Here is a 230,686-nt window from a genome sequence, read left to right as displayed (position 1 = left end):
ACGGTAATCGAGTGGATAGCCGCACATATGCTGGAAAAGACAGGGCAAAGCCGATGGTGGAATTACTCCAATAAGAAATGGAATCTGGACGGATATGTCTGTCTTCAATACTCTGTGGCCTGGGGAATCCTGGGAGTACTGGGACTTAAGTATGTGAATCCGTTGCTTTTAAGTTTCTATGAAATGTTTCCGGCAACCGTTATGAAAATTGTCCTCTGGACAGTGGCGGCAATAATGATCATGGACGGAGCCGGTTCTTATATGGTTGCTGCCGGAATACAGGAGCGGTTCCCCAATGCGGAAAAGATGAAACACCGGCTGGGAAATATCAGTATCCGCCTTGGAAACTATATTGCGGATTACATCAATAGGCGTATGGAACGGGCTTACCCCAAGCGGCAGAAGCAGCAAAAAAGCTGCGTAAAGGAGACAGTATTTGCAAAGGGCTGCGGATTTTATAAGCTGGTCCTGTTGTTTTTTATCGGAGCCTTTCTGGGGGACATTATCGAAACGATATTTTGCAGACTCACTGCCGGAGTGTGGATGAGTCGCAGCAGTGTGGTATGGGGCCCTTTTAGCATTGTCTGGGGATTGGCAATCGTGCTGGCTACCGCTCTTTTACATAACCATAGGCATAAATCGGACAGTTTCGTGTTTCTGTTCGGAACTGTACTTGGGGGTGTGTATGAATACCTATGCAGCGTGTTTACGGAGGCCGTGTTCGGCCAGGTGTTTTGGGACTACAGCGAGATTCCCTTTAATCTGGGAGGAAGAATCAACCTGCTATACTGTTTTTTCTGGGGAATAGCGGCGGTCATCTGGCTGAAAAGACTATATCCGGTTTTGTCGGAAAAAATAGAAAAACTTCCGATGAAAATAGGGAAAGTTTTCACATGGTCTTTTCTCGTGTTTATGATTTGTAATATAGCCATGTCCGGGATGGCATTGACACGCTATACGGAAAGAGCGTATGGAGTAAGCCCGGAGAGCAGGCTGGAGGAATGGATAGATGAGCGTTTTAGCGATGAGGTAATGGAGAGAATCTATCCGAATGCTAAAACTACTTCGTGATTCTGTAGAAAAAGACCGTTTTTATTATCAGCCATAGGATAAGCAGCCAGACAAGAAGTATAGGTATGGCATAGTACCATTTCTTCGGTTTCCCGCTTTGCCAGATATGTTCGGCTTCCGCTTTGCAATTTTGAAAGATTTCTTTTGGTATGAATTTTATTGTCAGAGAAATCAACGCGGGAAGAAGGATAACGTCATCCAGATAGCCTAGTACCGGAATAAAATCGGGTATGAAGTCGATGGGAGAGAGGGCGTAAATTACGGTGATTCCTGCCAGGATTTTGGCAATAACCGGCGTTTCCGGACTTTTTAAAGCTAAAAAAAGTGCAGGGATATCGGTTTTCAACTGTTTTGCTCTTTCGCTTAAATTCATAAATGAACCTCTTTTTGCTTATATATAGTTAGGGTGTGTCTTTGAAGTCAACAATCTAACGTTTCTGTAAATATAGTTTGAATTATTTTATACGGAACTTCCTGATGAAGATAAACTTGCAGCATTCCTTTTGGCGTGACTTTATAACCTTTCAGTTGAGATTTATAATCGACAACGGCAGCAGCCTCTACATTGACATGGTCATTAAACGGAATAAGACGGACGAACCTTTCGCCTGCATAAAAGCTTGGCAGCTTCGCCCACATCTTTTCCTCTATTTCGCAGGATACGCTTTTATAGATGTTCTCCCGCAGTCTGCTAAACAATAATTGAATTTCTTCGTTATAGTTATCGATATAGCTTTGAATATCCTGATTCATAAAAATCCTCCTCGTTTTCAATACCTGCAAATTTCGGCAAAGGTATAATGTTCGAAAGAAAAATGCAACATCATCTCAGCACTACAATTTTACCATATAATGAATCGATTTGTGACATCATTTTTATATAAAACAGATGATTCAACAAAAGAATATCCGAATAAAAATATAATATGACATACTGTTGACTACTTAAAATGTTATAATATCTCCAGGGTGTGCCTGAAAGCTTTATTGTGTCGAACCGAATAATTCGCTTAGTGTTGTACAAGCAATTTTCAGACACACCCTAAGGATAAGTTCAGGAATCAAAATAGATATCAAGACATATTGGGAAGGTAAATAAAGCGTGGAAGGAGCGTGGCATAAAAATGATAGAGATACCGGAAAGTCTAACGTTGGCAAAGCAACTGACCGATACGGTCAAAGGAAAGAAAATAGCGGAGGTAGAGACCGGGCATACGAAGCATTCCTTTGCTTGGTATACCGACGATCCGCAGGAGTATGCCGGAAAGCTTCAGGGAAAGACCGTAGGAGAAATCCATGGGATCGGAAGCATGGTGGAGATGGAAGCGGAGGACTACAGGTTTACGGTGGGAGATGGAACAAATATAAGGTATTTTGAAAAGGGAGAAAAGCTTCCCGAAAGATATCAGATGAGGATAACCTTTGAGGATGAAAGCTCTCTCATATGTACAGTCCAGATGTATGGTTCGATGTTTCTGTTTCGGTCAGGGGAATACGATAATTTTTATTATCTTGTGGCGAAGGAGAAGCCCATGCCCGGAACGGAAGGCTTCGATTACCCGTATTTCCAATCGCTAAGAGAGGAGTTGAGCGGGAAGCTTTCCGCAAAGGCGATGCTCGCTACCGAGCAGAGGATTCCGGGACTTGGCAACGGCGTACTGCAGGACATCCTTCTGGAGGCCGGAATCCATCCGAAACAGAAAATCGGCAGTCTGCGCGAAGTGGATTGGAAGCGTTTATATACGGCAGTTTCGAATGTTCTTCGGGAGATGACGGAAAAGGGCGGAAGAGATACTGAGAAAAATCTCTTCGGACAGGCCGGAGGATACCGCACTAAGCTCAGTAAGAAGACACTTGGAGGTCCATGTCCATATTGCGGTAATCCCATACAGAAGACGGCTTATCTGGGAGGAACGGTATATTTTTGTTCTCAGTGCCAGCGGGCTTGATTTTGCCGGAAAATGCGGGATATTACTTTCACACACTTTTCCACTCCGGAGGCAATCTCCTTTTTTCAGGACCCGCAGGAAGTATAATGCTTTACTCCGGACTTCCATAGCAGAAGGCAGGGAAGGAGGAATAAACATGCAGGAAGCGGCAGCAGGCCATAGAATGGCTTGCCCCGGTCCAATAAATTTAAAAGCGGATAATATTGAATCAAAGAATATGGGATGATGAAGGTGCAAAACTGAAGAACCCGTTTTCCATAAATGTTCACCGGATATTTGCCGTATTCCCTCGCTCCGTCCGTCAGCACATTCATAAATTCCAGGCCCTCCGTGGTAAAGAAGCATAGGGCGGCATAGATGAGGAAAATGCCGGTAAAAACAGCCGTACCGCCAATCAGCATAAGGACTACAGTGCCTATTTTCTGAACATCCCATGAAATGTTACTGTTTGCAATGCCATAAGCGAACATGACGATTGCCTGAAGTATTCTTCCGATGCGGGTGAATTCGAAGCGGCTGCCGAGAACCTGAAGGATCTCATTTCTTGGACGTACCATGACCCTGTCGAATTCCCCTTTTTTGATCATCTCCGGGAACATATCGAAGCCTCTGGCAAAGGCCTCTGCCAGAGAATATTCCATGAGTGTGATGCCAAAGCAAAGCAGAACCTCGCTGTAGGTGAAGCCCTCGACACTTGAAAATCGCCGGAACATAAAGTATATGCCGAGAAATACGTTGAAGGACACAAGAAATTGTCCGATGCAGGTGAGCAAAAAAGAGGTCTTATATCCCATAATGCTTTTAATGTGTATAAGAAAATATTTGGCGTATAATTTCATTTTCATCGTCTCCTTTCAGCCGCCTTGCAGCGAGATACGCTTCATTGCGAGGGAATTCAAGAGTTTTCCTATGAGAACAAGAATCATAAGCCATAGGAACTGGAGCAAAATCGCCTTCCACATGGGAGCGCCGATCAAATCCCCGCTGTAAATCCGGAGAGGAACATTCTGCATCGAAGCAAAGGGAAGCAGCTCCAGTATTTTCCTGATATTTTCAGGAAAAAAGGGCAGCGGAATAATTGCTCCTGAGAAAAATTCCACCGTCGAAACAGCAACGATACGGATTCCGGCTGGAGATATTGTGAAAAAGGAAATCATATACACGAGCATGCAGAAAGCTACCGTTACCCCTGCTCCCGTAAGCATGGTGAGCAAAAAGAGCATGAACGCCGGAAGGCTTTCGGGAAGCATCATTCCATAAGGCGCAGGCAGAAAGCCTGCCACAAGGAGTATAGGCATGCATCTGAGAACCGCTTTGGAAATTCTGTTGGCGAGACTTCTGGAAAACCACATGTTATATATATCGATAGGGCGGCAAAGTTCATAGGCGACATTGCCGTTTACGATGGAGTCGAAGATTTCGTTCTCCATAAGCCAGGCCATGAACAATGCAAGAAATGCCTGCTGCATCCAGATATAGGCGGAGGTAGCCTGAAACGTCATCGGGAATACATCGGGATCTGTATTGTAAAAAGCGCGGAACATCATGATTTCCATCCCTCCCCAAACGAACTGGGTAACGACTCCCGCGGCAGCCGCGGCTCGATATTGAAGTCCCATAGAGAAGCGGAGGCGGAAAAATGCGATATATTTTTTCATACCGGCCTCCTTATATGTCGTAAGAGCGGTAAAAATCCGCCAGTGCTGCTTCGGTACTTTCGAAATCCTTCCGGATATCGCTCAGAGTTCCGTCAAGGAGGATGTGCCCCTTGCCTATCAGAATGACTCTATTGGTCAATGACTCGATGTCCTGCATATCGTGAGTCGTTAAAATGACAGTAGTGTTATTTTCTTTATTCAGTTGTAAAATAAACTCTCTGACGGCAAGCTTCGATACGGCATCCAATCCTATGGTGGGCTCGTCCAGAAAAAGTATGCGGGGATTATGTAAAAGCGAGGCCGCGATCTCACAGCGCATCCTCTGACCTAAGGAAAGCTGTCTCGTAGGAGTTTTCAGCAGATCCGCAAGGTTCAGCATGGAAGTGAGCCGTTCCAGATTGCGGCAGTAGGAGGCGGTATCTATCCTGTAGATTTCCTTCAGCAGCTCGAAAGAATCCGCAACGGGAACGTCCCACCATAGCTGGGTGCGCTGACCGAATACGACACCGATGTCTTTCACGTGTTCGATACGGTTCTTCCACGGAACGCGTCCATTGATCAGACAAGTACCGCTGTCCGGTGTAAGTATACCGCTTAGAATTTTGATGGTAGAGCTTTTTCCGGCTCCGTTGGGGCCGATATAACCGACCATTTCTCCCTCTCCGATGGAAAAGGAGACATCATCCAGCGCATGGATATATTCATAATCTCTGCGAAATAGAGCCTTGCATGCCGAATAAAATCCTGCGTCACGTTTAGAGACCTTGTAGGTCTTGCTTACATGTTCCAGTGTAATCATGTTTGCTTCCTCTTAGTAGTAATATAATTTACAGTTACTTATATCTTGCCAAGTCGGTTTATAATTTTGGATTTTGCCAAAAAAGGCTGTGACAATTAATGCAGTGGATAATTATAAGTGAAGGATAGTGTATCACGGGCGGGGTTGCGCGTCAAGAAGGTATAATGATATAATTCCGTTATGGTTAATGAACAAGGAGAAATGGAATGAAATACAAGTATTTGTTATTTGATTTGGACGGAACCCTGACGGATCCCAAGGAGGGAATTACGACATCGGTACAATATGCACTTAAGTCTTTTGGAATTGACGAGCCTGATCTGGACAAGCTGGAGCCCTTCATCGGTCCTCCGCTTAAGGACAGCTTCATGAAATATTACGGCTTCAATGAAGAGCAGGCCCAAAAAGCAATCGTAAAATACAGGGAATGGTTTTCCCCCACAGGAATCTTTCAGAACAGAATATATCCGGGTACAGCACAGATGCTGGCAGCGCTGAAAAATGAAGGGAAGGTGCTGGCGGTAGCATCCAGTAAACCCACCGTATTCGTAGAAAAAATCCTAAATCATTTTGAAATCCGCCAATATTTCGACGTTGTGGTAGGAAGCGAGCTAAACGGTGTGAGAGGAAGCAAAGAAGAAGTGGTAGAGGAAGCCCTTCGCCAGCTTTCCGCAAGCATAGATAAGGAACACACTGCAATGATAGGCGACCGGGAATTCGATGTATTCGGAGGGAAGGAACACGGCCTGACAACTGTGGGAGTGACCTTCGGCTATGCGGGAGAAGGTGAACTGGAGGCAGCAGGAGCCGATTATATCGTGAACACAGTAGAAGAATTGAGGAGGCTTTTGATACAATGACACCCCAACCGGAATCTTCATTAAAAAAGACATGGAATATACTCATGCCCTTCGTGGTATATTTCATCGCTCACGATTTAGCACAGGTACTGCTTGCATTTCTTATGAATATGAGTTTAGGTTTGGGAGGAAGTTACGCGAAATACATTCTTGCCCATCCCCAGACAATAAACGCCGTCCTAAATGCCCTCTCCCTGTTAATAGGCATGGCCTTCGTCTGGCCCATGGCTAAAACAGAATTCCGGCTTGCCAAGCTGCTTCGCAAAAGTCCCGGGAAAAACGCCTCCCAGGCAGCGCTTCAGACAACGTCCAAAGCAAAGTTCCGGGCATTAAATCAGGCAACATCCGGAACAAGCGCTTTCATATCGTACATTCTGCTGGCAATATTTGCAATAACGCTGGCTATGGGAACCAATATTCTCCTATTGCTCACCGGAATCGCAGGAAGATCCGCCGCCTATCAGGACATAGCATCCAGGCAATTCGGAGTGGCTTTTGCCGCAGGCATAGTCATTTACGGTATTTTATCCCCGCTTGCCGAGGAAATTGTATTCAGAGGCCTTATCTACAACCGAATGAAAAGATACTTCAACTCCGTACTATCCATTGTCGTCTGCGGCATATTATTCGGCAGCTATCACGGTAATCTCGTACAAGGAATCTACGGCTGCATACTCGGAATAGCGATTACCTTTTCCTACGAACTGTTCGGAAACTTCGCTGCTCCCGTTCTCTTTCATTCTCTGGCTAATCTGAGCGTTTTCATGACTGCATACAGCAGTCAGGGATTGACAGGAATGGCTACTATGTTAAATTGCTTTATTTTTCTGACAATTTCATTCATAAGCCTTTTTCTCATGTGGAAACAAAAAAAATATATCTAAAATTTTTCCAGAAGTCTTATTTTTTTTAAATGATAAATTTCGGACTATATAGAGTCTGAAACCTAGAATTTATCTGGAAAAAACGACGATTATCGAGAATAAATCCGAAATAAAATAGTGAGAAAATATTAATAAAAGTCTGACAATAATCAATACAATAATCAAATAGTCAAATTATCAGACAATAATGGCTAAAATAATTATTTACAGCATAAAAAAATAGGTGTATAGTAATTGCATAGGTCGCAAAGAAGCGTATTAAGAGCTTTTTGCGCCCTTTTTTGCTATAAATTAAGTTATGAATAAGTTATTTATTAAGTTCCCCAAGGCCTAGGCTATTGCCAAACTCACAATTTCCTGGCGCCAACATATGAAAGGAGAAAAGATATGTTTGATGTGAAAATGCCCATCCCGGAAGCGCCGCTTTACCGCCCTGAATTCGAACACGACAACTGCGGTATCGGTGCCTGCGTTAATATCAAAGGTAAAAAAAGTCATGAAACAGTTGAAAATGCCCTCAAAATAGTGGAGAATCTGGAGCACAGAGCCGGAAAAGATGCAGAAGGAAAGACAGGTGACGGTGTTGGGATCCTGACACAGGTGCCTCACAAATTCATGGTAAAAGTTACCGCTCCTCTGGGAATCACGCTTGGCGGAGAAAGGGAATACGGAGTAGGCATGTTTTTCTTCCCTCAGGAGGAAATGAAGAGAAATCAGGCCATGAAGATGTTCGAAATCATCGTGGAAAAAGAAGGCCTGACTTTCCTCGGCTGGAGGAAAGTGGAAACCGTTCCATCAGTACTCGGACATAAAGCGGTTGAATGTATGCCCTATATTATGCAGGGCTTTGTTAAAAAGCCGGCGAATGTGGAAAAAGGTCTCGACTTTGACCGTATTCTCTACATCGTGCGCCGTGTATTCGAGCAGTCCGGTGACAATACCTATGTAGTATCCCTTTCCAGCAGGACTCTTGTATATAAAGGAATGTTCCTGGTGGGACAGCTGCGCACCTTCTTTTCCGATTTACAGGATAAGGATTATGAATCAGCCATTGCAGTAGTACATTCCCGCTTCTCGACCAATACCAATCCAAGCTGGGAGAGAGCGCATCCTAACCGCTTCATCGTACACAACGGCGAAATCAATACGATTCGCGGAAATGCGGATAAGATGCTGGCCAGAGAGGAAAACATGGAATCCGAGCACCTGAAAGGACAGCTCCATAAAGTCCTTCCCGTAGTGAATGCTTCCGGCTCCGACTCCGCCATGCTTGATAACACCCTGGAATTCCTCGTTATGAGCGGTATGGATCTGCCTCTTGCGGTGATGATTACCATTCCTGAGCCTTGGGCGAATAATAAGACGATGAATCAGCATAAAAAGGACTTTTATCAATATTATGCCACTATGATGGAGCCGTGGGACGGGCCTGCTTCCATTCTATTCTCGGACGGAGATATTATGGGTGCTGTGCTTGACCGCAACGGACTTCGCCCTTCCCGTTATATGATAACCGATGACGGACAGCTCATTCTTTCTTCCGAAGTAGGCGTACTGGATATTGATCCGACAAAAATTGTGGTGAAGGAAAGGCTGCGTCCGGGCAAGATGCTCCTTGTGGATATGGTGAAGGGTGAAGTCATCGACGACGATAAGCTGAAGGAAAAATACGCTTGTGCACAGCCCTACGGCGAGTGGTTGGACAATAATCTGGTTACGCTAAAAAGCCTGCATATTCCTAATCAAAGGGTGCCGGAATTTACCAATGAAGAAAGAAGGCGTATGCAGAAGGCGTTCGGCTATGCATATGAGGAATTGAAGACGAGTATTCTTCCTATGGCCAGAAACGGAGGGGAAGCTATTGCCGCAATGGGAGTAGACACTCCGCTGCCGGTGTTAAGCAAGACCTATCATCCGTTGTTTCATTACTTTAAACAACTTTTTGCACAGGTGACCAACCCGCCTATCGATGCGATCAGAGAGGAGGTCGTGACTTCCACTACGGTATATATCGGAACGGAAGGAAATGTGCTGGAGGAGACGCCCAAGAACTGCAACGTGCTGCAGATCAATAATCCGATTCTTACGAATACGGATTTGATGAAGATAAAGAGCATGAAAGTGGAGGGCTTTAAGGTAGAAGTGGTGCCGATTACCTACTATAAGAACACAAGCCTGGAACGGGCCATAGAGAGGCTGTTCGTAGAGGTGGACAGAGCTTATAGAGAGGGTGGAAATATTCTGATCCTTTCGGACCGGGGCGTGGATGAGAACCATGTGGCGATTCCGTCCCTGTTAGCGGTATCCGCTTTGAACCAGCATCTGGTCAAAACGAAAAAAAGAACGAGCGTGGCATTGATTCTGGAATCGGGAGAGCCGCGGGAGGTTCATCATTTTGCGACGCTGCTGGGCTATGGCGCTTGTGCTATCAATCCTTATCTGGCTCAGGAGTCTATCAAAGAGCTGATCGACAGCAAGATGCTTGACAAGGATTACTACGCGGCAGTGGATGATTACAACAACGCCGTTTTGCACGGAATCGTGAAAATTGCTTCTAAAATGGGTATCTCTACTATTCAGTCCTATCAAGGCTCCCAGATATTCGAAGCTATTGGTATAAATTATGACGTTATCAACAAATATTTTACAAATACCGTATGCCGTGTCAGCGGCATCGCTTTAAAAGACTTGGAAAAGCAAGTGGACGATCTGCATTCGGGAGCCTTTGACCCGTTAGATCTTCAAACAGATTTGACGCTGGATAGCCTGGGGCACCATAAGATGAGAAGCGGTGCTGATGAACACCTTTACAATCCGGCTACCATTCATCTGCTGCAGCAGTCTACAAAGCGCGGTGACTATGGTATGTTCAAGCAGTATACCCAGCTTGTGAACGATGAAAACTCCGTTAAAAACCTTAGAGGGCTTATGGATTTTAATTATCCGAAGCAGAGCATTCCTCTGGAGGAAGTGGAGAGCGTGGAGGAAATCGTCACGAGATTCAAGACGGGTGCTATGTCCTATGGTTCCATTTCCAGGGAAGCTCATGAGACGATGGCGATAGCCATGAACACGCTGAAGGGTAAATCCAATTCGGGAGAAGGCGGAGAGGATCTGGAGCGCCTGACTGTAGGACAGGATGGACTGAACCGCTGCTCTGCGATTAAGCAGGTGGCAAGCGGACGTTTCGGTGTGACCAGCCGTTATCTCGTCAGTGCCAAGGAAATACAGATTAAGATGGCACAGGGAGCAAAGCCCGGAGAAGGCGGCCATTTGCCCGGAGAAAAAGTATATCCGTGGGTGGCAAAGACGAGACACTCGACTCCCGGCGTAGGCTTGATTTCCCCGCCGCCTCACCACGACATTTATTCCATCGAGGATTTGGCGGAATTGATTTATGATTTGAAGAACTCCAATAAGGATGCAAGAATTTCTGTGAAACTCGTTTCAGAAGCAGGTGTGGGAACGGTTGCTGCAGGTGTTGCCAAAGCGGGCGCGCAAGTCATCCTCGTATCTGGCTATGACGGCGGTACAGGAGCGGCTCCGAGAAACTCCATCCACAACGCGGGACTTCCGTGGGAGTTAGGCCTTGCGGAAACGCATCAGACTCTTATTATGAACGGTCTGAGAGGAAAGGTGCGCATTGAGACAGACGGTAAGCTGATGAGCGGACGAGACGTGGCTATTGCGGCGATTCTCGGCGCGGAGGAATTCGGCTTTGCGACGGCTCCCCTTGTAACCATGGGATGCGTTATGATGAGAGTATGTAATCTGGATACCTGTCCGGTGGGTGTGGCGACACAGAATCCGGAGCTTAGAAAGAATTTCAAGGGTAAACCGGAGTATGTTGTGAATTTCATGAAATTTATTGCGACTGAGCTTCGCGAGTATATGGCTAAGCTGGGCGTACGCACTATCGACGAACTGGTAGGACGTACCGATTTGCTGAAGATGAAGGAAAGCCTGACGAAGAGACAGCAGCAGGTGGATTTGGTGCAGATTCTCTCCAATCCCTATGCAGGAAGTCAGGAGAAGATGACCTTCGATCCTAAGCAGGTATATGATTTCCAGCTGGAAAAAACTTTGGATGAAAAGGTGTTGTTAAAACAGCTTTCCGGAGCGATTGCCAAGGGAACGAAGCGGAGTATAGAGGTAGATGTGAAAAATACGGACCGCGCGTTCGGAACGATCCTCGGCTCGGAAATTACCAAGCAGCTTGGAGATAGTGTTGAAGAGGATACTTACCGCATTTTATGCAAGGGTACGGGAGGACAGAGCTTTGGCGCATTTATTCCGAAGGGTCTTACGTTGGAGCTGGTAGGCGACAGCAACGACTATTTTGCCAAGGGCTTATCCGGCGGAAAGCTGATCATTTATCCTCCGGCGGGAAGCGGCTTCAAGGCAGAGGACAATATCATTATAGGAAACGTTGCCCTATATGGTGCGACAAGCGGAAAAGTGTATATAAACGGTATGGCGGGAGAGCGCTTCTGCGTTCGTAATTCCGGTGCCCATGCTGTAGTAGAGGGCGTAGGAGATCACGGCTGCGAATATATGACCGGAGGACGCGTGGTGGTACTGGGGCCTACGGGTAAGAATTTTGCAGCGGGCATGAGCGGCGGTATCGCTTATGTGCTGGATGAAAACAACGACTTGTACATCCGGTTGAATAAAGAGATGGTTTCTTCTCACGAGCTGACTTCCAAATACGATGTACTGGAGCTTAAGGAAATGATAAAGGAGCATGTGGCTCTTACCAATTCGGCAAAGGGAAAGAAAATCCTCGATAACTTTAAGGATTACCTGCCGAAATTCAAGAAAATCATTCCTCATGACTATGAAAGGATGCTGACGACCATCGTACAGATGGAAGAAAAGGGACTTAGTGCGGAGCAGGCACAAATAGAAGCATTCTACGTAAACAGCGCGAAGTAGGAAGGAAAGGAGGTATATACGATGGGAAAACCAACAGGATTTATGGATTATAACAGGGAAGTTTCCAAGGAAACGGAACCGAAAAAAAGAATTAAGAATTTCGATGAATTTCACGAGCATCTCCCGAAGGAAAAACAGAGAATTCAAGGAGCCAGATGTATGGACTGCGGTGTGCCTTTCTGCCAGTCAGGCTTGAACTTGGGCGGCATGACTTCCGGCTGTCCTCTTCACAATCTGATACCGGAGTGGAATGACTTGGTGTTTACAGGAAATTGGCAGCAGGCATACAACCGTCTGAAAAAGACTAACAGTTTCCCGGAATTTACCGCCAGAGTGTGTCCTGCACCCTGTGAAGGAGCGTGCACATGCGGGCTGAACGGCAGCCCCGTGGCAATCAAAGAAAATGAATATGCCATTATTGAAAACGCTTATGCGGAGGGGTATGCGTCTGCGAAACCGCCTAAGGTGCGCACCGGAAAGCGTGTGGCGGTAGTAGGCAGCGGACCGGCAGGGCTCGCAGCGGCAGATCAGCTGAATAAAAGAGGACATCAGGTAACTGTATTTGAACGCTCCGACCGTATGGGCGGGTTGTTGATGTATGGAATTCCGAATATGAAATTAGATAAGAGCATTGTGGAGCGTAAAATAAAGATTATGGAGGAGGAGGGGGTAGTCTTCGTGGCCGGAACAGACGTAGGCAAGGATTTGACCCCGGAAGGCCTGCAAAAGGACTTCCATAGAGTTGTTCTAGCTTGCGGCTCCTCTAATCCGAGGGATATTTCCGCACCCGGAAGGGACGCACAGGGTATTTATTTCGCAGTGGATTTCCTTAAGGCGAATACCAAGAGTCTGTGTGATTCCAATCTTCAGGACGGAAACTATGTGAATACAAAGGATAAGCATGTGGTTATCATCGGAGGCGGTGATACGGGTAATGACTGTGTGGGCACAGCTGTGCGTCATGGCTGTAAATCCGTAACGCAGATAGAAATGATGCCCAAAGCGCCGGATGCGCGCACCGAGAACAATCCTTGGCCGGAATGGCCGAAGGTCTGCAAGACGGATTACGGCCAGGAGGAAGCAATTGCGGTATTCGGACACGATCCCCGCATCTATGAATCTACCGTGAAGGAGTTCATCAAGGATAAAAACGGACGTTTGAAGAGCGTGAAAATTGTAAAGCTCGCTTGGGAAAAGGATGAAAAGACAGGCCGTATGAACATGAAAGAGGTTCCGGGAAGTGAGCAGACGCTTCCGGCGGATGTAGTCCTCATTGCGGCAGGCTTTCTTGGCAGCCAGAAGTACGTGACGGAGGCTTTCAAAGTGGAAACCGATGAAAGGACCAACGTTAAAACCGCTCCGGGAGCATATGAAACCAATGTGAAGAACATCTTCGCTGCCGGCGATATGCGCAGAGGACAGTCATTAGTAGTATGGGCTATCCGTGAAGGTATGGAAGCCGCCAGAGCAGTAGATGAGAGTCTGATGGGATACAGTAACCTAAACGTGCAATAAAGAAATTATTTAAAAAAGAGGGTATTTACCGGGAACTTACGGTAGATATCCTCTTTGCATCTTTATTTGTTGTAGTAATTGTGCAGTATGGTCTCCAATAAGCTTCTATCCATTTCGGTAGTGATTATATCGGAAATATTTCTTTTTTTGAATTTCTTGAGAATACTGTGGACCTGCGATTTTACGGTGCTCATTTCCACACAGCGCAGTTCGCATACTTCCTTTTTCGTGTGGCCGTTGATCAGAAGGTTGAGGGTATCAAGCTCACGAGGTGTCAATGTAGATAAGATATTGAGCATAAAAAGAAAGCTGCTTTCGTAGGTTTTGACCCGTTTGAATTCATTCCGTATCTTGCTTGCAATCTCCGGCCGGATAGGAGACTGGTTATGGTAAGCGCCGATAACACCGTTTATAATATCTTCATTTTTGGATATCTTTAAAATATAGTCGCAGGCACCCAGCTGGAAGGCGGAAAAAATCATCTCGTCTTCTTCATATACGGTGAGGAGAATGATCTTCACATTCGGAAGTTTGGACAAAATCTGGCCGGTGGCACGGATACCGGCGTCCTTGCTCTCCATTTCTATATCCATAAGAATAACATCCGGCTTGAGGGAAAAGGCAAGTTCGCATGCGGTGCTTCCGGTAGCAACATCCCCGATTACCTCGATATTAGGATCAGAGTTCAGTACGTTGACATAACGTTTGCGGATAGGCTCCATGTCCTCCGCAATCAAGACCTTTATTTTATTCGACATTTCTTAACCCCTTTCTATAGTGTTTCGGCGGAGCCGATTCTAGTATATCATCCACAAATTAACTGGTGCGGTTATTTGATGATATACTAGGCAGCAGAATCTGGACAGTAGTACCGGCTCCGGGAGAGCTTTCCACAGCAATTTTTCCTTCATGGGCAGTGATGATTTTATAGGTAAGCGTAAGCCCTACGCCCCAGTGCTTCGAATAGGGATGGGAGGAGTAGAAATGAAGGAAGATTTTGCTTAAGTTTTCTTTAGAGATACCCTTTCCGGTATCCGTAATTTCTAACTGAATCCATGGACTTAAGATCTCCAGCTTTAAGGACAGCTTTCTATCCCTGACCGGTATATCTTCCATGGCATCCATGGAATTTTTAATGATATTGTGTATTGCCTGTCCCATATAAACGGGGTCGATGAGGGCATATATCTCTCGTTTGGGGAAGTCGCATATGACGGAGATATTTTCCGGCTTAAGTGAGAAGCCCTCTAAAGTTTCATAAAGCAGTCCCTGCATGGACTGGGATTTCAAGCTAAGCTCGCTGGTTTTCGTACTTCTGTGTATTTCATCGATTCGTGCATACAGAGTATCGCATCGTTTCTTTAAGTCTTCCAGCAGCTCCCTGTTGTCATCCTTAACGGGAATCATATCCATTTCGGAAGAAATAGCAAGTATTTCATTTTTAATATAATGACAGAAAATCTTGGAGGTCGTTTCAGAGGAGCTGATTTCTTTGGACAGGCTGAATTCGTTTCTATTGGTTTGGTTGGTGTATTTGATCAGGCGGTAAGCGCAGAAAGCGACAACAATGGTGGCTATGATTAGGAAATAAGGCAGTACGTTGTATATAAATGCATCGCTTTTAAGAGGTATGGAGCGGTAGCTTAAGGTTTTTGATATTTTCGATATTTTCAGATAAAAGGCAGGAACCGAAGAGATGAAAAAGATATAGATGAAGGACAGGATGGAATAGCTGATGGTCAAAAACAAATAGTGCAGGCGAAAAATCTTGAGCTTCGGCGCTTTTCTATAAGCCCCGGCGATAATGCCCAGACTGATTAAAATGATCAGATTATTGGTAGCCCTGGTAAGGGTGAAGATTATCTTTTCGCCGCGAAGGTACTGCTCCACGGATACGTGGTCAGGATAAAGAAAATAATAAGCCTTCAGGTCCATGGAAGGATCGTAGAGGAAGAACAAAAATAAGCAGTAGATCCATACGAAATAAACGATTCCTTTTTTTAACTTCGTCGTTTCAAAGGGATGGAAGTTCAAGGAAAAATATACGCTTATAATCAAGATGCTAAGGCTCGATAACGACATGGTGCGTATGATATTCAATTTACTTACATCGATGAAGAAAAGCCATTTCCAAAGGGCTGGAGGCAGATAGAAGTAATTTTTCAGAAGATTATAGTAATAAATATCCTTGGAAATATAGAGGATCATGCTGCTTATCGCTATAAAATAAGAAAAAAACAAAGTGGTAAGCAATACATTTTTTTCTTTAGATCCAAATGATGCCATAAAGATAATAAGTATTAATATCAGAATTAAGAAATAAATCACAAATAATCATTCCTTTCCCGCTAATTCCCCTATTATCTTAACACGATCGCTAAAAGCAAAGAAGGTTGATAAAATTTCAACCTTTCACGAAAAAGCAGCTCATGTTAAGGTCAGTATAGCAAACGCAACATGCAAGGTCAATAAAGAGTAAGATGTACATAAGGAGGGTAAATTATGAAATCGGGACGTTTGTTAACGCTGCTCATGGCAGCAGTATTATCTGTTGCCGCGCTGGCAGGCTGTGGAGACACAAGTGCTCAGGGTGTTGTAGAGAAAGCAGATACAGAAGCGGCGGAAGCGGTAGATACCGCAGAAGCCACAGGGGAAAAGGTTAATTTGAAATATTATATATGGAGTGACACGGAAAGCTATACGAAAGAAATTGCTGAAAACTTTAACAACAGCCAGGACAGAATCCAGGTGGAAGTCATCAGCATGCCGAACGAAACCTATGACGACAAGCTGAAGGTAATGCTTTCTGCGGGAAGCGATGCGGATTTGATCAATCTGCGCTCTTTAAATCTTTTATCGCAGTTTCAGAAGGCGGGCGCTCTGACAGAGCTGACGGATATGGTAAAGGCAGGAAATCTGGACGTGAGCAAATATGGTTCCATGTGGGATGTATGCTATCCCGACGGTGTGGTATCCGCCCTTCCGATGAGAACCTCCTGCTGGATGCTTTTTTATAACGTGGACTTGCTTGAGGAGGCCGGACTTACTATGCCCGAGCAGCTGACCTGGGATGAGTATGCGGATATGGCGAAGCAGCTTACTTCAGGCGACGGCACCAGATACGGCGGCTGCTTTGTGGATTGGAAAATTTATCATGCCATAGCAACACAGATGGGCACCTATTTGAACGATGACGATATTTCCAATGAAAAGACGGGATTGGAAATACTGAACCGCTTATTTAACGAGGATCAGTCCCATGTCCCGCTTGCGGAAGTGAAAGCCAATGACAGTCAGTATTTAACTGATTTCGAAAACGGAAGGGTAGCTATGATCCCTCAGGGGGAATGGCTTTTCGATATGCTTAAGACCGATACGGAAGCGGGAAAGACCTCTGTTAACTGGGAAGTAGCGCCGGTCCCCGTACCGGACGGAGTAGAACCGGGCACCACATGGGGAGCAACGCAGTTCACAGCAATTCCGGGGGACAGCAAGCACCCGGCGGAAGCATATGAATTCCTGGAATACCTTTGCGGAGACGGAGGAGGCTCTGTACTTCCCAAGTATGGCATTCTGCCTGCATATTCCAGCGAAGCAGGAGAGGAATCCTTTAAGGAATCGGTAGGTAAAGACAGTGCGGTCGAGGTGGTGTTCAATTCCAAGACACTTCCGGAGGCGCCTGCCTATGATAAATATAACGACTTAATCGATGCCTTTACCGAGAATGCAGAGCTTTATTTGTACGGCGAGAAGGGAATCGATGAGACGATGACGAATTTTGAGACTCAGCGTGAACAGATTATAAGTAAATAATGTTCGTACGCAGCAGGGAAGCAGTTCTTGGAACATAAGCTTCCCTGTTCTTATGAGGGCATCCTCTGCTGTTTCATTATTCCTCAGATGCCCCCGGAAAGGAATAATAATGATAAAAAATAAAAAAGCGCTCAGGTATCTGAAAGGATATTTATTCCTGCTTCCTAACTTCGTTGGTTTTTTCGTATTTATGGCTTTGCCGATCATCATGGGTTTTATCATTTCTCTTACGGATTATAACGGCTTTCGTCAATTTAACTTCGTAGGGCTTAAGAATTATATCGACATGTTTCAGGATGAATACTTCAGAGTATCGCTTATACATAACATTGTTTACACCTTAGTTACCGTACCGGGAACAATCGTGTTTGCGCTGATGCTCGCTATGGCGGTAAATCAGGGCATAAAGGGCAGCGGCATATTTAAAACTATGTTTTTTCTTCCCAATATCAGTTCTATGGTTGCGGTAGGTATTGTATGGTCCATGATATTCAATCCTACGGTAGGACCTTTAAATCAGCTCTTGCGTTCACTCGGCATCGATAATACGCCTATGTGGATCTCCTCTACCAGTACAGCACTCGGTTCTATTATGCTGGTAGCGATATGGAAGCAGGCAGGGTATTACATGATTATACTGTTAGCAGGACTTCAGGCAATACCTTCTCAGTTGTATGAGGCATCCTCTATAGACGGAGCCGGTGCAGTGGCCAAATTCTTCAAAGTGACCCTTCCGATGCTGTCGCCTACAATGTTCATGGTAACGATACTTTGTATCATTAACTCTTTTCAGGTTTTTGATCTGGTCAATATCATGACGGCGGGAGGACCGGGAAGATCGACCAACGTGCTCGTATTCCGCATCTATCAGGAGGGTTTTCAGAAGCTGCAGTTCGGTTATGCGTCGGCAATGGCCTATTTCTTGTTCCTGCTCGTAATGATCATCACGCTCATCCAGTTCAGAGGACAGAAAAAATGGGTTAATTACATGTAGAAAGGAAGAGAAACACAATGGTAAAAGGTACTGGTAATTTAAAAACAAAGGCCTCCCGCAGCGGGCTGTTCGCCATTATGCTGATTCTGGGGATCTGTATGATTATTCCTTTCCTGTGGACGCTTTCGGCCTCGTTTAAAAATAACAATGAGATATTTTCTTATCCGATTAAATGGATACCGGAAATTTTTCGATGGTCCAACTACAAGGAGGTATGCGAAAAAATCCCATTTATTGCTTATTATCTAAATACGCTTAAGATTTCCATCATTGTAACGGTGGGGCAGGTGGTTACTTGCTCGTTAGCGGCTTACTCCTTCAGCAAGATGCACTATCCTGGCAGAGACAAAATATTCTTATGCTATTTAGCAACACTGATGGTTCCATGGCATGTAATTATGATTCCGCAATTTATTATTATAAAGAATCTTGGACTGAACGATTCTCACTGGTCTCTTATTTTGATCAATCTATTCAGTGCATTCGGGGTTTTTTTGCTTCGCCAGTTCATGATGGGCATTCCGGAAGAGCTTTCGGAAGCGGCACGGATTGACGGCTGCGGGGAATTCAAGATATATTCCACTATCGTATTTCCCATGTGTAAGCCGGGTATTGCAACCCTGGTAGTTTTCACCTTCAATTTTATGTGGAACGACTATATGGCACCGATGATTTATCTCACTTCGGAACGGCTTAGAACGATACAAATCGGTCTTGCATCCTTTCGGACCCAGTATGGGTCGGAATATGGACTGATTATGGCGGGCACGGTCTGCGCTCTCATTCCGATGCTTTTGATATTTGCTGTCGGACAGAAATATCTGGTAGAGGGCGTCGCTTTCTCGGGCTTAAAGGGATAATGATATAAGAATGCATAGGTGGATAAAATGGAGCTTTATCAAAAAATGAACAAGATCCTCTACGGAGGTGATTACAACCCGGAGCAATGGCCGGAGGAGATACGCAGGGAGGATATGGAGCTGCTTAAGAAAGCAGGGATTGATATCGTCACCTTGAACGTATTCAATTGGTCGTTATTGCAGCCGGAGGAAGAGGTTTATGACTTTACGGTGTTAGATGAGGTCGTAGAACTGGTAAGCGAGGCGGGACTGCAGATATGTATGGCTACGGGTACCGCTGCGCATCCGGCATGGATGGCCAGGAAATATCCGGATATTTTGCGGACGAATTTTCAGGGGGTGAAGAGAAAGTTTGGCGGAAGGCATAATTCCTGCCCTAACAGCCCGACGTTTCAACGGCTTTCTCCTGAGCTTGCCGGAAGGGTCGCACAGCGTTACAAGGATAGGAAAAATATTCTCCTATGGCATGTGGGTAATGAATATGAAGGTGCATGTTACTGTGAAAACTGCGAGAAAGCATTCCGTCTATGGCTGAAAGAAAAATACCATACGCTGGAAAGGCTGAATAAAGAATGGAACACCCGTTTCTGGGGCCATATATTTTATGATTGGGAGGAGATTGTGGCTCCCAATCTTTTGAGCGAGCATTTCGAGGAAACGAGAAGCATGAACCAGCCTATTACCTTAGATTACATGAGGTTTAATTCGGATAGTATGCTGGCAAACTACCGGGCGGAGTCGGATAGTATTCGACGCTTTATTCCCGATGCGGTGGTTACGACGAATTTCATGGGTGCTTATAAGCCGCTTGATTACCGTAAATGGGCTCCTTATCTGGATATCGTTTCGTGGGACAGCTATCCCCCTGCGGGAGCTGAACCGGCCTGCTGTGCAATGAATCATGATCTGATGCGTGGACTGAAGAATGGACAGTCCTTCCTGCTGATGGAACAGACTCCCAGCGTGTGTAACTGGCTCACGGACAATCGGGTGAAAAGGCCGGGTGTCATGCGGCTTCTAAGCTATCAGGCAGTGGCCCATGGAGCCGACAGCGTAATGTTTTTCCAAATAAGGCGTTCTGTAGCAGGCTGTGAGAAATTCCATGGGGCGGTCATCGATCATGCGGGAAGCAGCAATACGCGAGTTTTTCTTGAATGCAGCCGGCTCGGCGGGGAACTGAAAGCCTTGGGGGACAGTTTTACAGGCGGCAGAACCTTTGCCAAAACGGCTTTGATTTTCGACTGGGATACGTGGTGGGCGTTAGAATGCTCCGCAGGACCAAGTGCGAGACTGAAATATTTGGAGGAATTTTACCTGTATTATAAAGCCTTCTATGAACTTCAGGTGCCGGTAGACATTATCGGAATGGGAGGGGACTTTTCAAGGTATGAGCTTATAGCCGCACCGCTGTTCTATATGATTAAGGATGGAGCGGCAGAAAGGCTTGAAGAATTTGCCGCGGAAGGAAAGACGGCAGTTTTTAGCTACCTGAGCGGCTATGTGAATGAAAACGATACGATTACATCAGGCGGTTATCCGGGAAAGCTTCGCAAGCTTGCAGGTATATGGGTGGAAGAAATCGATTCCCTGCCGGAGAAAAGCAGTAATTCCTTTTGTTATAAAGGAAAGGAATATCCGGCCCAGCTCATCTGTGATTTAATGCACAGCGAGGGGGCCGAGGTACTTGCATCCTACGAGTCTGACTTCTACGCAGGAATGCCGGTGCTTACGCGCAGTACCTATGGAAAAGGAAGTGTATATTATATCGGAACCCGGTCGTCGGAGAAATTTTATAAAGAGCTTTTCTTAGAAATTTGTAAAGAAAGAAATATCTGTGCGGCGGATGGAGCCGATGTGGAAAGAGGCAGAGAACGGGCTGAAAAGAACGTGGAAATGGCAGCGAGAGAGAAGGACGGCAGCCAATATCTGTTCCTGCTGAATCACGGGGAGCATGAGACGGAGGTTTACATAAAGGCTGGAGGAACAGAACTTTTGTCGGGAGAAAGTAAGCCGCCGGAAAGCGTTTGGCGGCTGGAGGCGAAGGGAGTACGAATTATTTTGGCAGAAGAACAAAAGCATAGGAGGGAATAGTGGCATGAGGTTTTCTAACGGATGCTGGTTATGGAGATTACTATGTGGAGGAGGAACAAAAGGGCTACATGCGCCAGCAGCTTTCTCTGGGTGTAGGCAAATATTATTTGCAGGAAAACCTTCATTCAGTTCAGATTGTTGCTTCCAGAAATGAATATGCGGTAACAATTACTGCGGCAATCCGGGGAAAAATTGTAGAAATTGATATGAGGTAGAAGCTTATGGATTTTGTGAAGATTAAAAATAATAAATTTTATTTTAGGGACAAGGAAATTTCCTTTGGCGGGCTGGGTATTGGAAGCTGGCTGAACATGGAGCATTTCATGCTTGGAATACCAACGCCCGAAAAGCAGATAATAGAAGCCTTTGAGGAAGTATTCGGGGTAGAACGAAGCGATAGTTTTTTCGATGATTTTATTTGTTCCTTTGTAAAGGAGGAGGACTTTCAATTTTTAAAAGAGACCGGTGTAAATATTATCAGGGTTCCTTTTAACTATCATCTTTTTTTTGACGATAAAAATCCTAAGGTTTTGAAGGAGAGAGGATTTTGCTATTTTGACAGATTACTTGCATTTTGTCGAAAATACGAAATTTTTCTGCTTCCCGACCTTCATGCTGTGCCGGGAGGTCAGAATCCCGACTGGCACAGCGATAACCAGACCGGTATACCGCAATTCTGGCATTTCGAGGCATTTCAGGATCAGATCGTAGAGCTCTGGAAAGAAATCGCCGGATATTATGCGGAGGAAACTTGGATACTCGGCTACGATATTCTCAATGAACCCTTCCTTATACCGGGAGAGGACGGAAGGCTTCAGAAGTTCTATGACAGGGTAACGGCAGCCGTCCGTGAAGCTGATAAAAATCATATCATTTTCCTTGAAGGAGATTATTTTGCCATGGATTTCTCCGCGATGAAGGAGTTAAAAGATGAACAGACAGCTATAACTTTTCATTTTTATCCGACAGTATGGGAAGCAGATTTGTGCGACCCCGATTATCCGAGAGAGAAGAGGCGAAGTGTATTCGAGGACCGGCTCGTCACTATGATAGCGGGCATGCAGAAATTTGGGAGACCTCTGCTGTGCGGCGAGGCTGGATATGATATTGCAGGTCATGGACTTGCCCATGTGATGGAGATGGTGGAAGATACACTGGATTTGTTTAAAAAGCACGATATTTCCTATACTCTATGGTGCTACAAGGATGCGGGATTCATGGGACTTGTGTATCCGCAGGAGGATTCCTTATGGATGAGATTCGCAAGGGAAATGCGCGTAAAATGGACCCATTACGGAGAAATGGAGATGGGAAAAGAACTGGTGGAAATAATGTGCGGGCATTTTCCGGGCGAGGTGGAAGAAAAGATAAAATATCATCTTCAGTTCAGGCAGCGGGCGCTGCTGTATACTCTGCAGAAAGAACAGTTATTGAAGCCTCAGCTTATGTCCTGCGGATGGGAACAGATATCAGGGATGCCTGAATCTTTTGCAATGGAAAACTGTACATTCTATGAAGAATACAGGGAGTTATTAAGGAAATATATGAGAGGATAAAATTTCTTCTTTACCCATTGAAAAAATAGAACAAGTGCGATATACTGCTTATCGAATACAGAGTTATATGTGGATTCTAAAGATAAAATCTACAAAAGCGGAAGGATATGAGTAAGAAAATGTCCGGTAATTCGATGCAAGATAAAAACAATATAAAAGTTACGGGTATGGGAAAAAGTAATGCCATAACGGAAGGAGTAATCTGGAAACAGTTGCTCCTCTTCTTTTTCCCTATTTTGTTCGGCACCTTTTTTCAGCAGTTATATAATGCGATTGATGCCATTATCGTAGGGCGATATGTGGGGAAGGAGGCGCTTTCTGCCGTGGGCGGAAGCACCAATACAGTAATCCAGCTAATCGTAGGCTTCTTCGTAGGTCTATCCAGCGGAGCCACTGTTATCATATCCCAATATTACGGCGCGAAGAAGCAGGAGATGGTGGAATACGCGGTGCATACCGCCATCGCCTTCAGTGTGATCGCCGGTCTTGTCATGTCGGCAGCAGGCATTATCACTGCTCCGGCGGTATTACAAGCTATGAATACTCCGGAGGACGTACTTGGGCCGTCGGTTACCTTTCTTCGGATTTATTATTTAGGAATGGTAGGAAATCTCGTTTACAATATAAGTGCGGGAATACTCAGGGCAGTAGGAGATTCCAAGCGGCCGCTCTACTTTTTGATCGTGAGCTGTATGACCAACATCATTCTTGACATGCTGTTTGTGGTAGGCTTTGGCATGGGAGTGGCAGGGGCGGCGTTAGCGACAATCATTTCCCAGGCGCTCAGCGCGGTATTGGTTATTATGCTGTTAGTAAAGACGACGGATATGCACCGTCTGTACATTCGAAATATCCGTTTGGATAGAAGAATGCTGGCAAGAATCATCAGGATTGGATTCCCCGCAGGAATGCAGTCGATCATGTACAGCTCCTCTAACGTCATTATACAGGCCGGCATTAATTCTCTGGGAACTGATACCGTAGCGGCATGGACAGCTTATAGTAAAATAGACAGCATATTCTGGATGATCGTCAGTGCCTTTGGCATCTCTGTAACTACTTTTGTGGGACAAAACTATGGAGCCGGGAAGAGGGAGCGGTTGAGGAAAGGCGTGCGGATATGCATGGCTATGACCTTTGCCTCCACCCTTTTCATTTCCTTCGTATTGTATTTTTGGGGGATATATTGCTACCGGCTGTTTACCACGGATGCTGCGGTAATCCGCATAGGGATACATATGCTGCGCTACCTCGTGCCGGTCTATTTCACATATGTGACGATTGAGATTCTATCCGGAGCTCTGCGCGGTGTGGGCGACAGTTGGATCCCAATGCTCATATGTCTGATAGGGATATGCGCACTGCGTGTTGCATGGCTTATGCTGGCGGTGCCGCTTCGAAAGAATATTTATACGATCATGTTCAGCTACCCGCTCACATGGGTGGTTACGACGATTCTGTTCATTATATATTATTTGTTTTTCAGTAAAATCAGAGGGCGTCAAAAATAATATTTTACAAGGATACTTTTAGAATCATAAAAAGAATTTACCGGAGGATAATCCCCGATCAAAGAATATTCATATTCAGCCGGAGAGCCAGCGTCTTTACAATGCGGGTGGCGACCGGGCATATCTTTCCATTTTCCAGAGTCACCAGACAATTTTTGATATTTACTTCTTTTACGTGAGAAAGGTTTATGATGCAGGATTTGTGGCATTGAAAAAATGAATCATCCAAAAGCTTTTCTATTTTCTTCAGGGAATAGAAAAGCTCGGTGTATCCGTTTCTCTTATAGATCCGAATCTTATGCGCTTCGGTGGAGGTCTCGATACAGTAGATATCGGGCAGTTTCATGGAAATGATGCGTCCGTCGATTTTTAATGCGATAGCCTTCTGAATGGTATTGGTAGGAAGCGTATACAGTTCCAGGGCTTTGAGAATACATTCCCGCATGCGGGAGGAAAGCTCCTTGCTGCCTTTTATAATATAATCCATGGCTTCGACTTTGTATTTGAAGGAAAGATAAGAAAGCTCGCTGTGAACAGTAACGAACACGATAAAGCCCCGCGGATCGTATTTCCTTATTTCTCTGGCGAGGGAGAAACCGTCCATGGAGGTATTCAAATTAATGTCAAGAAAATATAAAGATGGAGTCTTATGTTCGGTCAAATAGGAAAGAAGCTGATAGGGAGAAGAAGTGGTGCAGACGATAGAAGCATCCATATCTTCAATCATGATTGTGTTGGATACCAATTTTTTAAAATGCTGCAGTTGATTTTCATCGTCATCACAAATGTATACCGGTAACATCATTCCCCCTCAATAAAGTTGATATTAACGATGTCATGATACGACATAACAATCGAATTTACTACCAATTACAACAAACTTATGATAATATTTTCATATATGAATAAGTTGTAAGAAAGTAATCGTTTAAGAAATGGAATTGAGCGTTTAGGAAAAATATGGTAAAATTTTATCAAACTATGGTATAAATAGAATCACGAGATGAGGCGAGGTGTACAGCATGGAGCATATGCTTGCGAGTAAGATTACGGCTTGGTGTTTGAAGCGCAATGAGATGTCGGAGACACAAGCCATAGCGGTTACCTATGGAATAGAATTAATCTTTAATTCTCTGTTCAAAGTAATAGGGCTGATATTGCTCGGGCTCGTTTTCGGTCGTGCATGGGATGTGATCCTATCTATTGGATGTTTTTCTTTGTTGCGTTCCTGTGCAGGGGGAGTGCATATGAAGTCAAGCCTTGGCTGCTTCTTGTCCATGGCGCTCGTGTGCGTCCTTTCCTGTGTGGGAGCGGATTATATCGGTTATCTGCCGGTTGGCGTAATGATAGCCTTAACGATAGGGATTATTGTGGTTAATAAATTGTATGCACCTTTTTTTACTGAAAATAATCCTATTGAAGACGAAAAAATCATTAAGAAAAAGAATATTGGTGCGGTAGTAATCTCTGTAATATTGCTGGTGATTATATGGATCACACCTATTTGGAATGTTAAAATGTTAATGCTTATACCGGTGACACTGGAAACTTTAAGTATACTGCCGTGTTGGCACGGAACAAAAAAAGCAGTGCAGAACTAAACGGATGTAAATCCTGCACCGCAGCACAAACTTAATAATAAAGCAAGCATATTATTACTTAATGTCAAAGGGGAATTTGCAGAATCGTCTTAATATGCTTGCTTTTATTATGTCCAAATTGATCATCGCAGGAGACGTTATGGAATAGGCTTCCTGCGATGATTAATTTGGAATGTCATATTTCCTAGTGGTTAATAAAATCAGCCTTTGCGTTAAATGCACGTCCATTGTTTTTTTAATGCTATAATATTAATATAAAGACAGATACTTATTTTTCTTTAAGGAGCAAATGACATGGCATTGAATATTGGAGAGATCATTATAACAAAACGTAAAGAAAAATCCTGGACACAGGAGCAACTCGCGAATGCATTAGGTGTTTCCGCCCCGGCAGTAAGTAAATGGGAAACCGGAGCAACTTACCCTGACATTACATTGCTTTCTCCTATTGCACGCGCTCTAAATACTACGATAGATGAATTACTCTCTTATCAAAACGAGCTCTCCGGCGAAGAGGTCAGTGAATTAGCCAAAAGGGCCGGCAGTGTCTACGAAACCGAGGGATTTGAAGCAGGCTGGTCGTTCTGTCAGAAGATGTTAAAAGAATATCCCAACAGCATCCCGTTAAAGTTTCATCTCGGCAATCTGTTCCAAAGTTTTATGTTTTTAAAACCGGGTATCGGACAGGAGGAAATACGATCGTATTATCGATGCGCCGCTGATATTTACGAAGAAGTATTGTCTAGCATATGCACAAAGTATTCCGGAATTAAGTTACGACTATTCCAATAATCCTTGCTTTGACAAGTTGACCGGGCACCCAAGCGATACATCATATATTAAAAAAATACTTGCCCACAGCATAATAATTGACCGGGAATATGCCCCCTTAGTAAATGAGCCGCGCTATCACGAGATCATTGACAGGTTACAGACGGTAGTTGATGTTCAAACCCACACTTTTAGTGAGTTGCCGTATCGGAGCATTTAACCGATGAACGGCCCGCATAATTCCCTAAAGTAACTGCAGTCCGTTCTCCTTGGCAGCAGCTATCGTCTCATCCGGCCAAAGCGAGCACTGTACCTCCCCAATGTGCGCTTTACGCAAAAAGAACATACAGATACGCGACTGTCCAATACCACCGCCGATCGTATACGGAAGTTCTTCCTCAATGATCGCCTTCTGAAAAGGAAGTTTTGTGCGTTCCGGGCATCCCGCTTTTTCCAGCTGGGAAAGCAAAGCCTCTTTATCCACCCGAATCCCCATGGAAGACAATTCCAGTGCGATGTCCAGAACCGGATAATAAACAACAATATCCGCATTTAAAGCCCAATCATCGTAGTCAGGAGCACGCCCGTCGTGCTTTTCGCCGGATTCAAGCAGATCCCCGATCTGCATAATACATACGGCGCCTTTTGCTTTAGCGATATAATATTCTCTCTCCTTCGGCGTGTTATCGGGGAACATGTTCTCCAATTCCTGCGTTGTGATAAAGAAGATGTCGTGAGGCAGGATCTCTTCTATATAATCGTATCTGATTGCCAGATACTTTTCCGTCTTGCGCAGCACCTTGTATACGGTGCGGACTATCTCCTTCAAGGTTTCGATATTACGCTCTTCTTTGGAAATTATTTTTTCCCAATCCCATTGATCTACATAAATGGAGTGAATATTATCAGTCTCTTCATCCCGGCGGATAGCGCTCATATCGGTATAGAGGCCTTCTCCATGGGAAAAGCCGTATTTTTGAAGCGCCGAGCGCTTCCACTTGGCGAGGGAATGAACGATTTCGGCCTCTGCGTCTCCTTGCTCTTTAATGCCGAAGGTAACTGGGCGTTCTACGCCGTTCAGATTGTCGTTCAAACCCGATTGGGGAGTGACAAATAAGGGTGCGGATACACGCAGCAGGTTCAAACGCTCGGCAAGAAGATTCTGAAAGAAATCCTTGACAGTTTTAATACCGATCTGAGTATCGTGCAAATTAAGTGCCGACTGGTAGTTTTTGGGAATAACCGGCTTGCTCATAAGTAATCATCCTCGCTTTATTTTTCATTATTAATAATTATACATAAATATAATTATACACAACTAATATTTAACCGCGTTTCGCCCAATAATGCAAGCGATAAATAGTGCGAAGCAGTATTTATGTGCATTAAATGCCGCTATGAAGCCTACTGCTTCACAGCGGCATTCTTTTGCCTGACCAGTTCGATCGCTTCCTTGCCTGCGCTTCGTCCTCTATGATCCGGGCTTTCCCGAAAACGATGACACTGCGAAAATAAGAGGTATATTCCTCCGGTACCACGCTGTCTTTATCGATAACGCAGAAGGAAGCCTTTTCATTTCTTGCAATGGAATCTATCTTATGCCCCGTTTTGGCACAATGAAAAAAGATTTTGGAATCATGGTACGCGTAGCTGAGCGGGACCGCATAAGGATAGCCGTCGTCTCCGGATACGGCCAGAACACCGGAGGTTCCTCTTTGCAGGACATCGATACATTCTCCTTCCGATAAAATCTGTTTTTTTCGTCTCATTTCTCTAAACATATGACACCTCTTTCTTATTTTGTATTGATTATGATCATGCCGGCAATGCAAAGGACGATTCCCGCCAGCCTTCCTCTTTTGTTAGAAAGAACAAGAGAATGCTGGAAATAAGGGCTACCCCATAGGTAGCGATAAGGCCCAGAAATGGATTTACGTCGGAGGGTGTATTTTTGCTGAACATATGGTAGAAGACATTGGAAAGTATGACCAGCAAAATAGGCATTACATATAGGAAATTCAGATTATTCATTCCCGGCCTCCAACTGCTTATACATCAGGACATGGAGACAGTATTCGTCATAATAGGGTTCCCCCGACGTCACGTAACCTTGTTTTTCGTAAAAGCCTGCCGCCTGTACCTGAGCTGACAGATATATTTTCCGTCCTCCGGATAAGCGTATTTGGTCTTCGGCTTCCTTCAGGATATGTGCACCGATATTTTTCCCTCTATATGCCTTGGCTACGGCAATACGGCCCATGATATACGCTGATTTCCCGCTATCGAAATAGTAGCGGCAGGTTGCTATCGGCAGCGCTCCATCAAATAGGACGAGATGGGTGGAAATATCGTCGATGTCGTCGAATTCATCTACAAAGCCCTGCTCCTTTACGAATATATCTTCCCGCAGAAGCGAGGCTTCTTTTGGTAAATAATCATAGCTTCTTGTGGTCATAATGAAATATGTTCCTTCGTAATATAATCGGTTTATGCGTTATTAAACAAAAAACATCCAAAAACAAACCTTCTGATGCGAAAAACGTATCATACCTACGGTCTGCCCCTGAATGCCTTATATGCTTTATCCGGTGACAAAGCATCAGCTTTTTCTGACAAAAGTATACTAAAAATGGGCAGGTATGTCAATGAAACAAGGCCGAACTGTAACAAAAAACATTTGTTCGATAAAACTGTTGAAAAAGGGGAATGAATATGATATTATAATACAAACAAGTGTTCTAAAATGGCGGTGAGTTATGATGAATTATAAGGTTTCGGAAGAGATGTCCGTAATGGAGAAGCTGGGAATTTTAACGGATGCGGCAAAATATGATGTGGCATGTACCTCCAGCGGTGTGGACAGGAAGGGCAGCGGAAGCGGTATGGGCAATACCGTAGCCGGCGGCATCTGTCATAGCTTCAGCGCAGACGGAAGATGCATTTCCTTATTGAAGATACTTTTTACAAATGAATGTATTTATGACTGCAAATACTGCATTAACAGAAAATCCAACGATGTCGTCAGGACCTCGTTTACGCCGGACGAGGTGTGCGAGCTGACTATGGGCTTTTATAAAAGAAATTATATTGAAGGACTTTTTCTGAGTTCAGGGATCCTGTATAATCCGGATTTTACCATGGAATTGATTTACCAAACACTGTATAAGCTGCGCAGGGAGCATCGATTTCAGGGGTATATTCATGTGAAAGCGATACCCGGCGCAGACCCGTTTCTCATTCAGAAGACGGGGCTGCTGGCTGACAGGATGAGTGTGAATCTGGAGCTGCCTACAGCAGAGGGGCTTAGCCGCCTCGCTCCCAATAAGCATCGGAAGAATATTTTAGCGCCCATGCGCCAGATTCAAAATGGAATTAAATCCAGTAAAAATGAAATCGTTCTATATAAAAATGCACCCCGGTTTGTCCCTGCCGGACAATCTACCCAGCTTATCGTAGGTGCGACGCCGGAAAATGATTATCAGTTGATGACGGTGGCGGAAAATCTTTATGAAAAATTTGAATTAAAAAGAGTATTTTATTCTGCCTTTGTGAATGTGAACGAGGATAAGGAGCTGCCTGCTCTGCCCGGAGGCCCTCCGCTCCTTCGGGAGCACAGGCTGTATCAGGCGGACTGGCTGCTTCGGTTTTATGGGTTTAAGGCAGGAGAGCTTCTGAGCGAGGCGCGGCCGAATTTCAATATACTTCTGGACCCCAAGGCCGATTGGGCGCTGCGTCATTTGGAGATGTTTCCTGTGGAAGTTAATAGGGCGGATTATCAGCTGCTGCTCAGAATACCGGGAATCGGGGTGAAGAGCGCGCAGAGAATCGTGATGGCGAGGCGGAGCAGTTTTCTTAGCTTTCCTGATTTGAAAAAGATAGGAGTGGTGCTTAAGCGGGCGCTCTATTTCATTACATGCAATGGAAAGATGATGTACAACACGAAGATAGAGGAGGACTATATCACGAGAAATCTTCTTACGGTAAAGGAGAAGCTTCCCTTTGACAAGGATGGAATTACCTACAAGCAGCTATCCTTGTTCGATGATGTAGGCTTTACTATGCAGCCGAATATTATCGATACTCATAAAGCAGTGCTGGGGCAGATGTAACGGAGGAATCAATAGTATGGAAGAGAAATATCTAATATGTGAGGATTCCCTGGAGGGCATTTTCACAGGAATCTATAAAGCGTATTCCTTGAAGGAAGATCACAGTCGTCTTCATATACAGATCGGGGAGGAGGAGAACCTGCGCTTATTCGCGGAATATATCCCCATCGTGCCCGACGCCGGAACGGCGGTAAGAGTATCCCGCACCATTCAGAGGGAATTGGGTGAAGAGACGTATATAAGTATATGCCGCGCGCTTGCTTCTATGGACAAGCAGAAGGGAGAGGCTGTATACAAGACCGTTGTGTGCGGCTTGCAAATGCAAAATGGCAGGCAAGTCATGGGCAATCTGACGAATCCCTATGTGCACAAGGTATTTGAACTGAACCGGGGAACCAACAACGAGGTGCTTCATTTGATGGGATTTCTCAGGTTTCAGGAGCTGGAAAACGGCATATTATTTTCTAAGATAGGGCCTAAGAACAATATATTAACCTTTTTAGCTCCTCATTTCGCAGATAGATTGTCTCTTTTAAATTTCGTCATATATGATGATATCAGGGGGATATTTGTCGTTCATCCGGCTTCAAAAGACTGGTATCTCGTTACGAATGCCGAGATCGACAGTGAAATGATGGAGAATTATTCGAGGGAAGAGCTGGAATACCAGGAACTGTTTACGTATTTCTGCCATAAAATAGCGATAAAGGAGAGAAAAAACCTGAATTTACAAAGAAGTATGCTTCCCTTAAGATTCCAAGAATATATGGTAGAATTTAGGAAATAATGATCAATATGCAGTTTAATAAAGTAAAGGGATAAAAAATAAATTGTGCATTCTTTATATTTTGACAAATATTGAGGATTGGAAGTGGTCAATATGAAAAAATATTTCAGCGGCTAATATGTCAATAGATCCAGTTTATAAAAATTTCACTTTACTTTTATAGGAAATAAGGTATAATACTCAAGTAACTGCGAGAAAGATATTTTCATGAAAGGATTTTTCAAGGAAGGGTGATATTTATGATACATCGTAAAATAAGGTTGAGACCCGACGAAGTGAAAAAGTTTGTGGCAGCGGCATCGAAATGTGACTTTGATATTGATATTGCTTATAATAGATACGTAGTTGACGCGAAATCCATCGTCGGAGTGTTAGGATTGGACTTTAATCAGATTTTGACAGTTTCCTATTCGGGCTATGACGAGGACTTTGAATCGTTTATGAGGCATTTTGCCGTCGCATCTTAACCTCGAAACGGTCTGGTGGATGTGAGAAACGGACAATGGCAAATAAGAATGTAATGTTGTTTGACTCCCTATAAGAGATAGAGTAGACTATCTTTATGGGGAGTTTTTATGTAATAGGATTAGGGTGTCAAAAGGTCCTTTTGCAAACGTCTCAAGTCAATATGCTCAAAACAAAAAGACTCCTGCTCCGAATTCCAATATATAAGAAGTTCTAATTCTCAGTCTATTCGCGCCAAACATAACAGAAAACAAATATCCAGAGAAAGAACTTCTAAATATTTACATAGGCGCAGTCATTCTTTTTGTTTTGGTCATATTGACCAGAATGTATTTATAAAGGACCTTTTGACACCCTAATCGTAATAGGAAAGTGCTCCTATTACATAAAAAATGTATGCGCAGCTGCGCGCAGAATAAAAGCTGTGCTGCCGAAATACTTGGCTGCGAAAGTGTTTGGAAATGAAATTCAATTATTAAGTCAAGAACAAGAGGAGAGTTTAATGTTATGGCACCAAAAGTAAAATTACAGGGTATTGTTTTGGACTGTACAGAACCATCAAGACTCGCAAAATTCTATGCTGATTTGCTTAATTGGAAAGCGCAGGATGGACAATATGATTTCAGTACTGTCTCTGCTCCAGAAGAAAGCATCATATTATCTCCAGTATGTTGCTATGTTAAGGCAGCTAGCGGTTTCCAGCGTCATAGGCGGTCGCAGCCAAACCAAACATGGTAGACCTGATAACCGCCGCAATGATATATATGCGCTATTTTTTCCGTTCTATGGGGCTATTGTGGAATGGATTATATTGGTTGAGGATTTGGAGAGAAGAGATTGGATATGGGGTATAAATATGGAACAGAATAAAAAGGAAGAAATACATATATCCGTCCGCAATCTGGTAGAATTCGTACTGCGTTCCGGGAATATCGATAATAGAAGGACCACGGCACCGGATCAGGCGATGCAGGAAGGCAGCCGGGTGCATAGGATGATACAAAGGCGAATGGGGTCCGATTATCATGCGGAGGTAGTTCTCAGGCATCCGTATGAGACGGAGGAATATACTGTTGTCGTAGAAGGCAGAGCAGACGGAATCATAGACGGTACGGAAGCGACTCCGGTAACGGTGGATGAAATCAAGGGGACTTATCTGGAGCTTAAGAAAATCAAAGAGGCTTTCGCCGTCCATCTGGCGCAGGCGAAGTGCTATGCGTATATTTATGCCGATAAAAATAAACTGAAGGAAATTTGCGTCCGTATGACCTACTGTAATCTGGATACGGAGGAAATCAAGTATTTTCATTCCAGCTATACCTTTATGGAATTAAAAGAGTGGTTCGAGGATATCTTGACGCAATATAAAAGGTGGACTGACTTCGAGTTCCAGTGGAAGCGAAGCATGACGCAGTCCATTAAAGATCTTTCTTTCCCGTTTCCGTACAGAGAGGGGCAGAAGGATCTGGTGACCTATGTATATCAGAGTATTTACCACGGTAAAAAACTTTTTATAGAAGCGCCTACGGGAGTCGGCAAGACGATTTCCACAGTTTTTCCTGCAATTAAGGCCTTGGGTGAGGGATTAGGCGAAAGGATCTTTTATTTGACGGCGAAGACCATTACCAGAACCGTTGCCGACGATACCTTTCAGCTGTTGAGGGGAAAAGGGCTGCAAATGAAGTCTGTGATACTGACGGCCAAGGAAAAAATCTGCTTTATGGAGGAAACGGAATGTAATCCTGAGTACTGTCCGTATGCGAAAGGGCATTATGACCGTATTAACGAGGCAATATATGATTTGTTGACCCACTCGGACAATTTCTCCAGAGAGGCGATCGAAGAGTATGCAAAGGCCCATCAGGTATGCCCTTTCGAGTTGTGTCTGGATATGAGCTTGTTTTCCGATGCCGTTATCTGCGATTATAATTATGTGTTTGATCCGCATGTGTATTTGAAACGCTTTTTCGCGGATGGAGTAAAGGGCGATTATATTTTTCTTATCGACGAAGCCCACAATCTGGTTGACCGCGGCAGGGAAATGTACAGTGCAGTGCTTTGCAAGGAAGATTTCCTGAAATTAAAGAAGAGCGTAAAAGAGATTGACGGCAAAATGGAGCATTATCTGGAGAAATGCAACAAAGAGCTGTTAGCTTTGAAGCGGGAGTGTACAAACTATCGGATTGAAGAGTATATCTCACCCTTTGTTATGGCGTTGCAGAGGCTTAGCTCTGTGATGGAGACTTATTTGGAGGAGTATGAAGGCCGGCATGCGGTACATGAAAATGAGATAAGGGCAGAAATTCTGGACTTTTACTTCGCGGTATCTCACTTTCTTGATATTTATGAGAGGGTGGATGAGAATTACGTCGTTTACTCGGAAATGCGGGAGGATGGAAGCTTTAATTTAAAGCTTTTTTGTGTGAATCCGGCGGTGAACCTACGGGAATGTATGGCGAAGGGAAGAAGTACTATTTTGTTCTCCGCAACCCTGCTTCCGATTCAGTATTATAAAGGTCTCTTGGGCGGCGAAGGAGGAGATTACGAGGTATATGCCAAGTCAGTGTTCGACCCTGAAAGAAAGGCGCTTTTTATCGGAAGTGATGTGACAAGCAGATATACGAGACGGACAGATATGGAATATTACAATATTGCCTCCTACATCCATGAGATCGTGAAGAACCGGCATGGAAATTATATGATATTCTTTCCTTCTCATGCTTTTTTGCAGAAGGTATATGAGATATTTGAGGACTATTTTGCAGATAAAGGAAGCGTGGAATGTATTCTTCAGGAGGACCGTATGGATGAACGGTCGAGAGAGGAATTCCTAAACCGTTTTGCGTGGAACGACGACTGCGATTTGTCCCAGATGATTCGTATGGATGTGGAGATAGAGGATGAAAAGAGCCTGCTGGGTTTTTGCGTGCTTGGAGGGATATTCAGCGAAGGCATCGACTTGAAGAGAGACAGCTTGATCGGCGCTATTATCGTTGGTACGGGGCTGCCTTTAGTCTGCAACGAAAGGGAAATATTGAAAAACTATTTCGATGAAAAGGGCGGCAGCGGCTTTGACTACGCTTACCGTTATCCGGGCATGAATAAGGTACTGCAGGCGGCTGGAAGGGTAATAAGGACTGCGGAGGACGTAGGGCTGGTAGCACTTTTGGACGATCGATTCCTGAATCATTCCTATCAAAAAATGTTCCCGCGGGAATGGGAACATTTCGAAGTAGTTACGGCTGATTTGGTGGCAAAGAGGGTGGAACGCTTCTGGGACGGCTGGCTGTGAATATTCCGCTGCGCAGCATTTGAATCTCCTCTTTATAGGGGGGCACCAGCCTGGACGGGTCTTCCGCTGAGGGAATATAAGGTGTCTCCAATATTTTGGGTATATCCGTGAAAGCAGGATTATGGACGATGGAGTACAGTGCATCAAAGCCGATATACCCATGTCCGATATTACTATGTCTGTCCTTGCCGGCGCCGCATGGATTCTTGCTGTCGTTGATATGCAGGACGGCTACCTTATCTTTTCCTATCAATCGGTCCAAGCGCTCTACGCATTCGTCAAAGCCATGGATAATATCATAGCCTGCATCGTGCATATGGCAGGTGTCCAGGCAGATCCCCAGCTTTTCATTGTGGATAACTTTATCGAAGATGGCGGCCAGCTCTTCAAAGCTTCTGCCGATTTCGGAACCTTTTCCCGCCATGGTCTCCAAAGCGATGATGCAGGGAGTGTCTTTGTCCAATATCTCATTGAGGCCCTCCGCTATTTTGCGGATGCCCGCATCTTGACCCGCTCCTACATGGGCGCCGGGGTGAAGTACGAGAACCTTGCTCTTTAGTGCAGCAGTACGCTGTATATCCATGGAAAGAAAATCTACAGCCAGCTTGAAGGTGTCGGCATTTATACTGTTACCAAGATTTATTATATAAGGAGCATGGATTATGGCATCAGAGATACCGTGCTCCTTCATATAGGACAGACCTGCGTCTATGTTCAATTCTTCTATTGTCTTGCGTTTTGTATTCTGGGGAGCACCCGTAAATATCATAAAGGCGTTTGCTTCATAAGAAGCAGCTTCTTTGGCGGAACCGAGAAACATTTCCTTACCCTTCATTCCCACATGTGAACCTATTTTTAACATATTCCTTATCATACTCCTTTCAATACATCTCCTATGTCAGGCGATACCGAAAAAAGCCTCTGACACCTTCAAAAATTGTACATAAAATTATAATAGCCTGCCAATTTCGCGAACGACAGCTCTTTATATACTTTTTAGTAGTATAGCATCGAAGTCGAAAAAGGTAAAGTTAACATAACTTTTGGCTTGACCGAGATTTATGTAGATGTCGAAAAATGAAAAATGAAATTATTTTTTGACAAATGACGTCAGAATTTATAGAAAATGGAAGATGAGTCACGAAAAATGACACAAACGTCATATGTGGATAACTCGGTGGAAATTGGGGATTTCTTTTCAAAAAGTCTTAAAAAGCATTAGAAATCGTACATGTTCTCCACATTTATAATTCTGCAAGTGAAACTTGAAAAATGAGAAAAAATACTGGTTCAGTCAAAAAAATTATGTGAAGTATGAGAAAATATTGACCGAATTGGATAGGCCGTAATTGTGGTTAAAGTACAGAACAGACCCCTAAAATATTATGTAAATTAATATGACGGATTATTGAAAGGGGTATATATGCAGGACTTCTCATGTTATAATGAAACAGTGATTGACAGGTCATTCGATAAGGATTGGAGGATATAGGATGTGGGCATATGAAAGCGTGTTTTATCAGATTTATCCACTGGGTTTTTGCGGCGCACCATTTGAAAACGACGGAGTACTCCGGTCTGGGATACTGAAGACGATCGATTGGATTCCCCATATAAAGCATCTGGGAGCAAATGCAATATATTTTTCGCCGGTATTCGAATCCGATACCCATGGATATAATACGAGAGACTATAAACAGCTCGATCGAAGGATTGGAACTAATGAGGACTTTAAAAGGGTATGCAGCAGCCTGCATGAAAACGGAATCCGCGTGGTGCTGGATGGGGTATTCAATCATGTGGGAAGAGGGTTTTATCAATTTCAGGATGTCATAAGGAATAGGGATAGGTCCCCGTATCTGAATTGGTTTCATATTGATTTGGGAGGAAACTCCAATTATAACGACGGACTTTGGTATGAGGGCTGGGAAGGCAATTATGATCTAGTGAAGCTGAATCTGGGGAATGAGGAGGTCATAAAGCACCTTTTGGATTGCGTAGGATTCTGGATCGATGAGTTCGACATCGACGGACTGAGGCTGGATGTGGCTTACTGTCTGGATCATAATTTCGTACGCAGGCTCAGATGCTTTACGGATAGCAAAAAGGAGGATTTTTTCCTTGTAGGCGAGATGCTGCACGGGGATTATAATCAGATGGTAAATGAGAACATGCTGCATTCGGCGACCAACTATGAATGTTATAAAGGGCTTTATTCCAGCTTCAACAGCATGAATATGTTCGAGATCAATCATTCGCTGCTGCGTCAGTTCGGACCGGAGGACTGGACGCTCTATAAGGGGAAGCATCTGCTCTCCTTTGTGGATAACCACGATGTCACACGGATTGCCAGTATTCTTTCCAATGAAAAGCACCTTCCATTGATTTATGCGCTATGTTTCGGAATGCCCGGGATCCCGTGCGTATATTATGGTAGTGAATGGGGAGTAAAGGCGAGGAAGAGCGAAGGCGATCCGGCTCTGCGCGCCTGCTTTGAGGCGCCTGCCACCGGTGAGTTGACAAAGTATATCGGGAAGCTTGCAGAAGCGAAGAAGAATTCCGAAGCATTAAATTATGGAGATTTTCGTTCTCTTTTACTTACGAATAAGCAATGTGTATTTGAGCGGAAATCACAAAATGAAAGGGTGCTTGTGGCTATTAACGCCGATGAAGAAAGCTTTCGGGCACATTTTGATGCGGGATGCCAAAGGGCCTTCGATTTAATTAGCGGCCGGGAGTATGAACTTAATGACGGAAGTGAACTTCCGCCATATAGTGCTTATTTCTGGAGAACAATATAACATATTTAGGTATCTAAAGAATGAAAGAGGAATTTTTTGTGAAATCAATCAAGTTTATGTAATTATTTTAACATATGAATTGTTGTACTACAAAAGTTCTTCAATTTTCAATTTTATGAATTGGTTGATTGTAAAATTCCTGTCCAAAAATTGCAAAATAGATAATGCTGATTGAGGTGTTTTGTCATAACCCTGAATGAACGATGATAATAAATCTGCGGTAATGATATTTCTGAACTCTATCCTTCTGGACAGATCATATTTATCTGCTTCAATAGCGGATTGCGGAGTTCGTGTCAGAAGCAATCTGAGAAGCTGATCAACCGCATAATTTTGGATAAACTTATATGCCGAAAACTTTTCTCCTCTTCGAAACCGGCATAAACCAACATACAAGTTTGTGAGAATTTCGCCGAGCATCCATTCTGTATCTAATATTTGATTTATCTGAAAAGTCGGCTCCATCTGTAATTCAAGTCCCTCGAAATCCTTGTCTTTCCATACGATCGAGCCATCAAGTGCTCCTAATTTTTCCAGCTCTTTTTTTTCAAAGACTGCGAATTCACAGAACACGCCGTCTTCATATAGAAATTTGTACCCGTCATCCGTATTCCGAAAATAGAAAGCTGCGGGGAATATGGATTTCAGCCAATCCAGATTCTCTATGTATTGCATTTTATATCCGGGTTTAACAATTACAAAAAAGTCCAGGTCTGAATATTCATCCATCAATTCCTGATTTTTTCCGCAGGAACCAAGTGCCAATAAGGCCAGCGCATGACCACTATTATTTAAAGAAGCCCCTATCTCTAAAAGTCTGGTTTTTAACAACTGTGTTTTTGTCATCATAATACTCCTATCTATAGTACTTTTCATGTTCGTTTTTAAGAATTTCCGGACTTAGCGAAGGATTGACGATGCTTTTTGAGTTGATACACAGACCTGCCGCAATCGTTCCGTATTCCAGACAGGTTTGAACCGGATAGCCTTTACTGTGTGCATAGAGATAAGCAGAGAAAAAATTATCTCCGGCGCCATTGGTATCCACGCGCTTATATTGTCCAAGAATGGGAAGCCGGAATTTTTTACCTTCTGCGGTTATGGCGGATACACCTTTACTGCCATGCGTACAAACTACAAGCTTCTTTTTTTGCCGAATCATCTGTTCCATAAATTCTTCATATTCCACAAGTTCATCCGAACTCATAAAGATATAATCAGCCGCTTCAATAAAGTCTTTGTGGTATTCGGTTTGGCCGTCATAATCATGAATATCACACCATATTTCTTTTTTGTATCGTTTCGCTTCCGGGATAAGCTTTCTGACATAATTTATAATATTCAATACAAGATAATCACAATTTTGTATGTAGGGGATTATGCGTGGAATATAAACTTGCGGTTCAAATGAGGATGTTTTTGTGAAAATAGACAGGCGTCTGCCCTCTCTGTCCATGAGGTTCACATGTTCTTCCGTCCCCCTTGGATCCAAATCATTTATAAATTCAACTCCATGTTCACATAAAATCTTTCGTATAGCATTTCCGGAATCATCAGCTCCTATCATAGCATGAAACGTTGTATTCATTCCAAGCTTTTGTAAGCATATAGATTTTCCGCCTCCCGTTGAACCGATTGTTGTATAGGAATCTTGACTAAAGATCGTGGCAGATTTTTGCGGCGGAAATTGCTCCAGATGAATAATAGAATCCATGCTGACACCGCCAATGACAAAAGCTTTTTTCATATGATTTTTCCTCCTTAAAAATGAAGTATGGTTGTTTGAGATACTATTTGATTGGTTATGGACTATTGTTTATGTGAAATATCTTTGTGTAATCATTCAGTACTTTTAACACAACGATTCGATGAATATCGAATTTACAAACGCATTGTAGCATGTTATAATGTGTTTGTAAAGTACTGCAGTTAAGAGAATTTGAAGTCGTTCGGATTTTATCTGATTGGAGGATTTGAATGAAAATAATTTATCATGAAAGTTTTGAATTCATCATGGCTTTGTTTGCATTGGCACAAGAACAATCAATTCACAGCTTGATCAAATCGAAACCGATAGACAGGACAAATAACACTTTTGAGCTCATGGTTAAAAAAACAAAAAAACTAACCACTCCAGATTTGCGGAAGTATATAAATTACTTTTTTGATTTGGATGGAATCGGTTATATCATTTATAACATTATTTTTAATAGAGAACAGAATGCGGGCCTTTTATGCCTGGACGATTTTATTACGTCAGTCGGGCAATTGACGTCGGAAGAGGCTTATGCGTTTTTGATTTCCAGTAACTACAATTTGGATTTTTCGGAATTTTCTGTATCACAAAGCAGGCAAATACTCGCAAAACGGCTGAAAGAACCGACACTTTCAGGAAAAAGCAGGCAGCAGCGAATTGAAGAGTTCTATGAAAACCCTGAGAAGTTAAACGAATTGAAACAAACAATAACGTCATTTTATGATCGAGTATATATAAAAGTAAAAAAAGAAGTAGATGATTTCTGTCAAAAGGGTGTAACGCTTTATAGTAAAATCTATTCTGAACATCCGGAAGCATTTTATAAGCATAGTCTTGGCGGAAGCGATGAACTTTCTGACGAAGATTATATCCACATATCGTTTTTTACACAGTTGGGGATTCATGATTATCAAAGTAAGTGGCAAAAAAAGCACTGTGTGATTCTTGGAATTCGAAATTGTGATTTGCAGGTTAACACAAACAGCCTATATCAGTTATCATATTTTCATAAAGTGCTTTCAGATCCCAAACGAATGGAATTGATTATGCACATTTCCAAAAGACCGTATTTTGGGAAAGAACTGGCAGAAAAGCTGCATCTAGCTCCATCAACAACATCGTATCATTTAAACATGCTGATGGATTTAAATTTAGTTATCACAACAAGAAGCAACAAAAAAATATATTTCAGCTTTAACAAGGAAGAGTATGATCGGATAAATAGTGTTTTTGACAAAATGCTATTTATTCAGTGAGTATCAATACTCCTAATAAATGGCCGATTGATAGGCTGCGCAGCCGTAATTACTCGCGATCTCCGGGAACGAGGTTCAGTTGCTTTTGATTTGTATTTCGCTGTCCTTGACCAATATTGCGTCATTATTGCTAATTGGAGATAAATTCAATGTGAAGGAATGAGCATCCATTCCCTTTACATATTCAATATTGGGAGCTGTGACCTTTGCTCCGGCAGACTCCACGATATAAAGTTTTCCAGCATTGACTTCATCAATAATTACTTTATCTGTGTCGGTTCTTTTCAATTCCTGCAATAAGAAGAAGGTGTTGCCCCCTGTCACACTAAAATAAACAAGGCATCGATCAATTTGACCGATGCCTTGTTTTTAGAAATATCAACCTGGCAGTACGGCTCTGTAGAAAAAAAGTACCTCAAAAAGGCAGTCCTCCATAAGACAGGCTAAATAATATTTATGGTAGTTACAAAAAATGGTATTGACATATTCATTTGAACTGTATATATTGTATATATACAGTATGAACTAGGCGAGTTAATATAATAAGGCGTGAAGCGCGGTATGAAAAGGGGTGAGAGAATTGGACATATTGATTAGTAACTCTGGCGGGCAGCCGATCTATGAGCAGATATGTACACAGATTAAGAAGAATATCATAGCCGGAGAACTAAAGGAAGGCGACGCGCTTCCGTCCATCCGATCTCTTGCCAAGGATTTACGGATCAGCGTAATTACTACGAGGAGAGCTTATGATGAACTGGAAAAGGAAGGATATATATATACGATAGCCTCGAAGGGCTGCTTTGTAGCAAAGAAAGACATGGAGTTTATAAGAGAAGAAAATTTAAAGAAGATAGAAACGCGTATGAGGGAAATTTCTGAGCTGGCGAAGTCGTCCGGCTTGACGAGAGAAGACTTGGTGAAGATGTTCCAATTTTTTATGTAATAGGAGGTGATCCTATTGCATAAAAAGCCCTTCGGGCGGGATGCGCAGCTATGCGCGCGGAATAAAGGCTGTGTTGCCGAAGTATTAAGAAGCGTTGCTCAAGAATAACGGAGGATTAAATTATGAATGCTTTGGAAATAACAAATTTAACGAAAGAATACAAGGACTTTAAGCTGGATAAGGTCAGTCTGAAACTGCCGTCCGGCTGCATCATGGGACTTATTGGAGAAAATGGTGCGGGAAAAAGCACGATGATTAAGCTGATCATGGACGCAATAAAACGTGACAGCGGTGAGATAATCATACTCGGTAAGGATAACCGGTCCGATGATTTTAAGCTGACCAAGGAGGATATCGGCATCGTACTGGATGATATCGGATTCCCGGAAATCATAACGGCGAAGCAATTGAACGCCATTATGAAAATGACTTATCAGAACTGGGAGGAAGAGACCTATTTCCGCTATATTGCGCGCTTTTCCCTTCCCGAAAAAAAGCCTATCAAGGACTACTCCCGGGGAATGAAGATGAAGCTGGCAATAGCGGCCGCGATGTCTCATCGTGCGAGGCTGCTGATCCTGGATGAGGCGACCAGCGGCCTGGATCCGATTGTAAGGGATGAGATCCTCGATATTTTCCTTGAATTTACGAGAAAAGAAGAGCATTCCATTCTGATTTCTTCGCATATTGTCAGCGACCTCGAAAAGCTGTGTGATTATATTGCCTTTCTTCATAAGGGAAAGCTTATATTCTGCGAGGAAAAGGACCGCCTTCTGGAAACTTATGTAATGCTGCACTGCAAAAAGACTGAACTGAATGCGCTGCAATTGTCAGCGGTAAAAGGTAAAAGAGAAAATAGCTACGGGGTCGACGCGCTGGTGGAGCGTAAAAAGGTGCCGAGGGGAATGAACGTAGAAAATGCGTCGATTGAAGATATTATTTTATTTATGGTAAAAGGAGTGGATAAACAATGAAAGGATTACTGTTAAAGGACTTTTATATGATATGGAAGCAGGCGAAGATCATGCTGATCCTCGTAATAGCCTATATTATCATCGGTGTGATAAGTGACAACTCATTTTGGACAGTATTCGCGGTCATATTTATGGCGATGCTGCCGATTACAGCACTGGGACTCGACGAGAGGAGCAACTGGACTAACTATGCGGCTATGCTCCCTTTTTCCAGACAGGATATTGTCATAAGCAAATACGTATTTGGGCTGGCAGGAGTAGGATTGACAGTGATATTGTACACTGTCTTGACTACAGTGACTAGTATAGTCAAAAGAGAAGACATACAGATAGATCCTGTTTTACGGATGATTATACCTTTACTTTCCATTTCATTTATTTTTATAGGGACCAATTTGCCCATTATGTTTAAGGTTGGAGTGGAAAAGGGCAGATTGTGGTATATGCTGTCGCTGATGGTGATTATGGGAGGTTCTACATTTGTCATCAGCCTTTTGAATGGAGAAATTGGTTTAAGTACGGTTCTGGGATTTCTGCAAATAGATACGCAGATGGATCAATTAACACAAAGTACAGTCATTCTTGCTCTCTGCACCATACTGCTGCTCGGTTCGATGAAGCTTGCGATCAATGCATTTGAAAAGAGAGACTTATAAGGCTAATTAGGGAGTGCCTCGTCCAATAGCTTTCTGACTGCGGTGAGCTCCCCTGTATCCGTTCTCCATATTTCGTATTCGCTCATGCCGGGAATGCCCATGGAGACGTGAGGATTACGAAAACGCATTTCACTTTCCACGATTTTTTTTCCGGACATATGGAAAGAGGTGACGGAGGTTTCTTCGAGCAGCGTACGGACAGCGGTTTCGTCGATTCCAGCACCTGCCATTATAGCAATTGAGCTGTCCGCTTCCTGGCTTAATCGTCTGATTAAGTCAATGCCTTTTAGACAAGAAGACTCCTGACCGGAGGTAAGAATGCTGTGGATGCCGAGATTTTTGGCCTCTTCCATTGCCCTGAAAGGGGACTTGCACATATCGAAGGCACGGTGAAGGGTTATACGCATATTGCCGGCGTGGGCTATGAGTTCCTTCAGTTCAGGAACTGCCAGCTCGCCGTCGGTGTTTAAACAACCGATAACGATGCCTTCAGCGCCGGCATCCCGGAACATGTCTATTTCCTTGATCATAATGTTCAGCTCGTGAAAGCTGTAAAGGAAATCTCCGAAGCGGGGGCGTATTAAGACATGAATAGGGATATCCACCGTTTCCCGGATCTGTTTAAATAGGGCGAGGGTGGGGGTTGTACCGCCGATGATCAGATTGGAGCAAAGCTCCAGCCTGTCGGCGTTCCCCTTTTTGGCATTGATCGCGGATTCGACGCTGTCAACGCAGCATTCTAATAGGTAATTTGGGGTGAGAGTCATACGAACTCCTTTCTTTTTCAATATAAATGCTGATAAGAACACTTTCCTAATTATATAAAAACAGATACAGTGAGCAGAGATGCTTTACTGTATCTGTTTTAAAGTTCACATATTTTTCCGATACAGACATATTTTTTATTGTAAAGACGTACACGTCTTAGCCCTGCACCGGTTTATAGCGTTTATCGAACTTGTCAGCGCCGCATACATGGCGTTCGTCGTCGTTTTCGGTAATGATATAATCTCCTTCACGGATGAAGATGACTCCCCGTCTGTTTTGGATAAAAGGACATACAATGGCACCGTCCGGTCTGGTAATTTGAATCAAGTTGTCGGAACTGATCCAGCCATTTGTAATAACCTTGGTGTACAGTTCAAAACCGTCTTCCATTCCTTTATTCAGTTCGTATTGCTCTGCGTTTACAACTAAAGACGTCCGTTCATATTTTTTCATTGTTCAGCCTCCCTTATCTTATGTACTCTCCCATTTAGTGTATTTATGAAAAGTCCATAAATACGCCTTCCCTTGTATATATTCTAGCTTAGTTTGAAAAAAATTACAATGCTTATTGACAACACAATATTATATGTTGTATAGTATGAATTAAGAAATGATAGTATATGTCATATAATATTATAGTTAACAATAAGCTGAAGGAAGAATTTGAGAAGCTAGTTGGCATAAAGGAGTGCAGAATCGGAAGGTTATGAGAAGAATATTTAATATGGTACGAAAGGAGTAGGTTAAATGGTATTTAATACGGGAGCGGCACTGCTTGATGCAATTGTACTCGCAGTTGTGTCTAACGATCCGGAGGGGACTTATGGCTATAAGATAACCCAAGAGGTAAGGCAGGTCATAGAATTGTCAGAATCAACACTATACCCGGTGCTGAGGAGGCTGCAGAAGGATGAGTGTTTGGAAGTATATGATGTGGAATGTGCCGGAAGAAACAGAAGGTACTATAAGGTAACAGAAAAAGGAAGGGTGCAGCTTTCGCTGTACAAAAGCGAGTGGAAGAAATATTCTCAGAAAATAAGCGGAATGTTCGAGGGAGGAATCGTACATGAATAGATTGGAATTTATGCAGAAATTGGAATCGCTTCTCTCCGATATATCAGATGGAGAAAGAGAAGAGGCATTACAATACTATAACAGCTACCTGAACGATGCAGGAGTAGAAAATGAGCAGGAGGTACTTGAGTCTCTCGGTACACCCGAAAAAATAGCGAAGACGATTAAAGAAGGCCTGGGCGATAACGCAGCAGTCGGGGAATTTACGGAGACGGGGTATAAGGATTATACTGCACAGCACGAAGAAAAGAATGAAGTGATAAAAAAGAAAGAAAAGAAAGCACTTTCGGGCGGTATGATCGCTCTGATTGTCATTTTGTGTATTCTGGCCTCTCCGCTCCTGGTTTCCATAGCAGGAGGACTTATTAGTGCCGGAGTGGGGATCTTTGTGGGTGTTCTGGGATTTTTCCTCGGGATAGCGTTGGCGGGCATCCTGCTTTTTGTAACGGCTGTTGTGCTGCTCGTAATAGGGATTGGATATTTATTCTATGCGCCGCTGGCAGGAGTTTGCCTGATTGGAGCGGGCCTGTTTGTCGGAGGGCTTTCTCTGTTTTTTATCTGGCTTACTGTTTGGATCTGCGTAAAGGCAATTCCGTGGCTTATAAGAGTAACTGCGGATTTGATCGGCAAGCTGTTTAGAAAAAAAGGAGGTGAAAGGGCATGAACAAGTTTACGAAGATTTGTTTGATTACCGCATTGATTCTGATTCTGGTTGGGGGTACAATATGTGTGATAGGATTTGTGAGCGGCGGCTGGAAGCAGGTTGATGAGATCGGACAGAACAGCTCCTGGGCGAAGATGTTATATGGAGTGTCATATGCCTATACCGGGAATTGGGATAATGATACAGAAGACTGGGCAGACAGCATAGATGATCGGACTTTCGATAGTATAGAGAATGAGGATTACGACGATAACTGGGACTTCGATATGGAAGATTGGGGCTTTGATGATGCAGAGAACTGGGATTACAGTGGAAAAGGAATTACTGTAGGAAGTGATTACAACCAGATTGAGGCGGGAGAATCGGGTATAAAGAAAATGTACATTGCGATCGGAGGAGCGGCGCTTTATATAAAGGAAGCGCAGGACGGGAATTTTGGAATCCAAAAAGACGGCGTGGGAGTATATGAATATTATGCAAAAGACGGTGTGCTGCATCTGACTGGCGATTACAAGAGATTTGTAAAAGATGGAGAGAAGATATACCTTTATATCCCTGAAGGAACGCACTTCGAGAAGGTAGCGATAGCGGAAGGCGCAGGCCTGGCAGATTTGGGGGAACTGGATGCGGATGAAATTGAATTACAAATAGGCGCAGGGATGGCGACCTCGGATAAAATCAATTGCCGCAGCCTGAAGATGGACATCGGTGCCGGGAAAGTGACGCTGGAAGGAGTAAAAGCGCAGGAGCTGGAAATGAATGTAGGGGTAGGGCATGCGTATATAGAGGCTGACATTACGAAGGAAATAGATGTGGCGTGCGGACTGGGTGCCGTAGAGCTGGTACTTTCCGGTTCGGAGAAAGATTATAATTATAAAGCGAGCTGTGAGGCCGGAAGTATTAAAATAGGAAACAGAGTATATGGTGCTCTTTCCAGTGATACCTTTGTGGATAACGATGCCAAGAAAGATTGTTCGCTGGAGTGTGCGATGGGTAATATTAAAATATCCTTCGAATGAGGAAATAAGTAGTTGTAACAAAATAATACTTTAAAATAAAAAAGAAAAGGATGGTATGAATATGGATAACGAATATAAGAAGTTGACGAGGTCGAAATTTAACAGGATGATTTGCGGTGTCTGCGGAGGGCTTGGTAATTATTTGGGAATGGACCCTACGGTGGTGAGATTGATTTGGTTAATTCTGAGTATAGCTAGCTTTGGAACGGGACTGATCATATATCTGGTTGCGGCCATTGTTGTTCCGGAAGAAGATTAATACTGCAATTTCCGTAAGAAGACTACAATAGAATAATATGATTAAAGCCTTGTTAAGGGTATTCTCCGGTCAGGAGAATACCCTTAATGCTATTTGATGGTACCTATGTTGAAGAATAGACCGGACTTTTTCAACGCAGGACGCAATGCCATATATACGGCAACGGATACGATAGAGGAGGTCACCGCATTGATGGAGGTTGCAGCGATGTTCCATGCAAGAGTGATCTCAGCAGCAGGCTTTCCAAGGATGAGAAGCTTGTAGTAATATCCGATGAGAGGATCGAAGATTACGTTGAAAAGGAGTCCGCTTACCGCGGCCAATACAGTCCATTTAAATACTTTTTTTGAATTGGTCTCCGTAGAAATCTTGCCGAATTTGTGGGCGATAATGCCGGTTATGAAACCGATGAAAAACTTAAGCAGGAAGGTCTTGGGGGCATATACAACATAGACCGGATCCATAAGGTCGCCGATAGTCATTCCGAGAGCACCGCCAAGGCCTCCGGATACCCCGCCGAGAAGCAAAGCCCCAATAACACATACGGCATTTCCCAGATGGATAGAGGTGGCGTCACCTCCAGGCAATGTGATTTTAATTTGTAAGAAAGTGAATACTACGTAGGACAAAGCAGCGATTAAACCGATAAATACAATTTTATAAACCTTTTCATTTCTCATTACAGTTTCTCCTCCTATGATTTTATTTTGTTATGTACTAATGTTTAAATCACATTATACTCAGAAATGGAGCTGTAAAAAGTGCCATTTTGAAACTTTTTAACTATGCCAGTTTGCGATTCTTTTATAGTAGAAGAATCGATGTATATGCGAAAAAGAATGTGTGATAAAATGGTATAAAAAGAAAGGCATGGCTATTAATATGAAATTAAATCATGTACATCATGTGGCAATTATTGTTTCCGATTATAAAAAATCAAAACATTTTTATGTGGATTTGTTGGGATTTGAGGTGGTTCGTGAGAATTACAGGCAGGAGCGAGGCGATTATAAGCTGGATCTAAGGCTGGGAGATATGGAGCTGGAGCTGTTTGGGATACCGGAAAGTCCTAAGCGGCCGAGTTACCCGGAGGCTTGCGGACTGAGGCATCTGGCTTTTAAGGTAGAGAAGATCGAGGAGGTTATAGAAGAGCTCAAGGGACTAGGAATCGAGACTGAGCCTGTCCGTATGGACACATTTACGGGAAAAAAGATGACTTTCTTTGCGGATCCGGACGGATTGCCGTTAGAATTGCACGAATAGGGATAGAATGCTATGATAAAATATATAATTTATGCACTTGCAGGTTGCCGAAATGAACTTATAAGTTGGTAGATGTTAATGGATGAGTTTATTATAATGATATTTGACAATTATAAAATTCCTATGGAGGTATACAATGAAAAAGATTATACTGACATCAGCCGGCTTTGAAAACAAAAAAATCGAGCAAAAGTTTCTCGATATGGTTAATAGACCATCGAATGAAATAAGGGCAATATGGATACCGACTGCTGCTACTTATGATGCTGCAAAAGCTGTACTGCCAAAGTGCATGGACGATCTGCTGAATGCGGGTATAACAGCTGAAAACATAAAGACCTATAATCTTGACTATGTAATGGAATATGAAGAAATGGCTGATTTTGATACCGTTTATGTCTGTGGCGGTGATAGCAGATATCTTCTTGACAAAATGTATGAAGCAAATTTTGTAAGTCTGCTTAAGAGGTTCATTGATCAAGGGGGAATATATATTGGTGTAAGTGCCGGAAGTTGCATATGCGTGAATGGATTCGAAGATAACCTTGGATTTTTACCGTGTACATTAAGTGTGCACTGCATAGAAGGCAACATATCCGGGGACATAGACATTAACCATACTTCACACATAAATCTAACAAATAGTCAAGCAATTATCATTGAAGAGGAAGAGTGCTATATTCTTGAATGATAGCATTTTAAAACAAAGGGCTGGTATAAGGTTGAAAGAAAAGTGTTTTCAACTATTGATTTTGAGTCTGCCAAAGCGCACATGGGGTATAAAAATGAAACTGTCTGAAAAAATACAAATGTTAAGAAAGAAAAACGGGTATTCGCAAGAATATATGGCAGAAATTTGTAATGTTAGCAGACAATGCATATCGAAATGGGAGGCGGATATAGCTTTACCAAATGTTGATAAGCTTTTGATACTGAGTAAATTTTTTCAGGTCTCTATCGACGTTTTACTAAAAGATGATTTGACCATTGACGGTGCACAAGAGATTCACACATGTGGAAACAATGCTGTTCTTAATGAAAAAACAGGCTTATATGAAGGCGTCCTTATTAAGGAAAGTATAGAGAATGATTTGATACTTGATTACCTTACTATCAACAAAGTAGAAATATGGAAGACTCAAGGAAATCCAAAATACTGGACAGTTATATATTTTACTTCGACAAACAGAGATTTTCCCAATTTGATATCAGAAGTAATGATTTCAGATGAGGCAAGAGGCGGAAATTGGTTTGTTGATTTTAAGGCGGGAAATATTAAATTTATTGTCTTCCGTAATAAGATTTTAAAATACACTATCGGGAATAGTATAGAAAAGCACGAGGTTTGCGAAGAATGCAAGAAGATGGGTATTCCCTATGAGCAAATGCAATGGGCAGAATAAAAGTTAAAAATTGAGATATATACTTGATTTCATATATTATTTAATTTATAATAATTAAGTTAGTATTAAAAACTTCAATTTGCTCACGAAAGGGGTTGATTAAATTATGAAAAAAATAGATATGGTGATGAATCAATAATTTAATATTGAAGTATGCAGAAAGCTTTTGCTTTTTGCGTATAAGGAACCCTTTTGTAAATACTGTATAAACAGACTTGCCAATGGGCAAGTTTTTTTGTACCCAAAATTGGAGGAAAACTATTGAAAATGAAAGAAAACGGAACACAAGTGCATGCTATTGTTTGTGAAGTTCAACGAGAACTGTTTACGTTAATATGTGAACATGGAGAGATTCATGCAAAATTAAGGGGAGCATTCTATAGAGAAAATAGTATATTCCCGGTTGTAGGGGATAAGGTATTGGTTTACTTTAACCAAAATGGAGATTCTATTATTGAAAAAGTCTTTGAAAGAAAAAGCAAGTTTTCAAGAACAGATTTTTCAGGACATGAGGCAGGTTATGTAAAAACAATAAAAGAGCAGGTACTTGCAGCAAATTTTGACTATGTTTTTATAGTTGATTCACTCAATAAGAATTTTAATGTGAATCGTATCACAAGATATATAAGCGTAGCATTAAAAAGTGGAGCAAAGCCAGTAGTAATTTTAACAAAAGCTGATTTATGTAACAACGTTGAATGTTATATAAAAGAAGTCAAAAGCATATCAGAAAAAATTGATATCTGTATCACAAGCGCAAAATCAGGAATTGGCATGAAGCAGCTTGATTCTTATTTGAAAAGTGGTAGTACAATTGTACTTCTTGGCTCATCAGGTGTTGGAAAGTCTACTCTTGTAAATGCAATTGCAGGTAAAGAACTGATGAAAGTCAGTGAGATACGAGAAAACGATTCAAAGGGACGCCATACTACCACCCACAGGCAATTGATAATGCTTCCATCAGGAGTTGCAATTATTGATACACCGGGAATAAGAGAATTAGGTATGTGGGAAGCAAGCGAAGGGATTGATGATACTTTTTCAGATATAAAGGAACTTTTTGGAGATTGCAAATATAGTGATTGTACACATACAACAGAACCTGGCTGCGCTGTAAAAAAAGCTATTGAAAACAAGATTATTTCAAATGAACGCTGGAAATTGTATTGTCAATTAAAAAATGAAGATGAATGGGGTAAAAATAAAGCTATTCATATATCCAAACAGAAATTAAAGAATAAAATCAGCAGGACATAAAACAAGATAGTATTAATAATTTATGAGTTATAAAATAATTATATTTTTAGGAGAAATTTATGTTTAAATTAAATAATGATGATTTTAATAAAATAATACCTTTAGTCAAATCTCAAAATGAATTATCTGTATTTTCTGTTATAAATGGTGCCATGCCGGGTGAAATATATGCAAACAGCATAGATAACCCAACAGCTGCATTGATAAAGACCTGTGAATGTAACTTAATTGTAGGTAGTTCCAGTGATGTCAATTTTAATTCTGAAGTGTCTATGGTAATAGATTTTTGGGACCCGTTGACGCCTGACTCAAGTGAGTGGATAAATTTAATACCAACGATTCATAAAAATCATTTTATTAGAAAATATAAAAGGAGGCACTATATATTATCTGTTGATGACTTTAAGGAATGTAATAAACATTTAGAAGATGGCTTTATAATTGAGAAAATTGACACTGATTTATTAAGGAATGCTTCTTATGAAAACTCGGAGAAACTACTTGAATGGATTGCTGATTGGGGAGACGATACAAGATTTGAAAAAGATGGGGCAGGATATTTTATACATAATGGAAATGTTATTGTGAGTTGGTCATTAAGTGATTGCAGCTTTGATAAAGAAATAACAATTGGAATTCATACGGATGAAAGATATAGAAAAAATGGATTCGGAAAAATAGTTGTTTCTGCAGTTGTTAAGGATTGTTTTAATAAAGGTTACGAAAAAATAAATTGGCTTTGTGTAGATACTAATAAAGGATCAATCGCTTTAGCTGAAAAATTGGGATTTAAATATAACAATAATTATTATGCTTTTTCAACATATCCTCCAATTGAGAATATACAAGATTTATCTGAAGCTGAATGGTTTGAATGGGGCGAATATCTGGAGAATGCCTCTAAAACCGAGAGTTGTTTGATATGGGATTCTCTGTATTGTTATATAAAATCTAATAACATTGAAAAAACTATTAGTATAATGACTACTATGGAACATAGTAAAATTAATCCGGATTATTCAAGGTTTAAAGATTATATTACTTATCTGCAAGACTATGGTTTGTGTTCTAATTTCAGAAGCCAGGTTTGGCTGGATTTTCTAAATAGAAATACTTGAGCTATTTCATATGTTATGCCTGAACAGCAAACTTGAGTCAGAAAGTCCCTTTCTGACTCAAGTTTGCTTGTAGGGGTAACGAATAACCGTTATCATGCCTGGTAAAGAAAGATGTTACTTTTGAAAGTGTAATAATATATATTGGAAAAGGTTGACATCTACTACATGGGAAAGTATGATTATCCAAAAAAGAATATAAAGGAATTTTTATTTATTTTACAAATGCTGCAAAAACGAACTAAGAGGGGAATGTTGGACAATCCATTGAAGCGCAGGTGAACGGTGCAATTGACGATATGTGCCGCCGCTTAGAAATGGTCGGTTTATCCTTGGAATCGATTAAAGGAAAACTATTTCCACCGAATCTGCGAAATTCGAAACAAAAGTGCTTTAGTTAAGAGTTTATATTTTTTGAATAGCATAATGTACGGAAATATTCTACGAAATAACAAAAGGAAAGAAGTGGTACATCAATGAACAATGTAATTTATTGGCTTCTTGAGGTGGAAAACCCGGAGGTAAAATATCGTACAATGATAGAGCTTTTAGACTTTCCCAAAGATGATTCTGAAGTAAAAAAGGCTCTTGACGATTTATTGAAGTCAGAAACTGTCAGGTTAATCATGGATAAGTTTAAGCTTAATAAAAAATGGGAAGATGTCACTGCTTTATGTGCACTTGCAGAATTTGGCTTAACACGCGTTGATGTTCCTATTGATGATTATATTGAACGTGTCATTAGGAATATGAATCGCAGTATGAAATGTGCCAAAATATTGCTATTAAGGAATTTGGTATCCCTTGGTTATTACGAGCAGACATGGGTGAAAGAAGAAATATCTATAGCCTTTTCCACCATACGGGAAGATGGTACATGCCGGTGTCTGGACAAAACTAAGAAAACAAACGACTCTAAGCTTCCCGGCATGGGGTGCTACAGACAAACTACAACCTACCTTTTGCTTGCGGCGGAGTTGAAAAAGATTGGCGTTATTCTGCCGCAGTTTAAATCGCTGATAAACTTTTATATCAGCCATTACGTTGCATTCCACCCTGATAACCAGGAAAAGGCAATCATTGAAGAAATGGTGGGGACATATTATCCATTTGACCATGTGAAATTGGGTTTACAAATGACTATATACGGTCTTTCTGTTCTTGGCGGGGCGAATCATTCTAATTGTAATAAAGCGTTAGAATTGTTAGATAGCAAAAAAGATTATGATGGTAAATATATTCTTGATAAATCCTTTCCGTATTTTGAGGTTGGTAAAATAGGTGAACCCAATAAATGGATAACATTATATGTATTGCTATCTGAAAAATATCGCAAAGTATAAGCATTTCCGCCGTCGAATTACTTTGCAATTTTTTACATTAGCAAATCTATTTTTACATAAAAGCACACATTCAATGTGTGCAAAAATGTGTGCGGGGATTTGTTCGAATCCCGTCACGCCCGCTATGTATTTTTACCTTTTTATCGGAGATACTAATAGCAAATCGGTATTTTGGGTATCAATGAGCGGAACGCGAGGCGGTATTTACATTTATGAATCAGAAAATTAGTTATGCAGAGTTGATCAGGCGGAAAAGAAATGAGACTTACGGATTTTTTTTCTACACACCGCTGTTTTTTCTGCTTTCCTTTGCAGGCTGGCTGTGGGAAGTATTGATTTATGTGGTGATGGAGGGAGAATTCGTCAATCGGGGAGTTCTGTTCGGCCCATGGCTTCCGATATACGGAATTGGAGGACTCATCCTTTCCGTTGTATTAGGGAGGTATGAATATAAGCCTGTGCGCGTATTTTTTATTTCGATGCTTCTCAGCTCCGTATTGGAGTATCTGGCCAGTTGGTTTCTGGAACGGACATGGGGAATCCGCTGGTGGGATTACAGCAATGATTTTTTGAACATCAGCGGGCGGATCTGTTTATGGGGGAGCCTGATGTTCGGACTTTCCGGATGGATGCTCATTTGCTATATCATCCCGTATATGCGTCTTTTATACCGGAAGATATGGAAAACGGAAGGGGGCAGAAAGCTGCTTCAGCTCTTATGCCTTGCGCTGATTCTTTTGTTTACGGCGGATGCGACGTTTGCGGCAGACTTTCCGAATATGGGAAAAAGTATTTCATATGAAAGTCCGCCTTGACAAAACAGCCTCGGTTTACTATATTTAATAGTAATATAAGAACAAAACATAAAAAGGTAATGACAAAGAGGAGTACGCACAGCCCCTTAATAGAGAGGATGGCTCACCGGCTGAAAGGTCGTCTGAAGAAGGGCATGCGGAAGGTAGCTTTGGAACCGGGAGGCCTAACCGCGTGCAGCGCCAAGTAAGCTTTCACGATTTATCCTCGTTACAGGATAGGATTCTGGGGATTATTTTCAGAATTCATGAGTGAGAAATAAAGGTGGTACCGCGTAGCTTACGCCCTTTGTCGGTTGTTTGACCGGCAAAGGGCTTTTTTATGTAATAGGAAAGTTATCCTATTACTAAAGAAATGAATGCGCAGCTGCACGTACAGGATAGAATTTAAAAATAACGGGTTAAGACGAGGAGAAGAAGCATGAGCAAAGAATTGGCAAAGACCTATGATCCTAAAGGTATTGAAGACAAATTATATCAGAAGTGGCTGGATAAGAAATATTTCCATGCTGAAGTGGATAGGAGTAAGAAACCCTTTACTATCGTGATTCCGCCTCCGAACATTACAGGCCAGCTTCATATGGGGCATGCGCTGGATAACACGATGCAGGATATATTGATCCGTTTTAAAAGGATGCAGGGCTATAACGCGCTTTGGCAGCCGGGAACAGATCATGCCTCTATTGCTACGGAGGTCAAAATCATCGAGAAGATGAAAGAGGAAGGCATCGATAAGAATGATTTGGGACGGGAAGGCTTTTTGGAACGCGCGTGGGAGTGGAAGAGAGAATATGGGGGAAGAATTATCGGACAGCTAAGGAAGCTGGGCTCCTCCTGCGACTGGGACAGAGAGCGCTTTACGATGGATGAAGGCTGTAATAAGGCGGTTACTGAGGTATTCTGCAAGCTGCATGAAAAAGGCTGGATTTATAAAGGCAGCAGGATCATTAACTGGTGTCCGGTATGTAATACGTCCATTTCGGATGCGGAGGTAGAATACGAGGAGCAGTCGGGACATTTCTGGCATATTAAATATCCTCTTATGGACGAAAACGGGCAGCCAAGCCAGACGGAGTTTTTGGAGTTTGCTACAACACGTCCCGAGACGATGTTAGGAGATACTGCGGTGGCGGTAAATCCGGAGGATAAAAGATATGAGCATTTAATAGGAAGAAAAGTTCTTCTTCCGCTGATAAACAGAGAGATCCCCATCGTGGCGGATTCGTATGTAGATATGGAATTCGGTACCGGTGTTGTAAAGATAACACCGGCGCACGACCCCAATGACTTCGAGGTAGGAAAAAGACACAGTCTGCCGGAGATCAACATTATGAATGATAACGCCACCATTAATGCAAACGGCGGCAAATTCGAAGGACTGGACCGTTATGAGGCGAGAAAGGCAATTGTTGCCGAGCTGGACGAAATGGGGCTGTTGGTAAAAGTAGAAGATCATTCCCATAATGTAGGAACCCATGACAGATGCAAGACGACCATCGAACCCCTCATTAAAAAACAATGGTTCGTTAAAATGGATGAACTTATAAAGCCGGCGGTAGAAGCGGTAAAAACGGGAGAAATCAAGCTTGCTCCGGAGCGAATGGAGAAGACGTATTTTAACTGGACCGATAATATCCGTGACTGGTGCATCAGCCGCCAGTTATGGTGGGGACACCGGATTCCTGCTTATTACTGCGATAAATGCGGTGAGACTGTAGTCTCCAAGGAAGCTCCGCCTGTCTGCCCGAAATGCGGCAGCCAGCACTTTACACAGGACCCGGATACGTTAGATACGTGGTTTTCTTCCGCGCTGTGGCCTTTTTCCACATTAGGATGGCCGGAAAAAACGGAGGATCTGGATTATTTTTATCCTACGGATGTTCTTGTGACGGGATATGACATTATTTTCTTCTGGGTTATCCGCATGATATTCTCCGGCTACGAGCAGATGGGAGAAAAACCGTTCCATACCGTATTATTCCATGGACTTATCCGGGATTCCCAGGGACGCAAGATGAGCAAGTCTCTCGGAAACGGAATCGATCCCCTCGAGATTATCGAGCAATATGGTGCGGACGCGCTCAGGCTGACTCTGATTACCGGAAATGCGCCGGGTAATGATATGCGCTTTTATTATGAGAGGGTAGAGGCGAGCAGGAATTTTGCCAATAAGGTTTGGAACGCATCCCGCTTCATCATGATGAATATGGAAGGAAAGAACGAAAGCATGATTTCCGCCGGAAGCAAAACCATCTTTGAAGGCCTGGAGCCGGTAGACAAATGGATATTATCCAAGCTTAACCGTCTCATTAAGGAAGCTACCGACAATATGGAGAACTTCGAACTGGGTATAGCGGTACAGAAGGTATACGATTTTATCTGGGATGAATTCTGTGACTGGTATATCGAGATGGTTAAGCCCAGACTATACAATTCTGGCGACGAGGCCAGCCAGAATGCGGCGCTTTGGACCTTGAAGACGGTGCTCCTTAATGCGCTCAAGCTGCTTCATCCTTATATGCCCTTCCTGACGGAGGAAATTTTCTGTTCTTTGCAGGCGCAGGAGGAGTCGATCATGGTTTCCTCATGGCCGGTATACAAGGAGGAATGGAGCTATACGAAGGAAGAGAAGGATCTCGAGACAATAAAGGAAGCAGTACGCGGCATCAGAAATGTAAGAACACAGATGAACGTAGCGCCCAGCCGGAAAGCGAAGGTATATGTGGTGAGTGAGAAAGATGATATTCTCACCACATTTGAAGAGGGAAGATTATTCTTTTCTTCTTTGGCGTATGCTTCTGAGACAGTGATTCAGAAGGATAAGCAGGGAATCGAGGATGATGCGGTTTCCGTAATGATACCGAATGCCGCTTTGTATATCCCTTTTGCGGAGCTGGTGGACTTAGGGCAGGAAATCGAACGTCTGAAAAAAGAAGAAAAGCGCTTGCAGAGCGAGCTTAACCGCGTGAACGGTATGCTGAGCAATGAAAAATTTATTTCCAAGGCTCCTGCAGATAAAATTGCGGAGGAAAAGGAAAAGCTGGAAAAATACACGCAGATGCAGCAGCAGGTAGCTTTGCGCCTGCTGCAGCTTCGGAAATAGGAAAAAAGGATGAGATCCTATCACGAAACAGAGGAATATCTCTTAAATGTACCGAAGTTCACAATGTTAAAGGGGGGACCGGAGTCAACATGGTTGACGCGAAAGAATACCCTTGAGGATACGAGTCGCTTTTTGGAACTTCTGGGAAATCCTGGAAGTTCCAAAAAAGTAATTCACGTAGCAGGCACAAACGGAAAAGGTTCCGTTTGTGCTTACTTGTGTTCCGTTCTTGGGGAGGCGGGATATCGTGCGGGAATGTTTTGTTCTCCGCACCTCGTAGAAATGAGGGAACGGTTTCGTTTAAACGGTGTTCCGGTAGAGGAGGAGGCGTTTACGAAAGCCTTTGAAGCGGTCATGGATAAAATAGAGCTCATGAGAGAGGTATCGGGCAACTCCGCATATCACCCGACGTTTTTCGAGTTTTTATTTTTTATGGGAATGCTTATATTTGAGGATAAGGGCGTGGACTATATCGTGCTTGAGACCGGGCTGGGCGGCAGGCTGGATGCCACAAATACGGTGAAAAGCCCGGTTCTTACGGTTATTACAGAAATAGGAATGGACCATATGGAATATTTGGGAGATACGGTCGGCAAAATAGCAGGAGAGAAGGCGGGAATACTAAAACCCTGCGCTCCGGTCGTTTTTTGCGATAAAAGAAAGGAAGCTTCCGAGGTAATATTAAAAAGAGCGAAAATGCTCGGAATTCAAGCATTTCCGGTAACCGGTGACGACTATATTAATGTTAATTTAACAAATAAAAGCATTGATTTTTCCTTTCATTCTCGTTATTATGATTATATTAGGCTCACAGTATCAACAAAAGCATTATATCAGGTGGAAAATGCCTCTATAGCAGCGAGGTGTATAGAGGTACTTCAAGATCCCAAGGTTACTCTGAAGCATTTGACAGAGGGAATCCGAAAGACCGTATGGGAAGGCAGGATGGAAGAAATCATGCCTGGTATCTTTTTGGAGGGCGCGCATAATGAGGACGGAATCAGGGCCTTTGTGCAGTCGGTCTCAGCAGATTCATGCAAAGGAAAAAGATACATGCTGTTTTCCACCGTTTTGGATAAGGACTATGAGTCGATGGTACGTATACTGGAAGAGAAACCATTGTTTGAGCTGACGGCACTGACCAGACTGGACAGCAGGCGGGCTGCGCCTATGGAGGCTTTATGCGCGGCGTTTGAGAAATATGGCAGCGGAAGCTATGAGGTGTTTGCTTGTTCGAAGGATGCGTTAGCGTTTCTAATGGATAGAAAAAAAGAGCGAGATTATATATATATTGTTGGCTCTCTTTATCTGGTTGGAGAGATAAAGGCGCTGCTAAGGAGGAGAACGGATGATTAATTTTGAGGAAGAATTGAAAAAGTTTCATCTAAGCCTGGAAGTGGAAGATGCGGAAGAGGCGATTTATAATCAGGATTTGACGGATATGGCGGACATCTTCGTGAAGATGATAAAAGATATAGAACAGCATGAGACGACGGCGCAGGGCCAGACAAAGCATAACAATGTGATGTCTCGCATTGAAGAAGAATAGGGGTGGCGGCATGATATGTTATAATTGTGGCTGCCGTTTATCTGAACATGATTTTTGCACCGGATGCGGGGCAGATGTGTCTATATATAAGAAGATTATGTATATATCCAATCGCTTTTACAACGACGGGTTGGAAAAGGCCGGTGTAAGAGATCTTACCGGAGCGATTACCAGCCTGCGCCAGAGCCTTAAGTTCAATAAGAACAATATTGAGGCGAGAAACCTGCTGGGTCTGGTTTATTTCGAAATGGGAGAAGTGGTGGCGGCGCTCAGCGAATGGGTGATCAGCAAGAACCTCCGGCCTAAGAAAAATATTGCGGACGATTATATCGACATGATACAGAGTAATCAGGCGAGGCTGGATTCTATCAATCAGACGATCAAAAAATATAATCAGGCGCTTTTGTACTGTAATCAAGGGAGCTCAGACCTTGCAATAATCCAACTGAAGAAGGTGCTTTCCTTAAATCCGAAGTTCGTCAGAGCTCATCAGCTCCTTGCGCTTTTATATATTAACGGGGAAGAGTGGGATAAGGCGAGAAAAGAACTGAATAAATGTATTCAGATCGATACGAATAATACAACTACCATGCGCTATTTAAAGGAAGTGGAGCATATGCTCGTTCCCGAAGAGGGCGCGAAGGCAGCTTCGAAAAAGAAGAGCCAGTCGAAGGACGCGGTAACATATCAAAGTGGTAATGAAACCATTATTCAGCCCTTAAATGTGAAGGAATCCAAGGGAGTTTCCACTTTCGTAAATATGGGTATAGGTATTGTAATAGGTATTGCGATAGCTTGCTTCCTCATACTGCCTGCGAGAATCCAAGCGGCTAAGTCTACGATTAATGACGAGCTTAGAGTGGTCAGCGAGCAGCTGGATGCGAAGACGGCGACCATCGATGAGATGGAGCAGCAGGTGAACAATCTGACGGAGGAAAAAGCTAAGCTTGAAGAGGATTTAGAGGGCTATGTGGGGACAGACGGTGCCTTGCAGGCAACGGATAAGCTCCTGCTCGCTTCCGATGCGTACCTTAAGAATGCCGCGGATATCGTGACCGTTTCTGAATATCTGGATGAAATAGACCTGGAAAGCCTGGGGACCTCGGCCTCCGAATCCTTTACTGCCTTGTACGATACATTGACCGGACTGATAGGGCCGGAATTGGCTAAGACATATTTCGACGAAGGTTACAGCGATTACCGTCAGGAGAAGTACGCAAGCGCTATTCCCAAACTGGCGAAGGCTTACCAGTATGACCAGACTAACGGAGACGCACTTTATTATCTTGCTAACTCCTACAGACGAAATGGAAATGTCGATAAAGCCAAAGAGACCTATGCGAAGGTAATCGAGCTTTTCCCTGGTACGAAGAAGGCCAGCGAGTCAGCGACATATCTGGCTGAGATAAATAACGGTAATTAAAATGATTAGGGTGTAAAAAGTCCTTTTTTAGATATAGAAGTCTATCGAATCATAACCAAAAGACTCCTGCGCCGGATTCCAATATATAAGAACTTCTAAATATTTTCATAGGCGCACTCGTTCTTTGGGTTAGGATTCGATTGCCTGCGAAAGTTTAATAAAGGACCTTTGCCCCCCTAATCAAATATTGAATAAAGATAGAACCTACTAAAGAGAACATAAGCGATTATGTTCTCTTTTTTCTTTAGATAGGATCAGCGCTACTGATGCAGCCATGGAAATAAAAGATGAATAAATTCGACAAAAATGGACATGCTGTATTTTATGTATATACATAAAGGGAATATGTCATTTACAAAGAAAAGGAAGGAGAAGTGCATGGAAGAGAATTTTAAAGTGATTGACAATTATCTCATGGTAAAAATGCCTGAGGAAATTGACCATCACAAATCATCATACATAAGTGAAAATGCGGACCGGTTCATAATGCAGAATAGAGTGAGCAATGTTGTTTTTGATTTTGAGGATACGAGGTTTATGGATAGTTCCGGCATTGGGATTATCATGGGACGTTATAAAAAGATTTCCTGCTTCGGCGGCAAAGTGTTTGCGGTTAATATGGATAATAGAATAAAGCATCTTTTAATAATATCAGGCTTACATAAAATAGTGGAAATTATGGACTAGGAGGAACGGAATGAAAAATGAAATGACGATGGAATTTGATGCGGTATCGGAAAACGAGGCTTTTGCGAGAATTTCTGTAGCAGCCTTTATATCCTTTTTAAATCCCACATTGGAAGAGATGTCGGACGTAAAAACGGCAGTTTCAGAGGCGGTGACCAATGCGATCATTCACGGCTATGACAAAATCGAGGGAGGAAAGGTCGTAATAAATTGCTCAATCGAAAAAGATGTATTACATATTGAGGTGATAGATAAGGGAAATGGTATAGAGAATATCGAAAGAGCGATGGAGCCTCTATTTACCACTAAGCCGGAACTCAACCGTTCCGGAATGGGATTTCCTTTTATGGAGGCGTTCATGGACGATTTGGAAGTGATATCCGAACCAGGCAAAGGAACGGTTGTGCAGATGAAAAAGAAAATCGGCTGTACCTCGTGGATAGAAGATGAGGAGTAGTCTATGGAGGAGGTTACAGTACTAATTGCCAGATCACAAGCCGGTGATAAAGAAGCGAGAGAAGTACTGATAGAAAAAAACCTGGGACTGGTTCATCATATCGTAAAGCGTTTTCTAGGGAGAGGCTATGATGCAGAGGATTTGTTCCAAATAGGAAGTATTGGCCTTATGAAGGCTATCGATAAATTTGATTTATCCTTTGAGGTAAAATTCTCTACTTATGCGGTTCCTATGATAAGCGGAGAAATCAAACGCTTCCTGCGCGATGACGGAATGGTCAAGGTAAGCAGGACCTTGAAAGAAAACGGGTGGAAAATCAAACAGACTGCCGAGAAAATATCATACGAGCAGGGAAGGGAAGCTACGCTGGAAGAGATATCCAAACTCACGGAGCTGTCTATAGAAGATATCGTCATGGCCATGGAAGCAAATGTAGAAGTAGAATCCATATATAAATCCGTTTACCAGTCCGACGGAAATGAAATATTTCTGGTGGACAAGCTGCCGGAGAAAAAGGATGCCAACGAAAGGCTGCTGAATCACATGCTGCTCGAGCAGCTCATGAGCGAGCTGGAAGAGGATGAAAGGCAGCTGATCACGCTTAGGTATTTCCAGGATAAGACGCAGGTGGAAGTGGCGAAAAAGCTCGGCATCAGCCAGGTTCAGGTCAGCCGCATGGAAAAAAGAATATTGGTCCGTATGAGGGAAAGTCTTATATAGCAGCCAATGTGTAAAAGAGTAATAATAATTCAAATAACAGCATATATTGTGATTTTATGAGGTATCGGATATACTACTATTTAATAAAAAGAAAATGGAGGAAGGTACCAATGGTTGCTTTTGATTATATAGTAGTAAATATTGAAGGGGATTATGCTAATTTAAAACGCACGGATACAGAGAAAGACGAATTGAAGCTTGTAGCGAGAGCACTTCTGCCGGAGGCTATCGCGGAAGGCACAAAACTGCATTATGAATATATGGAATATACCATCATTTGATGGTACCATCGTAAAATAGTGAATTCTCTTCGAATAATCTGCCAAATATTTGCAATAATAAAGGGGAATAGCAATAAAGAAGCAAAAGAATAGCAGGTGAGAGAATGTCGGGAGAGACTCTTTATTTAAAGGCGGAACTCTGTACAGAGGTTACCGTAGATGATGTTTTTCTAAAAGATGTGGCCAAAATATACTGTGCGGACCCCCATGTGGCGGCCAAGGTAAAGGCGATCAAAATACACCGTTTCGGAGAAAAGGAGCAGAAGCGTCAGGTGTTCAGCGTTTTGAAGCTGATAGAAATGATACAGCAGGTTTGTCCGAATGTAAGCGTGGAGAATGTGGGAGAGAAGGATGTGTTGGTGAAGCGCGTAAATGTGAATAAACACAAGGGCTTTGTTGTTTTTCTGAAAGTTATCTTCGTGGCGGGCATTAGCTTTTTCGGCACAGCTTTTACCATAATGGCGTTTCATAACGATGTAGGTATTAACAAGGTGTTTGGCAAAGTATACGAGCTCGTCATGGGGCAGGCAGCGGCGAATTATACGATTTTAGAGCTGACCTATTCCATAGGGCTCGCACTTGGAATCATTGTGTTCTTTAACCATATCGGAGGCAGAAGAATAACGAAAGACCCTACCCCCATCGAGGTGGAAATGCGTATTTATGAAAAAGATGTGAATGATGCGCTAATTGAAACTGCGGATAGGGAGGGAAAGACCATTGATGTTTCTTAAGCAGCTTTTATTGGGAATCATGGGGCTTAGCTTCGGCATGTTTGCAGCAGGCGGAGTATTTACCGTATTGATTTCTGTCGGCCTGATTCCGCGCTTCGCAGGAAAAATGCACGTCAGCAGAAAAATCTTTTTGTTTGAAGAGGCGGTCGTCTTCGGCACTCTGACAGGAAATTTCTTCAGTATATTCGACAGATATGGCAGAATCGGAGATTTTATAATTAAAAATAATATATTTGGAAAAGAGAGTACGGAATCCGTCTGGTATATGATAGGTACGGCAATCCTCATTATCTTCGGGCTGTTTGCCGGGATTTTTGTCGGCTGCCTTGCCCTTGCAATTGCGGAAATGCTGGATTCTATCCCGATTTTTGCCAGAAGAATCGGCTTTCGCCATGGCCTTGGAGTAGTGGTGCTGGCCATGGCTCTCGGAAAAGTCGCAGGCAGCCTCGTCTATTTCATAAAGGCTGTGTTTTTGTATGGGGGAATGTGAATAGTTCTGATCTTGGAAGTCAATAAAAAATACTTAAATATTGCGAAGTTTATTCATGAATAAAATTGCTCAAAATCCGCATACTGGAAATATATCGAAGTGAAATAAGCAAGAGGCAAGTTTTCTCAGAGAGGTTTGAGCATATGGAAGAACAGAAAAAGCAGGAATATAAAGAATATGTCAAGGAGGTTACGCCGACTCATAATTTATGGATTCAAATGATAAAGGCGTTTTTCGTGGGAGGAGTAATATGTGTCCTCGGGCAGTTTATCTTGAACTACTGTACGAATTCATTGGGATTGGATAAGGAAACGGCGGGAGGGTGGTGTTCCCTGCTGCTAATATTGATCAGTATCCTGCTTACGGGATTCAATATTTATCCCAGCATTGCAAAATTCGGTGGAGCAGGAGCCCTTGTTCCGATTACCGGTTTTGCTAATTCCGTAGCGGCTCCGGCGATAGAGTTCAAGAAAGAAGGCCAGGTATTTGGTGTGGGATGTAAAATATTCACCATAGCAGGCCCCGTAATTTTATACGGCATATTTACCAGCTGGGTTTTGGGATTGATTTATTGGATATTGAAAGTAAGCGGAATGATTGCATGATAGAATGATAGAGAAAGGGCGCCTAAACTTTAGGCGTCCTCAAATAAATTATCCCTGGTAATATTCTTCAGCCATTTCCCGCTCTTATAATGCTTGATGACCCAGGGCCACTTCACGAATTCATCGGTACAGAGCAGGAAATATACCCATAAAACAGGGAGTTTGAATACGAAGGCAGCCAAAAAGCCCAGAGGTACGGCATAGCACCACATATCTATGGTATCGCAGATAAACCCGAAACGGCTGTCACCGCCTGCGCGGAAGACTCCGGCTATCAGGGTGGTATTAACGGCGGCTCCCATTACATAGTAGGTATTGATAAGGAGCATGTACTTTAAATAGTAAAGTGCGGTTTCGGACAATGCGGCATACTTTAGAACGAAGGGCGTAGCCGCGAATATGAGAAGGCCGCCCAAAAGGCCGCTCAAAACGGTAAGCTTCATCAGCTTGCCGGCGTTGACGCGAGCCTCTTCCAAACGGTTTTCACCGATTTCATTTCCAAGCAATATGCCGCCTGCACTGGCAACGCCGAAGCAGAGAACGGTACCGAAGTTACGGATAATGCTGACGAAGGAATTGGCAGCAACCGCATCGGAGCCCATGTGGCCGATAATTACCGAGTACATGGAAAAAGCGACGCCCCATGCCACATCGTTACCCAGCGCAGGCAGGGACAAGCGGATGAAATCCTTGAACAGAAGCTTATTGCGAATAAACATAAATCTAAGATTCAATTTAATATCTTTGCTGAAATGTGATATTACGATGCATGCGATCAGTTCCAGCACCCGGGAGATGGAAGTGGAAAGCGCAACGCCTATAATGCCGAGCTTGGGCGCGCCGAACAGACCGAAGATCAATACGGCATTCAAGAAAATGTCAAAGCTTATAGTTACCGCATTCAACACAGTTCCCACAACAACTCGTCCGATACTTCTTAAAATAGAAAGATATATTTCAATTAATCCCCAGCACAAATAGCTGACACTAATATAACGCAGATAATATGCCCCCAGTCCAATTAACTCGGCATCGTCGGTAAATACGCGCATCATCAATTGGGGAACCGAGAAAGACATTACGGCAAATAATATAGAAATTACCAGCGAAAAACGGAGCGCAATTCCTTCCACGGCTTCGATAGCGCGCATATCTTCTTTTCCGAAATACTGGGCGCACAGCATAGTAGCCCCTGTACCCAGTCCGTAATAAACCATAAACAGAATACTGGAATACTGAGCCGCAAGAGAGGCGGCAGCTATGGAAGTCTGGCCGACATAATTGAGCATGACTACGTCCGCAGAGCTTACGGCTGCGCTTAAGAGATTCTGAATGACAATAGGAAGGACCAGTTTGAAGATTTTTTGATAAAATCCGTTTTTATCTAAAGCTTTCATAATATTACGTTACTCCGTTTGTTTTTTGTTATATACTCTGCAATCTTACTATATAGAAGAGGTGTTTGTACATATTTAAATAAAATATATGCGACTTTTATATTCGAAAATTGTCCGGTTTTATTCCAAAATTTACAAAATAAATTTTATATTATCTTAAGGGTTTTCTATTGAGATTAAAAACATGTGGTGTTACAATAATAATGCTCTTAAAATACAGTGTAAATTTGAAAAAGTAAGGATTGAGAAAAATGGTAGTGTTTTCCGGGATAGAATTTCTGTTTCGCTTTTTGCCGATTTTCTTAGCCGTTTATTATATAACACCGCAGAAATACAGAAATACGGCCTTATTATTTGGAAGTATCGTATTTTATGCCGTAGGCGAGCCGTATTTCATATTGCTCCTTCTGGCGTTCGTATGGCTGAATTATATTTTGGCGAAAAAAATATGCTTTTACGAGACCGAACATAGAGTTAAGAATAAGAAGAAGCTTCGCAGGAAGAAACTTCATAAGAAGATAGATAAGAAAAAGGGGAATAAATGGCTGATTACAGCTCTACTGCTGGACGTAGGGCTGTTAGTTGTTTTTAAAATTCTTGGTGCTTTTGCGGGAAACGAGGTCCTGCCCTTGGGACTCAGCTTTTATACCTTCAAAATGATTTCTTTTCAAATGGATATATACAGAAGAGACATTAAGGCACTCCCGACCTTTAAACGCACAGCCGTTTATTTCATGATGTTCCCCCAGATCATATCGGGGCCGATCATGCGCTATGACGAAGGAAACTTTACGCTGGAAAAGAGGACCTATTCCTGGGAGCGCATAGAGGAGGGGCTGAAATATTTTGTCTTAGGACTTGGTACCAAGGTTCTTCTGGCAGACCGTTTGGCAATTTTGGATAAAGATATTCACACTATCGGCTACGAGAGCATATCCACACCTCTTGCGTGGCTTGGGGCAATTTCTTACTCCATGCAGCTGTATTTTGATTTTTGGGGATATTCACTCATGGCATCGGGACTTTGTGTGATGCTTGGCTTTTCCTTCATCAAGAACTTCGATCATCCTTATGCGTCGCGGAGCATCAGCGAGTTCTGGCGCCGGTGGCATATGACCCTGGGGAGCTTTTTTCGGGATTATATATACATACCTTTAGGCGGAAGCCGGGAAGGAAAGAAAAAGACGGTGCGTAATCTTCTGATCGTATGGCTGCTGACGGGACTTTGGCATGGGGGAGGCCTGAATTTCATTTTATGGGGATTGGTTTTGTTCGGACTCATCGTCCTGGAGAAGCTATGGCTCGGGAAGTGGCTGCAAAAATATCCGTTGCTTGGAAGATGTTATGTGCTCGTTCTGATTCCGATTACATGGATGTTATTTGCGATAACCGACATCGGCCAGCTCGGACTGTACTTAGGACGAATGTTTCCCTTTGTCGGAGGAGAGGGCATTGCAGTTAATTCCTCGGATATTTTCAAATATCTGAAGATGTATGCTCCGTATCTTATGGCAGGAGTTATCTGGTGTATTCCGGCAGCATACCGGTTTGTGGAAAAGCACAGAAGGCATCCGGCGGTCATCGCAGGAATGGTCTGCGTTTTCTGGCTGTCCGTATATTTTACGGTAAGCATGGGTAACAATCCTTTTGCTTACTTGAAGTTTTAAAGGAAGGGTGAGGTTATGAAGTGGATAAAAAAATGTCCGCTGTTTCTTATCCTCGTAATAAGCGGTGTTCTATTTACGTTGGTAGGAATCGTCGGAAAAAATTCCATATACAAGGACTATGAATATCATTTTGCAGACACTCCTTTTCTCGCTCTTACGTTGGAAGGAATCAGCAGAGGGGAATATCCATGGGAACCTTTCCGGTATGGTTCCGTGATAGAGGTGGTTTCGGGGGCGCTGAACCTGCCCATCGGAAGCGAGGAGGAGCAGGGAAAAGATGCTTTGGGTGCCGGAGGGCAATCGGATACGGAAAGTTTGTTTGAAGAAGAGATTCCGGCCGAGGCTGCGGGGGAAGAGGTTGCTCTCGGAGAGGAAAGTGCTGACAGGACCTATGACTTTGTACAAGTGGGAGAGGAATATTTCGATGATGCGGTATTTATCGGCGATTCCAGAACAGTGGGCTTGTTTGAATACGGCGGTATGGAGGAACAGTGTGATTTCTTTGCGAAGACGTCGCTTACAATATACGATGTCTTTACTGAACCTATCGTAAAGGATGAGGAGACTGGAGATAAGATTACAGTAGAAGCGGCATTGCAGAAAAAGCAGTATGGAAAGATATATCTAATGCTCGGTATCAACGAGCTGGGAACCGGTACGACAAAGACCTTCACAGAGGAATATAAGAAAGTGGTTGGAAGGCTCGAAGAGCTTCAGCCGGGTGCGGTTATCTTTGTGGAAGGTATCATGCGCGTCACCGGAACGAAAAACGAAACGGATCCGATTTTCAACAATACGAATATCAACGAGAGAAACGAAGCGATAGAAAAAATTGCGGATAATATAAAAATTTTCTATATCGACGTCAACGAAGCCGTATGCGATGAGCATGGGAATCTGGAGGAAGACTACACCACGGATGAGATTCACCTGAAGGCACAATATTATGAGAAATGGAAACAATTTCTCATGTCTAAGGGAATCGTAAGAGATGAGGAATAGTCCCATTCCCGGATAATACTGTTTTTGAATAATATTTTCGAATAATTTTCTTTTTTTTTCAAATAATACTATACATAACGAAAGTAATCGTTACTGAGAACGCAGTGAACAGTAACAAATAACCGGAAAGCGTGGGTATAGTATGAGTCAGGAAAAAAACGTTTGTTCCATGGGGAAGCAAAGCATAGATTTGAAAACTCCAGTGTATATAAGGGAAAGTGCCAGCATAGTCGGTACAAAGGAAGGACAGGGCCCCTTAGCGGAGCTGTTCGATATGATAGGCGGGGACGATATGTTCGGCTGCGATTCGTGGGAAGAGGCAGAAAGCAGTTTGCAGAAGGATGCGGTATCTTTAGCGCTGAGTAAAGCCGGAATGAAAAAGGAAGAGATAAGATATATATTCGCAGGGGATTTGCTAGGGCAGTCCATCGCCAGCAGCTTCGGACTGGCATCCTATGAAATGCCGTTAATCGGAATGTACGGTGCGTGCTCTACCTGCGGTCTGACACTTGGAATGGGAGCGATGGCGGTATCCGGCGGATTTGCGGAGCATGTGGTCTGTGTGACCTCCAGTCATTTTGCCAGTGCGGAAAAGGAATTCCGTTTTCCCCTAGCCTATGGCAATCAAAGGCCGCTTTCGGCATCGTGGACGGTAACGGGGAGCGGAGCGTTCCTGTTAAGCGGAGATAAAGGGACGAAAGCGAGGGCGAAAATCAGTGGAATCACTACGGGGAAGATTATGGATTACGGCCTGAAGGATTCCATGAATATGGGAGCATGCATGGCTCCGGCGGCATGCGATACCATTTATAATAACCTGAAGGACTTTGGCAGAAGGCCGTCGGACTACGATAAGATCATCACGGGAGATTTGGGAACAGTGGGTCAGCATGTGCTGCTTGATTTGCTGAATGAAAAGGATATGGATATAGCCGGACAGCATATGGACTGCGGCATCGAGATATACGATGCCAAGGAGCAGGATACACATGCGGGAGGAAGCGGCTGCGGATGCAGTGCGGTAACCCTGTCCGCCTATATTTTAAAAAAGATAGAAGAAGGTGTATGGAAGCGCGTATTGTTCGTTCCTACCGGAGCTCTATTGTCTAAGACGAGCTTCAACGAAGGACAGACCGTACCGGGAATTGCCCATGGAGTTGTTATAGAGGCGATATAGTTACTGTTTTCCCTCTTTACAGTAATTGTCCGACAAATGGACTTCTATCAGATATCGAAGGCAATCGAATCCGAACCAAAAGACTCCTGCGCCGAATTCGATTGCCCGTGAAAGTTTATTAAAAGTCCATTTGTCGGGCAATTACTGTGAACGGAGTGAACAGTAACACGATATAACGAAGCGAAAAAATAACTATTGAATAATATACTCATGGATTATATAATAAAAGGTATAATTCATGGGTATTTTTTTGCAAATTTACTTAATCGATTAAGTAAAATAATGAGGTGGGATTATGAGAGATAGGAAGAGAATGTTTGTAACGGGAGTATCGTGCCTGATTATGCTGGCTTTTACTGGCTGCGGGCTGCTGCGGCAGGAGGAAGAGGTGAAAAATCAGATAACGATTCCTTCTTATGATGCCAGCGGTGCAAGCTATGGCTATGTAAAGCGCGGAGATTTGGAAAATGCGGAGACCTTGTTCCTAAAACTGACCACTACGGAGGAGCACGGGCTTCGCTTTGGCATATCCGGTATCAGCATTGATAAGGTTTACATAAAGGAAGGAGACAGTGTGAGTACAGACCAGCTTTTGGCGGAGCTTCAAAGCGAGGATATTAAGAATGAAATAACTTCTCTGGAAGCGAAGAAGGAAACCATCGCCTTGGATATCCAGCATACCGAGCAGCTTTTGGAGGAGACAAGGCAAAGAACGGAATACATTGAAGAGAAGGAAGACGCGAGGCAGGAGTCCATAGGCCGATACCAATTGCAGCTTCAGCAGCTGGATAATGATTTGCTTCAAACGCAGGGAGAGCTGAAGGAGCAGGAAAGCAAGCTGGAAAAGCATCGGATTTATGCGGATATAGATGGTACGGTAGCGAGAATAGAGCGCTATGGAGAGGGTTTCCTGTCGGATGAAAAGCAAGTTTTTCTGACCTTGCAGTCGACAGCCCGGCAGTTCTCCGGTAATACGAAGGCAGAGAATGACTTTGAAAAGGGGCAGAAGGTAAGCCTTCTGGTGAATGAGGAGGAATATCCGGCTCAAATCCTCAGAGCCGAAAAGTCGGAGGGTGTTACTGAGGTAGATGTAAGACTTCAGGAGGGTTATACGATTCCTGAGGATTGCACATATGGAGAAGTATTATGGAGTACCGGAGTGGTAAAGGGCGTTTTATACGTGCCGAAGAATGCGATCGTGACCGTAGGAGAGAAGAGCTATGTATACAAAATGGAAGAGGACGGCTTCACGAATCCTGTAGAAGTGCAGACCGGAACGGTCAATGCAGACTATGCGCAAATAATAACAGGAGTTGAGCAGGATGATATGGTAATGCTGTATGAATGAGCAAAAACCATATTTTATAATATTGGATTTTCAGAATTTCAAATGGCGGAAGGTATGGACGTAATTATGGGGCTTGTGGGTTATAAAAAGAAAATTGCAGTTTTATGTATCATTTTTGGTATGACAACTATGTCATTTGGTGGGTGCGGAAAGCAGGTGCCGATGCCGGAGCTTTTGGAACCGGTGGAGGTGAGCCTTTCCGGCAGAATCGCACAGCGAGAAGATATATTTGACATAGAGGCATATGCCGGGAGCGTAAAGCCTTATGCCGTAAGCTATGCTTTTCCCGATGCCTGCCTCGTGGAGAAGATTTCGGTACGTCTTGGAGAATATGTAGAGGCAGGCCAGGTGCTTGCCGTGATGGACAGGTCGGACGATGAAAGGCGGAGAGATCAGCTCAGGAGCGATATTGCCTGGCTTGAAAAAGAAGACGAGTGTCAGCGGAGGATGGACGAAGCGGATATGACGGTAGCGCAGATGCAGCTTTCCATGGCGATATCCGAAAGCAAGGATACAAAAGAGGAGAAAAAGGCTATTCAGGATATGACAAAGGCGCTGGAAGCAGATAAAGAGGAAGCGGAATACGAAAGAGGCCTAAGGCAGATAGCCATCGAAGAAAAGCGTAAACAGCTAAGTCTCTATGACCAGAAGACGGACAATGCCTATCTGAAGGCAAAGGAAAGCGGCTATGTTGTATATGTAAAAGAGTTTTCAGCGGATAACACTGCGGGCAGCGTGGATGCGGAGGAAATCGTTGTCTTGATCTCCGGCAAACAGCTGGCTTACATATCGGCAGATATAGTGGATGCCAAGGTAAAGAAGGCGACGGAAATCTATGCGGAGATAGACGGAGAAAAATATGAACTGGAATATCTTCCTTATTCTGATCAGGAAAGGCGGATAGCAATCGATGCCGGAATAAGTCTGGAAGCACGTTTCGGTACGAAGGACGATGCAGCTATCGCAAAGCTGATTGGAAGAAACGCAACGGTTTATCTTTTATCCAATCAGAAGAAGCAGGTGATCTGTACCGCTCCCGATTCCCTTTTCAGCGAAAACGGCGAGTATTTTGTCTATGTACTGGAAAACGGACAGAAAATTAAACGGAGCGTGACTCCCGGTATTCATACGGTCAATGCGGTGGAGATAGAGGAAGGGCTTGAAGGAGGAGAAAACATATATTACCCGATAAGCGACATGCCCGGCAATAAGCATACCATTGAAAAGACACAGAAAAGTACCTTTGAAATCGTAAAAAAATACGATCAGACCAATATGAAGCAGACTGCCGCCTTGCGTGTCCTGGTAAAACCCGAGGCTGCCGTATTGCAGGAACTCAAGGTGAAAAACGGGATGGAGATAGCGCAGGGCGATACGATAGCGATTCTGGCAGCAGACGAAGGGGAAAGCATGAAAGAAGCATATGCTCAGGAATTAGAAGAATTGAAGGCCTCCTACGATTTCCAGAGAACGTTGGATAATAAAGAAGCGGACAAGAGGCAGAAACGCATAAGCGCCATGATAGAAAACAAAACGGAGAATACCTTCGAGTACAAGAAAACGGTGCAGGAGTTAAATAAAATAAAGCTTTCCATGGAACTGGAGGACGCCCGTTACCAATATGAGGCCGAGAAATTAAATCGGAATATCGACAAGGCAGGGGAGCAATCGGGCATTATCGAGGTAAAAGCTCCGGGGGCGGGAATCGTTACGGAGGTAACAGCCTCACCCGAGGGCTATTCTATCCTTAAGGATACCCTCCTTTGCAAGATAGCAGATCCTTCTTCTCTTAATATCATGGTCTACACCGAGGATAAAGAGGTAGTTCCCATGGATAGAGAGGTGACTGTGGATTTATACCAGACCGAAGAGGATTTGAAGGGTAAGGTAATCAGTTCCTATCAGGATGCTGTGAGGACGATGTATAACGAAAAACGCCTGCTTAGCGAGAACAATCCCCAGATGACGAAGATTTCCTATATCGCGCTGGAGGAAGGGATGTCCTATGAAGACGTGAAGTCCTTCGGTGTAAATGTGGTACTTTGGAGCGTGCCTAACGCGATTATCATAGATACCCGGGCAATTTATAACGAGAATGACAGAAGATACGTATGGCTTCTGGAAGAGGGACAGATGAAGAAGCAGTATGTGACCATGGGCTACAACGATGCAAATAAGGCTTGGATTATACAAGGGCTGCGCGCAGGGCAGGAAATTATATTGGAGAATTAGGAGAAGGCGATGATTCGATTTGTATGGCAGAAATTGATACATAAAAAATGGCTGAATATGTGCACCTTTTTGGGGATCATCCTCCTGGTCAGCGTCGCTGCCGGAAATGTGCTCTATCAGGGAGCTGCGCTTAATAAGCTGTTGCAGAACAAGTTCGATAGTTACATAGGAGAGAATAATACATATCCGGCATTGGTAGAGGCTGTCTATCCCTTTGCATATACTGATAGGGAGGAGACCGCTGTCGCTCAGGCAAAGACGGTGTGCGGGACGGTAAGTGCGGCAATTGAAGACAAGCTCCCCGTTAAGGAAAGAGAAAACGTTATGCTGTTTACCTCAGACAGTCTTTTAGGTGTTCCCTCTTATCAGAGCGATGATTCTAAGCAGGACTACTTTTTTATCCCCAGCTATATGGATAATATGGAGGAACATACAAAGATATTAAAGGGAGAGCCTTTTGCCGAGGCCGCAGATGAAGAAGGTATATATGAATGTATCGTAAATGAGAGCATGGTTTTTAGTTATAATCTTTCCGTAGGGGAGATGATAACCTTTCCCAAGACACAGATGAAAGATGGAAAAGAACTTAAAATCCGTATTGCAGGAATTTTTAAGGAAAATGACAGCCATGACAGTTATTGGGTGAGATTCCCGGGCAGCTATGAGAACAATCTATTCATTTCTCAGGCCGCACTGGACGAAATCATGGGGCGCAGGGACGCAGATACGGTAAATATGAGCCTTATCTATGATGTGCTTCTGGATTATGAGAGCATGAGCTTTAAGCAGGCGGATGAAACCATAGCCGGTCTGGCAGATATAACGGCTAACCCTCCTGCAGTGAAGATGACGGTCAATTCGGGGCTGGGAGAGCTTCTTGGCAGCTATATGGATGCACAGAATCAGGTAAAGGCGACCATGAGGACACTGCAGATACCTCTTCTGGTGCTGCTGATGGTATTCCTGTACATGGTATCCTCCCATGTGTTCGAGATGGAGCAGAATGAAATCGCCATGCTAAAGAGCAGAGGCGTGGGCAACGGACAGATTCTTGGCATCTATTTCGCCCAGTCCTTCCTCCTGGCCATAGCGGGAGCAGTGTTCGGCGTCCTGTTGGGCTGGGTATTCGCCTCCCTTTTAGGAAGCGCTAACGCGTTTATGGAATTCGTAGGAGGGCGGCGCATGCGCATTGCGCCGGATATAGGACTTCCTGTCTCCGTACTGGCGGCGATTCTGGCGGCGGTAATGTTCATGACATTGCCGGTGCTCAGATATACGGCGCTCAGTGTGGTGGAAATAAAGAATAAGAAAAATATGGCTGAAAAGTCGTTCTGGGAGAGATATTATCTGGACGTAGCACTGCTCGTTCTTTCTCTCTATATAAGGTACAGCCTTTTGAACCAGCAGGAGTCGCTGGCACAGCAGATCATACGGGGAGAAAGCATGGACCCCGTTCTTTTCCTGAGCTCGGGGATTTTCATGCTGGGCTGCGGGATGGTTTTTCTGAGACTTTTGAAGCTTGTGATCAAGGTGGTGTACCGCATCGGAAGAAAGCGATGGAAGCCGGCCGTTTACGTATCCTTCCTTCAGATTATAAGAACGGGGAAAAAGCAGAACTTTATTTCCGTTTTCCTCATACTCACCATAGCCATGGGAATCTTTTATGCCAATACGGCTCGTACCATGAACACCAGCATCGAGGAGCGGATCCGCTATGATACGGGAGCGGATATCGTAAGCAGCGAGCAGTGGAAGAATAATCTGCCCTTCGCAAAGAAGAATAAAAAGCCGGTAACCTATGAAGAACCGAATTTCCTTCGCTATGAGGAGCTGTCCGGGCAGGTGCAGAGTATGACCAGGGTCATCAGGGATACCGGCGTGCGCATGTATTACGGCGATAAGGTATTCGAGCAGAATACGCTCATGGCGATTCATACGAAGGAGTTCGGAGAGACTGCGTGGATGAAGGAAAACGCTCTGGATAAGCATTGGTATTATTATTTGAACGATATATCGCAGGCAGCGGACGGCGTACTGGTATCCTCTAATTTCCGCGATAAGATGGGAGTACAGATCGGAGACAGCATCAAATATACTCTATTCGATGAGCTGGGCAATGCGAGGGCCTTAGCTACCGCAACTGTTTATGGCTTCGTGGATATATGGCCGGGATATTCTCCCTACCGGGAGGAAAGGACGGCCGATGGCAGTATCATCTATGCGGATAATTATTTAATTGTAGCGAATTACAGTCAGGTAGTAAGCATTTTTGGCCCTACTCCCTATGAGGTGTGGGTTAAGGCGGACAGGGGAACTGAGCTGATAAAGGATTTGGCAGAGGAAAAAGGAATGGAATTGACTAATATAGTCGGCGCAAAAGATGAGCTGATACGAAGCAAAAATGACGCATCTATCCAGGTGACTAACGGTCTGCTTACCATAAGCTTCCTCATCATACTTATCCTTTGTACCGTCGGCTTTTTAATCCATTGGATTCTGGTCATCAAGAAACGGGAGCTAATGTTCGGTATATACCGTGCGATGGGGCTTTCCATGGGAGAGGTGAAATACATGCTCGTTCACGAGCAGATTTTTTCATCTATGACGGCCATAGCGACAGGCGCCTTTGTCGGCTTCTTCGCGTCCTATCTCTATATTCCGCTCCTTATGATCGCTTATCTGCCAAAGAAGCATGCGCTGTCCTTCGAGGTGGTAAGCGCTCCTCTCGATATGATAAGAATCGGCGGGGTACTTGCTGTTATGTTAACTATATGCTTCCTCATACTGGCGAAAGTGGTAGCTGGTATGAAGATTGCACAGGCGTTAAAGCTCGGGGAAGATTAGTGGAAAGGCGATAAGAGATGAAGGAAAAGAAAAAAATAATAAGTACATCGGCACTTACAAAAAAATTTCCTCTTGCCGGAGGCAGTGAGATTACGGTCCTTAAAGGAATCGACATAGATGTAGAAGAAGGAACGCTCGCTATATTGAAGGGACGTTCCGGCTCGGGAAAGACTACACTGGTCAATATTCTGAGTGCGTTGGATTTGCCGACAGAAGGGAAGGCGTTTTTTGACGGGAAGGAAATGAATGCCATGTCGGAGCACCAGAGAGAAGAGCTTCGAAGATACCATATGGGCTATATTTTTCAGGCGGTGGCACTTGTCCCCGTTATGAATGTATATGAAAATGTGGAGTTTTCCTTAAGGCTTGCGGGCTATGAGAAGGACAGGAAGGAGCGCGTGGAGGAATGTCTTAAGAAGGTGGGGCTTGTGAAACGCATGTATCACATGCCACAGGAGCTTTCCGGCGGTGAGCAGCAGCGAGTGGCGATAGCGCGGGCACTGGCGCATAATCCCAAGGTGGTGTTTGCGGACGAACCTACCGGAGCGCTGGATACGGATAACGGACTTTTGGTAGTAAAACTGTTTAAGGAGCTGGTGGAGCAGGAGGGCGTTACGATTGTTATGACGACCCACGATCCCAGCCTGATGGAGCTTGGAGATGCGGTTTTCGAAATAGAGGATGGTGTGATAGTTGGAAGAAATGATGATAGTTTGTGACGGATTAGTAAAAATATATAAGACGAACACGGTAGAGGTCATGGCACTGCAGGGGCTTGACATGAATGTGGCAAAGGGCGAACTGATGGCGGTGGTAGGCAACAGCGGCAGCGGTAAATCAACCTTTCTCAATATGGTGGGCGGCCTTATCAAGCCCTCCGCAGGGCAGCTTCTTGTGGACGGCAAGGACTTATTCCGTCTGAGTGAAAAGCAGCTTGTGGATTATAAGAGAAATACGGTAGGCTTCGTCTGGCAGAAGAATTCCAGAAATCTGTTCCCTTATCTGAGCGCGATCCGCAACGTGGAAGTACCGATGCAGTTTTGCAAAGATAACGAAGCGATGAGAAGCGAGGCTAAGAGACGGGAGAGAGCTTTGGAGCTTCTGGAGCTGGTAGGCATGTCTCACCGCAAGGACAGTCTGCTCCATCAATTATCGGGCGGAGAACAGCAGAGGGTGGCTATCGCCATAGCTCTCGCCAATAGGCCGAAGCTTCTGTTAGCGGATGAACCTACGGGGGCGGTGGATCAGAAAACATCCCTGATGATTCAGGACATGTTCCGTGTGCTGAACAGAGAATTGGGAGTAACCATCGTTATCGTTACCCACGATGTGAGCCTTTCCAAAAAGGTAGACCGGGTGGTCATGATACGCGATGGAAAAATCAGCAGTGAGCGTGTCATGAAGCAAGGTTATTTAGAACGAATGAAACATCTGGATGTAAGCGAGCTGGAGACAGAGAATATGCAGGAGGAGTTTGCGGTGCTCGATAGAGCTGGAAGAGTGCAGCTTACCAAGGGCATACTGGAGCAGGCGGGAATCGAAGGAAATCGCGTGCGGATAGAAGTTCAGGAGGGGAAGATTATCATTTCCGCTTAAGGCGTGTCCGATAATCGATAATTCACATCAGGAATGTGATTAAGTCACGGAAGAAAGTTTTTTCTTATGCTACTATGTACTCATAAAAACAGCATTCTGTTTTGAAAGGAGTATAGTTACTGATATGGTAAATGATATGGTAAAGAAAAAATATGCAAAAACCGTAATTATCGGCGGTGTTGCCGGAGGAGCTACCGCGGCCGCACGTCTTAGAAGAATGGATGAACATATGGAAATCGTCATATTAGAAAGGGGAGAGTATATCTCCTACGCGAATTGCGGCCTCCCTTACTATATTGGCGATACGATAAAAGAAAGAGATAATCTTCTGCTGCAGACGCCGGGAGAGATGAAAAAGAGATTCAACATCGAGGTACGTGTGCAAAATGAGGTAACCGCGATCCATAAGGAAGAAAAAAAGATAGAGGTAAAGAATTTAAAGACGGGAGAAAGCTATGAGGAAAGTTACGACGCTCTCATCATTGCTACCGGTTCCTCACCGCTTAAGCCTCCTATCCCCGGAATCGAAGGAGCGAATATTTTTACCCTTTGGACCGTTCCCGATACGGATAGGATAAAGGAATATATAGCTGCGAATATGCCGAAAAGTGCGGCTGTCATCGGCGGCGGCTTCATCGGTCTGGAAATGGCAGAAAACCTCCATGCGGCAGGACTTGAGGTGAGCATCATCGAGATGCAAAGTCAGGTCATGGCTCCCATGGATTATGAGATGGCACAGCTTCTTCATGAAAATCTGGAGATGAACGGGGTGGAGCTGATACTGGGAGACGGCGTTTCCTCCTTCGGGAATAAAGGCAGTTCGACGACAATTCATCTAACCAGCGGAAGATTGGTAGAAGCCGATATGGTAATTCTTTCTATCGGTATCCGTCCTAACAGTGCGCTTGCGAAGGAAGCGGGAATCGCATTGAATGCCAGGGGCGGAGTAATAACCGATGAATATATGAGAACCTCCGAGCCGGATATCTATGCGGTAGGGGACGTAATAGAAACGGAGAACTATACATTAAAGGAAAGAACAATGGTACCCTTGGCGGGGCCTGCCAATAAGCAGGCGAGAGTACTGGCGGACGTGATGACAGGGACGGACAGAACTTATAAGGGAGTGCAGGCGACTTCCGTTGCCAAGGTATTCGACTTGACTGCAGCGGCGGTAGGTATTAACGAGAGGACACTGATTGGAAAAGGGCTGATAAGGGAAAAAGATTATTTTTCTATCCTGATTGACCAGAAATCTCATGCCGGTTATTATCCCGGAGCAGTTATGCTGACTATGAAACTGCTTTTCGACAAAGCGGGAAAGATTCTGGGCGCACAGATTATCGGTGAGGACGGAGCGGATAAGAGGATCGATGTGCTGGCGACGGTTATGCGCCTGAATGGAACCATATACGATCTGGCCGAATTGGAGCTGGCATATGCACCGCCCTATTCCTCGGCGAAGGACCCCGTAAATATGCTGGGCTTCGTGGCACAGAACGTATTAGAAGGACTGGTAAGCTTCATCTCATATGATGAGGTGGATCTGATGCTGGCGGAGAAAAAAGATGACTTTACCATCTTAGATGTGACGGAAGCGGTGGAGCGTGAGGTGTTTTCCATCTCCGAATCTTACCATATTCCATTAGGTCAGCTTAGAAAGCGTATGCAAGAGCTTTCCAGGGATAGGCTGATTATCGTATACTGTGCAATCGGTGTCCGCGCTTATAACGGTGCGAGGATATTGATGCAGAATGGTTTTGCTAACGTGAAGGTGCTTTCAGGAGGAATAACTTTCTACAAGTCCATGCACTACAGGGATAGAAACGAGAGTGTAGGCGGCAGTGGGCAGCAGGAGCTGAAGGCGGCTCAGGAAAGCGAGGATGACTTGGGAATAGATGATATAGCCGCGAAGGTAATTAAAAGCGTAGACTGCTGCGGAATGCAGTGTCCGGGGCCCATCATGAAGGTGAACGAAGCCCTTTGTGAGATGAAGCCCGGAGAAATCCTTAAGGTATGCGCTACCGACATGGGATTTGTAAAAGATGTGGAGTCGTGGTGCCGAAGGACCGGCAATATCTTTGTTAAGTCCGAGAGAAACGAATCCAAAACGCCTGGGGAAAAAGGAAACGTCGTGTTCATTAAAAAAGGAACCGGGGAATGCCGGATAAAAGAAGAACAGTGCGGGAGCGATAAAGTACAGGGAAAAACGATGGTAGTGTTCAGCGGTGATCTGGATAAGGTGCTTGCCTCCTTTATCATCGCCAACGGGGCAGCCGCAATGGGACGTCCGGTTACGATGTTTTTCACCTTCTGGGGCTTGAACGCCCTTCGCAGGCCGGAAAAACAAAGTGTGAAAAAGTCCTTTATCGAGAAGATGTTCGGGGCCATGATGCCGCGGGGAGTGAAGAAACTTACGCTGTCCCGGATGAATATGGCAGGAATGGGAACCGCAATGATGAAAAAGGTAATGGCGGATAAGAATGTAGATTCTCTGGAAACGCTGATGAGGCAGGCGATGGCGAACGGAGTGAAGCTGGTGGCATGCACCATGTCTATGGACGTAATGGGAATTACGAAGGAGGAGCTGATCGACGGTGTAGAGCTGGCAGGTGTAGCATCTTATCTGGGGGATGCAGAAGAATCCAATGTAAATTTATTTATTTAACAAGAGTTTGATTTACCGGAGATTTGTGCTTAAGATGTGCATGCGCACCCGCATAAATTCTCCGGACGCTGAAAGGAGCATGGTATAAAATGAAAGAGATTAATTTAACAAAAGATAATTTTGATGTAGAGGTATTAGGATCTGATAAACCCGTATTGGTAGACTTCTGGGCGCCATGGTGCGGGCCCTGCCGTATGGTGCTTCCTATTGTGGAGGAATTGGCGCAGGAGCTTACCGACGTGAAGGTATGCAAGGTAAATGTAGATGAGGAACAGGAGTTAGCCGCGCGTTTCCGCGTGATGACCATTCCTACGCTCATGGTATTCAAGGGAGGCAATGCGGTGAATACCTCGATCGGAGCGAAATCCAAGGCTGAAATCCTGAAAATGCTGTAATTTTAAAATAGAATATCAGACGAGAGTCGTCAGTTTTTTATGGTCAGTGATAAGGATCTCCCCGCGGGAAAGCCGCACGAGTCCTTCGGATGAGAAGTATTTCAGCATCCGGCTGACCACTTCTCTTGCGCTTCCCATGTATTTTGCGATTTCTTCGTGGGTCATTCTAAGACTTTGGGAACCCGTCTTGGATGTTTCATCCAGCAGAAAAAGGGCCAGCCTCCTATCGAAGCTCATAAATAATATTTGCTGCATCGCCCACATGGCGTCGGAGAAACGTTCTGTCGCCTTCTTGTAAGCGAAGGCTTCCATATAAATATTTTCCTGCATTATCGACAAAAAGACCGCAGAATCCAGCTGAAGAAGCTCGCAGTCCGTTACGGCATCTATAGATACGTCGAAAGTAATGCTTTGCAGGACACAGGCCGCGGAAAGAATGCAGACACTGCCGGAACGGATGCGGTATAGAGTAACTTCCCTCCCTTCTTCTGAGAGGATATACACTCTGAGCGTACCGGTCTTCGGAAGTAATAGACCGACGCAGTCAAGGTCTGCGGTATGTATGGAGCTGTCTTTCTGATAACGGACAACGGAGGTGTTCTTTATGATTTTGTCCTTTTGCTTATCCGTTAATTTATCCCAAAATGTCAGATGTTTTTTGAATAACAATATCTCGTTCGTGTTAAGCATAGCGAGCCGCCTTTCTCTGTTCCGGCATACATGTTAATATAACGGCACCGGATAACCGATATGACATATCAAATATAATTCTATCATATATTGTACACGGAAATACTACGATTCACAACAAACCAGTTGAAAAAACTGTAAAAGGCTAGTACAATTGTTACTGTTCACGGAGTGAACAGTAACGTACAATTAATCACGATAGCCGAGTTTAACAAGAATACGGCTTACGGAAAGGGGAGGTTCCTATGCGGGAAATGGAATTTAAGATGGAGCGTCAGGGGCTGCTGCGGGAAGGTGATTCTGTTACAGTGACTGAAGGAGTTCTTCCCAGCAACTATTACTACACCATCGATCCGTCGCTCGCCATGTCGGGCAACTATCCATTTAATCAGCGGATGTTTGCAAGGCAGGGTGTGGTAATGCGGGTTATCGAGAACGACAGAGGTTTTTATGTGATGGCACAGTTCGACGAAGATAATAAAGCGTAATCAATTCAGGAGGAAAGCATATGTTAAAAAAAGTATCTACAAATAAGGCACCGGCGGCGATTGGACCGTATTCTCAAGGAATCATAGCAGGAGATATGTTGTTTGCATCCGGACAGATTCCCATAGATCCGGCTACGGGCGATATTAAAGGAAGCGACATTATAGAGCAAGCGGAGCAGGTAATGAAAAATGTAGGAGCCATACTTACGGAGGCTGATACCGATTATACGAAGGTAGTAAAGACAACGTGCTTCTTGGCTGATATGGCGGATTTTGCAGCTTTTAACGGAGTATATGAAAAATATTTTACCGGGAAGCCGGCACGCAGCTGCGTAGCGGTAAAACAGCTTCCGAAGAATGTTCTCTGTGAGGTGGAGGTTATCGTATATCTTGGCTGACAAAGCTGAAAGGCATATGGGGTTGCAGGATGAATAATATTATTTTGACCGGTATGCCGGGCGCGGGCAAGAGTACCATAGGTGTGGTACTCGCCAAGCGTCTGGGATACCGTTTTGTAGATTCTGATCTGGTCATTCAGGAGAGGACGGGAAGGCTTCTGCACCAAATCATAGAGGAAAAAGGAATCGATGGATTTATACAGGTGGAAAATGAGATAAATGAATCTCTCGATATGGAGAAAACGGTCATTGCTACGGGAGGAAGCGCCGTTTACGGTAAGGAGGCCATGGTACATTTCAAAAGCATAGGGACGATAATATATCTGGAGCTTTCCTGCGAATCGATAGCCCACAGACTGGGCGATTTGAGCGAAAGAGGCGTTACCGTGCGTAAGGGACAGACGTTAGAGGATTTGTACGAGGAGAGAATTCCCCTTTACCGGCGCTATGCGGATATCATAATCGACTGTGAGGATAAGATGATAAAAGATATAGCGGCGGAAATCGAAAGTGCCTTAAAGAATTAAGTGGCAACGGTCCAAAATTTACAGGTTATGGGAAAGGTATAAATTAACAAAATGAAAAAAACAGCACTCACAAGCAGCTTGCTTTTGTTTTTGGCGGCCTGCATCTGGGGCTTTGCTTTTGTGGCGCAAAGCCTTGGTATGAATTATATGGGCCCCTTGATTTTTAACGGCACACGGTTTTTCTTAGGAGGAATCGTACTTTTGCCTGTAATATTTATGCGGCGTGGAAAGGGCGGGAAGGATAGACGAAAGCTGCCCTTTTCCTTTGCGCTGAAGGGAGGCATATGCTGCGGACTGGCACTCTGTGCAGCTTCTGTGTTCCAGCAGATAGGAATTAAATATACCACAGTTGGGAAGGCTGGATTTATCTCCACTTTATATATTGTTATCGTGCCGGTTCTGGGCTTGTTCCTGCATAAAAAGGTGCGGGGGAGGGTTTGGATAGCCGCAGCGGTTGCAGTATGCGGACTTTATATGCTCTGTGTGGGCGAGAACTTTTCTCTTGGAAGAGGGGATTTATTTATTCTTGTATGCTCAATCCTGTTTTCTGTGCATATTTTGCTGATCGATTATTTTGCTCCCAAGATGGACGGAGTAATATTGTCCTGTATTCAATTTTTTGTGGCAGGCACGATTTGCACCGTTACGGGACTCATTCTGGAACAGCCCGTATGGAATCAGCTTCTTGCGGGGATATGGCCGCTTTTATATGCGGGGGTCGTGTCTTGCGGAGTAGCGTATACCTTGCAGGTTATAGCGCAGAAGAATGTGGAGCCCTCCGTGGCTTCCCTTATACTGAGCCTGGAGTCTTCGGTATCGCTGTTAGGCGGATGGCTTATCCTGGGACAAGCGTTGTCTCAAAAGGAGCTGTTCGGCTGTGCCCTCGTTTTTTCTGCGGTAATCTTAGTGCAGCTTCCGGAGAAAAGCCCTAAAGAAGGCGGGATATATAAAGAGGCGGTTTGAGACGAAAAAGGAAACACTAGGAGGTATTCTCATGGATTGCAGTAAAGTGGGCAAATTGATTTACGATTTGCGGAGAGAAAAAGGAATGACACAAAAACAGCTGGCGGATGCCATGAACATCAGCGACAAGGCCATTTCAAAATGGGAACGCGGGATGGGCTGCCCCGATGTGTCTTTATTGCAGGATCTATCGGGAATCCTCGGAGTAAATATTGAAAAAATTCTGTCGGGGGATCTGGAGCCCAACAGTGTGGAGGCCGGAAATATGAAGAAAATCAAATTTCATGTGTGCCCTACCTGCGGAAATATTATAACATGCACCGGGGAGGCCCAGATATCCTGCTGCGGACGAAAGCTGCCTGCTCTGGTTCCTCAAAAATCACAGGGAGAACATAGTCTGAAAGTGGAGACTGTGGAGGAAGATTACTATATCACTTTCTCACACGAAATGAGCAAGGAGCATTTCCTTAATTTCATTGCTTTTGTTACCTTGGACAAGGTACTGCTCATAAGGCTATACCCTGAGCAAAGCGGAGAAGTGCGCTTTCCCAAGCTCAGAAGCGGAGGCACATTATATTTCGGATGCAGCCGCCATGGACTATGGGAAGAAAAATTATAAATTACTGTAGGTTTGTCAAACATATGTTACAGTGACCGTAAATAATTCTTTAATATCTCTGCGGGAGATTTCCATCCAAGGGGCCTCATGGGAAAGCGGTTATAATCCCTTGTGTTATAGATCTTTAACTGTCTGCCAAAGTCCTCCAATGAGTAGAATCGATGGGTGGCATAAAAGCGTTCATTGTCTTTTCTGTGGCTGCGCTCTACCTTCCCATTATGTCTTGGAGTGAAGGGACGGATCAACTTATGACGGATGCCATGCTGCTGTAGCCTTACCTGAAAAAGAGTCGGTTTATCGCAACCACCATAAGAAGCAAACCGCTTGGTGAATTCCTGCCCATTATCGGTCTGCACACACTCGATGGGTAAGGGAAATGCTTTGATCAGGTGCTCCAAAAACTGTGAGGAAGAATAAGAACTGTGTTCTTCAAAGGCTTCCACGAAACGCCATCGGGAGAATTCATCGATGGCTGTGTATTGATAAAAACGCTTCCCTTTGGCATCACCTGTCAGGCAGACAGAAGGGACAAATTTGACGTCGATCTGGATGCGCTGTCCGGGATAGCTCATGGCTTCGTAAGGCTTAGGGATGTACTTGGGATTTGGAGGTCTTCGTGCCAGAATGCCCTGTTTTCTCAGGAAGCGATAGAGTCCGGGGATGGAGCGGGAGTATCCCCGCTGCATGAGCTTGACCCAAAGGACGACCAGTCCGGCATCTGGATTGCGTCTGCGCATATCCGAAATGAGCTTCCTTTCGGCATCGGTATGCTGGTTGGGGTGATGGTGAGGTTTTCTGGAACGGTCCCTAAGGGATTCGATAGAACCATCAAAACGACGTTTCCAACGATAAATATACTGTCTGTTGGTCTTATATCTGACAGCGGCCTTGGAGACACCATACTTATCCGCGTAATGAATGAGAGATAGACGATACCTCATATCCTGTGTTATACTAGCCATGCGAGAATACGCTCCTTTGTGTAGGTTTTTGTTGTGGTGACTTAAATATAACACAAAAAGGTATTCTCGCTTTTTATTATTTAGTTTTGTAACATATGTATTGTAATCCTACACTATGGGAAGAAAAATTATAAATTACTGTATTGACATAAGCAAAATTCAGTGATAGAATACAGAAAATTAAATAAATCCATGAAAACCGTTGAAGTGGAGATAAAAACAGATGTTGCTCTTACAGAGAGCCGGGATTGCTGAGAACCGGCAGAAAGCAGTTTGTTAAATGGACCACGGAGGGCGCAGTCAAAGGCTAACAGCAATACAGCCGAGTATTCAGCGACGTAAAGCACACGTTAGTTGCTGGGAATATGATAGTATTCCTTAAAGAGCAGGAGATTTCAGCATACATTTGATTTTTCGAATAGATGCCTCTCCTGAATCAAGGTGGCACCGCGGATAGACATTCTGATCCGTCCTTGACAATACCAAAATATTGTCATGGGCGGATTTTGCGCGTATAAGCAGAGTCAGATAGTAATAAAAACAGCCCAAAATGCTTGCATTTCGGGCTGTTTTTATTACTATCTGACGAGCAACGCGAATTCAAGAGGCTTTGCCTCTTGAATCTGCTTATGAAATATAGATAAATGTATTGAAATATGGCAATTAAAACATAGTTATTGATACATCAGCCAATTGATCTTAAAAGTAAAAGGAGGAACCAAATATGTACACACCAACCCTGGAAGAAGTTAAGGCTTTTGCAAAAGCCTACAAGACGGTCCCGATCAGCCGTGTCATTTATTCCGATTTCTGTACTCCCATAGAGGTGCTCAGGATATTGAAATCGGTAAGCTGTCACTGTTACATGTTAGAAAGCCTTGAGGATACGGACAAATGGGGAAGGTATACATTCTTGGGCTATGACCCCAAGCTGGAAATAACCTGCACGGATAAGACAGTACGGATCAGCACAGGTACAGAGTTAGTTATAAAGGACGCGAATCCCGCCCGGTATATCAGGCAGATCATCGAGGAGAATAAGTGCCCGAGGATCAAAGAGCTTCCAACCTTTACAGGAGGACTTGTGGGATATTTCTCCTACGATTATATAAAATACAGTGAACCCTCCTTGAATCTCGATGCCAGAGACGAGGAAAACTTCAAGGACGTGGATCTTATGCTTTTCGATAAAGTGATCGCCTTCGATAACCTGAAGCAGAAAGTGTTCCTGATCGTCAATATGAAGACAGATTCCCCTGTGGAAAATTATAAGAAAGCGATACGGGAGCTTAACGACATGGAGGCGCTCATCACTAAGGGCACGCCGGCACAGATACAGCCCCTTCGCATCAAGTCGGAGTTCCGTCCGCTCTTTAAGGAGAAGGAATACTGCAGGATGGTAGAAAAAGCGAAGAATTACATCAAAGAAGGAGATATCTTTCAGGTGGTGTTGTCCAACCGCTTGGAAGCGGATGTGGAAGGAAGCCTCTTCGATACTTACAGAGTGCTTCGGACGACCAATCCCTCTCCCTATATGTTCTATTTCAGCAGTGATGATATCGAGATAGCAGGAGCATCGCCGGAGACCTTGGTAAAGCTGGAGAACGGCGGCCTGTACACTTTCCCGCTAGCCGGAACGAGGTCCAGAGGCAAGACGGAGGAAGAGGATGAGAGGTTGGAAAAGGAACTGCTTGCGGATCCCAAGGAACTTGCCGAACACAATATGCTGGTAGATCTTGGCAGAAACGATATCGGTAAGATCAGCCGCTTCGGTTCCGTGCAGGTTGAGGAATATATGTCCATCGAGAAATTCTCTCATGTTATGCACATCGGTTCTACGGTAAAGGGAGAAATCAGACAGGATAAGACGTCTTTAGATGCGATAGGTGCGGTGCTTCCCGCAGGAACTCTTTCAGGAGCGCCTAAGATCAGGGCCTGTGAGATTATCAATGAGTTAGAGAATAACAAGAGAGGAATCTACGGCGGAGCTATAGGATATATCGATTTCACAGGAAATATGGACACCTGCATTGCAATAAGGATCGCCTTTAAGAAAAATGGGAAGGTATTCATCCGTTCAGGAGCAGGAATCGTAGCGGACAGCGTGCCGGAGAAGGAATACCAGGAGTGCATCAACAAAGCAAAGGCGGTAATGAGCGCCTTGCAGACGGCGGAAGGAGGAATTTAAGATGATACTGCTAATCGACAATTACGACAGCTTTTCTTACAATCTGTATCAGCTTATCGGTTCTATAGACCCGGGAATCAAGGTGATTCGCAACGATGAATTGACGATTCCCGAAATAGAGGAGCTGGATATCAGCCATATTGTTTTATCACCCGGCCCGGGCAGACCGGCAGATGCGGGAATTTGCGAGGAAGCGCTTAAACATTTTGCAGGAACGATTCCGATACTCGGCGTATGCCTCGGACATCAGGCGATATGCGAAGCTTATGGTGCACAGGTATCCTATGCGAAGGAGCTTATGCATGGGAAGCAGTCTGAGATATCGATAGAGGGGGATTGCAAGCTTTTTAAGGGGCTGCCCGAGACGATCAAAGCGGCGAGGTACCATTCCCTCGCTGCCGTAGAAGAAACCATGCCGGAGGAACTTCTCATAACGGCAAAGACCGGGGACGGAGAAATTATGGGAGTGAAGCACAGAGATTTCGAGGTATACGGCGTGCAGTTCCATCCTGAATCTATCCTTACGCCGGATGGAGAAGCCATACTCCGTAATTTTTTAACAGCATAAAAACAGGAAGGGAGATAAGGAAATGATAAAGGAAGCGATTCAGAAGGTAGTAACTAAACAGGATTTAAGTTATCAGGAAGCGGAAACGGTAATGGATGAGATTATGAGCGGCAGCGCTTCTCAGATTCAGATGTCAGCATATCTGACATCACTGTCATTAAAGGGAGAGAACATCGAGGAAATTACCGCCTCGGCAGCAGGCATGAGAAAGCACTGCATCCGCTTGCTTCATGACATGGAAGTATTGGAAATCGTAGGTACAGGAGGAGATAAATCCAATTCCTTCAATATATCCACCACCTCGGCAATCGTCGTATCGGCTATGGGAATTCCTGTTGCTAAGCATGGTAACCGTGCAGCCAGCAGCAAATGCGGAGCGGCCGACGTATTGGAGGCGCTTGGTGTGAACATCAATATTTCGCCGGAAAAGAGCAAGGAGCTTTTGGAAAAAATAGGAATCTGCTTCCTGTTCGCACAGAACTATCATATAGCCATGAAATATGTGGCTCCGGTGAGAAAAGAGCTTGGAATCCGCACAGTGTTCAATATTCTCGGACCTCTTTCCAATCCGGCGGGAGCCAATATGCAGCTTCTTGGAGTATACGATGAGGAGCTGGTGGAGCCCATGGCGAAGGTGCTTGCCAATCTGGGGGTCAAAAATGCAATGGTAGTATTCGGTCAGGACGGACTTGATGAGATTTCTATGAGCTCTGCCACCACCGTATGCGAAGTGAGAAATAACGAGTTCAGGAAATATACGCTGGAGCCGGAGCAGTTTGGCATGGAGAGATGTAAGAAAGAAGATTTGCTGGGCGGGACTCCCGAAGAAAATGCGCAGATTACTCTTTCAATTCTAAAAGGCGAAAAAGGGCCCAAAAGAGATGCCGTTGTGCTTAATTCGGCAGCAGCGCTTTATGTGGCGGATTCCTCTCTTACTTTGCAGGAAGCGGTTTATAAAGTACAGGAAACGATAGATAATGGAAGTGCACTTAAGCAATTGGAGCGTTTCGTATCTTTATCCAATTCTTAAGAAAAAGGAGTTATTATCATGATATTAGATGAAATTGCAGCAAAAACCCGTGTGAGGGTGGAGGAACTGAAAAAGAGGAGAGACCTTTATTCATTGCGAAGAGATGCGGAGGCAATGGCCCCTGCCATGGAAAAGAGCGGAGATTTTCCTTTTAGGAGGGCGCTGGCCGCAGAAGGGATGTCCTTTATCTGTGAGGTGAAGAAGGCTTCTCCGTCGAAGGGCATTATTGCGGAGGAATTCCCCTATCTGGATATTGCGAAGGAATATGAAGAGGCGGGAGCCGCGGCGATTTCCGTGCTGACAGAGCCCTTTTATTTCCTTGGCAGCGACAGCTATCTGGAGCAGATAGCGTCGGCGGTGAGGATACCGGTGCTTAGAAAAGACTTCACAGTGGATGAGTATCAGATCTTCGAAGCGAAGCTGCTTGGCGCCTCCGCCATTCTGTTGATCTGTACGCTTCTCGGGGAGAAGCGGTTAAAAGAATATTTGGAAATCGCTCATAGTGTCGGATTATCCGCCCTTGTTGAGGCACATACGGAGTATGAAGTAGAAGCGGCACTTAGGGCGGAAGCCGGAATCATAGGAGTAAATAACCGGAATCTGAAAACCTTTAAGGTTGACATAACAACCAGCAGCCGTCTGCGAAAGCTTGTCCCGGAAGAAATCGTCTTCGTATCGGAGAGCGGAATCAGGACAGCGCAGGATGTGGCAATACTTAAGCAGAATAAGACGGATGCCGTTCTGATCGGAGAAACTTTTATGCGAAGCTCCGATAAGAAAAGGCAGCTTTCCATCTTGCGAGGAGAAGAACTGTGAAACCGAAAATAAAGATATGCGGACTTACGAGAGAATGCGATATCGATTATGTGAATGAGGCCGGTCCGGAGTACATCGGCTTCGTATTTGCAGACAGCAGGAGGCAGATAGACGAAACCGGGGCGGCACACCTTAAGTCCAGAGTAAAGAGCGGGGTATCCGCCGTAGGCGTATTTGTGAATGCACCCACAGAGCAGATAATCAGGCTTATGCAGAATGGTACTATCGACATAGTACAGCTCCACGGGCAGGAACCGCCTACCTATGTGGAAGAAATAAAACGGCGGATAATCGGTCCTGTCATCAAGGCGGTACGTATCGGAGAAGAAGAGTATCCATCGGCTCTTTATGAAGAGTATGCAAATTCAGGTGCGGATTACTTTTTATTTGACAGCGGCACGACGGGGGGAGGCTATGGAGGTACCGGGGTTGCCTTTGACTGGAACCGGATTCCGAAGACACCGCTTCCGTATTTTCTCGCGGGAGGATTGCATGCAGAGAATATAGGGGAAGCTGTCTCATATGCAAAGCCCTATGCGGTGGACATAAGCAGCGGCGTGGAGAAGGATGGCGTAAAGAATAGAGATAAAATATTGGAAATTATAAGGAGAATCAGAGATGTCTAAGGGAAGATTTGGCGTGCACGGCGGACAGTATATACCGGAGACGCTTATGAATGAAGTGATTAGGTTAGAGGAAAGCTACGAGTTTTATAAAAATGATCCTGACTTTAATAAGGAACTGGACGATCTGCTTAAGAATTATGCAGGCCGGCCTTCCCTTTTGTATTATGCCAAACAAATGACGCAGGATTTGGGAGGGGCTAAGATTTATTTAAAGAGAGAGGATTTGAATCATACCGGCTCCCACAAGATCAATAATGTATTAGGTCAGGTGCTTCTTGCCAAAAAGATGGGAAAGATGAGAGTCATCGCGGAAACCGGAGCGGGGCAGCACGGAGTGGCCACAGCTACGGCAGCGGCGCTCTTAGGCATGGAGTGTGAGATTTTCATGGGGAAAGAGGATACGGACAGACAGGCACTTAACGTATACCGCATGGAGCTTCTGGGAGCGAAGGTCCATCCGGTAACAAGCGGCACGATGACGTTAAAGGATGCGGTAAATGAGACGATGCGGGAATGGACTAACAGAGTGCACGACACCCACTACGTATTGGGATCCGTTATGGGCCCCCATCCCTTTCCCGCCATTGTCAGGGATTTCCAGAGCGTGATCAGCAAGGAAGCGAGAGCGCAGATTCTCGAATACGAGGGAAAGCTTCCTGACGCTGTGGTTGCCTGTGTAGGCGGCGGGAGCAACGCCATGGGAATGTTTTATAATTTTATCGGGGATAAGGAGGTGGCCCTGATAGGCTGTGAGGCGGCGGGACATGGGTTGAATACGCAGAAGCACGCGGCCACTATTGCCAAGGGAACCCCCGGCGTATTCCACGGAATGAAGTCTTATTTCTGTCAAGACGAATACGGACAGATTGCGCCGGTTTATTCCATATCTGCAGGCTTGGATTATCCGGGAATAGGGCCGGAGCATGCCAATCTGCACGACAGCAAACGGGCGCAGTACGTTCCGGTTACGGATGACGAGGCGGTAGATGCGTTTGAGTACCTGGCGAGGACGGAGGGCATCATTTGTGCAATTGAGAGCGCCCATGCGGTTGCTCATGTGAGGAAGATAGCGCCCGAAATGAAGAAGGACGATATAATTATTGTTTGTCTTTCCGGCAGAGGTGATAAGGATGTGGCGGCAATCGCCAGATATAAGGGGGTAAATATCCATGAATAATATTAGCATACAAGACGCTTTTGACCACGGGAAAGCTTTCATAGGTTTTTTGACCGGCGGTGATCCTTCTATCGAGAAAAGTGAAGAATTTATTATGAAAATGGTGGAAGCCGGATGTGATTTGATCGAAATCGGAATCCCGTTTTCCGACCCAATAGCGGAAGGACCTGTAATCCAGGAAGCCAATATCCGGGCGCTGGCCGCAGGGACGACTACCGATAAGATATTTGAACTGGCGAAGAATGTACGGAAAAAAACAAATGTACCCTTGGTGTTTTTGACTTATCTGAATCCTGTATACAAATACGGATATGAAAAGTTCTGTGCAAAATGTGAGGAAGCAGGGGTGAATGGTCTGATTATCCCGGATATGCCCTACGAAGAAAAAGGTGAACTCCTAAAAGCAGCCGGAGAATACGGCGTAGATATCATTTCCCTTATTGCACCGACTTCGGAGGAAAGGATAAAAATGATAGCAGGGGATGCGAAAGGCTTTATTTATATAGTGTCTTCTATGGGAGTTACCGGGATGCGAAGCGAAATAAAGACGGACTTAAGCGCTATTTTATCCGCGGTAAGAGAGGCATCGAATACGCCTGCGGCAGTAGGCTTCGGTGTCAGCACTCCGGAACAGGCGGGAAAAATAGCGGACATTGCGGACGGAGTTATCGTAGGCAGCGCGATAGTGAAGATTATTGCAAAATACGGTGGGGAAGCAGGCCAGCCTGTTTATGACTATGTAAAAAGTATGAAGGAGGCTATTCGGTAAAATGTCTTAAAAATCGTAATTTATTCAAATAAAATATAAATGAATTGTACATAATAATCCATAAATCAGAAAAGGTGTGTGATACGGACTTTTCTGCGTTTAATAAAAGCCTATGTCCGCATAGGACATTCGGGCTGTAAAGAAAGGTATGGTTATTTTATGGATTATATCAATGCTTTTTGGGTAGGCGGACTCATATGCGCTTTGGTACAGATATTGATGGAAAAGACAAAGATGATGCCGGGCCGCATTATGGTGCTTCTCGTATGCTTGGGAGCGGTCATCAGTGTGTTTGGAATATATGAACCCTTTCAGGAATATGCGGGAGCGGGAGCTTCGGTACCCCTTTTAGGATTCGGTAACGTGCTGATGAAAGGAGTGAAGGAAGCGGTGGACAGTGCCGGCTTCATCGGCATATTCCAGGGAGGATTTAAGGCGGGAGCAGTGGGAACGAGCGCTGCCTTGATATTCGGCTATCTTGCGAGCCTCATATTCAATCCGAAGATGAAGAAATAAATTAAATTTCTTCCCATAGAAGCTGGTTTTTTTCCATGAACTTTTGAAAAGCCTGATCCCAAAGCAGCTCCGGCGTTTTATCCATAACGAAGGTATTCGTGGAGATCCCCGTCATCAAAGCTGCCGTGTTTCCGTCGTACTTTATTGTAAGGGTAAATGCCTTAAGCTGCTGCTCTCCACCTTCGATAACCGTGTCCGACATTATTTTCTTCATATGTCCGGGCAAAAGATGGAGCACGAATTTAAAGCTTAAGGGAGTGCGCTTTCCCTTTATGAGTTGGAAGCATATGGGGCGCATATCCTTCCATAGAGAGAAATCGTAAGGGCAGAGGGAGAAATCCTCCTGCTCTTCTTTTGTATAGAAATCCTTCTGGATACGTCCATCGATGCGGAACGTGTTATAGGTAACAATGGTGCCCTCTTCTAAAAGAAAATAATCGAAGCTTTCCGAGAGCAAGAGCTTATTCATAAAATTTTTCAGATCGTTTATTCGATAGGCTTTCATATTTTACCTCTTTTTATGAAAATGTTTTTGTGTTTACAAGCTATAGCAATAGCATTATAGTAATAGTATTACTGCTATTATAGTGGAAAGTAAAAAGTTAATCTATAGAATTATAAAAAAAGCAGAAAGTATCTTTACAAGAAAATGGTGGGCGTGTTATTATAAGTAGTAATCAATACTACGTGGAATAGTAATTAGTATGCTGCATAGTGATTTGGTTTACAAATATATGCCCGCCAAGTGTGCGGGGCGCGAAGAAAGGCATGGTCATTGATATGAGCTATAAAATCGTTGTGGACAGTTGTTGTGAACTGCCGGAAGAATACAAAAAGGATGCGAGATTCGAAATTGTCCCTCTCGGACTAGAGGTAGGAGACTATCAGGTCATGGATGATGAGACTTTCAATCAGAAGGAATTCTTGGAAAAAGTTGCGGCATATTCCGGTTGCCCTAAATCTTCCTGTCCTTCTCCGGAAAGATACCGCGAGGCATATCATTGCGAGGCACAGGATGTTTTCGTAGTTACCCTTTCCTCAAAGCTCAGCGGAAGCTATAACAGTGCAGTGCTGGGCAAGAATTTATATCATGAAAAATACGGAGACAAGAATATTTATGTATGTGACTCCGAGTCTGCAAGCTGCGGAGAGACACATATCGCGCTGAAAGCCATGGAATTAGAGGAAGCAGGCCTTTCCTTCGGGGAGATTGTGAAAGAGCTGGATGTGTTCAGGGATGCAATGCGTACTTATTTTGTTCTCGATAATCTGGAGACACTTAGAAAAAATGGACGCCTTACAGGCGTAAAGGCGCTGGTGGCTTCGACCTTAAGCATAAAGCCCGTTATGGGGGCAATAGAAGGAGCAATTGTTCAAAAGGGCCAGGCGATCGGCATTAAAAAAGCACTTACCAAGCTGGCGGAGACTCTGGCGAAAGAAGTGGTGAAATCCGAAGAAAAGGTACTCATGATCACGCACTGCAACTGTCCTGACAGAGCGGAGCTGATAAAGAGCATGATATTGGATAAGATACGTGTAAAGGATGTTTTGATAATGGGCACTGCAGGTATCAGCAGCATGTATGCCAATGACGGAGGCATCATCGTCACTATTTGATGAGGCGAGAATTTACACAGAATGAATATTTGTTATTATGAAGCCTATAGGCCGAATGATAACTTGATTACAGCTCTTCGGCGGATTGCCGGAGAGCCTTTTTTAAGTCCATGGAATAGGCGGGGGTAATGCGGATTACCGTTCCATCCATAAGCGTGAGCTTGGTTAAGGTTATCTTTTTTAAATAGGTCACATTCACCATATATGAACGGGAAACAGCGGCATAGTGAGAATAAGCGGACAGCTGGGAATAGAAATTCGTAATGGTGCTGAGAATGCTTATGTTACTTCCGTCTTTGAGATAGACGTGGATATAGATACCCTCCGCCTTTGCGTAGACGATATCGTCCTCCTCTACGTAGCGGGTGACCGTTTCACCCCGCAGCTCTATGGTAGGCACGATTTGATTTTTCAGTGAAGCTATTTGATCGAGAGAAGCAGATAATTCCTCTTTTTTAATCGGTTTGTCCAGAAAAAAGATATTGCGCCTTTCCGGTTCGGAGTAAGTGCAAAATAGTTCCCGATAATCGACGGAAGAGACACACAACACGATAGGTGAGGTTACACCCGCCTCGCGAAGCTTAAGTGCCAGAGCCGCACCGTTCATTTCTCCGGAAACCATATCGATATAAAAAGCGTCGTAAATCATCGGAGAACGCATAATTGCGGAAATGCTGCCGTAGGAATCCACGTAGAGGACACTTGCTTCCTTTGCCCGTTTATCGGATTCTCGTTGTAATAACCTTTCCATTTGCTTGCGGTCGCCTGCGTTGTCGTCGCAGATCGCTATATGAAGTGCAAAACTTTCGGTTTGCATGATAAGACCTCCTACTTACATAATCTTGATTTGAACCGGAGAATATAGAATCGCCAGAATGAGGGCTATCTGCAAAAGCAGGATCGCAGGCATACCGTAGACGAAATACCAGTGCCTTGTTTTATGGCGGAAAGCATACATGCCCAGTATACAGCCGATGCTTCCGCCGATAATTGCCATAATAAAAAGGGTAGATTCAGGGATTCTCCATGCCTGCTTCTTAGCCTTATATTTGTCCAGCCCCATAAGGCATAAGCCTGTGATGTTCACGGCTGCAAAATATACGAGTAATACGGTTATGACGTCCATGAGCGAAGCTCCTTTCTGCAATCGTCTATCGGTGATTACAGACCGGTCTAGTTGCTTTTGTTTGCTTCCTGCAACTTCATCGCGCGTACTTTGCAGGAGAGGCCGAATAAGTTAATGAAGCCCTCCGCATCGTGATGGTCATATAAATCGCCGGTAGTAAAGGACGCGATGCTTTCATTGTAAAGAGAGTAAGGGGAAGTTGTGCCGGCCTTGGAAATATTGCCTTTGTAAAGCTTCAGCTTTACTTCTCCGGTTACATACTGCTGCGTGGATTCAATAAAAGCCTGTACCGCTTCGCGAAGAGGGGTGAACCATTTTCCTTCGTAAACGATTTGAGCCAGTTTATTGCCCATGTCCGCTTTCAACGCATAGGTATCGCGGTCGAGGATGAGCTCCTCCAGCTGCTGGTGTGCTTCGTAGAGAATGGTGCCGCCGGGTGTCTCATACACGCCGCGGGATTTCATGCCTACTACGCGGTTTTCAACGATATCAATAATGCCGATACCGTGCTTTCCGCCCAGAGCGTTGAGTTCACGGATAATGTCCGACACCTTCATCTTCCTGCCGTTTACGGAAACGGGGATACCTTTTTCGAAGGTCATAGTTACGTATTCGCCTTCATCGGGAGCCTTTTCCGGAGTAGTGCCAAGCACGAGAAGGTGCTCGAAGTTCGGCTCGTTAGCGGGATCTTCCAGTTCCAGACCTTCATGGCTGATATGCCACAAATTACGGTCACGGCTGTAAGAGGAATCAGCAGAGAAGGGAAGGTCGATACCGTGTGCTTTGCAGTATTCGATTTCGGATTCGCGGGAATCCATAGTCCATTTATCGTTTCTCCAGGCGGCAATAATTTTCAGGTCGGGAGCGAGAGCCTTGATTCCAAGCTCGAAACGAATCTGATCGTTGCCCTTGCCGGTAGCGCCGTGACAGATAGCGGTAGCGCCTTCCTTGCGTGCAATTTCTACCAGCCTCTTTGCAATGACCGGCCTTGCCATGGATGTGCCGAGGAGATATTTATTCTCATAAACAGCATGAGCCTGAACGCAGGGAACGATGTACTCGTCACAGAATTCGTCGGTAACATCTTCGATGTATAATTTTTCAGCGCCGCAGAACTTTGCTCTTTCCTCCAGACCGTCCAATTCCTCGCCCTGACCGCAGTCAACGCATACACAGATAACTTCATAATCGAAATTTTCCTTTAACCAAGGAATGATGGCGGTAGTATCGAGTCCGCCGGAGTAAGCCAGGATAACCTTTTCTTTCATTATTATTGCCTCCAAATATTATTAAAATGTGAATGAATATGTTTTTCCATGAAATCATGGACGAAATTGCTATGCAAACAATATACAACATTATTTTCTGAAATGCAAGAGTGAATTTATGTATAAAAACACATACAATCTATGAAAAAATGAATAAAATAAAAAAATGGTTGAATATTATGCAAATAAGATGTATACTTATGCGAAAATGAAGTTAAAAAACAAAACAGTTGAGATTTTAGAAGGGAAATAGTATTATTTACTTTATTACCGGACGGGTATATTGAGATGAAGAGGTGAAGCGGATGAAAACAAAAATTTTTATCGACGGAAGCGAAGGAACTACTGGACTGAGAATACATGAACGTTTTATGGGACGCGATGATATAGAGATACTTCCTGTTTCTCAGGAACTTAGAAAAGATGAAAATGAAAGAAGACGATTGATCAATTCCTCGGATATCTCGATTCTTTGTCTGCCTGATACCGCAGCGAGAGAATCCGTCGGCATGATTGAAAATGAAAACGTGAGGATCATCGATACCTCCACCGCTCACAGAACGCAGGACGACTGGTCCTATGGCTTTCCGGAGCTGTCTGAAAATCATAGGAAAGCGGTGGCGAAAGGAAAACGGATAGCGGTGCCGGGCTGCCATGCGACGGGTTTTATTTCCTTATTATATCCTATCGTTGCGGAAGGGATATTATCCTCCGAGTATCCGGTCAGCGGCTTTTCTATTACAGGCTACAGCGGAGGCGGCAAATCCATGATTGCCCAGTACGAGGATGAGAAGCGGGTACCGGAATTCGATTCGCCGAGGGAATATGCGCTTAGTCAGCAGCACAAGCATTTAAAAGAAATGAAAAAAATCGCCGGACTTTCGAGGGAACCTCTGTTTTCTCCGATCGTTGCGGATTATTACAGCGGAATGGTAGTCTCCGTTCCGCTATATACGGAGTTTTTGAAAGGCTGTCATACGCCGGATAAGCTTCGGACGTTCTTTCATGATTATTATGCGGGGCAGAAATTGATTCATGTGATGCCTCAGTCTGCAGAAGAAGAAATAAAGGGAATGATGGCGGGCAACGGCTGCTCCGGCTGGGACGGCCTGAAGCTTTACGTGACGGGAAACGAGGAGAGGGCGGTGCTTACCGCGCAATTCGATAACCTCGGTAAGGGAGCATCGGGCGCTGCTATTCAATGTCTGAATATTATGCTGGGCTGTGAAGAACAAAAAGGATTGAATTTGTGAAAGGAAAAACTATGAGCGATAAGACCGAAATTGTCTCTGATATGAAGATATACATGGAAAAGCCTTCCCCGGAAGGACGGCTGCCCAGAGAGATGGCAGTTTACGAGCTTTTGGAGAGACTGGATATTCCATATGAAAGGCTGGACCACGAAGCAGTGGCGACTATAGAAGCGTGTCAGGGAGTAGATAAGCTTTTGGATATAAGATTATGTAAAAATCTATTTTTGTGCAATGCCCAGCGAACGAAATTCTATCTCCTGTTAATGCCCGGAGAAAAGAAATTCAGCACGAAGGAAGTATGCAGGCAGATACAGAGTGCCAGACTATCCTTCGCTCCGGCGGAGTACATGGAAAGGTTTCTGAATATATCCCCTGGAGCGGTAAGCGTTATGGGGCTCATGAACGATAAGGAAAAACAGGTGCAGCTGCTCATAGACAGAGAGGTTTTGGAATCGGAATATTTAGGCTGTCATCCGTGTGTGAATACCGCCAGCCTGAAGCTTAAGATGGCAGATGTCATATCCCGATTCCTCCCCGATACAGGACACGATTATGTGGTGGTCGAGCTGACAGACGACCAAGGTTAGGAGGAAGAGAGATGGTCCGGACAATGACAATAGAGGATTACGAGGAGGTGCACGCACTTTGGATGAGTATCAGGGGCTTTTCCATACGCAGCATCGACGATTCCATGGAAAGCGTGGAACGTTTCCTTAAGAGAAATCCTGAAACCAGTGTTGTAGCGGTAGAGGACGGAAGAATCGTAGGTGCCATCCTTTGCGGTCACGATGGGAGAAGAGGCTGCATGTACCATGTATGCGTACACGAAGCTTATCGCAGAAGAAGCATCGGGGAAACCATGGTGGCGGCAGCGGTAAAAGCGCTTAAGGCGGAGCACATTAACAAGGTATCGCTGATCGCCTTTACCCAAAACAGCATGGGGAACGCCTTTTGGAGCCGCATTGGCTGGACGAAGCGCGAGGATTTGAACTATTATGATTTTGTTTTAAATGAAGAAAATATAGAAGCCATTAACTGACAAACATGGAGGATTATGATGGATATTATTTCGGGTGGAGTAACTGCCGCAAAGGGATTTGAAGCGGCAGGCGCGGAAGCGAATGTAAAATATAAAAACAGAAAGGATATGGCTCTCATATACAGCCAAATTCCTTGTAAGGCGGCAGGGGTTTTTACGAGCAATGTGGTAAAGGCAGCGCCTGTTCTGTGGGACAAAAATGTGGTGGCCACCTCGCCCTATGTGCAGGCAGTAGTTGTAAATTCAGGGATCGCCAATGCCTGTACCGGGGTAAAGGGCTACGAATACTGTAAGCAGACGGCACAAAGTACGGCAACGGAGCTGGGGATACCTGAGAATTCCGTACTGATAGCTTCCACCGGAGTCATTGGCATGCAGCTTCCTATAGATAAGATAACGGGCGGAGTGAGCAAGCTGGCACGGGCAAAAGAACGCAGTGAGTACGCGGGAACGATGGCTGCGGAAGCAATTATGACCACGGATACCGTTTCCAAGCAGGTGGCGGTGACTATTGAAATCGACGGCGTGACTGTTACAATAGGAGGAATGTGCAAGGGTTCCGGTATGATACATCCCAATATGTGCACGATGCTCGGCTTTGTAACCACTGACATTGCAATTTCCAAGGAGCTTTTGCAGGAGGCGTTAAGCGAAGATATTCAGGATACTTTCAACATGGTTTCTATTGATGGAGATACATCTACCAATGATACTCTGATTGTGCTCGCTAACGGCATGGCAGGCAATCCGGAGATTGTGAGCAAGGACGAGAATTATTATAAATTTACGGAAGCACTCCATTATGTAGACGAAACCCTGGCGAAGAAGATGGCAGGAGACGGGGAAGGCGCAACCGCTTTATTCGAGACAAAGGTCATTCACGCAGCATCGAAAGAGGACGCGAAGATACTCAGCAAAGCGGTAATCTGCTCCAGCCTGACCAAAGCGGCTATTTTCGGACATGACGCTAATTGGGGGAGGATACTTTGTGCGCTGGGCTATTCAGGGGTGAACTTCGATCCGGAAAATATTGAACTCTTCTTCGAGGGCGAAAACGGAAGGATACAGATATACAAGGATGGAGCAGCGACTGACTACAGCGAAGAAGAAGCCTCGGCAATCCTTTCGGAGCCGGAGGTCAGAGTGCTGGTAGACATGAAAATGGGCGGCGCGCAGGCGACGGCATGGGGCTGTGATTTGACTTATGATTATATAAAGATAAATGCAGACTATCGGTCTTAAGAAGGATGAAAGCAAAGCTTAAAAAAGAAAATCAGGAGTTGAAAGGAGCATTGGTATAATAATGGATAAAGATATGACAGAGGTGTTAAAAAAGGCAGAAGTTCTGATAGAGGCCCTTCCCTATATACAGAGGTTTAACCGCAAGGTAATCGTTGTAAAGTACGGCGGCAGCGCTATGAGCAACGAGGAGCTGCAAAAGAACGTGATCAAAGATGTTACTCTGCTCAAGCTCGTGGGCTTTAAGCCGATCATCGTACACGGCGGCGGAAAAGAAATCAGCCGTTGGGTAGGAAAGGTAGGAAAAGAAGCGGAATTCGTAAACGGCCTTCGCGTTACTGACGAGGAGACCATGGAAATCGCAGAAATGGTCCTGTCTAAAGTAAACAAAAGCCTTGTAACAATGGTTCAGGAGCTGGGGGTAAGAGCAGTAGGTATCAGCGGCAAAGATGCCGGTCTCTTAAAAGTAGACCGTAAATATTCGGATGGCAGAGACATCGGCTTTGTGGGAGACATCAAAGAAGTCAATCCCGATTTATTATACGATTTGCTGGAAAAAGATTTCCTCCCGATCGTAGCGCCCATAGGTCTGGACGACAATTTCCAGACTTACAACATCAATGCCGATGATGCGGCATGTGCCATCGCCAAAGCAGTACATGCGGAGAAGCTTGCTTTTCTTACAGATATAGAAGGCATCTACAAAGATATCAATGACAAGACCTCCTTCATGTCCCGAATGAAAGCATCTGAAGCGGATAAACTCATTGAAGACGGCTTCATAGGCGGCGGCATGCTCCCCAAGCTGGCAAACTGCACCTCAGCAATAAGAAACGGGGTGAACAGAGTCCACATTTTAGATGGAAGAATCCCACACTGCCTGCTTCTCGAAATCTTCACCTATCACGGAGTAGGAACAGCGATTCTCCACGATGACGATCAGAACAACGATATGCCTGTGTAAAGCTGTTACTGTTCACTCCGTTTTCAGTAACGTAAAAATGTTGCTCAAAAAAGAAAGGAAGCTCCGATTATGAATCAGCCAGGAATGAAAGCATATATCGAAGACGCCGAAAAAGCGCTTCTTCATACATACAACAGATACCAGATCGTACTCGATAAAGGTGAGGGTGTCCATCTCTACGACATCGAAGGAAAGAAATATCTCGATTTCGTTTCAGGAATCGGAGTATTTGCTCTCGGATACCGCAACAAGGCGTACAACGATGCCTTGAAAGAGCAGATTGACAAGCTCATCCATACATCGAACTACTATTACAACGTACCTGCAATAGAAGCCGCCAAAAAGATAAAGGACGTTTCCGGAATGGACAGAGTATTTTTTACCAACAGCGGAACCGAGGCGGTGGAGGGTGCAATTAAGGCGGCCAGAAAATATGCTTATTTAAAGGATGGCGCCACGGATCATGAAATAATTGCCATGGAGCATTCTTTTCATGGCAGGACAATGGGAGCGCTCTCCATAACCGGGACCCCGAAATACAGAGAGGCTTTCCAGCCTATGATAGGAAATATAAAGTTCGCGCAGATGAACAATTTCGAAAGTGTAAAAAACCTTGTAACCGATAAAACCTGTGCCATTATATTCGAAACAATACAGGGCGAGGGTGGTATCTATCCCGCAGAGAAAAAATTTATGGAGCAGATAAAGGCTCTTTGCGAGGAAAAAGATATCCTTCTGATCCTCGATGAAATCCAGTGCGGAATGGGACGTACCGGAGCGATGTATGCTTGGCAGCGTTACGGCGTAAAGCCCGATATCATGATGACTGCGAAGGCTTTAGGCGGCGGCGTTCCGGTGGGAGCGTTCCTTATGACAGAGCGCGTGGCTAAGCAATCTCTGACCAGCGGGGACCACGGAACCACTTACGGAGGGAACCCTCTTGCAGCTGCCGCAATTAATAAAGTGCTTGATTTATTTGAGGAGACCCATATAATAGAAAATGTGAATTCGGTTGCACCCTATTTGGAAAAGAAGCTGGATGAGCTGGTAGAAAAATATGATTTTATAAAGACGCGGCGCGGCGCCGGTTTCATGCAGGGACTCGAATTTATGAAGCCTGTAGGGGAAACCATCGAAAAGGCACTGGATAACGGTTTGATTTTGATAAATGCAGGAACGAACATTATCCGCTTCGTACCGCCTCTTATTATTACGAAAGAGGACGTAGACAATATGATTGCCATATTGGAACGGAGTCTTTCATAAACACGGAGGATTAGTATGAGTCTTAAAAAAAGACTTCTGGGAACGGCAGCGCTCTTGTGCGCGGCAGCAGCCGTTGCAGTAATTGGTTTTTCAGGGAAAACCATCAGTCAGGAAAAGGAAGATACGATTTTTACTAAAAAAGAAGATACCATATATTTCTGGTATGCAGACGAAGCGCTGAGCGATTATTTGCACAGCGCTGCGGTAGCTTATAACAAAGAGCATGGTGTCAGAGTGATTCCGGTTCTTTCTTCGGGACTGGAATATCTGGAGAATATCAACAAAGCTTCTATCCAGACGGAGAACCTGCCGGATTTGTATATCATCAGCAACGATTCCTTAGAGAAGGCATATCTTGCAGGTCTTGCTTCTCCTATAGACGAAAGGAAGTGGGACACTATCAAGGAAGGCTATCCCGATGCCGCCAGACTGGCGGTAACGTATAAAGGTGAGGTGATAGGCTATCCATTCTATTTCGAAACAAGTGCGCTTTTATATAATAAGACTTATCTGGAGAATTTTGCCAAAGCTCAGATCGAGGCGGAAGCGGATGCGGCGCTGGGAGAAGAGGCGATGGCTGAAATCGAGACGAATGAGCCGGAAGAATCGGCGCAGGAGGCCTCTGATGTTTCTCTGGATGAGGGAGATATGCCCGATATCACAGATGGGAGCGCAGGGGAAGAGACCGTGGTAGATGCCGCTATGCAGGAAAAGATCGACGAGAGAATAAAGACGATTCTTCCGGCTACTATAGATGATATCTTGAGCTTCGCCAATGAATATGATGCGCCGGAGCAGGTAGAAGCGGTCTTTAAATGGGACGTAACGGATATTTTTTATAACTACTTCTTTGCGGGAAATTATATGATCGTGGGCGGTGAGTCGGGAGACAGCACCTCCAACATGAATATTTATAATCAGGACGCCATCGATTGTCTGAAGGTATATCAGGATTTGAACCAGTTCTTTTCCATCGATACGAAGGAAATCAGCTATGAGGATATTATAGACGATTTCATTGCGGGCAAGATTGTATACACGGTGGCGACCACCGATGTTGTGGCTAAGCTGGAGGAGGCCAAGGCAAACGGAACTTTCGCTTATGACTACAGCATAGCGTCGGTGCCGGATATCAATGGAGATCTGCTGACGAGGTCTCTTTCGGTAACGAACTGCGTGGTGGTGAACGGCTATTCCGACAAGCAGGATATTGCGGACGATTTTGCGAAGTTCTTGACTTGTGAATATACCGATACGCTGTATGCGAGAACGGGAAAGGTGGCTTCCCGCTATGATGTGGATTACGGAAATATCAACCTTCAAGAGTTCGTGAACGAGTATGAGGTTTCCGTTCCGATACCCAAGATGATAGAGACAAGTAACTTCTGGGTGGAATTAGAAATTGCCTTTGCACAGATATGGGACGGTGCAGATGTGAACGACAGGCTGCGGGAGCTCTCGGAGAAGATTATGACGCAGATTACCGGCGAGCCTTATACGGAAAGCGTTATCGAGGAAGCTGAGGAAGAGACCGAAGAAATCCAATATCTGGACGAGGACGCGCTGAGACAGGAGGCGCAGGAGAGCAGCGACAGTGCGGGGAGCACCGGCGAGTGATTTAGAATTCCATTTTAGATATTCATTGAATATTTTTCCAATCATATGGGTAAGAATATCAGAGAGTAAATTTTTGAAAACTCTTTGGTATACGGAGGACCCATATGATTGGATTTTTTATTGCACTTATTTCCGGCGCATTGATGAGCATACAAGGTGTCTTTAACACACAGGTCACAAAGGACTCAGGAATCTGGGTGGCTAACGCCTTTGTACAGTTCACTGCGCTCCTCGTCTGCCTTGGCGCATGGTTTTTTACGGATAGATCATCCTTCGGTACGCTGCTGAAGGTTGAGCCGAAATATATGTTGTTAGGCGGAGCTATAGGAGCCTTCATCACATATACTGTAATTAAGAGTATGGATATGCTTGGACCTGCGCGGGCGGTAATGCTCATCGTAGTAGCCCAGCTTCTTGTGGCATATGTAATAGAACTCTTTGGATGGTTTGGCGTGGATAAACAACCGTTTGAAATGCGTAAAGTCATAGGGATGGTAATAACAATTGTGGGAATTATCACTTTTAAATGGAAATAGGAAGAAAAGGCACTTGTCAATGCCGGATAATTAATTTACAATGAAATTACAGTCGCATAGAGGGGTCTTCTTCATACTATTGAAAGGAAACTATGCGGATGAACAACAGAATAAAAAATAGGATAAAAAGCGATGTCACAGCCGGAGCTTTGAGAAGGCTCCTCGGGCTTTTTCTTCTATTTCTTTGCCTGCTCTTTGCCGGAGGCTGTCAAAGCAAGGAGACGGTTGTTTTGGAGACTGAGGACCTCGTATACGAGCAGCCGGAAGCGGCAGAAGAGGACGGACAAGAGGAACGTGAGGCTGAGGCGGTCGCGGAAGAACAGATGGAAGAAGCCCATCTGTTTGTACATATGTGCGGAGCGGTGCGTAACCCCGGAGTCTATGAGCTGGAGAAGGGGAGCCGTATTTTTGAAGCAGTAGAGGCGGCGGGCGGCTTTCGAGAGGATGCCTGTGAGAATTATGTGAATATGGCGCTGCAGTTGGAGGACGGTTGGAAGATCGTCATTCCGACGGTGGAGGAAAGTGAAGCTGTGCTGGCGGGGGAGGGCACATCGGAAATTGTTTTTTCAGGCGGTCTGCCGGATGGTGCGGGTATTTCCGGTTCCGGAGTGAAGGAAGGGGAAAACGGGCTTATCGATATCAATACCGCTTCCAAGGAGGCACTTTGCTCTCTGCCCGGCATTGGGGGAAGCAGAGCAGACAGCATTATTGCATACAGGGAGAAAAACGGCGGGTTTGCAAAGCCCGAGGATATTATGCAGGTGGAGGGAATCAAAGAAGGAATGTTCTCGAAGCTGAAAGATAAGATTTGCGTTAAGTAAGGAAATATGCTTTAGATAAATATTAAAAAGGGGATAACGAGGTGTGAGATGAGCAAAAGGGTATTAGTAGTAGATGACGAAAAATTGATAGTAAAGGGCATACGGTTCAGCCTGGAACAGGACGGTATGGAAGTGGATTGTGCCTATGACGGCGAGGAGGCGCTTTCTTATGCAAAAAGTAGGAATTATGACATTATTCTGCTTGATGTAATGCTTCCGAAGTTCACCGGTTTCGAAGTATGTCAGCAGATTCGTGAATTTTCCAATGTTCCGATTGTTATGCTGACTGCAAAAGGGGATGACATGGACAAAATCCTCGGACTGGAATATGGTGCGGATGATTATATTACCAAGCCCTTTAATATTCTTGAGGTAAAGGCAAGAATCCGTGCGATCATGCGCAGGACGGAGAGGAAGGAAAAGGCGGAGGAAGCAGCGAAGATCATAGAGAGTAAGGATGTAAAGCTGGACTGCGAAGGAAGAAGGGTATATATAGCGGGAAAGGAAATCAATCTTACCGCGAAGGAGTTTGAGGTATTGGAGCTCCTTATGCTTAATCCCAACAAGGTATACAGCAGAGAAGGCCTTCTGAAAATTGTATGGGGTGCGGATTATCCAGGGGACGTCCGCACGGTGGACGTTCATATCAGAAGGCTGCGCGAGAAGATAGAAGTGAGCCCGAGCGAGCCGAAATATGTGCATACAAAGTGGGGAGTGGGATACTATTATGCCTGACTTGACGGGGTCTTATCATGGAAATTAAGATAAAAAACTTACTGCATCAATTGAAAATTCTTAAGAGTCTTAAAGCACGAATCTTTGTCATTGTTTTTCTGATAGGCATTATTCCAAGCTTTGTCATACGCTTTGCCATATTGGAGAACTATGAAGACCGTGCTGTCACTCTGCGCACTTCGGATGTGCAGAACCAGCTAAAGATTATAGCTAACCATCTAATTACATACAATTATCTTCAGGACACCTCCTCCGAGGTAATAAGCGCAGAGTTAGAGCAGTTGTCCAACCTTTACGACGGACGTGTAATCATTATTAATTCCAATTTGAAGGTGATAAAGGATACGTATGCAATCAGTGAAGGAAAGACGATTATTTCCCAAGAGGTAATCAAATGCTTTAAAGAGGGCAAGGGCGTATCCAACTATGACAGGGAGAATGGGTATATCGAAATGACTACCCCTATCATAGAGGCGCCTGGCGGGGCAGAAGCGGAGGCGGGGGCCACAAAGGCTCCTGATGTTGTGAGCGGAGTGATGCTGACGGGCGTTTCTACGGACAGCATTATGACAACCGTGGATATCTTGAATAGAAAAGCGTCGATTATGGGCATTCTTTTGATGTTCATAATTTTTGTGATCGCAATGATATTGTCCAATGTGCTGATAAAGCCTTTCGACCGCGTAACAAAGGCGATCAGTGAGGTAAAGGAGGGCTTTACGGATGAACCCGTTTCCGTATCTGATTATCTGGAAACGGAGCATATCGTGGATGCCTTCAATCAACTGATAAACCGGATGAAGGTGCTCGATACCTCCAGACAGGAATTCGTTTCCAACGTATCACACGAGCTGAAAACCCCTATCACGTCCATGAAGGTGCTGGCGGATTCTCTTTTGACTCAGGAGGAAGTGCCCGCGCAGTTGTACCGAGAATTTTTGGTGGACATTGCGGCAGAAATAGACAGGGAAGATAAGATTATAAATGATTTGCTTGCTCTCGTAAAGATGGACAAAAAGGCATCGTCTTTAAATATCAGCGTGGTGGATATCAATGCGCTGACGGAAATCATATTGAAGCGCCTTCGCCCCATAGCGAGAAAGCGGGATATCGAAGTGGTATTCGAAAGTAAACGTCCGGTTGTGGCCGAGGTGGACGAGGTAAAGCTCACGCTCATCATTACTAATCTGGTGGAAAATGCCATTAAGTACAACAATGAGCAGGGCTGGGTAAAGGTAATACTGGATGCGGATTACCAGTTTTTTACGTTGGATATTATGGACTCGGGGATAGGCATACCGGAGGATTCCCTGGAGCATATTTATGAGAGGTTTTATCGGGTAGACAAGTCCCATTCGAGGGAAATCGGAGGAACCGGCCTTGGGCTTTCCATCGCGAGAAATGCAGTGCTTATGCATCGAGGCTCTATAAAAGTATTCAGTGTTGAAGGGGAAGGAACCACCTTCACAGTGAAGCTTCCGTTAGGCTATGTTTCGGCGTAAGCAGGCATAAAAGAAAATGCGAGGAGAAGGGAATGAAGAAAAAGTTAATATTTATGCTCATGATTTTCTGTTTATTTTTAACGGCGTCCTGCGGCGGAGAAGAGCAGGTGGATAAGAGCAGAATATATAAGATTTATGATATAAATAAAGATGAAACAAAGATTTTTTCCAATGAATACGTAGCTGAGAACACGGGAGAGGAGGCTCTGATCGACGAACTGCTGACACAGCTTGCCGCTACTCCGGAAAAGCTGGAATACAAGGCTCCTCTTGCCGGAGAATTCAAACTGTTAAGCTATTCTGTGGAGGAGGGACAGCTCATTCTCAACTTCGACGAGCATTACAAGGAGCAGCCGGTTACGACAGAAGTTCTGGTACGTGCGGCAATCGTCAGGACGATGACTCAAATAGAGGGAATCGACTATGTTTCTTTTTATGTGAGAAATGATCCTTTAACAGATCGGGACGGGAATGTGCTGGGGACGATGTCTGCGGATACGTTTGTGGATAATTCGGGAAGTGAGATCAATGCCTATGAAAAGGCGACGCTTCGGCTTTATTTTGCTAATAAAGAGGGTAATAGGCTGATAGAGACGAATCGGAAGCTCGTTTATAATACGAACATTTCCATGGAGAAACTCATCGTCGAGCAGCTCATCAACGGCCCCAGCGAGCAGGTAAAGGGAGAGGTTTATCCCACTATCAATCCTGATACGAAGATCATAAGCGTTATGGTAAAGGACGGAACGTGTTATGTAAATTTAAGCGAGAATTTTTTGACTGCGGCAGGTAATGTGACCTCCGATGTAACGATATATTCCATCGCTAATTCCCTTGTGGAATTGTCCAATGTAAATAAGGTACAGATTGCAGTGGAAGGAGAGACGAATATTATGTTTCGTGAAAATACCAGCCTCGTTACTTTGTTCGAGAGGAATCTGGACATCGTTACGCCGGCGGAGTAGGTGAGCAGTTTATAGAAGGAGGAGGTTTATGCGAAGGCCCCTATGTCTGTTTTGCCTGACATTTGTGGTGACACTGGTTTTTTGCATGCGGTTTATACCGATGCCCGTCCCCGATTACGGAAGCTTGGACGGGCAGCAGCTTCTACTGGAGGGTCAGGTTTATCAAAAGGAGTACCGGATATTCGAAGACGGTGATAACGTCAAAACGGTTCTTATTCTCTATCTGAAATCAATTCATATTCCGAGCAGGTCGGAACATTCTATCAAAATTCCACAAGAACGATTACAAAATATTATGTGTTATATGGCGTCTGAGACGGAACCTTCCATCGGGAATACGGTACGGGTGGAGGGTACTGTGCAGTGTTTTCGCGAAGCTTCCAATCCGGGAGAATTCGACGTGCGCGATTACTACCGCATCATGAAACTGGACTTCAAACTGAACAAGGCGAGGCTAACGGCTTGCAGTATGGAATACGACAAGCTGCGTGAAGGGTTATATCTCATTAAAAAGAAGTTTAGCGTTTCGTTGGATAAGTGTTTTAACGAAGAGGACGCCTCCATCATGAAGGCTATGCTTTTGGGAGATACGGGCAATATGGATGAAGAAATAAAAGAGCTTTACAAGCAAAGCGGAATCATTCATATTCTGGCGATTTCCGGCATGCACATTTCTATGATAGGAATGGGGCTGTATAAGCTGCTTACGAGCCTTAGGGTGCCCGATAAATTAAGCGTGTTCATCTGCATAGGAGCTATCTGGTGCTATGGGATAATGACAGGAATGGGAGCGTCGGCGATGCGGGCTATCGTCATGTTCGGATTGCATTTTGTCGCCCGCATGATAGGGCGGACCTATGACATGCTGACCTCACTTTCTCTGGCGGCAGTGCTCCTTCTCATAGAACAGCCCCGGTATGTGGAGCACAGCGGATTCTTATTTTCCTTCGGAGCGATTGCGGCGCTTGGCCTGCTTATGCCGGTGTTATGGGAGGCGGACAGGAAGCCGCGGGGGAGAGGCGGACAACTGTGGAAAGGTGCCCGTAGGATGCGGCAAGCGCTTGCTTCAGGCGGGGCGGTCGCATTGGCACAGCTCCCGGTCCATCTTATTTTTTATTATCAATTCCCGATGTGTTCTATTCTCATAAATCTTATTATAATTCCCCTTTCAACAATTGTTATGTACAATGGAATGTTTTGTATGCTGACAGGAGATTCTTTGACCTTTATTGCCAGAAAAGCGGCATATATCAATTCAGCTATCCTTTGGATTTATGAAAAATCCTGTATGTTATGCGAGAAGGCGGCTTACGGAAATATTATAGCAGGTAAGCCGGAACGCTGGCAGGTGGAAATATATATTCTCATGCTGGCATTCCTGTCCGCTGTGGGAAGAAAAATGTCCTCTTGGTGGAAGGCACAATGGATAATCGTTGCTCTTGCCCTACTAATATTTCGAAATGACGGAGAGCTTTCCATAACCGTATTGGACGTAGGGCAGGGAGACAGCATACATATAAGGAGTGAGGCAGGAATGAATTATTTGATCGATGGCGGAAGCACTTCTAAAAGCGATGTGGGAAATTATCAGTTGATTCCGTATTTGAAGTCTCAAGGGGTGGAGCGGCTGGAGGCGGTTTTTGTGACGCATGCGGATGCGGATCACTACAACGGGATAGAAACGCTTATGGAAGCCTCTGATAAAGGAGGAATAAAGATTGCCGGCCTCATTTTGCCGGATATCGGGGAAAGTGCAAAGAGTGAAGCTTATGAAAAGCTGATAAAGGAAGCGAAAGCGCATCGCATCAATGTGAGATATATGAGCAGGGGGCAATTCTTTGAAAACGGAGAAATGCGGATTACTTGTGTCCACCCATATGAGGGTTATGATACATCGGATACCAATGAATATTCACTCGTTTTATATCTGCGTTATGAAAACTTCAGTGCGCTCTTTACCGGAGATGTGGAAGGAGAAGGGGAGGAACAGTTAAAGCGGTATATGGGGGAAAGCGGTATATTACAAGGGACTATTTCTCTTCTTAAGGTAGCGCACCATGGCTCCGGCAATTCTACAAGCGAAGAATTGCTTAAGCTTCTGCACCCACGGCTTGCGCTAATTTCCTGTGCCGAAAAAAACAGCTACGGACATCCCCATCCGGATTTGCTGGACCGTTTGGAAAATCAAAAATGTGAAGTTTACATAACAAAAGATAAAGGCGCGATTACTGTACACACGGATGGGAGGAGAATAGAAATTGGGACATTCAAATGATTTATCGAGGATTGCGGAAGGTTTGACAGAGAAATAAAAGATATTTATAATGAAAAAGTAAATACGACAAAAGGAGATATTATGCAGCGTATCAACGAGGATATCAAGACGGGACAATTGAAAAATATATATCTTTTATACGGAGAAGAGGCATACCTTCGCAAGCAGTATCGCGATAGGCTTAAAAGCGCGCTCACGGATGAGGAAGATACAATGAATTATAATTATTTTGAAGGAAAGGATGTATCTTCCGGCGCAGTAATCGATTTGGCGGAAACCATGCCTTTTTTCGCGGACCGTCGCGTGATTATCATCGAGAATAGCGGACTTTTCAAGCAGGGAGGCGAAACTCTGGCAGAATATTTGAACGAGCCCTCTGCGACGTCTTACTTCGTTTTTGTGGAGACGGAAGCGGATAAGAGGAGCAGACTCTTTAAAACGGTATCTGCGAAAGGAACTGCTGTGGAATTCCCTGTTCAGAGCGAGGAGACGCTTCAGAAATGGGTTCTTGGCATGATAAAGAAAGAGGATAAGAAGATATCTGCTTCATCTCTCCGTCATTTTATGGAAAAGACAGGAACGGATATGGAGAATATCCGCAAGGAGTTAGAAAAGCTGATGTGTTACTGCATGGAAAAGGATACGGTGACAGAGCAGGATATCGAGGACATATGTACTCACAGGGTGAGCAACCATATTTTTGATATGGTGAATGCCATTGCGGATAAAAAGCAGAAAGCGGCCCTGAATCTGTATTATGATTTGCTGGCGTTAAAGGAGCCGCCGATGCGCATTCTCTTTTTGATTGCAAGGCAGTATAATATGCTTCTTCAGGTGAAAGAACTAAAAACAAAGGGCTATGATAATAAAAGGATCGGGGAAAAGGTTGGACTTCTGCCTTTTATCGCGGGAAAGTATGCTGTTCAGGCTTCCAAATTCAGCGGCGGGGATTTGAAGAGTGCGCTGGAGGCTTGTGTGGAGGCAGAGGAATCGGTAAAGACAGGGAGAATGAATGATGTGATGAGTGTGGAGCTGCTGATTGTGAAGTATAGTGGGTAGGGGGTGTTTTTGTGTAATGGGGAGGTTGTGAAGGACTTTCTTCGCTGAGGTTACGGGATTACACTTAAAATCAAGGCAGAGAACGAGGGAATGAAGGATTAGAATGAAAATAAGTAAAAAATGAAAGGAATGGATGAAAAAATGAGTAAGATTGAGGAAATCAGGACGGAAATGGTGACGGCTATGAAGAATAAGGATAAGGATAGAAAAGAAACCTTGTCTATGCTGCTTGGAGCGCTTAAGAATAAGGCGATTGATAAGCGGGAGGATTTGACGGAGGCCGAGGAGTATGAGGTAATTAAGAAAGAGATCAAACAGACGAAGGAGACGATGGAGCTTGCTCCGGAGAACAGGGTAGATATTAAGGAACAGTGTAAAAAGCGGCTGGAGGTACTTGGTGAGTTTGCGCCGGATGAGATGAGCGAGGAAGCGATCCGGGGAGTGATAAGGGAAGTGCTGGGTGATTTGGGAATTGAAAGTCCGTCTGCGAAGGATAAAGGCCGGGTGATGAAGGAATTGATGCCGAAGGTGAAGGGGAAAGCGGATGGTGCTTTGGTGAATAAGATCGTTGCAGAGCTTTTGGGTTAAATGTAAATCGCGATTTGTGTTATAAAAGTACGAAAAAGTGTGAATTTTCTGTGAAAGCCCTTTAACATCAAATACAAATATCCGACATAAAGGATAGGAATGGATGCCTCAGATGCTTACAGGATGTTAAATATACAGCCCAAAAGAAAGGCGGCAGATTATGTCTATGAAAATTGACGAGTATTTAAGCAGTATCGGAGCAATCTCAACACAGGCTGCACAGAAAACTTCAGCAGCAGAAGAAACTACGAAAGAGGCTGAAAGCGACAGCTATATTGCTTCGGAAATTGATTCGACAGCGGCATTTCCATGTGATACCTACAATGATATCCTGGATTTGCTTAGGAGTGTTAAGGCGCAGATGTCGGAAGACAGTACACAATCAGATTCATCAGAAGAGGCAGAGGAGACAAACGGTACTGCAGGAGTGACAGGCGGCGGAAGCTCCGAAAGCGAGGGAGAAGAAACGACAACGCAGATTGTTGTGGCAGACGGAGTTATGTATCTGGAGACTACAACCACGTCCGGTGGTATTACGACAATAACCCGCACGGTAATAAGTGATAACGGTGAGAAGGAAGCGCTTCTCAATGAAGAGACGGAAAACGCTGACGTATAAACCTGATACGCTGCTTTATCCGTAATCATTATATAATTCTAAGTGCAGAAAGTCTTTCCAAGGTGTCTTTTGACATCGGGGAAAGATTTTTTTGAACCGAAAGTCAAAGTCCGTTTTATTGGACTTATAAAATGATATAATAAAAGAAAGGACAAAAATATTTGTGAGTGAAAGGAATGAAGTAATATGAGAAAAGAGAAAAAATGCACATTTATTGAAAAAAAATATTTAGCTGTAACGTTATTATTTATAGGGGTTATTTTATTTTGTGCGAAGGGAACAGTGATGAGCCGGGAAATGGATGGAAATCTGGCGGACAGACAGTATTATCGCACAATAGAGAATAAATATATTGGAGAAATGAGGGATGTACTGGAGGAATGCGGATATAAGAACTGCGGTATAACGATGACGAAGGTAATGGAAAAGGATGTGCCAGATAAGTATACCGTTTTAATTCATCATAAAAGGCTTCGGAGCCTGGATGAAACCAGAAAGGAGAGCCTTGAGGCGGAGCTTTCGGGCGTGAGCTTCCCCGTGGAAGAGAGCAGGTTTTTCTATGTGTTTTTGGGATCTGAAAATGATTAGAGCAGGAAAAGCATGACAAGTTGACGGCTGGGTATTATAATAGTAAGGACAAGGTTAAAATTCAAGAAAGAAGTGAGGATACATTATGCAGCATATACCGCAGCCACATGAGATTTACAGGCATTTCAAGGGAAATACCTATCAAATCATTACAATAGCGGAGCACTCGGAAACGGGAGAAATGTTTGTCATATATCAGGCTATGTACGGAAATTACAAGACTTATGCAAGACCTATGGATATATTTCTGGAGAAGCTGGATAAGGAAAAATATCCTCAAGCGACACAGGAATATAGATTCGAGTTGGCAGCGATGACTCAGGCTTTCGGAGAACCTGCCAATGCACCGGTAAAAGATCCAGCAAACGGACAAGAAAAAGTACCGGCAATGGAAGCGAAAAAAGAATTAGTGATAGAATCGGTAACAGTACCGATAAGCGAACAAGAAGAACAAATTTTAGATATTGACCCTCAGGTACTTAAGTTTCTCGAGGCGGACTCTTATGAGGAGAGGCTGAATATACTTACTGGTATTCATCACCGTATTACTGACGATATGATAAATGTTATGGCAATAGCTACTGATATAGAAGTAAAGTCCGGGGATATAGAGGAAAGATTCCTGGAGCTTAGAAATTGTCTCCTTAAGCTTGAGAAATTTGAATGCAACAGATTGCGCTGATACCAAAGCGCTCATAGGAAAGATATGGTATTGAAATGAAATATAGGAACATTACGGAGGGTGAATTTCTGGATCGTCCGAACCGTTTTATTGCCTATGTGGAAATAAACGGAAAAAGGGAAAAGGTCCATGTGAAAAATACAGGAAGATGCAGGGAGCTTTTGGTTCACCGTGCTACGGTGTATCTGGAGAAGAGTGACAATGAGGAACGCTCCACTGCCTATGATCTTGTAGCGGTAAAAAAAGGCGCGCGCATGATAAATATGGATTCGGCTGCTCCCAATAAAGCGGTGCACGAATGGCTTCTTAAGAAGGAGCTTTTCCCGGGATTAAAAAATGTATATCCGGAAAAGGTCTACAAAAATTCACGATTCGATTTTTATATAGAGACGGAGGAGGAAAATATCTTCCTCGAGGTAAAGGGTGTAACGCTGGAGCGGGATAATGCTGTGTATTTTCCCGATGCTCCGTCGGAGCGTGCCGTGAAGCATGTGGAAGAGCTGGCGGAGGCGGTAGAGGAAGGATATAGTGCGTATATTATATTAGTAATCCAGATGAGGGCGGTAGATTTTTTTGCACCTAATGTGGAAACTCATCCGGCCTTTGCGCAGGCGCTTTTGAAGGCGCGGGAGGCGGGAGTGAAGATCCTGGCTTACGACTGTGTTGTAACACCGGACAGCATGGAAATCGATAATCCGGTGCCGGTAGTATTGAACGAGCTGGACTTGATCGCGAGGCCGCTGCTTTCATGGTATGACAGCGGCAGGAGAATACTTCCATGGAGAGAACATCCTGCCCCTTATTATGTCTGGCTTTCCGAAATTATGCTGCAGCAGACGCGGGTAGAGGCAGTGAAGCCGTATTTTGACAGATTCATCAGTCAGGTACCCGATATAGAAAGCCTCGCCTGTTTGGAAGAAGAACGTCTGGTAAAGCTGTGGGAAGGATTAGGTTATTATAACAGGGTCCGTAATCTTCAGCGTGCTGCAAAAATAATTATGGAGGAGTACGAAGGCGTCATGCCCTCCGGGCATGAGGAACTTATGGCCCTTCCGGGAATCGGGAGCTATACGGCGGGGGCGATAGCCTCCATCGCCTATGGGAAAGTGGTGCCTGCGGTAGACGGCAACGTGTTGCGGGTGCTTTCCAGACTGCGTATGGACGGAGAGGATATCCTTTCCCAGAGGACGAAGAGCAGAGTGGAAAAGGAGTTGAGTGCCGTGATTCCGGGGGACAGGCCGGGCGACTTCAATCAGGCACTGATGGAGCTTGGTGCTACGGTGTGCCTGCCAAACGGTGTGCCGAAGTGTATGGAGTGCCCATGGAAGATATTTTGCAAGGCACATTTGCAGGATAGAATCTCTGAATTTCCGAAAAAGAAGACCAAGAAGGAAAGGGCTATAGAAGAAAAAACAGTGCTCGTCATTAAGGCGGAGGATAGGGCCGCTTTTGAAAAAAGACCGGAGAAGGGGCTGTTAGCGGGAATGTATGGTTTCCCTATGCTGGAGGGGCACTGCTCGGAGGAAGAGGTGCTTTACTTTCTAAGGACAAAGGGGCTGAGAGTTATTCGTATCCAGAGCATTGGAGAAGCGAAGCATATTTTTTCCCATAAGGAATGGCATATGAAAGGTTATGCGGTTAAAATTGACGAGCTGGACGCGCCGAATGATGGTGTGGCAAAAGCCGGCTGGATATTTGCCGATAAGGATGAGGCAAGAGAACGTTATCCGATTCCTGCGGCCTATGCGTCTTATGCCAAATATTTGGATATTAAGCTGGGAATATGACGAGGAATGAAATCTTCATTGTCTGTGCAGAATAAGAGCATGAGCTAGATAAAAAAGCTGCTAAGGATGAAAATCATAAAATCCATGAATTTTAATGGTTGGAGGAAGAAAATGAAGTTATTAACAATTGCGATACCCTGTTATAACTCGGAAGGGTATATGAGAAAATGTGTAGAGTCTCTGCTTACAGGCGGAGAGGATGTGGAAATTATCATAGTGGATGACGGTTCTAAGGACGGTACCGCGGTAATTGCAGACGAATATGCAGAAAAATATCCGTCCATTGTACGTGCTGTGCATAAAGAAAACGGAGGACATGGCTCGGCGGTGAATACAGGAATAGAAAATGCCACCGGTTTGTTTTTCAAAGTGGTGGATAGCGACGACTGGGTAAAAGAAAGCGATTACATGCAGGTATTGGATACCCTGAGGAACTTGGCAGGGGGAGAAAAGGTACTGGATATGCTGATCAGCAACTTCGTCTATGAAAAAGAAGGCGAGAAAAGGAATAGGGTCATGCGTTATCACTATGCCCTGCCTCGGGACGAAATGTTCTCATGGAATGATGTAAGATATTTCCGTAAGGGACAATACATCCTTATGCACTCCGTTATCTTTCGGACGAAACTTTTGAAGGATTGCGGACTGAAGCTGCCGGAGCACACTTTTTACGTGGACAACCTATATGTGTTCGAGCCTCTTCCTTTTGTAAAAAATATGTATTATCTCGATGTGAATTTTTACCGCTACTACATCGGGCGGGAGGGCCAGTCGGTAAATGAAACTATCATGATTTCCAGAATCGACCAGCAAATCAAGGTGAATAAAATCATGGTGGATTATATGGCGGAGAATAAGGCTAAAATAAAAGCGAACCGCAAAATGCGCAAATATATGTTTAACTATTTGGAAATCATAACGACGATTTCCTCAATACTCCTTATCCGTGGAGGAAGCGAGGAACATCTTACGAAAAAGAAGGAGCTCTGGGATTATATCAAGCAGAAGGATAGAATGCTTTATACAAGGCTTAGATACGGCATTCTCGGAAACTCTATGAATCTTCCCGGAAAGGGCGGCAGAAAGATTTCTGTAGAAGGTTACCGTATTTGCCAGCGCTTTTTCAAATTCAATTAAATTTTTAAATTCGATTAAAAAACACCGTAGGTCTTAGTTGACCTGCGGTGCTGCTTTTTTACGGGCATGAGCTCTTTCCTTGTATACCATGACGATGTCGTACTTGTATACGATGCCATACATGATTGCGGCCATGATGAAGGCGGTGACCACATCGAATAAAGAATGCTGTTTGAGGAACATGGTGGAAAGGATAATGGAAATACATGTAATCAACGAACCTCTTGCCACCCACTTTTTACCCGCCAGACGGGGGTTCTTTACAACGGCAAAATGCGCTCCCAGTGAATTATATACATGGATGCTGGGCCATAGGTTGGTAGGAGTATCCGTACTGTATAAGTAAGTTGTCAAATGGGTAAAAATATTTTCTCTTGGCATAACCGCCGGGCGTAAATGATGCACGTTGGGAAACAGCGTGGAAATAATAAGAAATATAGTCATGCCGATAATGAAGAATACGCAAGATTTGGCGTAATCTTCTTTGTTTTTGAAAAAAAAGTAAATAACTACTGCAGATACGTAAACGAACCATAAAAAGTACGGAATGACAAAAAATTCACAAAAAGGAATATAATCATCCAAGGTCACATGGATGACCCGGAAGTTTCTCTTATTACTTTCCTCCAAATACAGAAACCAGGTCATATAAATTACCGCATAAATCATGACCGGTATCGCATGCTTATATTTTTCATAAAAAGTTTTCATTTTGCACCTTATGCCCTCCCATGGCAGACGGAAAATCACATCATTAATTTTATTTTCTGCGAAATGCAAGAAATAGAGATACTGTCGGACTTCGCATACACTTCGCCGTCGGTATGTACCCAAAGCGGCATTGAGGCAGTAAGCTTTGCCTTTGATGCCGAATAATGCTTTATTTGAGAAAACATATAATGTTTTCCGAAAAATGCGGTAGGAAGTGCCAGCAATATAATCGGCTTGGGGATATTTCCCACTACGCATAGATCCAAAATCCCATCGGCAGAATCAGCCGTCGGGCAGAACTTAAAGCCTCCGCCCTCATATTTGTGGATCATGAATGCTGTAAACAAGAAACTATTCAGGTGAATGGGTTCCTTCGCATCGTCCAGATAGATATCGCAGGAGACGGACCTTGCGGCAATCAATTGCTTAAGTGCGATAACGAGGTAAGTGAGCTTTCCAAGTCCAAGCTTGTTTAAAATATTTTTAAAACGGGAGGCCAGAGCTTCCTCACATACGGCAGCATCGAAGCCGATACCGCTGCTTACAGAAAAATACCGGGTATCCGGTACCTCCTGCGCGTGAAGCCTGGAGAGTTCTCCCGGCGGATTATCATAAGTGAGCAGTCCAAGATCCATGGTGCGGACAACTTTCCCTTCTATAATAGTAGAAAGAATATCCAGAGGATTCCTCGGAAGCAGTAAATCTCTCGCCAAATCGTTGCTGGAACCGGTGGGGATATAGCCCAGCCATACGCGGTCGAAATCACTGATGCCCTGAAGTACTTCATTCATGGTGCCGTCGCCTCCAAGAATGATCAGCCTGATAGGATCTGCGGCAGGATTATCGGCAAGAGGAGCGGTAAGCTTTGCAACAACCTGAGTAACGTGCCCGATTCCTTTCGAAAAGACAACCTTATACGGTATTTCCCCTTCCTTGAAAACCTCTTCCAGTTCTATCCATATCTGTCGTCCCCGCCCGGACTTCGAAGCAGGATTTACAATCACATAATACATAACATGCCCTCATTTGCAAAAAAAATATACCGCTTTTTGATTAACCCTCATTTTAGCAGTATTTTAAAAGGAAGTAAATAAGACATTGGATATAATTTCTTAAATATTCCTTAAGTATACGAGTTATATTTAATCATAAATGCATTAAATACGCCATTTATTTGATATAGATAATTATTTATTTGAATACAAAAGTTACACTAAGTATACACTTTATATCATATCTATGGCACTAATTAAATCAAGCAGATCCTTTTGCACATAAACTCCATTTGTGACATCTTGACGTTTATGCCCTAATATCATTTTTTTGCAATTTTCATTGACGCCGGCTCTATCCAATAAAGACGCGCAAGTATATTTTGTATCATGGGGCAGGTGTTTCATTCCCAGTTTTTCCATTGCAGGATTCCAAATTTCGATTAAAAAGCTATTCCTCCAATATCGGTTGTCTTGTCGCTGCAAAAGATAAATGTTGCCTTTGTCGTATATTTCCTCAATAAAAGGCATTATTTTCCTTGAAATAGGAATAATGCGGTCTTTTCCGGCCTTGGTCTTTATCCCTCCAATCATGTATCTATCAGCAATATATACTTTGTCCGTAAGCTGTGAGAGCAGTTCTTCTATTCTAAATCCCGTATATATCATAATCAGTATTATTCTTACATTAAAATCATCTTTATTGTTCCACAGCATATCAACTTCTTTACGGGAAAACATAGAGTGTTTTGATTCATCATTAGTCTTATATATAAATTCTATATCCGAGACAAAGTTTTCTGTGATATACTTTTGCTTTCTGGCCAAGTCGAACGTAAAATTTAGTATTATTTTCACATTTAAAACAGTTGAATATGACATCTCAGCTATATCGTCCGCAATATCTTGGATATCTTGAAATTGTATCTTATCTATGCGTTTACCGTGTATTGGCTTACATTTTTTGAAGGCGGATTTATAGGATGTGACTAACTGGTCAGATACTCCACCTTTCTTTTTCCGTAGGTTCTCGGTATGACGGTCGAGCCATAGTTCAAATAGTTCCTTGAAAGTAGGGCAGTATGATATGTTTGGCATGGTCCGCACATTTACGCCGCTGTTATACTTTGCTAACAAATCAATTGCAGCCGTTTTCCCTTCAGGCGTACGAGGAAAATAATCCAGATACTTATAATCATTAATTTCCACACCCTCTTTATTAAATTTCTTTCCGTTCGGAACACGTACCGCAATTGGCCTGCGCCTATTTTTTCCTAAATCAACTATAGTTCCGTATCCTGGTGGATTTCTCATCTTGTTTTCTCCTCATTTTTGGGTATAAAAAATACACCCTATTGCATGGATGTACTATAATGTGCTATAATCATCTTGCTTGGAGATGACTATTGCGGGTACACCCGTTGATAGTTGCTTGATTCCGCCCTTGTTTGCGCAGGGGCGGTTTTTGTTTTATTCAGAAACCAATTCTATGTACATTGCTTTAAACGCCGGCACTTCTTCGTTAGTATTAGTCAGTGCCCTTGTAACCGTTTCAACCCCTGCAAATTCGGCGTATACCTTAATAATATCATCCTGCAGGATTTTCATACCATCGTCTATTCTTGTGTCATACATAAAATATTCATCGCCCATCCAAATGTCATACTCGTCATTGGTATATACTCTGTAATACTGCCCGTCGTCTAACCATCCGCCTTGCAGAATTTGTGTGATTTTAACAGTCAATACAATGGGTTGCCCGATATAGTCCTCCGGATTACGCGCCAAAGTCTTATATGGTATCTCTTGGCAAGATGCAATGAAATCTTCCTTCGAAATCTGGGGAATGTCCTCATTTTCATCTATGTCCGTTTCCTTTTTCCCCAAATTTTCATCCATCACAGGCTCTGTGTTATATGTAACTTCTTCCGCAGACGAATCGGACGGAGATTCATTTTCTACAACGTTAGATTCGATCTCTCTACTCACTTCCGTAGCAGCTTTTTCATTCCCTGTTTTGGAGTTAGTCGAATCTTCGGAACTAAGTGATATCATAAATAAAACAATAATAGATATGACGATGGCCGCGATTGAGAATCCATGCTTTTTAGTAACATTCTTCTTCACTAAGTCTACAATTGCAACAATCAATCCTATAACAGAAAAATAACCCAAGAATGATAGTGCAAATGCCACAATGCTCAATGTGGAATGTTTTTTTCTCATTACCACTGTATTGTTCTTACCATCTTCCACGCTGTAACTCGGGTGATCCTCCGTGAAATTACTTTCTGCACTGCTCACATACTTAAATATTGGCGCGCCACAATTTGGACAAGATTTCGCCAAATCAGATACATCCTTCCCGCATTCGCTGCATTTGATTAATGACATGATTAATCCCCTTTCTCATAGTTTACTATATCAATCCATATTGGATAGACACCTAGCGCATTAGTAAATTAGTAAATTTATACATCAAATTCACTTGCCATTTTCGTTATTCTCTTTATTGATTAACATCAACTGCCGAAGAGAGATTTTTAAATTTTCTCTCAGGAGTTCCGCCGACTCATCTGTCAAGGGATTCCCGTTATAAAGAGCAGGTCCATCCCCTTTGTTTCCCAACTTATTGAGAAGCCCGTTAATGTCAGCAGCTATATCTCGCGCATCTCTCAGCTTCGACTTGTTATTTGCATCATCCCCTCCATCCGTTCCTGTAGTTAGATATTCAAGAGATACCCCAAAATAATCTGCAATCTTCTGCATTTTATCTTGCTTCGGCACATATCTTCCGGCTTTCCAATTGCTAATAGTGGAAGTGGTTAGCCCGGTTTCTTTGCATACTTTGTAAGGTGTAACATTGTTCTTTGTACATAATTCCTCGAAAATACGATACATATAGCACTCCTTCAAAATAAGTTTGAAAAATAAGCTAAAACGTATTGACAAGCTTTGAAATCAATGCTAATATACAGATATAGCTTAGATAACAAAGCTAATCAAAAACAATTAGCTTGGATTTCTTTTATAACTTTGAACTGACATTTAAATTATATAAGAAATCTTAGCTATTGTCAACAATAATGTGAAAGGAGGTAAAAATTTGTATAAAAAATACGCTGCTTTAAGAGATAAAGCAGAGGTTACCGACTACGAAGTGTCCAAGAAAACGGGTATACCGACATCCACTTTAACTAACTGGAAATATGGAAGGTATACTCCCAAGTTAGACAAAATTTTTAAATTAGCAAATTATTTTAATGTCTCCGTTGATTTTTTTTTAGAACCCGAAAAACAGAGCAAGAAAGGATGTGAATAAATGCAAAATTGTGCGATTGAGCTTGTGTCAGTAGAGCAAGCCGCAGAAGAACTAAATATATCTCCTGCAAAACTGCGAAGTTGGATGCGCCACAGATTGATACATATTGGCATTGCGGACAGAAAGGAAGATGCCGAGAACTGGAACTACACAATATTTAGACCTCACCTTGAGAAGTTCAAAAACGGGGAGGTAATATGACCCTTACAAAATTATTAGGTAACGCCGGCTTCACTTGTTGCATATTAGGCGTATCCGGAATAGGTGGATATTTTGATTTAGGAACGGGCTTGATCGCATCGGTAATATTGTTCGTTATAGGTGTTATATGTTTTTGCTTTTACATAAAAGAAGGAGGATTGCGTGAAGAAGAATAACCGAGAGACAGCCTTTTGGATATCCATGATGATACTGCTCTTTATCATCACCGTAGTACTCCCGATACTCTGTGTTATCTATGATAAACCACTTACGGCCCACGCAGAGGACAATCCCTATGGCGCACCTTTTAAAATCGAGAGTACAGCCTATTGCTATGGCGAGATCACAGCAAGCGGACAAGCAGTACGTGAAGGGATAGCGGCAGGTCGTAAAGAGTGGATAGGGCTTACAGCAATCTTATATAAGGATGATAACGGCAAGGTAGGGGACTTTATCGGTATCTATGAAATTCTGGATACTGGTGGGGACGAGAGAATTAAGAGCGGTACGTGCATTGATATTTACATGCCGGATTATGATGATTGCCGCGAGTGGGGCAGGAAAAATGTGTGGGTCCAGTTAGTGGACGCAGTCGGATAGGAGGAAGGAATGAAAGCATTTAAAGGATTTAATCAGGATATGACATGTACGCCGAATGGCACGAAGTTCCAGTATGAAGAGGGAAAGGAATATGAAATGGATTCGGCAGAATGCTGTGACCACGGATTCCATGCTTGCGAATATCCTCTTGATTGCCTGGATTATTACAGCCCGAACAGCAGTGTTTACCGCGAAGTAGAGCTTGACGGAAAAATCAGTCGTAAAGGGGACGGCGATACGAAGGTAGCGGCCTCCAAAATTAAAATAGGCGTATCTCTTAATATCGCCGGATTAGTAAAGGCCGCGATTGAGTATACCACAGCGAGAATCGATAAGACAAAGAAATCTGATGAGGACTATGGCGCATCCTCGGCAACGGGTGACTATGGCGCATCCTCGGCAACGGGTTACAAGGGCGCATCCTCGGCAACGGGTAACTGTGGCGCATCCTCGGCAACGGGTTACAAGGGCGCATCCTCGGCAACGGGTGACTATGGCGCATCCTCGGCAACGGGTGACTATGGCGCATCCTCGGCAACGGGTGACTATGGCGCATCCTCGGCAACGGGTGACTATGGCGCATCCTCGGCAACGGGTGACTATGGCGCATCCTCGGCAACGGGTTACAAGGGCGCATCCTCGGCAACGGGTGACTATGGCGCATCCTCGGCAACGGGTAACTGTGGCGCATCCTCGGCAACGGGTTACAAGGGCGCATCCGAAGCGTTGGACAAAGATGCCGTAGCGGTGGCTTGGGGATATAAAGGAAAAGCCCGTGGAGTGCTTGGTTCATACATAGTACTGGCTGAATGGAACGGCGATGAAGATGAATATTTCAGACCGGATTCGTGGGAGCTGAAAGATGCAAAAATAGCGAGAGTAGACGGAGAGGTAATTAAAGAAAATGTCTATTATACGCTTATCAATGGGGAATTTACAGAAGTAGATTAATTGAAAGGAGGACAATACGTGATAGTAAATCCATTTTTGGCGGGTATGACGATAGGTTCTTTAGGAACAATAGCGATTTTGGCATTAATCATAGTAATATCGCTTGTCATATCCATGAATAAAAAAGAAAATGACTCTGCCAACCGACCAAAGTAAACAGAGTCACAAATAACACATGTAATGCTATTTCTATGCCTATTATAAGGCGTAGGGAAAGGAATGTCAAATGGGTATAGAAGAAATCAAGAAATTCGTTCATGAGATTCAGCCATCTTTAGCTGAAATTGAATCAAAAATGTACAGACACCTCATGGATAAAATGCTTTCTGTCACAGTAACAAAGGACGGGGCAATTTACCTTACCTACGGCGATTCGCAGCAGAGATTCGAGTACAGAAAGAGTGGGGAGGACGATACCGGCCGAATACACTTTGAAATATCGGAGGAGCTGGATCATGGAACGGATTGAAAACCACATGGTATGTGACTGGTGGTGGAATGAAATCGAATATGGAGTAAAACATAAAACACGCCTTGAGCGTGAGCAGGAAGCCTTGGAGGAGGCAGAAAGAGAGAATAATTATGGATTTTAAAGAGAGAATAGAGGAGCGTTTAAAATCAACAGGAAGAGAGGGGATGTCCCAACTTCTTAAATGGATGGAAGAAAATGGATTTTATGAGGTTCCATGCAGCGCGTCAAATCATTTAGCGAAAGAGGGAGGGCTTGCAGAGCACAGTTTAAATGTTCTCGGCGCAATGCAGGATGTGTCATTCCTTTTATGCGAGGGGCCGGAGCTCCTTACGAAGGATCAGCAGGATGCTATTATAATCTGTTCCCTGCTTCACGACCTCGGTAAGACCGGGGATTATGATAAGCCTGGTTATGTGCCGAACATGTTAAAAGGGAGACCGACCAAGGCTAATCCCGCGCCGGAGCCGTATCAGTCATTATCAAAACCTTATGAAGTCAATAAAGAGCTTTCTCCTATTGACCATGAAATACGTTCTATCAAAATCGCATCACAATTTATCAATCTGACAGAAGAAGAGGAACTTGCTATTTTATGGCACAACGGGCTATATGGAAACTTTAAGTATCAAATACCCGGTAAAGAGACTCCGTTATATCTGCTCCTTCATTTTGCTGATATGTGGGCGAGTCGCGTACTTGAAAAGGAGGTCGTTATAATAGATGAACAAATTTAGAACGCTTACGGCGGATGATATAGAGTGCCGCGTTAGTACCGTTTCAGAAAAAGGTTGTTCTCTTCTTTTATACAAGGATGCTCGCTGCGATATGAAAATTCTCGATGAGACAGTGGGACCGGAGAACTGGCAAAGAAGTCATGAATTAATAAATGGAAATCTCTTCTGCAATGTATCAATTTTCGATGAAGTTAAGGGCGAATGGATTACTAAACAAGATGTTGGAACGGAATCATATACAGAGAAAGAAAAAGGTCAAGCTTCAGACGCTTTCAAGAGGGCATGTTTTAACTGGGGTATAGGTCGAGAGCTTTACACTTCCCCTTATATCTGGATAAAACAAGCAGATGTGGCCCTCAAAGAGTTGGAATATCAGGGGAAGAAGAAATATACTACATATGATAAATTTCGGGTAACGCAAATCATTGTAGAGGATGGAGAAATCAAGGCCCTTGCTATTAGAAACGACTCTTTGAATCGGATGGTTTATCAATTCGATGTGAGGAAGAAAGAATAATGGATTGTATTGGAAGAATCACGCAGTTAGCGCAGGATTATTATACTCATGGAATATTAGTAACTCTTGCCGTGACGGAAGTATCAGCGCAGGAATTACAGACGTTGAAAGGATTGGGAGAGCTGTCTATAAGCCTTAAGCGCTGGCGTAAAAAGCGTAGCCTTGATGCTAATGCTTACGTATGGGTGCTGATGAGTAAAATAGCGTCAGCACTCGGCACAAGCAAAGATGAGGTATACGAAGAACTCCTACAGAAATACGGCATCATCTACGAGGATGAGAACGGGTACATAACCGTCACGGTAAAAAGCTCCGTAGATATGTCAAAAATCACGGGGCACTGGAAGCGGTATAAGGACAACGGGAAGTTTATATCTTACCTGATGATAAAAGGGTCCAGTGAATACGACACCGCCGAAATGAGCCAATTTATAGACCGCGTAGTAGAAGAGGCAAAGGACCAGGATATAGAAACTCTTCCACCGGATGAAATCGCTCGTATGAAGCAGGAATGGGGTGTGTAATGGCAAAGAAATTATTTAGCGTACTGCAATCTGATTTAAGCCGCTGCTACGTCACGGACAGTACAAATGTAGCCATACACCACATATTTCCCGGCAGTGGGCGCAGGACGCATTGTGAGAGGTACGGATTCATTGTGGCTCTCAGGCCGGATTATCATAATATGTCAGATCATAGCGTGCATGACAACCCGAACAAAGGACTGGACCTGGAGCTCAAGCAGAGCTGCCAGAGATATTTCGAGCAGCATCACGGAAGCCGAGACGAGTTCCGGCAAATCTTTAAAATGTCTTATTTATGATGTAAGGGCAATTGCCAATACATAGCAACTATTAACCTCATATTAGTAAATGGCGAATATATCACGAGTAAGCCATAATAGTGCGGCGTAGGCCGGTATACCCCCGTATCGGCCTTGTAAGTCCCAAGGAGGGCAGAAATGAAGAGAAAGGATGAAGCCTTAAGGCTGTTTAACTTAATACCAGACGGACACACAGAACCACTGCAAAGACCGTCAAATACATATACGGACAGAATCCTTCGGACCATGATAGAGGATGCCAATAAAAAGGGTGATTGTATTATCAATGTGGGGCATGGCATATACAGACCAGTCCCTGGCGATCCGGTAGATGAAGCGGAGTTAAAAAGATATCTCGCCTCTGAACTATCGAGGGCGCGAAAGGTATTACATAAAAGGATGTGCATGAATAATGCCTTTACGGAAAGGAAGGATAATGAAATACTTACTAACCATACCCGGAAGATTGGATAATCTGAATGACTATATAAGAGCAGAACGCGCCAGTAAATACAAGGGCGCAGGAATGAAAGCCGATAATGAAATGCTTGTCTTTATGGCCATTAGGCGCTGCCTTCGCGGTGTTAAAATCCAAAAGCCAGTGATGATGTCATATCATTGGCACGAAAAAGACAGCCGCAGAGATTTAGATAATATCTCATCCTTTGGCCGTAAAGTAATCCAAGATGCACTTGTGAAGGATGGCATACTCGAAAATGACGGATGGAATAATATCAAAGGATTTACAGATGCGTTTTACATAGATAAAAACAACCCTCGGATAGAGGTCGAAATTGTAGAGATAGAATAGGCGGTGATAACCATTTGAACTACTTATCAGAAATAAAAGCATTTTACGATAGGCTCGAACTAAATCCGCTACCCTCACCCGCCATCGCTTTATGGCATGCGCTTATGTCCATAGCAAATAAAACGGGTTGGCAGCAAGAGTTTACGGTAGCCGTATCAGTCCTGATGCTGAAATCGGGATTAAATGCACAGGCAATAAAAAGAGCAAGGAACCGCTTAGAGCAGGATGGCTATATCAAATGGAAGTCTCGTGGAGGTAATCAATCAGCTTCTTATCATGTAAATAGTCTTGTGGTACAAAATGATACAAAAAATGTACCACAGTTTGTACCACAAAGTGACCCACAAACCGTACCACAGTGTGAACCACAAAGTGTACCTATTAATAAAGATAAACATAAACAAAACAAAAACATAATAACCCCTATATCCCCTCCGAGGAAGTTTGAGGAATTTTATTCTTGTTATCCTCGTCCTGATAATCGGTTCGAAACCGAAAAGGAATACGCACTGGCAAGCAGTATATTTTCTGAGGATGATTTGATCATAGCCGCAAAAAACTATTCGAAACATTGTAAAATCCTTGGTACTCAAGAGCAATTTATCACGATGTCTCATAACTGGCTTAAGAAAGCGGATTTTGAGAAATACCTTCCGGGGAAATATAAAAAGCCTACGGCACCAGCAAAAAAAGAAAATGCTTTTAACCAATTCGAACAGCATGATTATGATTTTAAGGCATTGGAAGAGCAGCTTTTAAAGATTCGATAGGAGGATGGCGGATGAATAAAAGTAATTCACACGCTCAAAACAATCATATACAAACAGCAGGTAATAACCGAAGGCTTTACCAGATCGAGAGAGACGTATCGGACTATGCCAAGAAGGTAAATAGCCGCAAGCCATTCTATATGGCGGGAAAGGGGAAGGAATGGAATATAAATGCATAAAGGAAATTCAGTTAGAAAAATATGATGAGCAGTGTTTTCCTACTGGCGAATATTATTGCGTGCCAATAGGTTCCACATGGATACGCGAGGACGATAATAATTTACTTGGTGGAGAAGTACACCTTGAATGTATCGGGGGAGCTGAAGAGTTCGGATGGGTTGAAGTCACCGAGGAAGATTTGAAACAGCACTTTGAAGTATCGGAGGATTAATAATGGCAAGTTATAAAATGGAAATCAAGGACGGCATATTATCCAGAACATTAACATTTATGGGTATGGAATTTACAGAGACATGGGAAAGAAATAATACGTACTGTGCCGATTCACTCGAAGGGAAGGTTTTAAGGGTGTTTCCCGACCTCGAAGAAAGCGAAAAGGAAATCTTTGAAGAATTGACCGTCATGGATGAAGATGAGCTTCTGGACGCGATATACGCCCTTACAGTGTATGAGAAGTCGGTAAATTAAAATTCTAAAGGAGATATGATGAAAGAGTATGAAGGTATTGTACGTGAAATTTATGAATATGAGATACCGATAAACGCAGAAAATAGAGCAGATGCAATTACTAAGCTAAAAGAATTTCATAATCACCCAACTAAAGGGGATGGAATATTTGTTGCCGATGCAAACAGCTTTTTAAGAGCAGATTTCTCTCTTAGAAGGAGTAAATAAATTATGAAGCGTAAATATCACAGAAACGAAATTGATGAAGTTCTGAAATTAAAATTTGATTGAGTAAAAGGGAGGTGATATTTTGGAGAATTTGGCCTATGGTCACACATATAATCTGCAAATTGCGCAGACTGAAAAAGCATTTGGAGAATTAAGGGCATTGGTTGCCATGAACTACGATCCAGCGAAAGGCAATTCTAAAACATATAGCAATATGAAAGAAATGGTTGAGGGTTTTATATCAGAATTCAAAAGTGAATTTTGTTAAACTGAGATTTAACTAAAAAAGGAGTATGAGGTTTGGTCGACCAGAAAAGCGCTTTTACTCCAAAAAATGAAGATGAGAAAATCAACAGAGCAGAAATTAAAAGATATGCGGGCCATGTATGAAAGCGGCATGTCAATCAAAGAAATAGCGGACAAGATGGGGTATATGCCCGGAACTGTCCAGACGATGCTTAGTAAGACCGGATTATCCCGCGAAAAGTTTGCTATGGATCACATCACGGATTTAGTAAAAATGCGCGAGGATGGCATGACGCTTGCGGAAATCAGCGAGAAGACGGGATTTTGTATTAGTACCATATGTAAAAATCTCAACAAGGCAGGATGCCGGAAAAACGTTATGCATGATGTGAGACCGTCGGAGCCGATAATTGATGAAAGCAAGCTGATTTACGCCAAGCCAAGAAAAGCACCAGAAAGAATGGTAGAGGGCGGTAAGCGGTACGTGGATGTATTGGATTCGCTGTATGACACGCCGGATATTATGAGTTTATAGGAGGATGATTTATGAAAGCAATATTAGATGCAAAGGAGTTTAAAAGACTCATTGATAATACAAAGAAGTTTACAAGATGGGAAGATGCCAACAATAAGCTGATGCAGTATATACATGTGATTGTTGATGCAAAATCAATGGAAATCAAAGCGGAGGCGCTTGACGGTTATCGAATTTCCATAGAATACGGAAAACTGATGGAAGCAGATGAATCTTTCTCATGTTTCATATCTCCAAAGATTCCGGTAATTGTGAAAGGAGCGCGCCATGCGGAATTAGAACTTGTTGACAAGAAACTCTTGATACGTTTAGGGGAGTTCATTGTTGGGTGCGTTCAGCCGGAGGGCGAGTATTTTAGGGTAGATGAAGAATTGGCTAAAATGCAGAAAGACGCTCCTATAAAAACGATAGGAATTAATGCGACATACTTGGAGGATGCCATGAAAGCGGCCAAGAATACCGAAGATTGGCAACCGGTAATAGAAATGGACGTAAGAGAGCCAAATGAGCCAGTTATTATCCGAAGCGGAAACAGACAAGGCAAACAGAATCTCAAGGTTGTTTTAGGAGTAAAAATAAATCACTAAAATTTAGAAAGGGAAACGAAGTCCGGCCGGACAATGAACGTTCGCTTCTCTTGGTAGATATGAAAACAGAATTATTTAATGATAATTTCCAAAACTACAAGCGGTACGGAATACCAAAAGCACAGTTAGTAATTGCAGATATTCCTTACAATTTAGGTGTAAATGCCTATGCTTCTAGCTTGGAATGGTACATAGATGGAGATAACAAAAAAGGAGAGAGTGACAAGGCGGGAAAAGCATTCTTTAATACGGATTTTAATTTCAACATTGCGGAGTATTTTCACTTTTGTAATCGGCTATTGAAGAAAGAGCCGAAAGAAGTAGGGAAAGCCCCTTGCATGATAATCTTTTGTTCATTTCAGCAGTTGGAAATAGTAATCAAATACGCTGAAAAGTATGGATTTAAAAAACACATACCGCTTGTGTTTATCAAAAATTATTCCGCGCAAGTACTAAAAGCAAATATGAAAATTGTAGGAGCCACGGAATACGGTCTTGTGCTTTACCGTGATAAACTACCGAAGTTTAATAATGACGGCCATATGATTTTTAACTGGTTTAATTGGACAAAAGATGATCCGAAGGTTTACCCCAAAATACACCCGAATCAAAAGCCGGTTTCTCTTTTACGGCAGCTCATAGAAATCTTTACGGATGAAGGTGATACGGTTATCGATCCATGCGCCGGCAGTGGTTCTACACTTAGAGCGAGTAAGGAGCTCGGTCGGAGCAGTTACGGATTTGAAATATCAAAAGCAATCTATAAAAGAGCTGTAAATGAAATGTTGTCTGATACCTACATCTATGAGAAAGACCAAATAGCAGGACAAACGACGCTGTTTGAAATACCGGGGGTGTTGCCATGATGAATTTTGGTTATTACAACATGGATTGCATGGACGGGATGAAGGAATTTCCTGATAAATATTTTGATTTGGCTATTGTGGACCCTCCATATGGAATAAGTATTAATCACAATATCGGAAGGAGAAAGGGAGACAAAAATAGCAGTTATAAGAAGGTTTCATGGGACGATGAAATACCTTCCGATGGTTACTTTGAAGAATTGTTTAGGGTAAGCAGATATCAGGTAATATGGGGGGGGAATTATTTTAATCTTCCACCTACTAAATGTTTCTTTGTATGGGATAAACCGCAAATTTCAGAAGAAGTTACCTTTAGCATGTGTGAATATGCGTGGACAAATCTCCCAGGTACTTCCAAGATATACAGAAAGTATGTATCAAATGTAAATAGGATTCATCCCACACAGAAACCGATAGACCTTTATCAATGGATTGTAAGACAATGCGCAAAATCTGGATGGAAGTTGTTAGATACTCATGTCGGCAGTGCGAGCAGCCTAATAGCGTTCGAAAACGAGGGATTTGATTATGTAGGGTTTGAGAAAGACCCAGACTACTATGGAGATTCAAAGAAGAGACTGCAGATTGAGACGGCACAGATGCGGCTAAGGGAGTTCATGGAGGTAATGCCATGATAGGACAGATAAATATGTTTGACATCATAAACCCCGCAGAAGAAATAAAAGAACCTCCCATATTGCTCAGTATAGGACAAACGGTATATAAAGTTCTTCGTGGAGATGTCATCAAATATACGGTATATGATGAAAAGTCATGGATTTGCGGTGATAATGACCGAGGATATAGGCTTAAAGTAAAGGGCGGATGCTATGGTGTCACATTAAATAGTCGCCTAGGCATTGAAACTTTTACAGAATATAAATCCGCTAAAGAAGTCGCAGAAGCATATATAAACAATCATAATGTAATGATAGGCGCGAAGATTAAAGCGAGTGAAGTAATTGCCTATCGCTATATCAGAGAATGCGACAATAGAGAAATGAAAGCTTTTTATGCCAGAATCGGGAGCGGATTGTTATATGTGAAAGAGTTTATGACTTACGAGCACATCATTGATGATACGGCTAAAAATATCAAGAAATTTATGGAACAGCAGGAATTTAAATACGACCAACCGGAGCAGTTTGATTATATTCCAAAATTTAAAAATATGTATCCATGTCGGAAAGATGTTGATTGGATGTATGCTCCTGCAGAATATAGTGGATGTATTTGATTTTTTACCCACCTTACCACATCTAAACAGTGGGCGGTGGAGATAGGAGGATGAGGTATGCAGGAAGTATTTGAAAAGATAATTGAAAAATTACATAAAGATGCGAGGACATTGTATTCGCTGGACAGCTTTACACCGGTAGGGGCGTGGAAAAGAGAAGATGCTATTGAAGTTGTAAAAGAAGTTGCTGCTGAATATAACAACGGTTGGATTTCAGCCAGTGAGCGTCTGCCGGAAGGAAACGGGAACTATACCGTAACCGAAGAAGTACACAGTTTAAGAACCGACAATAGAATTTTACAAACAAGAGCAGTCGGAGAAGTGGAGTTTGTAGATGGGAAGTGGCGAAGAGCAAAGCATTTAAAAATTATCGCATGGCAGCCGTTACCGCAGCCTTACGAGCCGAAGGAGGATTGAATCATGACAGAGGAAACGAAACAATCCCTGCAACTTGCTTTTGAAATACTACGCAGGACGCTTATAGACAATAACTGCTCCGTGGCATTAAGCAAGTCCGGTATAAGCGTATTTGACACTGCCACATACATGCAGACGGGCAAATTTGATGGAATAACGGTTGATATTAATAGTTTGGTTAGGGAGGAAGAAAAATGTTAATAAGAAGTCAGAGCAAGAAACAATTAATCAACTTTAGCAATTATCATGGAGTGGCTATATCGTATAAAAATGATTGTGATTTTGGAGTATGTGCGGTATATGAGATGCAGTCACAAGAGGTTGCACAGGTAGAAATGGGAAATTATTCTACGGAGGAAAAAGCTATCAAGGTGTTGGATATGATACAAAATGCTTACACAGGTAGTCTATGGACAGAGAACCATTACGATTATACAGCGCAAACAAGCGTACCTGGATTAATTGCCAATAACGTGGTGTTGCAAATGCCACAAGATTCGGAGGTGTAGGATTAAGCAATGGAAGATAGATATTTATACAAAGCAAAGAGAGTGGATAATGGACAATGGATGGTGGGATGTTATATAAGATACGGCAGTGCGGGGGATGAGAAGGACTATATCGTTCCTCAAAGCGCATCCGCCCTATATGCAATTAAAATAGATCCCGCAACCCTCTGCCAGTGCACAGGATTGAAAGATAAGAACGATAAGCTGATTTGGGAGAATGATATTGTGGAAGCGTGGAGCGAGGGAGTTCGCGCAAGAGGAACGGTTAAGCGTCGCGTCGATGGATTATGGCTCATGTATCCTGCTTGGCAAAAAGGTATAAGCTGGGGATTGTGCCCGAATGATACCGGAAAAACAACGGTTGTAAGACTTGGCAATAAAATTGATAACCCGGAATTGTTGGAGGTGTAGACGGGATGAATAAACCATGTGAGCATTGCAAAGAGGCAGACAAAAGAGAGAGTTATTATAAGTGCGACACCCCTTGTAATCAAGCAAAACAGTGCTATGAAAACGATAGAAAACTACTGGATGTGTTTCGCGGGTTCATGCCGCAGGATTCGGAGGTGTAGAATGGAGAGATTAACGAGAAGATTGGATTTGGGACTCGATGAATGGGAACAGATAGCCTTCAAAAACCCCGATGACGAACAAGGATTATATAATATCGTTGATGTTGTTGAACACAGGGATGAGGAATGGGCGCGACAAATTTTATTAAGCCTTGCCGAGACGGTCGCGGACTACGAGGATACTGGACTTACCCCGGAGCGAATAACGGAGATTAATGACTTCTTTAACAGTCAGACCGCAAAAATACTGGCAGAATTGCGGGAATATCAAAGAGCAGAGGAAAACGGCTTACTCATGCGGTTACCGTGTAAGGTTGGGGATATTATTTATTCTGATTCAGAATATTTTGGAATATTGTCGTATGAAGTTAATTCAGTACATATTTGCATCGGCATAAGCTTCGAAGCTATCGCCAGTAGGGATGATGAGATGTTGGATGCTATAGACTTTGATATTGAGGATATCGGCAAAACCGTATTTCTTACCCGCGAAGAAGCCGAAGCAAAGCTGGCAGAAATGGAGGGCGGTCATGAGTGATAGACCGGAGATTACAAAGCAATTATCCCTCTCCGTCCAAAAACATATAAACCCACATAATGACCCTCGGATTTATTGGGCGCGGGAAGTTACATTTGATTATTCTACAAGTAATCCAGTAAGAGTTGATTTCATGCAATTCAAGCCTGTGAACAATACAGTGTCCGGCATAGAAAGGGGAGATTTTTATTGCTATGAGGTGAAATCATCGGTAGCGGACTTCCGCTCCAAAAACGGGCATAACTTTCTCGGAGATTTTAATTATTACGTTATGCCGGAAGAAGTATTCGAGAGTGTCAAAGATGAAATCCCCTATAACGTCGGCGTGTATGTACCGGGCGAAATAAGTTACTTCGGAGAGTGGCGCAAATTAAAATCAATTAAACAAGCGTTACGAAAAAAAGATAGAAGTAGACCGGTATCTGAAATGTTGCTTATGATGTATCGGTCGGCAGCGCGGGATAGGGCGAGGATTGAAAAGGAGGAAAATTTATGAGTGATGATTTAATCAGCCGTAAGGCTGTAATTGAGATAATCAGAGACATAGGTGAAATGTTAAAAATCCCCTGCGGAAACGGGGGATGGGGAGATAGTGACGCAGATAATAGCGGCGCGAATTCAATTAGAGATAATTTTGCAGAAAAAGTTATTGATTTTTTATCTGCGGTTCCCACGGCCTATGACGTGGATAAGGTTGTGGAGCGATTAGAAGAAAAAATAAAGGCTCTTGGCGGTCCGAGCAGCACGGATGAAGCACAGGATGTCGCTGTAAAGGAAATTATGTGGTGTACGGACGTTGTGAAAGGCGGTGGAGTGGATGAGTAATGAGGTTAGCGTTGCGGTTGTATCCGTGTTTGAACATTTTAAAAGCAATATAGATGGTTCGATTAACGGTCTTTACAAAATTGAAATAAATGGAAACAAAGCAACGATTTTTAGAAATGGAGATTCTTGGGGCGTTTTGGCTTATTATCTCGGCGAGGATGCGCATAAGTGCATGGGGTATTTAAGGGCAGACAGAATCGAAGTTGTTGAAAGAGCCATTAGTGAGTATATCAAATCGAAAGGAGGTTATGCGATTGAGTAGAATATTACCAGCACTATTTAACGGAGATATGGTCAAGGCAATACTGAGAGAGCCTCCAAATAATAAGACGGTTACGCGGCGGCTGGTAAAGCTACCAAGATATGTCACTGAGGATGAGGACGGAACTTTTACTCTTCAGGAGGAGGATTTTGGATATAGCTCTGGATGGAGCATGGGAGAGTTAATCGCAAATCAATACATAAAACCCGGATACAAAGTGGGCGATATCCTCTACGTGCGGGAAACGCAGAGCGTACATAGAGTGAACGACAAGGGCACATGCTATGTCAGAGTGCATTATAAGGCAGATGATAAGGCTATGGATTTCACAGTGTCGTCTCATGAATGGGAGAGGCTTGCGAAATACGATTATACCGACGAAGTTTTTATCTCCCCGTACTGGCTAACAAAAGAAACAGCCCGCATATGGCTTAAGGTTACAGATGTAAGAGTAGAGAGGTTGCAGGATATCACCGAGGAGCAAGCGAGAGCCGAGGGATGCATTGATTATCACGATAAAACCGGAAACGGAAAGTTTGATGATGTTTTGGAATTTGATTTGACCGCCCGTGATGCTTTCGTGGACTTATGGAATAGCACTCTGAAAAAAGATTCTGAACACACATGGGCGCATAATCCGTGGGTATGGGTATATGAATTTGAGAGGTGTGAGAAGCCGGAGGGCGCATTGAAAATGATGTAGTTTACATAACAAATTTTAGCGTTTTATAATTCTAAGTAGATACAGTATAAAATCAAATATGAGTAAACATAACACTTGTAATAAGCGCCAAACAATGGTATAATATAGCTGTAAGTTATCAGCAGAAAGAAGGCTGTATGATTAATCGCCCGAGTTTGAGGGAAGAACTTAAAAGCAAAACGGAAACCATTTGCCAGATATTACTTAAGGGAAAGAGCGTAGAGATAAAGCGCAGTACAGATGGTTCAGTAAAGATATATGAGATAGATAAAAGAAAAAGATAATATTGGCATACGCAATCGAGTGTATGTGGCGGCTAATAGGAGTCAGATAATCGTAGAAATGCGGTTGTTTGGCTCCTTTTTTATTTTTGGGGAGGTATGGAGTGCCAAGCTTAACGAGATTAGCAACGAAATGTAGTAAATGTCCATACGTTGACACTTGCAGTCATAAACGGATGCAAGCAGAAGCGTACATAACACCACTGTCAAACGAAAATATGCAATCAGCCGCAATGCCGGCAATGAGAGAGACAATGACTATCAATATCGGCGGTGTTATGACAAGCGTATACAAAGATGATATTGAGAAGCAAATTCAAAAGGAACTATTCAAGGATAGATTCTTAATGTTTGGAGCGTAGATTATGGCAAGAGCAGAATTATGCAGTGGATGCTTAAATGAAGATAATTGCAAACAGAATAGATGCTACTGCTCAGCCATGAACGAATTATTCTCAGTTTATGACGATAGTAAGAAGCAGATAGCGCAGACATTCGTAGACGAACATAGACAGTGGCTTAGTATTGAGGATGCCGAGGAATGTAAAGAATACGGAGAGATAGCCAGTAAGGTGATAGATTCTATTGAGGAGCTCGCGTTCATAAAGGAACTGGATATAAAGGTCGGCTATGTGAAATCATACGAAGCGAAGGTAAAGGACGGCAGGATTATATACGGGGATTGTCGGAAGGTAAACGACATCTATCAGAGCTTTATCCCTTTTGATTTTATTATCACACTGTACGAGCCTAACATAATGATGCTGAGTGATAATCAGGTAAAGGCGCTTTTATGGCATGAATTACGGCATATAGGAATAAATGAGCGCACTCTTAAAGCAGAGTATAAACTAATGCCTCATGAGGTGGAGGATTTCCATAGTATTTTAGATAGATTAGGGACAAGGTGGAATATGCCGGATGCACAAATAGAGGATATATGCGGAGAGGTGTAGTCTATGGCGGGAAAAGATAACTTGATTACCTTAACCTCGGAGAAAGCACGGGAAATAGGTAAAAAGGGCGGCAAGGCTAGTGCGGAAGCGAGGAGAAAGAAAAAGACACTCGAAGAATTAACAGCCATGATGCTCAATCAAAAGATTACCGACACTGCAAAAGTAGCTATTAAGCGGTCAGGAATCAATGTGGATGATATAGACCCGGAGGATATGAATGCAACAGCTTACATGATAGCTGGACAGATCAAGGCGGCTGCCACAGGTAATACAAAAGCCTTTGAGTGCATCACGGGATTGGCAGAGCGAGACGCGGGGAAAGAGGGGAAAGCAAGATATACTATCCCCATTACGGATATCACGGTAGATTTTGTTGAAGTATACCGCAAGATACATGCCGCCTTTGACGGCACAGAAAATATCAGGGAGATTATATCTAAAGGCGGTCGTGGCTCTATTAAATCTAACTTTTGGGCGGCGGTTGCAGAGGAAACCATATATAACGATCCGCAGGCGCATGTAGTATATACCAGGCGATATAAAACAGACCTCCGTGGTTCTGTATATAACCAGTTTATGAAAACCATCATACGGCATGAAAGGCTGGATGAGTGGGAGTTTACCACATCCCCTATGATGGCTAAGTATAAGAGGACAGGGCAGTGTGTAATATTCGTAGGCGCGGATAAGCCTATCAGCTTAAAGTCATATAACCTCTCTTTTGGATATGTAAAACTCCTGATCCACGAAGAGTGTGACGAGATGGCAGGTCTGGAACAGATGGACAACATCGAGGACACGTTTCTACGATCAGACACACCGGCTATTGATGTAAAGGTGTTTAACCCTCCCAAGTCAGCCAATAACTTTATGAATGAATACGTGGAAAAGTGTAGAAAAAAAGAGGGTACATACATATGCCATTCGTACTATTATAACGTTCCGGTTAAATGGTTGGGACAACGCTTCTTTGATAGAGCGGAGCAGTTTAAAAAACACAAGCCGAGATATTACGATAATAACTACCTTGGGTTGGTAACCGGAACCGGCGGCGCGATATTCGAAAATGTAGAAGTGAGGGCAATTACGGATGAAGAAATAGAGAATATGGACTATTTCAGTTATGGCCTTGACTTCGGATATGAGCATCCACAAACATTCATACAGTCATACTATGATTCAGATGCCGATGTACTGTACTGCGTAAGAGAGGTGTTTTCCAAGAGATGCAAAAACTCCACCTTTGCCCGTAAGATAAAAAAATTTATGGATGTGGAGATCATAGCCGATTCCGCAAGACCGGACAGTATCAACGAGATGAGGGATTGGGGATTTAACGTAATAGGCGCTAAGAAACGGTGGGGAAATGGCAAAGGCCGTGATTACTGCTGGGAATGGCTTCAGGAAACCACAAAGATTGTTGTAGACCCGGATAGATGTCCGAATCTTAAGAAAGAGTTAACCACGCTGGAGCATGAACAGCTTGCGGACGGCACGTTCAGCAGTGAGTACCCGAAGCTGGGCGAGGATTGTGTTATGGCTCTTATATATGGGCTTAACCGCGATATCATGGAATCCCGCCGCAATGATACGTTATTCGATGATAATTATACGGATGAGGATAACGAAGAAGAATGGGAACCCGATGACGATGAGGAATAGAGAAATTCAACTGTCCGATTTTTTCGGACGTTTCAATGAAAACATAACAACGATAAGAAATGGGTAGGAAGAATGATTAATTTAGAAATGCTAAGCGAGCGAGGAAAGGAAAACTATAAACAGTGGCTGCAAAACTCATCCGACATCGGTTGGCTTATGGAAAACGAAAAAACGAATGTGCCCAGCGTGGAAGAACTGGAATTGTTTATGGAGAATCCGGGGGAGTTAGTGGGAAAATTCGAAAAAGGTAAAAAAGCACAGGGGGACACGGATGAACAAATGTTTATTCCGGTAGGAATTAGTAAGGGGATAGCGGAAACGGTTAGTAATGCAGTGGATAGTGCGCTGGGAGATACACGATGGATTAAAGGAGCCGCAATAATGTCGGGAGGAAGTGACATGGAAAACGGAGTGCTGAAATTATACGATGAAAAAGGAAGAGAAGTTCCGTTAGATGGTTCAATAGCGAAAACTACCGTAAACATTCTCGGCACAAAATACGAGATATCAGAAGAAGATTTCGACCAGCCGGAGTTGAAAGGGAAGAATAGGAGTGGTTATTGCTTCTTTTCTGCGAAGAAAATCGTCATAGAGGATCTTAATACGGACGATGATTGGAAGGTCGAACCAATTGAGATTCAAAGATACCAAAGAGGAAATATACTACGTCATGAAATAATACACGCATTCTTGTTCGAGTCAGGTCTTATACAGAATAGTGCCGAATGTAACGCGTGGGCGGTCAATGAAGAGATGGTTGACTGGTTGGCTCTTCAATCTCCTAAGATATATAGGGTATTTGCAGAGTTAGACATATTATAGGGAGACGGCATGAGCGTAAAAGTGTGCGTATTCAAAAAGGAAACGAATGAAGTGGTTGCATGCATCCCTATCGAGAATGGGGGCAAAGGTATTATGCATAAAGACTTTGATTTTAAAATATACGGCGATACGGAACCGTATTTTAACGCTATTGACGGTAAGGTGTTTTTGAAAGAAAACACTTTCGGCATTAAATTATAGGCGGTGCGGTATGGGATTGTTTAACAGAGTGAGGGCATGGTTCATGAATCTTTTTAAAAGCGAAGCAGAGAAGCAATTTAACGTTGATATCGTATCATCTGCCATGATGGAAGCAGCGCAGAGTAGATGGCTCAATGTGATTAACGGTACTCCGGCATGGGTGGATAAAGAGGGCGGCATTGAGACGATCAATTTTGCAAAATTCCTCTGCTATTACACATCAAAAAAGACCTGTCTTGATATCAAGGTTACGGTATCGGGTTCCGAGAGGGCTGATTACATCAACAAATGCATAAAGGCTATGGTTGATAAATCTATCCGGGATAAGGTAGAGGATGCCTGCGGCGTAGGGGGTATTATCTTTAAGCCTAACGGTACATATAATCCGGCCAGTGCAATTGATTACATGATGCCTGGGGACTTTGCAGTGACAGACCGTAACTCCAATGGAGATATTCTAGGAGCAATATTTATTGATCGGCTGCAAAAAGGAGATACATTTTACACTCGTCTCGAATATCATCACTTCGAGGATGTGGCGGTGGAAGAGGGCGAGACGGTACGTGCCTACAGCATTGAGAACAGAGCATATAGAAGCCAGTCAAGCGAAGCATTAGGGAATGAGGTACAGCTTACCAGCGTAGACGAATGGAAATGTATACAGCCTATTACGACACTCTCTAATGTAGAAAAGCCTTTATTCGGATATTTCAAGATGCCGTACAATAACACAATTGATTATGCCTCTCCGGAGGGTGTGGCGATATTCTCCAACTGTCTTAAAGAATTGGAAGCACTGGACGTAGCATGGAGCCGTAAAACTGATGAAGTATACGATAGCCGACATATGACGTTTGTGTCTCAAAGACTCATCAAGGGACCGAGGGATAAGCAAAACCCCAATGGCAAACCTATCAAGCTCCCTCGATTTGTGCAAGAACTCGCACAGGGAACCGAGGACGGAGGAAACATAGATGAGCATGTGGCAACGTTGCTAACCGAACAACGTGTCGCGGATATGAACTCCATACTTTCCATGATATCTACAAAGGCGGGGTTCTCGCAAGGACAATTTGTAATGGATCGTAAGGAAGGGCGTGTTACCGCTACACAAATTGAATCGGACGATAGCGAGACGATAGAAACCATAACTGATATGAGGACAGCTCTTAAATCGGCAATTAAAGACCTCATCTACGCACTGGATAAATACTGTGACGTGTTTTATCAGATGCCGAGCGGGTATGTGAACGCATTGGACGATAATACGCCGGATGAGGATATATTCTACTTTAAAGATTTACTTTCTACTTTTGAGCAGGATCGCACCCGCGCTTATCAACTCGTAAGAGATGGACTATATAGCAAAATCAGGTATCTCATAGAGTATGAGGGGTTTTCAGAGGAGGAAGCAAGGGAAATGGTTGCGCAAGCTAACGAGGAGAATAAGAAAACGGAGAAGGAGGGATTATTTGAATGATAACTACTAGATTTGAACCATATTGTGAGAACTGTAGAGAATTAGAAGTTGAAACGGAAACTATAGAATATAATCTATTCAGCGGTGAGCAAAGGCGCACATGTATATATTGCGCCCATGAATCCAGATGCCGCGCTATAAGGGATAGCATAAGGCAAGAAAATGAAGCCAAAATAGCAGAGATACGTAGTAAGAAAATAAATGGCGCTGCAGAATTGAATATCGAACGATTAAAGGGGCACTATGAGAGTCCATTGTGTAAAATGGAATAGGAGAGAGTGGTATGGGAGTATCGAAGAACCACTTCCGCAATATGTTCAAGAAAGTGAATATGAATTACAAAAAAGGCGGTAACGGGATATCCCTTAACATCACTCTGGATATGGAGGGAATTGGCAAGAAGCTGGATATCGCCCAAGACGCACTTGACGCCCAAGTATGGAATGACGTAAGCAAATACATGCCAATGGACACCGGTAATTTAATTTCCGAGACGGGCGCTATTAATGCCACCGTGAGGGGGGAAGTATATTTATATCCACCAGATTCCGACTACGGTCATTACCAATACGAGGGAATTAAGTATGTAGACCCGCTATATGAGATAGGAGCTTTTTATAATCCTGATTATGGATTCTGGTCCCGTGAGGGCGTAACAAAGATACCGAGCAATGAACCACTGTTCTACGGCAGAGACGGTGCGGAAGCTCATTGGGATGAAGCGGCTTATCAGAATCACCATAAACAATGGGTTAAAGTAGTAAAGAATGCCGTTAAGTGAGGTACATAGATGTTAACACCGGAATATTTGACAAGGATTGTAGAATCCACACAAGAGAAAGTATCGGAAGTAAATGCATATCTGGTCGCTCGTATCGCGAGGCGTATAAAGGAACTGTTTGAGAGCACCGGAAAGGTCGACATCTCCCCTTCCTCCATAAGCGATATCAATAAGCAGATCGCGGCCGGCGGAGTATATGAAGATGTGCAATCAGAAATCGAAAAGAAACTCCCAGGAATCCAACGGGAAGTAAAACGAGCCTTTTATGATGCTGCCGGAAAAATATCTTATGACAACGCGGTATTTACTAAAAAAGTGGTGGAAATCGAGCAGGAGCAAGGAAACTTACTTGATATAGATCTTCCCAAGGCAACTAAACTTGAGAGAATCGGTATACCGGAAGATGCAAGCAAATTGAATATGACTCCCAAGGAAATAAGGGTGTTAGAATCGGCGTATAGGCGCACCAACGGAGAGATTTATAATCTAACCCGTACATGTGCAGGAGAGGCACAGAGAGACTTCATAGAGGCATGTGATAGAGCTTTCTTCCTGGTAAAGCGTGGCGTGAGTATTGATACTGCTATCATGGATGCGATAAACGAAGTGGCAAGCAAGGGGATAACAACGGTACACTACGGCCGCAGGAATGATTCTATTGAATCTGCTATAGCGAGGGCAGTCAGAACCGGTGTAAACCAAGCGAACGGCGATATAGTACTTACGCGGTGTGCTGAAATGGGCGTTAATCATGTGTTGGTATCACAACATGTCGGGGCGCGTGTTACCAAAAGTGACGATTATACAAACCATAGTTTATGGCAGGGGAAAGTATATAGGGTAGACTGGAGCAATCCGGCATTATCACAGTATGAACCTACGCCGCAGGAGATACAGGAAAACAGCAGCTCCTTTTCTTTCCTCGATAAGATAAAAGGATTCTTCCGGTCAAAGAGTGACAATGGCAAATACCAGGACTTCATAGCGGAGTGTGGTTACGGACAGATGTTAGGTATATGCGGTATCAACTGCCGACATTCCTTCGGCGCTTTTTACCCGGGCGTAAACATCAATACGAATGAGACTATTGACAAAGAAGCGAACGAAGAAAAATATAATCTCGAACAGAAACAACGCGGCATGGAGCGCGAGATAAGGAAAACGAAGCGAGTTAAGAATGCTATCGAAGCGTCTGGACTTGAAGGGGAAGAATTCGCTGATCGCATACGAGAAATCAACCGGTTAATCAAGGCACAGACGGAATCATACAATAGTTTCTGCGCAGAACACGCCGACAAAGGGATAAAACCTATCAACTGGAGATTGAAAGTAGCAAAGGTGGAAGGAATCTCGAATAGCTGATTTACATAAAATATATATAAAGCTGAAAACATGGAATAAAAAGGCATTTACCTATTGAAAATGTTAACATAATATAGTATAATAAAGGAGTATAGAGCACATGATATGGATTGAGATTGACGAAAAGATTTTTGAGCGCGGAAGCCATGTTGAAATTAAAAAGCGCAATAAAGATGGCGGTTTCGTAATTTTAGAAGTGCCTAAGTCTAAGGAAGTAAAAACAATAGCTATTAATGAATAATTACATATAGACATTATTCCCGCAGGGGGAGTAATAAGAGTTCACAGGGAACTGATTTGTAAGAGATTACAAGTTGGTTCCTTTTTTTATTTGCTTATATCTAATTTATCATAATCCTCCTTCTAACACTGGCCCTTAATAGAAAATCCTATGGATGAGGTTGAAAAGCGGGTGCAATTCCCGGTCAGTGTGTTGCCAGCTATGGTTCAAATAGCAACTCGATCACGCCGGGCTGACCGGATCAACAACTTTTAAGAAAGAGGTATAGGAATGAATATTATCGAAAAACTGAAAACGCTCGGCGTGGAGATCACGGACGAGATGAAAAAGACCTTTGACGGAGATTTTGTATCTTCTGCAGAAGTTCAGAAGAAAAATGACAAAATCAAAACTCTCGAAGGAGAGAACGAAACTCTTAGGAGCGCACAAGGCGATATGCAAAAGCAGCTTACTGAGTTGCAGCAGTCCACGGGAGATGTCGAGTCGTGGAAAACCAAGGTTTCAGAATTGAATGCAGCCATTGAAAAAGAACGGAAAGAATGGGCTGATAAAGAAGAAGCCAACAGATTATCAACCACGGTAGACGATTTTTTCAAGGATAAGCATTTTGTAAATGACATCACATCAAATGCAATAAAGACCCAGCTTGTGGCCGAGCTCAAAAAAGATACCGCCAAAGGGAAAAGTATTTCCGATTTATTTGATTCCATTACAAAGGATGAAAAGGGAGAACTTAAGCCCAACATCCTGATTGACGAAAAGACGCTGGAAGCTGAAAAGAATCGCTCGAAGATCCTCGGGCGCTCCATCACATCCGCGGCGACCGGATTAAAAGTAACCAAGGAACAGTTTTTAAAAATGAACATCGAGGAGAGGACGAAACTGAAAGAATCTGATCCTGATACCTACGATGCATTAAGAAAGATGAGGTAATGAAACAATGGCAAGAACAGGCTTATTTGGCGGTTTTTACTTTGATGAAGAAGTTTTTACAGACATGATGCAGGAAGCGGACACGTGGGACAACCGCATCCTTGCGTCTGGCGTACTAACAAGTGATTCGTCCATCATGGATGCAATCGGCACAAAAGGAAACGTTGCTACTATTCCCATGTATAGGCCATTATCTATTGAAGATTCTGGTATGCTGCCTCTTAACAATGACGGTCTGACAAACAACGTGCCGGTAGAGGTAACAGGCAATAAACAAACGTGCATGTTAACGCAGATCATGAAAGCGTTTAAGGCGAAAGATTTTACGAAAGAACTAACCGGAGCGGACCCGCTGGGAGACATCAAAAACAAGATCGCAAATTATTACCAACAGGCTTGGATTTTATATCTTATGGGTATTACGGATGCGGTGCTTGGAGTATCGGCGATGGCTGAGCATATCACGGATATTACAGCCGACGAAGGGGAGATAACGGATGCAAACCAAATCGGTAGCGCCACTTTGATTTATGCACAGCAGAAAGCACTTGGGGATATGGCGGATGGTTTCGGATTGTTTGTTATCAACTCCATGATCTATGCGAGGTATAAGGCCCTCGGACTTGTTGATTATAACAAGTATACAATCACAAACGCGATCGAGAGAGAGGTTGACCTTCCTACGATTGGTGGCCTTATCCCTATCGTGATGGATAGATACACAATCGACACATCAGGAACGGCTCCGGTTTATAAATCCTACATACTCGGACAGGGTGCTTTCCTGGAAGCAGATAAAACAAACTATGAGAAGCAATACACAACAGACTATGATCCTGAAACTTCTGCTGGTATTGACAAGTTTTACACCAAGCAGGGTAAGGTGATTCATCCGAACGGATTATCCCTTGCAGTGGATAATATTGCGAACGAGTCTCCTACTCTCGCAGAGCTTAAGACGGCCGCTAACTGGTCCCTCAAGGCAAACCACAAAAACGTAAAGATTGGCGTTATCAAGTCTAACGGCTAAGGAGGGCAACATGCTATTTAAGATTATAGACGGGAAGCCATATCTGTTCTCTCATGAGAAGCTTTATCGCGCCAGTGTAAGCGCATCGTCCGTAAGTATTGGTGATGTTGTGGAGCTGTCGGGAGATAACCCGGGATTATATACCGTAGCGGAAATATTAGCGAAATGCTCCACGCTCTCAAGCATGGAAGAAAAGAAGCCTGCAAGGCAAAAGAAAACGGAGTAAAGAGAAAGGCGGTCACAATGGCATACACAACCTACACATTCTACCAAAATGATTATTACGGTGATGTTATTGCCGACGAGACCGCCTTTAACAAGTGGGCTGCGAGGGCAACGGATAAGCTCAATTATCTGACCTTTGGGAATATCACACCGGATGCGCTGGAAGATTACGACACAGAAGTACAGAAAGCCACATGTGCTCTCATAGATGTTCTCTACCAGATAGACTACGCCACCAAGAATGCCACAGATGCGGAAAAGGGAAATGTAAAGTCCAAGTCCAGCGGGAACGAGTCGATTACCTTTGGCAGCAACGACACACTTATAACGGCGGTAATGGCTGACCAAAAGGCTCAATACAAGCTCATGGTGGATGCGGTTACGGAGTACCTGCAAGGAACCGGTCTTTTATACGCGGGGGTGTAGATATGGCAATCTTTTACACTAAGACCATTACACTATACAACCGCACCGTAACGGGGGGAGTGATGGGCGGAGAAACGTGGTTCCCTACGGTATTCACTGACGTACGGCTACTTATCAATAAAGGCGCAAACATTGCCGCAACAAGCATGAATGACGCCGATAGCGCAAAGCTTCATATTAGCCGCAGGAATCTCCCAAAGCCTTATTTACCGCCGATAGAGTGGCAAGCCTTAACAGATACCGGAAAGGGAGAAAACTTCACATTAACGAGCGGACATGACTTCTTTGTGGAGGGTGATACAAGCGCTGAGACTGTTAAAAGCGAGGATTTCTTTTCTTACATGAAGGGTAAATATTCCAATTGCTACAAAATAACCAATGCGGATATCTATGATCTCATCCCGCATTTTGAAATCGGAGGTAGGTAATGGCAGACCCGAAACCACTTAATTTAATCGATATGGAAACCATATCCGAAGCAATCCTGCAAATGGTTGCACAGTACCCGGATTTGCCATTCACGGCAACAGCACAGAACATTGTATGGCAGAACACTCCACCGGACGGCGGGATGGGAATTATACCGCTACCAAATGGAGCGTTTTATGTAAGCCAATATTTGAGCGGTTCTTATGTGGCACAAGTTCCTTTCCGCATCATCTATAGGGCAAATCCCACCACGAACCCAGGACGAATTGAAAAGGAGAATCTTGTGCATGACCTATCCGCATGGATGGAAACATGCACAGCAACCTTTACAAATGCCCGGATTCAGTTACAGAAAATCGAACGCACCTCGCCGGTATATAAATCCCAGGCGCAGGAAAGCGGATATGAAGATTATACATGTACTTTAACACTTAAATACTTTTATAAGAAAGGAAGATAAGAGATGGCAGAAAATAGAGTCAATATGGTGTCTATGCTCGATATTGGAAAATTAATGGGCGGCGAGACATCCAATATTGCAGAGCTCGGGGACGGATTTACGGAACTATCCGAAGATTGGGGCCCGGATATCGAGAGCACGCAGTATATCAATATGAAATCGAAAGCATCCACTCTAAAAGGATATGAATTTTCAACGACCGCTGAAAGACAGTATCTAAATGACGATATGCAGACGGTAATTGATAACCTGTTTAAAACGCTTCCCGTTGGATCTGACTGTGAGACGCATTACTACAGGTTTTATAAAACAGACATTACCGGAAGCACGGGCGATTGCATAAGGATACCGGTTATCGTTGCTCCTTCGTCCACAGGCGGAGCAGGCGGCGATATCCTTACATCATCCATACAGATTAACGGTAATGGAGATGTTGAACAGGGAACGGTTACAATAGGCGAAGATGGACAATACACGTGGGCCAAGAAAGTAACAACGCCTTAAAAAATTCAACATAGGTGTTAATTAAATTTAACATATCAGGGCATGTACTTTTCCGTCATGTCCTGATTCGGAAAGGATGTTAAAGATGGAAGTTATAAGAATAGAGAGCAATATCAAAGAAATAGCTGTCAAGAATGAGAAGGATGAGGTAATAACTGTACTAAGAATCAATATGATCGATTCCAATACAGCTACTCGATTTGCGAAGCTAATACAGAATCTTGATAGAGTATCTGAAAATTACAGTAAGGAAGCAAAGATACTTAGTGATAAGTACGATGACCGCCCGATTAATAAAGATAATTTTGACGTAAATCAGGTTATTGATTACAGTAGCGCATACGTATCATACATAACGAAATGTATTGAGGAAATCAACGCGGTGTTCGGGGATAATACAGTACAGAACGTGTACAAGGAGTGTTACGAGATAAACCCTGATTTTGTGCCGGATGAATATGCTCTCATGCAGTTTGTTGACGGTGTTATCCCGGTTATGAATGGATTGTTTAATAAAAAATTTGAAGAGAATAAGAAACGGTACAATGTTTCCAAGCGTGGCAAGCATACCAAAACAAAAGATGAGTTGCTTGAGGAAATGAAAAATGGAAAACGTTCTGTATGATCCGCTTCCCGAAGAATGGAATGGATACCAAGTAAATACTTGGTTTCAAATCGGCATCCAAGTGTACAAAACGTATGATGACGATACTCTTTTGGATTTTGAAAAAGACAGTATTATCAAGTATCTCTTGTTTGGGGATGAAGACGATAACGTCAGGGAACATCCTGAGGGAGAAGAACTTGAGGAATGTATTAAATGGTTTCTCAATGGGTGGAGCCATGACAATCCCTCCAAACGAGTCAACAAACAAAAGGTAATGGACTTCTACAATGATCAGTGGCGAATATACGCAGACTTCCGGCAGATATACGGAATTAACCTCAATGACGCAGATTTACATTGGTGGGAATTTAACGGTCTACTCTGGAACATGCCGCATAAGCAATCGTCTTTTTTGCAGGTTGTAGAAATGCGCCGTAAAGAAATAAGAAAAAATATGAGCAAGGAAGAGCAGGCTTTTATAAGGGAAGCTAAGGAAGTATATGCGCTGAAGCAGCCCGAAGCGGAGAGGAAGTTCACTCCTAAAGAGAAGGTCAAGATAGACGATTTTGATCGCATGATGAAAGAACGTAGAAATAAGGGAAAGTAGGTATATTATGCCGCGATACGATGGAGAGATCAAAATTAATACATTACTTCATACCAAGACGGCCAGCAGTCAAGTGCTGGCTCTTGAGAATCGCATCGTAAAGACAGCGGATAAAATCAGTGCACTAAAGGATAAAATGAATGCTTTGAGTAACGTTAAGATTGAGACACAGGAATATCAGGAAATCCAGAGCCAAATAAGTAAGGCCAACACAGAGTTTGATAGACTTCTTGCGAAACAAGAAGAAATGCAAGCAGCAGGGAAAGCGAGTGGGAGCGCGTGGGACGCTATCCAATACAAACTAGAAGAAGCTGGCAATACGATAAGATACGCAAATGGAGAGCTTGATGATTTGGTTGCAAGTGGCAAAGCGTTTACGCTCGGATCCGACTCTGAGGAATATCGTAAAATAGCTCAAGAATTAGGATATGCTGAGAACGAGATGAACGCGCTTAACCAGAAGCACAATGAGTTGATTGGCAAGCAAAACGAGGTCGGGAGAAACGGGAAGAAGAATTTTAAAAAGATCGATAGCGCCGCTAAGAAAACTAGCGGTGTCATAGGAACGCTTGCAAGTCGATTCAAGGGGATTGCGCTAAGCCTTTTGGTGTTTAACTGGATAACAAAAGCCTTCAATGCGTTTGTGAATGGAGTAAAGGACGGGTTTAAGAATCTCGTGCAGTATTCTACGGAATACAATGCGAAGATATCGGAACTGATGTCCGCTAACACACAGCTAAAAAACAGCCTTGCAACAGCTTTTCAGCCGTTGGTTGAGACAATAATTCCATATTTAGTTACTTTTGTTGGTTATATGACAGAAGCCATAAACAAAGTGACGCAACTCACTGCGGCCCTCAGCGGAAAATCCACATGGACAAAGGCGGTGAGAGTTCAAGAGGATTATGCATCGTCCCTCGACGGTTCCGCTAAATCAGCCAAGGATGCAGAAAAAGCGGTGGAAGGATACTTATCACCAATCGATGACTTGAACAAATACAGTTCCGGCGATAAAGAAAACACTGGAATATCTCCCCAAGATATGTTCACTGAAGAAAAAATTGACCCCGGCACTTTTGCTTGGATAGATGATGTAAAAAAGAAAATAGCTCCGCTGATTGCCTATGGCGAGAAGTTGAAAGGCGTATTCAACAAAGGGTTTTTCGATGGATTAGGAGATTATCGATATCGCTTTGACATGATAAAAGATGCTATTGCATCTATTAAGGATTCGCTGATTGATATATGGACGGATAAAAACGTGGTATCTGCAGCGGACGATTACGTACAATCCGTTTCCCGGCTATTAGGCACGTTGACCGGAGCGATAACAAGCACAGGGCTTTCGGCGGCCACAAATTTAGTGTCTGGACTGACTCTTTATCTCGAAGAAAACAAAGATAGGATAAAGGGATATCTTGTGTCTATGTTTGACATCTCTACGGATATAAATGGCATATTGTCCGAGGGAGTATCAAGCATAGCATACATATTTGAATCGCTGACAAGTAAGCAAGCTATTACATTAACATCCAATCTGATAGGCATAGTTTCTGAAATAATTATGGGAGTAACCGAGGTTGGTTCAAAACTGATAAGGGAGGCTCTGAATATTATACTCCTCCCGATAATCGAAAATCAAGAAGCGTTTAAAAAAGCATTCGAAGGACTATTTGGCGTAATTGCGACAGTTGCAGGAACAATAAAAGATGCTATCTCCAGCACGTTTGATAGCGTGAATAATGTCTATGATGAGCATCTCAAGCCATTTTTTGAATCAGTTGCGCAAGGTTTCAGCGATATAACCGGTAAACTTCTATCTTTTTTAAATGATACTTTAATACCAACTCTTCAGGGGATGGCCGAAGGACTAGACGCGACGTGGAAAGGCCATATACAGCCGCTCATAGATAAACTGGTTGAGTTTGTTGGAAAGGTGGCTGATTTGATAACTGTATTGTGGGCGCAGTATCTACAGCCGTTTATCGAATGGATAATAGATAATATACTCCCCGTCATCATTCCGGTGTTGGAAGCAATATGGGAAACATTTCTTGAAGTAGTCGGGTACATAGCAGACGCATTGGGTGGTTTTATCACTATCCTCGGCGGCGTAATAGATTTCCTTACAGGAGTATTTTCTGGGGATTGGGACAAAGCATGGCAGGGATTGTCGGACATTGTACAAGGATTTTCTGATTTGGTTGTCGGAATAATAGAGGTATTTGTATCACTAGTTGTAAATGTTTTAAAAGTGCTCGTGACAGCAATAAAAAGTCTGGTCACTGTATTTTTAAAAGTACTGGAAGGTATCATAAATGGATTTATCGGATTTGTTGAAAAAGGCATCAACGGACTCAAAGAATTTGTTGTTAATGGTATTAAGACACTGGTGGACGGTGCAAGGAGTGCATGGGAAACTGGATGGGGCGCAATTGCTGATTTTTTTGAAGATATATGGGAAAGGGTTGTAAAAATCATAGATACAGCAGCGTCAACAATATCAAAAATTGTCGAAACTATTGTGAGCTGGGTATCAGCGGCAATCGAAGCCATAGGAAGCCTGGGTTCAGCAGTAAAAGGTGGTTCATATAGCGCAGGATATAGCGTCAAGTCTGTGACTGGTTACGCATCGGGCACAGTCATTCCAGCCTCTCACGGTGAATTTTTAGCGAGGGTAGGAGATAACAACCACGAGACAGAGGTAATCAGTCCGCTATCAACAATCAGACAGGCAGTAAGAGACGAAATGAAGGGATTGGGTGGCGGCAATGGCGGCAGCTATAGATTTACGGCCCAGCTCAATCGAAGAAATTTATTTGACGAATTCATACAAGAAGCAAGACTGCAGCAAATGACCACGGGGGCAAACCCCTTTGACTTGTAGGTGATAAAATGTCAAACATATGGAAAGCTAACGAGATAGCAATTAAAGAACCTTCTATTTATAGAGCGGTGTTTGCAACAACTTCCACGAAGGAGTCTGGACGCACGCAGTCTCTAACTATGTACAATACGCCGATTGGAACCGTTGCGGGATATGACATGATATGGGAGATTCTAACCCCTGCAGAAATTTCAACAATCCTGCAGCAAATGATGAATAAAAAGAGCTTTACCTTCTTTAGTCCCAGCGCGTATACCGGATCATGGGAAACACAATCATTTTACGCATCCAATTATACTGCCGCCGCCTTAACCCTCGTTGAAGGACAAGAGAGGTGGACGGACTTATCAATAAACATACGGAGGATAGGTGCACTATGATAAATGCAAGCAAAGAGTTCAAAGAAAAACTTAGTGCCGGCGCAAACCTCGTTAATTACGCAGATATCATACTCGCAAATGGCGCTGTCCTAAATCTTACCTTCGAGGATTTTATGATTGGCGGATGTGACGTTGCCGATGCAACTACAAGTACTAACGGATTTTCGATTGGGAACGCTATTGGAAAGACCGTATCTCTTCTGATAGCGAACCATGACGATAGATTCTCGGAGTACGATTTTTATAACTCCATTATTTATCTCTATGTGGCTATGGCCCTCGAAAACGGTACTATAGAAAAAGTTAAAAAAGGAAAGTACTATGTAAACAATCCTGAGACTCCCGGCGATGTTATATCCATAGATGCAGTAGATAGTATGGTTAACTTTGATAAATCTTACTCCGATTCAAACACGTCCTATCCGGCCACGCTCCAGGTGATACTTGCAGATGCTTGTATAGATTGCGCCGTAACATCGGGATTTGGACAGTTTAACAACTATAATTTTGTGGTAAATGAGCGGCCGGAAGGCGTGACATATCGGCAAGTAGTTTCTTACGTAGCACAGATAGCCGGATGCAATGCGCGGATGAGCGTTAACGATACGCTGGAATTGGTACAATATGATACCTCGGCACTAGATACAGAAAATTATGATGGTGGTCTTTATGCGGACCCCCAAGGCGATAACACGATAGATGGTGGACTTTTTACAGACTCACTCCACACGGACATAATAGACGGCGGCCTGTTTACTGACAATACTGGATTTTACATTTATGATTGGAAAAATCTATATGTTGCTACGGATGATGTTGTCATAACAGGAATAAGAGTGATAACGGACGATAACGAGTTTTTATTTGGCAGTACGGACTATGCCCTAACTGTGGAAAATAATCCCTTTGTGGAGGGCAAAGAGCAAACGGTGGCAAATTATTTAGGTGCATTGCTTGTCGGCATACGCTTCCGACCGTTTGAAGGGCAGACATTAGGGAATCCCTTGATTGAGCCGTTTGATGTAGGTTACATATCCGATCGCAAAGGCAACACATACCGAACAGTTGTAAATTATGTAAACTACATTATTGGTGCTGATACATCGATTGCATGCAAGGCAGATGCACCTCTCAGAAATAGCAGTCGATACCGAAGTGAAGCGGCACGTGCAATTGTTGAAGCGCGCAGAAATACAAAAAAAGAACTGAGCGCGTACGATAAGCAAGTGCAAGCCATGAATCAGCTCGCTATGAACGCTATGGGGTTCCGCGAATCCTACGAATATTTTGAAGATGGCAGCTGGATTAAATACATGCACGACAAGCCGACTATCGCGGAATCAAGGATTGTTTATAAGATGACCGCAGACGGATTTTTTCTATCTCAAGACGGCGGAGTTACATATACAGGAGGATGGGATAGCAATAACAATGTTGTTGTCAATATGATTTCTGCAGTTGGAATTATCTGTGACTGGATAAAGGGTGGCACTCTTTCTCTGGGAGGAGATAATGACACGGACGGAGTCGAAGTGGTCAAGAACGCCTCCGGAACTCAAGTGGTAAGGCTCGACAAAGGCGGAATAGATGCAATTGCCGGGAGAATTGGTGGCTGGTTGATTGGCTCGGATTATCTCGAGACAGGCAATGCTATTATCAGATCATTTTATGGCAATGACAAAACCAATAGAGCCACTATGAGTAATGCATCTTTTAAAGTATGGGTAGACGAAGTTGAAAAGTGTTATTTAGGGCGCGGCGGTTATAATGGGCGAGGCTCACTAGACAGCGGATTGTTGTTTGTAAATGGCGATCGAGGAGTCGAACTGGACGGAAAGACAGGCAATGTAAATGCGGGTGGAAATATCCGGGCCACACAAGACATTGAAGCAAACGGGACATTGAGGTCGCAAGGGAATTTTATCTGTAGTGGTACAGCAACATTCGCCGGGGGTTGGACTGGCACGGCCACAGTAAATGGAGTCACATTTACGGTAAAATCGGGGTTGATAACAAACATACAAGGATAAAGAATGGAGATGATTACATGGCTATAATGCAGCAGTACAGAGGAAATGAAGATGATTGGGATGTTGCGAAAATGAAGCCCGGTCAGTTTGCCGTGTCTCTTGACCGCAAATATGTAAGGATGTGTTTTGCTCCAGGAGTTGCTGAAAAGATGGCATTATATGATGCGTTCGAAGAGGATATGCTGCAAATACAGCAGATTTTAGCCACCTGCGAGGACATTCAAACAGCGGTAGAAGCTTTTGAGGCATTAGCACAGCAACACGCAAACGACGCGGCGGCAAGTGCCACGGCATCGGCAAATAGCGCGACAGAATCATCCGACAGTGCAACATTGTCCGAATCATGGGCGGTAGGTGGTAAGGGCATTCGTCCGGGGGAAGATACCAACAATGCCAAATATTGGGCGGGAGTAGCACAAGCAGTAGCGGATGTCCAAATAGCAACGAATGATACACCCGGAATCGTTAAAGGCAATGAAGGGGAAATCAACATTGATATCGGCGGTCAGATGTCCATTCCTTCCGACTTCACGCCGCAGACAACTTTAGAAGCAGTGACGGGAACCGAGGATAAGAAAACTTTCTTCGGAAAGGTTGCAAAGGTAATCACTGACTTTATGGCCCATGCGGCGAATACCTCCATCCACTTTGGGCTTACTAATAACCTCCTTGCTACGGTAGCGGGTACAGCCCTTGACGCAACGCAAGGGAAGATATTGGATGATAAGATTACCGCTTTAGGTAACGTTGTCACAGCCACTGTGTTGACCGCAACGGGAGGAACATCTGTCGCCAGCGGCGCAACGGCAAGTGTTACTATTCCGTTCACATGGCCGAGTGGATATAGCACGGCGTTACTCGCATCGTTAAGGACAACGGGCGCAAATGGTCTTGCAGTATCGGCGGTACTGGTATCATCCATCAATCAAAACGTAACCGTAACGGCTACTAACCTTACGGGCAGCGCCGTAACTCTAAATCCAAGCGTGATGCTGTTGTTTGGCAAATAAAAGGAGAGGAAATTATGAGCAAAGACATGCTGATTTTAAAAGAGGGCACGGTAATTGAACTGGAAACTGGCGCGAGTCTTAGCGCTCTCGGCGTACTGTCTGCGGACAAGGCGGCTATGGTTGCCACATGGGATAAGTTTACACCGGATAATCTGTCCGCAGTGCAAATTAAAAACGGTGACGGGCTTACGGTCGGCAATTATATGGCCCTTATACTGGTGGCAGAGACTTCTATTACCAATGAGGACGGAACCATTCTTACATATTTCAGACTAAGGGAGAAAACAGACATGGAAAAGAACCTGGACAACGTTACAGCGCAGACTGAGAAAAACTCTGCGGATATTGATTATATTTTGATGATGACGGAGGTATAGAACTAATGGCAAAAGCGGCAAAAGCAGTAGAGCATTCACCAAATTTTGATAAGGTAAAAGGCTATTATGACAATGGGTTATGGGACATTGACCGGGTTTTTAATGCGGTCGGCAGGTGGATAACCGAAGCGGAGTATAAAGAAATTACTGGATTTGATTATCCGAATAAAAACTAATTTAAGGAGAGCACTATGGAGACAGATATCGCGGTAAAATTTGAAGCCCACGACCATGAGATTAAATCGCTAAAACATCGGGTAGACAGCTTGGAGATACAGAGTAAGGCAATACAGGACCTTGTCATATCTGTCAATAAAATGGCGGTAAATATGGAAAACATGCTTGAAGAGCAGAAGAAGCAGGGGGCCCGCCTTGAGGCACTGGAAAAGGTTCCGGTGGAGACCAATCGGCAAGTAAAGGCAGCAATTGTTACCGCACTTGTGGGCGGCGTTGTGGGAGCCTTTGTAACGGCACTATTCACAATCATCTAACAATAAGGAGAGAAAGAGTATGAACAAAGAATTTATAAACTGGTTAAAAGCGGCAGGAGTAAGGGCATTAAAAACGGTAGCGCAGACGGCGGTTGCAACTATTGGCACGGCGGCTATCATGTCAGAGGTAAATTGGGTAGTGGTAGCGTCCGCATCGGCACTGGCCGGAATCTTATCTTTGCTGACATCCACGGCAGGATTGCCAGAATTAAAGGAGTAGGGAGGAGCCATATGAAAAAACTATTTATATCGCAGCCCATGAGGGGCAAGACAGACGAACAGATTCTTACAGAGCGCAATAAGGCTATAGAGCTTGCCGTCCGGTTTATAGGAGAAGATGTTGAGCTTATTGACTCATTCATCCCAGACACACCGGAGAATCTTAATTCGATTCCTCTGTGGTACTTAGGGCGCAGCATACAGTTCTTAGCTGAAGCAGATGTGGCTTACTTTGCTCCGGGCTGGAGAGAAGCAAGAGGCTGTGTTATAGAGCATGAATGCGCTACACAGTACGGTGTCAGAACCGTATGCTCGTATGATGAGAGGTAGGGTATGACAATAGGAGTAAATTGCGGGCATACCATAAGCGGCGCCGGATATGGCGCTGTAGGCCTTATAAAAGAATCGGAGCATACAAGGCTTGTCGGTCATGCCCTTATGGAGAAATTACGCGCTGCGGGGGCGAGTGTGGTAGATTGCACCATTGACACAGCCAATACGCAATCGGAGTACCTTGCTGCAGCCGTGGCACTGGCGAATAGGACGGACTTGGATTGGTTTATCAGCATCCACTTTAACGCTTCCCCATCCCGCGCAGGACAAGGCGTGGAAGTCTATACTTATGAGGGCAAGCAATATCAGGATGCGCTTGACGTATGCGGTAATATCGCTTCCTATGGCTTTAAGAACCGCGGAGTGAAAGCCGGCAGCGGACTTTATGTAATCAAAAATACCAAAGCAAAGGCTATGCTGATAGAGGTATGCTTTTGCGATAATGAGCAGGATGTTTCCTTATATAATAGCATCGGCGGAGCTGACACCATAGCGCAGGCTATCTTTAATGGCATCTACGATTATGCTGTTACGCCAGAGCCGGTGGAAGAAAACCACGATATGGCTTTTGAAGAATTTGTTGAGTACGTGGGTGAAATTGCGCGGCAAGATTGGATTGACCGTAAGATCATGTTGCCCTCGGTTGTAGTGGCTCAGGCAATCAAAGAATCTGCAAGAGGAACTTCGGAACTTGCGAGAAATGCAAATGCGCTGTTCGGGATTAAGAAAAACGGATGGACGGGTAAAACCTATATCAAAGCCGCTACGGAGCAGAAAGCAGACGGTACTTATTATACCGTTGACAACACCGAATGGCGTGCCTATGGAAGCTGGGAAGAGTCGATTTTAGACCACAATACCTACATAGCAGAAAGAAGTACGGACAGTGGCAAAACGCTGCGCTATGGGCCTATTATCGGCTGTGAGGAATATGTACTTGTATGTCAATACCTTCAGGATTTAGGCTATGCAACATCACTTACCTACGCGGAATCCCTAATCAATGATTACATAGAAAAATATGATTTAACACGGTTTGATGCGGTAGAAGATGAGCTTGCGCCGGACGGGAAGTTGTGGGTGGTGCAGCTCGGGGCGTATAAGAGCAAGCGCAATGCCGAGAGCTTTATCAGGAGACTGGAAGGTATGGGGATTATTTCCTTATTAAAGCAATATAATATAGAAGAGTAAGAAAAGGCCCTGGGCTGTGAATTTTCATGGTTTGGGGCTTTTTGTTCGTTAAATTGTTTATTGCATTATGGGAACATATGTTCTATAATAGCAGTATGAGGAGGGTGAAATAAGATTTAATAAATAGTATACGCGGTATTATTGAATGAAGAATGATGATAATAAGCAATCAGTATTATTTTGCAGTATAAGTGTCAATAGACGAATTTTTAAAAGATTAGCAACATAATATGATAAAAACTGTTGAAAATATTCAAAAATTATAATATACTATTATCTATTATTGGCATATGAATATCAAGAAAAATCGGATATAATTGTATTAAACAAAAGAATTGTATTAGGGTGATTTCACAGTGTATCATGGGACAAGCGTAGAATTTGGGAAAAAAATACTGATTGAACAAAAGATGAGGCCGAGCAGGGGCGATGACCAATGGTTGGGCGATGGGCAATATTTCTTTCGGAACGATTTTTATGCATTTAGGTGGATTGTAATAAAGTATACTGAAGGATTCAAGAATAACAATACGAAAAAGATAGAATTAATTTACGACCATTATATGATATTAAAGGCTGATATTAACTTGAATCCAGATCGCGTTTATTCGCTATATGATCCTATTGCGCATGCAAATTACATGAATCTACTCGACTTACTGCAGGAAAAACAAGAATATTCTGAGAAGTATAAGAATAAAGAAATAGTAGACGGTGTTGTTATTAACATTCTTTTTACACGCATGGGGTATGGGAAGAGATATGATGCTGTCGAGGCCATGTTTAATATCAGTACGAGATCCAAAAGAAAGACCAGATTTAATTCATTCTCGGAATATCAAGTTTGTATTAAAAATTCCGATATAATAAAAAGGATAGTTAAATTTAATAACGAAAACGTCCCGGAGCAATATATTAAAACTTTAAACGATTATAACATCATTAAATTTGGTAATACTAGAGGTGTAGGGAATGCAAGGGCAATAAATTACAAAACAACCCACGCATACAAATATAAATAAGGAGGAGAATATTATGAATTTAGAATTAGAGAAAAAGAAGATGAAAGATATTCTCGACAAGATGACAATAAAAGAATTTGATGATATGCTTGATAATTGCGGGATAAGCGAGATAAAGCCATCCCATATGTCCGATTACTTTAGATGCTTATCGAGCGGAATGGCAGGAAAACCGTTAGGCTACATTAGTATTTACAACGGTTATGATTTGAACTATTACGGCGACTATAATGATTTTGATTTAGAAGGACAAGATGTGGCATAATATGGAGAAGAATATAAAAAGTTCGCTGACTTTCCAAAACTACGTTGTTGACTATTTAGAATTCAAAAACAACGTAGAATTTAATGGAGAAGAGGTTAAAGTCGATTTTGAAATTGCTCCCGATTTTGAAATTAATGAAGACAAAACCGAAATGATTGTTATTTTAAATTTGGTTATTTTTCGGGATGCTGAAAATCTTAATCTTCCGTTCGAAATGTCGCTTAGGGTTTTCGGGGTGTTTAGCATGAATGTCGAAGATGAAAACATTGAAAGATACAAACGGAATGCAGTAGCAATATTATATCCCTACATAAGAGCAATTGTTACAAATTATACTGCAAATGCAAACGTAAATCCATTAATGCTACCGACCATAAATGTCAACAAGCTAATTGATATCAAAGAAGAGAATAAGAAAAAGCAAAACTAAAAGGGTGGCCCCACAGCCGCCTTTTCTATTGCCAATCCTCCTGATTAAGTACAATAAAAACGGGAATAATAACAACTGAACAAGAGATTCATATATAATTCTTCTTATAAGATAGGAGAGGGCGCTCATCTACGGAAGGGCGCTTTTCTTTTATGCGCGCTCGAGCATCTGCCGCACCCCTACCCTTACAAAAATTTCTCGCAAAATCCTTACATTTTTACCGTTCAGGTAAGAAAGTCAACCGCTCCGGTAGTTGGTTTTGTTACTTATGCATAAAAATAAGAGGTTTCGCCCTAAATCAGAAACTAATTTCCATTTATTACCAATGAAAAGATTACTGTAATTGCTATAATTAATCTATAAAGGCGCCTGAGATTTAATTAACAATCAAAGTTTGATATTTCTATTTTAGGGAATAAAGTGGTTGATAAAACTATTTCTATGCTCTATAATGAGATTTAACAAACATGTGTTCGATTTTATTTAAGGAGGGCGTTACGGATGACTAAAGAGGAAGTGTGCGAAGAATTAGTAAAGTATGTATTAGCGGCGGAAAAGGAATGCAAAACAATCAATCCAGAGGATTTTTCGAAGTGGAAGAATGATATATTAAGTAGGTGCAGCGCGGGGGATAGCTCAGTATATCGGCTTATGGAAGGGGTTGTTGATATTATTTGGAAAGACATATATACAAAAACATAAAGAAGGCGGCTGTTTATGCCGCCTTTTCGTTATTATTGGTAGGAATATATTTGTTCCGAAAGTTACACAAAGTATACAAAAATGTCGATTCTGCCGATAAACACGCATATTAATTTTAAATATTCCTTAATTAACGGATTGTCCTTAATCAGAGGTAGATCATGTAAGCGTGTACGAAAGATCGGCATGCCAAAATAATAAACGTCTTAGAAAAACTAAGACGTTCAACAAACATTACATGTGGGAAAACTAAATTCCGGTATACCAGTTGAATATGGAGCAATATCATACTGCTGATAATAAATAGTACCATACGAGGGATGTAAATAGAAATTACTTGCATTAAAATAATCTCTTAATAGAAATCTGTAATTATCAAAGTATATGCCCGGGTTTTCATGGAGTCTTTCTGATATTTGTTTTTGAATACTTTCCTGAAGATTAAGTAATGAATTTGGTGTGAGGGGATATACATCACCAAGCTGCATTAAAATCCCGGTTCTGAGATTCCATGTATTTGATCTGCGTATCGTGTTGCCGTGTGCACCGCCGGTATAAGTGTAAGTGTCCATATAAAGACTGATAATACAGCACTTATTATATGTTACTGTGAAATCAACTATAAATTCATAGTTATTGAAAGGAAACCCTTCGGTATTCTGGGCATTTTCCTGGGCCATTTGGTATAGTACTATACGACAATAATCCTCACTGTTTTTTGCTTCGTAGTAAAAGAAATTATTTATATTTTTTACAGATGCTGAGTTGGATACAATGCATGGATAATATATTTTGTAAGACAGTACAGGTATATCGCCATAATACATAGTATCTTCGAAAGACTTTCGATAAACATATTGCATGATAAGACCATAGATTAGTAGTTAAATTAATATATGCACATATCGTTGGAATGACACCGAATGGATTATGATCGGGCGAGTCGCCTGTGATTGGATTATTGAATATGAAAATAGAAGATTTAATCGAGAGAGTCTTCCCGGAATTATAAAAAATACCGGGAAATGTAGCAATCAGTAGAAACTGGAATATATTTATAATAGCTAATAAGGAAAGGAAATGCTGATATGGCTATTAGAATATTTATTGATCAGGGACATAACCCCAGCGGATATTTTAACAGCGGTGCGGAAGCAAATGGCTTAACCGAATCGGAAATAAATTATCAGGTGGGGCTGTATTTGCAGAGCCTGCTGAACAATGATCCGAGGTTCGAGGCACGGGTGTCCAGACCGGAACCGAATACTGTATTGGGGACAGATAATACCACTAGCCTGGCAGAGAGAGTCCGCTTGGCCAATGCGTGGCCCGCAGACTATTTTATCAGCATTCACGCCAATTATAATCCCAATCCGGCCTACAACGGGACAGAAGTGTACATTTATCAATACGGCACTCAGTCTCAATGGCTGGCAGAGCAGATCATGTATGGAGTAACTCAGGTAACCGGAACGAGAAATAATGGAATCAGGGAAAACCCCTCCTTATATGTTTTAAGAAATACGAATATGCCGGCAAATCTTGTTGAACTGGGATATTTAGGCAATCCCTCGGATGCGGAAAAGTTGCGTAATAACCAATACGGATTTGCTTATGGTATTTACTTAGGGCTGCTTCGGTACTTTGGACTTACCTGACAGACATTGGCGTGGAGGAATAGTTCCCTTTACGGCAGACAGTCCTTATATTCTGCTGTCTGCCGTAAGGGTGTGGCACTGGTTTAAAAATTAACGTGATATTTGCGGACAGGCTATCCGCCAAAGCTGAAAGTTAACGATGGATCATAAGAGGTTGGAAATCAGGTAAAATATTATTTCTTTCGTGATTTTATTCGATCACCGAGTAAGCCTAATGAGGTGCCAAACAAAAGTCCGAGTGCCAAATTGTTAAATAGCAATCCGAATATCAGGCCTAAGCTGATACCGATGCATACTCCTTCAGGTATATCATTTTTATTAAACATAATGTTTTTCCTTTCTTCTATAAAAAGATTATATATCATTTACCTGAACAATTATACAGGAACTTGCTGGTGATAAAAATATTTAAGGAATGATAATAGCTAAAGTTACGTTGATTTATATATTCGACGAAACATAAGTATCGTACAGTATAAATGGTATAAATTTACTGAATAATTTTATTATACAGAAAAAGTAGTGCGGGGGTAATGTCTACAGGGGTAGAATTAACTCTTGCCAACTGGAAGTTAAATTTTCATTCTACCTTTATTATTTTGTGAGTTTTTACTATTGCATTAATCGAACATATGTTCTATACTATGGTTAACACATGTGGAGAAATTATTCAGGAGGAAAAAATAATGGAAACTTTAAGCAGTGTATACGCTCCTTTTATTGGGGCAAATGGAAATTGGTATGTAGATAATGAAGATACCGGAGTAAAAGCGCAGGGACCGGCAGGTCCGCAGGGCCCCGTAGGAGTGAGCGGTGCACAGGGATTAATCGGACCTAAAGGAGAAACCGGTGACAGAGGTCCGCAGGGTATTCAGGGACCGGTAGGTGCAACCGGCGCGCAGGGTTCCAAAGGCGATAAGGGAGATAAAGGTGATACTGGAGAACAAGGCCAGAAAGGTGATATGCCTGAACTTGTCGCAAATTTGCAGGAAACAGTAGAAGGGAAAGCCCTTGATGCAATAATGGGAAAAGTACTGGACGATAAGATAACAGAGAACACTCAGAGTATAATCGAGATAAATAGTAAATTTTTGCATACGTATGGATTAGCTATAAAAGGGCCTAAATTCAATGCACATGGAAGTGTTGGATATCGTGTGAAGAATGGTTTTTGTACTGTTAGCATGGAGGTGACTCCTACTGAAGCATTATCGCATACTGATATAGTTTGCAGTGGATTGCCAAAGCCGCCAAGTCTTCATTACATGTGCTTGACTGCGGTGGACGGAAATTATCCTGCAGAGCTTTCAGCGGATGGTACTCTTAGAATTTACTTTCCTACTTTCACGACGCCTTCCAGAATTGATTTCAGTTTTACATATCCTATGGCTGAATAGGCCATAACATAATTTCCATGTGAATAAACTAGAACCAAAGAGCCGATAGAGAGCAAACTCTACCGGCTCTTTGGCATATAGGAACACGAAATGCGATGGAAACATAAGAAACATAAATTGAGATAAGAATTAGATTCCTGCGCCCACTCCCGAAGGGGATTTTTTTACCCACCCATATGAAAAGCAGCGCAATGCAGGAACATTTCATGCGCCGCCTTTTCTATAGAGGTTATAGATGAAACAATAATAATTACGTTGTGCTTGCAGTTACTAGATTTAGGAATCAATTATGAGAGTTATCTCAATGCTATACTATTCTATCGGACGGATTTGGAAACTTGTTCATTTCCTTAGAAAAGAAAAGCGCCAACCGGGAATGGGAAAAAATTAATCATATTCATAGTAATCAAACCATTCCTGCGTTGTTCTGAAAACAGTATTGTAGGAATGTAAAGACGGAGCAAAGATGCTGAACATTTTTAAGTCTGAGCCGCCAATGTTTATAATATTATGCCACATACCGGCTGGAACGATTATCCCGTAACCATCGTGTACCTGTGACTGAATGTTAGGGCAATCATAGCAGGAACGTATGATGACCAAAGCATCACCCCTCTCAACGTAGAAAAATTGATCTGAGTAATAATGTACATCTAATCCGGTTTCGGAATTAGGGGGTACGGATATAAGGGCAAATTGCATATTTCTGCTGGTCCATTTTGTGGTATAGAAAAGAGTGTTATTTATGATCTCCTGTCGCAGATCGGTCACATAGGGGATTGCGACTTGCCCGAGAGCGCTTTGACTGTCAGTGGATTCTCCAATATTGTTATCCATGTGTTTACTCCTTGGCATTTCTTATAGTATTACTATATGTACCTGAGTATGTAAAGTGTAAAAGTTTGTCGTGAATTAATAGGTTTCAGAGTATGATTTCTATGATGTGATATTCTTTTTTAAATAGTTTTCATTCTGAAAAAACTATGTTATACTTCAAGATGAACTTTAGCGGATTAAAGAGGACGGAGGAATAGGATATGTATTCATTGGATGAAGTAAAGAAAATCGATCCTGAAATCGCGCAGGCGATCGTGGACGAGCAGAACAGACAGAATTCCCATATTGAGCTGATCGCATCGGAAAACTGGGTAAGCGAAGCGGTCATGGCAGCTATGGGAAGCCCGCTTACGAACAAATACGCGGAAGGGTATCCGGGGAAGAGATATTATGGCGGCTGCGATTGTGTGGACGTGGTAGAGAATCTTGCAATCGAAAGAGCCAAGGAATTGTTCGGATGTGACTATGCGAACGTACAGCCTCATTCGGGCGCCCAGGCGAATCTTGCGGTTCAGTTCGCGATCTGCGAGCCGGGCGATACCATCATGGGAATGAACCTCGCTCACGGCGGACATTTGACACATGGAAGCCCGGTCAATATTTCCGGTAAATATTTCAATATCGTTCCTTACGGAGTTAATGACGAAGGCTTTATCGATTATGATAAATTGAGAGAGATTGCTTTGGAAACGAAGCCAAAGATGATTATTGCAGGGGCTTCGGCATATGCGAGAGCCATCGATTTTAAGAAATTCAGAGAAGTGGCAGACGAGGTTGGCGCAGTGCTCATGGTGGATATGGCTCATATCGCAGGACTTGTAGCGGCAGGGCTTCATCCCGATCCGATTCCATATGCTGATGTAGTGACGACTACGACTCATAAGACACTTCGTGGTCCCAGAGGCGGCTTGATTCTTTGCAATCAGGAGGCTGCCGACAAATATAATTTCAATAAGGCGATATTCCCGGGAATTCAGGGCGGTCCCCTTATGCACGTTATCGCGGCAAAAGCGGTATGCTTTAAAGAAGCTCTTTCGGAGGATTTTAAGAAATATCAGCAGGCTGTAGTGGACAACGCGCAGGCGCTTTGCGGCGGACTCTTAAAAAGAGGTATCAAGATCGTATCCGGCGGAACGGACAACCATCTCATGCTGGTTGACCTTACGAACTTCGACCTGACCGGCAAAGCGGTAGAGAAATGGTTGGATGAGGCACATATCACGGCCAATAAGAATACGATTCCCAACGATCCTAAATCTCCCTTCGTAACAAGCGGTGTCCGTCTTGGAACCCCGGCGGTAACTTCCCGTGGCATGAATACGGAGGATATGGACCAAATCGCGGAGGCAATTGCACTGGTAATCAAGGGCGGAGAAGAGAAGATACCGGAGGCGAGGATAATCGTTCAGAAATTGACAGAAAAATACCCATTAATTTAATATCAATTAAAATAGAAGAACTGGGTTAATAACCCAGTTCTTCTGCGATAAGATACACTTTGATGCGGCCTTTTATGCCGCTGCGGCGGGTGACGACGATCTGATTGCACATGCAGTCGTCTGAAAAGCAGTCTCCACAATGTCCGGTCACGTTGCAGGGCGTCTTTTTATCGAGGCGCTTTGCATTGGCCGGAGCAGCAATATTACGGGTACGCCTGAATCCGTCCGGCACGTCTGTAACAAGCTTGTTCATGCCGGCTAACACGATTACATTTTCGGGTCCGTAAATTAAAAATGAAACACGGTTACCGCGGCCATCGATGTTGATCAGTTCTCCTTGAAGGGTGATGGCATTAGTGCTCATCAGATAATAATCGGCGAGCATCGTCTGTGCATATAGCTTGCGTTTTTCCTCATCGGGAACGGCGTCTCTGTCCAGCAGAGAATAATTTTCTTTTCCGATTCTGTCTACGAGGCCGGCTTCTTTTATTGTTTCACTTCCACCCCAGGAAATCACGCTGTGCTCAGGAATAGAGGAAATGATTGCCTCTATACAGGAAGCAGAATCTTCAAAAAAATAACCATCCATGTTCCTCTTTGCTAAATTTTTAATGATACTTTCCGCTGCCGATGCAAAGGCAGCCTGTTTGTGTGTCATATGTTTACCTCCTTGTTTGGTCAATTACGAATTGGGATAGCCCACGCCGAAAGCAGTGCCGAGGGAAAGGCAGACGGACATGGGATGATTGGAATATCCCGCAGCCATTGCCGTGCCATCGTGTACCATCGTAAAATAATAATCTTTGTTATATGCCTCCTTCAGATAACCGGAAAGATAATCCGCATAATTCGAAGCGATCAGGCGCAGTTTACCGTAGCCGCCCCGGTTGGCGATGACTCCGTCCTTTACGTAATTGGCGATGCTCAGGATGATGTGAGGATGGATGGTCAGTCCCAGCGCCTCCACTTCCCGGATAGTTTTCGCAATGGTTTCTAGAAAATGATTGTTTAAAAGAAGCGCTTCTTTTTCCTCTATAGAAGGGTCTTTAATATCCCATTCCACATGCTGCGACAAGGTCTTTTCCAGAACAATGATGTCTTTGATCTGCTCATTTTCCATAGTAACGTAACAGCGTTTGATAAAACTCTGTCCGTAGTCGAATATGAGGTTGACCTGGAACTGAGGACTTTTTTCCAGATACGCCGCACAGCCTCGAAGTCCCGCATAGGTGGAATCCTTGCCGAGAACGATGCGGTAGGGGATCTTATTGGAACTGGCAAAGACTTCTTCCATATAATGCTTTAATTGTTCTCCTAAGGGTGGGCTCGCTAATCCTCCGACCAGAATGATTTGCTGTAAGCTGCTCCAGTAATTCCAGTGCTCGTCGGTCCAGTCACCGCGAACTTTTCTGTTTTCGGCAGAGCCTTCCTTTAAGCAAAGAAGAATGACGGCCAGCCGCTCGCCGAAGAGTTTAAGGATCCTGTGAGCCTCCGAGGAAACTGTAGGACTTTCGCTCTCCAGACAGGTCTCCAGGTAGAGCGGGAGGGATTTCTCCTCAAGTGTTGAGATATCTATTTGTAATTTCTCCGCAGAACTTTTGATTTCTTTTATCAGTAAATCGGTAGAAAAAATATCCTGTGCGCTTTTGCCGGAAAGGTTCTGGGTTACGGAACAGTCGGGCATCTTGGCAATAAGTAATTTGTTGACAGAAGCATTCGGCGTAAGAATGCCTTCTATTAAAAAAGGGTTATAGATGGTGTTTTCCTCCTTTGAAGGATTTTGAATTATATTTATATTATATATTATACTCGATATGAAGGAGGCTGCAAGGGAAGAATGTGAGAGTGAGATAAAATGGCGAATTTTGGGAGGGTTATTGAGGATAAATGATGCAAAAGAGAGATAATAATTGCCAATTCATAGAAAATAATGATAAAAATGTAACAATTTACCATAAAAGGAAATATAATGAAAAAATATAAAATATTTTGATTAAATGTGTTGACAAATGTGGACTTGTATCATATAATGTAAACATAACAAAAGAAATTAATACAGATAAAATACAAAAGAAAGCGAGGTATAGACCACCGAAAACATTGATTTTAAGGTACAAAAGAAATAATTTACACAAGAAAAAGTAGTCGAGTACATAAGAAAAGGTAACGCAGGACATAGGATAAAGTTATTGGAGTTATCTTCGATAAAGACTTATCAACCGTTACAGTACGGTAGTACGAAAGAAAAATGGAAAGAGTACGAAAGATAAAAAATGAAAAATTGGAGGTATAGGCCATTGTATAGCATAGTTTAGGAGAGGGTATTGATCTTGATGATCGGTATCCTCTTCTAAGTTTTGTTTTTGTCGAAAATGAAAAAATTATGGAAAAATCCGGACAAATGGGTTATGATAGGCTATATACATCAAGTTGGAGTGGAATATGAGAGACAATAGTAATGATTTCGATGAAAGAAGAGAATATAGGAGAAAGAGAAGAATCCGCAATCAGGTGATATCTTATGTTTGCGTGGTAATCTTTTTTGCTGCGGTGATTACGGGAACAGCTATCGGGATTCGTACTCTTACTAAGAATGTGTCGGAGAAAAAGCAGGCGGAGGAGCTGGCGGCACAGCTTGAGGAGATTTCCAATCAGGAGGAAGTAGCGGTGGAGCCGCCCGAGACGGTTAGCGAAGAGCCGGCGGAAGAGGTAGACTGGCTGGAGGAAATGGTGGAGACCTGCATCGCGGAGATGCCTTTGGAGGATAAGGTGGCAGGTTTGTTCATGATAACTCCGGAAGCGCTTACCGGTGTGAGTCAGGCGATTAAAGCCGGCGATGGAACGAAGGATGCCCTGAATCAGTATGCGGTGGGCGGACTTATATATTTCAGTCAGAATATTAAGGATAAGGATCAGTTGACGGAGATGCTGTCGAATACGTCCAGTATGAGTAAATATCCTCTATTTCTTGCTGTGGATGAAGAAGGCGGTTCGGTAAGCCGGGTTGCCGAGAGTAAGATTGAAGTTTCGAAAGTTTCGGATATGGCAACTGTTGGAGCTTCGGGCGATACGATGGAAGCATATAATTCGGGTTCCACGATTGCATCTTATCTTTATGAGCTGGGATTCAACGTAGATTTTGCGCCTGTGGCGGATGTGGTAACAGATGCGGAGAGCTCGGTAATCGGCAATCGATCCTTCGGCAGCGATCCTACGGCTGTAGGTGGTATGGTAGCGGCTATGGTAGGCGGCCTTCAGGATACGGGAGTAAGCTCTTGCCTGAAGCATTTCCCCGGAATCGGAGGAACGGCGGAGGATACTCACGACGGAATGGCTTCTGTTGAAAAGAGCCTGGAGGACATGAAGGCGTCTGATTTCGTTCCCTTTCAGTCCGGAATTGAATCGGGAGCGCATTTTGTTATGGTAAGTCATGTGTCGGCCCCCGGTCTGGTGGGTGATAATACGCCATGCTCCTTGTCGGATAAAGTAATAACGGATATTCTTCGCGGGGAACTGGGGTATAATAGAATCGTTATAACGGACGCTATGAATATGGCGGCGATAACGGAATATTATAGTTCCGATGAAGCGGCAGTTATGGCGATCAAGGCGGGTGCGGATATGATTCTTATGCCCGAGGATTTTCAGGCAGCATATGATGGAGTTCTCGCAGCGGTGAAGGACGGAGTAATTGCGGAGGAACGCATTAATGAATCTCTTAAGAGAATCTATAGAGTAAAATACAGAGACAGGGTGGAGCAGAGTGATGTTTCCGGGGATGAAGCGACAGTGAGTGAAGGCGACGGGGCAGCAGTTGAAGGTGACGCTGCCGGTGATGCCGGAGAAGAGCAGTTGACGGAACAGCCGGCGGATGCGGCTGAATGATGAAGTGCCGGAGATAAATGAGAAAGGCCGAAAGATAGATAAGAAAAATTAATTGACAAAGAAATAAACTTATAGTATATTATTATTTGCCCGTCGTTGATGGGCAGTAATGCGCGAGTGGCTCAGCTGGTGGAGCACGACCTTGCCAAGGTCGGGGTCGCGGGTTCGAGTCCCGTCTCGCGCTCTTTAGTAAATGCAGTAGAATAGCGGTTTCCGAGGTTTTCGGGAGCCGCTGTTTTTGTTTAAAAAGTGGATAAGAATTATGATATTTAGGAAGCATCAATGATATTTGGCGGGTACCCAATCTTCAGACCTTTCAAAGTTAGTATTGTATGGAAGAAAGGGAGGCGCAATGGTCAGAAACATTTTTAAGTTATTATTCCCGATATTAAGGATATTGTGCCAGGTTCCGGACGGAACAAATATAGAAAACCCGCTTTGAGCTTGCGTGCGAAAATTAAGGGATTCCCGACTCATGCCCATAACAACCAAAGCAGTACCCTGTTCAATGTAATAAAACTGATCTGAGTTTATAAGCATATCTAATCCGACTTCGCTATTAACCGGAATCGTCATAAGCCCCAACTGCATATATCGGCCAGTCCAACGGGCAGTAAAAAAGTTGGTATTGATCATAACATCTTGTCTTAGATTTGTTACAAACGGATTAGGTCCCTGATTGATGCTGTTTGAGCTGCTGGGGAAACCGCCGGTATATATATCCATATTGTCACTCCTTGAGAGATTAGATATAGTATTATATGAGCCGGTTGTGCTAAGTTATGTAGGATATTGATATCTTTAGGCATTATATCATATACCCGGTACTTTCTCTCCCCTGCACACAAGCAAGCGGCGCCCGGGAATATCTCTGGCGCCGCCTTATTTAAATATATAAAAAGTTATAATGAAACAACATTTATACCATTGTGACATTTATTGTTGAATTTTGGAGTTAAATATGAGGATTACAATAATATACTATTCTTATGGAGAGATTTGGAAACTTGTATCATATATCTGTTGTTGAAAGAAACGAAAAAACATGGTAAAAATAAGGTTTTCTTTCCATACAGAAATATATTAATATTCGTAGTGGCCGAACCACTCCTCTTGAGTGTTGTACACAGTGTTGTAGTTATGAAAAGCGGGAGCATAGATGGTATACATCTTTAGGTCTAAATTGCTGATGTTAACTACATTATGCCATATGCCGGCAGGAACAATTATTGCATGACCTTTATATATGTGTGTCTGAATATCAAGGCACTCTTGACAGAAGCCCATGATTGCCAATGCTTCACCTTGCTCGATGTAAAAAAACTGTTCTGAATTATAATGAACATCCAACCCGGTTTCTGTGGCCACCGGTATGGACATATGTGCGTATTGCATATTTTTGCTAGTCCATCTTGAAGCAAAAAAATGTGTATTATTAAGTGCCTCCTGCCTTAAGTTAGTTACATAGGGAACGGAGTCCTGACTGCGGTTAATTTGGTTATCGGGAGAACCACCCGTGTTTAAATCCATATTGTTACTCCTTGTGAGATTAGATAATAATATTATATGAATGGGTTGTACTAAGTTATGTGGGATATTGAATAATTGCATATAAAAAAGGCGTCGCATTGGGAATACCCTTGCGCCGCCCTTCGTTAGAGTATGAGAGGTTATGATGAAACAACAATAATTGTGTTGTGCCGTCCGTTACGAAATTTAGGAGTCAAAATATGAGGATTATCTCAATATTATACTATTCATGCGGACGGATTCCGGAACTTGTTCATGTTATTACATAAATGTTCTTTTTCCACATACATTTCATATACATATAGTAATGGTCAATATATATTTTTCTAATAAGGATGGTCATGAGTAATAATTTTACCTGTAATATTTCTGTAAACCTACCATATCCTGAAATTCAACCTGAAAGTCAGAATCCCCAATATGCTCTAGCCATGCTAAGCAACGTAGGCAGCAGCAATTCGGAAATGACTGCTGTGAGTCTGTATTTTTATAACAGCGTCATACTCGATCCGCTTTATGTTAATTTCGCCAAATGCTTTCATGAAATCAGTATTGTGGAAATGCACCATTTGAATATTTTTGCGGATCTCGCATTTAAGATGGGAGCCGATCCGCGCCTATGGAGTGTGCAAAACCGGAGAAAAGCCTATTGGACACCCGCATTCAACCAGTACCCGCGGGAAATACGCAGTATTATTGTAAACTCTATCAAGGGAGAGGAAGCGGCCATCCGGAAATACAGAAGTCAGACAAGTGTAATCCGAGACGCCAACATTAAAAGTATTTTGGAGCGCATTATCCTTGATGAAGAGCGGCATATTGAAATTTTCAATAATATGCTGAGTCTTATTTCCTAATTTTTGATTGAAGCAGTCAGCTGTCAAAAATATCATAATAATAATTGCGAAAATATCCCATGGAGAGGACATACATATAAAGATTTAAAATCAAAAAACTTCAAAAAAGACTGTACATATGCAAATCAGTGTGCTATAATTACTTCAGAACGAAAGTTCAAATGTAAAATTCCCCTTTTACATGAGAAGGACATCCATCGCAAGATGGGTGTCCTTTTTTATGTAAAAATTTTTGGCTGACTTTACTCATACATATTTTTCCTTGTACAGGCATATAAAAGCATAGGACAAAGTACAAGCGGAGGCATGTTTATGTATGAGAATAAGTCGATTCGGGAGACCGGGCAAATACTGAAAAGTGATACGGAAAGAGGATTAGACGGCGCGGAAGCCGCAAGCAGGCTTTCGCAGTACGGGAAGAACAAGCTAAAGGAGAAAAAAGAAAAGACGAAAATAGCACTGTTTTTGGAACAGCTGAACGATCCTCTCATTTTTATTCTGTTTGTTGCCACAGCGGTTTCCATGCTCTTAGGGGAGATGGGCGATGCGGCAATTATTATCACGGTCATTGTGGTGAACGCTTTTGTGGGTGTGGTTCAGGAGGGTAAGGCGAGAAAAGCGATTGAAGCCCTGAAGAAGCTGACGAGCCCCCATGCTATCGTGAAGCGAAACGGGAAACAGAAAGAAATTGTGGCGGAGGACTTGGTACCGGGAGACATTGTTTGTCTGGAAGCAGGCAGGCAGGTGCCTGCGGATCTGAGACTGACGAAAACTATGAGCTTAAAAATCGAGGAGTCAGCTCTCACGGGGGAATCGGTACCGGTGGATAAGGATGCCGGATATTTGGCAGGAGGTAAGGCTAGCGTAAACGAGTGTAGAAATATGGCATTTATGTCAACCAATGTGACCTACGGACGAGGTGAGGGAATAATAGTGGAAACCGGTATGGGTACGCAAATAGGACACATTGCCGATATGATCAGCGAAGCAAAGGAGGAGATGACCCCTCTCCAGAAGCGTCTGGGGGACTTGGGAAAAGTACTCAGTGCGGTGGCGGTGTTTGTCTGCGGATTTTTGTTCCTCGTAGCGGTTTTGCAGAAGAGAGATGTGGGAGATATGCTGCTTACGGCGATTTCCCTGGCGGTAGCCGCTGTTCCCGAGGGGCTTCCGGCTATCGTGACCATAGTCCTCGCCCTCAGCGTATCAAGGATGGTAAAGGTAAATACAATTATCCGGCGTCTTCCCTCGGTGGAAACGTTGGGAGCAGTAAACGTGGTTTGCTCCGATAAAACAGGAACTCTTACCCAGAATAAAATGACTGTGAAAAAATGTTATGTGGATTCCAGAATATCGCCCTCCGATGTTTTGAACGAAAATAGATACCGAGAGCTGTTTCTGGGCTGTGTGCTTTGCAATGACGGAAATATTTCCGGCGGGGAAAGGATCGGTGACCCTACGGAGCTGGCCCTTCTCGATCTGGCCAAGCGATATGGAGTCACCAGGGAAAGCGCCGAAGCGTCCTATCCGAGAATCGATGAAAAGGCGTTCGATTCCAACAGAAAAATGATGACCACCCTCCATAAGGGTGTAGATGGAAAAGTGTCCTATACCAAAGGAAGTACCGAAGAAATGCTAAAACGCTGCAAGTATATGCAATCCCACGGTAAGAAGATACCCATGACCGATTCAGGTAAGAGAGACATTATGCAGGCAGTGGGGCAGATGGCGGCGGAGGCCTTACGCGTGCTGGCGATAGCTATGCGGGAGGGGGCACCGGATGCGGAGGAGAGAGAACTCACCTTTATTGGCCTGGTGGGGATGATGGACCCGGCAAGACCGGAGGCGGCAGAGGCAGTGGAAGCTTTCAAGGAGGCTGGGGTTGATACGGTGATGATTACGGGGGATCATATCGATACCGCGTTCGCCATAGCGAGGGAGCTGGGAATTGCTTTCCGTCGGGAGGAATGTTTAAGCGGCAGCGAACTGGAGCTTCTTACGGAGGAGGAATTCGAAGAAAAAGCGGAGCATATTAAAGTTTATGCGCGGGTATCGCCTGAGCATAAGGTGAAAATAGTAGATGCGCTGAAGAAAAAGGGAAAAATAGTGGCAATGACGGGAGACGGCGTAAACGATGCCCCTTCCCTGAAATGTGCGGACATAGGAATTGCTATGGGAATGAACGGCACGGATGTGGCGAAAAATGCTTCGGATATGGTGCTGACCGACGATAATTTCGCGACGATCCGAAAGGCTATCGAAGAGGGAAGGGGAATCTATGAGAATATTCGTAAGGCGATCCTCTTTCTGCTTTCCTCCAACTTCGGAGAAATTATTACGATGCTTGCCGCGATTCTTGTAGGTCTTCCTTCTCCCCTGAAGGCCAGCCATATCCTTTGGATCAATCTGATTACGGACTCCCTTCCGGCGCTGGCACTGGGAGTGGATGAGAACGACGGAAAAGAACTTATGAAGCAAAGACCTCGAAAAAGCGAGGAAAATCTTTTTGCCAGGGGAGGGCTTGCCTGCACGCTTTGCTATGGAGTGGTCATAGCGACGATAAGTATTACGGCGTTTCTGCAGGTGCCATATGGGGAACTGCTCAGGCAGGGGCTGCCTGTCAGTCTGCACAGTATAGAATCGATGCTGAAGCTGCCCGAGCTATTAAACAAAGCGCAGACCCATGCCTTTACCGTACTTGGGATGAGCCAGCTATTCCACGCCATAGGTATGCGGGACGTGAATAAGTCGGTATTTCGCATGAATCATTTTTCCAACAGCTATATGATATTTGCGTGTGCGGTTGGCATTGGTTTACAGGTCCTCGTAACGGAAATTCCTTATTTTGTCGGGCTGTTTGGAACGACGAGGCTGTCTCTGGCGGAATGGGGCTGCCTGGCGGCATTGTCGTGTACACCCCTTTTGGTGCATGAGCTTCTGATCATAGGCGGAATTGCAGACAGGAGGCCATCCCCTGCGGCCGAACCCGCCCTGAGGGTTTGATTTATAGCGTGCAGTTATGCTATAATGGATTTCGAACGTCAGGAGAAAGAATATGAATAACAGACAATATAAGACAAACGAATTGCTAAAGAGATTTATTCCTTATTTTAAACCCTACAAAAAAACGCTTTTTACGGATTTGTTTTGCGCAGCACTGACTACGGTATGCGAGTTGGTGCTGCCGCTCATCATGAGGTATATTACCAATGAGGGCTTGTACAATTTGGCCGCTCTGTCGGTGGGGACGATTGGCAGACTGGGACTTTTGTACCTGGTTCTTCGCATCCTGGACTGCATTGCCGCTTATTACATGGCTAACGTGGGTCATGTGATGGGGGCTAAAATAGAGACGGACATGCGAAGGGACGCCTATATTCATCTACAGAAGCTGTCCGATACCTACTATAATAATACGAAGGTTGGACAGATTATGGGAAGGATTACCAACGACCTGTTCGACGTGACGGAATTTGCCCATCATTGTCCGGAAGAATTCTTCATTGCGGCGATTAAGATAGTTACCTCCTTTATCATACTGGCGGGAATCAACGTACCGCTGACGCTTATTATTTTTATTTTTGTCCCGCTCATGATTGCTGTGTGTATGCCCTTGAATTTCAGGATGAGAGGTGCTTTCAGCAAGCAGAGGTACCAGATCGGAGAGCTGAACGCGAGAATTGAGGACAGTTTGCTTGGTCAGAGGGTAGTGAAGGCTTTTACCGGTGAGGATACCGAAAACGATAAGTTTGCCAAAGACAATGAGGATTTTCTCGATATTAAAAGGAAAATGTACCGCTATATGGCGACCTTTCAGACATCTACGAGAATGTTCGATGGAATCATGTACCTTGCGGTGGTGGTGGCCGGAGGCATTTTTCTGGTGAGTGGGCTGATCGTAGCGGGTGATCTGGTAGCGTACATGCTTTATGTAACGACGATGATAGCGACCATAAGGCGCATCATCGAATTCGCAGAGCAGTTTCAAAGGGGTATGACAGGCATCGAACGGTTTTTGCAGATTATGGATGCGGATATCGAGATTTTCGACGAACCGGATGCGAAGGAACTGATACAAACGGAGGGAAATATCGTTTTTGAAAATGTGAGCTTCGAATATCCCGATGACCACAACATTGTCTTCGAGAATTTGAATCTTCAAATAGCAAACGGAGAGAAGGTAGCTATTGTAGGTCCCTCGGGGGGAGGAAAGACCACACTTTGCAACCTGATTCCTCGTTTTTATGATGTGACAGGCGGCAGGATATCTATAGACGGAGAGGATGTCAAGAACTTTACATTAAGAAGTCTGAGGAAAAATATAGGGATTGTGCAGCAGGATGTATATCTTTTTTCGGGAACAATATTCGAGAACATTGTATATGGAAGGCAGGGAGCCGAAAAGGAGGAAGTGATAGAGGCCGCGAAGAAGGCCGGTGCGCATGAGTTTATCATGGGGCTTAAGGACGGCTATGATACCTACGTAGGCGAGAGGGGAGTGAAGCTTTCGGGAGGACAGAAACAGAGAATCAGCATCGCCAGAGTATTTTTAAAAAATCCTCCGATCATCATTCTGGATGAGGCCACATCAGCGCTGGATAATGAAAGCGAATTTGCTGTTGCACAGTCACTTTCACGGCTTTCAGAGGGAAGAACCACCCTTACCATAGCTCATAGGCTTTCCAGTATACGTAATTCCGACAGGATACTTGTGCTGACCGAAGCTGGAATCGTGGAAGAAGGAAACCACGATGCGTTGTTGGAAAATAAGGGGATTTATTATCAGTTCTACACGATGGCCAACGAATTGAAATAGTAAAACATTACGTTTTAATGATAATTGAAAGTGTAAAGCATCGCGTGATGCTCTTTAATTCTTGATATGGGCCGTCGATTTTTGTATAATAAAAACAGTTCGAGGCGCGCTGAACTAATACACTAAGAATAAAAATCCAATAAACAAGGAGACAAGAACCATGCTTCCTAGAAGAACATGTGTGATTGTGGGCGGTGCTAAGGGTGAAGGGAGCCTTCTTGCGGAAAAATATGCAGGACAAGGATATATCATCGCTTTTATGGACATTGACAAAGAAGCAGGCCGTTCACTGAAAGAAAAAATTGAACATGGGCATGGAGGAAATGTGTTTTTCTTCCATGGAGATGCAAACAGCGAGGAAGATTTAGAATTGTTTGCGGGTGCCGTTATCGGGCAGTACAAAAAGATAGACTGTCTGTACTATCGAAAGGATATTGCCGAAGGAGCGGACCAAATTGAAGAGTTGATGAGCCGTAATTTAAAAAAGGGAGGAACCATAGAGGCTTATCACTGAGCAGTTATTAAGTCATAGATAAAAGGTATTAGGGGAATTGTGTCTGTAAGGCGGACAGAAAGGCGATTTATATGAAGCTAACATTTATCGGGGCCGCCCATGAGGTGACGGGAAGCTGTCATCTCGTGGAGGCAAACGGGAAGTATATCCTGATCGACTACGGAATGGAGCAGGGGATTCAGGTATATGAGAATGCGAAGTTACCGATGGAGGAAGCATTGATCGATTACGTACTGCTGACACATGCCCACGTCGACCACTCGGGAATGCTCCCCGGGTTGTACGCGAAAGGCTTTAGAGGACAAGTGCTGGCGACTGTGGCCACTACGGATTTATGCAGTATTATGCTGCGCGACTGCGCGCACATACAGATGCAGGAGGCGGAATGGAAGAACCGCAAGGCGAAGAGGCATTCGGGGACGGAACCTCACGAGCCCATATATACGATGGCAGATGCGGACGGAATTATCAAACGGCTGGTACCTTGTAACTATGACCAAATAATAGAATTATGTGAAGGCGTCCAAATTCGTTTTACGGATGTGGGTCACCTTTTAGGCTCGGCAAGCATCGAAATATGGATGACCGAAAACGGCAGTACGAAAAAGATTGTATTTTCCGGCGATTTGGGAAATAAGAATCAACCGCTGATCAAGGATCCGAAACGGACGGAGGAAGCGGATTATGTAGTAGTAGAATCCACCTACGGAGATAGGATACATTCCGAGACGAGGCCGGACTATGTGGCTGAGCTTGCGCAGGTTCTTCAGAGGACATTCGATGCGGGCGGAAATGTAGTTATACCCTCCTTTGCGGTGGGAAGAACGCAGGAGATGCTTTATTTTCTGCGGCAGATAAAGGCGGAAAAGCGTTTAAAAGGATATCCGAATTTCCCGGTTTATGTGGACAGCCCATTGGCCGTGGATGCTACGGAGATTTTCCAGAAGAATGTAAGCAGTTGTTTCGATAAAGAAGCGATGGATTTAGTCAATCAGGGAATCAACCCGATACGCTTTCCGGGCCTGCATCTGTCAATAACAAGCGACGAATCTAAGGCGATTAACTTTGACAGTACGCCGAAGGTCATTATATCGGCATCCGGAATGTGTGAAGCCGGAAGAATAAGGCACCATTTGAAGCACAATCTCTGGCGGCCTGAGTGTACCATATTGTTCGTAGGGTATCAGGCGAACGGAACGCTTGGAAGGTCATTAGTGGAAGGAGCCAGTGAGGTGCGGCTTTTCGGAGAGACGATTGAGGTTCGCGCGAATATCAGCTTGCTAAAGGGTATCAGCGGACATGCAGATAAGGATGGACTGATTGAGTGGATACAAGGCTTTAAGAAAAAGCCGGCTAAAGTATTTGTTGTGCACGGAGAAAGCAGCGTTTGCGATGCTTTTGCAGAAGGTCTGGAAAGGGAGTATGGAATTTCTTCCTATGCCCCTTACAGCGGCACATGTTTTCACCTCCTCACGGGCAAATTAGTTTATGAGGCTTCGCCGGTACTTTTAGTTAAGAAGAAGTCGCGCATTGTTTCTGACGTATTTACACGTCTTACGGCGGCAGGTACACGCCTGCTTGCCGTAATTAAAAAGAATGAGGGCGGCGCGAATAAGGATCTGGCACGCTTTGCGGACCAGATTAATTCGCTGTGCGATAAATGGGATAAATAGTTTACAAGCAGTAACTGTGAAGATACAAAACAGTCATAACGAAAGAAAAGATGAGGAGATAATTAGCGAATATGAGTCTGGCAGATAAAGTATTTATTGATATGTGTAAGGATATATTGGAAAACGGAACGAGCACGGAAGGCGAAAAAGTCCGTCCCCGTTGGGAGGATGGAACTCCGGCGTATACCGTGAAGAAATTCGGCGTGGTGAATCGTTATGATTTATCGAAAGAATTTCCGATTCTGACACTTCGTAAGACTGCGTTAAAGAGCGCTACGGACGAATTACTCTGGATTTGGCAGAAAAAGTCGAACAATGTGAAGGATCTGCATAGTCATATATGGGATGAGTGGGCGGATAAAGACGGCTCAATAGGAAAGGCTTATGGCTATCAGATGGGCGTGAAGCATCAATATAAAGAAGGGATGATGGATCAGATAGACAGGGTTATTTATGATTTGAAGAACAATCCCTTCAGCCGCAGGATTATGACCAATATCTATGTGCATCAGGATTTGCACGAGATGAATCTATATCCCTGCGCTTATAGCATGACCTTCAATGTGACGCAGAAAAAGGGAGCGGACAAGCTGACCTTGAATGCGGTCCTCAATCAGCGGTCTCAGGATGTGCTGGCGGCGAATAACTGGAATGTAGTGCAGTATGCGGTGTTAGTTCATATGCTGGCGCAGGTGTGCGATATGGCGGTGGGAGAACTCGTTCATGTCATCGCAGATGCCCACATTTATGATAGGCACATACCGATTATTGAGGAGCTGATAAGCAGGCAGCCTTATGATGCGCCCGTTTTTACACTGAACCCCGATATTAAGGACTTTTATGAGTTCACGAGAAACGATGTGAAATTGGAGAATTATGTGACGGGACCGCAGGTGGAAAATATACCGATAGCGATTTAGTACACTAAGAAATAGATGATAGATAATAAATAGATGATGGATAATGAAAGATTGAATGGATACGGAGGATGAACTGTGAATTTGATAGTTGCGGTAGACAGTAACTGGGCAATAGGCAATCAAAAGGAATTATTGATTAGGATTCCCAACGACCACAAGCATTTTCGCGAAGAGACGACGGGCAAGGTGGTAGTGTTAGGCAGGAAGACTCTGGATACTTTTCCTCAGGGGATGCCGCTTAAGAACCGGATCAATATTATTATATCGTCCAATCCCGACTATACGGTGAAAGACGCCGTGGTAGTGCACGATTTGGAGGAGCTTTTAGAGGAGCTTAAAAAATATAGGAGTGAGGATATCTATATCATCGGCGGCGAAAGCGTTTACCGGCAGATGCTTCCTTACTGCGATGTAGCGCATGTGACCAAAATCGACCATAGTTATACGGCAGACGCTTATTTTCCTAATCTGGATGAGCTGCCGGAGTGGAAGATTACGGCGGACAGTGACGAGCAGACATATTTCGATATTGCATATCAATTCGTTAAATACGAAAAAAGATAAATGCCGATATGAACTTGAGTTTCCGTAAAATGTAATTTTTAAAAAATATAACTTCTCCTAAAGTACCAATCTGTCTTTTTTTTGAAAAATAAAAGGACAATACTTCGAATAGAGTCACCGAAACAAGCCCCGTGGGAACCGGACTTTGGGAGAAATATTATGTTATCTATTTATGCGATCAGCTTAAAGCAAAGTTGACGGTATGCAGGACGTTTTGTTCTGAACCAAAGCCTGACACCTTCTTTTGCATACGACAGTATACCAGAGATACCTTTCGCTAATCGGTAATAGCAGAATTGAACTTTTTCCTTTATAGGAGCTGCTGTCTGTATGATTGAAACTTTTAGGGCATTTGTTTCTGCTTTCATTGAAACCAGCGCAAGAAATGCCATACACATGGTAATGTAAAAATTTAGAGCATTGATTGCTTTCAGTTTCCGAACTCGGAAGTTTTCGAACTGGAAGACCTGTTTCTTGCAGCGGAAATATTCCTCGATGCGCCAGCGGGAGAAATAAAGTCTTGCAATCCGGATTACATCATCTCTGGATTTTAATTCTTTGTTCGTTGCGAGCATCATCGGATACTCTGTGATGCCATAGACAAGAACCAGAAAAATGTCTTTTCTGGATGCGGTGATCTGAACCTTCACATGGGATAGATAAGCCTCCCGTTTTTTACCTTTATAGAATACAGGTGTCGTGATTTTACCTTTCCGACGATTTCGAAGTTCTGTGGCAGCTACCCATTTGTTATGGAAAAGGAGCTTTCTTTTAGCAGTAAGCCGAATCACATAGTCCTGTTTTAATTCATCAAGCTTAAGGAACATCTTATTATCATCATAGCCCCGGTCCATAACAAAAGTAGCTTTTCCAAACATTGCTTTTCCACGCTCCATGGCATCGAAGGTAACGCTATTGACAGAGGTGAAGGTCTTTTCTTTTGAAGAATGGATTTTGGAGTAAATGCTGACAGGATGATTGTCTTTTGTCATGACACAGGCCTCTGTTACATGGTAGCCTTTCTCGTAGACATTTTTTGTTTTAGTACTTTTGGAACCATCCCTTACCATACCAAGAGCCTCAAACTTATATCCGTCAGGCTTGATGACGTCACTGTCATCGATATGGATTACCGGATCATCGGGCACCCATTTACGAACAGTTTGAAGATAAGAAAGTAAGGCTTGTTTGGAAGTCCCTTTATTTAAATGTCTGGTAAGGCGCTCAACACTGTTGACCTTTTTAGAGTCTTCGTGAAGTTGATCTGCAATATCAGTCAGAAGACAACTACCAGAAGCTAACATGCCATAGGTCATGTCCGAAGTAAACTTTTTGTCCGGTTTGGAAAGCTTACGGGATATTTTGTTTGAAAAAGATAAAATTTCACGTTTCAAAGTGTAGGTTTTTGTAGTAGAATTAAGCATGAGGAATCCCTTTCTTTATTGTTTAGTGTAGATTTTGTTTCGCAACTTAATTCTACTACAAAAGGACTGGTGATTCCTTATATTTTGGGCATTTTCTGAAAGTTGTTCATTGCATTACTAGTGAAACAAGGGGTTTGTGGATAAAACTACGAAAACTCAAGGATATGAATTATTGACTTTTACTTAAAAAAGTATAATAATGTATAGAAAATGAAAAAGAAACCGGCATTAACAGCTGAAGAGGAGAAGCACATGGAAAAGAAAAATCTGGATTGGGCAAACATTGATTTTGGTTATATTGAGACAGATAAAAGATATGTCTCCAATTACAAGGGCGGAGCATGGGATGCCGGCGTCCTGACAGAAGATTCCATGGTCACCATCAGCGAATGTGCAGGTGTATTGCAGTATGCGCAGACGATATTTGAAGGAATGAAGGCATATACCACGGAGGACGGACGCATTGTTACTTTCCGTCCCGATTTGAACGCGGAGCGTATGGAGGATTCGGCAAAGAGATTGGAAATGCCTGTTTTCCCGCAGGAGCGTTTTATTGATGCGGTTGTGCAGACCGTTGCGGCGAATAAAGCATACGTTCCTCCTTTTGGTTCGGGAGCGACATTATATTTAAGACCTTATATGTTCGGAAGCAATGCGGTAATCGGGGTAAAGCCGGCATGTGAATATCAGTTCAGAGTGTTCGCTACTCCGGTAGGACCTTATTTTAAAGGCGGGGTGAAGCCTCTGACCATCTGTGTCAGCGATTTTGACCGTGCGGCACCCAACGGCACGGGACATATCAAGGCGGGGCTCAACTATGCAATGAGCCTTCATGCTATCGTATCCGCCCATAAGAACGGATTCGATGAAAATATGTATCTGGATGCGGCTACAAAGACGAAAGTGGAAGAGACCGGCGGCGCCAATTTCCTGTTCGTTACGAAGGATAACAAGGTGGTAACGCCCAAATCTGACAGCATTCTGCCTTCTATTACAAGGCGTTCCCTCATGTATGTGGCGAAGGAATATCTGGGATTGGAAGTGGAAGAGCGGGAGGTTTATCTGGAGGAAGTGAAGGATTTCTCGGAGTGCGGACTTTGCGGCACTGCGGCGGTTATTTCTCCGGTAGGAAAAATCGTGGATCACGGCAAAGAAATCTGCCTGCCCAGCGGCATGAGCGATATGGGACCCGTTACGAAGAAGCTGTTTGAAACCTTGACGGGAATCCAGATGGGTAAGATCGAGGCACCTGAGGGGTGGCTCGTAGAGATAGAGTAAGGATTCTTGTATACAACAAAATAGGTATCTATGAGGGCTGTAGAATTAATGTGAGAACGTTAATATGCGGCCTTTTTTGTGCTATAGGATTGAGGTGTCAAAAGTCACTTTTTAAAGTGTATAAGTCAATCGGAACAAAACAGAAAGACTCCTGCGCCGGATTCCAATATATAAGAAGTTCTAATTCTCAGTAAATTTGAGCCAAGCATAGCAGAAAACAAAAAAACTCGCTGCGCTCAAACAGTTTTGTTTTCTGCTATGGCACAAATATACAGAGAAAGAACTTCTAAATATTTTCATAGGCGCAGTCGTTCTTTTTGTTTTGTTCCTATTGCCTGATAAAGCCCGCAAACTGACTTTTGGCACCTCGATCCTATAGGACCTTGGTTCTGATAATTTATTAAATATCGGGATTAGAAATGCAGGGAAGGACAAAATGTGATATTCTTTATATGTATCAAAATTAAAAAGCCGGCAATAAAAAGTTATTAATACAGCACACTATACAAAAGACCAGATAAGAAAAGGCAGGAAACTAAAGTGCAGAAAATAAAATTACCAGAAGAATATCCTTATTTATATGAAACACACCTACACACCTCGCAGAGCAGTGCGTGCGCGCATAATACAGGCGCGGAGATGGCAAAAGCATGCAAAGAGGCGGGTTATACCGGAATCATTGTGACGGACCACAATTGGGGCGGGAATACGGCGGTATACCGGATGAAGCCATGGAAGGAATGGGTGAACGAATTTGTAAAGGGCTATGAGGAAGCGAAGGGCACGGGAGATAAGATAGGCCTGGATGTTTTCTTCGGATACGAAGCAGGATTCCGGGGAACGGAATTTCTGATTTATGGAGTGGATAAGGACTTTATGTTAACTCATCCGGAGCTGCGGCAGGCATCTGTGGAAGAGCAGTACCGGCTGGTAAAGCAGGCGGGCGGTATGGTGATACATGCGCATCCGTTTCGGGAAGAATTCTATATTCCCAAGATAAGATTGTATCCCGATTATGTAGATGGAGTGGAGGGAATCAACGCCACCCATTCCAATAAGCAGAGCATATCCCATTACAATCCGGCTTTTGACCGGAGGGCAATCGCCTATGCGAAAGAAAACAGTCTGCCCATGACCGCGGGATCCGATATCCATATGACATCGCTTCTGTGCGGCGGAGTTGCCTTTAAACGGAAGCTGGCCGATATTCACGACTTTATAAAGGCGGTATCGGAGGGAGAGGATTATTTGCTGACCAACGGAGACGAGTGGTTTAAGAAGAATGGGGAGTTATATTTATGAGATTTCTGCATACGGGAGATTTGCACCTTGGAAAAACGGTCAATGATTTTTCCATGATATCGGATCAGAGATATATTCTTGAGCAGATTACAGATATGGTAAAGAAAGAGGCCGTTCAGGCTTTAGTGATTGCCGGAGACGTATATGACAGAGCAATTCCGCCATCCGAAGCAGTGACGCTGTTAGACGATTTTCTTACACAGCTGGTGAAGCTTGGCGTTTCGGTGCTCTTGATAAGCGGTAATCATGATTCTCCGGAACGTGTGGGCTTCGCGGAGGAAATACTGAAAGAAAAAGGGGTATATATAGCGGGAGTATATAAAGAAGGCTTAAAGAAGGTCGCTTTTTTTGATGAATACGGAGAAGTAACCTTTGTTTTGATGCCCTTTATAAAGCCTGCGGCAGTGGGTGCCAGAACAAACGGAGAAGCGGTGGAGAAGATGCTTGCGGCAGAGGAGAAAAAGGAGGAGGGCAGGAGAGTGCTGGTGAGCCATTTTTTCGTCACGGACTGCGGCAGGGAACCGGAGCTTTCCGATGGAGAGACGACGATACATGTGGGCGGGCTGGATAACGTGGAGGCTTCTCTTTTTGATGGTTTCGACTATGTGGCGCTGGGGCATATTCATAAGCCGCAGAGAATAGGCGAAAAGCAGGTTTATTATGCAGGGGCGCCGTTGGCCTATTCTTTTTCGGAGGCGGGGCGGACGAAGACAGTGAATCTGGTAGAGATAAAGGGAGAGGGAGAAGTTTCGGTAAAGCAGCTTCCCCTCAAGCCGCTGCATGAAATGCGTAAAATAAGAGGCAGAATGGACGAGCTGATGGCGGAAGAGGTGGCGGAAGCGGCGGATAGGTTCGACTATATCCAGGCACAGCTCACTAACGAGGAGGAATTGATCGACCCCATCGGTACTTTGCGGAACGTTTACCCGAACATTATGCAGATCGTGCTGATGAAAAATGAGGGCAGGGAGAATCCGGAATACGAAAGCAGGGCAGTGGAAAAGCGAAAGAGCATTCCTGAACTGTTTGCCGGATTTTATCAAATGGTACGAAACGAAGAGCCGGACGAAGAACGCATGGAGATTATTCTGGAAACGGCGAAGGAGACGGAAGGAGGGCAGGAAATATGAAACCTGAGATTCTGATCATTTCCGGCTGGGGACCGTATAGGGACAAGGTGGAGGTAGACTTTACCCGGTTGGAGGAGAGAGGGCTTTTCCTTATTACAGGTGCTACCGGTGCGGGAAAGACGACACTTTTCGATGCGATTACCTATGCTCTCTACGGGTATATGAGTGGGGAGATGAGGGAAAAGAACAGTGTGCGCAGCGATTTTGCGGGCGCTGATACCGCTACCTTCGTGGAGCTTTTGATGCGGCATGGAGGTAAGGAATACCGCATCGTGCGCAATCCCGAATACCTTCGTCCTAAGAGGAGACAGAGCGGAAGCGGAGAGTTTACTAAGGAAAAGGAGAACGCGGTACTGTATATGCCTGATGGCAGCGTGATACAGGGAAGCAGTGAGGTGAACCGGAAGCTGCAGGAAATCCTCGTGCTGGATTACCGCCAGTACAAGCAGATTTCAATGATTGCCCAGGGGGAGTTCGCAAAGCTTCTTGTGGCATCTCCTGCAGAAAAGACGAAAATCTTCAGGGAGATATTCGCTACTGCTGTATACGATAGATTTGCTGGAATCCTGCGCGGCCGCTCCAATGAGCTGTACAAGCAAGTGATGGAATACAGGCACCGCATGGAGGAGGATGTTCATATGCTCTCCTCAAGTGAAACGGAAGATAATGAGGAGCTTTCCGCCCTTTTATCGGCAGAAAGCTATCGCTATGATAAGATCATCGACTGCCTGGGAGAAGCGTTTTCCAGGCATGCGGAGGCATTTTCACAGGCGAAAAAGGCATATATAGCCGTGGAGAAGGAAATTACTGCCCTGATGGAAGAGATAAGCCTTGGGGAGCAAATAAATGATATGCTTATTAAGCTGGAGAAGGAGCAGGAAACTATCCGCATCTTGAAGGAAAGCCAGAGGGAAATCGATAGAAAAGCGCAGGAGCTGAAAAAAGCAAGGGCGGCTGCCGGGCTTAACGGAGAGTATATTGGAAGCGAAAATGAAAAGAAGCTGTTAACGTCCTTGCTCCAGAAGCAGCAGGAGGAAAAAAAGGAGCTGGAAAATCTCACAGGCAAAAGAGAAAAACTGAGCCCTCTTTATGATAAAAAGGATAAGATAACTACGGCTTACGAAGATAGAAATGCCTATGAAGAGAAAAAGATGCTTTTGCGGGAAGTAGTGGAGCAGAAGGAGAAAAAGCAAGCGGAGTTATATAATCTTCAAAAGGAATATATGGAAAAAGAAGCGGCGGCGGAAGAACAAAAAGAAGCGTATGAAGCAGCGGATAAGATTTACAAGCGGGCGGCGGTGGGCATTGCGGCAAGGCTTCTGAAGGAAGGTGAGCCTTGTCCGGTCTGCGGTTCTCTCGACCATCCCCGTATCGCTGAAATCACGGAAAATATTCCTGATGAAGAAAAGCTGAAAGCTCTCAGGGATAACTATCAAAGGGCTAATCAAAGCCTTATGGGAATTCATGGAAAGGCCTCTTCCTGCAAAGGAGAAGTGCAGGGGAGATTAGAGCAGGAAGAGAATGTGAAGAGGCAGATAAAGGAGATTTCCGCCGCACTGGATGGGACGGAGAAGGACGTTCTGGAAGTGGTGGATAAAATGCCATATTCAGAATATGAAAAAACTGTTGTCCTGTATCAAAGACTTCAGGTACAGATGGAGGAAAGGGCGGCAGCGCTTGGAAAGATGGAACATGAAATCATCCTCCAGAGAAAGAGGGTGAAGGAAGCGGAAGACTCTTTTGAAGAAAAGCATAAAGCAGCGGGCTTTCCGGATCTTCAAAGCTTTAAGCAGAGCGTAAGAAGCAGCGTACAAATAGAACTTCTGGAAAATGAAATCAACGATTATCATAGAAGACTGGAGGCTTCGGAGCGCCTGATCTCTCATCTTAAGGAGGAGACCAGGGGCAAAAAGAGCGGGGATATGGGGATACTTAAAGAGGCGCTGAAAGAGAAACGGGAAGAAAGACAATCAGCGATTTCCTTGCAGAATAAGTGGAATTACCGCTTACAGGAGGTAAAAAAGATCAAGAAGTCCCTTCAGGAGAAGCAGGAGCGCCTTCAAAGGCTGAACAGGGAATACGGAATGGTAAAGGATCTGGACAATATGGCCTCAGGCAACAATCCAAAGCGGCTTGTTTTCGAGCAATATGTACTGGCGGGATATTTCGAAGAAATCCTGCGGGCGGCAAATATCAGGCTTTCCAGGATGACGGGCGGTCGCTTTGAACTTTCCAGAGCGGAAGAAGTGAGCGACGGAAGAACGAAGGATAATCTGGAAATGCAGGTGTTCGATTATTATACGGGAAAATCTCGTTCGGTCAAAACGCTGTCCGGAGGGGAAGCCTTCAAGGCATCGTTATCTCTTGCTCTGGGAATGAGCGATGTAGTTCAAAGCTATAGCGGAGGCATTCGCGTGGAGACCCTCTTTATTGACGAAGGCTTCGGCTCTCTGGATGCCCAGTCGCTGGAGCAGGCATGTCAGACCCTCATGTCGTTAGTGGAAAAAGACCGTTTAATAGGGATTATTTCCCATGTTCCCGAGCTGGCGGAAAAGATAGAAAAACAAATAGTGGTTACAAAAACAAATGTAGGCAGCAGTATAAAGGTTGTGGTATAATATTCGCGGATATTTGGTAAGAACAGTAACCTGTGAACATTTAGGAAGTATGAGGTATAGCAAATGGAAAAAGATTATGATGTGATTATAATAGGCGCCGGCCCGGGGGGAATTTTCTGCGCTTATGAGCTGATTAATAAAAATAAGGACTTAAAGGTTCTGGTGGTGGAAAAGGGGCGCTCTATCGAGAAGAGAAACTGCCCCAAGCGTGTGACCAAGCAGTGCGTAGGGTGTAAGCCTTGCTCCATTACAACAGGCTTTGCGGGTGCGGGAGCATTTTCCGATGGAAAGCTGTCTTTATCTCCTGATGTGGGCGGCAATCTTCCGGCCATTCTGGGTTATGACGAGACGCTGAAACTTATCGGAGAATCGGACAGGGTTTACCTGGAATTCGGTGCGGATGAAAGCGTGTACGGCGCGGACAAGGAAAAAGAGATCCGTAAAATAAGAAGAAAAGCCATCAATGCGAATTTAAAGCTGATAGAGTGTCCGATCCGTCACCTTGGCACGGAGGAGGGGTATAAGATTTATTCCAAGCTGCAGCACCATCTGGAGAAGGAAGGTGTCCATCTGATGTTCAATACGATGGTGGAACAGATTCTCATAGAGGAGGGCAAGGCGGTAGGAATCGTCACCGATAAGGGTGAATCCTATTATGCGAGGGAAATCGTTTCGGCTGTAGGCCGGGAGGGTGCGGACTGGTTCAAGGACAAGTGCGATGAGATCGGCATCGAAACGACCCCTGGAACGGTGGATATCGGTGTTCGCGTGGAAGTACGCGACGAAGTGATGCAGTTTTTGAACGAGAATCTGTACGAAGCCAAGTTGGTTTTATATACACCTACCTTCGATGACAAGGTGAGGACCTTCTGTACAAATCCCTCAGGAGAAGTTGCGACGGAATATTATGAGGGCGGACTTGCAGTGGTAAACGGACATGCATATAAATCGAAAGAATTTAAGACTAACAATACGAACTTTGCCATTCTCGTATCCAAGAATTTTACGAAGCCTTTCAAGACTCCTATCGAATACGGCAAGCAGATTGCACAGTTGTCCAATATGCTCTGTGGCGGGAGGATTATGGTACAGACTTTCGGAGATTTCAAACGGGGCAGGAGGACTACCGAGGAGAGGCTTTGCAGAAACAACTTGATTCCTACGCTGAAGGATGCGGTGCCGGGAGATTTGTCACTGGTATTCCCCCACAGAATCATGGTGGATATTCAAGAGATGCTGGAAGCGCTGGATAAGGTGACTCCGGGAATCGCTTCGGATGAGACTCTGCTTTACGGCGTAGAGGTGAAATTCTATTCCAATAAGGTAGTAGTGGATAAGAACTTTGAAACGAGCGTGAAGGGGCTTCGCGCTATCGGCGACGGGGCCGGTGTGACGCGCGGATTACAGCAGGCCTCGGCCAATGGAATCAGTGTGGCAAGAAGTATATTGAAGGGAATGGAAATATAGAGGTGTTTGAACGTAATAAAAGGACATTAAAGATAAGAAGAAGGATGAGTGAAAAACAATCATGGAAACGGGCAGCGGCAGTACTTCTGATGATATGTCTTGCCGGACTGGCCAGCGCCTGCGGCAATAAGGATGAGAATGGAACGAAGGTCGTTCTGACTACCGGTTTTAGCAAGGACGAGATATTTCGCATAGAGACAATTTCCTGCAAGCTGCCTGAAATCATGGTGTATCTTACCAATTCACAGAACCAGTACGAAGGAGTTTTCGGCTCCAGTATATGGGACGCGGATATCGAGGGAACGACCTTGGAGCAGAATGTGAAGGATACCGCTTTGGCGCGTATTGCCCAGATCAAGACGATGAATCTTCTGGCGGAGCAGCACGGAGTGGAGCTGTCGGAGCAGGAGATGGAGCAGGTGGCGGAAGCGGCCGGAATATATTATAATTCCCTCAATGATAAAGAAAAGGAATTGATGGGGGTGACGGAAGAGACGATCTCCACTCTATATTCCGAATATGCGCTGGCGAACAAGGTTTACAGCTATATCATCAAGGATATCAATCCTGAAATCAGTGACGATGAGGCGAGAACGATTACTGTTCAGCATATTCTGATCAAAACATATGCGCTGGATGGAACAGGAGCAAAAATTGAATATACGCAGACAGCCAAGGACGATGCTTATGCGAAAGCGCAGGAGGTTCTAAAGCTCGCGCAGGAGGGAACCGATTTCGAGGAGCTGATCGAGAAATACAGCGAAGACAACAAGGGGACATATTCCTTCGGCAAAGGGGATATGGAGAAAAGCTTCGAGGATGCGGCGTTCAATCTGGAGACAGGAGAGATCAGCAGCATCGTAGAAACAGAATATGGATACCATATCATTAAATGTATAAGCACCTTCAACCGTGAAGAGACCGATGCGAATAAGGTGAAAATCGTAGAGGAGCGCAAGACGGAGGTGTTCGGTCAGGAATACGATACCTTTGTCGGCACGCTGACGAGGAATCTGAACGAAAGCCTTTGGAACAGCGTGACATTCATTCATGATCCTGAGGTAAAGACCTCCAGCTTTTTTGACATATACGGGCAGTATTTTAAAGAATAGGTCTCAGTTTACAAAAATTTTATAAATGCGCGAAACGGCTTGTATGCTGAATAAAACGCGGGTTATTAGCACTCATTTTTATTGAGTGCTAATTTCCTCTTGACTTTTTTTGACGAGAGAATTAAAATTTCAATATGCGGCCGGGAGAGAGGATTTTGCCGGTCAAAATAGTTTAAAAATGAACAGATCAGAAAGGAAAGTGACTTTTTATGGCAGCAAAACACGGTAGTTTATCAATCAATAGCGATAATATTTTCCCGATTATCAAGAAATGGCTGTATTCCGATCATGATATTTTTATGAGGGAACTTATTTCTAACGGATGTGATGCGATTACTAAGCTGAAGAAGTTGGAGATGATGGGGGAATGTACTTTGCCTGGCGATTATAAGGCAAAGATACAGATATTGGTGAATCCCGAAGAAAAGACTTTGAAATTTATCGATAACGGTATAGGAATGACGGCCGAAGAGGTAGAAGAATACATCAACCAGATCGCTTTTTCCGGCGCGACGGACTTTTTTGAAAAATATAAGGATAAGACGAATGAGGACCAGATCATCGGACATTTCGGTTTGGGCTTTTATTCTGCGTTCATGGTGGCGGATCAGGTTCATATCGATACCCTTTCTTATAAAGAGGGCGCCGTTCCCGTTCACTGGGAATGCGACGGCGGTACGGAATTCGATATGGAAGAGGGAACGAGAACAGAAGTAGGTACGGAGATTACTTTGTTTATCAACGAAGACTGCCTCGAGTTCTGCAACGAATATAAGGCGAGGGAGATTATCAAGAAATACTGTTCCTTCATGCCTACGGAAATTTACCTGTCAAAAGAAAATACTACCGAAACCCAGATCATCAAAGCTGACGAAAAGTTGGATACGGACACCGTATTGGAAGAAATCGTCAAGGAAAAGGAAGAGGATGAGCAGAAGCTTAAAATTGCCAAAAGGCCGGAGCTTCTGAACGAGACCAACCCTCTTTGGGCAAGACATCCCAATGAGTGTACAAAAGAGGAATATCTGGAATTCTACCGCAAGGTATTTCAGGATTACAAGGAGCCGTTGTTCTGGATACATCTGAATATGGATTATCCCTTTAATTTAAAGGGAATTCTCTATTTCCCGAAGATCAACACGGAATATGAATCCATCGAGGGCACCATTAAACTATACAATAACCAGGTATTTATCGCGGATAATATCAAGGAGGTCATTCCGGAGTTTCTGCTTTTATTAAAGGGCGTGATCGATTCTCCGGACTTGCCGCTTAACGTTTCCAGAAGCGCGCTTCAAAACGACGGCTTCGTGAAGAAGATTTCCGACTACATCACGAAGAAGGTTGCGGATAAGCTGGCTGGAATGTGCAAGACGGATAAAGAAGAATATGAAAAGTATTGGGATGATATCAGCCCGTTCATCAAATTTGGCTGTTTAAAAGACGACAAATTCTGTGAAAAGATGACGGATTACATTCTCTTTAAGGATTTGGACGGAAAGTACCTGACTCTGCCCGAGTGTCTGGAGGTCAACAAAATAGACACAGAGGATGCCGTAGATGAGAATGGCGACAAGGTGGAAGCCGAAGTTGTAGACGAAGACGGCAATAAGGCGGAGACCGATATCTTAGACGAAGATGGTAACGTAGTGGATGAAAACGCCGATACGGAAGAAGAGAAGAAAGAAAAAATCATCTACTATGTAACGGATGAAAAGCAGCAGAGCCAGTACATCAATATGTTTAAGAATGCAAAAATGGACGCTGTCATTTTGACACATAACATCGATCAGCCCTTTATCTCCCAGCTGGAAGCGAAAAATGAAGGAATCAAGTTCCAGCGTATCGATGCGGATATCACGGATACGCTCAGGGCGAAGACTTCCAAAAAAGCGGAAAAAGAAATGGAAGAGCAGGCTGAGGATATAGCGAAGATCATGAAGAAGGCCTTGAAAAAGGACGCCCTGACCGTGAAGATAGAAAAGCTGAAAAACAAAAAGATTTCTTCCATGGTTACGATATCTGAGGAAAGCAGGCGTATGCAGGATATGATGAAGATGTATTCCATGCCGGGTATGGATATGGGTATGTTCGGCAAGGAAGGAGAAACTCTGATTCTTAATGCGAACCATCCTTTGGTGCAGTATGTGCTGGATAACAAAGAGGGTGATAATGTAAAGATGATCTGCGAGCAGCTCTATGATTTGGCGATGATTCAGAACGCGCCTCTCGAACCGGAAGCGATGACTAAATTTATTGTGAGAAGCAATGACATCATGATGCTTCTTACGAAATAATTGAAAACAGTATGATTCATTGATCGGGAAAAGCACCTGCAAGGGCTTTTCCCGATTTTAATAGGATGAGCAGAGCAGATTAAAATATTTCACAAGCGGCCGCTTTTTGGCATATAATGAGATAAAAGAATAGGTAGAGGTATTTCTATGCCTGTAAATATTATACATTCAGCGCAGCAGGGGCCGCTAAACAATACGTATGCCGGGGGGTTGAAAGTAAGCGTGACCTCCACGCTGGGACCGCTCCCCGTTCAGGGCGCTACAGTTTCGATTTCATATACCGGAATGAGCGATTCCATTATAGAAACTTTGGATACGGATGAATCGGGACAAACCGAAGAGATAGAACTTCCGGCACCTCCGCTGGAATATAGCCTGGAACCGGAAAGCAACCGCCCTTATTCCGAGTATGACATTCAAGTAAATGCACCCGGATATGAGCCTATTTTAATAGCGGGAACCCAGATATTACCGGATACTTTGGCATTACAGCCGATCGAGATGATTCCTGTGGACATTGAAGGAACGGAAGAGGAGATAGTAATTCCTTACCATACCTTGTACGGAGAATATCCGCCTAAAATACCGGAGGATGAAATTAAGCCGATGGCTGAAACGGGGGAAATTGTACTTAGCAGGGTGGTAATTCCTGAGTTCGTGGTTGTCCATGACGGCGTACCTTCCGACTCTTCCGCCCCGAATTATTACGTCAGATATAAAGACTATATCAAGAACGTAGCTTCTTCCGAAATCTATGCTACATGGCCGGAAAGTTCGATTTACGCGAATATTTTATGTATTATGTCGGTGACGCTCAACAGAGTATATACCGAGTGGTACAGGAATCAGGGCTATAATTTTACAATTACGTCATCTACTGCCTATGATCAAAAGTGGATGAAGGGAAGAAATATCTATGATAATATCGATTATCTTGTAGATACTGTTTTCGCCAATTATTTATCCCGGCCCGGGGTCAGACAGCCGATCTTCACTTCTTTTTGTGACGGCAGCCGCGTGACCTGCAACGGACTTAGCCAGTGGGGGTCGAAGTATTTGGGAGATGAAGGATATACGGCGATTGAAATAATCCATAATTATTTTGGAAATGATATGTATATCAATACAGCGGAAAGCGTTGCGGGTGTGCCGGCCTCGTGGCCGGGATACAATTTGACGGTCGGTTCCAGCGGGGAGTCTGTGCTTCAGATCCAGCAGCAATTGAACCGCATAGGGCAGAATTATCCTGCGATACCGGGGATAACGGCGGATGGGATTTATGGGCCGCAGACGGCCGAGGCGGTAAGGATATTTCAGGGAATTTTCAACATTCCGCAATCGGGGATCGTGGATTATCCTACGTGGTATCAGATATCCAATATTTATGTGGGTGTAACGCGGATGGGAGAACCGGGGTAGAACCACGGATGGAAAAAAGAAAGGAGTATGGACGGAAGGATGAAAAGGAGCAGAAGAGGTAAAAGGAACATGATGTGGTGGAAGAGCCTGGATAAGGGGATCAGTCAGGCGATTAAGAGCCGGCAGAAGGTAGGAGCGGCAAAGCAGAAGATTCGTTTGAAGGCGGTGAAAGAGAGGCAGAAGAAGGTAGAAAAGAGTATAGATAAGGCGGTCTTCGCTGTCTGCTCCGTGATTTGTCTGATTGCTGCCTGGATTGAGGTGAAGGAAAGACGGAAATAATAGAGTCTGAGGATATGTAAAAAAAGAACGGCTGCAATGCCGTTCTCTTTTTTGAAGAAATCCTCACTCATAGAGCAATTTATTTAGCAAATTAATCCAGATTCAATCTTCTTCTCATCATATATTCCGTCAGGAGGTATAAGAGCGCTCCTATGATGATTGAAAGGATGACCGAGCCGATAAGCATCAGCTTTACCATCGCCCCCACATCTGACGGCGTCATAGCAGCAGCGGCATACGGTTCGGAGATGAGGCCTAATAGCGGGATGTTCATCAGCATGGAGGAACCGAACTGCACGATAACATATTCCGCTACATACCAAATGACCGCACCGGCCACCTTATGCTTAGTGAACATCTGGCCGAGGGATATGGCAGAATATGTCATGAAGATGGAGAAAAAGGTATTAACGATCATTATTAGAATGACGAATAATGCGAAGACGAATAAATTCATCCCAAAAGCCTCTTCCACTACCGGGAGGACATCCCGCTGTAATTCCTGCCATACGGTTACGAACTCATCGGTATTGATGTAGTCCTTCATTGCAGCGAAAAGGATGAAAAAAACGCTGATACATATAACGATTCCTGTTATGATGCTCCATATTACGCTGACGAACAGCTTGGAAAAAATAATATCTCTGGGAGCTACCGGAAGGGTATGGGTAAGATAGCCTTCGTCCGTATATACATTCTTATAAAAACGTATGGCGATATACACGGCAACTGCGATAGCGCCCGCCATAATAGCCAAATAGTAGAACATAATCGCAAATACCATCAGGGTATCCATGATTTCGAAGTTTAATTCCCAAAAGGGCGAAATCAAGGAAATAGCTCCTATAAGGGTTATGATAAGAAGAAAAACATTAATGGCTGCAGGAACCTTCCAGAAGGATCTCCATTCGTATTTAAATAATTTTCCTAACATGCGAATACCTCCCTGAAATAAGAGTCTATGGACCTGCCATATTTCTCCCTGATCTGATCTACCGGCAAATGAGAAAGAACCTGCCCGTCGCGGATAAAAATGACTTCATCCAGAATATTCTCGATGTCGGAAATCAAATGGGTGGAAAGCAGTATGCTCGCATTCTCATTGTAATTGCTTATGATCGTCTTTAAAATATAATCTCTGGCAGCAGGATCTACGCCCGCAATGGGTTCATCCAGGATATACAGATCCGCATTGCGGCTCATGACAAGGATGAGCTGAACCTTTTCCTTGGTGCCCTTGGATAGGGTCTTTAACCTTGCTCCAAAGGGAATATTCAGCGATTGCAGCATGGTAAATGCTGCGTTTCTATTGAAATCCTCATAAAAATCGCAGAAGTAATCTACGATATCGCATACCCTCATACCGTCCTGAAGGTAAGTTCTTTCCGGCAGATAGGCTACTCTCGCCTTGGTCTGGATTCCCGGAGCAAATCCGTTTATCGTTATGCTTCCTGCGGTGGGCGTCAAAAGACCGTTCATCATCTTGATAAGAGTGCTCTTTCCGCTTCCGTTAGGCCCCAAAAGACCTATGATCTTCCCCCGCGGTATCATGAGATTCATATTGTTTACCGCCAGCGTCTTGCCGTAACTTTTGGTTAATCCTCTGATTTCGGCTAAAAATTCCATATTTACTCCCCCTCTTTGGCTGTTTTTTCGATGAGATCCAAAATCTCTTTTTCCGAATAGCCTAGTTCCTTCATCATCTGAAAAAAATTCTTAATACATTCTTCGGCCAAGTGTGCCTGCGTCTGCTTGATCAATTCGATGTCCTCCGTTACGGTGCGTCCGCTCGTTCTCTGTGTTACAATTAAACCATTTCTTTCCAGTTCGGCAAAAGCTTTCTGCATTGTATTAGGATTGACGCTTGCTTCCGCTGCCAGTTCTCTGACGCTTGGAAGCCGATTGCCGGCTTTGTACCGGCCTGAAATAATCTGCGTTTGTATTATTTCAACGAGTTGTGCGTAAATGGGCTTATCTGCATTTAATATCCACGCCATGTGATCCTTCCCTTCTCTAAATATTATTGGACAGCAGTTCTGTTATATAGTCATTTGTACTACTGTATTACTTTATTAATACAATAATATTAAATTCTTGTTTTGTCAATATATAAAATTAATTAGATTGATTTTGCTGTGACAAATAAGAAAGACACCAATATCGCAAAGCTAAAATTGCGTTTTCGTGCGGTTGCTAAAAGGGGCTTCTTAATGGTATAATTTAATAATGTAAAATTGGTGCGGGGTGAAATAATTTGAGGAAGGTAATGGACGATTTATTAGAGGGTAGATTTGATTATGAGAAGCCGGAATACAATCAGGAAAATCACGATAGCGGCGTTTTAGACTTTTCATCCTTAAGTCTGGAGCTTTTCCTGAACAAAGGGGAGACGGCAGAGGGGTCCTTTATCATAACGGGACCTGCGGACAAGCTTATGGAAGGGTGTATATATTCCTCGGAGCTTAGGATGGAATCCTTAAGCAAAGAGTTTATCGGGGTGAAAGAAGAGATCATGTACCGATTTCGCTCGGAGGGGATGAAGGAAGGGGACGTTCTTACCGGGCAGTTCTCCATCATATCCAATTACGGGGAGTATGAGCTTCCATACCGTATTGAGATTGTGTCCGCTACCGTGACGTCAAGTCTCGGTGATATCAAGAACATGTTCCACTTCGCCAATTTGGCCAAGGCAAACTGGGCGGAGGCGGTGAAACTGTTTTATTCCAGGGAATTTGAACGGTTATTTACGGACGGCAACGACAGACAGTATTATGGTGCCTATAAAGGGCTTTCGGCAGCATACGGCAATGAACAGAACGTGGAGGAATTTCTTCTTGAAATAAATAAGAAACAGAAGGTGGAGTATATCCTGAGCGAGACCGAGGTCTGTATTGAGGACCCTTATGATATTTCGGAGCACAGCCTTACGATTACACGAAACGGCTGGGGACATACTTTTTTAAATATTGGGACGGAGGGCGATTTTCTTACTTCCGAGAAGAAAATGATATCGGACGATGAATTTCTGGGGAATTCTTTCTGCCTGAGCTATTATATAGACAGTGAAAAGCTGCACGCCGGACGCAATTACGGCGCGATACATATATTCAACTCCTGCGTAAGCTTTACGATACCGGTCCTGATTGTTCGTAATATGGAGCATAAGAGGGCACTTGGAATCCGCAGGGAGAAGAAGAATTTACTTTTAAAGCTGATGAAATATTATGATTCCTTCCGCGTGAAAAAGATGAATGCGCGGACATGGATGGCAGAGACGGAGAAGCTGGTGGAACGGCTTGCGGTGCTCGATGAAAAGGACATACAGACAAGACTGTTCCGGGTACAGCTTCTTATTACACAAGAGCGCTTTAATGAGGCGCAGTGGCAGCTGGAGCGAATCCAATCGGAAATTCGGGAAAACAACTGTACTCCCGAAATCTACTGCTATTACCTGTATTTAACTACGCTGCACAGCGGGGAGGCCTCCTATGTGGAAGAGGTGTCAAGGCGTGTGGAGCAGATATATTATGATAATCAGGATAATTGGAGAATTGCATGGCTGATGCTGTATCTGGCAGAAGAGTATGGCAAGAGCCCTTCCAGGCGTTGGCTGATGCTGGAGGAGCAGTACAACCGGGGGGGAAGGAGCCCGGTGCTGTATGTGGAGGCATGGCACCTATTGGAGCTTAATCCCACACTCCTTTTGAAGCTGGGTCCTTTTGAAATTCAGGTGCTGGGCTACGCCGCGAAACGGGGACTTTTGACGCAGGACCTGATTTTACAGGTGAGGTATCTTGCGTTGAAATTGAAGGTCTATTCAGAAAGGGTCTACTGTGTATTAGACTCCTGCTATGAGAAATTTCCGGATAAGGAGACGCTGCAGGTTATCTGTACGCTGTTAATAAAGGGTAATAAGACACAGAGCCGTTATTTCAAATGGTATCGACTGGGCGTAGAGAAGGAACTTCGCATTACGAAGCTCTATGAATATTATATGATGGCACTGCCTGAAGATTATGACGAGACCCTGCCTAAGATAATTCTCATGTACTTTGCTTACCACAGCGAATTGGATTACGAAAAGAACGCTTTTTTGTATTCCTATGTATATAAAAGGAGGGAAGAGCAGCCGGAGATATATTTGAATTACTGCGAGCGCATCGAGCGGTTCGTTTTGGATCAGATACATAAAGGGCGGATGAATAAGGATCTCGCTTATTTGTATAAGAATACGATCACGTCCCGCATGGTAAATGAAGAGGTGGCGCAGAAGCTGGCCTATCTTATTTTCAAGAACCACTTGACTACGGAAAATAAAGATATCAGACAAGTGATTGTAAGCTACTGCGTCAGCAGGAAGGAATATAAATATCCGGTAAGTGAGGACGGAGCGTGGGTGCCTCTTTACGGGAGCGACTATAAACTGCTTTTGGAAGATAAGGAGGGGAACAGATATTGTGCCAGCGTGCCGTTTCAGGTAGAAGCGATGATGCCGCCGGATAAGCTGCTGCCTGTGATCAGTCCGTATGTGACGGAGCATATGGGTCTTGCCCTGCATATATGTGCAGGGGATAAGGACTTTGTGGAGATTACGCAGGCAAATGAAAGATGGTTCCGGTATATTGCCGCTAATGCCCACATGGCCGAACGTGTCAAGGGCGAAGTAAGGCTCAAGCTGGTACATTATTATTACGAGCAGGACTATATGCGGGAATTAGACGACTATCTGGAGGAGCTGCAGCCGGAGGTCATGGAGGAGCGGGAGAGAAATGAAATCCTTCATCTTATGGTTATTCGGGGAATGTACGATAAGGCCTTTGAATGGGTAAAACGCTTCGGTGCAGAGGGAATAGAGACAAAGACCATTGTCCGCTTGTGCAGCCGCCTCATATCCCGGGATGGCTTTTTGGAGGATACGGCCCTGACCTACTGCGTTTACTATGCGTTTCAGAAGGGGAAATACGACGGGAACCTGATCACCTATCTGGCCTATTTCTACAACGGGCTGCTGCGGCAGCTGAGGGATATATGGAAAGCTGCGACGGCCTTTGAGGCGGAAACCTACGAGCTATGCGAAAGGATTCTCGTGCAGATGCTGTTTGCCGGTTCCTTCGTGGGAGAGCGGATGGAAATCTTCAAAGACTACGTATCGGGTGGAGCGAAGGCTCAGGTAGAAAATGCGGTTCTTTCCCAGTGTGCCTACGATTATTTTGTAAGGGACAAGCTGCCGGACGAGTTCATTTTTACGGATACCGTCAGAGTTTACGATAGAGGCGAGAAGATTCATAAGGTATGCAAGCTGGCATTTTTGAAATATTATGCTGAGAATAAGCAGGATGGCACGCCGAAGATAAACTCTGTAATCAAAAGGTTTCTATACGATATGCTGGATGAAAATATTTATTTTTCCTTTTTTAAAGAGTATACGAAGCAAATCCCGATTATGAAGCAGTTTGCGGATAAGACTATGATTGAGTATAAGGTCAGACAGGGAAGGAAGGCAATTATCCACTATATCGTGGAAAAAGGAGAGTTCACGGAAAAAGAATATAGAAAAGAAGAAATGCGGGATATGTACGGCGGCGTGTGTGTGAAGGCTTTCGTCTTATTCTTCGGGGAAAAACTTCAATATTATATTACGGAAGAAGGCGATGGCAAGGAGCAGCTTACGGAAAGCGCTTCCATCAGTAAGAGCGATATTTTACAGGAGGAGGCGGAGGACAGATTCAGCATGATAAACGACATCGTAGTGGGAAAGACGCTTCAGGATTACAATACGGTGGATTGTCTGTTAGAAGAGTATTACAGGAAGGAGTATATGACCTCGCAGGTATTTAAGATGCGCTGATATGCGGGGATATAGGGGTTTTATGAATGATGCTTTTGGAGAAAACAGAAGGAATTCTTAAAAAGAACAGCAGAAGAATAGCTATCGGATATGACCTGTGTGATTCCTATGCGCAAATCAGCTATTGCTTCCCGGACTCGAAGGAGCCTGAGACGCTTGCTGTGGTAACAGGAACGGAGCAATTCAATATCCCCTTGGTGCTTTGCAAGAAAAACGGGGTAAACCAATGGTTCTACGGCAGAGAAGCTCTTAAATTCGCCGGTGAGGGCGAGGGCGTATTGGTAAAGGACCTTCTAAGTCTTGCAAGAGAAGGGGAGCCGGTGGAAATCGATGGGGACAGCTTTGATTCGGTTGCCCTTCTCACCTTATTCATTAAGCGGAGCATGTCCGCTTTAGGGATGATAGCGCCGCCGGAATATTTAGAGGGAATCATGTTTACCGCAGATGATCTGGATAAGCGGATGGTGGACGTGTTTTCCAGGGTAGCTGCGAATCTGCATTTGAAAACGGACAAGATCTTTTTTCAGAGCCATGTGGAAAGTTTCTATTATTATACTGTTTATCAGCCAGAGGAGCTGTGGACTTACGAGGTGCTGCTGTGCGACTATGACAACCGGCGGATGAAAGTATATGCCCTTAACAGCAACAGGAAGACTACGCCGGTGGTGATGTACATCGACATCGAGCAGTATGAGCAGATGAGGCGCAGGGAGCCGGAAGCCTTAACTGAGATGGAGGAAACGGAAAAGCACCTGTTAGATATGCAGTTTCTCGACATTGTGAAGGAAAAGTGCAAGGATAGGATCATATCCTGTGCCTATCTGATCGGAGACGGCTACAAAGAGGATTGGGCATCGGAATCGCTCAAATATCTTTGTATGGGCAGGCGTGTGTTCATGGGAAACAACCTCTACGGCAAGGGGGCCTGCTACGGGATAAGGGAGAAGCTGGGATGGAGTGAGGCGGGGAAGAATTATGCCTTTCTCGGTTTGGATAAGCTTAAGGCAAACATTGGGATGAAAGTGCTGCGAAAGGGGCTGGATTCCTATTTCGCGGTTATGGATGCCGGAGTCAACTGGTTTGAAGCGGGGAAAGAATATGATGTGATATTGGAGGATGGCAGCGACATATCCATTATTCTCACCCCCCTTAACGGTAAGGAAGCACGAGAGATTCACATGACGCTGGAGGGGATTCCGGAGAGGCCTAAGCGGACGACAAGACTTCGCATTGCGATGGAGATGACTTCGGAGAATCAAGTGAACATAAGGGTGAAGGATATGGGATTCGGAGAGCTTTTTCCTTCTTCCGGCGGAGAATGGGTGAAGACATTCGACATGGTGTAATTACAAAAGCGGAAGGAGAAGGACCTTGGGAAAAGTATTACTTTGTATAGGAAAATATGCGAAAGCGCCGTATTTCATGGAAAAGGCATACGTCAATGTCTATTCCGCAGAGGAGTTATGTTATTGTCTCATGCAGAACATCCATCTGGTCGACAGAGAAATCATGGACGAGAAGCTGGTGGACTGGCTGGCTAAGGAGTGCGGGCTGGAGGAACTGTCACAGCGCCTTTTACGCATGCTGAAGGAAGAATGTTCCGTCAGCGATTTTATAGAATGTATTCTGGACTTCGTAGGTTATGGCGAGAGGGAAGAAATCGCGCATATAAAAGAGGACTTAAAAAGCGGAATCGGACTTAGTATGTACGAGAAGAAAAAAGTGAGGGCAGATTATTTTGCACAAAACGGCAAATATATACTCGCGCTGAAAAGCTACGATATTTTGCTGGAAGAGCTCCCGGAATCGGAGAGGGAGCTGAAGGCCAAGGTATATCATAACAGAGGTACGGTTTACGCGTTTTTTTTCCAATTCGCACAGGCGGCAGAAAGCTTTAAACAGGCATATGAATGCGACGGTGCCGAGGAATCCTATCTGGGATACCTGGCAGCCAGCCGCATGGAGATGAACGAGACGGAATACGTGGATTTTATTGCCGGACAGGAAGGGGATTATGGACTGTCTTTAAAGGTGGAGGAGCTGTTTCAGGAGGCCAGGAGTCAGTTCGACACTACCGAAAAAAGCAGAATGCTTTTTACCTTAAAAGTTTGCAAAGAAGAGAAGAATTCAGTATCCTATTATGAGGAAATTGAGCGCATAACAGGTGAGTTGAAGGAACAGTACAGAGTAAATGTTTCGGAATAGCGAAGGAGAATTATGGGACTGATCAAGAATAACAAATTATTTCAGAAGGTTTGGGGCCGAAAGGCAAAAAGGGACGTAAGACCAGAGGAATACGAAGAGGCGAACTGGATGGAACTGGAATACGACAGAAAGTCGATCCAGGTACATGACAGCGGACAGAGACAGGAATATATCAAGGGCTTTACGGATCAGATCGCTGATGCGAAGCAGGAGCTTGAGAATCTGAACATGGAATACAATACGGTCACCTCCTACTTAAAAGATATGGAGGAGATCGAAGCTCTTCCTGAGGAAGAAATGCGGGAGCTTAAGGCCAGTGCAGAGAAAATCGATAAGCTGGAGAGCCAGCGGGGTGTCTATCTGGGAAAAAAGAATCGCATGAGCGATGAGCGGTTCCATCAGGTGGAAAGGATAGAGAAGGAAGCGGAGGAAGCCTGCCGCAAGCTCGAGTCCGCCGAGGAGGACCAGAATCGCATCAAGCAGGATATGTTTCGTCTGGACGGGGAAAAGCATGCTTATCTGTATAGAAAAGACGAGCTGAGGAACATGATAGCGGATTCCAAGGGAATCGCAATTATCTGCGGCGGGGCATTTATCGTATGTTTTGCAGCTCTTCTCATATTGCAATACGCCATGGATATGGATACCCAGCTGGGCTTTTTGCTGGCAGCAGGCATGGCGGCTCTTGTCATAACCCTTCTTTATCTGCGGCATGCGGAAGCCGTTAAGGAGCTTAAGAAAGTGGAAGCCGGCATTAACCGGATTATCCAGCTGCAAAATAGAGTAAAGATACGGTATGTGAACAATACGAACCTTTTGGATTATTTATATTTGAAATATCAGGTATCCAGCGCCAGAGAGATGAACACTCTATGGGAGAAATATAAGGTGGAGAAGGAAGAACGCTTAAGCTACAGACAGGCGGAGCTTGAGCTCGAGGACAGCCAGCAGGAGCTGTTAAACATTCTGAAATGCTACCAGATCAAGGATCCGGCTATCTGGCTTCATCAGACGGCAGCGCTTCTGGACAGCAAGGAAATGGTGGAAATACGGCATAACCTGATCATACGGAGACAGTCGCTGCGCCGCCGTATGGATTATAATAAAGAGGTAATCATAGCAGGAGCCCAAAATGCGATAAAGGATATGGCGGACAGTTATCCGCAGTATGCTGAGGAAATCATGGCACTGACGGATAAATAGCAACGATATTTAACTTATGGAAATGTTTTGTTCTTGACAGTAAAAGCGGGGCATGATACTATGACAGCGTGCTGACAGTTTAGCAAGATGCAGTGTGACCATGATGCAGTGCGATTGAGAAAAAGTGAAGCGCGTTAGAAACAACCATCGATTGTTATAAAATTGAGACAGATGAGGAGAACATAGTATGAAAAAGGCGATTGCACTATTAAGCGCGGCGATTATGGCTGCGGGCGTGCTTACGGCATGCGGCGGAAGCGATTCGGAAAAAACTTTTACTGTAGGATTCGATGCGGAATTCCCCCCTTACGGTTATATGGATGAGAATGGTGAATACATAGGCTTTGATTTGGACCTTGCAAAAGAGGTATGTGAGCGCAACGGCTGGACCTTCGTAGCGCAGCCCATCGACTGGGATTCCAAGGATATGGAATTATCCTCCGGTTCCATCGACTGTATTTGGAACGGATTTACGATTCAGGGACGGGAAGATGCTTATACATGGTCGGTACCTTATGTTGATAACAGCCAGGTGTTCGTAGTGGCTGCAGACTCCGGTATTACTTCTCAGGCTGACCTTGCCGGAAAAGTAGTGGGAGTACAGAAGGATTCCTCAGCCCTTGCAGCGCTGACGGGAGATGCTTCCGGCCTGGCGGCTACCTTTGCGGAGCTTCAGCAGTACGGTGACTACAACGTAGCCTTTATGGATCTGGAGCAGAATGCGATAGACGCCCTTGCCATCGATATCGGCGTAGCGAATTATCAGATCAGCTCCCGGGGCGATAGCTTTGTAATTCTCGATGAGCAGCTGGCTTCCGAGCAGTACGGAGTCGGATTTAAGCTGGGTAATGAGGAGCTTAGGGATAAGGTGCAGAAAACCTTGTTAGAAATGGCCGACGACGGAACTTTTATGGAAATTGCGGAAAAATACTCTGATTTCGGTTTGACGGAGAGTATTTGCATAGGAAAGTAACCTGAGGTAACAAAAGTCATTTATAAAAAACCGCTGCAATACAATATATTCGGCAGCGGTTTTTTGGTTTTTATGGTATTTTATATATAGGGCAGAAAATGGGAGGCATTATATGAGCTTGGCAACAATCGTGTCACAACTTTTTAAGGGAATGGGAATAACGGTAGAAATCTTTTTTCTGACGCTGTTATTTTCTTTGCCGTTAGGGCTTGTCCTTTCTTTTGGAAGGATGTCCAAAAACGGAGTATTGAAAAGCGTCAGTAAATTTTACATATCAGTTATGCGAGGCACTCCTTTGATGTTACAATTGATTGTTGTATATTTCGCACCCTTTTATGTGTTCGGGCTGAAAATATCCTCCGGCTACCGATTTATGGCGGTGATCATTGCTTTCGTACTGAACTATGCGGCTTATTTTGCGGAAATCTATCGCTCCGGTATCGAGTCCATGCCGATAGGGCAATACGAAGCGGCGAAGGTATTGGGCTATACGAAAGCCCAGACGTTTTTTAGAATTATACTGCCTCAGGTAATGAAGCGGATATTGCCGCCGGTTACCAATGAAACGATTACGCTTGTGAAGGATACGTCTCTTGCGTTCGTGCTTGCGGAAACGGAGATGTTTACCATTGCGAAGCAGATCGCGGCCAAGGAGACGAGCATCATGCCTTTGATGGCAGCGGGACTTTTCTATTATTTGTTCAATTTAATTGTTGCCAGCTTCATGGAGTATTTGGAGAAGAAGCTGAACTATTACAGATAGAAAGGAGGGTGAAAGGAAATGAATCTGCTTGAAATCAATCATATGAAAAAAGGATTTGATGGTACGGGGGTGCTAGAAGATATTTCTTTGTCGGTAAAGGAAGGGGAAGTGGTGTCTATTATCGGCCCTTCAGGCTCGGGGAAATCCACTTTGCTTCGCTGTGCGACTATGCTGGAGAAGATGGACGGCGGGGAACTGAAATATATGGGCGAAGCAGCCGCATGGGAGGAAAACGGAAGATGCGTATACGCTGGGAAGCAAAAGCTTAAGGAGATACATAAGCATTTCGGCTTGGTATTCCAGAGCTTCAATCTCTTTCCTCATTACAGCGTAATGAAGAATATTACGGATGCGCCCATAAGTGTGGACAAGATTTCCAGGAAGGAAGCGGAGGAACGGGCGCTTAAGCTATTGAAACAGCTTGGGCTTGAAGACAAAAAAGATGCGTATCCCTATCAGCTTTCCGGAGGGCAGCAGCAGAGGGTTTCCATTGCCCGCGCATTGGCGCTGCAGCCTAAGATCCTGTTTTTCGATGAGCCAACCTCGGCGCTAGACCCGGAGCTTACCGGGGAGGTACTAAGGGTCATTAAGGAGCTGGCGAAGGAGCATATGACGATGATCATCGTGACTCATGAGATGCAGTTTGCCAAAGAGCTGTCGGACCGCATTATCTTCATGGAGCAGGGGTTGATACAGCAGGAGGGAACTCCGGAGGAAATCTTTACCGCCCCCAATGAGCGCGTTAGGGAATTTATAGGAAAATTTACTGCATAATCCCTTTTTTTTCGGCACAATGGAAAAAATGAAGCAGGGAAAGACGGCGGTATTGATTTATAAAATTAACTGGTATATACTTCATAGTGATGATTTTTGTATTTTAGTATACAATAATATTGTGCTTTTATGCCTGATGCGGCAGAACGGAGGAAAAAATGAAGAAATTGGAACAGCTTTACGAAGGAAAAGCAAAAAAGGTGTTTGCAACAAACGATCCGGATATCGTAATCGTGGATTATAAGGACGATGCCACAGCTTTTAACGGCGAGAAAAAGGGAACGATTGTAGGAAAAGGCGTTATTAACAACAAGATGACGAACCATGTTTTCAAGCTTTTGGAAAAGGAAGGCGTACCGACTCATTTCGTAGAAGAACTGAGCGATAGGGAAACGGCGGTAAAAAAAGTAGAAATCGTTCCGCTTGAAGTGATTATCCGTAATGTGGCAGCAGGAAGCTTTTCCAAGAGACTGGGCGTTCCGGAGGGAACTCCGTTCAAAGAGCCGACCATCGAATTCAGCTATAAGAACGATGACCTCGGAGATCCGCTGATCAACAGCTATTTTGCGGTTGTTTTGGATCTGGCTACATGGGAGGAAATCGAAATTATCGAAAAATACGCGTTTAAGGTAAACGAAGTGCTGAAAGCATATTTCCTTCAGGCAGATATTAAGTTGATAGATTTTAAAATAGAATTCGGCCGTTATCATGGAGAAATCCTTCTGGCCGATGAAACATCGCCGGATACATGCAGGCTTTGGGACGTTCACACAGGCGAAAAGCTGGACAAGGACCGTTTCCGCAGGGATATGGGGAATGTAGAGGAAGCATACAACGAAGTATTCAAACGTTTGGGGTTATAAAGAGATGCTAAAAAGACTGAGCGAAGTAGAGACAGAAGCGGATTTGGAAAATATCTCCGTTATGGAGGAGCCGGACAAGCTAAAGGAAGAATGCGGCGTATTCGGTATGTATGATTTTGCAGGAGGAGACGTGTCGTCTGCCATTTATTACGGGCTTTTGGCGCTCCAGCACAGAGGACAGGAGAGCTGCGGTATTGCGGTCAGCGATACCAAGGGACCCAAAGGCAAGGTGTTGAGTGCAAAAGAAATGGGACTGGTAAACGAATCCTTCACTCCTGAAACGCTGGAAAAGCTAAAAGGCGATATCGGCGTAGGGCACGTACGTTATTCCACAGCGGGAAGCAGCACGAGAGAGAATGCACAGCCGTTAGTGCTTAACTATGTGAAGGGAACCTTAGGCTTAGCCCATAACGGCAACCTGATCAATGCGCCCGAGCTTCGGCATGAACTGGAGTATACCGGCGCTATTTTCCAGACCACCATCGATTCGGAGGTCATCGCCTACCATATTGCCAGAGAACGCTTGAACACGGACACGGTAGAAGCCGCCGTAGGGCGGGCTATGCAGAAAATCAAAGGAGCTTATTCTCTGGTGATCATGTCGCCGAGAAAGCTTATCGGGGCGAGAGACCCCTTTGGCTTTCGGCCTCTTTGCATCGGAAAGAGAGACGACGCTTATGTACTGGCTTCCGAGACGTGTGCGCTGGATACGATAGGAGCACAGTACATCCGCGATGTGCTTCCGGGAGAAGTTGTCACGATTTCCCCTGAAAAAGGTATCGAGTCCGATACCAGCATGTGCGCAGGGGAAAAAGAGCATGCCAGATGCGTCTTCGAATATATTTATTTCGCAAGGCCGGACAGTTACATTGACGGAGTCAGCGTATACAATTCCAGAATACTGGCGGGCAAATTCCTCGCTATGGATTCTCCGGTAGACGCAGACCTTGTGGTAGGGGTGCCGGAGTCAGGGAACTGTGCTGCTTTGGGGTATTCCCTGCAATCGGGTATCCCTTACGGACAGGCATTCGTTAAGAATTCCTACGTCGGCCGTACGTTTATTAAGCCTAAGCAGAAAAACCGGGAAAGCAGTGTGCAGGTTAAGCTGAACGCTTTGAAGGAAGCGGTTTCCGGAAAGCGGGTCATCATGATTGATGATTCCATTGTCCGTGGAACGACCTCCGACCGGATCGTGCGCATGCTAAGGGATGCAGGAGCGAAAGAGGTGCATATGCGGGTGAGCTCGCCGCCCTTTTTATGGCCCTGCTACTTTGGAACGGATGTACCGGCCAGAGAGCAGTTGATTGCTTATAGCCGCTCCATAGAAGATATCAGTGAAGTGATAGGTGCGGATTCGCTGGCATATTTAAAAGAAGAGAGATTGGAAGAAATGGTAAGCGGCCTCGGCATCTGCAAAGGCTGTTTCACCGGAACATATCCTCTCGTTCCTCCAACGGAGGATATTAGAGGGGATTATGACAGGTAAAGAGAAAAAGGAGAAGCGGTATGAGTACAGACAGGTATCAGAGCCCTCTTTCGGAGCGTTACGCGAGCAAAGAGATGCAGTATATTTTTTCGCCTGATATGAAATTCAGGACATGGAGAAGGCTGTGGATCGCGTTGGCGGAGACGGAGAAGGAGCTGGGACTCAATATCTCTCAGGAACAAATCGACGAGCTGAAGGCCCATGCGGAGGACATCAATTACGATGTTGCCAGGGAGAGGGAAAAAGAGGTGCGCCATGACGTTATGAGCCATGTATATGCTTACGGCGTGCAGTGCCCGGGGGCAAAGGGAATCATTCATCTCGGCGCCACTTCCTGCTACGTAGGGGACAATACGGATATTATCGTTATGACGCAGGCGCTTAAGCTGGTGAAAAAGAAGCTGATAAACGTGATGAAGGAGCTTTCGGATTTTGCTGACAAATATAAGGCTCAGCCTACCCTGGCATTTACTCATTTTCAGCCCGCCCAGCCTACTACGGTAGGAAAACGTGCGACGCTTTGGCTTCAAGAGTTTTGTCTGGATATTGAGGACTTAGACCATGCTCTTTCTCATATGAAGCTGCTGGGGTCCAAGGGAACCACCGGAACACAGGCTTCTTTTCTTGAGCTTTTTGACGGCGATCAGGAGAAAATCGATAAGATAGACCCGCTGATAGCGAGGAAAATGGGCTTTGCGGAATGCTATCCCGTATCGGGACAGACCTATTCCAGAAAGGTGGATACGAGAGTGGTCAACGTGCTGGCAGGCATTGCGGCAAGCGCTCATAAGATGTCTAACGATATTCGTCTGTTACAGCATTTGAAAGAAATAGAGGAGCCTTTTGAAAAGAGTCAGATCGGCTCGTCAGCCATGGCATATAAGAGAAATCCCATGAGGAGTGAGAGGATAGCTTCTCTGGCCAGATACGTGATGGTGGATGCGCTGAACCCGGCTATTACCTCCGCTACCCAGTGGTTTGAAAGAACACTGGATGATTCCGCAAATAAAAGACTTTCTATCCCGGAAGGATTTCTTGCGGTAGATGGAATTCTCGATTTGTGCCTGAATGTGGTAGACGGCCTTGTCGTATATCCGAAGGTGATCGAAAAGAGACTCATGAGTGAGCTTCCTTTCATGGCTACGGAAAACATCATGATGGACGCTGTGAAAGCGGGAGGAGACAGACAGGAGCTGCATGAGAGGATCCGCACGCTTTCTATGGAGGCCGGAAAGAATGTGAAAGAAGAGGGCAGGGATAACAACTTGTTAGAGCTGATTGCGGCAGATCCGGCATTCAATATGACCCTCGAGGACTTGCAGAAGACTATGGATCCGACCAGATATGTGGGACGTTCCAAGGAGCAGGTGGAGGCGTTTCTTGCGGCTGTGATCGCGCCGGTTTTGGAAGAGAATAAGGAGCTGCTGGGCGTAAAGGCAGAAATAAACGTATAAATTATCGGGGTGCATGAGCGTATTTTTAAGGCCGTAAGGCTTTAAGGATACGCTTTTTATACAGAAATATGTGGAATAGTAGGGAGAGCTGTTATGGGTGGATTTTTTGGAGTTGCATCGAAAAGTGATTGCATGTTCGATTTGTTTTTTGGAACGGACTATCACTCTCATCTGGGAACGAGGCGGGCCGGTATGGCGGTGTACGGAAAAAAAGGCTTTGACCGTTCGATTCACAACATTGAAAACGCGCCGTTTCGCACGAAATTCGATAAGGAAGTGAATGAAATGAGCGGCTGTATGGGTATCGGCTGTATTTCCGACTATGAGCCCCAGCCGCTGATCGTGCGTTCCCACCACGGTACCTATGCTATCGAGACGGTTGGAAAAATAAACAATATGGATGAACTCGTGGAGAAGATTTTCGCCACCGGACATTCTCATTTCCTCGAGATGAGCGGAGGGGATATCAATGCGACGGAGCTGGTCGCAGCGGTAATCAACGAGAAAGATAATCTGGCGGAAGGCATAAGGTACGCGCAGGAAATCATAGACGGCTCCATGACCATGCTGATTATGACGCCCAAGGGAATCTATGCTGCCAGAGATCGTCTGGGAAGGACGCCTGTTTCCATCGGGAAGAAAGAAGACGCTTACTGTATCTCTTTTGAAAGCTTCGCTTATTTGAATCTGGGCTATATCGAAGAGAAGGAATTAGGCCCCGGAGAAATCGTGATCGTCACACCGGAGGGAGTGCATACTCTCGCTGCTCCGGGTAAGGATATGAAGATATGTACCTTTCTATGGGTATATTACGGATACCCTTCCTCCTCCTATGAAGGAATCAGCGTAGAAGAGATGAGATATAACTGCGGTGCACTGTTAGCCAGACGCGATGATGTGAAGCCTGACATCGTGGCGGGAGTGCCGGATTCAGGAACGGCGCATGCCATCGGTTATTCCAATGCATCGGGAATTCCCTTTTCCAGACCCTTTATTAAATATACCCCTACGTGGCCGCGTTCCTTTATGCCCACGATTCAGAGCCAGAGGAACTTAATCGCGAAGATGAAGCTGATTCCCGTGCACGATTTGATTCAGGACAAAAGTCTGCTTCTTATCGACGATTCCATAGTCCGCGGCACCCAGCTTAGGGAGACAACAGAATTTTTATATCAGAGCGGTGCCAAGGAGGTACACATCCGACCTGCATGTCCGCCTCTTCTGTATGGCTGTAAGTATTTGAACTTTTCCCGTTCCACTTCGGAAATGGACTTAATTACAAGACGGGTTATCAGTGATTTGGAGAGAGAGGGCAGATTTACGGACCTGAGCGCCTATTCCAATCCTGAGACGGAGGAATATAAGGAGATGCTCGGGCGGATTAGTAAGGAGCTGAATTTTACATCCCTCCGGTATCACAGACTGGATGATATGATAGAGGCGGTTGGTATCGATAAGTGTAAACTGTGCACCTATTGCTGGGATGGGAAGGAATAAGGAAGTTAAGGGGACTTACCAAAACGGGCCGGACTATTTGAACAGGCATTTAATATAAGCATAGATTATGTTACTCATAAATAATATTGATTTTATTTATGAGTAATTTTATTGTATAATTATAAAGTATCCGGGAGGAGTAAAGATTGCTACACCCGGCATACTAGTGTGCATAATTAGACTGATTTGCAGCACTCTCAGTCTAAGGAGGAACGAGACTGCACATTTTATGGAACAAGGGAAAATTCAAGTTTGCAGGAGGAAATCGACTATGGTAAAAGCAGTTGTCGGCGCTAACTGGGGCGACGAAGGAAAAGGTAAAATTACGGATATGCTTGCGCAGGAGGCGGATATTATCGTTCGTTTTCAAGGAGGAGCAAATGCGGGACACACGATTGTAAACAACTACGGTAAATTTGCGCTCCATACACTGCCCTCAGGAGTATTCTATGACCACACGACGAGTGTGATCGGCAATGGAGTGGCTTTGAATATTCCGGTTCTTTTTAATGAGATCAAGTCCATTACGGACAGAGATGTACCGATGCCTAAGATTCTGGTGTCCGACAGAGCTCAGATCGTAATGCCTTATCATATCTTGTTCGATCAGTACGAGGAAGAGCGGCTGGGCGGGAAGTCCTTCGGATCTACCAAGTCAGGCATCGCTCCGTTTTATTCTGATAAATATGCTAAAATAGGTTTTCAGGTAAGCGAGCTTTTCGACGACGGACTGTTAAAGGAGAAAGTTGTAAGGGTTGCAGAAGCGAAGAACGTGCTTTTGGAGCATCTGTATCATAAGCCTTTGATCGACCCGCAGGAGCTGCTTTCGACGCTTGGCGGCTATAAAGAAATGGTGGAGCCGTATGTATGCGATGTATCCGCTTTTTTGGATCAGGCGATAAAGGAAGGAAAGACCATTTTGCTTGAGGGCCAGTTAGGTACGTTAAAAGATACGGATCACGGTATTTATCCTATGGTGACGTCCTCTTCTACGCTGGCAGCTTACGGCGCGATAGGAGCAGGGATTCCTCCTTATGAAATAAAAGAAATCATTACGGTATGTAAAGCATATTCCTCAGCGGTCGGTGCAGGCGCCTTCGTATCCGAAATCTTCGGAGAAGAAGCGAATGAGCTCAGACTAAGAGGCGGTGACGGCGGAGAATTCGGCGCTACTACGGGACGCCCCCGCCGCATGGGATGGTTCGACTGCGTGGCCTCCAAATACGGCTGCAGGCTCCAGGGAACCACCGACGTGGCATTTACGGTTCTGGATGTGCTGGGTTATCTGGACGAGATACCCGTCTGCGTAGGTTATGAAATCGACGGCGAAGCGTCTACTCAGTTCCCTGTTACAGCGAAGCTGGAAAAGGCTAAGCCGATCCTTGTAAAGCTGCCCGGATGGAAATGCGAAATCCGCGGAATCAAGACCTATGAGGAGCTGCCGGAGAATTGCAGGAATTATATAGAGTTCATCGAGGAGCAAATCGACTATCCGATTACGATGGTGAGCAACGGACCGGGAAGAAATGATATTATTTATAGAAAGAGTTCTTTACAAAAATAATAAGGTGCCGCACGACCGCGAAAAACGGTTGTGCGGCATTTTGATGAATAAATACGGATTATTCAGGCGGGAAAAATAGAAATAGTCAAGCTGTTAGGGATATGATACAATAAGAAAAATGAAATGGGCATGGAAGCATAAGGGCAGAGTATGACGAATAATCTGGAATATTATAAAGTTTTTTACTATGCGGCGAAGCTGGGGAGCCTGACGATGGCGGCGGAGGCACTTGCCATATCTCAGCCTGCGGTAAGCCAGTCGCTGAAGCAGTTAGAGAGCATTATCGGGGCGAAGCTCTTTGTCAGAGTCGCCAAGGGAGTGAAGCTGACGTCGGAAGGAGCGCTTTTATATAGCTATGTGGCAAAGGGCTACGAGCAGATAGAACTGGGGGAAAAGAAAGTAGTCCAGATGCTCAATCTGGAATTAGGGGAAATGCGTATCGGTGCCAGCGATATGACGCTTCGTTTTTTTCTTCTTCCGTATCTGGAAAAATTTCATGAACAATATCCGGGCATTAAGGTCACGGTAACAAACGCGCCAACGCCCGAGACTTTGTATTATTTGCAGGAGGGGAAGATAGATTTCGGAGTGGTGAGTACCCCTTTTGAGGCGGTGCCCGGCATACAGGCTATACGAGTAAAAGAAATAGAGGATATTTTTATAGCAGGCCGCAAGTTCATTCAATATAAGAATAAAATGTTGGACTTAAAGGACCTGGAAAAGCTGCCTATCATTTCATTGGAAAAAAGGACGAGCACAAGAAGCTACATGGATGGTTTTCTTGAAAAAAACGGGGTAGTGATGAACCCGGAATTCGAGCTGGCCACCAGCGATATGATTGTTCAGTTTACCTTGCGCAATCTCGGAGTCGGAAGTATTATGAGAGAATTCGCGGCAGAGTATTTGGAATCGGGGAAGCTATTTGCGCTTCGCTTCAATAAAATCATACCTAAGCGGCATTTTTGCGTCGTGACGGATACGGGAAGTCAATTGTCCGCCGCTGCGAGGAATCTGCTGCAAATTATATACAGCGATATTGACACATAAGAATGATTGTGAAAAGGGTTTAGGAGGAAACGACAGTGATAAATACAATTATTTTCGATATAGGGAATGTACTTACAGGTTTTGCCTGGAAGGAATTTTTCCGGAAGTTCGATTATTCACAGGAAATACTGGACAGGATTTCAAAGGCAACGGTGGAGAGCGGCACATGGGCCGAATACGACAGAGGAGCTTTATCGGATGAGGAAATTATGGATGCGTTCATAGCAAATGATCCGGGCATCGAAAAGGAGCTGCGTGAGTCGTTAGAAAATATTCAAGGGATGCTCATAAGATATGACTATGCGATTCCGTGGATACAGGAATTGAAAGGAAAGGGCTGCAGAGTGTTAGTTTTATCTAACTTTGCCGGCCGTGCCGCCAGGGACTGCAAGGACGCCTTGGACTTTCTTGAGTATGTGGACGGGGGAATCTTATCTTATAAGGAAAAATTTATCAAGCCTCAGCCGGAAATCTACCAATTATTAATAGACAGATACCAACTGAATCCTGCAGAGTGCGTGTTTCTGGACGATACTCTGGTCAACCTGACGGCGGCAGAGAAATTCGGTATTCATACTGTTCATTTCCAGAACAAAAAGCAGGCTGAGGAGGAACTCTCCAGACTAATGTGCCGCACCGATGATTTTTGATATAGCTTAAAGAATTTAATGTACAATAGAATTAAGATTTTGTACGAAAGATAAAATTTAATTGGAGGCTTATATGTTTAAATACTTAAATGATAAACAACTAAGGCACAGAAGCGATCCTTTTAAAAAAGAAGGCCTTAGGATATGCACGATATATCTTGCAATAGGTCTTTTCTGGATTTATTTTTCCGATAGGATTGTCAATTATCTATTTAAAGATGAACAAGTCGTTTTAATGATAAATACCTACAAAGGGATGGCCTATGTACTTTGTACGGCGCTGATTCTTTTCTTCCTCATTTCGGGCCTTTTGAAAAAGGTGGAGATAATGAAAAGGAAGCTGAACGAAAGCTATGATGAGCTGTCGGCTTCCAACGAAGAGCTGCAGTCCTATGTGGAGGAGCTGACCGCTTCGGATGAGGAGCTGCGCACTCAGTATGAGCAAATCGTGGAATACGGAGAAATGCTCAGGGTAAGCGAAGAGAAATATAAGTCTCTGATAACGGAAATGCAATTGGGATTGGCGCTTTATGCAGGGAATCCCGGAGACGACCTCTATCACTATAAGGTGGTGGATACCAATTACAGCCATGAGGTTTTAACAGGATTAAAGCAAAAGGACATCCTGGGGAAATGCTTTTCTGAAATACACACGAAAATGGAGCCGGAGAACGCTGCGAAGCTGATACATACCGTTACCACCGGCGAGCCTACCAGATACGAAAGACTTCAGGAAAAGACAAATTATTATTATGAGATTATCGCCTACAGACCTATGGAAAACCAACTGGCGATCATTGTAAACGACATTACAAAGCGTAAGCAGGCGGAAGGACGGCTGAATTTCTTAAGCTATCACGATCAGCTCACGGGTCTGTTCAACCGCAGGTTTTTCGAGCAGGAGCTGGTCGTTCTGGATGTAGAAGAGAATTATCCGCTCATGATTACGATGATAGACATTAACGGACTGAAGCTGGTCAATGATTCTTTCGGGCATGCGGCAGGCGATAAATATATTCAGATGGTGGCGAAGGTACTCATTGAGGGGACGAGGGCTCAGGATGTAGTATGCAGACAAGCGGGAGATGAATTCATTATCTTTTCCCCGAAAACGGACGATGCACAGATGCAGGAAATCATCGAAGGCATGAATGAGGCCGCCAGCAAAATGGATGTCAATTCAATTCCTCTTTCACTGTCTTTCGGCTATTGCGCTAAGAGAAGTACCGATGAGCCGCTGCCGGAGGTCATGAAGAAAGCAGAAAGCTATATGTATAAGAAAAAGCTGTTGGAAAGCTCCAGCGTGAAAGGGAAGACCGTCTATACGATCATGACCACGCTGCATGAGAAGAATCCCAGAGAGGAGCAGCATTCACGAAGAGTCTCCCAGCTATGTGAGAAGATGGGCATTGCCATGGGTCTTAGGGATGATGAAGTGAAGGAGCTTCGGACGGTGGGGCTTTTACACGATATCGGTAAGGTGGCTATAGAAGAGGGAATCTTAAACAAGCCCGGAAAGCTGGATGAGACGGAATGGGAGGAAATCAAGAAGCATCCGGAAATAGGTTACCGGATACTGAGTACGGTGAGCGACCTTTCGGAACTGAGCGAATATGTGCTTTCTCATCATGAAAGATGGGATGGAAAAGGATATCCCAGAGGGCTGAAGGGAGAGGATATACCGCTCCAGTCGAGAATCATAGCCATTGCGGACGCATATGACGCGATGCGTAGCGAGAGAAGCTACCGCAAGGCGCTGTCGAGGGAATATGCGGTCAGCGAGTTGGAAAAGGGGGCGGGAACTCAATTCAACGGGCCCTGTGTCAAGGTGTTTATTGAAAAAGTGGTGAAGGGCGACGATATTTACGAGCGCGATTTGGACAGTATATAATGAAGAGGAGTTTTTACTCCTCTTCGTCCTTTAATATATCCATGGAGGCGATAGTGTGCCTGTCCCTGAACTTGCCGTAAAGCCATATGTAAAGCCACAGGAGAATGGGCAGACCGATAGTCGCCACAAGGCAGGCCTGGAAAAGAGCGCCTGAGCCGGGGAAATCCAGCAAGGCGATAATGAAAGTAGCTACGTATAACAGAACCAATAGGACGATGCAGACCCAGGCTGCAATCTGTTTCGATCTTTTCTTCATAGGAACTCCGTTTCTGATTTTATTTGTATACATAACATAACATATTCTGCATGAAAAGGAAATAATGCAGAGCGAATTTAAATACAGAAATCATGTGTTACTGAGAAGGTCGTGAACAGTAACGTAGTATGATAAAAGCCCCCGGAAATGTATTTTTACATTTTCGGGGGCTTTATTTAGGGGAGGATAAGTATTTTTTCTTATCTTGGGTAATTATCAAAGGAGGGGGTTCCTTTGATAGTCTTATTATTGACGTGATTTCCGGCTTTATTCATTAAAAATAAAAAAATTTACTTTTTTTGAAAAATATTATATACTATCAATAGTTTGGACATAATTTTCTGTTTTTAACGGAATAGTCAACTCATATTTGAAGAAAAATATATAATAAGCAAAAGGTGGTATTACAATGGCATTATTAAAACAGTGGCATGACATGGCCTATTCGGAAACGGCCAATAAAGGCGATTTGCAAAGACTCTGGGCAGATTATTTCCAGAAGGAGAAGGAAATTTATGTAAAACTCCTGGAGAATCCTGAGGAAGCGGTAAAAGGTACCGTGAAGGAGCTGGCTGAGAAATATGATGTAGATATCATGACGATGACGGGATTTCTCGATGGAATCAACGAAAGCCTGAAGGTTGAAAACCCTGTCGACGAGATGGAGGAGGATACGGAAGTATCGCTCGATTTCGATAATGAGCTTCTTTATAAGAATATGGTCGGTGCAGGTGCGGACTGGCTGTACGAGCTGGAAGCGTGGAATGATATTTTCGACGAGGAAAAGAGAAAAGAGCTTTATAGAATACAGAAGGCTTCTGCTACGATCGTGAAAGGCGCCAAAACATATCCTAACGATCCCTGTCCTTGTGGAAGCGGCAAGAAATATAAAAAATGCTGCGGTAAAAATTAAGAATAAGTCTTTACAGATTAAAAAAAGTATCATAGAATAAGAATAAGTAATGAAATATTGATAATGCAAGGAAGAGAAGAGTAAGATGCGGGAACGTATCAGAGAGGGATACCTGCTTGTTAAGGCGAGCGGAGCTGGAAGTATCTTGACGCAAAGCATCCGAAGACCATCTCGGAGTGACCCCAATCAGGTCCGGCGGCACCGTTATCGCCGAATGAAGCGGCTTTGTTATGAACATTGTTATAACAGGGCAAAAAGGGTGGAACCGCGTAATATAGCTATACGTCCCTTACATCGCACATAGAGTGTGATGTAAGGGTTTTTTTGTACCCTGAAATGAAAAGGAGGAAAATGAAATGCAGGAAAAGTTGAAAGAGTTAGAGCAGGTTTTGGAAGAAATGAAGACAATGAAAAAAAGAGAGTACGTATTGACCCTGACCGTGTGTGTTTTAGCCGGCCTGGTAATTGGTATGCTGATTTCACCGAAGAAAAGAGTAATGATCGGAAGCAATAACGGGAACAACAATGTGAACGGCTTTGGAGATGGTGAGTTCTGCGACTGCGAAGATGATTGCGATTGTGAAGAATAATGGGTAAAGGAGTTGGAAATCAATGAAAGTAACGTTAAAAGATGGAAGCAGTAAGGAATACGTTTCGCCGATGCGAGTCATCGATATTGCAGCGGACATCAGCGAAGGACTTGGAAGAGCGGCGTGTGCCGGAGAAATAGATGGCAAGGCTGTTGATTTGCGTACTGTTGTAGAGCACGATTGTGCACTCAATATTTTGACTGCAAACGATAAAGAGGGAATACGAGTAGTCAGACATACGGCTTCTCATGTGCTGGCGGAGGCGGTCAAGAGATTATATCCCGACGCAAAGCTGGCTATCGGGCCGAGCATCGACACCGGCTTCTATTATGATTTTGAACATGAGCCTTTTACGAGAGAGGATCTCGACAATCTGGAAGCGGAGATGAAGAAGATCATCAAGGAAGGGAACGCCCTGGAGAAGTTCACGCTTTCCCGTGAAGAGGCGATAAAATTCATGGAAGAGAAGAGCGAACCATATAAGGTGGAGCTGATTCGCGACCTTCCCGAAGATGCGGTGATTTCCTTCTATAGTCAGGGAGATTTTGTAGATTTGTGTGCGGGACCTCATCTTATGAGCACGAAAGGGATCAAGGCGTTTAAGCTGATTTCCTCCTCAGGCGCTTATTGGAGAGGCAATTCCGACAACAAGATGCTCCAGAGAATTTATGGTACGGCATTTAACAAGAAAGAAGAGCTTGCCGATTATTTGGAGTATTTGGATAACATTAAGAAACGCGACCACAATAAATTAGGACGTGAGATGGAGCTTTTTGCTACGGTTGACGTAATCGGCCAGGGACTTCCGCTGCTGATGCCCAAGGGAGCGAAGATGATTCAGACGATGCAGCGCTGGATCGAGGACGAAGAAGAAAAGCGCGGCTATATGAGAACGAAGACACCTCTTATGGCAAAAAAAGATTTGTATGTAATTTCCGACCATTGGGATCACTACAAAGAGGGCATGTTCGTGCTGGGAGATGAAAATGACGAGAACGCCGAGGTATTCGCCCTTCGTCCTATGACCTGTCCGTTCCAGTACTATGTATATAAGCAGAGCCAGAAATCCTATAGAGATCTTCCCTGCCGCTACGGGGAGACGTCCACACTTTTCAGGAATGAAGATTCGGGAGAGATGCACGGACTTACCCGTGTGCGCCAGTTCACGATTTCCGAGGGGCATCTCATCGTGCGTCCGGATCAGGTGGAAGAGGAATTCAAGGGTTGTGTGGACCTTGCGAAATACTGCATGACTACCCTCGGACTTCAGGACGACGTATCGTACCGCTTGTCCTTATGGGATCCGAACAATCAGGAGCATTACCTTGGCAACGCCGAGCTTTGGGATAAGGTTCAGGATATGATGCGCTCGATTTTGAATCATATCGGTATCGAGTATACGGAGGAAGAAGGAGAGGCAGCATTCTATGGTCCGAAGCTGGATATTCAGGCGAAGAACGTATATGGCAAAGAGGATACGATGATTACGATCCAGCTCGATATGTTCCTTGCGGAACGCTTCGATATGACCTTTGTGGATAAGGACGGCGAAAAGAAGAGGCCCTATATCATCCACAGAACGTCTCTGGGCTGCTACGAAAGAACGCTGGCGTGGCTGATTGAAAAATATGAAGGAAAGTTTCCTACATGGCTCTGCCCGGAACAGGTACGCATTCTTCCTATTTCCGAGAAATATGAAAAATATGCGGAAGAAGTGGAAGCGAAATTAAAGGAAAACGGCGTTCTTGCCGCTACGGACGGACGCTCTGAGAAAATTGGCTTTAAAATCCGTGAGGCGAGACTGGCAAAGATTCCGTATATGCTTGTAGTCGGACAGAAAGAAGAAGAGGATAAGACCGTTTCCGTAAGAAGCCGTTTTGCGGGCGACGAGGGTGTGAAGTCTCTGGATGAATTCGTAGAGCAGATATGCAAAGAAATCAGAACGAAAGAAATAAGAAAAGAAGAAACGGCTGAATGATAATAAAGACCGAAATCTGTCAATATAAAGAAATTGGCGGATTTCGGCACAGATAAAATGGGGTTGAACCTTAAGCTTTATGAAAATGAAGTGAGGGTTTGGCCCTATTTTCTAAAGTTTCCTGATAAATATCGATAAGACTGTTAAATACTTTCTCCCATGATCTGCCGGCTGCGAATTCTCTGCCATTTGTGCTGAGATAGTCACTCAAATCGATATCTTCCACGAGCTGTGCCATGCATTGTGTGAGTTCGGCAGAATCCCTTTTGGCAAACTTGACGCCGGTCACTCCATGTTGAATGATTTCTCCCACACCCCCGGCATCTGCTCCAATTACCGGAAGCCCCGAAGACATTGCCTCCAAGATAACATTACCGAAGGTTTCTGTAGACGAAGGACAGACAAAAATATCGCTGGAGGCATATATTTCTGATAGTTCCTTTCCCTTTTTAAATCCGGTGAATATGGTATCTTTGGGAAACATCTGCCTGCATTTTTCCAGCAAGGGACCATCCCCTGTAACTATCATTGCAACACGATCATTATATTTCCGGTGAATTGATTCATAACTCGTACTTAAGATATCCAGATCTTTTTCATGGGAGATCCTGCCTACATAAAGAAAGGCGATCTTATCTGAGATCCCAAGCTGTTCCCGCAGTTTGTTATTTCGAAACATTGGGTGAAAGCTTTTAAAATCGATGCCTCTGGAAAAAATACGCGTATTATGGATACCCTGGCTGTGAAGAAGCTTTTGTGCAGAGCGGGAGGGACATAGGGTGACATCATTTTGTGTATGAAACCATTTCATGTAATTCCAGATAGGCTGCTTCATGAAATTAAACCCATAGTAATCCGAGTATTGCGAAAAGTTCGTGGTATAATTTGATACCGTGGGAATGCCGTGCTTCTTACCATAATTGAGTCCTGCCATTCCCATATTGAATTCTGTCATGATATGGATGATATCCGGCTGAAAATCAGATAATGTTGAAGAAATACGAAATGTATTCGGGAATGCAATTCTATTTTCAGGATATAATACGAATTTGATGCTGTAGAAGCGTTCAATGTTGTAATCCTCTGACTTGATATCGTATTCCGGTACAAAGACTTTATAATCGATATCATTGTCCTTATAGTATTGAGTAAGTTTGTTCAGGGTATTTGTAACCCCATTGATTTGCGGCAGATAGGTATCTGCAAATAAAGCGACTTTCATAAACTTCCTCCTTTCTTTGCCGGCAGGGAATAGAACTCTGCTGCTGATTCCTCCATAAGATCAGAGGAATACTTTAAGAAATAGATGATCGATTCACAGATCCACACGGCGGTTGAAAAAGCATACTCAATATCCCTTTTCATATCTTTAGGCTGTGAGAAGTAATTCTTCCGCATTTCCAATATAATAGAACTGATATCCTTTCTTGGCTTCATCCTGCTGGGAAACACCTTGAACTTCTGTTTCGAATTCATATGTAACAGTTTGTGATGGAGGCTGAGCTCATAAAAGAAATGTCGTAATTTTCTATTATGAATATCTTCGTTCACATGGTAATAGCAAAAGAAATCACTGACATAGTGGCAAACCTCCCCCAGCTGAACTGAAAAATCGTCTTCAGGCATTTCATCGTACATCAGCTGATTGGTCATGGCACAAACAGTAAAAAGATAATTCTCCAGAGTATGATGATTATGCTGCTTAGAGGGCAGATCCGGTTTGATGTTACCGTATGCGAATGCTCTCTTATTTAATTCTACTGCACCGGCAAAATGCTGGTATAAAACCTTAGATATAAATAGATGCGTAAAAAAATACATATACCTTCCTCCTTTGATATTAATAATTATATTTCTGATATAATTGTATTACAAATTCGAAGATATAGCTTAAAATGTGTGTCAATTCTATCTTATATTTTTGTAAAATTTGTTTGATTAAAGATACCATAAATAACCGTATATTTTTCGGAAAAGAAAGCCATACTAACCATGGTAATATTTTTGTCTGATAGGAGGTTAGAAGATGGCTCAGTTAGATTGTATAGTGGACAGCTGCGTTTATAACAAAAGTGAATGTTGCTGCAAGGGTGACATTATGGTGGGCGGAAAACATGCGCATCACGAAGATGATACTTGCTGTGAAAGCTTTTCAGAGAAAAGAGGAGATTCCTATACCAGTGCCTTGGAGCATCCATGCAAGACAATAAGCATAGACTGCGAGGCATCCAAATGTGTGTATAACAGCAATTATAAGTGCTTTGCCCAGCATGTGGATATTAAGGGCAGCGGCGCGTCCGATTGCAGGGAAACAGCCTGCGCTACTTTTAAGGAAAGATAGAGTATGGTAAAAATCTCCGCAGAGAAGAAAGCTTCGCGGAGATTTTTTTGCCGTGATTGTTACGAAATTGTGAATTTTATTACATTTCTTATTTTTTCACTTGTATATAAGAAATATTTTCTCTATAATAGGAAAGTATAAAATGATTTTGCGGGGATTACAGGGGTTAGCATGAAAAATAAGAAAGTAGCGGCTTTAGCAGCGGCAGGAACATTGACGATATTGGCAGTTTGCGGAACCTTTGCAGTAAAAACGGTTTTTGCGGCGGAGGAAAGAATATCAATATCGGGTACGGAAGAGGCCGGGCAGGCGACGCTGAAGGATGATGCGGATACGGGAGCTTTAAAGGTATATAAAAAAGAAGTGTACAATGAGGAGGGCTGCACGCTTCTCCTTCCCGAAGGGTATGTTGCAAGCGACAGCGTAGAAGGAATGTATGTTTCGGAAAGAAGACCGGTAGACTCCTCCAATATTTATTATTCCGTTTCAGAAGCGGCAGATGCTGAGGTCTTGAGCGAGGCTTTGGATTCCGGTGCTTACGAGACGGAAGCGGAAAAGAGCTTCAAGGAAGCTTACGGTGCAGAGGCAGCGATCGGCTCTTACCAAATGCAGAAGCTTACGGTGGACGGATGTCCGGCATATAAGATCGAGCTTACCTGTACCTTGGAGGATATGACGATGGAGCAGCTTATTTATATCATTGCTGCAGATAGAACATATACTATTACGTATTCACAGTCGACGGACGATGAGCGGATGGAGGATTTCGAGCAGAGTGCTCGGACGATCCGGTTAATTTTTGATGAAACAAATAAAATTTAGCGCTTGACATATGGAAGGGCCGATGTTATACTGTTTAAGCGTGTGAAGTACACGGATAAAATCAAGCAGAGTATCCACTCTCACCCTATAGCGTTCAGGCTCATAGGCGTTTATATTCCGGAATTCCCCGATTATGCGATATTTTGTATAATGCGGGCTTTGAGGATGTATATTTGGTGGATAGTTATGCTATCCACTTTTTTTAATTTATGAGCAATCCGCGAAGCGTGTTGTTCAATGTTATGCTTATATGCTTATTATTACGAGGAGGGCAAAACCATTAGCGATTTATTGATTAACGAACAGATTAGAGACAAGGAAGTACGTGTTATTGGCGAAAACGGGGAACAGCTAGGAGTTATGTCCGCAAAGGATGCTATGAAACTGGCTGAGGATGCGGAACTCGATTTGGTAAAGATTGCACCTACTGCAAAGCCGCCTGTTTGTAAGATTGTTGATTATGGAAAGTTCAGGTATGAACAAGCCAGAAAAGAAAAAGAAGCAAAAAAGAAACAGAAGGTAATCGAAGTAAAAGAAATTCGTTTGTCTCCGAACATTGATACCAATGATTTGAACACAAAGATAAGCGCAGCAAGGAAGTTCATAGCTAAAGGTGATAAGGTAAAGATAACCCTTCGTTTCCGCGGACGCGAGATGGCTCATATGGCGAGCAGCAGGCATATTTTGGAAGACTTTGCTCAGACGTTATCAGATATTGCGGTTGTAGAAAAGGCTCCGAAGGTAGAAGGCAGAAGTATGACGATGTTTTTAACTGAAAAGCGTTAGTTCGTGCAGTTAAAATATATAAAATTGATGAAGTATAGGAGGAATTGAATATGCCAAAAATGAAGACAAGCAGATCGGCTGCTAAACGTTTTAAATTAACAGGAACAGGTAAATTAAAGAGAAACAAGGCTTACAAACGCCATATCTTGACGAAGAAGTCCGCGAAGAGAAAGAGAAATCTCAGACATTCGGCTATTACAGATGCAACCAATGTTAAGAATATGAAGAAGATTTTACCTTATTTGTAATACCAATATTTTTATAAGTCGTAAGGAGGACAATGAGACATGGCAAGAATTAAAGGCGGCATGAATGCCAAGAAAAGACACAATAGAGTATTAAAGCTTGCAAAAGGTTATAGAGGAGCAAGATCAAAACAGTATAGAGTAGCTAAGCAGTCCGTTATGAGAGCTTTGACAAGCGCTTATGCAGGAAGAAAAGAAAGAAAGCGTCAGTTCAGACAGCTTTGGATCGCTCGTATCAATGCGGCAGCCAGAATGAACGGCTTATCATACAGCAAATTTATGTATGGTTTAAAGCTCGCTGAAGTAGATATGAACAGAAAGATGCTGGCAGAGTTGGCAGTTAACGATGCAGAAGGCTTTGCAGCTCTCGCTGAACTTGCAAAAAGCAAGATCGCATAATTATTTTAATGCGCGATAATTCTAATTGCTTAATAAAACGGCAATTGTACCACATAATGCAATCGAGATCAGAAACTTAAGCCCTGAGGATAGTGTTTGTCCTCGGGGATTTTTTTAACCAATAATTTGTAAAATTTATGCAATTTCTGTTTATCAACAGGATATATTCAGTGTATACTATAAAGGTAACGGATTGATTATTAAAGTCCTGTTACTGAAATTAACATTAAGAATGAGGATAAAACGATGGATATATTGAAGGATTTAGAGCCCCAAAAAGTATTTTATTATTTTGAACAGATATGCCGTATTCCCCATGGATCGGGAAATATAGACAGATTGAGCGACTATCTGGCGGCTTTTGCAAAAGAGCGGAAATTAGTATGTATACAGGACGAGCTGAAAAACGTAATTATAATAAAGGAGGCGGCGCCCGGCTATGAGAAGGAAGCCCCGATTATCCTGCAGGGCCACATGGATATGGTGGCAGTGAAGAAGCCGGGAGCTTCTATCGACATGGAGAAGCAGGGACTGGAACTTAAGGTGGACGGAGATTATGTCTATGCGGAAAACACCAGTCTGGGCGGCGACGACGGAATCGCGGTGGCCTATGCTCTGGCTATTCTGGACGATGAAACGCTGCAGCATCCGAAGCTGGAGATCATTATTACGGTGGACGAAGAGGTAGGCATGGACGGAGCAAGAGGCATCGACGTATCCATGCTGGAAGGAAAACGGATGCTGAATCTCGACTCGGAGGAGGAAGGAATTCTATGGGCGGGCTGCGCCGGAGGCGCGCGGGTGGATTGGAGTGTACCCGTCACATGGGAGATGAGAAGCGGCAGCATATGTGAGGTCAGCATAAAAGGCTTGTCAGGAGGCCATTCGGGAGCGGAAATAGACAAGGAGAGAGGAAATGCCAACTGTCTGCTTGGCCGGCTCATGGAGGAGCTTCAGGATATGCAAGGATTCTCCATCGCACAGTTAGCAGGCGGCCTTGCCGACAATGCGATTCCCAGAGAGGCTTCAGCGGCCGTGATAGTGGACAGCGGTAAGGAAACTGAGCTGATGGCTGCTATAAAGAGAGTGGAGGCGGAGCTAAAGCAGGAGCTTCAGACGAAGGATCCCGGAGTCTTTATCGAAGCGGGGGATTTGGTAAAGGGAAGTATCCGTTGTCTGACGGAGGAGTCTGTAAAGAAAGTTTCTTATCTGCTTTTTACCGCGCCTAATGGAGTGCAGGCTATGAGTGCGGATATCCAGGGCTTGGTGGAAACTTCGCTGAATATGGGTGTTATGGAGCTTAAGGAGAACGCGTTTGAAGCGCATTTTTCCGTAAGAAGCTCTTTGGAAAGCGCTAAGTGGGTATTGATCAAGAGGCTGAAACGGCTGGTGGAGACGGCAGGCGGAGCGCAGGGGGTCCAGGGGGATTATCCCGGCTGGACATATCAGGTGCATTCGCCGTTTCGCGATATGGCGGCACAGGTATACCGGGAGATGTTCAAGACGGGACCGGAGGTGCGCGCCATCCATGCGGGCCTGGAATGCGGGCTGCTGTCCGCGAAGATTCCGGGGCTGGAATGCATATCCATAGGACCGGATATGAAGGACATTCATACTACGGAGGAACGCCTGAGCATTTCCTCTACGGAGAGAATGTGGAATTACGTGTTAGCGATATTAAAGCAGAAGTAAAATCGCCCGATAAAAACGAAAGAACAAAATAGGAGAAGATTATGGATCTAAACAGAAAGAATGTGAAAAGTCTAAGAGGCCTGATTATTTTCGCGGCATTTATTTGTCTTGCCGTATGGAGGATCGAAGTTGTGTTACAGGGAATATTCTTTGTCATCGGTATTATAAAGCCTTTTCTATATGGCGGCGCGATCGCCTTTGTGCTGAATATTCCGATGAGGGCGATAGAGAAAAAACTGTTCAGCAAAAGCTGGAACGCGAGAATTGAAAAAATGAAGCGGCCTGTCAGTATTGTGCTGTCCTTTACCCTGGTGATTCTATCCCTGGTTCTGGTAGGCTTGATTGTAGTGCCGCAGGTGACGAAGACCCTGATCGATTTGGGAAATAAGATCCCCCAGTTCCTCGTAGAGGTGCAGGCGCAGTTAGAGAACCTTTTTGCCGCCCAGCCGCAGCTTCTTTCTATGCTTACGCAGCTTGAGCCCGAGCAGCTCAATTGGGATTCTATCATGAGCGGAATCATAGACTTTCTGAAAAACGGATTCGGAAGTATGCTGGCATCTACAGTGACGGTAGCCTCCAATATTATCGGGGGAGTGGTGAACCTCTTCGTGTCCCTTATTTTCTCCTTTTATATCCTTGCCCAGAAAGAAAAGCTGGGAGACCAGATACAGCGTATATTGCAGGCTTATTTCAATGAGAAAATATATAAGAAAACGATGAAAATCTTTTCTTTGGCGGGAAGGACTTTCAGCAGCTTTATTACCGGACAGTGTACTGAGGCGATCATTCTCGGCTCCATGTTCGTGGTATGTATGGTGCTTTTCGGCTTTCCATATGCGGTGCTGGTGGGCGTGCTTATAGCATTTACGGCGTTGATCCCGATTGTGGGAGCCTTTATCGGGTGCTTCGTAGGGGCATTTCTCATCATGGTGGATGATCCGATAAAAGCAGTCTGGTTCCTCGTTCTATTCATCGTCTTACAGCAGGTAGAAGGAAATCTGATATATCCTCATGTGGTGGGGAATTCGGTGGGGCTTCCCTCGATATGGGTACTTATGGCGGTTACCCTGGGCGGCAGTCTGATGGGAGTAGCGGGCATGCTTATCTTTATTCCCATCGTTTCTACGGTGTATTCGCTGCTGCGCGAGGACGTTAATAAGAGGAACGACCAGAAAAGTATGCAGAAGTCGGAAATTGTTAAAAAACCGGAGGTTAAAAAGACGGAATCCAAAAAAAATAGTAATTTGTAAAAATTATAGTTGATTTTATGACGCACAGCATATATAATAATGATTGCGTCTCGGGGTGTGGCTCAGGTGGTAGAGCGCTACTTTAGGGAAGTAGAGGCCGCAAGTTCAAGTCTTGTCACTCCGATGTAAAAGCCTGGATTTTCCAGGCTTTTATTTTTTTGTGTTATATTTCGTGGCGTTATTAAAAAAAGCTTCACCAAAGGCAATAAAACTGACAAAATTACATTGCATAGTTTTTCTAAACAGCGTATGATATATATCGATATGAATTGATTTCTTATTCGAAATACATAGCGAAAGGGATGGGGAAATATGTGGTCAAGAAGTGAATTAAAGAGCAGGGCAAAATGGGTTTTAAAGCAGTGTTATTGGAAAGCGGTGCTGGTCAGCCTCATATTGGCTGTAATAACGGGCGAGCTATTCGGTAACTCGGGAAGTAACAGAGAGATAAGCGACACGATAAGGGAAAATGGAGGAATGCCGTATTTGGCTTTCATTATCACTACGATTATGGCGGTTCTCTTTGTTTTATTCGTGGTTGGGATCGCGATAGATATATTCCTTTTCGGTCCTCTGGAGGTAAATATAAGACGGTTTTTCATTATTAGCAGAGTGGAACCGGCGGAGTTGAACGAGCTTGGCTTTAGTTTCAAGAATTCGTATATGAATGTAGTAAAAATACAATTTTTGCGGGGATTGTTCAATTTCCTGTGGTTCCTTCTTCTGATAGTTCCCGGAATTATCAAGTTCTATGAATATCGTATGATTCCTTATATCCTGGCGGAGCATCCGGAAATGGACAGTCAGGAAGTGTTCCGGCTCAGCAGGGATATGATGAACGGCGAGAAATGGAACACATTTGTGCTGGATCTGTCGTTTATCGGATGGAGGATTCTGGGTGCGCTGACCTGCGGCTTATTGCTGGTATTTTACGTATGTCCGTATCAGAATCTGACTAATGTGGAATTATACGACGTGTTAAAGAACAAACTTTTCGGCTCCGCTAATGTGGAATAAGACATAAATGGAATGTACACAGGATAAAATGAAATCGAGCATATACGTAAGATAAAACGGAGGAAAACAAATGAAACTCAGAAC

Annotated in this window: 247 protein-coding genes, 2 tRNA genes, 1 pseudogene and 1 other annotated feature (2 of these 251 only partly in view); of the genes and pseudogenes, 206 read left to right on the top strand and 44 right to left on the bottom strand. The window is 43.9% G+C overall.

Features of this window, described 5'->3' with window-relative positions; genetic code table 11:
- Positions 1 to 1,071, top strand: the 3' portion of a protein-coding gene (locus V6984_RS17540; RefSeq protein ID WP_342756896.1) for a putative ABC transporter permease. Its footprint begins 234 nt before the window's first position; the window shows 1,071 of its 1,305 coding nt (coding positions 235–1,305); its start codon lies off the left edge, out of view; the stop codon is at positions 1,069 to 1,071.
- Here the strand turns inward: V6984_RS17540 and V6984_RS17535 are convergent.
- Both V6984_RS17535 and V6984_RS17530 read right to left on the bottom strand, forming a co-directional pair.
- Positions 1,061 to 1,444 carry a YkvA family protein gene (locus tag V6984_RS17535; protein WP_342756895.1) on the bottom strand — a complete coding sequence of 128 codons (384 nt, stop codon included), beginning with the start codon at positions 1,442 to 1,444 and terminating at the stop codon, positions 1,061 to 1,063. The two genes, V6984_RS17540 and V6984_RS17535, sit on opposite strands and share 11 nt — an antisense overlap.
- 47 nt (positions 1,445 to 1,491) lie before the next feature.
- On the bottom strand, positions 1,492 to 1,824 hold the full coding sequence (locus V6984_RS17530) for a DUF1801 domain-containing protein (protein WP_342756894.1): 333 nt from the start codon (positions 1,822 to 1,824) through the stop codon (positions 1,492 to 1,494).
- Positions 1,825 to 2,195: 371 nt separating this feature from the next.
- On the opposite strand from V6984_RS17530, the gene V6984_RS17525 reads away from it, so the two are divergent.
- Entirely contained in the window at positions 2,196 to 3,020 is an 825-nt protein-coding gene (locus tag V6984_RS17525) for an endonuclease VIII (RefSeq protein ID WP_342756893.1), read from the top strand.
- Positions 3,021 to 3,085: 65 nt separating this feature from the next.
- On the opposite strand, the gene V6984_RS17520 is transcribed toward V6984_RS17525, so the two are convergent.
- The 3 genes from V6984_RS17520 to V6984_RS17510 are packed head-to-tail and all read right to left on the bottom strand — an operon-like array spanning position 3,086 to position 5,477.
- Entirely contained in the window at positions 3,086 to 3,859 is a 774-nt protein-coding gene (locus tag V6984_RS17520) for an ABC transporter permease (RefSeq protein ID WP_342756892.1), read from the bottom strand.
- Positions 3,860 to 3,874: 15 nt separating this feature from the next.
- Positions 3,875 to 4,678 carry an ABC transporter permease gene (locus V6984_RS17515; RefSeq protein WP_342756891.1) on the bottom strand — a complete coding sequence of 268 codons (804 nt, stop codon included), beginning with the start codon at positions 4,676 to 4,678 and terminating at the stop codon, positions 3,875 to 3,877.
- A 10-nt stretch (positions 4,679 to 4,688) separates the two neighbouring features.
- Positions 4,689 to 5,477, bottom strand: a complete 789-nt coding sequence (locus tag V6984_RS17510) for an ABC transporter ATP-binding protein (RefSeq protein WP_342756890.1) — start codon at positions 5,475 to 5,477, stop codon at positions 4,689 to 4,691.
- A 206-nt stretch (positions 5,478 to 5,683) separates the two neighbouring features.
- Between V6984_RS17510 and V6984_RS17505 the strand changes: the two genes are divergently transcribed.
- The 4 genes from V6984_RS17505 to V6984_RS17490 all read left to right on the top strand — a co-directional run bounded on the left by V6984_RS17505 (position 5,684) and on the right by V6984_RS17490 (position 13,671).
- Positions 5,684 to 6,337 carry an HAD family hydrolase gene (locus V6984_RS17505; protein ID WP_342756889.1) on the top strand — a complete coding sequence of 218 codons (654 nt, stop codon included), beginning with the start codon at positions 5,684 to 5,686 and terminating at the stop codon, positions 6,335 to 6,337.
- Entirely contained in the window at positions 6,334 to 7,221 is an 888-nt protein-coding gene (locus V6984_RS17500) for a CPBP family intramembrane glutamic endopeptidase (RefSeq protein WP_342756888.1), read from the top strand. The genes V6984_RS17505 and V6984_RS17500 overlap by 4 nt, the downstream gene beginning before the upstream one ends.
- Before the next feature lie 387 nt (positions 7,222 to 7,608).
- Positions 7,609 to 12,156 carry a glutamate synthase large subunit gene (gltB, locus tag V6984_RS17495; RefSeq protein ID WP_342756887.1) on the top strand — a complete coding sequence of 1,516 codons (4,548 nt, stop codon included), beginning with the start codon at positions 7,609 to 7,611 and terminating at the stop codon, positions 12,154 to 12,156.
- Positions 12,157 to 12,177: 21 nt separating this feature from the next.
- Positions 12,178 to 13,671 (top strand): glutamate synthase subunit beta, encoded by a 1,494-nt coding sequence (locus V6984_RS17490; protein ID WP_342756886.1) that lies wholly within the window; start codon positions 12,178 to 12,180, stop codon positions 13,669 to 13,671.
- Positions 13,672 to 13,733: 62 nt separating this feature from the next.
- On the opposite strand, the gene V6984_RS17485 is transcribed toward V6984_RS17490, so the two are convergent.
- Both V6984_RS17485 and V6984_RS17480 read right to left on the bottom strand, forming a co-directional pair.
- Positions 13,734 to 14,429, bottom strand: coding sequence for a response regulator transcription factor (locus V6984_RS17485; protein ID WP_342756885.1), 696 nt, complete (start codon positions 14,427 to 14,429; stop codon positions 13,734 to 13,736).
- 58 nt (positions 14,430 to 14,487) lie between these two features.
- On the bottom strand, positions 14,488 to 15,957 hold the full coding sequence (locus tag V6984_RS17480; RefSeq protein ID WP_342756884.1) for a HAMP domain-containing sensor histidine kinase: 1,470 nt from the start codon (positions 15,955 to 15,957) through the stop codon (positions 14,488 to 14,490).
- 216 nt (positions 15,958 to 16,173) lie between these two features.
- Between V6984_RS17480 and V6984_RS17475 the strand changes: the two genes are divergently transcribed.
- The 7 genes from V6984_RS17475 (at position 16,174) to V6984_RS17445 (ending at position 24,496) form a co-directional block, all read left to right on the top strand.
- Entirely contained in the window at positions 16,174 to 17,484 is a 1,311-nt protein-coding gene (locus tag V6984_RS17475) for a sugar ABC transporter substrate-binding protein (RefSeq protein WP_342756883.1), read from the top strand.
- A 109-nt stretch (positions 17,485 to 17,593) separates the two neighbouring features.
- Entirely contained in the window at positions 17,594 to 18,478 is an 885-nt protein-coding gene (locus V6984_RS17470; protein WP_342756882.1) for a sugar ABC transporter permease, read from the top strand.
- A gap of 17 nt (positions 18,479 to 18,495) precedes the next feature.
- Positions 18,496 to 19,338, top strand: coding sequence for a carbohydrate ABC transporter permease (locus V6984_RS17465; protein WP_342756881.1), 843 nt, complete (start codon positions 18,496 to 18,498; stop codon positions 19,336 to 19,338).
- Positions 19,339 to 19,365: 27 nt separating this feature from the next.
- Entirely contained in the window at positions 19,366 to 21,429 is a 2,064-nt protein-coding gene (locus V6984_RS17460; RefSeq protein ID WP_342756880.1) for a beta-galactosidase, read from the top strand.
- 44 nt (positions 21,430 to 21,473) lie between these two features.
- Positions 21,474 to 21,644 carry a hypothetical protein gene (locus V6984_RS17455; protein ID WP_342756879.1) on the top strand — a complete coding sequence of 57 codons (171 nt, stop codon included), beginning with the start codon at positions 21,474 to 21,476 and terminating at the stop codon, positions 21,642 to 21,644.
- Positions 21,645 to 21,650: 6 nt separating this feature from the next.
- Positions 21,651 to 22,985 (top strand): glycoside hydrolase family 5 protein, encoded by a 1,335-nt coding sequence (locus tag V6984_RS17450; protein WP_342756878.1) that lies wholly within the window; start codon positions 21,651 to 21,653, stop codon positions 22,983 to 22,985.
- 134 nt (positions 22,986 to 23,119) lie between these two features.
- Entirely contained in the window at positions 23,120 to 24,496 is a 1,377-nt protein-coding gene (locus tag V6984_RS17445) for an MATE family efflux transporter (protein ID WP_425324264.1), read from the top strand.
- 58 nt (positions 24,497 to 24,554) lie between these two features.
- On the opposite strand, the gene V6984_RS17440 is transcribed toward V6984_RS17445, so the two are convergent.
- Complete coding sequence (locus V6984_RS17440) at positions 24,555 to 25,301, bottom strand: LytTR family DNA-binding domain-containing protein (RefSeq protein ID WP_342756877.1); 747 nt, start codon at positions 25,299 to 25,301, stop codon at positions 24,555 to 24,557.
- 217 nt (positions 25,302 to 25,518) lie between these two features.
- Here V6984_RS17440 and V6984_RS17435 point away from each other — a divergent pair, with 217 nt between their 5' ends.
- Both V6984_RS17435 and V6984_RS17430 read left to right on the top strand, forming a co-directional pair.
- On the top strand, positions 25,519 to 26,097 hold the full coding sequence (locus V6984_RS17435) for an accessory gene regulator B family protein (RefSeq protein WP_342756876.1): 579 nt from the start codon (positions 25,519 to 25,521) through the stop codon (positions 26,095 to 26,097).
- A 294-nt stretch (positions 26,098 to 26,391) separates the two neighbouring features.
- Complete coding sequence (locus V6984_RS17430) at positions 26,392 to 26,889, top strand: helix-turn-helix transcriptional regulator (RefSeq protein WP_342756875.1); 498 nt, start codon at positions 26,392 to 26,394, stop codon at positions 26,887 to 26,889.
- A 223-nt stretch (positions 26,890 to 27,112) separates the two neighbouring features.
- On the opposite strand, the gene asnA is transcribed toward V6984_RS17430, so the two are convergent.
- The 4 genes and pseudogenes from asnA to V6984_RS17410 all read right to left on the bottom strand — a co-directional run bounded on the left by asnA (position 27,113) and on the right by V6984_RS17410 (position 29,323).
- Entirely contained in the window at positions 27,113 to 28,123 is a 1,011-nt protein-coding gene (asnA, locus tag V6984_RS17425; protein ID WP_342756874.1) for an aspartate--ammonia ligase, read from the bottom strand.
- Positions 28,124 to 28,319: 196 nt separating this feature from the next.
- Positions 28,320 to 28,649, bottom strand: a pseudogene (locus V6984_RS17420) (pyridoxamine 5'-phosphate oxidase family protein); the annotation flags it as partial.
- Between the two features lie 34 nt (positions 28,650 to 28,683).
- Complete coding sequence (locus tag V6984_RS17415; RefSeq protein WP_342756872.1) at positions 28,684 to 28,899, bottom strand: hypothetical protein; 216 nt, start codon at positions 28,897 to 28,899, stop codon at positions 28,684 to 28,686.
- Entirely contained in the window at positions 28,892 to 29,323 is a 432-nt protein-coding gene (locus tag V6984_RS17410; protein ID WP_342756871.1) for a GNAT family N-acetyltransferase, read from the bottom strand. Before V6984_RS17410 ends, V6984_RS17415 begins: the two co-directional genes overlap by 8 nt.
- A 304-nt stretch (positions 29,324 to 29,627) precedes the next feature.
- On the opposite strand from V6984_RS17410, the gene V6984_RS17405 reads away from it, so the two are divergent.
- From V6984_RS17405 to V6984_RS17390, 5 genes are all read left to right on the top strand, one after another.
- Positions 29,628 to 30,977 (top strand): putative DNA modification/repair radical SAM protein, encoded by a 1,350-nt coding sequence (locus V6984_RS17405; protein WP_342760039.1) that lies wholly within the window; start codon positions 29,628 to 29,630, stop codon positions 30,975 to 30,977.
- A gap of 16 nt (positions 30,978 to 30,993) precedes the next feature.
- Positions 30,994 to 31,764, top strand: a complete 771-nt coding sequence (locus V6984_RS17400; protein WP_342756870.1) for a TIGR03915 family putative DNA repair protein — start codon at positions 30,994 to 30,996, stop codon at positions 31,762 to 31,764.
- Between the two features lie 239 nt (positions 31,765 to 32,003).
- Positions 32,004 to 32,231: an HPr family phosphocarrier protein gene (locus V6984_RS17395; protein WP_342756869.1), complete on the top strand. Its 228-nt coding sequence runs from the start codon at positions 32,004 to 32,006 to the stop codon at positions 32,229 to 32,231.
- Between the two features lie 505 nt (positions 32,232 to 32,736).
- Positions 32,737 to 32,967, top strand: coding sequence for a VOC family protein (locus V6984_RS22375; RefSeq protein ID WP_425324218.1), 231 nt, complete (start codon positions 32,737 to 32,739; stop codon positions 32,965 to 32,967).
- 118 nt (positions 32,968 to 33,085) lie between these two features.
- A complete protein-coding gene (locus tag V6984_RS17390) occupies positions 33,086 to 35,521 on the top strand; it encodes an ATP-dependent DNA helicase (protein WP_342760038.1) in 2,436 nt (811 codons plus the stop codon).
- Here the strand turns inward: V6984_RS17390 and V6984_RS17385 are convergent.
- On the bottom strand, positions 35,466 to 36,383 hold the full coding sequence (locus tag V6984_RS17385; RefSeq protein WP_342756868.1) for a deoxyribonuclease IV: 918 nt from the start codon (positions 36,381 to 36,383) through the stop codon (positions 35,466 to 35,468). The genes V6984_RS17390 and V6984_RS17385 overlap by 56 nt on opposite strands.
- Positions 36,384 to 37,014: 631 nt before the next feature.
- Between V6984_RS17385 and V6984_RS17380 the strand changes: the two genes are divergently transcribed.
- The gene (locus V6984_RS17380; protein WP_342756867.1) at positions 37,015 to 38,322 is read left to right on the top strand and encodes an alpha-amylase family glycosyl hydrolase; all 1,308 of its coding nucleotides are present in this window, start codon (positions 37,015 to 37,017) and stop codon (positions 38,320 to 38,322) included.
- Positions 38,323 to 38,409: 87 nt separating this feature from the next.
- Here V6984_RS17380 and V6984_RS17375 read toward each other — a convergent pair whose 3' ends face one another.
- The gene (locus tag V6984_RS17375) at positions 38,410 to 39,171 is read right to left on the bottom strand and encodes a hypothetical protein (RefSeq protein WP_342756866.1); all 762 of its coding nucleotides are present in this window, start codon (positions 39,169 to 39,171) and stop codon (positions 38,410 to 38,412) included.
- Between the two features lie 7 nt (positions 39,172 to 39,178).
- The gene (locus V6984_RS17370) at positions 39,179 to 40,069 is read right to left on the bottom strand and encodes a carbohydrate kinase family protein (protein ID WP_342756865.1); all 891 of its coding nucleotides are present in this window, start codon (positions 40,067 to 40,069) and stop codon (positions 39,179 to 39,181) included.
- 230 nt (positions 40,070 to 40,299) lie between these two features.
- On the opposite strand from V6984_RS17370, the gene V6984_RS17365 reads away from it, so the two are divergent.
- The gene (locus tag V6984_RS17365; protein WP_342756864.1) at positions 40,300 to 41,334 is read left to right on the top strand and encodes a winged helix-turn-helix domain-containing protein; all 1,035 of its coding nucleotides are present in this window, start codon (positions 40,300 to 40,302) and stop codon (positions 41,332 to 41,334) included.
- 75 nt (positions 41,335 to 41,409) lie between these two features.
- Here V6984_RS17365 and V6984_RS17360 read toward each other — a convergent pair whose 3' ends face one another.
- The gene (locus V6984_RS17360) at positions 41,410 to 41,631 is read right to left on the bottom strand and encodes a Type 1 glutamine amidotransferase-like domain-containing protein (RefSeq protein WP_342756863.1); all 222 of its coding nucleotides are present in this window, start codon (positions 41,629 to 41,631) and stop codon (positions 41,410 to 41,412) included.
- A 283-nt stretch (positions 41,632 to 41,914) separates the two neighbouring features.
- Between V6984_RS17360 and V6984_RS17355 the strand changes: the two genes are divergently transcribed.
- From V6984_RS17355 to V6984_RS17345, 3 genes are all read left to right on the top strand, one after another.
- The gene (locus V6984_RS17355) at positions 41,915 to 42,280 is read left to right on the top strand and encodes a GntR family transcriptional regulator (protein ID WP_342756862.1); all 366 of its coding nucleotides are present in this window, start codon (positions 41,915 to 41,917) and stop codon (positions 42,278 to 42,280) included.
- 122 nt (positions 42,281 to 42,402) lie between these two features.
- Entirely contained in the window at positions 42,403 to 43,254 is an 852-nt protein-coding gene (locus V6984_RS17350; protein WP_342756861.1) for an ABC transporter ATP-binding protein, read from the top strand.
- Entirely contained in the window at positions 43,251 to 43,910 is a 660-nt protein-coding gene (locus tag V6984_RS17345; RefSeq protein ID WP_342756860.1) for an ABC-2 transporter permease, read from the top strand. The genes V6984_RS17350 and V6984_RS17345 overlap by 4 nt, the downstream gene beginning before the upstream one ends.
- Before the next feature lie 2 nt (positions 43,911 to 43,912).
- Here V6984_RS17345 and V6984_RS17340 read toward each other — a convergent pair whose 3' ends face one another.
- Positions 43,913 to 44,677: a copper homeostasis protein CutC gene (locus V6984_RS17340; RefSeq protein ID WP_425324263.1), complete on the bottom strand. Its 765-nt coding sequence runs from the start codon at positions 44,675 to 44,677 to the stop codon at positions 43,913 to 43,915.
- 157 nt (positions 44,678 to 44,834) lie between these two features.
- The gene (locus V6984_RS17335) at positions 44,835 to 45,131 is read right to left on the bottom strand and encodes a hypothetical protein (RefSeq protein WP_342756858.1); all 297 of its coding nucleotides are present in this window, start codon (positions 45,129 to 45,131) and stop codon (positions 44,835 to 44,837) included.
- Positions 45,132 to 45,425: 294 nt separating this feature from the next.
- Here V6984_RS17335 and V6984_RS17330 point away from each other — a divergent pair, with 294 nt between their 5' ends.
- From V6984_RS17330 to V6984_RS17315, 4 genes are read left to right on the top strand one after another with little or no spacing between them, the layout of a single operon-like run.
- Complete coding sequence (locus V6984_RS17330) at positions 45,426 to 45,752, top strand: PadR family transcriptional regulator (RefSeq protein ID WP_342756857.1); 327 nt, start codon at positions 45,426 to 45,428, stop codon at positions 45,750 to 45,752.
- A complete protein-coding gene (locus V6984_RS17325; RefSeq protein ID WP_342756856.1) occupies positions 45,745 to 46,416 on the top strand; it encodes a DUF1700 domain-containing protein in 672 nt (223 codons plus the stop codon). Before V6984_RS17330 ends, V6984_RS17325 begins: the two co-directional genes overlap by 8 nt.
- Positions 46,413 to 47,435, top strand: a complete 1,023-nt coding sequence (locus V6984_RS17320; protein ID WP_342756855.1) for a DUF4097 family beta strand repeat-containing protein — start codon at positions 46,413 to 46,415, stop codon at positions 47,433 to 47,435. The genes V6984_RS17325 and V6984_RS17320 overlap by 4 nt, the downstream gene beginning before the upstream one ends.
- A gap of 55 nt (positions 47,436 to 47,490) precedes the next feature.
- Positions 47,491 to 47,694: a PspC domain-containing protein gene (locus tag V6984_RS17315; RefSeq protein ID WP_425324217.1), complete on the top strand. Its 204-nt coding sequence runs from the start codon at positions 47,491 to 47,493 to the stop codon at positions 47,692 to 47,694.
- Between the two features lie 89 nt (positions 47,695 to 47,783).
- On the opposite strand, the gene V6984_RS17310 is transcribed toward V6984_RS17315, so the two are convergent.
- On the bottom strand, positions 47,784 to 48,374 hold the full coding sequence (locus tag V6984_RS17310) for an ECF transporter S component (protein WP_342756853.1): 591 nt from the start codon (positions 48,372 to 48,374) through the stop codon (positions 47,784 to 47,786).
- A gap of 202 nt (positions 48,375 to 48,576) precedes the next feature.
- On the opposite strand from V6984_RS17310, the gene V6984_RS17305 reads away from it, so the two are divergent.
- The 18 genes from V6984_RS17305 to spoVAC all read left to right on the top strand — a co-directional run bounded on the left by V6984_RS17305 (position 48,577) and on the right by spoVAC (position 64,936).
- Positions 48,577 to 48,957 carry an SMU1112c/YaeR family gloxylase I-like metalloprotein gene (locus V6984_RS17305; protein WP_342756852.1) on the top strand — a complete coding sequence of 127 codons (381 nt, stop codon included), beginning with the start codon at positions 48,577 to 48,579 and terminating at the stop codon, positions 48,955 to 48,957.
- A gap of 136 nt (positions 48,958 to 49,093) precedes the next feature.
- Complete coding sequence (locus V6984_RS17300; protein WP_342756851.1) at positions 49,094 to 49,648, top strand: Type 1 glutamine amidotransferase-like domain-containing protein; 555 nt, start codon at positions 49,094 to 49,096, stop codon at positions 49,646 to 49,648.
- Positions 49,641 to 50,360, top strand: coding sequence for a helix-turn-helix domain-containing protein (locus V6984_RS17295; protein ID WP_342756850.1), 720 nt, complete (start codon positions 49,641 to 49,643; stop codon positions 50,358 to 50,360). The genes V6984_RS17300 and V6984_RS17295 overlap by 8 nt, the downstream gene beginning before the upstream one ends.
- A 267-nt stretch (positions 50,361 to 50,627) precedes the next feature.
- Positions 50,628 to 51,617 carry a ribosome small subunit-dependent GTPase A gene (rsgA, locus tag V6984_RS17290; RefSeq protein ID WP_342756849.1) on the top strand — a complete coding sequence of 330 codons (990 nt, stop codon included), beginning with the start codon at positions 50,628 to 50,630 and terminating at the stop codon, positions 51,615 to 51,617.
- A gap of 59 nt (positions 51,618 to 51,676) precedes the next feature.
- Entirely contained in the window at positions 51,677 to 52,735 is a 1,059-nt protein-coding gene (locus V6984_RS17285; RefSeq protein WP_342756848.1) for a GNAT family N-acetyltransferase, read from the top strand.
- A 473-nt stretch (positions 52,736 to 53,208) separates the two neighbouring features.
- On the top strand, positions 53,209 to 54,075 hold the full coding sequence (locus V6984_RS17280) for a hypothetical protein (RefSeq protein ID WP_342756847.1): 867 nt from the start codon (positions 53,209 to 53,211) through the stop codon (positions 54,073 to 54,075).
- 212 nt (positions 54,076 to 54,287) lie between these two features.
- Entirely contained in the window at positions 54,288 to 54,890 is a 603-nt protein-coding gene (locus tag V6984_RS17275; RefSeq protein ID WP_342756846.1) for a putative ABC transporter permease, read from the top strand.
- Positions 54,891 to 55,308: 418 nt separating this feature from the next.
- Positions 55,309 to 57,990 (top strand): valine--tRNA ligase, encoded by a 2,682-nt coding sequence (locus tag V6984_RS17270; protein WP_342756845.1) that lies wholly within the window; start codon positions 55,309 to 55,311, stop codon positions 57,988 to 57,990.
- Between the two features lie 9 nt (positions 57,991 to 57,999).
- Positions 58,000 to 59,346 (top strand): folylpolyglutamate synthase/dihydrofolate synthase family protein, encoded by a 1,347-nt coding sequence (locus V6984_RS17265; RefSeq protein WP_342756844.1) that lies wholly within the window; start codon positions 58,000 to 58,002, stop codon positions 59,344 to 59,346.
- On the top strand, positions 59,339 to 59,539 hold the full coding sequence (locus V6984_RS17260; protein ID WP_342756843.1) for a hypothetical protein: 201 nt from the start codon (positions 59,339 to 59,341) through the stop codon (positions 59,537 to 59,539). Before V6984_RS17265 ends, V6984_RS17260 begins: the two co-directional genes overlap by 8 nt.
- Positions 59,540 to 59,549: 10 nt before the next feature.
- Complete coding sequence (locus V6984_RS17255; RefSeq protein ID WP_342756842.1) at positions 59,550 to 60,962, top strand: tetratricopeptide repeat protein; 1,413 nt, start codon at positions 59,550 to 59,552, stop codon at positions 60,960 to 60,962.
- 378 nt (positions 60,963 to 61,340) lie between these two features.
- Entirely contained in the window at positions 61,341 to 61,649 is a 309-nt protein-coding gene (locus tag V6984_RS17250) for an anti-sigma factor antagonist (RefSeq protein WP_342756841.1), read from the top strand.
- A 10-nt stretch (positions 61,650 to 61,659) separates the two neighbouring features.
- Complete coding sequence (gene spoIIAB / locus V6984_RS17245; RefSeq protein ID WP_342756840.1) at positions 61,660 to 62,106, top strand: anti-sigma F factor; 447 nt, start codon at positions 61,660 to 61,662, stop codon at positions 62,104 to 62,106.
- 3 nt (positions 62,107 to 62,109) lie between these two features.
- A complete protein-coding gene (locus tag V6984_RS17240) occupies positions 62,110 to 62,826 on the top strand; it encodes a SigF/SigG family RNA polymerase sporulation sigma factor (RefSeq protein WP_342756839.1) in 717 nt (238 codons plus the stop codon).
- Between the two features lie 110 nt (positions 62,827 to 62,936).
- Entirely contained in the window at positions 62,937 to 63,107 is a 171-nt protein-coding gene (locus tag V6984_RS17235) for a chorismate--pyruvate lyase (RefSeq protein WP_342756838.1), read from the top strand.
- Between the two features lie 104 nt (positions 63,108 to 63,211).
- Positions 63,212 to 63,841 (top strand): stage V sporulation protein AA, encoded by a 630-nt coding sequence (locus V6984_RS17230; RefSeq protein ID WP_342756837.1) that lies wholly within the window; start codon positions 63,212 to 63,214, stop codon positions 63,839 to 63,841.
- Positions 63,831 to 64,331, top strand: a complete 501-nt coding sequence (locus tag V6984_RS17225; RefSeq protein WP_342760037.1) for a stage V sporulation protein AB — start codon at positions 63,831 to 63,833, stop codon at positions 64,329 to 64,331. Before V6984_RS17230 ends, V6984_RS17225 begins: the two co-directional genes overlap by 11 nt.
- A 143-nt stretch (positions 64,332 to 64,474) precedes the next feature.
- Entirely contained in the window at positions 64,475 to 64,936 is a 462-nt protein-coding gene (gene spoVAC / locus V6984_RS17220; protein ID WP_342756836.1) for a stage V sporulation protein AC, read from the top strand.
- A 29-nt stretch (positions 64,937 to 64,965) separates the two neighbouring features.
- Here spoVAC and V6984_RS17215 read toward each other — a convergent pair whose 3' ends face one another.
- Positions 64,966 to 66,333 (bottom strand): MATE family efflux transporter, encoded by a 1,368-nt coding sequence (locus V6984_RS17215; RefSeq protein ID WP_342756835.1) that lies wholly within the window; start codon positions 66,331 to 66,333, stop codon positions 64,966 to 64,968.
- Between the two features lie 251 nt (positions 66,334 to 66,584).
- On the opposite strand from V6984_RS17215, the gene V6984_RS17210 reads away from it, so the two are divergent.
- The 10 genes from V6984_RS17210 (at position 66,585) to trxA (ending at position 81,262) form a co-directional block, all read left to right on the top strand.
- Entirely contained in the window at positions 66,585 to 68,000 is a 1,416-nt protein-coding gene (locus V6984_RS17210; RefSeq protein ID WP_342760036.1) for an MBOAT family O-acyltransferase, read from the top strand.
- A 15-nt stretch (positions 68,001 to 68,015) separates the two neighbouring features.
- Positions 68,016 to 69,002: a GDSL-type esterase/lipase family protein gene (locus V6984_RS17205; RefSeq protein WP_342756834.1), complete on the top strand. Its 987-nt coding sequence runs from the start codon at positions 68,016 to 68,018 to the stop codon at positions 69,000 to 69,002.
- A gap of 142 nt (positions 69,003 to 69,144) precedes the next feature.
- Positions 69,145 to 70,179, top strand: a complete 1,035-nt coding sequence (locus tag V6984_RS17200) for a stage V sporulation protein AD (RefSeq protein ID WP_342756833.1) — start codon at positions 69,145 to 69,147, stop codon at positions 70,177 to 70,179.
- Positions 70,180 to 70,474: 295 nt separating this feature from the next.
- Positions 70,475 to 71,527 (top strand): efflux RND transporter periplasmic adaptor subunit, encoded by a 1,053-nt coding sequence (locus tag V6984_RS17195; RefSeq protein WP_342756832.1) that lies wholly within the window; start codon positions 70,475 to 70,477, stop codon positions 71,525 to 71,527.
- A gap of 54 nt (positions 71,528 to 71,581) precedes the next feature.
- Positions 71,582 to 73,759 carry a hypothetical protein gene (locus V6984_RS17190; protein ID WP_342756831.1) on the top strand — a complete coding sequence of 726 codons (2,178 nt, stop codon included), beginning with the start codon at positions 71,582 to 71,584 and terminating at the stop codon, positions 73,757 to 73,759.
- A gap of 9 nt (positions 73,760 to 73,768) precedes the next feature.
- A complete protein-coding gene (locus V6984_RS17185; RefSeq protein ID WP_342756830.1) occupies positions 73,769 to 76,603 on the top strand; it encodes an ABC transporter permease in 2,835 nt (944 codons plus the stop codon).
- Positions 76,604 to 76,620: 17 nt separating this feature from the next.
- Positions 76,621 to 77,322, top strand: coding sequence for an ABC transporter ATP-binding protein (locus V6984_RS17180; RefSeq protein WP_342756829.1), 702 nt, complete (start codon positions 76,621 to 76,623; stop codon positions 77,320 to 77,322).
- Positions 77,306 to 78,199: an ABC transporter ATP-binding protein gene (locus tag V6984_RS17175; RefSeq protein ID WP_342760035.1), complete on the top strand. Its 894-nt coding sequence runs from the start codon at positions 77,306 to 77,308 to the stop codon at positions 78,197 to 78,199. The genes V6984_RS17180 and V6984_RS17175 overlap by 17 nt, the downstream gene beginning before the upstream one ends.
- A gap of 124 nt (positions 78,200 to 78,323) precedes the next feature.
- Positions 78,324 to 80,867 (top strand): FAD-dependent oxidoreductase, encoded by a 2,544-nt coding sequence (locus V6984_RS17170; RefSeq protein ID WP_342756828.1) that lies wholly within the window; start codon positions 78,324 to 78,326, stop codon positions 80,865 to 80,867.
- 89 nt (positions 80,868 to 80,956) lie between these two features.
- Positions 80,957 to 81,262 (top strand): thioredoxin, encoded by a 306-nt coding sequence (trxA, locus tag V6984_RS17165; protein ID WP_342756827.1) that lies wholly within the window; start codon positions 80,957 to 80,959, stop codon positions 81,260 to 81,262.
- A 15-nt stretch (positions 81,263 to 81,277) separates the two neighbouring features.
- On the opposite strand, the gene V6984_RS17160 is transcribed toward trxA, so the two are convergent.
- Positions 81,278 to 81,952, bottom strand: a complete 675-nt coding sequence (locus tag V6984_RS17160) for a Crp/Fnr family transcriptional regulator (protein ID WP_342756826.1) — start codon at positions 81,950 to 81,952, stop codon at positions 81,278 to 81,280.
- 245 nt (positions 81,953 to 82,197) lie between these two features.
- Between V6984_RS17160 and V6984_RS17155 the strand changes: the two genes are divergently transcribed.
- From V6984_RS17155 to V6984_RS17135, 5 genes are read left to right on the top strand one after another with little or no spacing between them, the layout of a single operon-like run.
- Positions 82,198 to 82,440, top strand: coding sequence for a hypothetical protein (locus tag V6984_RS17155; RefSeq protein ID WP_342756825.1), 243 nt, complete (start codon positions 82,198 to 82,200; stop codon positions 82,438 to 82,440).
- 20 nt (positions 82,441 to 82,460) lie between these two features.
- The gene (locus tag V6984_RS17150) at positions 82,461 to 82,838 is read left to right on the top strand and encodes a RidA family protein (protein ID WP_342756824.1); all 378 of its coding nucleotides are present in this window, start codon (positions 82,461 to 82,463) and stop codon (positions 82,836 to 82,838) included.
- A 29-nt stretch (positions 82,839 to 82,867) separates the two neighbouring features.
- Positions 82,868 to 83,365 carry a shikimate kinase gene (locus tag V6984_RS17145; protein ID WP_342756823.1) on the top strand — a complete coding sequence of 166 codons (498 nt, stop codon included), beginning with the start codon at positions 82,868 to 82,870 and terminating at the stop codon, positions 83,363 to 83,365.
- Between the two features lie 51 nt (positions 83,366 to 83,416).
- Positions 83,417 to 84,328: a DMT family transporter gene (locus tag V6984_RS17140; RefSeq protein ID WP_342756822.1), complete on the top strand. Its 912-nt coding sequence runs from the start codon at positions 83,417 to 83,419 to the stop codon at positions 84,326 to 84,328.
- Between the two features lie 31 nt (positions 84,329 to 84,359).
- A complete protein-coding gene (locus V6984_RS17135; RefSeq protein ID WP_342756821.1) occupies positions 84,360 to 84,947 on the top strand; it encodes a helix-turn-helix domain-containing protein in 588 nt (195 codons plus the stop codon).
- A 26-nt stretch (positions 84,948 to 84,973) separates the two neighbouring features.
- On the opposite strand, the gene V6984_RS17130 is transcribed toward V6984_RS17135, so the two are convergent.
- On the bottom strand, positions 84,974 to 85,909 hold the full coding sequence (locus tag V6984_RS17130; RefSeq protein WP_342756820.1) for an IS481 family transposase: 936 nt from the start codon (positions 85,907 to 85,909) through the stop codon (positions 84,974 to 84,976).
- Between the two features lie 193 nt (positions 85,910 to 86,102).
- Positions 86,103 to 86,387: a binding site (T-box leader), on the top strand.
- A 246-nt stretch (positions 86,388 to 86,633) separates the two neighbouring features.
- On the opposite strand from V6984_RS17130, the gene trpE reads away from it, so the two are divergent.
- From trpE to V6984_RS17090, 8 genes are all read left to right on the top strand, one after another.
- Positions 86,634 to 88,097, top strand: coding sequence for an anthranilate synthase component I (trpE, locus tag V6984_RS17125; RefSeq protein WP_342756819.1), 1,464 nt, complete (start codon positions 86,634 to 86,636; stop codon positions 88,095 to 88,097).
- 1 nt (position 88,098) lies between these two features.
- Positions 88,099 to 88,665, top strand: coding sequence for an aminodeoxychorismate/anthranilate synthase component II (locus V6984_RS17120; RefSeq protein ID WP_342756818.1), 567 nt, complete (start codon positions 88,099 to 88,101; stop codon positions 88,663 to 88,665).
- Between the two features lie 22 nt (positions 88,666 to 88,687).
- On the top strand, positions 88,688 to 89,695 hold the full coding sequence (gene trpD / locus V6984_RS17115) for an anthranilate phosphoribosyltransferase (RefSeq protein ID WP_342756817.1): 1,008 nt from the start codon (positions 88,688 to 88,690) through the stop codon (positions 89,693 to 89,695).
- Positions 89,696 to 89,713: 18 nt separating this feature from the next.
- Positions 89,714 to 90,511, top strand: a complete 798-nt coding sequence (trpC, locus tag V6984_RS17110; RefSeq protein ID WP_342756816.1) for an indole-3-glycerol phosphate synthase TrpC — start codon at positions 89,714 to 89,716, stop codon at positions 90,509 to 90,511.
- Positions 90,508 to 91,137, top strand: a complete 630-nt coding sequence (locus V6984_RS17105) for a phosphoribosylanthranilate isomerase (protein ID WP_342756815.1) — start codon at positions 90,508 to 90,510, stop codon at positions 91,135 to 91,137. The genes trpC and V6984_RS17105 overlap by 4 nt, the downstream gene beginning before the upstream one ends.
- The gene (gene trpB, locus V6984_RS17100; protein ID WP_342756814.1) at positions 91,130 to 92,314 is read left to right on the top strand and encodes a tryptophan synthase subunit beta; all 1,185 of its coding nucleotides are present in this window, start codon (positions 91,130 to 91,132) and stop codon (positions 92,312 to 92,314) included. Before V6984_RS17105 ends, trpB begins: the two co-directional genes overlap by 8 nt.
- Entirely contained in the window at positions 92,307 to 93,083 is a 777-nt protein-coding gene (gene trpA, locus V6984_RS17095) for a tryptophan synthase subunit alpha (protein ID WP_342756813.1), read from the top strand. Before trpB ends, trpA begins: the two co-directional genes overlap by 8 nt.
- A 159-nt stretch (positions 93,084 to 93,242) precedes the next feature.
- Positions 93,243 to 93,599, top strand: a complete 357-nt coding sequence (locus V6984_RS17090) for a SpoVA/SpoVAEb family sporulation membrane protein (protein WP_342756812.1) — start codon at positions 93,243 to 93,245, stop codon at positions 93,597 to 93,599.
- Position 93,600: 1 nt separating this feature from the next.
- On the opposite strand, the gene V6984_RS17085 is transcribed toward V6984_RS17090, so the two are convergent.
- Positions 93,601 to 94,104, bottom strand: coding sequence for a DUF5721 family protein (locus V6984_RS17085; RefSeq protein ID WP_342756811.1), 504 nt, complete (start codon positions 94,102 to 94,104; stop codon positions 93,601 to 93,603).
- Between the two features lie 275 nt (positions 94,105 to 94,379).
- Between V6984_RS17085 and V6984_RS17080 the strand changes: the two genes are divergently transcribed.
- Positions 94,380 to 95,216 carry a DegV family protein gene (locus V6984_RS17080; RefSeq protein WP_342756810.1) on the top strand — a complete coding sequence of 279 codons (837 nt, stop codon included), beginning with the start codon at positions 94,380 to 94,382 and terminating at the stop codon, positions 95,214 to 95,216.
- Positions 95,217 to 95,283: 67 nt separating this feature from the next.
- On the opposite strand, the gene V6984_RS17075 is transcribed toward V6984_RS17080, so the two are convergent.
- The 3 genes from V6984_RS17075 to V6984_RS17065 are packed head-to-tail and all read right to left on the bottom strand — an operon-like array spanning position 95,284 to position 97,610.
- On the bottom strand, positions 95,284 to 96,033 hold the full coding sequence (locus V6984_RS17075; RefSeq protein ID WP_342756809.1) for a LytTR family DNA-binding domain-containing protein: 750 nt from the start codon (positions 96,031 to 96,033) through the stop codon (positions 95,284 to 95,286).
- 15 nt (positions 96,034 to 96,048) lie between these two features.
- The gene (locus V6984_RS17070; RefSeq protein ID WP_342756808.1) at positions 96,049 to 96,342 is read right to left on the bottom strand and encodes a DUF1294 domain-containing protein; all 294 of its coding nucleotides are present in this window, start codon (positions 96,340 to 96,342) and stop codon (positions 96,049 to 96,051) included.
- 47 nt (positions 96,343 to 96,389) lie between these two features.
- Positions 96,390 to 97,610 (bottom strand): argininosuccinate synthase, encoded by a 1,221-nt coding sequence (locus V6984_RS17065; protein WP_342756807.1) that lies wholly within the window; start codon positions 97,608 to 97,610, stop codon positions 96,390 to 96,392.
- Between the two features lie 305 nt (positions 97,611 to 97,915).
- On the opposite strand from V6984_RS17065, the gene argC reads away from it, so the two are divergent.
- The 20 genes from argC to V6984_RS16965 all read left to right on the top strand — a co-directional run bounded on the left by argC (position 97,916) and on the right by V6984_RS16965 (position 118,282).
- Positions 97,916 to 98,863 carry an N-acetyl-gamma-glutamyl-phosphate reductase gene (argC, locus tag V6984_RS17060; RefSeq protein ID WP_342756806.1) on the top strand — a complete coding sequence of 316 codons (948 nt, stop codon included), beginning with the start codon at positions 97,916 to 97,918 and terminating at the stop codon, positions 98,861 to 98,863.
- An 11-nt stretch (positions 98,864 to 98,874) separates the two neighbouring features.
- Positions 98,875 to 99,450: a prolyl-tRNA synthetase associated domain-containing protein gene (locus tag V6984_RS17055; protein WP_342756805.1), complete on the top strand. Its 576-nt coding sequence runs from the start codon at positions 98,875 to 98,877 to the stop codon at positions 99,448 to 99,450.
- Positions 99,451 to 99,461: 11 nt separating this feature from the next.
- Entirely contained in the window at positions 99,462 to 99,902 is a 441-nt protein-coding gene (locus V6984_RS17050; protein ID WP_342756804.1) for a GNAT family N-acetyltransferase, read from the top strand.
- Positions 99,903 to 99,920: 18 nt separating this feature from the next.
- Positions 99,921 to 101,144 (top strand): bifunctional glutamate N-acetyltransferase/amino-acid acetyltransferase ArgJ, encoded by a 1,224-nt coding sequence (gene argJ, locus V6984_RS17045; protein WP_342760034.1) that lies wholly within the window; start codon positions 99,921 to 99,923, stop codon positions 101,142 to 101,144.
- Between the two features lie 61 nt (positions 101,145 to 101,205).
- The gene (gene argB, locus V6984_RS17040) at positions 101,206 to 102,105 is read left to right on the top strand and encodes an acetylglutamate kinase (protein ID WP_425324216.1); all 900 of its coding nucleotides are present in this window, start codon (positions 101,206 to 101,208) and stop codon (positions 102,103 to 102,105) included.
- 69 nt (positions 102,106 to 102,174) lie between these two features.
- On the top strand, positions 102,175 to 103,371 hold the full coding sequence (locus V6984_RS17035; protein ID WP_342756803.1) for an aspartate aminotransferase family protein: 1,197 nt from the start codon (positions 102,175 to 102,177) through the stop codon (positions 103,369 to 103,371).
- A 15-nt stretch (positions 103,372 to 103,386) separates the two neighbouring features.
- Complete coding sequence (locus tag V6984_RS17030; RefSeq protein ID WP_342756802.1) at positions 103,387 to 104,988, top strand: extracellular solute-binding protein; 1,602 nt, start codon at positions 103,387 to 103,389, stop codon at positions 104,986 to 104,988.
- 104 nt (positions 104,989 to 105,092) lie between these two features.
- Positions 105,093 to 105,524: a DMT family transporter gene (locus V6984_RS17025; RefSeq protein ID WP_342756801.1), complete on the top strand. Its 432-nt coding sequence runs from the start codon at positions 105,093 to 105,095 to the stop codon at positions 105,522 to 105,524.
- Between the two features lie 98 nt (positions 105,525 to 105,622).
- Entirely contained in the window at positions 105,623 to 106,345 is a 723-nt protein-coding gene (locus V6984_RS17020; protein WP_342756800.1) for a helix-hairpin-helix domain-containing protein, read from the top strand.
- A gap of 48 nt (positions 106,346 to 106,393) precedes the next feature.
- Positions 106,394 to 107,080, top strand: coding sequence for a response regulator transcription factor (locus V6984_RS17015; protein ID WP_342756799.1), 687 nt, complete (start codon positions 106,394 to 106,396; stop codon positions 107,078 to 107,080).
- Positions 107,081 to 107,097: 17 nt separating this feature from the next.
- On the top strand, positions 107,098 to 108,582 hold the full coding sequence (locus V6984_RS17010) for a HAMP domain-containing sensor histidine kinase (RefSeq protein ID WP_342756798.1): 1,485 nt from the start codon (positions 107,098 to 107,100) through the stop codon (positions 108,580 to 108,582).
- 32 nt (positions 108,583 to 108,614) lie between these two features.
- Entirely contained in the window at positions 108,615 to 109,547 is a 933-nt protein-coding gene (locus V6984_RS17005; RefSeq protein ID WP_342756797.1) for a GerMN domain-containing protein, read from the top strand.
- A gap of 28 nt (positions 109,548 to 109,575) precedes the next feature.
- A complete protein-coding gene (locus tag V6984_RS17000; protein ID WP_342756796.1) occupies positions 109,576 to 111,822 on the top strand; it encodes a DNA internalization-related competence protein ComEC/Rec2 in 2,247 nt (748 codons plus the stop codon).
- An 81-nt stretch (positions 111,823 to 111,903) separates the two neighbouring features.
- Positions 111,904 to 112,881: a DNA polymerase III subunit delta gene (gene holA, locus V6984_RS16995; RefSeq protein ID WP_342756795.1), complete on the top strand. Its 978-nt coding sequence runs from the start codon at positions 111,904 to 111,906 to the stop codon at positions 112,879 to 112,881.
- A 141-nt stretch (positions 112,882 to 113,022) separates the two neighbouring features.
- On the top strand, positions 113,023 to 113,469 hold the full coding sequence (locus V6984_RS16990; protein WP_342760032.1) for a GatB/YqeY domain-containing protein: 447 nt from the start codon (positions 113,023 to 113,025) through the stop codon (positions 113,467 to 113,469).
- 160 nt (positions 113,470 to 113,629) lie between these two features.
- Positions 113,630 to 114,088, top strand: a complete 459-nt coding sequence (locus tag V6984_RS16985) for a hypothetical protein (protein WP_342756794.1) — start codon at positions 113,630 to 113,632, stop codon at positions 114,086 to 114,088.
- A 186-nt stretch (positions 114,089 to 114,274) separates the two neighbouring features.
- Complete coding sequence (locus tag V6984_RS16980; protein WP_342756793.1) at positions 114,275 to 114,676, top strand: hypothetical protein; 402 nt, start codon at positions 114,275 to 114,277, stop codon at positions 114,674 to 114,676.
- Positions 114,677 to 114,761: 85 nt separating this feature from the next.
- Positions 114,762 to 115,358: a DUF1653 domain-containing protein gene (locus V6984_RS16975; RefSeq protein ID WP_342756792.1), complete on the top strand. Its 597-nt coding sequence runs from the start codon at positions 114,762 to 114,764 to the stop codon at positions 115,356 to 115,358.
- Positions 115,359 to 115,393: 35 nt separating this feature from the next.
- A complete protein-coding gene (mutY, locus tag V6984_RS16970; protein WP_342756791.1) occupies positions 115,394 to 117,145 on the top strand; it encodes an A/G-specific adenine glycosylase in 1,752 nt (583 codons plus the stop codon).
- Between the two features lie 111 nt (positions 117,146 to 117,256).
- A complete protein-coding gene (locus V6984_RS16965; RefSeq protein WP_342756790.1) occupies positions 117,257 to 118,282 on the top strand; it encodes a glycosyltransferase family 2 protein in 1,026 nt (341 codons plus the stop codon).
- 33 nt (positions 118,283 to 118,315) lie between these two features.
- Here the strand turns inward: V6984_RS16965 and V6984_RS16960 are convergent, their stop codons facing one another.
- The 5 genes from V6984_RS16960 to V6984_RS16940 all read right to left on the bottom strand — a co-directional run bounded on the left by V6984_RS16960 (position 118,316) and on the right by V6984_RS16940 (position 122,886).
- Positions 118,316 to 118,993: a phosphatase PAP2 family protein gene (locus V6984_RS16960; RefSeq protein ID WP_342756789.1), complete on the bottom strand. Its 678-nt coding sequence runs from the start codon at positions 118,991 to 118,993 to the stop codon at positions 118,316 to 118,318.
- Positions 118,994 to 119,028: 35 nt separating this feature from the next.
- The gene (locus V6984_RS16955; RefSeq protein ID WP_342756788.1) at positions 119,029 to 120,006 is read right to left on the bottom strand and encodes a diacylglycerol/lipid kinase family protein; all 978 of its coding nucleotides are present in this window, start codon (positions 120,004 to 120,006) and stop codon (positions 119,029 to 119,031) included.
- Positions 120,007 to 120,219: 213 nt separating this feature from the next.
- The gene (locus V6984_RS16950) at positions 120,220 to 121,299 is read right to left on the bottom strand and encodes a site-specific integrase (protein ID WP_342756787.1); all 1,080 of its coding nucleotides are present in this window, start codon (positions 121,297 to 121,299) and stop codon (positions 120,220 to 120,222) included.
- A gap of 156 nt (positions 121,300 to 121,455) precedes the next feature.
- Positions 121,456 to 122,379 (bottom strand): zinc ribbon domain-containing protein, encoded by a 924-nt coding sequence (locus tag V6984_RS16945; protein ID WP_342756786.1) that lies wholly within the window; start codon positions 122,377 to 122,379, stop codon positions 121,456 to 121,458.
- 90 nt (positions 122,380 to 122,469) lie between these two features.
- Positions 122,470 to 122,886, bottom strand: coding sequence for a helix-turn-helix transcriptional regulator (locus tag V6984_RS16940; RefSeq protein ID WP_342756785.1), 417 nt, complete (start codon positions 122,884 to 122,886; stop codon positions 122,470 to 122,472).
- Between the two features lie 205 nt (positions 122,887 to 123,091).
- On the opposite strand from V6984_RS16940, the gene V6984_RS16935 reads away from it, so the two are divergent.
- From V6984_RS16935 to V6984_RS16610, 66 genes are all read left to right on the top strand, one after another.
- Entirely contained in the window at positions 123,092 to 123,307 is a 216-nt protein-coding gene (locus tag V6984_RS16935) for a helix-turn-helix transcriptional regulator (RefSeq protein WP_342756784.1), read from the top strand.
- Positions 123,308 to 123,508, top strand: a complete 201-nt coding sequence (locus tag V6984_RS16930; protein ID WP_342756783.1) for a helix-turn-helix domain-containing protein — start codon at positions 123,308 to 123,310, stop codon at positions 123,506 to 123,508.
- A gap of 162 nt (positions 123,509 to 123,670) precedes the next feature.
- On the top strand, positions 123,671 to 124,108 hold the full coding sequence (locus V6984_RS16925; protein WP_342756782.1) for a hypothetical protein: 438 nt from the start codon (positions 123,671 to 123,673) through the stop codon (positions 124,106 to 124,108).
- A 9-nt stretch (positions 124,109 to 124,117) separates the two neighbouring features.
- On the top strand, positions 124,118 to 125,059 hold the full coding sequence (locus tag V6984_RS16920) for a DUF7666 domain-containing protein (RefSeq protein ID WP_342756781.1): 942 nt from the start codon (positions 124,118 to 124,120) through the stop codon (positions 125,057 to 125,059).
- A gap of 18 nt (positions 125,060 to 125,077) precedes the next feature.
- Complete coding sequence (locus V6984_RS16915) at positions 125,078 to 125,215, top strand: hypothetical protein (protein ID WP_342756780.1); 138 nt, start codon at positions 125,078 to 125,080, stop codon at positions 125,213 to 125,215.
- A gap of 70 nt (positions 125,216 to 125,285) precedes the next feature.
- Entirely contained in the window at positions 125,286 to 125,528 is a 243-nt protein-coding gene (locus V6984_RS16910; protein WP_342756779.1) for a hypothetical protein, read from the top strand.
- Positions 125,515 to 125,652, top strand: coding sequence for a hypothetical protein (locus tag V6984_RS16905; protein ID WP_342756778.1), 138 nt, complete (start codon positions 125,515 to 125,517; stop codon positions 125,650 to 125,652). Before V6984_RS16910 ends, V6984_RS16905 begins: the two co-directional genes overlap by 14 nt.
- Positions 125,642 to 126,265 carry an HD family phosphohydrolase gene (locus V6984_RS16900; protein ID WP_342756777.1) on the top strand — a complete coding sequence of 208 codons (624 nt, stop codon included), beginning with the start codon at positions 125,642 to 125,644 and terminating at the stop codon, positions 126,263 to 126,265. The genes V6984_RS16905 and V6984_RS16900 overlap by 11 nt, the downstream gene beginning before the upstream one ends.
- Positions 126,252 to 126,782, top strand: a complete 531-nt coding sequence (locus tag V6984_RS16895; RefSeq protein ID WP_342756776.1) for a Rad52/Rad22 family DNA repair protein — start codon at positions 126,252 to 126,254, stop codon at positions 126,780 to 126,782. The genes V6984_RS16900 and V6984_RS16895 overlap by 14 nt, the downstream gene beginning before the upstream one ends.
- Positions 126,782 to 127,306 (top strand): hypothetical protein, encoded by a 525-nt coding sequence (locus V6984_RS16890; protein WP_342756775.1) that lies wholly within the window; start codon positions 126,782 to 126,784, stop codon positions 127,304 to 127,306. The genes V6984_RS16895 and V6984_RS16890 overlap by 1 nt, the downstream gene beginning before the upstream one ends.
- Complete coding sequence (locus V6984_RS16885; protein ID WP_342756774.1) at positions 127,306 to 127,605, top strand: phosphoenolpyruvate carboxykinase; 300 nt, start codon at positions 127,306 to 127,308, stop codon at positions 127,603 to 127,605. The genes V6984_RS16890 and V6984_RS16885 overlap by 1 nt, the downstream gene beginning before the upstream one ends.
- A 138-nt stretch (positions 127,606 to 127,743) precedes the next feature.
- Positions 127,744 to 128,079 (top strand): hypothetical protein, encoded by a 336-nt coding sequence (locus V6984_RS16880; RefSeq protein WP_342756773.1) that lies wholly within the window; start codon positions 127,744 to 127,746, stop codon positions 128,077 to 128,079.
- Positions 128,042 to 128,416: a RusA family crossover junction endodeoxyribonuclease gene (locus V6984_RS16875; RefSeq protein ID WP_342756772.1), complete on the top strand. Its 375-nt coding sequence runs from the start codon at positions 128,042 to 128,044 to the stop codon at positions 128,414 to 128,416. Before V6984_RS16880 ends, V6984_RS16875 begins: the two co-directional genes overlap by 38 nt.
- A 14-nt stretch (positions 128,417 to 128,430) precedes the next feature.
- Positions 128,431 to 129,186 carry a hypothetical protein gene (locus V6984_RS16870; RefSeq protein ID WP_342756771.1) on the top strand — a complete coding sequence of 252 codons (756 nt, stop codon included), beginning with the start codon at positions 128,431 to 128,433 and terminating at the stop codon, positions 129,184 to 129,186.
- Positions 129,187 to 129,197: 11 nt separating this feature from the next.
- The gene (locus tag V6984_RS16865) at positions 129,198 to 129,365 is read left to right on the top strand and encodes a hypothetical protein (RefSeq protein ID WP_342756770.1); all 168 of its coding nucleotides are present in this window, start codon (positions 129,198 to 129,200) and stop codon (positions 129,363 to 129,365) included.
- On the top strand, positions 129,347 to 129,577 hold the full coding sequence (locus tag V6984_RS16860; RefSeq protein ID WP_342756769.1) for a hypothetical protein: 231 nt from the start codon (positions 129,347 to 129,349) through the stop codon (positions 129,575 to 129,577). The genes V6984_RS16865 and V6984_RS16860 overlap by 19 nt, the downstream gene beginning before the upstream one ends.
- A gap of 2 nt (positions 129,578 to 129,579) precedes the next feature.
- Entirely contained in the window at positions 129,580 to 129,834 is a 255-nt protein-coding gene (locus tag V6984_RS16855; protein ID WP_342756768.1) for a hypothetical protein, read from the top strand.
- Positions 129,835 to 129,849: 15 nt separating this feature from the next.
- The gene (locus V6984_RS16850; RefSeq protein WP_342756767.1) at positions 129,850 to 130,041 is read left to right on the top strand and encodes a hypothetical protein; all 192 of its coding nucleotides are present in this window, start codon (positions 129,850 to 129,852) and stop codon (positions 130,039 to 130,041) included.
- A gap of 82 nt (positions 130,042 to 130,123) precedes the next feature.
- On the top strand, positions 130,124 to 130,309 hold the full coding sequence (locus V6984_RS16845) for a hypothetical protein (protein WP_342756766.1): 186 nt from the start codon (positions 130,124 to 130,126) through the stop codon (positions 130,307 to 130,309).
- 72 nt (positions 130,310 to 130,381) lie between these two features.
- Positions 130,382 to 130,822, top strand: coding sequence for a hypothetical protein (locus V6984_RS16840; protein ID WP_342756765.1), 441 nt, complete (start codon positions 130,382 to 130,384; stop codon positions 130,820 to 130,822).
- 11 nt (positions 130,823 to 130,833) lie between these two features.
- Entirely contained in the window at positions 130,834 to 131,409 is a 576-nt protein-coding gene (locus V6984_RS16835) for a hypothetical protein (protein ID WP_342756764.1), read from the top strand.
- A gap of 59 nt (positions 131,410 to 131,468) precedes the next feature.
- Positions 131,469 to 132,275 (top strand): site-specific DNA-methyltransferase, encoded by an 807-nt coding sequence (locus V6984_RS16830; protein ID WP_342756763.1) that lies wholly within the window; start codon positions 131,469 to 131,471, stop codon positions 132,273 to 132,275.
- Positions 132,272 to 132,910, top strand: coding sequence for a DNA methyltransferase (locus tag V6984_RS16825; RefSeq protein WP_342756762.1), 639 nt, complete (start codon positions 132,272 to 132,274; stop codon positions 132,908 to 132,910). The genes V6984_RS16830 and V6984_RS16825 overlap by 4 nt, the downstream gene beginning before the upstream one ends.
- Positions 132,907 to 133,512, top strand: a complete 606-nt coding sequence (locus tag V6984_RS16820; RefSeq protein WP_342756761.1) for a hypothetical protein — start codon at positions 132,907 to 132,909, stop codon at positions 133,510 to 133,512. Before V6984_RS16825 ends, V6984_RS16820 begins: the two co-directional genes overlap by 4 nt.
- Before the next feature lie 57 nt (positions 133,513 to 133,569).
- Positions 133,570 to 133,929 carry a DUF551 domain-containing protein gene (locus V6984_RS16815; RefSeq protein WP_342756760.1) on the top strand — a complete coding sequence of 120 codons (360 nt, stop codon included), beginning with the start codon at positions 133,570 to 133,572 and terminating at the stop codon, positions 133,927 to 133,929.
- 3 nt (positions 133,930 to 133,932) lie between these two features.
- Entirely contained in the window at positions 133,933 to 134,130 is a 198-nt protein-coding gene (locus V6984_RS16810) for a hypothetical protein (RefSeq protein WP_342756759.1), read from the top strand.
- Positions 134,124 to 134,438 (top strand): hypothetical protein, encoded by a 315-nt coding sequence (locus V6984_RS16805; RefSeq protein ID WP_342756758.1) that lies wholly within the window; start codon positions 134,124 to 134,126, stop codon positions 134,436 to 134,438. Before V6984_RS16810 ends, V6984_RS16805 begins: the two co-directional genes overlap by 7 nt.
- A gap of 9 nt (positions 134,439 to 134,447) precedes the next feature.
- Complete coding sequence (locus V6984_RS16800; protein ID WP_342756757.1) at positions 134,448 to 134,849, top strand: YopX family protein; 402 nt, start codon at positions 134,448 to 134,450, stop codon at positions 134,847 to 134,849.
- Positions 134,850 to 134,854: 5 nt separating this feature from the next.
- Positions 134,855 to 135,010 carry a hypothetical protein gene (locus V6984_RS16795; RefSeq protein WP_342756756.1) on the top strand — a complete coding sequence of 52 codons (156 nt, stop codon included), beginning with the start codon at positions 134,855 to 134,857 and terminating at the stop codon, positions 135,008 to 135,010.
- Between the two features lies 1 nt (position 135,011).
- On the top strand, positions 135,012 to 135,548 hold the full coding sequence (locus V6984_RS16790) for a hypothetical protein (RefSeq protein WP_342756755.1): 537 nt from the start codon (positions 135,012 to 135,014) through the stop codon (positions 135,546 to 135,548).
- Positions 135,541 to 136,044 carry a hypothetical protein gene (locus V6984_RS16785; protein WP_342756754.1) on the top strand — a complete coding sequence of 168 codons (504 nt, stop codon included), beginning with the start codon at positions 135,541 to 135,543 and terminating at the stop codon, positions 136,042 to 136,044. The genes V6984_RS16790 and V6984_RS16785 overlap by 8 nt, the downstream gene beginning before the upstream one ends.
- The gene (locus V6984_RS16780) at positions 136,041 to 136,373 is read left to right on the top strand and encodes a hypothetical protein (protein WP_342756753.1); all 333 of its coding nucleotides are present in this window, start codon (positions 136,041 to 136,043) and stop codon (positions 136,371 to 136,373) included. Before V6984_RS16785 ends, V6984_RS16780 begins: the two co-directional genes overlap by 4 nt.
- Positions 136,366 to 136,635 (top strand): hypothetical protein, encoded by a 270-nt coding sequence (locus V6984_RS16775; RefSeq protein WP_342756752.1) that lies wholly within the window; start codon positions 136,366 to 136,368, stop codon positions 136,633 to 136,635. The genes V6984_RS16780 and V6984_RS16775 overlap by 8 nt, the downstream gene beginning before the upstream one ends.
- Positions 136,628 to 137,338 carry a hypothetical protein gene (locus V6984_RS16770; RefSeq protein WP_342756751.1) on the top strand — a complete coding sequence of 237 codons (711 nt, stop codon included), beginning with the start codon at positions 136,628 to 136,630 and terminating at the stop codon, positions 137,336 to 137,338. Before V6984_RS16775 ends, V6984_RS16770 begins: the two co-directional genes overlap by 8 nt.
- 646 nt (positions 137,339 to 137,984) lie before the next feature.
- On the top strand, positions 137,985 to 138,575 hold the full coding sequence (locus V6984_RS16765; protein WP_342756750.1) for a putative metallopeptidase: 591 nt from the start codon (positions 137,985 to 137,987) through the stop codon (positions 138,573 to 138,575).
- 3 nt (positions 138,576 to 138,578) lie between these two features.
- Positions 138,579 to 140,237: a phage terminase large subunit gene (locus V6984_RS16760; RefSeq protein WP_342756749.1), complete on the top strand. Its 1,659-nt coding sequence runs from the start codon at positions 138,579 to 138,581 to the stop codon at positions 140,235 to 140,237.
- Positions 140,238 to 140,309: 72 nt separating this feature from the next.
- Entirely contained in the window at positions 140,310 to 141,059 is a 750-nt protein-coding gene (locus tag V6984_RS16755; RefSeq protein WP_342756748.1) for a hypothetical protein, read from the top strand.
- Positions 141,060 to 141,068: 9 nt separating this feature from the next.
- A complete protein-coding gene (locus V6984_RS16750) occupies positions 141,069 to 141,260 on the top strand; it encodes a hypothetical protein (RefSeq protein ID WP_342756747.1) in 192 nt (63 codons plus the stop codon).
- Positions 141,261 to 141,270: 10 nt separating this feature from the next.
- Positions 141,271 to 142,740: a phage capsid protein gene (locus V6984_RS16745; RefSeq protein ID WP_342756746.1), complete on the top strand. Its 1,470-nt coding sequence runs from the start codon at positions 141,271 to 141,273 to the stop codon at positions 142,738 to 142,740.
- Positions 142,737 to 143,012 (top strand): hypothetical protein, encoded by a 276-nt coding sequence (locus V6984_RS16740; RefSeq protein ID WP_342756745.1) that lies wholly within the window; start codon positions 142,737 to 142,739, stop codon positions 143,010 to 143,012. Before V6984_RS16745 ends, V6984_RS16740 begins: the two co-directional genes overlap by 4 nt.
- An 11-nt stretch (positions 143,013 to 143,023) precedes the next feature.
- The gene (locus tag V6984_RS16735) at positions 143,024 to 143,521 is read left to right on the top strand and encodes a hypothetical protein (protein ID WP_342756744.1); all 498 of its coding nucleotides are present in this window, start codon (positions 143,024 to 143,026) and stop codon (positions 143,519 to 143,521) included.
- Between the two features lie 9 nt (positions 143,522 to 143,530).
- Positions 143,531 to 144,883: a phage minor capsid protein gene (locus V6984_RS16730; RefSeq protein ID WP_342756743.1), complete on the top strand. Its 1,353-nt coding sequence runs from the start codon at positions 143,531 to 143,533 to the stop codon at positions 144,881 to 144,883.
- A 100-nt stretch (positions 144,884 to 144,983) separates the two neighbouring features.
- Positions 144,984 to 145,124, top strand: a complete 141-nt coding sequence (locus V6984_RS16725; RefSeq protein WP_342756742.1) for a hypothetical protein — start codon at positions 144,984 to 144,986, stop codon at positions 145,122 to 145,124.
- A gap of 270 nt (positions 145,125 to 145,394) precedes the next feature.
- Complete coding sequence (locus V6984_RS16720) at positions 145,395 to 146,057, top strand: hypothetical protein (RefSeq protein ID WP_342756741.1); 663 nt, start codon at positions 145,395 to 145,397, stop codon at positions 146,055 to 146,057.
- Positions 146,058 to 146,064: 7 nt separating this feature from the next.
- A complete protein-coding gene (locus V6984_RS16715) occupies positions 146,065 to 147,087 on the top strand; it encodes a hypothetical protein (protein WP_342756740.1) in 1,023 nt (340 codons plus the stop codon).
- Between the two features lie 10 nt (positions 147,088 to 147,097).
- Positions 147,098 to 147,313 (top strand): hypothetical protein, encoded by a 216-nt coding sequence (locus tag V6984_RS16710; protein ID WP_342756739.1) that lies wholly within the window; start codon positions 147,098 to 147,100, stop codon positions 147,311 to 147,313.
- Positions 147,314 to 147,330: 17 nt separating this feature from the next.
- The gene (locus V6984_RS16705) at positions 147,331 to 147,738 is read left to right on the top strand and encodes a hypothetical protein (RefSeq protein WP_342756738.1); all 408 of its coding nucleotides are present in this window, start codon (positions 147,331 to 147,333) and stop codon (positions 147,736 to 147,738) included.
- Positions 147,739 to 147,740: 2 nt separating this feature from the next.
- Positions 147,741 to 148,166 (top strand): hypothetical protein, encoded by a 426-nt coding sequence (locus V6984_RS16700; RefSeq protein WP_342756737.1) that lies wholly within the window; start codon positions 147,741 to 147,743, stop codon positions 148,164 to 148,166.
- Positions 148,166 to 148,627, top strand: coding sequence for a hypothetical protein (locus tag V6984_RS16695; RefSeq protein WP_342756736.1), 462 nt, complete (start codon positions 148,166 to 148,168; stop codon positions 148,625 to 148,627). The genes V6984_RS16700 and V6984_RS16695 overlap by 1 nt, the downstream gene beginning before the upstream one ends.
- Before the next feature lie 3 nt (positions 148,628 to 148,630).
- Complete coding sequence (locus V6984_RS16690; RefSeq protein WP_342756735.1) at positions 148,631 to 149,131, top strand: phage tail tube protein; 501 nt, start codon at positions 148,631 to 148,633, stop codon at positions 149,129 to 149,131.
- A gap of 85 nt (positions 149,132 to 149,216) precedes the next feature.
- On the top strand, positions 149,217 to 149,756 hold the full coding sequence (locus tag V6984_RS16685; RefSeq protein ID WP_342756734.1) for an RNA polymerase subunit sigma: 540 nt from the start codon (positions 149,217 to 149,219) through the stop codon (positions 149,754 to 149,756).
- Positions 149,737 to 150,345, top strand: coding sequence for a Gp15 family bacteriophage protein (locus V6984_RS16680; RefSeq protein ID WP_342756733.1), 609 nt, complete (start codon positions 149,737 to 149,739; stop codon positions 150,343 to 150,345). Before V6984_RS16685 ends, V6984_RS16680 begins: the two co-directional genes overlap by 20 nt.
- A 7-nt stretch (positions 150,346 to 150,352) precedes the next feature.
- Complete coding sequence (locus tag V6984_RS16675; protein ID WP_342756732.1) at positions 150,353 to 153,232, top strand: hypothetical protein; 2,880 nt, start codon at positions 150,353 to 150,355, stop codon at positions 153,230 to 153,232.
- Positions 153,233 to 153,240: 8 nt separating this feature from the next.
- Positions 153,241 to 153,612, top strand: a complete 372-nt coding sequence (locus V6984_RS16670) for a hypothetical protein (RefSeq protein ID WP_342756731.1) — start codon at positions 153,241 to 153,243, stop codon at positions 153,610 to 153,612.
- Positions 153,609 to 155,642 carry a hypothetical protein gene (locus V6984_RS16665; protein WP_342756730.1) on the top strand — a complete coding sequence of 678 codons (2,034 nt, stop codon included), beginning with the start codon at positions 153,609 to 153,611 and terminating at the stop codon, positions 155,640 to 155,642. Before V6984_RS16670 ends, V6984_RS16665 begins: the two co-directional genes overlap by 4 nt.
- Before the next feature lie 17 nt (positions 155,643 to 155,659).
- On the top strand, positions 155,660 to 156,652 hold the full coding sequence (locus V6984_RS16660) for a hypothetical protein (RefSeq protein WP_342756729.1): 993 nt from the start codon (positions 155,660 to 155,662) through the stop codon (positions 156,650 to 156,652).
- A 14-nt stretch (positions 156,653 to 156,666) separates the two neighbouring features.
- Complete coding sequence (locus V6984_RS16655; protein WP_342756728.1) at positions 156,667 to 157,029, top strand: hypothetical protein; 363 nt, start codon at positions 156,667 to 156,669, stop codon at positions 157,027 to 157,029.
- 5 nt (positions 157,030 to 157,034) lie between these two features.
- Positions 157,035 to 157,205 carry an XkdX family protein gene (locus tag V6984_RS16650; protein ID WP_342756727.1) on the top strand — a complete coding sequence of 57 codons (171 nt, stop codon included), beginning with the start codon at positions 157,035 to 157,037 and terminating at the stop codon, positions 157,203 to 157,205.
- A 15-nt stretch (positions 157,206 to 157,220) separates the two neighbouring features.
- The gene (locus V6984_RS16645) at positions 157,221 to 157,520 is read left to right on the top strand and encodes a hypothetical protein (RefSeq protein WP_342756726.1); all 300 of its coding nucleotides are present in this window, start codon (positions 157,221 to 157,223) and stop codon (positions 157,518 to 157,520) included.
- Positions 157,521 to 157,539: 19 nt separating this feature from the next.
- Positions 157,540 to 157,740: a holin gene (locus V6984_RS16640; protein WP_342756725.1), complete on the top strand. Its 201-nt coding sequence runs from the start codon at positions 157,540 to 157,542 to the stop codon at positions 157,738 to 157,740.
- 38 nt (positions 157,741 to 157,778) lie between these two features.
- Positions 157,779 to 158,069 carry a hypothetical protein gene (locus tag V6984_RS16635; protein ID WP_342756724.1) on the top strand — a complete coding sequence of 97 codons (291 nt, stop codon included), beginning with the start codon at positions 157,779 to 157,781 and terminating at the stop codon, positions 158,067 to 158,069.
- A gap of 3 nt (positions 158,070 to 158,072) precedes the next feature.
- Positions 158,073 to 159,263, top strand: coding sequence for an N-acetylmuramoyl-L-alanine amidase (locus tag V6984_RS16630; RefSeq protein WP_342756723.1), 1,191 nt, complete (start codon positions 158,073 to 158,075; stop codon positions 159,261 to 159,263).
- A 356-nt stretch (positions 159,264 to 159,619) separates the two neighbouring features.
- The gene (locus V6984_RS16625; protein ID WP_342756722.1) at positions 159,620 to 160,285 is read left to right on the top strand and encodes a hypothetical protein; all 666 of its coding nucleotides are present in this window, start codon (positions 159,620 to 159,622) and stop codon (positions 160,283 to 160,285) included.
- 13 nt (positions 160,286 to 160,298) lie between these two features.
- Entirely contained in the window at positions 160,299 to 160,550 is a 252-nt protein-coding gene (locus V6984_RS16620) for a hypothetical protein (RefSeq protein ID WP_342756721.1), read from the top strand.
- A gap of 1 nt (position 160,551) precedes the next feature.
- On the top strand, positions 160,552 to 160,980 hold the full coding sequence (locus V6984_RS16615; protein WP_342756720.1) for a protein-export chaperone SecB: 429 nt from the start codon (positions 160,552 to 160,554) through the stop codon (positions 160,978 to 160,980).
- A 501-nt stretch (positions 160,981 to 161,481) separates the two neighbouring features.
- A complete protein-coding gene (locus tag V6984_RS16610; RefSeq protein WP_342756719.1) occupies positions 161,482 to 161,682 on the top strand; it encodes a hypothetical protein in 201 nt (66 codons plus the stop codon).
- Between the two features lie 224 nt (positions 161,683 to 161,906).
- On the opposite strand, the gene V6984_RS16605 is transcribed toward V6984_RS16610, so the two are convergent.
- The gene (locus V6984_RS16605) at positions 161,907 to 162,509 is read right to left on the bottom strand and encodes a DUF3298 and DUF4163 domain-containing protein (protein ID WP_342756718.1); all 603 of its coding nucleotides are present in this window, start codon (positions 162,507 to 162,509) and stop codon (positions 161,907 to 161,909) included.
- Between the two features lie 261 nt (positions 162,510 to 162,770).
- Here V6984_RS16605 and V6984_RS16600 point away from each other — a divergent pair, with 261 nt between their 5' ends.
- Both V6984_RS16600 and V6984_RS16595 read left to right on the top strand, forming a co-directional pair.
- Positions 162,771 to 163,340 carry an N-acetylmuramoyl-L-alanine amidase gene (locus V6984_RS16600; RefSeq protein WP_342756717.1) on the top strand — a complete coding sequence of 190 codons (570 nt, stop codon included), beginning with the start codon at positions 162,771 to 162,773 and terminating at the stop codon, positions 163,338 to 163,340.
- 686 nt (positions 163,341 to 164,026) lie between these two features.
- Positions 164,027 to 164,737, top strand: coding sequence for a hypothetical protein (locus tag V6984_RS16595; protein ID WP_342756716.1), 711 nt, complete (start codon positions 164,027 to 164,029; stop codon positions 164,735 to 164,737).
- A 387-nt stretch (positions 164,738 to 165,124) separates the two neighbouring features.
- Here V6984_RS16595 and V6984_RS16590 read toward each other — a convergent pair whose 3' ends face one another.
- Positions 165,125 to 165,574, bottom strand: coding sequence for a cupin domain-containing protein (locus V6984_RS16590; RefSeq protein WP_342756715.1), 450 nt, complete (start codon positions 165,572 to 165,574; stop codon positions 165,125 to 165,127).
- A 200-nt stretch (positions 165,575 to 165,774) separates the two neighbouring features.
- Here V6984_RS16590 and glyA point away from each other — a divergent pair, with 200 nt between their 5' ends.
- Positions 165,775 to 167,013, top strand: a complete 1,239-nt coding sequence (gene glyA, locus V6984_RS16585) for a serine hydroxymethyltransferase (RefSeq protein ID WP_342756714.1) — start codon at positions 165,775 to 165,777, stop codon at positions 167,011 to 167,013.
- 25 nt (positions 167,014 to 167,038) lie between these two features.
- On the opposite strand, the gene V6984_RS16580 is transcribed toward glyA, so the two are convergent.
- The gene (locus V6984_RS16580) at positions 167,039 to 167,671 is read right to left on the bottom strand and encodes a lactate utilization protein (protein ID WP_342756713.1); all 633 of its coding nucleotides are present in this window, start codon (positions 167,669 to 167,671) and stop codon (positions 167,039 to 167,041) included.
- 24 nt (positions 167,672 to 167,695) lie between these two features.
- The gene (locus V6984_RS16575) at positions 167,696 to 168,697 is read right to left on the bottom strand and encodes a hypothetical protein (RefSeq protein WP_342756712.1); all 1,002 of its coding nucleotides are present in this window, start codon (positions 168,695 to 168,697) and stop codon (positions 167,696 to 167,698) included.
- A gap of 758 nt (positions 168,698 to 169,455) precedes the next feature.
- Between V6984_RS16575 and V6984_RS16570 the strand changes: the two genes are divergently transcribed.
- Both V6984_RS16570 and V6984_RS16565 read left to right on the top strand, forming a co-directional pair.
- The gene (locus tag V6984_RS16570; RefSeq protein ID WP_342756711.1) at positions 169,456 to 170,898 is read left to right on the top strand and encodes a glycoside hydrolase family 3 protein; all 1,443 of its coding nucleotides are present in this window, start codon (positions 169,456 to 169,458) and stop codon (positions 170,896 to 170,898) included.
- A 111-nt stretch (positions 170,899 to 171,009) separates the two neighbouring features.
- Positions 171,010 to 171,082: transfer RNA gene (locus V6984_RS16565), tRNA-Gly, on the top strand.
- Between the two features lie 95 nt (positions 171,083 to 171,177).
- Here V6984_RS16565 and V6984_RS16560 read toward each other — a convergent pair.
- Together V6984_RS16560 and V6984_RS16555 are read right to left on the bottom strand one after the other, a co-directional pair.
- Positions 171,178 to 171,624, bottom strand: a complete 447-nt coding sequence (locus V6984_RS16560) for a cupin domain-containing protein (protein ID WP_342756710.1) — start codon at positions 171,622 to 171,624, stop codon at positions 171,178 to 171,180.
- Positions 171,625 to 171,981: 357 nt separating this feature from the next.
- Positions 171,982 to 172,428, bottom strand: a complete 447-nt coding sequence (locus tag V6984_RS16555) for a cupin domain-containing protein (protein WP_342756709.1) — start codon at positions 172,426 to 172,428, stop codon at positions 171,982 to 171,984.
- A 341-nt stretch (positions 172,429 to 172,769) separates the two neighbouring features.
- Between V6984_RS16555 and V6984_RS16550 the strand changes: the two genes are divergently transcribed.
- From V6984_RS16550 to V6984_RS16520, 7 genes are all read left to right on the top strand, one after another.
- On the top strand, positions 172,770 to 173,285 hold the full coding sequence (locus tag V6984_RS16550; RefSeq protein WP_425324215.1) for a ferritin-like domain-containing protein: 516 nt from the start codon (positions 172,770 to 172,772) through the stop codon (positions 173,283 to 173,285).
- A 312-nt stretch (positions 173,286 to 173,597) separates the two neighbouring features.
- On the top strand, positions 173,598 to 176,285 hold the full coding sequence (locus tag V6984_RS16545; RefSeq protein WP_342756707.1) for a cation-translocating P-type ATPase: 2,688 nt from the start codon (positions 173,598 to 173,600) through the stop codon (positions 176,283 to 176,285).
- Positions 176,286 to 176,337: 52 nt separating this feature from the next.
- Positions 176,338 to 178,098 carry an ABC transporter ATP-binding protein gene (locus tag V6984_RS16540; protein ID WP_342756706.1) on the top strand — a complete coding sequence of 587 codons (1,761 nt, stop codon included), beginning with the start codon at positions 176,338 to 176,340 and terminating at the stop codon, positions 178,096 to 178,098.
- A gap of 160 nt (positions 178,099 to 178,258) precedes the next feature.
- The gene (locus tag V6984_RS16535) at positions 178,259 to 178,612 is read left to right on the top strand and encodes an SDR family NAD(P)-dependent oxidoreductase (RefSeq protein WP_342756705.1); all 354 of its coding nucleotides are present in this window, start codon (positions 178,259 to 178,261) and stop codon (positions 178,610 to 178,612) included.
- Positions 178,613 to 178,683: 71 nt separating this feature from the next.
- Positions 178,684 to 180,285 (top strand): MBL fold metallo-hydrolase, encoded by a 1,602-nt coding sequence (locus V6984_RS16530; RefSeq protein WP_342756704.1) that lies wholly within the window; start codon positions 178,684 to 178,686, stop codon positions 180,283 to 180,285.
- Positions 180,286 to 180,356: 71 nt separating this feature from the next.
- Positions 180,357 to 181,205 carry a thymidylate synthase gene (thyA, locus tag V6984_RS16525; RefSeq protein WP_342756703.1) on the top strand — a complete coding sequence of 283 codons (849 nt, stop codon included), beginning with the start codon at positions 180,357 to 180,359 and terminating at the stop codon, positions 181,203 to 181,205.
- 75 nt (positions 181,206 to 181,280) lie between these two features.
- Positions 181,281 to 181,769 (top strand): dihydrofolate reductase, encoded by a 489-nt coding sequence (locus V6984_RS16520; RefSeq protein WP_342756702.1) that lies wholly within the window; start codon positions 181,281 to 181,283, stop codon positions 181,767 to 181,769.
- A 170-nt stretch (positions 181,770 to 181,939) separates the two neighbouring features.
- Here V6984_RS16520 and V6984_RS16515 read toward each other — a convergent pair whose 3' ends face one another.
- Positions 181,940 to 183,163 carry a transposase gene (locus V6984_RS16515; protein ID WP_342756217.1) on the bottom strand — a complete coding sequence of 408 codons (1,224 nt, stop codon included), beginning with the start codon at positions 183,161 to 183,163 and terminating at the stop codon, positions 181,940 to 181,942.
- Positions 183,164 to 183,445: 282 nt separating this feature from the next.
- Here V6984_RS16515 and V6984_RS16510 point away from each other — a divergent pair, with 282 nt between their 5' ends.
- From V6984_RS16510 to V6984_RS16470, 9 genes are all read left to right on the top strand, one after another.
- Positions 183,446 to 184,471, top strand: a complete 1,026-nt coding sequence (locus V6984_RS16510) for a branched-chain amino acid aminotransferase (RefSeq protein ID WP_342756701.1) — start codon at positions 183,446 to 183,448, stop codon at positions 184,469 to 184,471.
- Between the two features lie 639 nt (positions 184,472 to 185,110).
- Positions 185,111 to 185,773: a PHP-associated domain-containing protein gene (locus V6984_RS16505; RefSeq protein WP_342756700.1), complete on the top strand. Its 663-nt coding sequence runs from the start codon at positions 185,111 to 185,113 to the stop codon at positions 185,771 to 185,773.
- Positions 185,770 to 186,903: an exonuclease SbcCD subunit D gene (locus V6984_RS16500; RefSeq protein ID WP_342756699.1), complete on the top strand. Its 1,134-nt coding sequence runs from the start codon at positions 185,770 to 185,772 to the stop codon at positions 186,901 to 186,903. The genes V6984_RS16505 and V6984_RS16500 overlap by 4 nt, the downstream gene beginning before the upstream one ends.
- Positions 186,900 to 189,521 (top strand): SMC family ATPase, encoded by a 2,622-nt coding sequence (locus tag V6984_RS16495; protein WP_342756698.1) that lies wholly within the window; start codon positions 186,900 to 186,902, stop codon positions 189,519 to 189,521. The genes V6984_RS16500 and V6984_RS16495 overlap by 4 nt, the downstream gene beginning before the upstream one ends.
- Positions 189,522 to 189,584: 63 nt before the next feature.
- Positions 189,585 to 190,988, top strand: coding sequence for an NAD(P)/FAD-dependent oxidoreductase (locus V6984_RS16490; RefSeq protein ID WP_342756697.1), 1,404 nt, complete (start codon positions 189,585 to 189,587; stop codon positions 190,986 to 190,988).
- 44 nt (positions 190,989 to 191,032) lie between these two features.
- Positions 191,033 to 192,100, top strand: coding sequence for a peptidylprolyl isomerase (locus V6984_RS16485; RefSeq protein ID WP_342756696.1), 1,068 nt, complete (start codon positions 191,033 to 191,035; stop codon positions 192,098 to 192,100).
- 209 nt (positions 192,101 to 192,309) lie between these two features.
- Entirely contained in the window at positions 192,310 to 194,397 is a 2,088-nt protein-coding gene (gene htpG / locus V6984_RS16480; RefSeq protein ID WP_342756695.1) for a molecular chaperone HtpG, read from the top strand.
- 147 nt (positions 194,398 to 194,544) lie between these two features.
- Complete coding sequence (locus tag V6984_RS16475) at positions 194,545 to 195,816, top strand: peptidoglycan-binding domain-containing protein (protein WP_342756694.1); 1,272 nt, start codon at positions 194,545 to 194,547, stop codon at positions 195,814 to 195,816.
- 27 nt (positions 195,817 to 195,843) lie between these two features.
- The gene (locus V6984_RS16470; protein WP_342756693.1) at positions 195,844 to 196,095 is read left to right on the top strand and encodes a hypothetical protein; all 252 of its coding nucleotides are present in this window, start codon (positions 195,844 to 195,846) and stop codon (positions 196,093 to 196,095) included.
- 91 nt (positions 196,096 to 196,186) lie between these two features.
- On the opposite strand, the gene V6984_RS16465 is transcribed toward V6984_RS16470, so the two are convergent.
- From V6984_RS16465 to V6984_RS16455, 3 genes are read right to left on the bottom strand one after another with little or no spacing between them, the layout of a single operon-like run.
- Complete coding sequence (locus V6984_RS16465; RefSeq protein WP_342756692.1) at positions 196,187 to 197,029, bottom strand: hypothetical protein; 843 nt, start codon at positions 197,027 to 197,029, stop codon at positions 196,187 to 196,189.
- Positions 197,023 to 197,721: an ABC transporter ATP-binding protein gene (locus V6984_RS16460; protein ID WP_342756691.1), complete on the bottom strand. Its 699-nt coding sequence runs from the start codon at positions 197,719 to 197,721 to the stop codon at positions 197,023 to 197,025. The genes V6984_RS16465 and V6984_RS16460 overlap by 7 nt, the downstream gene beginning before the upstream one ends.
- 2 nt (positions 197,722 to 197,723) lie before the next feature.
- Complete coding sequence (locus V6984_RS16455; RefSeq protein WP_342756690.1) at positions 197,724 to 198,092, bottom strand: GntR family transcriptional regulator; 369 nt, start codon at positions 198,090 to 198,092, stop codon at positions 197,724 to 197,726.
- Positions 198,093 to 198,361: 269 nt separating this feature from the next.
- On the opposite strand from V6984_RS16455, the gene V6984_RS16450 reads away from it, so the two are divergent.
- The 15 genes from V6984_RS16450 to V6984_RS16380 all read left to right on the top strand — a co-directional run bounded on the left by V6984_RS16450 (position 198,362) and on the right by V6984_RS16380 (position 218,313).
- Positions 198,362 to 201,943 (top strand): DUF5717 family protein, encoded by a 3,582-nt coding sequence (locus tag V6984_RS16450; protein ID WP_342756689.1) that lies wholly within the window; start codon positions 198,362 to 198,364, stop codon positions 201,941 to 201,943.
- A 26-nt stretch (positions 201,944 to 201,969) separates the two neighbouring features.
- Positions 201,970 to 203,289: a DUF5716 family protein gene (locus V6984_RS16445; RefSeq protein ID WP_342756688.1), complete on the top strand. Its 1,320-nt coding sequence runs from the start codon at positions 201,970 to 201,972 to the stop codon at positions 203,287 to 203,289.
- Between the two features lie 25 nt (positions 203,290 to 203,314).
- The gene (locus V6984_RS16440; RefSeq protein ID WP_342756687.1) at positions 203,315 to 204,148 is read left to right on the top strand and encodes a hypothetical protein; all 834 of its coding nucleotides are present in this window, start codon (positions 203,315 to 203,317) and stop codon (positions 204,146 to 204,148) included.
- 12 nt (positions 204,149 to 204,160) lie between these two features.
- The gene (locus V6984_RS16435; protein ID WP_342756686.1) at positions 204,161 to 205,351 is read left to right on the top strand and encodes a hypothetical protein; all 1,191 of its coding nucleotides are present in this window, start codon (positions 204,161 to 204,163) and stop codon (positions 205,349 to 205,351) included.
- 187 nt (positions 205,352 to 205,538) lie between these two features.
- A complete protein-coding gene (locus tag V6984_RS16430; protein WP_342756685.1) occupies positions 205,539 to 206,324 on the top strand; it encodes an amino acid ABC transporter substrate-binding protein in 786 nt (261 codons plus the stop codon).
- Between the two features lie 112 nt (positions 206,325 to 206,436).
- Positions 206,437 to 207,087, top strand: a complete 651-nt coding sequence (locus V6984_RS16425) for an amino acid ABC transporter permease (RefSeq protein ID WP_342756684.1) — start codon at positions 206,437 to 206,439, stop codon at positions 207,085 to 207,087.
- Between the two features lie 18 nt (positions 207,088 to 207,105).
- Complete coding sequence (locus V6984_RS16420) at positions 207,106 to 207,861, top strand: amino acid ABC transporter ATP-binding protein (protein ID WP_342756683.1); 756 nt, start codon at positions 207,106 to 207,108, stop codon at positions 207,859 to 207,861.
- 158 nt (positions 207,862 to 208,019) lie between these two features.
- Positions 208,020 to 208,724: a phosphoribosylaminoimidazolesuccinocarboxamide synthase gene (gene purC, locus V6984_RS16415; protein ID WP_342756682.1), complete on the top strand. Its 705-nt coding sequence runs from the start codon at positions 208,020 to 208,022 to the stop codon at positions 208,722 to 208,724.
- Positions 208,725 to 208,785: 61 nt separating this feature from the next.
- Complete coding sequence (gene purF / locus V6984_RS16410) at positions 208,786 to 210,210, top strand: amidophosphoribosyltransferase (RefSeq protein WP_342760031.1); 1,425 nt, start codon at positions 208,786 to 208,788, stop codon at positions 210,208 to 210,210.
- Positions 210,211 to 210,230: 20 nt separating this feature from the next.
- The gene (gene purB, locus V6984_RS16405; protein ID WP_342756681.1) at positions 210,231 to 211,664 is read left to right on the top strand and encodes an adenylosuccinate lyase; all 1,434 of its coding nucleotides are present in this window, start codon (positions 210,231 to 210,233) and stop codon (positions 211,662 to 211,664) included.
- 93 nt (positions 211,665 to 211,757) lie between these two features.
- Positions 211,758 to 213,161, top strand: coding sequence for an amidophosphoribosyltransferase (locus tag V6984_RS16400; protein ID WP_342756680.1), 1,404 nt, complete (start codon positions 211,758 to 211,760; stop codon positions 213,159 to 213,161).
- A gap of 271 nt (positions 213,162 to 213,432) precedes the next feature.
- Positions 213,433 to 214,725 (top strand): adenylosuccinate synthase, encoded by a 1,293-nt coding sequence (locus V6984_RS16395; protein ID WP_342756679.1) that lies wholly within the window; start codon positions 213,433 to 213,435, stop codon positions 214,723 to 214,725.
- A gap of 150 nt (positions 214,726 to 214,875) precedes the next feature.
- The gene (locus tag V6984_RS16390) at positions 214,876 to 215,772 is read left to right on the top strand and encodes a LysR family transcriptional regulator (protein ID WP_342756678.1); all 897 of its coding nucleotides are present in this window, start codon (positions 214,876 to 214,878) and stop codon (positions 215,770 to 215,772) included.
- 35 nt (positions 215,773 to 215,807) lie between these two features.
- Complete coding sequence (locus V6984_RS16385) at positions 215,808 to 216,422, top strand: HAD family phosphatase (protein WP_342756677.1); 615 nt, start codon at positions 215,808 to 215,810, stop codon at positions 216,420 to 216,422.
- 73 nt (positions 216,423 to 216,495) lie between these two features.
- Positions 216,496 to 218,313 (top strand): HD domain-containing phosphohydrolase, encoded by a 1,818-nt coding sequence (locus V6984_RS16380; protein ID WP_342756676.1) that lies wholly within the window; start codon positions 216,496 to 216,498, stop codon positions 218,311 to 218,313.
- Positions 218,314 to 218,326: 13 nt separating this feature from the next.
- Here V6984_RS16380 and V6984_RS16375 read toward each other — a convergent pair whose 3' ends face one another.
- Positions 218,327 to 218,602 carry a hypothetical protein gene (locus tag V6984_RS16375; protein ID WP_342756675.1) on the bottom strand — a complete coding sequence of 92 codons (276 nt, stop codon included), beginning with the start codon at positions 218,600 to 218,602 and terminating at the stop codon, positions 218,327 to 218,329.
- A 376-nt stretch (positions 218,603 to 218,978) separates the two neighbouring features.
- Here V6984_RS16375 and V6984_RS16370 point away from each other — a divergent pair, with 376 nt between their 5' ends.
- From V6984_RS16370 to thrS, 3 genes are all read left to right on the top strand, one after another.
- Positions 218,979 to 219,482 carry an SEC-C metal-binding domain-containing protein gene (locus V6984_RS16370; protein WP_342756674.1) on the top strand — a complete coding sequence of 168 codons (504 nt, stop codon included), beginning with the start codon at positions 218,979 to 218,981 and terminating at the stop codon, positions 219,480 to 219,482.
- A 356-nt stretch (positions 219,483 to 219,838) separates the two neighbouring features.
- On the top strand, positions 219,839 to 220,072 hold the full coding sequence (locus V6984_RS16365) for a hypothetical protein (protein WP_342756673.1): 234 nt from the start codon (positions 219,839 to 219,841) through the stop codon (positions 220,070 to 220,072).
- Between the two features lie 22 nt (positions 220,073 to 220,094).
- Positions 220,095 to 222,050 carry a threonine--tRNA ligase gene (thrS, locus tag V6984_RS16360; protein WP_342756672.1) on the top strand — a complete coding sequence of 652 codons (1,956 nt, stop codon included), beginning with the start codon at positions 220,095 to 220,097 and terminating at the stop codon, positions 222,048 to 222,050.
- 70 nt (positions 222,051 to 222,120) lie between these two features.
- On the opposite strand, the gene V6984_RS16355 is transcribed toward thrS, so the two are convergent.
- Together V6984_RS16355 and V6984_RS16350 are read right to left on the bottom strand one after the other, a co-directional pair.
- Positions 222,121 to 223,272, bottom strand: coding sequence for a glycosyltransferase family 1 protein (locus V6984_RS16355; RefSeq protein ID WP_342756671.1), 1,152 nt, complete (start codon positions 223,270 to 223,272; stop codon positions 222,121 to 222,123).
- The gene (locus tag V6984_RS16350; RefSeq protein ID WP_342756670.1) at positions 223,269 to 223,871 is read right to left on the bottom strand and encodes a zinc dependent phospholipase C family protein; all 603 of its coding nucleotides are present in this window, start codon (positions 223,869 to 223,871) and stop codon (positions 223,269 to 223,271) included. Before V6984_RS16350 ends, V6984_RS16355 begins: the two co-directional genes overlap by 4 nt.
- A 205-nt stretch (positions 223,872 to 224,076) precedes the next feature.
- On the opposite strand from V6984_RS16350, the gene V6984_RS16345 reads away from it, so the two are divergent.
- The 10 genes from V6984_RS16345 to V6984_RS16300 all read left to right on the top strand — a co-directional run.
- The gene (locus tag V6984_RS16345) at positions 224,077 to 224,391 is read left to right on the top strand and encodes a DUF1540 domain-containing protein (protein ID WP_342756669.1); all 315 of its coding nucleotides are present in this window, start codon (positions 224,077 to 224,079) and stop codon (positions 224,389 to 224,391) included.
- A gap of 171 nt (positions 224,392 to 224,562) precedes the next feature.
- The gene (locus V6984_RS16340; RefSeq protein WP_342756668.1) at positions 224,563 to 225,213 is read left to right on the top strand and encodes a hypothetical protein; all 651 of its coding nucleotides are present in this window, start codon (positions 224,563 to 224,565) and stop codon (positions 225,211 to 225,213) included.
- Between the two features lie 291 nt (positions 225,214 to 225,504).
- Positions 225,505 to 225,999, top strand: a complete 495-nt coding sequence (infC, locus tag V6984_RS16335) for a translation initiation factor IF-3 (RefSeq protein WP_342760030.1) — start codon at positions 225,505 to 225,507, stop codon at positions 225,997 to 225,999.
- 50 nt (positions 226,000 to 226,049) lie between these two features.
- Complete coding sequence (gene rpmI / locus V6984_RS16330) at positions 226,050 to 226,247, top strand: 50S ribosomal protein L35 (RefSeq protein ID WP_031389174.1); 198 nt, start codon at positions 226,050 to 226,052, stop codon at positions 226,245 to 226,247.
- Between the two features lie 39 nt (positions 226,248 to 226,286).
- Positions 226,287 to 226,643: a 50S ribosomal protein L20 gene (rplT, locus tag V6984_RS16325; protein WP_342756667.1), complete on the top strand. Its 357-nt coding sequence runs from the start codon at positions 226,287 to 226,289 to the stop codon at positions 226,641 to 226,643.
- Between the two features lie 246 nt (positions 226,644 to 226,889).
- Complete coding sequence (locus V6984_RS16320) at positions 226,890 to 228,335, top strand: aminoacyl-histidine dipeptidase (protein ID WP_342756666.1); 1,446 nt, start codon at positions 226,890 to 226,892, stop codon at positions 228,333 to 228,335.
- A gap of 41 nt (positions 228,336 to 228,376) precedes the next feature.
- A complete protein-coding gene (locus V6984_RS16315; protein WP_342756665.1) occupies positions 228,377 to 229,585 on the top strand; it encodes an AI-2E family transporter in 1,209 nt (402 codons plus the stop codon).
- A gap of 51 nt (positions 229,586 to 229,636) precedes the next feature.
- A tRNA-Pro gene (locus tag V6984_RS16310) sits at positions 229,637 to 229,709 on the top strand.
- Positions 229,710 to 229,897: 188 nt separating this feature from the next.
- Positions 229,898 to 230,602 (top strand): DUF975 family protein, encoded by a 705-nt coding sequence (locus V6984_RS16305; protein WP_342756664.1) that lies wholly within the window; start codon positions 229,898 to 229,900, stop codon positions 230,600 to 230,602.
- Positions 230,603 to 230,672: 70 nt separating this feature from the next.
- Positions 230,673 to 230,686: the beginning of a methyl-accepting chemotaxis protein gene (locus tag V6984_RS16300; RefSeq protein WP_342756663.1), read on the top strand. The gene runs 1,690 nt beyond the window's last position; only the first 14 of its 1,704 coding nucleotides appear in the window; its start codon is at positions 230,673 to 230,675; the stop codon falls past the right edge of the window.

It is taken from the genome of Kineothrix sp. IPX-CK (assembly GCF_039134705.1).
In the GTDB taxonomy this organism is placed as follows: Bacteria; Bacillota; Clostridia; order Lachnospirales; family Lachnospiraceae; genus Kineothrix; species Kineothrix sedimenti.
Note: the sequence above shows the minus strand (reverse complement) of the source record. Positions and strands in the feature narration are given on the sequence as shown.

Bases quoted from the DNA above. Each gene is read 5' to 3' on its own strand.
- V6984_RS17535 (WP_342756895.1), bottom strand. From the start codon at position 1,444: ATGAATTTAAGCGAAAGAGCAAAACAGTTGAAAACCGATATCCCTGCA.
- V6984_RS17530 (WP_342756894.1), bottom strand. From the start codon at position 1,824: ATGAATCAGGATATTCAAAGCTATATCGATAACTATAACGAAGAAATT.
- V6984_RS17525 (WP_342756893.1), top strand. From the start codon at position 2,196: ATGATAGAGATACCGGAAAGTCTAACGTTGGCAAAGCAACTGACCGAT.
- V6984_RS17520 (WP_342756892.1), bottom strand. From the start codon at position 3,859: ATGAAATTATACGCCAAATATTTTCTTATACACATTAAAAGCATTATG.
- V6984_RS17515 (WP_342756891.1), bottom strand. From the start codon at position 4,678: ATGAAAAAATATATCGCATTTTTCCGCCTCCGCTTCTCTATGGGACTT.
- V6984_RS17510 (WP_342756890.1), bottom strand. From the start codon at position 5,477: ATGATTACACTGGAACATGTAAGCAAGACCTACAAGGTCTCTAAACGT.
- V6984_RS17505 (WP_342756889.1), top strand. From the start codon at position 5,684: ATGAAATACAAGTATTTGTTATTTGATTTGGACGGAACCCTGACGGAT.
- V6984_RS17500 (WP_342756888.1), top strand. From the start codon at position 6,334: ATGACACCCCAACCGGAATCTTCATTAAAAAAGACATGGAATATACTC.
- gltB (WP_342756887.1), top strand. From the start codon at position 7,609: ATGTTTGATGTGAAAATGCCCATCCCGGAAGCGCCGCTTTACCGCCCT.
- V6984_RS17490 (WP_342756886.1), top strand. From the start codon at position 12,178: ATGGGAAAACCAACAGGATTTATGGATTATAACAGGGAAGTTTCCAAG.
- V6984_RS17485 (WP_342756885.1), bottom strand. From the start codon at position 14,429: ATGTCGAATAAAATAAAGGTCTTGATTGCGGAGGACATGGAGCCTATC.
- V6984_RS17480 (WP_342756884.1), bottom strand. From the start codon at position 15,957: ATGGCATCATTTGGATCTAAAGAAAAAAATGTATTGCTTACCACTTTG.
- V6984_RS17475 (WP_342756883.1), top strand. From the start codon at position 16,174: ATGAAATCGGGACGTTTGTTAACGCTGCTCATGGCAGCAGTATTATCT.
- V6984_RS17470 (WP_342756882.1), top strand. From the start codon at position 17,594: ATGATAAAAAATAAAAAAGCGCTCAGGTATCTGAAAGGATATTTATTC.
- V6984_RS17465 (WP_342756881.1), top strand. From the start codon at position 18,496: ATGGTAAAAGGTACTGGTAATTTAAAAACAAAGGCCTCCCGCAGCGGG.
- V6984_RS17460 (WP_342756880.1), top strand. From the start codon at position 19,366: ATGGAGCTTTATCAAAAAATGAACAAGATCCTCTACGGAGGTGATTAC.
- V6984_RS17450 (WP_342756878.1), top strand. From the start codon at position 21,651: ATGGATTTTGTGAAGATTAAAAATAATAAATTTTATTTTAGGGACAAG.
- V6984_RS17445 (WP_425324264.1), top strand. From the start codon at position 23,120: ATGCAAGATAAAAACAATATAAAAGTTACGGGTATGGGAAAAAGTAAT.
- V6984_RS17440 (WP_342756877.1), bottom strand. From the start codon at position 25,301: ATGATGTTACCGGTATACATTTGTGATGACGATGAAAATCAACTGCAG.
- V6984_RS17435 (WP_342756876.1), top strand. From the start codon at position 25,519: ATGGAGCATATGCTTGCGAGTAAGATTACGGCTTGGTGTTTGAAGCGC.
- V6984_RS17430 (WP_342756875.1), top strand. From the start codon at position 26,392: ATGGCATTGAATATTGGAGAGATCATTATAACAAAACGTAAAGAAAAA.
- asnA (WP_342756874.1), bottom strand. From the start codon at position 28,123: ATGAGCAAGCCGGTTATTCCCAAAAACTACCAGTCGGCACTTAATTTG.
- V6984_RS17415 (WP_342756872.1), bottom strand. From the start codon at position 28,899: ATGAATAATCTGAATTTCCTATATGTAATGCCTATTTTGCTGGTCATA.
- V6984_RS17410 (WP_342756871.1), bottom strand. From the start codon at position 29,323: ATGACCACAAGAAGCTATGATTATTTACCAAAAGAAGCCTCGCTTCTG.
- V6984_RS17405 (WP_342760039.1), top strand. From the start codon at position 29,628: ATGAATTATAAGGTTTCGGAAGAGATGTCCGTAATGGAGAAGCTGGGA.
- V6984_RS17400 (WP_342756870.1), top strand. From the start codon at position 30,994: ATGGAAGAGAAATATCTAATATGTGAGGATTCCCTGGAGGGCATTTTC.
- V6984_RS17395 (WP_342756869.1), top strand. From the start codon at position 32,004: ATGATACATCGTAAAATAAGGTTGAGACCCGACGAAGTGAAAAAGTTT.
- V6984_RS22375 (WP_425324218.1), top strand. From the start codon at position 32,737: ATGGCACCAAAAGTAAAATTACAGGGTATTGTTTTGGACTGTACAGAA.
- V6984_RS17390 (WP_342760038.1), top strand. From the start codon at position 33,086: ATGGAACAGAATAAAAAGGAAGAAATACATATATCCGTCCGCAATCTG.
- V6984_RS17385 (WP_342756868.1), bottom strand. From the start codon at position 36,383: ATGTTAAAAATAGGTTCACATGTGGGAATGAAGGGTAAGGAAATGTTT.
- V6984_RS17380 (WP_342756867.1), top strand. From the start codon at position 37,015: ATGTGGGCATATGAAAGCGTGTTTTATCAGATTTATCCACTGGGTTTT.
- V6984_RS17375 (WP_342756866.1), bottom strand. From the start codon at position 39,171: ATGATGACAAAAACACAGTTGTTAAAAACCAGACTTTTAGAGATAGGG.
- V6984_RS17370 (WP_342756865.1), bottom strand. From the start codon at position 40,069: ATGAAAAAAGCTTTTGTCATTGGCGGTGTCAGCATGGATTCTATTATT.
- V6984_RS17365 (WP_342756864.1), top strand. From the start codon at position 40,300: ATGAAAATAATTTATCATGAAAGTTTTGAATTCATCATGGCTTTGTTT.
- V6984_RS17350 (WP_342756861.1), top strand. From the start codon at position 42,403: ATGAATGCTTTGGAAATAACAAATTTAACGAAAGAATACAAGGACTTT.
- V6984_RS17345 (WP_342756860.1), top strand. From the start codon at position 43,251: ATGAAAGGATTACTGTTAAAGGACTTTTATATGATATGGAAGCAGGCG.
- V6984_RS17340 (WP_425324263.1), bottom strand. From the start codon at position 44,677: ATGACTCTCACCCCAAATTACCTATTAGAATGCTGCGTTGACAGCGTC.
- V6984_RS17335 (WP_342756858.1), bottom strand. From the start codon at position 45,131: ATGAAAAAATATGAACGGACGTCTTTAGTTGTAAACGCAGAGCAATAC.
- V6984_RS17330 (WP_342756857.1), top strand. From the start codon at position 45,426: ATGGTATTTAATACGGGAGCGGCACTGCTTGATGCAATTGTACTCGCA.
- V6984_RS17325 (WP_342756856.1), top strand. From the start codon at position 45,745: ATGAATAGATTGGAATTTATGCAGAAATTGGAATCGCTTCTCTCCGAT.
- V6984_RS17320 (WP_342756855.1), top strand. From the start codon at position 46,413: ATGAACAAGTTTACGAAGATTTGTTTGATTACCGCATTGATTCTGATT.
- V6984_RS17315 (WP_425324217.1), top strand. From the start codon at position 47,491: ATGAATATGGATAACGAATATAAGAAGTTGACGAGGTCGAAATTTAAC.
- V6984_RS17310 (WP_342756853.1), bottom strand. From the start codon at position 48,374: ATGAGAAATGAAAAGGTTTATAAAATTGTATTTATCGGTTTAATCGCT.
- V6984_RS17305 (WP_342756852.1), top strand. From the start codon at position 48,577: ATGAAATTAAATCATGTACATCATGTGGCAATTATTGTTTCCGATTAT.
- V6984_RS17300 (WP_342756851.1), top strand. From the start codon at position 49,094: ATGAAAAAGATTATACTGACATCAGCCGGCTTTGAAAACAAAAAAATC.
- rsgA (WP_342756849.1), top strand. From the start codon at position 50,628: ATGAAAGAAAACGGAACACAAGTGCATGCTATTGTTTGTGAAGTTCAA.
- V6984_RS17285 (WP_342756848.1), top strand. From the start codon at position 51,677: ATGTTTAAATTAAATAATGATGATTTTAATAAAATAATACCTTTAGTC.
- V6984_RS17280 (WP_342756847.1), top strand. From the start codon at position 53,209: ATGAACAATGTAATTTATTGGCTTCTTGAGGTGGAAAACCCGGAGGTA.
- V6984_RS17275 (WP_342756846.1), top strand. From the start codon at position 54,288: ATGAATCAGAAAATTAGTTATGCAGAGTTGATCAGGCGGAAAAGAAAT.
- V6984_RS17270 (WP_342756845.1), top strand. From the start codon at position 55,309: ATGAGCAAAGAATTGGCAAAGACCTATGATCCTAAAGGTATTGAAGAC.
- V6984_RS17265 (WP_342756844.1), top strand. From the start codon at position 58,000: ATGAGATCCTATCACGAAACAGAGGAATATCTCTTAAATGTACCGAAG.
- V6984_RS17260 (WP_342756843.1), top strand. From the start codon at position 59,339: ATGATTAATTTTGAGGAAGAATTGAAAAAGTTTCATCTAAGCCTGGAA.
- V6984_RS17255 (WP_342756842.1), top strand. From the start codon at position 59,550: ATGATATGTTATAATTGTGGCTGCCGTTTATCTGAACATGATTTTTGC.
- V6984_RS17250 (WP_342756841.1), top strand. From the start codon at position 61,341: ATGGAAGAGAATTTTAAAGTGATTGACAATTATCTCATGGTAAAAATG.
- spoIIAB (WP_342756840.1), top strand. From the start codon at position 61,660: ATGAAAAATGAAATGACGATGGAATTTGATGCGGTATCGGAAAACGAG.
- V6984_RS17240 (WP_342756839.1), top strand. From the start codon at position 62,110: ATGGAGGAGGTTACAGTACTAATTGCCAGATCACAAGCCGGTGATAAA.
- V6984_RS17235 (WP_342756838.1), top strand. From the start codon at position 62,937: ATGGTTGCTTTTGATTATATAGTAGTAAATATTGAAGGGGATTATGCT.
- V6984_RS17230 (WP_342756837.1), top strand. From the start codon at position 63,212: ATGTCGGGAGAGACTCTTTATTTAAAGGCGGAACTCTGTACAGAGGTT.
- V6984_RS17225 (WP_342760037.1), top strand. From the start codon at position 63,831: ATGTTTCTTAAGCAGCTTTTATTGGGAATCATGGGGCTTAGCTTCGGC.
- spoVAC (WP_342756836.1), top strand. From the start codon at position 64,475: ATGGAAGAACAGAAAAAGCAGGAATATAAAGAATATGTCAAGGAGGTT.
- V6984_RS17215 (WP_342756835.1), bottom strand. From the start codon at position 66,333: ATGAAAGCTTTAGATAAAAACGGATTTTATCAAAAAATCTTCAAACTG.
- V6984_RS17210 (WP_342760036.1), top strand. From the start codon at position 66,585: ATGGTAGTGTTTTCCGGGATAGAATTTCTGTTTCGCTTTTTGCCGATT.
- V6984_RS17205 (WP_342756834.1), top strand. From the start codon at position 68,016: ATGAAGTGGATAAAAAAATGTCCGCTGTTTCTTATCCTCGTAATAAGC.
- V6984_RS17200 (WP_342756833.1), top strand. From the start codon at position 69,145: ATGAGTCAGGAAAAAAACGTTTGTTCCATGGGGAAGCAAAGCATAGAT.
- V6984_RS17195 (WP_342756832.1), top strand. From the start codon at position 70,475: ATGAGAGATAGGAAGAGAATGTTTGTAACGGGAGTATCGTGCCTGATT.
- V6984_RS17190 (WP_342756831.1), top strand. From the start codon at position 71,582: ATGGACGTAATTATGGGGCTTGTGGGTTATAAAAAGAAAATTGCAGTT.
- V6984_RS17185 (WP_342756830.1), top strand. From the start codon at position 73,769: ATGATTCGATTTGTATGGCAGAAATTGATACATAAAAAATGGCTGAAT.
- V6984_RS17180 (WP_342756829.1), top strand. From the start codon at position 76,621: ATGAAGGAAAAGAAAAAAATAATAAGTACATCGGCACTTACAAAAAAA.
- V6984_RS17175 (WP_342760035.1), top strand. From the start codon at position 77,306: ATGATGATAGTTTGTGACGGATTAGTAAAAATATATAAGACGAACACG.
- V6984_RS17170 (WP_342756828.1), top strand. From the start codon at position 78,324: ATGGTAAATGATATGGTAAAGAAAAAATATGCAAAAACCGTAATTATC.
- trxA (WP_342756827.1), top strand. From the start codon at position 80,957: ATGAAAGAGATTAATTTAACAAAAGATAATTTTGATGTAGAGGTATTA.
- V6984_RS17160 (WP_342756826.1), bottom strand. From the start codon at position 81,952: ATGCTTAACACGAACGAGATATTGTTATTCAAAAAACATCTGACATTT.
- V6984_RS17155 (WP_342756825.1), top strand. From the start codon at position 82,198: ATGCGGGAAATGGAATTTAAGATGGAGCGTCAGGGGCTGCTGCGGGAA.
- V6984_RS17150 (WP_342756824.1), top strand. From the start codon at position 82,461: ATGTTAAAAAAAGTATCTACAAATAAGGCACCGGCGGCGATTGGACCG.
- V6984_RS17145 (WP_342756823.1), top strand. From the start codon at position 82,868: ATGAATAATATTATTTTGACCGGTATGCCGGGCGCGGGCAAGAGTACC.
- V6984_RS17140 (WP_342756822.1), top strand. From the start codon at position 83,417: ATGAAAAAAACAGCACTCACAAGCAGCTTGCTTTTGTTTTTGGCGGCC.
- V6984_RS17135 (WP_342756821.1), top strand. From the start codon at position 84,360: ATGGATTGCAGTAAAGTGGGCAAATTGATTTACGATTTGCGGAGAGAA.
- V6984_RS17130 (WP_342756820.1), bottom strand. From the start codon at position 85,909: ATGGCTAGTATAACACAGGATATGAGGTATCGTCTATCTCTCATTCAT.
- trpE (WP_342756819.1), top strand. From the start codon at position 86,634: ATGTACACACCAACCCTGGAAGAAGTTAAGGCTTTTGCAAAAGCCTAC.
- V6984_RS17120 (WP_342756818.1), top strand. From the start codon at position 88,099: ATGATACTGCTAATCGACAATTACGACAGCTTTTCTTACAATCTGTAT.
- trpD (WP_342756817.1), top strand. From the start codon at position 88,688: ATGATAAAGGAAGCGATTCAGAAGGTAGTAACTAAACAGGATTTAAGT.
- trpC (WP_342756816.1), top strand. From the start codon at position 89,714: ATGATATTAGATGAAATTGCAGCAAAAACCCGTGTGAGGGTGGAGGAA.
- trpB (WP_342756814.1), top strand. From the start codon at position 91,130: ATGTCTAAGGGAAGATTTGGCGTGCACGGCGGACAGTATATACCGGAG.
- trpA (WP_342756813.1), top strand. From the start codon at position 92,307: ATGAATAATATTAGCATACAAGACGCTTTTGACCACGGGAAAGCTTTC.
- V6984_RS17090 (WP_342756812.1), top strand. From the start codon at position 93,243: ATGGATTATATCAATGCTTTTTGGGTAGGCGGACTCATATGCGCTTTG.
- V6984_RS17085 (WP_342756811.1), bottom strand. From the start codon at position 94,104: ATGAAAGCCTATCGAATAAACGATCTGAAAAATTTTATGAATAAGCTC.
- V6984_RS17080 (WP_342756810.1), top strand. From the start codon at position 94,380: ATGAGCTATAAAATCGTTGTGGACAGTTGTTGTGAACTGCCGGAAGAA.
- V6984_RS17075 (WP_342756809.1), bottom strand. From the start codon at position 96,033: ATGCAAACCGAAAGTTTTGCACTTCATATAGCGATCTGCGACGACAAC.
- V6984_RS17070 (WP_342756808.1), bottom strand. From the start codon at position 96,342: ATGGACGTCATAACCGTATTACTCGTATATTTTGCAGCCGTGAACATC.
- V6984_RS17065 (WP_342756807.1), bottom strand. From the start codon at position 97,610: ATGAAAGAAAAGGTTATCCTGGCTTACTCCGGCGGACTCGATACTACC.
- argC (WP_342756806.1), top strand. From the start codon at position 97,916: ATGAAAACAAAAATTTTTATCGACGGAAGCGAAGGAACTACTGGACTG.
- V6984_RS17055 (WP_342756805.1), top strand. From the start codon at position 98,875: ATGAGCGATAAGACCGAAATTGTCTCTGATATGAAGATATACATGGAA.
- V6984_RS17050 (WP_342756804.1), top strand. From the start codon at position 99,462: ATGGTCCGGACAATGACAATAGAGGATTACGAGGAGGTGCACGCACTT.
- argJ (WP_342760034.1), top strand. From the start codon at position 99,921: ATGGATATTATTTCGGGTGGAGTAACTGCCGCAAAGGGATTTGAAGCG.
- argB (WP_425324216.1), top strand. From the start codon at position 101,206: ATGGATAAAGATATGACAGAGGTGTTAAAAAAGGCAGAAGTTCTGATA.
- V6984_RS17035 (WP_342756803.1), top strand. From the start codon at position 102,175: ATGAATCAGCCAGGAATGAAAGCATATATCGAAGACGCCGAAAAAGCG.
- V6984_RS17030 (WP_342756802.1), top strand. From the start codon at position 103,387: ATGAGTCTTAAAAAAAGACTTCTGGGAACGGCAGCGCTCTTGTGCGCG.
- V6984_RS17025 (WP_342756801.1), top strand. From the start codon at position 105,093: ATGATTGGATTTTTTATTGCACTTATTTCCGGCGCATTGATGAGCATA.
- V6984_RS17020 (WP_342756800.1), top strand. From the start codon at position 105,623: ATGAACAACAGAATAAAAAATAGGATAAAAAGCGATGTCACAGCCGGA.
- V6984_RS17015 (WP_342756799.1), top strand. From the start codon at position 106,394: ATGAGCAAAAGGGTATTAGTAGTAGATGACGAAAAATTGATAGTAAAG.
- V6984_RS17010 (WP_342756798.1), top strand. From the start codon at position 107,098: ATGGAAATTAAGATAAAAAACTTACTGCATCAATTGAAAATTCTTAAG.
- V6984_RS17005 (WP_342756797.1), top strand. From the start codon at position 108,615: ATGAAGAAAAAGTTAATATTTATGCTCATGATTTTCTGTTTATTTTTA.
- V6984_RS17000 (WP_342756796.1), top strand. From the start codon at position 109,576: ATGCGAAGGCCCCTATGTCTGTTTTGCCTGACATTTGTGGTGACACTG.
- holA (WP_342756795.1), top strand. From the start codon at position 111,904: ATGCAGCGTATCAACGAGGATATCAAGACGGGACAATTGAAAAATATA.
- V6984_RS16990 (WP_342760032.1), top strand. From the start codon at position 113,023: ATGAGTAAGATTGAGGAAATCAGGACGGAAATGGTGACGGCTATGAAG.
- V6984_RS16985 (WP_342756794.1), top strand. From the start codon at position 113,630: ATGTCTATGAAAATTGACGAGTATTTAAGCAGTATCGGAGCAATCTCA.
- V6984_RS16980 (WP_342756793.1), top strand. From the start codon at position 114,275: ATGAGAAAAGAGAAAAAATGCACATTTATTGAAAAAAAATATTTAGCT.
- V6984_RS16975 (WP_342756792.1), top strand. From the start codon at position 114,762: ATGCAGCATATACCGCAGCCACATGAGATTTACAGGCATTTCAAGGGA.
- mutY (WP_342756791.1), top strand. From the start codon at position 115,394: ATGAAATATAGGAACATTACGGAGGGTGAATTTCTGGATCGTCCGAAC.
- V6984_RS16965 (WP_342756790.1), top strand. From the start codon at position 117,257: ATGAAGTTATTAACAATTGCGATACCCTGTTATAACTCGGAAGGGTAT.
- V6984_RS16960 (WP_342756789.1), bottom strand. From the start codon at position 118,993: ATGAAAACTTTTTATGAAAAATATAAGCATGCGATACCGGTCATGATT.
- V6984_RS16955 (WP_342756788.1), bottom strand. From the start codon at position 120,006: ATGTATTATGTGATTGTAAATCCTGCTTCGAAGTCCGGGCGGGGACGA.
- V6984_RS16950 (WP_342756787.1), bottom strand. From the start codon at position 121,299: ATGAGAAATCCACCAGGATACGGAACTATAGTTGATTTAGGAAAAAAT.
- V6984_RS16945 (WP_342756786.1), bottom strand. From the start codon at position 122,379: ATGTCATTAATCAAATGCAGCGAATGCGGGAAGGATGTATCTGATTTG.
- V6984_RS16940 (WP_342756785.1), bottom strand. From the start codon at position 122,886: ATGTATCGTATTTTCGAGGAATTATGTACAAAGAACAATGTTACACCT.
- V6984_RS16930 (WP_342756783.1), top strand. From the start codon at position 123,308: ATGCAAAATTGTGCGATTGAGCTTGTGTCAGTAGAGCAAGCCGCAGAA.
- V6984_RS16920 (WP_342756781.1), top strand. From the start codon at position 124,118: ATGAAAGCATTTAAAGGATTTAATCAGGATATGACATGTACGCCGAAT.
- V6984_RS16910 (WP_342756779.1), top strand. From the start codon at position 125,286: ATGGGTATAGAAGAAATCAAGAAATTCGTTCATGAGATTCAGCCATCT.
- V6984_RS16905 (WP_342756778.1), top strand. From the start codon at position 125,515: ATGGAACGGATTGAAAACCACATGGTATGTGACTGGTGGTGGAATGAA.
- V6984_RS16900 (WP_342756777.1), top strand. From the start codon at position 125,642: ATGGATTTTAAAGAGAGAATAGAGGAGCGTTTAAAATCAACAGGAAGA.
- V6984_RS16895 (WP_342756776.1), top strand. From the start codon at position 126,252: ATGAACAAATTTAGAACGCTTACGGCGGATGATATAGAGTGCCGCGTT.
- V6984_RS16890 (WP_342756775.1), top strand. From the start codon at position 126,782: ATGGATTGTATTGGAAGAATCACGCAGTTAGCGCAGGATTATTATACT.
- V6984_RS16885 (WP_342756774.1), top strand. From the start codon at position 127,306: ATGGCAAAGAAATTATTTAGCGTACTGCAATCTGATTTAAGCCGCTGC.
- V6984_RS16880 (WP_342756773.1), top strand. From the start codon at position 127,744: ATGAAGAGAAAGGATGAAGCCTTAAGGCTGTTTAACTTAATACCAGAC.
- V6984_RS16875 (WP_342756772.1), top strand. From the start codon at position 128,042: ATGAAATACTTACTAACCATACCCGGAAGATTGGATAATCTGAATGAC.
- V6984_RS16865 (WP_342756770.1), top strand. From the start codon at position 129,198: ATGAATAAAAGTAATTCACACGCTCAAAACAATCATATACAAACAGCA.
- V6984_RS16860 (WP_342756769.1), top strand. From the start codon at position 129,347: ATGGAATATAAATGCATAAAGGAAATTCAGTTAGAAAAATATGATGAG.
- V6984_RS16855 (WP_342756768.1), top strand. From the start codon at position 129,580: ATGGCAAGTTATAAAATGGAAATCAAGGACGGCATATTATCCAGAACA.
- V6984_RS16850 (WP_342756767.1), top strand. From the start codon at position 129,850: ATGATGAAAGAGTATGAAGGTATTGTACGTGAAATTTATGAATATGAG.
- V6984_RS16840 (WP_342756765.1), top strand. From the start codon at position 130,382: ATGAGAAAATCAACAGAGCAGAAATTAAAAGATATGCGGGCCATGTAT.
- V6984_RS16835 (WP_342756764.1), top strand. From the start codon at position 130,834: ATGAAAGCAATATTAGATGCAAAGGAGTTTAAAAGACTCATTGATAAT.
- V6984_RS16830 (WP_342756763.1), top strand. From the start codon at position 131,469: ATGAAAACAGAATTATTTAATGATAATTTCCAAAACTACAAGCGGTAC.
- V6984_RS16825 (WP_342756762.1), top strand. From the start codon at position 132,272: ATGATGAATTTTGGTTATTACAACATGGATTGCATGGACGGGATGAAG.
- V6984_RS16820 (WP_342756761.1), top strand. From the start codon at position 132,907: ATGATAGGACAGATAAATATGTTTGACATCATAAACCCCGCAGAAGAA.
- V6984_RS16815 (WP_342756760.1), top strand. From the start codon at position 133,570: ATGCAGGAAGTATTTGAAAAGATAATTGAAAAATTACATAAAGATGCG.
- V6984_RS16810 (WP_342756759.1), top strand. From the start codon at position 133,933: ATGACAGAGGAAACGAAACAATCCCTGCAACTTGCTTTTGAAATACTA.
- V6984_RS16805 (WP_342756758.1), top strand. From the start codon at position 134,124: ATGTTAATAAGAAGTCAGAGCAAGAAACAATTAATCAACTTTAGCAAT.
- V6984_RS16800 (WP_342756757.1), top strand. From the start codon at position 134,448: ATGGAAGATAGATATTTATACAAAGCAAAGAGAGTGGATAATGGACAA.
- V6984_RS16795 (WP_342756756.1), top strand. From the start codon at position 134,855: ATGAATAAACCATGTGAGCATTGCAAAGAGGCAGACAAAAGAGAGAGT.
- V6984_RS16790 (WP_342756755.1), top strand. From the start codon at position 135,012: ATGGAGAGATTAACGAGAAGATTGGATTTGGGACTCGATGAATGGGAA.
- V6984_RS16785 (WP_342756754.1), top strand. From the start codon at position 135,541: ATGAGTGATAGACCGGAGATTACAAAGCAATTATCCCTCTCCGTCCAA.
- V6984_RS16780 (WP_342756753.1), top strand. From the start codon at position 136,041: ATGAGTGATGATTTAATCAGCCGTAAGGCTGTAATTGAGATAATCAGA.
- V6984_RS16775 (WP_342756752.1), top strand. From the start codon at position 136,366: ATGAGTAATGAGGTTAGCGTTGCGGTTGTATCCGTGTTTGAACATTTT.
- V6984_RS16765 (WP_342756750.1), top strand. From the start codon at position 137,985: ATGGCAAGAGCAGAATTATGCAGTGGATGCTTAAATGAAGATAATTGC.
- V6984_RS16760 (WP_342756749.1), top strand. From the start codon at position 138,579: ATGGCGGGAAAAGATAACTTGATTACCTTAACCTCGGAGAAAGCACGG.
- V6984_RS16755 (WP_342756748.1), top strand. From the start codon at position 140,310: ATGATTAATTTAGAAATGCTAAGCGAGCGAGGAAAGGAAAACTATAAA.
- V6984_RS16750 (WP_342756747.1), top strand. From the start codon at position 141,069: ATGAGCGTAAAAGTGTGCGTATTCAAAAAGGAAACGAATGAAGTGGTT.
- V6984_RS16745 (WP_342756746.1), top strand. From the start codon at position 141,271: ATGGGATTGTTTAACAGAGTGAGGGCATGGTTCATGAATCTTTTTAAA.
- V6984_RS16740 (WP_342756745.1), top strand. From the start codon at position 142,737: ATGATAACTACTAGATTTGAACCATATTGTGAGAACTGTAGAGAATTA.
- V6984_RS16735 (WP_342756744.1), top strand. From the start codon at position 143,024: ATGGGAGTATCGAAGAACCACTTCCGCAATATGTTCAAGAAAGTGAAT.
- V6984_RS16730 (WP_342756743.1), top strand. From the start codon at position 143,531: ATGTTAACACCGGAATATTTGACAAGGATTGTAGAATCCACACAAGAG.
- V6984_RS16725 (WP_342756742.1), top strand. From the start codon at position 144,984: ATGATATGGATTGAGATTGACGAAAAGATTTTTGAGCGCGGAAGCCAT.
- V6984_RS16720 (WP_342756741.1), top strand. From the start codon at position 145,395: ATGAATATTATCGAAAAACTGAAAACGCTCGGCGTGGAGATCACGGAC.
- V6984_RS16715 (WP_342756740.1), top strand. From the start codon at position 146,065: ATGGCAAGAACAGGCTTATTTGGCGGTTTTTACTTTGATGAAGAAGTT.
- V6984_RS16710 (WP_342756739.1), top strand. From the start codon at position 147,098: ATGCTATTTAAGATTATAGACGGGAAGCCATATCTGTTCTCTCATGAG.
- V6984_RS16705 (WP_342756738.1), top strand. From the start codon at position 147,331: ATGGCATACACAACCTACACATTCTACCAAAATGATTATTACGGTGAT.
- V6984_RS16700 (WP_342756737.1), top strand. From the start codon at position 147,741: ATGGCAATCTTTTACACTAAGACCATTACACTATACAACCGCACCGTA.
- V6984_RS16695 (WP_342756736.1), top strand. From the start codon at position 148,166: ATGGCAGACCCGAAACCACTTAATTTAATCGATATGGAAACCATATCC.
- V6984_RS16690 (WP_342756735.1), top strand. From the start codon at position 148,631: ATGGCAGAAAATAGAGTCAATATGGTGTCTATGCTCGATATTGGAAAA.
- V6984_RS16685 (WP_342756734.1), top strand. From the start codon at position 149,217: ATGGAAGTTATAAGAATAGAGAGCAATATCAAAGAAATAGCTGTCAAG.
- V6984_RS16680 (WP_342756733.1), top strand. From the start codon at position 149,737: ATGGAAAACGTTCTGTATGATCCGCTTCCCGAAGAATGGAATGGATAC.
- V6984_RS16675 (WP_342756732.1), top strand. From the start codon at position 150,353: ATGCCGCGATACGATGGAGAGATCAAAATTAATACATTACTTCATACC.
- V6984_RS16670 (WP_342756731.1), top strand. From the start codon at position 153,241: ATGTCAAACATATGGAAAGCTAACGAGATAGCAATTAAAGAACCTTCT.
- V6984_RS16665 (WP_342756730.1), top strand. From the start codon at position 153,609: ATGATAAATGCAAGCAAAGAGTTCAAAGAAAAACTTAGTGCCGGCGCA.
- V6984_RS16660 (WP_342756729.1), top strand. From the start codon at position 155,660: ATGGCTATAATGCAGCAGTACAGAGGAAATGAAGATGATTGGGATGTT.
- V6984_RS16655 (WP_342756728.1), top strand. From the start codon at position 156,667: ATGAGCAAAGACATGCTGATTTTAAAAGAGGGCACGGTAATTGAACTG.
- V6984_RS16650 (WP_342756727.1), top strand. From the start codon at position 157,035: ATGGCAAAAGCGGCAAAAGCAGTAGAGCATTCACCAAATTTTGATAAG.
- V6984_RS16645 (WP_342756726.1), top strand. From the start codon at position 157,221: ATGGAGACAGATATCGCGGTAAAATTTGAAGCCCACGACCATGAGATT.
- V6984_RS16640 (WP_342756725.1), top strand. From the start codon at position 157,540: ATGAACAAAGAATTTATAAACTGGTTAAAAGCGGCAGGAGTAAGGGCA.
- V6984_RS16635 (WP_342756724.1), top strand. From the start codon at position 157,779: ATGAGGGGCAAGACAGACGAACAGATTCTTACAGAGCGCAATAAGGCT.
- V6984_RS16630 (WP_342756723.1), top strand. From the start codon at position 158,073: ATGACAATAGGAGTAAATTGCGGGCATACCATAAGCGGCGCCGGATAT.
- V6984_RS16620 (WP_342756721.1), top strand. From the start codon at position 160,299: ATGAATTTAGAATTAGAGAAAAAGAAGATGAAAGATATTCTCGACAAG.
- V6984_RS16615 (WP_342756720.1), top strand. From the start codon at position 160,552: ATGGAGAAGAATATAAAAAGTTCGCTGACTTTCCAAAACTACGTTGTT.
- V6984_RS16610 (WP_342756719.1), top strand. From the start codon at position 161,482: ATGACTAAAGAGGAAGTGTGCGAAGAATTAGTAAAGTATGTATTAGCG.
- V6984_RS16605 (WP_342756718.1), bottom strand. From the start codon at position 162,509: ATGTATTATGGCGATATACCTGTACTGTCTTACAAAATATATTATCCA.
- V6984_RS16600 (WP_342756717.1), top strand. From the start codon at position 162,771: ATGGCTATTAGAATATTTATTGATCAGGGACATAACCCCAGCGGATAT.
- V6984_RS16595 (WP_342756716.1), top strand. From the start codon at position 164,027: ATGGAAACTTTAAGCAGTGTATACGCTCCTTTTATTGGGGCAAATGGA.
- V6984_RS16590 (WP_342756715.1), bottom strand. From the start codon at position 165,574: ATGGATAACAATATTGGAGAATCCACTGACAGTCAAAGCGCTCTCGGG.
- glyA (WP_342756714.1), top strand. From the start codon at position 165,775: ATGTATTCATTGGATGAAGTAAAGAAAATCGATCCTGAAATCGCGCAG.
- V6984_RS16580 (WP_342756713.1), bottom strand. From the start codon at position 167,671: ATGACACACAAACAGGCTGCCTTTGCATCGGCAGCGGAAAGTATCATT.
- V6984_RS16575 (WP_342756712.1), bottom strand. From the start codon at position 168,697: ATGCCCGACTGTTCCGTAACCCAGAACCTTTCCGGCAAAAGCGCACAG.
- V6984_RS16570 (WP_342756711.1), top strand. From the start codon at position 169,456: ATGAGAGACAATAGTAATGATTTCGATGAAAGAAGAGAATATAGGAGA.
- V6984_RS16560 (WP_342756710.1), bottom strand. From the start codon at position 171,624: ATGGATATATATACCGGCGGTTTCCCCAGCAGCTCAAACAGCATCAAT.
- V6984_RS16555 (WP_342756709.1), bottom strand. From the start codon at position 172,428: ATGGATTTAAACACGGGTGGTTCTCCCGATAACCAAATTAACCGCAGT.
- V6984_RS16550 (WP_425324215.1), top strand. From the start codon at position 172,770: ATGAGTAATAATTTTACCTGTAATATTTCTGTAAACCTACCATATCCT.
- V6984_RS16545 (WP_342756707.1), top strand. From the start codon at position 173,598: ATGTATGAGAATAAGTCGATTCGGGAGACCGGGCAAATACTGAAAAGT.
- V6984_RS16540 (WP_342756706.1), top strand. From the start codon at position 176,338: ATGAATAACAGACAATATAAGACAAACGAATTGCTAAAGAGATTTATT.
- V6984_RS16535 (WP_342756705.1), top strand. From the start codon at position 178,259: ATGCTTCCTAGAAGAACATGTGTGATTGTGGGCGGTGCTAAGGGTGAA.
- V6984_RS16530 (WP_342756704.1), top strand. From the start codon at position 178,684: ATGAAGCTAACATTTATCGGGGCCGCCCATGAGGTGACGGGAAGCTGT.
- thyA (WP_342756703.1), top strand. From the start codon at position 180,357: ATGAGTCTGGCAGATAAAGTATTTATTGATATGTGTAAGGATATATTG.
- V6984_RS16510 (WP_342756701.1), top strand. From the start codon at position 183,446: ATGGAAAAGAAAAATCTGGATTGGGCAAACATTGATTTTGGTTATATT.
- V6984_RS16505 (WP_342756700.1), top strand. From the start codon at position 185,111: ATGGCAAAAGCATGCAAAGAGGCGGGTTATACCGGAATCATTGTGACG.
- V6984_RS16500 (WP_342756699.1), top strand. From the start codon at position 185,770: ATGAGATTTCTGCATACGGGAGATTTGCACCTTGGAAAAACGGTCAAT.
- V6984_RS16495 (WP_342756698.1), top strand. From the start codon at position 186,900: ATGAAACCTGAGATTCTGATCATTTCCGGCTGGGGACCGTATAGGGAC.
- V6984_RS16490 (WP_342756697.1), top strand. From the start codon at position 189,585: ATGGAAAAAGATTATGATGTGATTATAATAGGCGCCGGCCCGGGGGGA.
- V6984_RS16485 (WP_342756696.1), top strand. From the start codon at position 191,033: ATGAGTGAAAAACAATCATGGAAACGGGCAGCGGCAGTACTTCTGATG.
- htpG (WP_342756695.1), top strand. From the start codon at position 192,310: ATGGCAGCAAAACACGGTAGTTTATCAATCAATAGCGATAATATTTTC.
- V6984_RS16475 (WP_342756694.1), top strand. From the start codon at position 194,545: ATGCCTGTAAATATTATACATTCAGCGCAGCAGGGGCCGCTAAACAAT.
- V6984_RS16470 (WP_342756693.1), top strand. From the start codon at position 195,844: ATGGACGGAAGGATGAAAAGGAGCAGAAGAGGTAAAAGGAACATGATG.
- V6984_RS16465 (WP_342756692.1), bottom strand. From the start codon at position 197,029: ATGTTAGGAAAATTATTTAAATACGAATGGAGATCCTTCTGGAAGGTT.
- V6984_RS16460 (WP_342756691.1), bottom strand. From the start codon at position 197,721: ATGGAATTTTTAGCCGAAATCAGAGGATTAACCAAAAGTTACGGCAAG.
- V6984_RS16455 (WP_342756690.1), bottom strand. From the start codon at position 198,092: ATGGCGTGGATATTAAATGCAGATAAGCCCATTTACGCACAACTCGTT.
- V6984_RS16450 (WP_342756689.1), top strand. From the start codon at position 198,362: ATGGACGATTTATTAGAGGGTAGATTTGATTATGAGAAGCCGGAATAC.
- V6984_RS16445 (WP_342756688.1), top strand. From the start codon at position 201,970: ATGATGCTTTTGGAGAAAACAGAAGGAATTCTTAAAAAGAACAGCAGA.
- V6984_RS16435 (WP_342756686.1), top strand. From the start codon at position 204,161: ATGGGACTGATCAAGAATAACAAATTATTTCAGAAGGTTTGGGGCCGA.
- V6984_RS16430 (WP_342756685.1), top strand. From the start codon at position 205,539: ATGAAAAAGGCGATTGCACTATTAAGCGCGGCGATTATGGCTGCGGGC.
- V6984_RS16425 (WP_342756684.1), top strand. From the start codon at position 206,437: ATGAGCTTGGCAACAATCGTGTCACAACTTTTTAAGGGAATGGGAATA.
- V6984_RS16420 (WP_342756683.1), top strand. From the start codon at position 207,106: ATGAATCTGCTTGAAATCAATCATATGAAAAAAGGATTTGATGGTACG.
- purC (WP_342756682.1), top strand. From the start codon at position 208,020: ATGAAGAAATTGGAACAGCTTTACGAAGGAAAAGCAAAAAAGGTGTTT.
- purF (WP_342760031.1), top strand. From the start codon at position 208,786: ATGGAGGAGCCGGACAAGCTAAAGGAAGAATGCGGCGTATTCGGTATG.
- purB (WP_342756681.1), top strand. From the start codon at position 210,231: ATGAGTACAGACAGGTATCAGAGCCCTCTTTCGGAGCGTTACGCGAGC.
- V6984_RS16400 (WP_342756680.1), top strand. From the start codon at position 211,758: ATGGGTGGATTTTTTGGAGTTGCATCGAAAAGTGATTGCATGTTCGAT.
- V6984_RS16395 (WP_342756679.1), top strand. From the start codon at position 213,433: ATGGTAAAAGCAGTTGTCGGCGCTAACTGGGGCGACGAAGGAAAAGGT.
- V6984_RS16390 (WP_342756678.1), top strand. From the start codon at position 214,876: ATGACGAATAATCTGGAATATTATAAAGTTTTTTACTATGCGGCGAAG.
- V6984_RS16380 (WP_342756676.1), top strand. From the start codon at position 216,496: ATGTTTAAATACTTAAATGATAAACAACTAAGGCACAGAAGCGATCCT.
- V6984_RS16375 (WP_342756675.1), bottom strand. From the start codon at position 218,602: ATGTATACAAATAAAATCAGAAACGGAGTTCCTATGAAGAAAAGATCG.
- V6984_RS16370 (WP_342756674.1), top strand. From the start codon at position 218,979: ATGGCATTATTAAAACAGTGGCATGACATGGCCTATTCGGAAACGGCC.
- V6984_RS16365 (WP_342756673.1), top strand. From the start codon at position 219,839: ATGCAGGAAAAGTTGAAAGAGTTAGAGCAGGTTTTGGAAGAAATGAAG.
- thrS (WP_342756672.1), top strand. From the start codon at position 220,095: ATGAAAGTAACGTTAAAAGATGGAAGCAGTAAGGAATACGTTTCGCCG.
- V6984_RS16355 (WP_342756671.1), bottom strand. From the start codon at position 223,272: ATGAAAGTCGCTTTATTTGCAGATACCTATCTGCCGCAAATCAATGGG.
- V6984_RS16350 (WP_342756670.1), bottom strand. From the start codon at position 223,871: ATGTATTTTTTTACGCATCTATTTATATCTAAGGTTTTATACCAGCAT.
- V6984_RS16345 (WP_342756669.1), top strand. From the start codon at position 224,077: ATGGCTCAGTTAGATTGTATAGTGGACAGCTGCGTTTATAACAAAAGT.
- V6984_RS16340 (WP_342756668.1), top strand. From the start codon at position 224,563: ATGAAAAATAAGAAAGTAGCGGCTTTAGCAGCGGCAGGAACATTGACG.
- rpmI (WP_031389174.1), top strand. From the start codon at position 226,050: ATGCCAAAAATGAAGACAAGCAGATCGGCTGCTAAACGTTTTAAATTA.
- rplT (WP_342756667.1), top strand. From the start codon at position 226,287: ATGGCAAGAATTAAAGGCGGCATGAATGCCAAGAAAAGACACAATAGA.
- V6984_RS16320 (WP_342756666.1), top strand. From the start codon at position 226,890: ATGGATATATTGAAGGATTTAGAGCCCCAAAAAGTATTTTATTATTTT.
- V6984_RS16315 (WP_342756665.1), top strand. From the start codon at position 228,377: ATGGATCTAAACAGAAAGAATGTGAAAAGTCTAAGAGGCCTGATTATT.
- V6984_RS16305 (WP_342756664.1), top strand. From the start codon at position 229,898: ATGTGGTCAAGAAGTGAATTAAAGAGCAGGGCAAAATGGGTTTTAAAG.